This is a genomic window from Pseudoalteromonas sp. T1lg48, assembly GCF_002964785.1.
Classification (GTDB): Bacteria; Pseudomonadota; Gammaproteobacteria; order Enterobacterales; family Alteromonadaceae; genus Pseudoalteromonas.
In genome coordinates, this window is record NZ_PQCC01000018.1 from 634,386 (window position 1) to 865,071 (window position 230,686).

199 protein-coding genes, 1 tRNA gene and 6 pseudogenes (1 of these 206 running past the window's edge) are annotated in these 230,686 nt (G+C 49.0%); 68 read left to right on the forward strand and 138 right to left on the reverse strand.

The window, feature by feature from the left end; genetic code table 11:
- Positions 1-1,406 precede the first annotated feature (1,406 nt).
- The 3 genes and pseudogenes from C2M29_RS16890 to C2M29_RS12150 form a co-directional block, all read left to right on the forward strand.
- Positions 1,407-1,679, forward strand: a pseudogene (locus C2M29_RS16890) (transposase); the annotation flags it as partial.
- A complete protein-coding gene (locus C2M29_RS12145; protein ID WP_105190018.1) occupies positions 1,660-2,412 on the forward strand; it encodes an IS3 family transposase in 753 nt (250 codons plus the stop codon). The pseudogene C2M29_RS16890 and the gene C2M29_RS12145, both read left to right, overlap by 20 nt.
- Positions 2,405-3,286: a GIY-YIG nuclease family protein gene (locus C2M29_RS12150; RefSeq protein WP_233998417.1), complete on the forward strand. Its 882-nt coding sequence runs from the start codon at positions 2,405-2,407 to the stop codon at positions 3,284-3,286. Before C2M29_RS12145 ends, C2M29_RS12150 begins: the two co-directional genes overlap by 8 nt.
- A gap of 213 nt (positions 3,287-3,499) precedes the next feature.
- On the opposite strand, the gene C2M29_RS12160 is transcribed toward C2M29_RS12150, so the two are convergent.
- Both C2M29_RS12160 and C2M29_RS12165 read right to left on the reverse strand, forming a co-directional pair.
- Entirely contained in the window at positions 3,500-4,756 is a 1,257-nt protein-coding gene (locus tag C2M29_RS12160; RefSeq protein ID WP_105190019.1) for a Y-family DNA polymerase, read from the reverse strand.
- Positions 4,744-5,157: a LexA family protein gene (locus C2M29_RS12165; protein ID WP_105190261.1), complete on the reverse strand. Its 414-nt coding sequence runs from the start codon at positions 5,155-5,157 to the stop codon at positions 4,744-4,746. Before C2M29_RS12165 ends, C2M29_RS12160 begins: the two co-directional genes overlap by 13 nt.
- A 318-nt stretch (positions 5,158-5,475) precedes the next feature.
- Here C2M29_RS12165 and C2M29_RS12170 point away from each other — a divergent pair, with 318 nt between their 5' ends.
- A complete protein-coding gene (locus tag C2M29_RS12170) occupies positions 5,476-6,009 on the forward strand; it encodes an SOS response-associated peptidase family protein (protein ID WP_233998418.1) in 534 nt (177 codons plus the stop codon).
- Between the two features lie 250 nt (positions 6,010-6,259).
- Here the strand turns inward: C2M29_RS12170 and brxL are convergent, their stop codons facing one another.
- From brxL to C2M29_RS12245, 16 genes are all read right to left on the reverse strand, one after another.
- On the reverse strand, positions 6,260-8,335 hold the full coding sequence (brxL, locus tag C2M29_RS12175; RefSeq protein WP_105190020.1) for a protease Lon-related BREX system protein BrxL: 2,076 nt from the start codon (positions 8,333-8,335) through the stop codon (positions 6,260-6,262).
- Positions 8,336-8,347: 12 nt separating this feature from the next.
- A complete protein-coding gene (pglZ, locus tag C2M29_RS12180; protein WP_105190021.1) occupies positions 8,348-11,098 on the reverse strand; it encodes a BREX-1 system phosphatase PglZ type A in 2,751 nt (916 codons plus the stop codon).
- Positions 11,095-12,666: a hypothetical protein gene (locus tag C2M29_RS12185; RefSeq protein WP_233998419.1), complete on the reverse strand. Its 1,572-nt coding sequence runs from the start codon at positions 12,664-12,666 to the stop codon at positions 11,095-11,097. The genes pglZ and C2M29_RS12185 overlap by 4 nt, the downstream gene beginning before the upstream one ends.
- An 8-nt stretch (positions 12,667-12,674) precedes the next feature.
- Positions 12,675-14,327, reverse strand: a complete 1,653-nt coding sequence (locus C2M29_RS12190; RefSeq protein ID WP_105190023.1) for a hypothetical protein — start codon at positions 14,325-14,327, stop codon at positions 12,675-12,677.
- A gap of 79 nt (positions 14,328-14,406) precedes the next feature.
- Positions 14,407-15,729, reverse strand: coding sequence for a DEAD/DEAH box helicase (locus C2M29_RS12195; protein WP_105190024.1), 1,323 nt, complete (start codon positions 15,727-15,729; stop codon positions 14,407-14,409).
- Positions 15,729-16,190, reverse strand: coding sequence for a hypothetical protein (locus C2M29_RS12200; RefSeq protein WP_105190025.1), 462 nt, complete (start codon positions 16,188-16,190; stop codon positions 15,729-15,731). Before C2M29_RS12200 ends, C2M29_RS12195 begins: the two co-directional genes overlap by 1 nt.
- A gap of 1 nt (position 16,191) precedes the next feature.
- On the reverse strand, positions 16,192-19,059 hold the full coding sequence (pglX, locus tag C2M29_RS12205; protein WP_233998420.1) for a BREX-1 system adenine-specific DNA-methyltransferase PglX: 2,868 nt from the start codon (positions 19,057-19,059) through the stop codon (positions 16,192-16,194).
- Positions 19,016-19,834 carry a BREX-1 system adenine-specific DNA-methyltransferase PglX gene (locus C2M29_RS16745; protein ID WP_233998421.1) on the reverse strand — a complete coding sequence of 273 codons (819 nt, stop codon included), beginning with the start codon at positions 19,832-19,834 and terminating at the stop codon, positions 19,016-19,018. The genes pglX and C2M29_RS16745 overlap by 44 nt, the downstream gene beginning before the upstream one ends.
- A gap of 5 nt (positions 19,835-19,839) precedes the next feature.
- Positions 19,840-20,772, reverse strand: a complete 933-nt coding sequence (locus tag C2M29_RS12210; protein WP_105190026.1) for a Fic family protein — start codon at positions 20,770-20,772, stop codon at positions 19,840-19,842.
- Positions 20,703-21,371 (reverse strand): AlbA family DNA-binding domain-containing protein, encoded by a 669-nt coding sequence (locus tag C2M29_RS12215; protein WP_105190027.1) that lies wholly within the window; start codon positions 21,369-21,371, stop codon positions 20,703-20,705. The genes C2M29_RS12210 and C2M29_RS12215 overlap by 70 nt, the downstream gene beginning before the upstream one ends.
- Positions 21,372-21,385: 14 nt before the next feature.
- Entirely contained in the window at positions 21,386-25,144 is a 3,759-nt protein-coding gene (gene brxC / locus C2M29_RS12220; protein ID WP_233998422.1) for a BREX system P-loop protein BrxC, read from the reverse strand.
- Positions 25,145-25,164: 20 nt separating this feature from the next.
- Entirely contained in the window at positions 25,165-25,770 is a 606-nt protein-coding gene (locus tag C2M29_RS12225) for a DUF1788 domain-containing protein (RefSeq protein ID WP_105190029.1), read from the reverse strand.
- Complete coding sequence (locus tag C2M29_RS12230) at positions 25,770-26,393, reverse strand: DUF1819 family protein (protein WP_105190030.1); 624 nt, start codon at positions 26,391-26,393, stop codon at positions 25,770-25,772. Before C2M29_RS12230 ends, C2M29_RS12225 begins: the two co-directional genes overlap by 1 nt.
- On the reverse strand, positions 26,394-27,281 hold the full coding sequence (locus tag C2M29_RS12235; protein WP_105190031.1) for a WYL domain-containing protein: 888 nt from the start codon (positions 27,279-27,281) through the stop codon (positions 26,394-26,396). It lies immediately after the preceding gene.
- 115 nt (positions 27,282-27,396) lie between these two features.
- A complete protein-coding gene (locus C2M29_RS12240) occupies positions 27,397-27,798 on the reverse strand; it encodes a hypothetical protein (protein WP_105190032.1) in 402 nt (133 codons plus the stop codon).
- 375 nt (positions 27,799-28,173) lie between these two features.
- Positions 28,174-28,470, reverse strand: a complete 297-nt coding sequence (locus tag C2M29_RS12245; RefSeq protein WP_105190033.1) for a hypothetical protein — start codon at positions 28,468-28,470, stop codon at positions 28,174-28,176.
- A gap of 109 nt (positions 28,471-28,579) precedes the next feature.
- Between C2M29_RS12245 and C2M29_RS12250 the strand changes: the two genes are divergently transcribed.
- Positions 28,580-28,909 (forward strand): hypothetical protein, encoded by a 330-nt coding sequence (locus C2M29_RS12250; RefSeq protein WP_105190034.1) that lies wholly within the window; start codon positions 28,580-28,582, stop codon positions 28,907-28,909.
- 576 nt (positions 28,910-29,485) lie between these two features.
- On the opposite strand, the gene C2M29_RS12255 is transcribed toward C2M29_RS12250, so the two are convergent.
- The gene (locus tag C2M29_RS12255; protein WP_105190035.1) at positions 29,486-30,295 is read right to left on the reverse strand and encodes an ion transporter; all 810 of its coding nucleotides are present in this window, start codon (positions 30,293-30,295) and stop codon (positions 29,486-29,488) included.
- Positions 30,296-30,530: 235 nt separating this feature from the next.
- On the opposite strand from C2M29_RS12255, the gene C2M29_RS12260 reads away from it, so the two are divergent.
- A complete protein-coding gene (locus C2M29_RS12260; RefSeq protein ID WP_105190036.1) occupies positions 30,531-30,956 on the forward strand; it encodes a hypothetical protein in 426 nt (141 codons plus the stop codon).
- Between the two features lie 77 nt (positions 30,957-31,033).
- On the opposite strand, the gene C2M29_RS12265 is transcribed toward C2M29_RS12260, so the two are convergent.
- From C2M29_RS12265 to rlmE, 29 genes and pseudogenes are all read right to left on the reverse strand, one after another.
- Positions 31,034-31,756: an SIR2 family NAD-dependent protein deacylase gene (locus tag C2M29_RS12265; RefSeq protein WP_105190037.1), complete on the reverse strand. Its 723-nt coding sequence runs from the start codon at positions 31,754-31,756 to the stop codon at positions 31,034-31,036.
- Positions 31,757-31,861: 105 nt separating this feature from the next.
- Complete coding sequence (locus C2M29_RS12270; RefSeq protein WP_233998423.1) at positions 31,862-33,178, reverse strand: sensor histidine kinase; 1,317 nt, start codon at positions 33,176-33,178, stop codon at positions 31,862-31,864.
- Entirely contained in the window at positions 33,178-34,503 is a 1,326-nt protein-coding gene (locus C2M29_RS12275) for a sigma-54-dependent transcriptional regulator (RefSeq protein WP_105190038.1), read from the reverse strand. Before C2M29_RS12275 ends, C2M29_RS12270 begins: the two co-directional genes overlap by 1 nt.
- 311 nt (positions 34,504-34,814) lie before the next feature.
- Positions 34,815-36,020: an ABC transporter permease gene (locus C2M29_RS12285; protein ID WP_105190039.1), complete on the reverse strand. Its 1,206-nt coding sequence runs from the start codon at positions 36,018-36,020 to the stop codon at positions 34,815-34,817.
- Between the two features lie 9 nt (positions 36,021-36,029).
- Entirely contained in the window at positions 36,030-37,343 is a 1,314-nt protein-coding gene (locus C2M29_RS12290; protein WP_105190040.1) for an ABC transporter permease, read from the reverse strand.
- 1 nt (position 37,344) lies between these two features.
- On the reverse strand, positions 37,345-38,079 hold the full coding sequence (locus C2M29_RS12295; protein WP_105190041.1) for an ABC transporter ATP-binding protein: 735 nt from the start codon (positions 38,077-38,079) through the stop codon (positions 37,345-37,347).
- Positions 38,080-38,108: 29 nt separating this feature from the next.
- Positions 38,109-39,368: an efflux RND transporter periplasmic adaptor subunit gene (locus tag C2M29_RS12300; protein WP_105190042.1), complete on the reverse strand. Its 1,260-nt coding sequence runs from the start codon at positions 39,366-39,368 to the stop codon at positions 38,109-38,111.
- A 422-nt stretch (positions 39,369-39,790) separates the two neighbouring features.
- Positions 39,791-40,120: a Na+/H+ antiporter subunit G gene (locus C2M29_RS12305; protein ID WP_105190043.1), complete on the reverse strand. Its 330-nt coding sequence runs from the start codon at positions 40,118-40,120 to the stop codon at positions 39,791-39,793.
- A gap of 8 nt (positions 40,121-40,128) precedes the next feature.
- On the reverse strand, positions 40,129-40,398 hold the full coding sequence (locus C2M29_RS12310) for a K+/H+ antiporter subunit F (protein ID WP_105190044.1): 270 nt from the start codon (positions 40,396-40,398) through the stop codon (positions 40,129-40,131).
- Complete coding sequence (locus C2M29_RS12315) at positions 40,392-40,928, reverse strand: Na+/H+ antiporter subunit E (protein ID WP_105190045.1); 537 nt, start codon at positions 40,926-40,928, stop codon at positions 40,392-40,394. Before C2M29_RS12315 ends, C2M29_RS12310 begins: the two co-directional genes overlap by 7 nt.
- 1 nt (position 40,929) lies before the next feature.
- A pseudogene (locus tag C2M29_RS12320) lies at positions 40,930-42,454 on the reverse strand (monovalent cation/H+ antiporter subunit D).
- Positions 42,455-42,805 (reverse strand): Na+/H+ antiporter subunit C, encoded by a 351-nt coding sequence (locus tag C2M29_RS12325; protein ID WP_105190046.1) that lies wholly within the window; start codon positions 42,803-42,805, stop codon positions 42,455-42,457.
- Complete coding sequence (locus C2M29_RS12330) at positions 42,805-45,597, reverse strand: monovalent cation/H+ antiporter subunit A (protein WP_105190047.1); 2,793 nt, start codon at positions 45,595-45,597, stop codon at positions 42,805-42,807. The genes C2M29_RS12325 and C2M29_RS12330 overlap by 1 nt, the downstream gene beginning before the upstream one ends.
- Before the next feature lie 242 nt (positions 45,598-45,839).
- Positions 45,840-47,036: a hypothetical protein gene (locus C2M29_RS12335; RefSeq protein WP_105190048.1), complete on the reverse strand. Its 1,197-nt coding sequence runs from the start codon at positions 47,034-47,036 to the stop codon at positions 45,840-45,842.
- Positions 47,026-47,904: a lipoprotein NlpI gene (gene nlpI, locus C2M29_RS12340; protein WP_105190049.1), complete on the reverse strand. Its 879-nt coding sequence runs from the start codon at positions 47,902-47,904 to the stop codon at positions 47,026-47,028. The genes C2M29_RS12335 and nlpI overlap by 11 nt, the downstream gene beginning before the upstream one ends.
- Positions 47,905-47,990: 86 nt before the next feature.
- Positions 47,991-50,120, reverse strand: a complete 2,130-nt coding sequence (gene pnp, locus C2M29_RS12345; RefSeq protein ID WP_105190050.1) for a polyribonucleotide nucleotidyltransferase — start codon at positions 50,118-50,120, stop codon at positions 47,991-47,993.
- Positions 50,121-50,385: 265 nt separating this feature from the next.
- Positions 50,386-50,655: a 30S ribosomal protein S15 gene (rpsO, locus tag C2M29_RS12350; RefSeq protein WP_105190051.1), complete on the reverse strand. Its 270-nt coding sequence runs from the start codon at positions 50,653-50,655 to the stop codon at positions 50,386-50,388.
- A 96-nt stretch (positions 50,656-50,751) separates the two neighbouring features.
- On the reverse strand, positions 50,752-51,693 hold the full coding sequence (truB, locus tag C2M29_RS12355) for a tRNA pseudouridine(55) synthase TruB (RefSeq protein ID WP_105190052.1): 942 nt from the start codon (positions 51,691-51,693) through the stop codon (positions 50,752-50,754).
- A 5-nt stretch (positions 51,694-51,698) separates the two neighbouring features.
- Positions 51,699-52,088 carry a 30S ribosome-binding factor RbfA gene (gene rbfA / locus C2M29_RS12360; RefSeq protein WP_105190053.1) on the reverse strand — a complete coding sequence of 130 codons (390 nt, stop codon included), beginning with the start codon at positions 52,086-52,088 and terminating at the stop codon, positions 51,699-51,701.
- Between the two features lie 109 nt (positions 52,089-52,197).
- Positions 52,198-54,875 (reverse strand): annotated as a pseudogene (gene infB / locus C2M29_RS12365) (translation initiation factor IF-2).
- Between the two features lie 25 nt (positions 54,876-54,900).
- On the reverse strand, positions 54,901-56,400 hold the full coding sequence (gene nusA, locus C2M29_RS12370; protein WP_105190054.1) for a transcription termination factor NusA: 1,500 nt from the start codon (positions 56,398-56,400) through the stop codon (positions 54,901-54,903).
- A gap of 38 nt (positions 56,401-56,438) precedes the next feature.
- The gene (gene rimP / locus C2M29_RS12375; RefSeq protein ID WP_105190055.1) at positions 56,439-56,894 is read right to left on the reverse strand and encodes a ribosome maturation factor RimP; all 456 of its coding nucleotides are present in this window, start codon (positions 56,892-56,894) and stop codon (positions 56,439-56,441) included.
- A gap of 435 nt (positions 56,895-57,329) precedes the next feature.
- Positions 57,330-57,415: transfer RNA gene (locus C2M29_RS12380), tRNA-Leu, on the reverse strand.
- Between the two features lie 9 nt (positions 57,416-57,424).
- Positions 57,425-57,781 (reverse strand): preprotein translocase subunit SecG, encoded by a 357-nt coding sequence (secG, locus tag C2M29_RS12385; protein WP_105190056.1) that lies wholly within the window; start codon positions 57,779-57,781, stop codon positions 57,425-57,427.
- Positions 57,782-57,787: 6 nt separating this feature from the next.
- On the reverse strand, positions 57,788-58,531 hold the full coding sequence (tpiA, locus tag C2M29_RS12390) for a triose-phosphate isomerase (RefSeq protein ID WP_105190057.1): 744 nt from the start codon (positions 58,529-58,531) through the stop codon (positions 57,788-57,790).
- Positions 58,532-58,611: 80 nt separating this feature from the next.
- Complete coding sequence (gene glmM, locus C2M29_RS12395) at positions 58,612-59,952, reverse strand: phosphoglucosamine mutase (RefSeq protein WP_105190058.1); 1,341 nt, start codon at positions 59,950-59,952, stop codon at positions 58,612-58,614.
- Positions 59,953-59,971: 19 nt separating this feature from the next.
- Positions 59,972-60,820, reverse strand: coding sequence for a dihydropteroate synthase (folP, locus tag C2M29_RS12400; RefSeq protein ID WP_105190059.1), 849 nt, complete (start codon positions 60,818-60,820; stop codon positions 59,972-59,974).
- 115 nt (positions 60,821-60,935) lie between these two features.
- Complete coding sequence (gene ftsH / locus C2M29_RS12405) at positions 60,936-62,870, reverse strand: ATP-dependent zinc metalloprotease FtsH (protein ID WP_105190060.1); 1,935 nt, start codon at positions 62,868-62,870, stop codon at positions 60,936-60,938.
- A gap of 64 nt (positions 62,871-62,934) precedes the next feature.
- Positions 62,935-63,564 (reverse strand): 23S rRNA (uridine(2552)-2'-O)-methyltransferase RlmE, encoded by a 630-nt coding sequence (rlmE, locus tag C2M29_RS12410; protein WP_105190061.1) that lies wholly within the window; start codon positions 63,562-63,564, stop codon positions 62,935-62,937.
- 90 nt (positions 63,565-63,654) lie between these two features.
- Here rlmE and yhbY point away from each other — a divergent pair, with 90 nt between their 5' ends.
- Entirely contained in the window at positions 63,655-63,951 is a 297-nt protein-coding gene (gene yhbY, locus C2M29_RS12415) for a ribosome assembly RNA-binding protein YhbY (RefSeq protein ID WP_105190062.1), read from the forward strand.
- An 84-nt stretch (positions 63,952-64,035) separates the two neighbouring features.
- Here the strand turns inward: yhbY and C2M29_RS12420 are convergent, their stop codons facing one another.
- Positions 64,036-65,187 carry a serine hydrolase domain-containing protein gene (locus C2M29_RS12420; protein ID WP_105190063.1) on the reverse strand — a complete coding sequence of 384 codons (1,152 nt, stop codon included), beginning with the start codon at positions 65,185-65,187 and terminating at the stop codon, positions 64,036-64,038.
- Positions 65,188-65,330: 143 nt separating this feature from the next.
- Between C2M29_RS12420 and C2M29_RS12425 the strand changes: the two genes are divergently transcribed.
- The 9 genes from C2M29_RS12425 to C2M29_RS12465 all read left to right on the forward strand — a co-directional run bounded on the left by C2M29_RS12425 (position 65,331) and on the right by C2M29_RS12465 (position 75,712).
- A complete protein-coding gene (locus C2M29_RS12425) occupies positions 65,331-66,158 on the forward strand; it encodes a hypothetical protein (protein WP_158684725.1) in 828 nt (275 codons plus the stop codon).
- A gap of 96 nt (positions 66,159-66,254) precedes the next feature.
- On the forward strand, positions 66,255-67,091 hold the full coding sequence (locus C2M29_RS12430; RefSeq protein ID WP_105190065.1) for a MipA/OmpV family protein: 837 nt from the start codon (positions 66,255-66,257) through the stop codon (positions 67,089-67,091).
- The gene (locus C2M29_RS12435) at positions 67,081-67,479 is read left to right on the forward strand and encodes a DUF3019 domain-containing protein (RefSeq protein ID WP_233998424.1); all 399 of its coding nucleotides are present in this window, start codon (positions 67,081-67,083) and stop codon (positions 67,477-67,479) included. The genes C2M29_RS12430 and C2M29_RS12435 overlap by 11 nt, the downstream gene beginning before the upstream one ends.
- A complete protein-coding gene (locus C2M29_RS12440; RefSeq protein WP_105190066.1) occupies positions 67,479-68,201 on the forward strand; it encodes a response regulator transcription factor in 723 nt (240 codons plus the stop codon). Before C2M29_RS12435 ends, C2M29_RS12440 begins: the two co-directional genes overlap by 1 nt.
- A gap of 22 nt (positions 68,202-68,223) precedes the next feature.
- Positions 68,224-69,486 carry an ATP-binding protein gene (locus C2M29_RS12445; RefSeq protein ID WP_105190067.1) on the forward strand — a complete coding sequence of 421 codons (1,263 nt, stop codon included), beginning with the start codon at positions 68,224-68,226 and terminating at the stop codon, positions 69,484-69,486.
- A gap of 197 nt (positions 69,487-69,683) precedes the next feature.
- On the forward strand, positions 69,684-71,033 hold the full coding sequence (locus C2M29_RS12450) for a sodium-dependent transporter (RefSeq protein ID WP_105190068.1): 1,350 nt from the start codon (positions 69,684-69,686) through the stop codon (positions 71,031-71,033).
- A 174-nt stretch (positions 71,034-71,207) separates the two neighbouring features.
- Complete coding sequence (locus tag C2M29_RS12455) at positions 71,208-72,041, forward strand: hypothetical protein (protein ID WP_105190069.1); 834 nt, start codon at positions 71,208-71,210, stop codon at positions 72,039-72,041.
- 424 nt (positions 72,042-72,465) lie between these two features.
- Positions 72,466-74,061, forward strand: a complete 1,596-nt coding sequence (locus C2M29_RS12460; RefSeq protein ID WP_105190070.1) for a ShlB/FhaC/HecB family hemolysin secretion/activation protein — start codon at positions 72,466-72,468, stop codon at positions 74,059-74,061.
- 10 nt (positions 74,062-74,071) lie between these two features.
- On the forward strand, positions 74,072-75,712 hold the full coding sequence (locus C2M29_RS12465) for an OmpA family protein (RefSeq protein ID WP_158684726.1): 1,641 nt from the start codon (positions 74,072-74,074) through the stop codon (positions 75,710-75,712).
- Between the two features lie 35 nt (positions 75,713-75,747).
- On the opposite strand, the gene C2M29_RS12470 is transcribed toward C2M29_RS12465, so the two are convergent.
- The gene (locus C2M29_RS12470) at positions 75,748-76,191 is read right to left on the reverse strand and encodes a GNAT family N-acetyltransferase (protein ID WP_442792561.1); all 444 of its coding nucleotides are present in this window, start codon (positions 76,189-76,191) and stop codon (positions 75,748-75,750) included.
- A gap of 65 nt (positions 76,192-76,256) precedes the next feature.
- On the reverse strand, positions 76,257-77,000 hold the full coding sequence (locus C2M29_RS12475; RefSeq protein WP_105190073.1) for a sporulation protein: 744 nt from the start codon (positions 76,998-77,000) through the stop codon (positions 76,257-76,259).
- A gap of 196 nt (positions 77,001-77,196) precedes the next feature.
- On the opposite strand from C2M29_RS12475, the gene C2M29_RS12480 reads away from it, so the two are divergent.
- Both C2M29_RS12480 and C2M29_RS12485 read left to right on the forward strand, forming a co-directional pair.
- Positions 77,197-78,771: a cation:proton antiporter family protein gene (locus tag C2M29_RS12480; protein WP_105190074.1), complete on the forward strand. Its 1,575-nt coding sequence runs from the start codon at positions 77,197-77,199 to the stop codon at positions 78,769-78,771.
- Between the two features lie 251 nt (positions 78,772-79,022).
- Positions 79,023-79,289, forward strand: coding sequence for a hypothetical protein (locus C2M29_RS12485; protein ID WP_105190075.1), 267 nt, complete (start codon positions 79,023-79,025; stop codon positions 79,287-79,289).
- 98 nt (positions 79,290-79,387) lie between these two features.
- Here C2M29_RS12485 and C2M29_RS12490 read toward each other — a convergent pair whose 3' ends face one another.
- The 10 genes from C2M29_RS12490 to ilvY form a co-directional block, all read right to left on the reverse strand.
- The gene (locus C2M29_RS12490; protein WP_105190076.1) at positions 79,388-80,371 is read right to left on the reverse strand and encodes a sterol desaturase family protein; all 984 of its coding nucleotides are present in this window, start codon (positions 80,369-80,371) and stop codon (positions 79,388-79,390) included.
- 174 nt (positions 80,372-80,545) lie between these two features.
- Positions 80,546-82,753 carry a TonB-dependent receptor family protein gene (locus C2M29_RS12495; RefSeq protein ID WP_105190077.1) on the reverse strand — a complete coding sequence of 736 codons (2,208 nt, stop codon included), beginning with the start codon at positions 82,751-82,753 and terminating at the stop codon, positions 80,546-80,548.
- Between the two features lie 8 nt (positions 82,754-82,761).
- On the reverse strand, positions 82,762-84,036 hold the full coding sequence (locus C2M29_RS12500) for an imelysin family protein (protein WP_105190078.1): 1,275 nt from the start codon (positions 84,034-84,036) through the stop codon (positions 82,762-82,764).
- A gap of 126 nt (positions 84,037-84,162) precedes the next feature.
- Complete coding sequence (locus tag C2M29_RS12505) at positions 84,163-85,944, reverse strand: DUF4856 domain-containing protein (RefSeq protein WP_105190079.1); 1,782 nt, start codon at positions 85,942-85,944, stop codon at positions 84,163-84,165.
- A gap of 144 nt (positions 85,945-86,088) precedes the next feature.
- Complete coding sequence (locus C2M29_RS16840) at positions 86,089-86,298, reverse strand: ATP-binding protein (RefSeq protein ID WP_325050605.1); 210 nt, start codon at positions 86,296-86,298, stop codon at positions 86,089-86,091.
- Positions 86,211-87,335, reverse strand: a complete 1,125-nt coding sequence (locus C2M29_RS12510) for a sensor histidine kinase (RefSeq protein ID WP_325050597.1) — start codon at positions 87,333-87,335, stop codon at positions 86,211-86,213. The genes C2M29_RS16840 and C2M29_RS12510 overlap by 88 nt, the downstream gene beginning before the upstream one ends.
- 5 nt (positions 87,336-87,340) lie before the next feature.
- Positions 87,341-88,033, reverse strand: a complete 693-nt coding sequence (locus tag C2M29_RS12515) for a response regulator (protein WP_105190080.1) — start codon at positions 88,031-88,033, stop codon at positions 87,341-87,343.
- 15 nt (positions 88,034-88,048) lie between these two features.
- Complete coding sequence (locus C2M29_RS12520) at positions 88,049-88,420, reverse strand: DUF3019 domain-containing protein (protein WP_158684727.1); 372 nt, start codon at positions 88,418-88,420, stop codon at positions 88,049-88,051.
- Between the two features lie 10 nt (positions 88,421-88,430).
- Complete coding sequence (locus tag C2M29_RS12525; RefSeq protein ID WP_105190082.1) at positions 88,431-89,255, reverse strand: MipA/OmpV family protein; 825 nt, start codon at positions 89,253-89,255, stop codon at positions 88,431-88,433.
- Between the two features lie 110 nt (positions 89,256-89,365).
- Positions 89,366-90,247: an HTH-type transcriptional activator IlvY gene (gene ilvY / locus C2M29_RS12530; RefSeq protein WP_105190083.1), complete on the reverse strand. Its 882-nt coding sequence runs from the start codon at positions 90,245-90,247 to the stop codon at positions 89,366-89,368.
- Positions 90,248-90,368: 121 nt separating this feature from the next.
- Here ilvY and ilvC point away from each other — a divergent pair, with 121 nt between their 5' ends.
- The 3 genes from ilvC to C2M29_RS12545 all read left to right on the forward strand — a co-directional run bounded on the left by ilvC (position 90,369) and on the right by C2M29_RS12545 (position 94,106).
- On the forward strand, positions 90,369-91,841 hold the full coding sequence (gene ilvC / locus C2M29_RS12535; protein ID WP_105190084.1) for a ketol-acid reductoisomerase: 1,473 nt from the start codon (positions 90,369-90,371) through the stop codon (positions 91,839-91,841).
- A gap of 199 nt (positions 91,842-92,040) precedes the next feature.
- Positions 92,041-93,210 carry a tetratricopeptide repeat protein gene (locus C2M29_RS12540; RefSeq protein WP_105190085.1) on the forward strand — a complete coding sequence of 390 codons (1,170 nt, stop codon included), beginning with the start codon at positions 92,041-92,043 and terminating at the stop codon, positions 93,208-93,210.
- The gene (locus tag C2M29_RS12545) at positions 93,207-94,106 is read left to right on the forward strand and encodes a M20/M25/M40 family metallo-hydrolase (protein WP_105190086.1); all 900 of its coding nucleotides are present in this window, start codon (positions 93,207-93,209) and stop codon (positions 94,104-94,106) included. Before C2M29_RS12540 ends, C2M29_RS12545 begins: the two co-directional genes overlap by 4 nt.
- Here C2M29_RS12545 and C2M29_RS12550 read toward each other — a convergent pair.
- A complete protein-coding gene (locus C2M29_RS12550; RefSeq protein ID WP_105190087.1) occupies positions 94,060-94,356 on the reverse strand; it encodes a GIY-YIG nuclease family protein in 297 nt (98 codons plus the stop codon). The genes C2M29_RS12545 and C2M29_RS12550 overlap by 47 nt on opposite strands.
- 105 nt (positions 94,357-94,461) lie before the next feature.
- Here C2M29_RS12550 and C2M29_RS12555 point away from each other — a divergent pair, with 105 nt between their 5' ends.
- Positions 94,462-94,824: an outer membrane protein assembly factor BamE gene (locus C2M29_RS12555; protein WP_105190088.1), complete on the forward strand. Its 363-nt coding sequence runs from the start codon at positions 94,462-94,464 to the stop codon at positions 94,822-94,824.
- 65 nt (positions 94,825-94,889) lie between these two features.
- On the opposite strand, the gene C2M29_RS12560 is transcribed toward C2M29_RS12555, so the two are convergent.
- Complete coding sequence (locus C2M29_RS12560) at positions 94,890-95,222, reverse strand: RnfH family protein (protein WP_105190089.1); 333 nt, start codon at positions 95,220-95,222, stop codon at positions 94,890-94,892.
- Positions 95,222-95,662: a type II toxin-antitoxin system RatA family toxin gene (locus C2M29_RS12565; RefSeq protein WP_105190090.1), complete on the reverse strand. Its 441-nt coding sequence runs from the start codon at positions 95,660-95,662 to the stop codon at positions 95,222-95,224. The genes C2M29_RS12560 and C2M29_RS12565 overlap by 1 nt, the downstream gene beginning before the upstream one ends.
- 163 nt (positions 95,663-95,825) lie before the next feature.
- Between C2M29_RS12565 and smpB the strand changes: the two genes are divergently transcribed.
- Together smpB and C2M29_RS12575 are read left to right on the forward strand one after the other, a co-directional pair.
- Positions 95,826-96,308, forward strand: a complete 483-nt coding sequence (smpB, locus tag C2M29_RS12570) for an SsrA-binding protein SmpB (protein ID WP_105190264.1) — start codon at positions 95,826-95,828, stop codon at positions 96,306-96,308.
- Between the two features lie 296 nt (positions 96,309-96,604).
- Positions 96,605-99,205, forward strand: coding sequence for a TonB-dependent receptor plug domain-containing protein (locus C2M29_RS12575; protein WP_105190091.1), 2,601 nt, complete (start codon positions 96,605-96,607; stop codon positions 99,203-99,205).
- Between the two features lie 69 nt (positions 99,206-99,274).
- On the opposite strand, the gene C2M29_RS12580 is transcribed toward C2M29_RS12575, so the two are convergent.
- From C2M29_RS12580 to prmB, 6 genes are all read right to left on the reverse strand, one after another.
- Positions 99,275-100,831, reverse strand: coding sequence for an AbgT family transporter (locus tag C2M29_RS12580; RefSeq protein ID WP_105190092.1), 1,557 nt, complete (start codon positions 100,829-100,831; stop codon positions 99,275-99,277).
- A gap of 146 nt (positions 100,832-100,977) precedes the next feature.
- Positions 100,978-101,256, reverse strand: a complete 279-nt coding sequence (locus C2M29_RS12585) for a YfcL family protein (RefSeq protein ID WP_105190093.1) — start codon at positions 101,254-101,256, stop codon at positions 100,978-100,980.
- Positions 101,256-102,386, reverse strand: coding sequence for an ATP-NAD kinase family protein (locus C2M29_RS12590; RefSeq protein ID WP_105190094.1), 1,131 nt, complete (start codon positions 102,384-102,386; stop codon positions 101,256-101,258). The genes C2M29_RS12585 and C2M29_RS12590 overlap by 1 nt, the downstream gene beginning before the upstream one ends.
- The gene (locus tag C2M29_RS12595; protein ID WP_105190095.1) at positions 102,376-102,930 is read right to left on the reverse strand and encodes an elongation factor P hydroxylase; all 555 of its coding nucleotides are present in this window, start codon (positions 102,928-102,930) and stop codon (positions 102,376-102,378) included. The genes C2M29_RS12590 and C2M29_RS12595 overlap by 11 nt, the downstream gene beginning before the upstream one ends.
- 83 nt (positions 102,931-103,013) lie before the next feature.
- Positions 103,014-104,117 carry a chorismate synthase gene (aroC, locus tag C2M29_RS12600; protein WP_105190096.1) on the reverse strand — a complete coding sequence of 368 codons (1,104 nt, stop codon included), beginning with the start codon at positions 104,115-104,117 and terminating at the stop codon, positions 103,014-103,016.
- A 41-nt stretch (positions 104,118-104,158) separates the two neighbouring features.
- Entirely contained in the window at positions 104,159-105,094 is a 936-nt protein-coding gene (gene prmB / locus C2M29_RS12605; RefSeq protein ID WP_105190097.1) for a 50S ribosomal protein L3 N(5)-glutamine methyltransferase, read from the reverse strand.
- Positions 105,095-105,362: 268 nt separating this feature from the next.
- Between prmB and smrB the strand changes: the two genes are divergently transcribed.
- The gene (gene smrB, locus C2M29_RS12610) at positions 105,363-105,926 is read left to right on the forward strand and encodes an endonuclease SmrB (protein WP_105190098.1); all 564 of its coding nucleotides are present in this window, start codon (positions 105,363-105,365) and stop codon (positions 105,924-105,926) included.
- A 49-nt stretch (positions 105,927-105,975) separates the two neighbouring features.
- Here smrB and C2M29_RS12615 read toward each other — a convergent pair whose 3' ends face one another.
- Complete coding sequence (locus C2M29_RS12615) at positions 105,976-108,981, reverse strand: bifunctional diguanylate cyclase/phosphodiesterase (RefSeq protein ID WP_105190099.1); 3,006 nt, start codon at positions 108,979-108,981, stop codon at positions 105,976-105,978.
- Positions 108,982-109,425: 444 nt separating this feature from the next.
- On the opposite strand from C2M29_RS12615, the gene C2M29_RS12620 reads away from it, so the two are divergent.
- Positions 109,426-110,580 (forward strand): chorismate mutase, encoded by a 1,155-nt coding sequence (locus tag C2M29_RS12620; protein WP_105190100.1) that lies wholly within the window; start codon positions 109,426-109,428, stop codon positions 110,578-110,580.
- Positions 110,581-110,647: 67 nt separating this feature from the next.
- Here C2M29_RS12620 and C2M29_RS12625 read toward each other — a convergent pair whose 3' ends face one another.
- Entirely contained in the window at positions 110,648-113,494 is a 2,847-nt protein-coding gene (locus C2M29_RS12625) for a discoidin domain-containing protein (protein WP_105190265.1), read from the reverse strand.
- 108 nt (positions 113,495-113,602) lie between these two features.
- Positions 113,603-116,593 carry a TonB-dependent receptor gene (locus tag C2M29_RS12630; RefSeq protein ID WP_105190101.1) on the reverse strand — a complete coding sequence of 997 codons (2,991 nt, stop codon included), beginning with the start codon at positions 116,591-116,593 and terminating at the stop codon, positions 113,603-113,605.
- A gap of 364 nt (positions 116,594-116,957) precedes the next feature.
- Here C2M29_RS12630 and C2M29_RS12635 point away from each other — a divergent pair, with 364 nt between their 5' ends.
- Complete coding sequence (locus tag C2M29_RS12635; RefSeq protein WP_158684728.1) at positions 116,958-117,698, forward strand: copper homeostasis protein CutC; 741 nt, start codon at positions 116,958-116,960, stop codon at positions 117,696-117,698.
- The gene (locus C2M29_RS12640) at positions 117,685-118,587 is read left to right on the forward strand and encodes a BadF/BadG/BcrA/BcrD ATPase family protein (protein WP_105190103.1); all 903 of its coding nucleotides are present in this window, start codon (positions 117,685-117,687) and stop codon (positions 118,585-118,587) included. The genes C2M29_RS12635 and C2M29_RS12640 overlap by 14 nt, the downstream gene beginning before the upstream one ends.
- Here C2M29_RS12640 and C2M29_RS12645 read toward each other — a convergent pair.
- Positions 118,584-119,308, reverse strand: a pseudogene (locus tag C2M29_RS12645) (helix-turn-helix domain-containing protein). The gene C2M29_RS12640 and the pseudogene C2M29_RS12645 overlap by 4 nt on opposite strands.
- 204 nt (positions 119,309-119,512) lie before the next feature.
- Between C2M29_RS12645 and C2M29_RS12650 the strand changes: the two are divergent.
- Genes C2M29_RS12650 through C2M29_RS12680 form a run of 7 tightly spaced genes read left to right on the forward strand, consistent with a single transcriptional unit; the run spans position 119,513 to position 127,064 of the window.
- Positions 119,513-120,676, forward strand: a complete 1,164-nt coding sequence (locus C2M29_RS12650) for a Gfo/Idh/MocA family protein (RefSeq protein WP_105190104.1) — start codon at positions 119,513-119,515, stop codon at positions 120,674-120,676.
- 5 nt (positions 120,677-120,681) lie between these two features.
- Positions 120,682-121,740, forward strand: a complete 1,059-nt coding sequence (locus C2M29_RS12655; protein WP_105190105.1) for a sugar phosphate isomerase/epimerase family protein — start codon at positions 120,682-120,684, stop codon at positions 121,738-121,740.
- Positions 121,741-121,751: 11 nt separating this feature from the next.
- Positions 121,752-122,993 (forward strand): MFS transporter, encoded by a 1,242-nt coding sequence (locus C2M29_RS12660; RefSeq protein WP_105190106.1) that lies wholly within the window; start codon positions 121,752-121,754, stop codon positions 122,991-122,993.
- 15 nt (positions 122,994-123,008) lie between these two features.
- The gene (locus C2M29_RS12665; protein ID WP_105190107.1) at positions 123,009-123,713 is read left to right on the forward strand and encodes a 3-keto-disaccharide hydrolase; all 705 of its coding nucleotides are present in this window, start codon (positions 123,009-123,011) and stop codon (positions 123,711-123,713) included.
- Positions 123,714-123,715: 2 nt separating this feature from the next.
- A complete protein-coding gene (locus tag C2M29_RS12670) occupies positions 123,716-125,395 on the forward strand; it encodes a GMC family oxidoreductase (protein ID WP_105190108.1) in 1,680 nt (559 codons plus the stop codon).
- Entirely contained in the window at positions 125,396-126,154 is a 759-nt protein-coding gene (locus C2M29_RS12675) for a gluconate 2-dehydrogenase subunit 3 family protein (protein WP_105190109.1), read from the forward strand. It abuts the gene before it with no gap.
- A gap of 52 nt (positions 126,155-126,206) precedes the next feature.
- Positions 126,207-127,064, forward strand: coding sequence for a sugar phosphate isomerase/epimerase family protein (locus tag C2M29_RS12680; protein ID WP_105190110.1), 858 nt, complete (start codon positions 126,207-126,209; stop codon positions 127,062-127,064).
- Positions 127,065-127,140: 76 nt separating this feature from the next.
- Here C2M29_RS12680 and C2M29_RS12685 read toward each other — a convergent pair whose 3' ends face one another.
- Entirely contained in the window at positions 127,141-127,617 is a 477-nt protein-coding gene (locus C2M29_RS12685; protein WP_105190111.1) for a hypothetical protein, read from the reverse strand.
- A 212-nt stretch (positions 127,618-127,829) separates the two neighbouring features.
- Between C2M29_RS12685 and C2M29_RS16610 the strand changes: the two genes are divergently transcribed.
- Positions 127,830-127,982, forward strand: a complete 153-nt coding sequence (locus C2M29_RS16610) for a hypothetical protein (protein WP_158684729.1) — start codon at positions 127,830-127,832, stop codon at positions 127,980-127,982.
- A gap of 23 nt (positions 127,983-128,005) precedes the next feature.
- Here C2M29_RS16610 and C2M29_RS12690 read toward each other — a convergent pair whose 3' ends face one another.
- Both C2M29_RS12690 and C2M29_RS12695 read right to left on the reverse strand, forming a co-directional pair.
- The gene (locus C2M29_RS12690; RefSeq protein ID WP_105190112.1) at positions 128,006-128,314 is read right to left on the reverse strand and encodes a hypothetical protein; all 309 of its coding nucleotides are present in this window, start codon (positions 128,312-128,314) and stop codon (positions 128,006-128,008) included.
- A 131-nt stretch (positions 128,315-128,445) separates the two neighbouring features.
- Positions 128,446-129,192, reverse strand: a complete 747-nt coding sequence (locus C2M29_RS12695) for a methyltransferase family protein (protein ID WP_105190113.1) — start codon at positions 129,190-129,192, stop codon at positions 128,446-128,448.
- 388 nt (positions 129,193-129,580) lie between these two features.
- On the opposite strand from C2M29_RS12695, the gene C2M29_RS12700 reads away from it, so the two are divergent.
- Together C2M29_RS12700 and C2M29_RS12705 are read left to right on the forward strand one after the other, a co-directional pair.
- Positions 129,581-129,925, forward strand: a complete 345-nt coding sequence (locus C2M29_RS12700) for a 5-carboxymethyl-2-hydroxymuconate Delta-isomerase (RefSeq protein WP_105190114.1) — start codon at positions 129,581-129,583, stop codon at positions 129,923-129,925.
- Positions 129,926-130,012: 87 nt separating this feature from the next.
- Positions 130,013-130,324, forward strand: coding sequence for a cupin (locus C2M29_RS12705; protein ID WP_105190115.1), 312 nt, complete (start codon positions 130,013-130,015; stop codon positions 130,322-130,324).
- Positions 130,325-130,385: 61 nt separating this feature from the next.
- On the opposite strand, the gene tyrA is transcribed toward C2M29_RS12705, so the two are convergent.
- From tyrA to ffh, 8 genes and pseudogenes are all read right to left on the reverse strand, one after another.
- A complete protein-coding gene (gene tyrA, locus C2M29_RS12710; RefSeq protein ID WP_105190116.1) occupies positions 130,386-131,525 on the reverse strand; it encodes a bifunctional chorismate mutase/prephenate dehydrogenase in 1,140 nt (379 codons plus the stop codon).
- A 170-nt stretch (positions 131,526-131,695) separates the two neighbouring features.
- On the reverse strand, positions 131,696-132,055 hold the full coding sequence (rplS, locus tag C2M29_RS12715; RefSeq protein ID WP_105190117.1) for a 50S ribosomal protein L19: 360 nt from the start codon (positions 132,053-132,055) through the stop codon (positions 131,696-131,698).
- Between the two features lie 33 nt (positions 132,056-132,088).
- A pseudogene (gene trmD / locus C2M29_RS12720) lies at positions 132,089-132,852 on the reverse strand (tRNA (guanosine(37)-N1)-methyltransferase TrmD).
- Positions 132,852-133,388 (reverse strand): ribosome maturation factor RimM, encoded by a 537-nt coding sequence (gene rimM / locus C2M29_RS12725; protein ID WP_105190119.1) that lies wholly within the window; start codon positions 133,386-133,388, stop codon positions 132,852-132,854. Before rimM ends, trmD begins: the two are co-directional and overlap by 1 nt.
- 17 nt (positions 133,389-133,405) lie before the next feature.
- Positions 133,406-133,654: a 30S ribosomal protein S16 gene (gene rpsP / locus C2M29_RS12730; RefSeq protein ID WP_105190120.1), complete on the reverse strand. Its 249-nt coding sequence runs from the start codon at positions 133,652-133,654 to the stop codon at positions 133,406-133,408.
- Positions 133,655-133,826: 172 nt separating this feature from the next.
- Positions 133,827-134,351 carry a GNAT family N-acetyltransferase gene (locus C2M29_RS12735; protein ID WP_105190121.1) on the reverse strand — a complete coding sequence of 175 codons (525 nt, stop codon included), beginning with the start codon at positions 134,349-134,351 and terminating at the stop codon, positions 133,827-133,829.
- Entirely contained in the window at positions 134,341-134,868 is a 528-nt protein-coding gene (locus C2M29_RS12740; RefSeq protein WP_105190122.1) for a DUF3750 domain-containing protein, read from the reverse strand. The genes C2M29_RS12735 and C2M29_RS12740 overlap by 11 nt, the downstream gene beginning before the upstream one ends.
- A gap of 131 nt (positions 134,869-134,999) precedes the next feature.
- The gene (gene ffh, locus C2M29_RS12745) at positions 135,000-136,382 is read right to left on the reverse strand and encodes a signal recognition particle protein (RefSeq protein ID WP_105190123.1); all 1,383 of its coding nucleotides are present in this window, start codon (positions 136,380-136,382) and stop codon (positions 135,000-135,002) included.
- A 168-nt stretch (positions 136,383-136,550) separates the two neighbouring features.
- On the opposite strand from ffh, the gene C2M29_RS12750 reads away from it, so the two are divergent.
- From C2M29_RS12750 to C2M29_RS12760, 3 genes are all read left to right on the forward strand, one after another.
- Complete coding sequence (locus C2M29_RS12750) at positions 136,551-137,357, forward strand: cytochrome C assembly family protein (protein ID WP_105190124.1); 807 nt, start codon at positions 136,551-136,553, stop codon at positions 137,355-137,357.
- Between the two features lie 90 nt (positions 137,358-137,447).
- Positions 137,448-138,722: an HlyC/CorC family transporter gene (locus C2M29_RS12755; protein ID WP_105190125.1), complete on the forward strand. Its 1,275-nt coding sequence runs from the start codon at positions 137,448-137,450 to the stop codon at positions 138,720-138,722.
- A 67-nt stretch (positions 138,723-138,789) separates the two neighbouring features.
- Positions 138,790-139,626, forward strand: a complete 837-nt coding sequence (locus tag C2M29_RS12760; protein WP_105190126.1) for a mechanosensitive ion channel family protein — start codon at positions 138,790-138,792, stop codon at positions 139,624-139,626.
- A gap of 47 nt (positions 139,627-139,673) precedes the next feature.
- Here the strand turns inward: C2M29_RS12760 and C2M29_RS12765 are convergent.
- From C2M29_RS12765 to rluD, 6 genes and pseudogenes are all read right to left on the reverse strand, one after another.
- A pseudogene (locus C2M29_RS12765) lies at positions 139,674-140,283 on the reverse strand (transglycosylase SLT domain-containing protein).
- Between the two features lie 122 nt (positions 140,284-140,405).
- A complete protein-coding gene (gene gshA, locus C2M29_RS12770; RefSeq protein ID WP_105190127.1) occupies positions 140,406-141,980 on the reverse strand; it encodes a glutamate--cysteine ligase in 1,575 nt (524 codons plus the stop codon).
- 60 nt (positions 141,981-142,040) lie between these two features.
- The gene (locus C2M29_RS12775) at positions 142,041-142,982 is read right to left on the reverse strand and encodes an NADP-dependent oxidoreductase (RefSeq protein WP_105190128.1); all 942 of its coding nucleotides are present in this window, start codon (positions 142,980-142,982) and stop codon (positions 142,041-142,043) included.
- Between the two features lie 114 nt (positions 142,983-143,096).
- A complete protein-coding gene (gene clpB / locus C2M29_RS12780) occupies positions 143,097-145,673 on the reverse strand; it encodes an ATP-dependent chaperone ClpB (RefSeq protein ID WP_105190129.1) in 2,577 nt (858 codons plus the stop codon).
- A gap of 87 nt (positions 145,674-145,760) precedes the next feature.
- Positions 145,761-146,519: a peptidoglycan editing factor PgeF gene (gene pgeF / locus C2M29_RS12785; RefSeq protein ID WP_325050600.1), complete on the reverse strand. Its 759-nt coding sequence runs from the start codon at positions 146,517-146,519 to the stop codon at positions 145,761-145,763.
- Complete coding sequence (rluD, locus tag C2M29_RS12790) at positions 146,500-147,477, reverse strand: 23S rRNA pseudouridine(1911/1915/1917) synthase RluD (protein WP_105190131.1); 978 nt, start codon at positions 147,475-147,477, stop codon at positions 146,500-146,502. Before rluD ends, pgeF begins: the two co-directional genes overlap by 20 nt.
- Before the next feature lie 123 nt (positions 147,478-147,600).
- Between rluD and C2M29_RS12795 the strand changes: the two genes are divergently transcribed.
- Positions 147,601-148,359 (forward strand): outer membrane protein assembly factor BamD, encoded by a 759-nt coding sequence (locus C2M29_RS12795; protein WP_105190132.1) that lies wholly within the window; start codon positions 147,601-147,603, stop codon positions 148,357-148,359.
- 97 nt (positions 148,360-148,456) lie between these two features.
- On the opposite strand, the gene glnB is transcribed toward C2M29_RS12795, so the two are convergent.
- A complete protein-coding gene (glnB, locus tag C2M29_RS12800) occupies positions 148,457-148,795 on the reverse strand; it encodes a nitrogen regulatory protein P-II (protein ID WP_105190133.1) in 339 nt (112 codons plus the stop codon).
- Positions 148,796-148,923: 128 nt separating this feature from the next.
- Between glnB and C2M29_RS12805 the strand changes: the two genes are divergently transcribed.
- The gene (locus C2M29_RS12805) at positions 148,924-149,472 is read left to right on the forward strand and encodes a GspH/FimT family pseudopilin (RefSeq protein WP_105190266.1); all 549 of its coding nucleotides are present in this window, start codon (positions 148,924-148,926) and stop codon (positions 149,470-149,472) included.
- Between the two features lie 47 nt (positions 149,473-149,519).
- Positions 149,520-150,059, forward strand: coding sequence for a GspH/FimT family pseudopilin (locus tag C2M29_RS12810; protein WP_105190134.1), 540 nt, complete (start codon positions 149,520-149,522; stop codon positions 150,057-150,059).
- Between the two features lie 315 nt (positions 150,060-150,374).
- On the opposite strand, the gene C2M29_RS12815 is transcribed toward C2M29_RS12810, so the two are convergent.
- The 15 genes from C2M29_RS12815 to murJ all read right to left on the reverse strand — a co-directional run bounded on the left by C2M29_RS12815 (position 150,375) and on the right by murJ (position 166,293).
- Positions 150,375-150,680 (reverse strand): hypothetical protein, encoded by a 306-nt coding sequence (locus C2M29_RS12815; protein ID WP_105190135.1) that lies wholly within the window; start codon positions 150,678-150,680, stop codon positions 150,375-150,377.
- Positions 150,681-150,683: 3 nt separating this feature from the next.
- Positions 150,684-151,088 carry a type IV pilin protein gene (locus C2M29_RS12820; protein ID WP_105190136.1) on the reverse strand — a complete coding sequence of 135 codons (405 nt, stop codon included), beginning with the start codon at positions 151,086-151,088 and terminating at the stop codon, positions 150,684-150,686.
- Positions 151,088-151,735 carry a hypothetical protein gene (locus C2M29_RS12825; protein ID WP_158684730.1) on the reverse strand — a complete coding sequence of 216 codons (648 nt, stop codon included), beginning with the start codon at positions 151,733-151,735 and terminating at the stop codon, positions 151,088-151,090. Before C2M29_RS12825 ends, C2M29_RS12820 begins: the two co-directional genes overlap by 1 nt.
- A 95-nt stretch (positions 151,736-151,830) precedes the next feature.
- A complete protein-coding gene (locus C2M29_RS12830; protein WP_105190138.1) occupies positions 151,831-154,836 on the reverse strand; it encodes a pilus assembly protein in 3,006 nt (1,001 codons plus the stop codon).
- Positions 154,837-154,867: 31 nt separating this feature from the next.
- Complete coding sequence (locus C2M29_RS12835) at positions 154,868-155,374, reverse strand: pilus assembly PilX family protein (RefSeq protein ID WP_325050602.1); 507 nt, start codon at positions 155,372-155,374, stop codon at positions 154,868-154,870.
- Positions 155,356-156,402, reverse strand: a complete 1,047-nt coding sequence (locus tag C2M29_RS12840) for a PilW family protein (protein ID WP_105190140.1) — start codon at positions 156,400-156,402, stop codon at positions 155,356-155,358. Before C2M29_RS12840 ends, C2M29_RS12835 begins: the two co-directional genes overlap by 19 nt.
- A gap of 9 nt (positions 156,403-156,411) precedes the next feature.
- Complete coding sequence (pilV, locus tag C2M29_RS12845; RefSeq protein ID WP_105190141.1) at positions 156,412-156,948, reverse strand: type IV pilus modification protein PilV; 537 nt, start codon at positions 156,946-156,948, stop codon at positions 156,412-156,414.
- Between the two features lie 269 nt (positions 156,949-157,217).
- On the reverse strand, positions 157,218-157,922 hold the full coding sequence (locus tag C2M29_RS12850; RefSeq protein WP_105190142.1) for a LytR/AlgR family response regulator transcription factor: 705 nt from the start codon (positions 157,920-157,922) through the stop codon (positions 157,218-157,220).
- Positions 157,910-158,956, reverse strand: a complete 1,047-nt coding sequence (locus C2M29_RS16750; RefSeq protein ID WP_233998425.1) for a sensor histidine kinase — start codon at positions 158,954-158,956, stop codon at positions 157,910-157,912. Before C2M29_RS16750 ends, C2M29_RS12850 begins: the two co-directional genes overlap by 13 nt.
- Before the next feature lie 16 nt (positions 158,957-158,972).
- Positions 158,973-159,902, reverse strand: a complete 930-nt coding sequence (ispH, locus tag C2M29_RS12860) for a 4-hydroxy-3-methylbut-2-enyl diphosphate reductase (RefSeq protein ID WP_105190143.1) — start codon at positions 159,900-159,902, stop codon at positions 158,973-158,975.
- A complete protein-coding gene (fkpB, locus tag C2M29_RS12865; RefSeq protein WP_105190144.1) occupies positions 159,902-160,342 on the reverse strand; it encodes an FKBP-type peptidyl-prolyl cis-trans isomerase in 441 nt (146 codons plus the stop codon). Before fkpB ends, ispH begins: the two co-directional genes overlap by 1 nt.
- Positions 160,335-160,832: a signal peptidase II gene (gene lspA / locus C2M29_RS12870; RefSeq protein WP_442792557.1), complete on the reverse strand. Its 498-nt coding sequence runs from the start codon at positions 160,830-160,832 to the stop codon at positions 160,335-160,337. Before lspA ends, fkpB begins: the two co-directional genes overlap by 8 nt.
- Positions 160,833-160,852: 20 nt before the next feature.
- Entirely contained in the window at positions 160,853-163,675 is a 2,823-nt protein-coding gene (gene ileS / locus C2M29_RS12875; protein ID WP_105190146.1) for an isoleucine--tRNA ligase, read from the reverse strand.
- Between the two features lie 21 nt (positions 163,676-163,696).
- Entirely contained in the window at positions 163,697-164,650 is a 954-nt protein-coding gene (gene ribF, locus C2M29_RS12880; RefSeq protein ID WP_105190147.1) for a bifunctional riboflavin kinase/FAD synthetase, read from the reverse strand.
- Between the two features lie 62 nt (positions 164,651-164,712).
- Entirely contained in the window at positions 164,713-166,293 is a 1,581-nt protein-coding gene (gene murJ / locus C2M29_RS12885; RefSeq protein WP_105190148.1) for a murein biosynthesis integral membrane protein MurJ, read from the reverse strand.
- A gap of 326 nt (positions 166,294-166,619) precedes the next feature.
- On the opposite strand from murJ, the gene rpsT reads away from it, so the two are divergent.
- Complete coding sequence (gene rpsT / locus C2M29_RS12890; RefSeq protein ID WP_105190149.1) at positions 166,620-166,880, forward strand: 30S ribosomal protein S20; 261 nt, start codon at positions 166,620-166,622, stop codon at positions 166,878-166,880.
- A gap of 74 nt (positions 166,881-166,954) precedes the next feature.
- Here rpsT and C2M29_RS12895 read toward each other — a convergent pair whose 3' ends face one another.
- Complete coding sequence (locus C2M29_RS12895) at positions 166,955-167,335, reverse strand: response regulator (protein ID WP_105190150.1); 381 nt, start codon at positions 167,333-167,335, stop codon at positions 166,955-166,957.
- 613 nt (positions 167,336-167,948) lie between these two features.
- Here C2M29_RS12895 and C2M29_RS12900 point away from each other — a divergent pair.
- Both C2M29_RS12900 and smrA read left to right on the forward strand, forming a co-directional pair.
- Positions 167,949-168,182: a hypothetical protein gene (locus tag C2M29_RS12900; protein WP_105190151.1), complete on the forward strand. Its 234-nt coding sequence runs from the start codon at positions 167,949-167,951 to the stop codon at positions 168,180-168,182.
- Between the two features lie 124 nt (positions 168,183-168,306).
- Complete coding sequence (gene smrA, locus C2M29_RS12905; RefSeq protein ID WP_105190152.1) at positions 168,307-168,900, forward strand: DNA endonuclease SmrA; 594 nt, start codon at positions 168,307-168,309, stop codon at positions 168,898-168,900.
- A gap of 309 nt (positions 168,901-169,209) precedes the next feature.
- Here the strand turns inward: smrA and C2M29_RS12910 are convergent, their stop codons facing one another.
- Positions 169,210-170,133: a 2-hydroxyacid dehydrogenase gene (locus tag C2M29_RS12910; protein WP_105190153.1), complete on the reverse strand. Its 924-nt coding sequence runs from the start codon at positions 170,131-170,133 to the stop codon at positions 169,210-169,212.
- Between the two features lie 199 nt (positions 170,134-170,332).
- On the opposite strand from C2M29_RS12910, the gene C2M29_RS12915 reads away from it, so the two are divergent.
- Positions 170,333-172,072, forward strand: coding sequence for a GNAT family N-acyltransferase (locus tag C2M29_RS12915; RefSeq protein ID WP_105190154.1), 1,740 nt, complete (start codon positions 170,333-170,335; stop codon positions 172,070-172,072).
- A gap of 74 nt (positions 172,073-172,146) precedes the next feature.
- On the opposite strand, the gene dapE is transcribed toward C2M29_RS12915, so the two are convergent.
- Positions 172,147-173,322, reverse strand: a complete 1,176-nt coding sequence (gene dapE, locus C2M29_RS12920; RefSeq protein ID WP_105190268.1) for a succinyl-diaminopimelate desuccinylase — start codon at positions 173,320-173,322, stop codon at positions 172,147-172,149.
- 220 nt (positions 173,323-173,542) lie between these two features.
- Between dapE and C2M29_RS12925 the strand changes: the two genes are divergently transcribed.
- On the forward strand, positions 173,543-174,205 hold the full coding sequence (locus C2M29_RS12925) for an OmpW/AlkL family protein (RefSeq protein WP_105190155.1): 663 nt from the start codon (positions 173,543-173,545) through the stop codon (positions 174,203-174,205).
- A 204-nt stretch (positions 174,206-174,409) separates the two neighbouring features.
- On the opposite strand, the gene C2M29_RS12930 is transcribed toward C2M29_RS12925, so the two are convergent.
- Both C2M29_RS12930 and tyrR read right to left on the reverse strand, forming a co-directional pair.
- Positions 174,410-174,943 (reverse strand): thioesterase family protein, encoded by a 534-nt coding sequence (locus C2M29_RS12930; protein ID WP_105190156.1) that lies wholly within the window; start codon positions 174,941-174,943, stop codon positions 174,410-174,412.
- 199 nt (positions 174,944-175,142) lie between these two features.
- A complete protein-coding gene (gene tyrR, locus C2M29_RS12935; RefSeq protein WP_105190157.1) occupies positions 175,143-176,699 on the reverse strand; it encodes a transcriptional regulator TyrR in 1,557 nt (518 codons plus the stop codon).
- A 459-nt stretch (positions 176,700-177,158) separates the two neighbouring features.
- Between tyrR and C2M29_RS12940 the strand changes: the two genes are divergently transcribed.
- The 5 genes from C2M29_RS12940 (at position 177,159) to C2M29_RS12960 (ending at position 183,073) form a co-directional block, all read left to right on the forward strand.
- Positions 177,159-178,628 carry a peptide MFS transporter gene (locus tag C2M29_RS12940; RefSeq protein WP_105190158.1) on the forward strand — a complete coding sequence of 490 codons (1,470 nt, stop codon included), beginning with the start codon at positions 177,159-177,161 and terminating at the stop codon, positions 178,626-178,628.
- A 264-nt stretch (positions 178,629-178,892) separates the two neighbouring features.
- Positions 178,893-179,939, forward strand: coding sequence for a 4-hydroxyphenylpyruvate dioxygenase (gene hppD, locus C2M29_RS12945; RefSeq protein WP_105190269.1), 1,047 nt, complete (start codon positions 178,893-178,895; stop codon positions 179,937-179,939).
- Between the two features lie 130 nt (positions 179,940-180,069).
- Positions 180,070-181,380: a fumarylacetoacetase gene (gene fahA / locus C2M29_RS12950; RefSeq protein ID WP_105190159.1), complete on the forward strand. Its 1,311-nt coding sequence runs from the start codon at positions 180,070-180,072 to the stop codon at positions 181,378-181,380.
- 189 nt (positions 181,381-181,569) lie between these two features.
- Positions 181,570-182,682, forward strand: a complete 1,113-nt coding sequence (locus C2M29_RS12955) for a M23 family metallopeptidase (RefSeq protein WP_105190160.1) — start codon at positions 181,570-181,572, stop codon at positions 182,680-182,682.
- Positions 182,683-182,689: 7 nt separating this feature from the next.
- A complete protein-coding gene (locus tag C2M29_RS12960; protein WP_158684732.1) occupies positions 182,690-183,073 on the forward strand; it encodes a bactofilin family protein in 384 nt (127 codons plus the stop codon).
- Positions 183,074-183,076: 3 nt separating this feature from the next.
- Here C2M29_RS12960 and C2M29_RS12965 read toward each other — a convergent pair whose 3' ends face one another.
- Entirely contained in the window at positions 183,077-183,550 is a 474-nt protein-coding gene (locus C2M29_RS12965) for a hotdog fold domain-containing protein (protein ID WP_105190162.1), read from the reverse strand.
- An 859-nt stretch (positions 183,551-184,409) separates the two neighbouring features.
- Here C2M29_RS12965 and C2M29_RS12970 point away from each other — a divergent pair.
- The 5 genes from C2M29_RS12970 to C2M29_RS12990 all read left to right on the forward strand — a co-directional run bounded on the left by C2M29_RS12970 (position 184,410) and on the right by C2M29_RS12990 (position 189,809).
- Positions 184,410-184,637 (forward strand): hypothetical protein, encoded by a 228-nt coding sequence (locus C2M29_RS12970; RefSeq protein ID WP_105190163.1) that lies wholly within the window; start codon positions 184,410-184,412, stop codon positions 184,635-184,637.
- Positions 184,638-184,841: 204 nt separating this feature from the next.
- Positions 184,842-185,192 carry a hypothetical protein gene (locus tag C2M29_RS12975; RefSeq protein ID WP_105190164.1) on the forward strand — a complete coding sequence of 117 codons (351 nt, stop codon included), beginning with the start codon at positions 184,842-184,844 and terminating at the stop codon, positions 185,190-185,192.
- 589 nt (positions 185,193-185,781) lie between these two features.
- A complete protein-coding gene (locus C2M29_RS12980) occupies positions 185,782-186,978 on the forward strand; it encodes a multidrug effflux MFS transporter (RefSeq protein WP_267894154.1) in 1,197 nt (398 codons plus the stop codon).
- Positions 186,979-187,255: 277 nt separating this feature from the next.
- On the forward strand, positions 187,256-189,070 hold the full coding sequence (locus C2M29_RS12985; RefSeq protein WP_442792562.1) for a S8 family serine peptidase: 1,815 nt from the start codon (positions 187,256-187,258) through the stop codon (positions 189,068-189,070).
- Positions 189,071-189,170: 100 nt separating this feature from the next.
- Positions 189,171-189,809, forward strand: a complete 639-nt coding sequence (locus tag C2M29_RS12990; RefSeq protein WP_105190167.1) for a LysE family translocator — start codon at positions 189,171-189,173, stop codon at positions 189,807-189,809.
- 22 nt (positions 189,810-189,831) lie between these two features.
- Here the strand turns inward: C2M29_RS12990 and C2M29_RS12995 are convergent, their stop codons facing one another.
- From C2M29_RS12995 to C2M29_RS13010, 4 genes are all read right to left on the reverse strand, one after another.
- Entirely contained in the window at positions 189,832-190,485 is a 654-nt protein-coding gene (locus tag C2M29_RS12995) for an HAD family hydrolase (RefSeq protein ID WP_105190168.1), read from the reverse strand.
- 59 nt (positions 190,486-190,544) lie between these two features.
- Positions 190,545-190,835 carry a hypothetical protein gene (locus C2M29_RS13000; RefSeq protein ID WP_105190169.1) on the reverse strand — a complete coding sequence of 97 codons (291 nt, stop codon included), beginning with the start codon at positions 190,833-190,835 and terminating at the stop codon, positions 190,545-190,547.
- Between the two features lie 112 nt (positions 190,836-190,947).
- A complete protein-coding gene (locus C2M29_RS13005) occupies positions 190,948-193,239 on the reverse strand; it encodes a TonB-dependent receptor (RefSeq protein ID WP_105190170.1) in 2,292 nt (763 codons plus the stop codon).
- A gap of 383 nt (positions 193,240-193,622) precedes the next feature.
- Positions 193,623-195,227: a mechanosensitive ion channel family protein gene (locus C2M29_RS13010; protein ID WP_158684733.1), complete on the reverse strand. Its 1,605-nt coding sequence runs from the start codon at positions 195,225-195,227 to the stop codon at positions 193,623-193,625.
- A 196-nt stretch (positions 195,228-195,423) separates the two neighbouring features.
- On the opposite strand from C2M29_RS13010, the gene C2M29_RS13015 reads away from it, so the two are divergent.
- Together C2M29_RS13015 and C2M29_RS13020 are read left to right on the forward strand one after the other, a co-directional pair.
- Positions 195,424-196,662, forward strand: a complete 1,239-nt coding sequence (locus C2M29_RS13015) for a Xaa-Pro dipeptidase (protein ID WP_442792563.1) — start codon at positions 195,424-195,426, stop codon at positions 196,660-196,662.
- Positions 196,663-196,671: 9 nt separating this feature from the next.
- Entirely contained in the window at positions 196,672-197,223 is a 552-nt protein-coding gene (locus C2M29_RS13020; protein ID WP_105190172.1) for an HdeD family acid-resistance protein, read from the forward strand.
- Positions 197,224-197,267: 44 nt separating this feature from the next.
- Here the strand turns inward: C2M29_RS13020 and C2M29_RS13025 are convergent, their stop codons facing one another.
- The 6 genes from C2M29_RS13025 to C2M29_RS13050 form a co-directional block, all read right to left on the reverse strand.
- Positions 197,268-197,840, reverse strand: a complete 573-nt coding sequence (locus tag C2M29_RS13025) for a tRNA-(ms[2]io[6]A)-hydroxylase (protein WP_105190173.1) — start codon at positions 197,838-197,840, stop codon at positions 197,268-197,270.
- 55 nt (positions 197,841-197,895) lie between these two features.
- Positions 197,896-198,564, reverse strand: coding sequence for a sulfotransferase family protein (locus tag C2M29_RS13030; protein WP_105190174.1), 669 nt, complete (start codon positions 198,562-198,564; stop codon positions 197,896-197,898).
- 177 nt (positions 198,565-198,741) lie between these two features.
- Positions 198,742-199,434 (reverse strand): LiaF domain-containing protein, encoded by a 693-nt coding sequence (locus tag C2M29_RS13035; RefSeq protein WP_105190175.1) that lies wholly within the window; start codon positions 199,432-199,434, stop codon positions 198,742-198,744.
- A 179-nt stretch (positions 199,435-199,613) separates the two neighbouring features.
- Positions 199,614-200,216 (reverse strand): YqaA family protein, encoded by a 603-nt coding sequence (locus tag C2M29_RS13040; RefSeq protein ID WP_105190176.1) that lies wholly within the window; start codon positions 200,214-200,216, stop codon positions 199,614-199,616.
- A gap of 104 nt (positions 200,217-200,320) precedes the next feature.
- Positions 200,321-200,935, reverse strand: a complete 615-nt coding sequence (locus tag C2M29_RS13045) for a dienelactone hydrolase family protein (protein WP_105190177.1) — start codon at positions 200,933-200,935, stop codon at positions 200,321-200,323.
- The gene (locus tag C2M29_RS13050) at positions 200,935-201,312 is read right to left on the reverse strand and encodes an MmcQ/YjbR family DNA-binding protein (protein ID WP_105190178.1); all 378 of its coding nucleotides are present in this window, start codon (positions 201,310-201,312) and stop codon (positions 200,935-200,937) included. The genes C2M29_RS13045 and C2M29_RS13050 overlap by 1 nt, the downstream gene beginning before the upstream one ends.
- A gap of 208 nt (positions 201,313-201,520) precedes the next feature.
- On the opposite strand from C2M29_RS13050, the gene C2M29_RS13055 reads away from it, so the two are divergent.
- A complete protein-coding gene (locus C2M29_RS13055) occupies positions 201,521-203,593 on the forward strand; it encodes a S9 family peptidase (RefSeq protein WP_105190179.1) in 2,073 nt (690 codons plus the stop codon).
- 253 nt (positions 203,594-203,846) lie between these two features.
- Positions 203,847-204,863, forward strand: a complete 1,017-nt coding sequence (adhP, locus tag C2M29_RS13060) for an alcohol dehydrogenase AdhP (protein ID WP_105190180.1) — start codon at positions 203,847-203,849, stop codon at positions 204,861-204,863.
- Between the two features lie 43 nt (positions 204,864-204,906).
- Here the strand turns inward: adhP and C2M29_RS13065 are convergent, their stop codons facing one another.
- Complete coding sequence (locus tag C2M29_RS13065) at positions 204,907-205,986, reverse strand: hypothetical protein (protein WP_105190181.1); 1,080 nt, start codon at positions 205,984-205,986, stop codon at positions 204,907-204,909.
- Between the two features lie 479 nt (positions 205,987-206,465).
- Here C2M29_RS13065 and C2M29_RS13070 point away from each other — a divergent pair, with 479 nt between their 5' ends.
- Positions 206,466-208,349 (forward strand): propionyl-CoA synthetase, encoded by a 1,884-nt coding sequence (locus C2M29_RS13070; RefSeq protein WP_105190182.1) that lies wholly within the window; start codon positions 206,466-206,468, stop codon positions 208,347-208,349.
- Positions 208,350-208,393: 44 nt separating this feature from the next.
- Here C2M29_RS13070 and C2M29_RS13075 read toward each other — a convergent pair whose 3' ends face one another.
- Positions 208,394-211,705: an EAL domain-containing protein gene (locus tag C2M29_RS13075; RefSeq protein WP_105190183.1), complete on the reverse strand. Its 3,312-nt coding sequence runs from the start codon at positions 211,703-211,705 to the stop codon at positions 208,394-208,396.
- A 259-nt stretch (positions 211,706-211,964) separates the two neighbouring features.
- Positions 211,965-212,438 carry a VOC family protein gene (locus tag C2M29_RS13080; protein ID WP_105190184.1) on the reverse strand — a complete coding sequence of 158 codons (474 nt, stop codon included), beginning with the start codon at positions 212,436-212,438 and terminating at the stop codon, positions 211,965-211,967.
- Positions 212,439-213,054: 616 nt separating this feature from the next.
- Here C2M29_RS13080 and C2M29_RS13085 point away from each other — a divergent pair.
- On the forward strand, positions 213,055-215,238 hold the full coding sequence (locus tag C2M29_RS13085; protein WP_158684734.1) for a S8 family serine peptidase: 2,184 nt from the start codon (positions 213,055-213,057) through the stop codon (positions 215,236-215,238).
- A gap of 120 nt (positions 215,239-215,358) precedes the next feature.
- Here the strand turns inward: C2M29_RS13085 and C2M29_RS13090 are convergent, their stop codons facing one another.
- The 6 genes from C2M29_RS13090 to C2M29_RS13115 form a co-directional block, all read right to left on the reverse strand.
- On the reverse strand, positions 215,359-216,114 hold the full coding sequence (locus C2M29_RS13090) for a GNAT family N-acetyltransferase (RefSeq protein ID WP_105190185.1): 756 nt from the start codon (positions 216,112-216,114) through the stop codon (positions 215,359-215,361).
- Positions 216,104-216,565, reverse strand: a complete 462-nt coding sequence (locus C2M29_RS13095; RefSeq protein ID WP_105190186.1) for a DMT family transporter — start codon at positions 216,563-216,565, stop codon at positions 216,104-216,106. Before C2M29_RS13095 ends, C2M29_RS13090 begins: the two co-directional genes overlap by 11 nt.
- Positions 216,562-217,188: an NAD(P)H-dependent oxidoreductase gene (locus tag C2M29_RS13100; RefSeq protein WP_105190187.1), complete on the reverse strand. Its 627-nt coding sequence runs from the start codon at positions 217,186-217,188 to the stop codon at positions 216,562-216,564. Before C2M29_RS13100 ends, C2M29_RS13095 begins: the two co-directional genes overlap by 4 nt.
- 129 nt (positions 217,189-217,317) lie before the next feature.
- Complete coding sequence (locus C2M29_RS13105; protein ID WP_233998426.1) at positions 217,318-217,884, reverse strand: Crp/Fnr family transcriptional regulator; 567 nt, start codon at positions 217,882-217,884, stop codon at positions 217,318-217,320.
- A 179-nt stretch (positions 217,885-218,063) separates the two neighbouring features.
- Positions 218,064-219,656, reverse strand: coding sequence for a M56 family metallopeptidase (locus C2M29_RS13110; RefSeq protein ID WP_105190188.1), 1,593 nt, complete (start codon positions 219,654-219,656; stop codon positions 218,064-218,066).
- Positions 219,657-219,670: 14 nt separating this feature from the next.
- Positions 219,671-220,054: a BlaI/MecI/CopY family transcriptional regulator gene (locus tag C2M29_RS13115; RefSeq protein ID WP_105190189.1), complete on the reverse strand. Its 384-nt coding sequence runs from the start codon at positions 220,052-220,054 to the stop codon at positions 219,671-219,673.
- Between the two features lie 189 nt (positions 220,055-220,243).
- On the opposite strand from C2M29_RS13115, the gene dbpA reads away from it, so the two are divergent.
- Positions 220,244-221,632: an ATP-dependent RNA helicase DbpA gene (dbpA, locus tag C2M29_RS13120; RefSeq protein ID WP_105190271.1), complete on the forward strand. Its 1,389-nt coding sequence runs from the start codon at positions 220,244-220,246 to the stop codon at positions 221,630-221,632.
- A gap of 58 nt (positions 221,633-221,690) precedes the next feature.
- Here the strand turns inward: dbpA and C2M29_RS13125 are convergent, their stop codons facing one another.
- Positions 221,691-223,379 carry an alkaline phosphatase gene (locus C2M29_RS13125; RefSeq protein ID WP_233998427.1) on the reverse strand — a complete coding sequence of 563 codons (1,689 nt, stop codon included), beginning with the start codon at positions 223,377-223,379 and terminating at the stop codon, positions 221,691-221,693.
- Between the two features lie 299 nt (positions 223,380-223,678).
- Here C2M29_RS13125 and C2M29_RS13130 point away from each other — a divergent pair, with 299 nt between their 5' ends.
- Entirely contained in the window at positions 223,679-224,590 is a 912-nt protein-coding gene (locus tag C2M29_RS13130; protein ID WP_105190190.1) for a pirin family protein, read from the forward strand.
- Positions 224,591-224,823: 233 nt separating this feature from the next.
- On the opposite strand, the gene C2M29_RS13135 is transcribed toward C2M29_RS13130, so the two are convergent.
- The 3 genes from C2M29_RS13135 to C2M29_RS13145 form a co-directional block, all read right to left on the reverse strand.
- A complete protein-coding gene (locus tag C2M29_RS13135) occupies positions 224,824-226,005 on the reverse strand; it encodes a S8 family peptidase (protein WP_105190191.1) in 1,182 nt (393 codons plus the stop codon).
- 14 nt (positions 226,006-226,019) lie between these two features.
- Positions 226,020-226,571 carry a hypothetical protein gene (locus C2M29_RS13140; RefSeq protein WP_105190192.1) on the reverse strand — a complete coding sequence of 184 codons (552 nt, stop codon included), beginning with the start codon at positions 226,569-226,571 and terminating at the stop codon, positions 226,020-226,022.
- Positions 226,572-226,947: 376 nt separating this feature from the next.
- Entirely contained in the window at positions 226,948-227,577 is a 630-nt protein-coding gene (locus C2M29_RS13145; protein WP_105190193.1) for a response regulator transcription factor, read from the reverse strand.
- A 381-nt stretch (positions 227,578-227,958) separates the two neighbouring features.
- Here C2M29_RS13145 and C2M29_RS13150 point away from each other — a divergent pair, with 381 nt between their 5' ends.
- A complete protein-coding gene (locus tag C2M29_RS13150; protein ID WP_105190194.1) occupies positions 227,959-228,654 on the forward strand; it encodes a hypothetical protein in 696 nt (231 codons plus the stop codon).
- Positions 228,655-228,665: 11 nt separating this feature from the next.
- Here the strand turns inward: C2M29_RS13150 and C2M29_RS13155 are convergent, their stop codons facing one another.
- Together C2M29_RS13155 and C2M29_RS13160 are read right to left on the reverse strand one after the other, a co-directional pair.
- Complete coding sequence (locus C2M29_RS13155) at positions 228,666-229,019, reverse strand: cupredoxin domain-containing protein (protein WP_105190195.1); 354 nt, start codon at positions 229,017-229,019, stop codon at positions 228,666-228,668.
- A gap of 25 nt (positions 229,020-229,044) precedes the next feature.
- On the reverse strand, positions 229,045-230,686 hold the 3' portion of the coding sequence (locus tag C2M29_RS13160; protein ID WP_105190196.1) for a heavy metal translocating P-type ATPase. The gene runs 602 nt beyond the window's last position; the window shows 1,642 of its 2,244 coding nt (coding positions 603-2,244); its start codon lies off the right edge, out of view — the gene reads right to left on this strand; its stop codon occupies positions 229,045-229,047.

Sequence of the window (230,686 nt, forward strand, 5' to 3'; positions counted from 1 at the left end):
TGCAACGCATTCGTGCAACTAACCCAGCCAGCCTTCCCAGTGCTAGCTCTTACCGTGGGCACACCAATTTCCCTCGGTTGGATAACCCTAAAGGTTTCCAGTCGAGATCCGTTGCCTGGGAGCAACGGGAGACGGCATTTTCTAAGTAGTGATTGAGCGTCCTCTTGTTTTCGATATGCGGCCTTAATTCTAAGTATCTTCGTTATAGGGGGATTTAGACTGAAGTAAGATTAAGTCGAGAAAATAAAGTCATCTTTGAGTGATGAGCGGACAGTCTCTAGCTAATCTTGGTAGTGCTTTTCTTTTGCCAGCAAGAATGTTGCTCCACCCAATACGTTCCTTCCAAAGCTTGCCATCAACTATGACTCTATAGCGGTCAATACGATTGGTTTTGTATAGCTCTAACCTGTGTAGTGGGTACACCCTTGTCGCAATCGGTAATTTCAATCACTCTACGTAGCTCGGGAATACGCTAAACAGCAGTATCACTTTGTTCGCATTGTGCCGAGGCAACATTTACTTTATTGTATGATTTACGGCAATTTTTTTGAGTCTTATTAGTGCGTCTATACATGCTTGGCCTCCTACCTTACAAGGTCTCGCTAATGAGTTGTTATGCCTTAAGGACGATGAATGAGTAATATTCCAAAACCATGTGAAAAATCGATTTCCGAGTATCTTGAGCAGTGGGATACATTGGAAAAATATACGCTTCAGGAAAGCTCACTTGGCAAACTCTTTCTCGTTCACTGCCCGGATAATTGTGATATCGAGAGTGTTCTGTTAAAAGTTAGTGCACTAAACGATTTCTATAGTACTAATATTTACGATACATACACCGTTGCAAAGCACATACTGAAGCTCAATATAGATTCGAGGTTGACATCTGGTGATCGATCGTTGGTCAATGAAATCGCATCGGTTAACACCGGAGAAAAGATACGAAATTTTTACTCTTTTGCATCAAAGTATTGTAGCCATCACAATCCAGACGACTTCCCAATCTACGATTCGTATGTAGATAAAATGCTGCGACATTATAGAAAGGTAGATAAATTCAGCAATTTCAGAAATGATGACCTTAAGTCGTACCCTACATTCATCACCATAATCGAATCTCTGAGAAAGTTTTACCGAGTTAATTCATTTTCTTTAAGACAATTAGACATATTTCTATGGTTAGCTGGCAAAGAGCATTTACCGAACAACTATAAGTAGTCATAACAAGTTGGTGATGTTCGCTACGGGCTTTCAGCCCTTCGCCGGACAGCCACCGCGCTGCGGCGTCTGCCGCATACCAAGGCGTTAGGTTTAGGACTTACCCAAAAAAAGTAGACACCTTCTATAGTTAGAAAAAGAGGTGTCTCATGACTAAAAAGAAAAGAACCTAGGCCTATACCGAAGAATTCCGTCGCGAAGCAGTACGTCGTGCGGAATTACCGGGTAATACCAATAAATCCGTCGCCGAAGATCTGGGGATCAGCGCCCAGCAAATCTATAACTGGCGCAGGCAATTCAACCGCCTTTCCGACAAGCAATTTAATACCGTTCAAGGCGTCGATTACTCGAAACATGAAAGCGAGGAGTTACGCCGTCTTAAACGTGAGCTGCACGACCTGAAAGAGGAAAATGAATTCTTAAAAAAGGCAGCCGCGTGCTTTGCGAAAAGCCAGGAGTAAAGTACGCGCTGAGTTGGCCCATCATGTGAAAGAGACGTATGAGGTTTTTAAGGCTCGCTACGGCGCGCCCAGGATAACGTATGAACTAAATGCCAGCGGTGTTCGATGCAGCCTCAATACTGTTGCTAAAATGATGCAAGAGCTAGCTCTCAAGGCAAGAAACGGCAAGGCGTTCCGATACAGTCACAGCAGCTATTCAAACTCGAATGTAGAAGAGAATGTGCTTGCCCAGCGGTTCACCACAGAGCGTGCCAACAGGAAATGGGTATCAGATATCACCTATATCCGTGTTCGCGGCCAGTGGCTTTACCTAGCCGCGGTGATGGACCTGTTCTCCAGGGCGATTGTCGGTTGGGCATTAGACACGTCGATGACGGTTAAGCTGATTTCCGATGTTTTCAACATGGCACTGGCCCGCAGGCAGGTTAAACCGGGTTTGATGCTTCACTCAGATAGAGGCGTGCAGTACCGTGCGGTGGCCTATCAGGATTTAGTGCGTTCATCGGGCGCGATAATAAGCATGAGCCGAAAGAGCAATTGCTGGGATTATGCGGTGATGGAATCCTTCTTCAGTCGCCTCAAAGTTGAGCTGGTTTATGCCGAGAAATTCCACTCGATACAACACGTTAAATCCTGTATGTTTGAATACATTGAAATATTTTATAACCGCAAACGACGTCACTCTGCGTTAGGCTATCTCAGCCCGCTGGAGTATGAGCAACGGTTTGCGTAATAGCCTGTCTACTTTTGATGGGGAAGACCAGTTTATAAGAGTGAAATTATCAGCTAAGGGAGGTGCTATGTCAGGTAGTTACTACGTTTATGTTTACGTAGATCCAAGGAATTATGAAGAATTCTACTTTGGTAAAGGAAAAGGTTCTCGAAAAGATGAGCACCTTTTCGATAAAAGTGACTCACTAAAAGTTAAGAGAATTAATGAGATAAAAGCTACAGGCTTAAAGCCAATAATCCGAGTGATTGCGAAAAACCTAACAGAGTCCGAAGCTTTTCTGATCGAAAAAACACTTCTATGGAAACTTGGTAATCTGACAACTAATGTTGCTTCTGGGCATTTCAGTGATAAGTTCCGCCCTCATAACACCATGCATATGGAGCTTTCGGGGTTTGATTTCCAAAATGGAATTTACTACTACAACATTGGTGAAGGAGAGCACAGATCTTGGGATGACTTTAGAAAATATGGCTTTATTTCAGCAGGACAAGGTGCGCGTTGGAAAGACTCACTGAAAGGTTTTCAAAAAGGAGACATTTTTTCAGCTTATCTTAAATCTCACGGATTCGTCGGCGTTGGACGTATTTTACAAGTAGCTAAACCAATTAGAGAAGTCTCTATTAAAGGCAAACCTCTCTTATCCCATGATTTAATCTGTCAAAACATGAACGACAATATAAACTCAGATGATCTTTGTGAATATGTTTGCTTAGTAGAGTGGTTGTCTTCCGTAGAGCGTGATGAGGCTAAGTGGGTAAAAAAATCCGGCTTGTATACAACAACACATGTTCGAGCTTCACTGGATGCTCAGCTTGATACTATTGAGTTCATAGAGAAAGAGTTTGGTCTAGATATTCGAGCGCTGATGAAATAAACCTAACAAAATGATTAAGAGTGATTCGCAACGCGTGGCATTTTTACTATCCGTTGCGATTAGCGTTTAAGGTGGTATACGGCGGCTTTGGTATTGCGTTGCTCAAACCTTAACAGGGCGTTACCATTGTCCGTTATTGTCACACTCCAGCCCTCTAACTGACAAGCCTCAAGTAGCAATGCACTGATGGTAAAGCTTCCTCCCGCCAAACCATCAGCACAATATTCGAGGGATATCACACCACCTAGTTGTATATCTGGGGCTTAAAAAATCGCGTCGCATTGACCAGCGCTGATTTTGCTGTGCGCTAGCTAGCCTTATGGTGCCGTTGCCAAAGAGCTGATTGATTGTATCCATGCTGTTCATAAGCTTTTTGTTGTCCAGGCAAGGGGTGAATAAATCGGCTTGCATAAACTGCTCAGAAACCAAGTCAATTGCACCTATACCTGCTTTATAGAATCGCACACCTGGTGCGTACAAATAAGGCAATACCTCGGTAACCGCGTTAGCGATAATACGGCTGTCATTAGTTGGCACGGGAAAGTCATACAGGTAACTGCGCTTATAGAAATTATCTTCGTGAGGGGAGCTGTGAGCGAATATCATGATGCGACGAGTAAGAGAGGCTTGCTGCCGAAGCTTTTTCCCTACTATTCCACAATGCGTGATTAATGAGGCTTTTAAGTCGCTAATATTCGTTACCCGCTCACCAAAGCTCCGCGTGGAGAAGATTTCCTGCTTCGGGCTTTTGACATCATCCCATGATAAACAAAGCTTGCCGTTTAACTCTTCAACCGTACGCTCTACTACAACAGAAAATTGCCGACGCATATTCTTTGGACTCTGGCACGCAAGCTGCCAGGCATTCTGGATCCCCATGATGTTGAGCTTTTTCCCTAAACGACCACCAACGCCCCATACATCCGTGACTTTCATCCTGGATAGGATAGCCTTGGCAGAATGGTTGTCGTCAATGACCGCAACCCCCTTAAAACCTTCCAACTTTTTAGCTGCATGACTGGCTGCTTTGGCAAGTGTTGGGGTTAAACCAAAGCCTACGCCAACGGGTAACTTAGTCTCCCGCCAAACAGCTCTGCGAATGTCCTGGCCATACTGGTGCCAATCATTTACCAGTGCGTTATAGCCAGCGAATCTCAGGAAGGACTCGTCAATTGAGTAGATGTACTGATTGTCACTAAAACGCCCTATAACATCCATCATACGTGAGCTCAGGTCTGCATAAAGCTCATAGTTGGACGAGCGCACCACGACATTATGTTTGTTGAGCAGGTGCCTTAGTTTGAAGTAAGGCTCAAACTTTGGAATTTGGAGCTTCCTGGCCTCCGGACTCACCGCACACACACATCCATCGTTGTTAGTTAAAACAACTACGGGGCGCTTTCTTATACTAGGGTCAAACACCTTTTCGGCACTGGCATAAAAGGCGACGGCATCAACTAATGCGTACATATTAGAAGCTCTTTGGCTTTACGATGTAAACGTATTGAGCGAGTGACGACCCCTTCAACTTGAAATTCATCGCCTTCTTTAATTTGTACGGCAGCATAGCCACGAGAGGCCGATAACAGTCGTCTTTGATGTTTATCTAGCTGTTTGCAAACAAATGCACCATTGTAATTGGCAACGATGATATCACCATGCTGGATTGCTTCGGCTCTATCGACAATCAATAGATCGCCGTCAAAGATACCCGCCTCCTGCATTGAGTCACCGTTCGCGAGCCCGATAAAAGTTGCATGTGGGTGCTTAATAAGCAGCTCGTCCAATGACAGGCCAAGCTCTGTATATTCAGCGGCTGGTGACTCAAAGCCCGTGATCCCAGCTTCTATGTAAATAGGAATAACCTTCATAACAACAACCAATACTGTGTATACATACAGTATATTTAACTCTATCATGTTAGAACAGAGAGCAATGAAAATATTTCTGCAGAACTAATAGTCTGTAGTCTAAATTGGATACATGGACCGTTGATGAGAAAAGTATGTGTGGCAGGTTAAGTGTCGCTGCTAGCTCAAGTGTAAAACGCCTACTCTAGCAGCTTAATGTTCAGTTTTGGTCTGAGCCACTCCAGGAGGGGCGTTTTCTACGCGCAGCCAGCCCCATTACCATAATAAGGGAACAGCAGGGTCAACGACGGGCAGAGAAAGCCACCTGGTGGTTGTTACTTGAGAGAACAGAGAGTTCATTTAAGCCCTCAAAATACACATCATTTAATACCCGTTACGATTAACAAGCTAAATGTCCTTCGAAGTGCTGGTTTTGAGGCATTTAGAAAGACTCGCTGCATAATTCCGGCGTCAGGTTTTGGTGAGACTGAATATGTGAATAAGAAGCCCATTCATTATTATGATTTTGAAGCGTTAGAAAGGGAAGCTATTGCCTTTGGTGGGCTATATCGCGAGTGGCTTCACCCGCTCACAGGTGAGCGTGCATTAAGTTGCTCTATCATAACGCTACCACCACACAACAAGCTAAAGCACATCCACTCAAAAGCCATGCCGCTCATGCTCCCTCAAGAGGATGAAGTTCTAAATATGTGGCTCGACAGCTCATTGACTGATACCGAGGTGTTTAACGATTTACTCAAGCCAAATCTCCCTCAAGACCTGATTACGTATCAAATTGATAAGCCAAGCACACATCAACAGATAAGTGAAGGAGTATTAATCCCCAAGGATGCCCCACCCATTGGAAATTAAAGGATCAGTTTTTGACTAAGTTATGGATGCTTTAGGCAGATGTGAGGGAATACAGGACGGTGGTGACGTCTCAATCCACCTACGAGCCAGCGGTCGGTTGGATTAAATTGATAGCCTTTCGCGTGACCAAAAAAGGAGAAGTTCCAATATTAATAGCGATCACTTGTTTAAAGTGATCGCTCACATGGAAACTATAGGATGAAACTTACTCGCACTATTCCACCTTAATAAACTGGAGGTAATTCATTTACTACTGAACCCCTAAGGCCTTATAAACGGCATCAATTGGGTCGCTGTAGAAGCTCACTTGGAATTTCGTGAAAGTCTCTGCAGGTACAGATGGGATATCACTGGCAGACGCCATTGGTAGTAACACTTTTGTTGCTCCCGCTTCCAGGGCTATTTGCATACTAGATGCTAAATCCTGAACAGGATTAACAACGCCTCCCAGCGTTATACCGCCAAGCACGACCATTTGCTCCTGTATCGGCCTATTCAACAAAATAGAACAACAGGCTACCAGTGACGCTAAGCTAGCTCCATGACTGTTTCCTGACGTCTGTAAGTCCACAAAATGAAGGTGGAATTCATGCTCTGAGAAACGAGAATTTGCTGCAATGCGGTTTAGATTGCCCTTGAAGTATTCAAAACCAACTCGCACTTGCTCTTTTGCGGATGTGTCAGAACCAAAACCAGAAGTTGAGTGTTTACCCGTTCCTGGTGTCATTTGCGTTTCGACGCGATACACGCCAAGTTTTCCAACAGCGCCTTCGTCGACAAAGTGAATAACACCTGCATTTGGAATTCCAGCAGGTATCAAATTCGAGCCACCTTGCTCTGGTACATTAACAAAGAATTCTTCTAGTGTTTCGTTGTCGATGTAACTAAAGTTCACATCAAAGAATTCCATCCCACCAATCTTCTTTAACTGCTCTTTAACGCGACGACGAACTTCTAACGCATACGTTAAACAAGTGCGTACATCATCTTTATTGTACTCACCGTTTGGGAAGAGAAGCTTTAGCAGGCCCGAAGTTGTTCTACGAACTCCTATAACATCACGCTGATTTAGGTTGTTGCCTAGTTTAAAGAACTTATCTATTGCGTCTGAGAACGTCGTTTTACGCATTTCACGCATGTATTCAGCTAAGTAGTCGGTTATTAAGCCAAAACGGTCTGTGAAGAACTCAGGGCGCATCTTTGGAATTTCCCAACCAGGGATATATGCATGGAAGCGGTCAAAGTAAGCAGAATCAATCATCTCGGCAGGAAACGGCGCTAATAAGTGGCTAGTTTTAACTAGGGTTTCAACACTATGATCTATGTTACCTACAAAGACCATAGAAGCCTTAGCCTCTATTGAATCACGGCCACGCGAAAATGAACCTGACGCCATGTAATCTTTCATGATCTGTATACCGTCTTTATCCTTAAAGCGAATACCAGCAACTTCGTCAAATGCCACAACATCCCACATTCCAACTAAGCCAATTTGACGAGAAGACATGTTGTAGAACAGGTTGGCAACCGTTGTTTGGCCACCAGAGACTAACAACGAGTTAGGCGAACATTCTTTATAAACGTGTGATTTACCTGTACCACGAGGGCCTAGTTCACAAACGTTATAGTTATTCTCAACAAATGGGATCATGCGAGCTATTAAGTGCCACTTGCAGCGTTGATCAAGGTTAGCTGGCTCCATACCAATTGAGCGCAATAGAACATCTATCCATTGATCCATAGTGAACTTACGGCGAGCCTGGTATACCTCATCCATATTCATAGACGGCATTTGGATCGGCTTTAAGCTAAACACGGAGAAAGGAGAAGTTTTCTGGCCTTCTTCGTAAAAGTAGCTAATGGTAATAATGCACCAGATACCGCCAGTCAAAAGCTTTTCATTTTCTTTCACTATCTTATTAGGAACAACGGCATCTTTAATCCCTAAATTTGAAAGGCTGGCTTCATACACATCCTTTTTCTGATTTAGCTTTACCGTTACTTTATCAATAACCTTGTGAGTACCTTTTTCACGAATGAGTGACTTGGCTTTCTCTGCTTCATCGGGACGAACATAGTTCTCGGTCAAAATTTTCTTAACGTTCTTTAGGCCTTCTTCGATAAGCTCATCTTCCGCTGACGAACAATACATACCTAACAAATACTCAAGAACGTAGACTGGAACGTTCGCCCCTTCTTTCAACTGTTTAGTTAAATCTTTACGAACAACTCGCCCTTTAAATTCCGACGTCATCAATTCGTCGAGATCAGCACCACGAATATCTGCTCTTTCTTCGCTTAATTCAATTTTATGCTCAATACTCATCAGTGCCTACCTCTAGAAAAAATCATCTTCAAAAGCTATATCTATAATTACTGAATGTGTTGCTCTCACTTTGCTATCAGTATCTTCCATAATTAGCTTGTAACTCACGGTCCTATCAAAACCGCTGCCTTCCAATTTAATTTGAACATTCCTTTTGCGCTCTTCCATATTTTGAGAAGGTGACTCAAATAAAACCCTCTCACTTGAGCTTACTTTTTTGCCACCTGGGTCTTCAATCCAAATTAATAACTCTCGAGCTTTAAACTTTTCGCCCACGGGGTCTGTTTGTAGAAATTGAATGCGATCAATATTAGAAACAATTTTGACTGGATTATTGAGAGGCACAGCACTGACTTTTTGTTTGGCATGCTTAGTTTGCCCTTTGGAATCTAGCTCTCTAACATGCAGAACCGGAACACAAATTTCTTGAGGCATGATACCCCCATGAATGAACTTGGCGCCGCCAACAAAGTTAAAGCGGTTGCTACCCCTTGGGATTATAAACTCGGCATCATCACCCTTTTCAATATCAATACCAGCCGTATTCGTTAATTTCCCCTTCCAGTAATAACTATCACTCGGAAGGTTTGACCCAATAACATAGCGCTTCTTAGCTTCAGTCGTTCCTGCTGGTTTTGATTTAAGTGCTGTTTTGTCTGAATCCGTTACATCCGTCATCTTGAACAAAAAGCCATGATCAGCCGTTATCAATACTCGGCTACCGTTAAGGCGATTAATAATACGACCTATCAGCAGTTTTATTTCATCAACTGCATCACGGGCCGCTTCAAATGTTTGGTTTTCAGTACCTTGTTTATCACCTATAGCGTCAATCTCGTCATGGTAGATATAAACAACCTGGGCTTCTTTAACTTTTTCTCTGCCTTCTTGGTTAGTCCAGTTCAATACCTCGTCGGCCTTAAATGCGACGCCACCATGCTGCTCCAAGATCTTATGACGGTTATCATGCCCATGAACTGACAGACCATCTGCTTTATACTCAGGCTTACTCCCAAGGTGAGCAGTTAATTTTTTATGGGGAAGAAGGCAACCCATGCCAAGCTGGGTATATGATGGAACGACACCTAACTGGGACTTGATCTCGGATTTAAAGCGTTTTTCATCATTTATTTGCTGATGGATATCATGCGCAACTTCATAACGAAGGGCATCAGAAATAATTACAAATACACGTTTTACTTGCGTATTGTTTAAAACACTTCTTACTTCTTCACGGAAAAAGTCTTGTTGATTATGAACTCCTGGCAGCTTCCAGCTTTCTAGTAAGTTTTCTTCGTCAATCAACTTGCCCCAAGCAATTGCCAAGTCATGCAGGTACCAATCAACGTAGAGGTTCTCAATATCTTCTACGAGTCCAGTAGCTTTTAGAATATCAGAACCGTTCTTGCTAATTTCGATCGAGTTTTCACTAAAAATACGATACGCATGGTCAAACTTATAAAGTTCTTCTTCATACGCTCGATAAAGGTTTTTTGCGCTATCAAAGAGAAATCCTTCGATATGCTTTTCTTTTAGGTCATAGAACTCTTTGGCCGCTCTTAACGCTTTAAGAATACATGCATAGTTTTTGCTCTCTTTAACAGAACTAGCTGAGCACCAGTGACCACGCAATTTTTTCGAAACCCACTCATTAATTTCAATGGCGCTAAAAGCTGGCAAATCTGTCGCTAGTAACTTAATTAGTTGCTGATCCGCTTCAACGAAAGTTTCAATACCAATCAAGTCCTTCGGGTGTTTAAATCCTGATAATTTATTCTTAATTTCAAGTTCATCGGCAATCGCAACAGCAACTGTATTATACGATTCAGAAAGCGTTCTACTTTCTCGCCACGACGAGACAAAGTTAACCACTGATGCACGCTTTGACGCCGTATTTAAAAGTAATTCTCTAATATCTTTGGGGTATGAAGCTAGACTTTCGTCGTTACCATTCACTGGTAGTAAATGAGACGACAAACTAGAAGAAAAGTCATAGTTTTGAACAGCAACACCAGACGACTGTATGCCGTGGAAGCAATCAGTAATCAAAAGCTTAGCTAACAGGTCTTTGATAGATGGAGCAACACCACTGCTCTGTTCAGCTCTGCTTGCGTTTACGGTCCAAATATCAAGAGTAAGATAACCAAACTCTTCCACAGCCATTTTCCAAAAGACGCCAGCGAGATCGAACTTTTCAAATTCATTGATCAGCTCTTCAGCTTTTACGGGCTGTTCAGCATAAAGCCTAATTAGCTGATGAAGCAAAGCAGAAAAGGCAAGCGTTTCCACTTTGGCCAGTACCGCTATCATTGCTAGTTCTAAGGTTTGTTTCTCTGCTTTTTCCGGTAATAGCTTCTTGAGCTTGTTATATCTTTGTTGATTAGTAAAAAATTTCTTATATCGGTTTATATCTTGGCGAAACTCCATGCGCATACCCAGCTCATTTAAAATCATTGAGCTGGAGTCGGCATAAAACTGCTGTGCATACAAACGAATATCGTATAGCCAGTCACGAGTAGGCTCGCTTTGTGGCTTATTACTGTAGAGCAAAAAGTTGGACTTTGGCTCCTTCAGTTCAATACGTTGCTTAACTTCAAAATGAGATGTGTCATCAAGCTCAATCAACTCAATATTGCTCGTATCAAGCTCGCTTTTCAGTGTGGATAACTGCTCTAGGAATTCAACGTCTTCATCTTGCCAAAATACCAGTCTGCACTTTTCAAATTTGGCTAATATGCCTTGCTTTATTTGCTCTAAATTCATTTTCGTTTCAACATTCTTGAGTATTCGGCATCCAAGTAGTTATCTACTAGCTCTGGATCTATATGTCCTTCGTGATGCCAAGCAACCATTTCCTTAAGCGCTAAGTTACCGAATCTAACCCAACCAATAAGGTTAGTTCTTAATAAAAACTGAACCATATCGCCACCTGACTTCAATGCTGCGTCACTAGTGTCGACCAAGCACAAAGTACCATGCGCGACTAAAAGCATTCTTCTTAATTCAGGGTTATTTGCACTAGGGATACACTCTTTCCAAGGCCTTTTATGGTAAAAACGAGCTTTGCATGTCCACATTATCCTTGTCAGAAGCTCGGAAATCATAACAGGGATAGCCATCGCTAAACCATGCCTGAAGTCGTAGCCCTGCTCAAACACTTTTGTGGCAATCGTAGCGAATGTCTGTTTATGCTTTCCAAACTCCCCAACATCAAGAAGTAGCAATAAGTTATAAAATGGAATGGGAATACCTGAACCACGGTTCCCCTTCGCGATTGAAGAGTTAGAGCCCGCCATATCTGAAAAAAGGTGTCCTAACCAATTTACAAAACCACAGAATATTTTTGCTATTGCAGTATTGCCTTTAAGTTCAAAAGTTTCGGTATCAATTGTTATTAACTTTCCATTTGATACGAAACTCGAAGTACTAGTAAACTGATTATAAACAGAAAAAAATAGGCCAATAAGATCAGGTGAGTGTCCAATACTTTTTAAATGATGATTTTTGGGCTTTAAATCACCCACTAGCCCACCAGTCCCTGTTTTACCTTTTGGTTTTGTCAATGTTTGGTCATAGTTTATTGCGAATTTTCCTTCCAAGAATTGAACAGCCTGAGTATCCATCCACGTTTCTTTATCTAGAGGCGATTTATTTTTAGCAATGCACTTATCAAAATACTTTTTATAACCATCACCTTCCTTCTCCTTACGATCAAATCCAACCGCCTCAGCAAACTTACTTACCGTACCTGTAATTCCATAATCAACAGCTTTCCCTAGAGGCCCCTCACCAGGAGCACCAACAAAAAAGACATCAACTAGGCCACCAATTAAGCCGCAAGTTCCTGCAATTAAATAATCATACTTATCGCATTTGGCGTTTTTATAGGAAAAGTCATCCTTTATGCGCTTTTCAAGATTAATTTTTTGAATTGGTGAAAGCAGTCTATCAAAGGGGTCTGATACCAAGTCAACATGGTGTTTATTGGCATAGTGATTTACGGATTGGATATAGTCATCCCAAGATGATTGATCACTAATATCTACAGATGAAAGCATATCTATAGGGGTATATTTATAACCAGATTTTCCTTCTCTATCTGATACGTATTCCTGTATATCAGGATCTATTATTTGCGTATCATCATTAAAATCAACTCCAGATTCAAGCAACAAGCTACCCATGCTTTCAAGCATACTATCAAGTTGTTCATCGGTTCCACTTTGACTACCAATTAAAGAATCTAGTGCAGCGTCAAGTTCAGCCAACTTCCCTTCCGCATTATCAAGCTGGTGCTTTTGCACCAGCATCGCGGATGTTTTATCACCCATTGTGGTCATTAAGAAAATAAGCCCGCTACTTTACCTTTTATTACTTCAGCGGCTTTGAAATAGCCGATATTGTCAAAAATCTTAGCCAGCTTATCCAATTGAGATGTCGGAATACCATCTTTCAACTTGATTGATTTGGTAATAACTTCTTTACCATCAACTAGTTTGCTAGATTCCACCTCTTCATAAAAAGACATTACTAACTTATAGATTTGCTGTTTCGTGGGATCTTTAGTTAGTGACTTTAACTTATCGTGATCAAGCACAATTGGGCACCGTAATTTAATACAGCTATTTTGCGTAGTATTGGATTTTTTATTGAGGACACTCGCTGCGCCTGTTAACGCGCTAACCATCTTCATCAATTTTTGCACTTTTTCATCTTGAACAGCATGGTTTTGCATAGCTTCATTTAACTTAGATGTAATAAAGTTGAGGTCTTCAATTAGCAGTGAAATTGTTGATTGAGTTTGCTTTATCACTTCATTGAGCATTAGCTCCCTTCTTTTGACCTTATCTAACTCATTCGCTCCAGTTAAGTGCTTAATTCCTTTATATGCTCCTACACCAAGCAACACGGCTACACCTATACCTGTAGCCATACTAGAGAAACCTAACGCCCCACCTAGGCCTAGCGTCGCAAGTCCTGAAGTCAACCCTGCGGCGGACATGCCAATTACAGAACCAGATAAGTAAACCGCAGCTAATGGAACACCAACGGCTCCTGCTTTTGCAGATAACTCTTTCATGCCTTTGGTTAATGCGTCATCAGTGAAGTCCGATTTAAGCATTTTGAAATCTAGCTTAATAGCTTCTATGGCCAATTCGATTTCATCATCACTTACACCGAACAGCGGTTTATGCTCTTCCAAAAATTCAAAATTTTGATAGTCACCATCATTAACACTCATAAACGTGCTTATAAGATCTTTTACAAGTGAGATTCTAATCGACTTAATATGGCTTGGCGACGCCTCTTTATCGATCTCATTGAGTAGCGATTCAACACTTAAGTGGTTATCATTATTAGCTATGTAACTTCTCAATTCGAAACGTGATTCTGTAGCTAGCTCTAGTCGAGTCATTAATAATAATATCTCAGCAAACTCTTTTTCATCGACCATCCCGTCATCTGAAAAAGCCATGTTGATGATGATTTTTAAATAAGCGACTTTGAGCCTCTCGGACATCTCACTCAAAGTTATTAGCTGGTTTTCTTCTTCGAAAGAAGAAGTGTTTTTAACTGCGTCATTTAAAACTGTGGATAACAACTCGTAATTACAGCTTAGTAAGCTGCCTAGTTTGATGCTCGTACCATCTTTTTTTAAGAACCTGATACTTTCAGTTATCTTCTCTTTCCCATTATCTTTTTTTTCAACATGTCTAACATGCTCAACAGACTCTAAGTCACAAAAATTAATGTGAAAGGGATCTTCGAACATTTCTTTAATTGCAATTTTTTCACCCGTAATTGCAAACCCATCCTTTGCACTACCAAATGCAGTATTATCAAAAATAGCTACTACAGAATTAATATTATCAACCAATCCCATAGACTTAACTGCATTATTGAGTTTTTTCTCAGGGATACTTGGGGCGATATAAACATTTGAGCTAACCGCAGCAAGGTTTTCTTTGATGTGCGTATTTATATTTTGCATATTCAATCCTTATTTATGCTTTTCTTTTAATTTATTTTACTAGTTATTCCTTTCGCAGATTATAACTGCACAAAGAGGGTTAAATGATATTTTCTTCCAGCACTTCCCCGCACACCTCACAAAACTGGCTGTATCTATCATTGCCAGCATTGCATTCATAGCAGATGCTAATGTCGTCATCTCTAAGTGTCTCTGTGCAAAATGGGCATTCTAATTCATATACCGAAACCACGGTATCGCATACTTCGCAAGCGGTAACCAAATTTTGCTCGTCGTGGTGCTGTCTATCTTCAAGCTCGGGTTTCACACGCTCAAGTACACCAAACCTTTCGAGGTTTTGTCCATAATCGAGTAGTAACGTTTCATTCTTTGATGGGTGCAGGCGCAAACCCCTGCCCACAATTTGTAAAAACAGCGCAGGGCTTCTTGTGGGCCTGGCGTTGACAATACAAGCAAGCCTTGGCGCGTCCCAGCCTGTTGTTAATGTAGCGACATTAACAAGACCTTGGATATTGCCGCTCTCAAACTCGGATAGGTATTCAGCGCGTTGCGCTTTTGCTGTTGTTGCGGTAATTAACGGGAAGTCAAAACCAAAAGTCGCCAAACAATGCTCAAACATGTGCGCTTGGGCAACTGAACTGGCGAAAAAAACGGTGGGTAGATTACCCGACGTTTTATTTAGCCAATCGGCAACAATTGCCTCTACTATGGGCTCAACAGCTGTGACTTGTTCCAGGTCGGTCTGTACAAAGTCATTCTTACTGACTCTCACCTTAGATGTATCGGCAACAGCGCGGTTGTCTGTTACCACTGCCCTTAAATTACATAGATAGCCTGAATTCACCAACTCATCTATACGCTTCCTATATATCAGCTTTTTGAACAGCTTGTTTTTTTCTTCACCAAATATTTCGCCAGACTGCATACGAAATGGCGTGGCTGTAAAGCCGATAATTTTAGGCTCTGGGCCATGCAAAGAAATAGTATCTAAAATATACTGATAACGCGCCGTTTGCTCTGGCGGGATAAGGTGCGCTTCATCGACTATCACCAAGTCCCATTCCGGGTATTCACCTATTTCTTTAATTATCGAATCTCGACTGGCCGATGTTATCTGCTTTATTTCTTTACGGCCAAGCCCAGCGCAGTAAATACCAATATCAGCATCGGGCCAGATAGCTTTTAACTTATCTTCATTTTGCTGAACGATTTCCTGGGTATGAGCTAGCATCAGTACACGAAGGCTCGGATGCTGCTCAATTAGTTGCTTAATCAACTGAGCAAAGATCACGGTTTTGCCACTCGCAGTCGGCAAAACGCACAAACCTTTAGTTACTTTTGATGTGAGATAAAAGTCAGTTAGCGCTGAAATAGCCTCATGTTGATAAGGTCGCAGTTCCATTAGGTCTCTACCCTTAATCTCACTAGGGCTTCATGCACTTTCCAAAAGTCAGCCGCTTTAAATACACCAAAAAGCTTAATCTGGTTAGAAAATTGGTGCTCAAACACATACCAGTTCACATTTCTAAACTTTACTTTCTTTATATCGGCATGACCCGCAACATTTCGGATATGATAAAAATAGCTTTTTAAAATATTGCTTTTAGCATTGTGAAAATGGATTACATTTTTACTTTCTGAAGACAAAGTAAAATCAAAAGATTCAAACTCAGCTTTGGTCGTTTCAAGATTTGCATGAGTTATCAGGTCAAAATCATATTGAGCCTTCAAACGTCGATATGCTTTGTTTGAACGAATATTAAAGCGCTGATTGAGCAAATCACCGTTTTCCCACAGGAGAATTAGCCGCTCATAGAAGTCGGCTAATTCCTGACGAGTAAATTGCTGAGGGTTGCAATTCACTCTATTTCACTGCCTTACCATGTATAGCTTTTACGTCGGCTAGTAGGTTGCCAAATTTGCCATAGTTGGCTTTTACGCCGTCGTCCAAGTCGAGTGTGATGCGTTTTTCGGCGTAGTGCTTTAATTGCTCATCGAAGGTGCGAAGCTCAGCTTGTTTCTTCTCAAGTGACTTTAGATCTTTTTCGATACGGCGTGCTTCGGTGCCTGTGGCTTGCAGTTGTTGCTCCGATAGCAAGGTGTGTTGGGCATCGTATTTACCCATTAGCGGTGTAACGTACTCGGTACGCATACGAGACAAAGTACCTTCATTATAACGGTGCAAATACACTAAACACTCAAAGGCTTTTTCTTTACCTGAGCTAAATAACCAATAAATAGGGCGTTTTTTGTATGTCTTACAGTGATCTTTAAAGAATTGCGTCGAGAAGTAACGACGAATTGTATCCATCGCACTTTCGCCACTTCCCTTTTTGGTAGAGAGCGGTTTAAGAGCATGTAAACACAAACTCTCAGCAACAAACTCTAAGTTTTCAGATAAGTGCTCATTCCCCCAAACCGTTTTAACAAACTCTTTAAAACGAGTAGTTGCATCATCATCAAATAACCAATCTTCAGAGGCGAGTGGAATAATACCGTCGTCGTCGGCAGTGAATGACTTATAAGCCCCACCAGTTAGAAGATCTTTAAAGCCTTTATTACCAGAGCCTGCATAAGCTAACCCATGCATATCGAGAGAGTAACGTCCCATCATGCAACCGAGACAGTATGACAAAAGTTCGCATAAAGTATCTGATCTAAAAATACTGGCGACACTCTCTTTTTCTTTTACATTAGAGTATCTATATTGAGCATTTGCCAACAATGTAATATCGGAAATTTCTTTTTGAGTAGATACAGCATCTAACCCCAATAACTGCTCTGAGTGTGCATCTATATCAGTCTCTAATTCTAGTAATGATTCTGCTCGACTATGCGACGAAATAAAATAGTTCGACACAGACTCAGACAACAATTTACCCTCACTCTTTTCAACCAATGGGGAAACTTTGAAATCAGGTGATGTTTCAAACAAATTAAAATCTTCACGAGATATATCAATGGCTTGGTCAGCCAATGTTTTAAGCTTTTTGTCACCATAAACAGCGTCAGGTACTGGTATTTTTGAAATGTGCCCACTCTGAAAGTCAAGAGTTGCAGACAAGACCTTTAGAAAACTTGTCACAATTCCTGAGTTTAAATAGCCTAGTAAGCTTGATATATCACCGTCTTTAAAAATACAGGGGCCTGTAGAGTCAAAAATAAAGCCTTCTTCAAAATAACGAAAAGAAGGTTTAATTCCAATACGCGTCCAGTTTATTCCTTCTTTGAAAAAGTTTTTTGAATTCCTTAGGTTTGATTTAGGAAAAGATTTTAACTCTTTGCCGTCTTCATCCCAGTTAATTACAAACTCTCTATTCCCATACCAACGTTTAACACCACCACCTTTTAGGTACGGAACCCACTTTTCTGAGCTTTCTATTTCAAACCACGCTCTGAGAAATTTTTCGTTATCCCCAGTATCTATCCCTTTTCCAGCACTTGCACTTAGAGATAACGGTTTGAATCGTTCGAAACTGTCCCTGAAGCTATCACTAAGCCAATAAGCAATTGGACTTCCGCTAATTTTTTCAAACTCGTTGTTATGAACAAGGTGAGTTCTTTCCTTTTTACTAGTTGTAAATAAAACTCCTTTATCCGCAGACTGTGAGCCACTATTTAGATCAATATAACTCCCTAAATAATTAGAAATGTGATAATTAGAGAACGTTAAACAACTTCCCAGAGCAATTTTTGAATTCAAAGAAGGGAAGCTATTAAACCCTATATGATTGATGTTCAGTAACGTAGATTTTGTCAACAACTTCTTTCTAAACTCATCAAACGACGACAAAAACATCCATCCTTGAATTGTGATAAAGGAGGCGACTCCAGCTTTTGCTAATTGCTTATTGGCAGCTATGACAAAACAACTATATAAGTCTGATTTTGCTTCAGAATAGTTTTTGGATACGTATGCTTTCAACTCTTTATTCATGCCATTACTGCCCATATATGGAGGGTTAGCAATAATGCAATCATACTTTTGAGCTAGCACTATAGATTGACATATTAAAGGGAATAGTATCATTGACGCTTGCTTGCCAGCAGGATCAGCCCCTTGGATTTTATTTTTCAGCTCAGCTTTAAATGCCAAAAGGTTCTTTATCAATTGATGATCGATATCTATAAGAGAACCAAGTGTTTTTGCTTGTAAAAATGACGACTTTAGGGCTTGCAGTAGCTCAAAATAGTCTTTGTAAATACCAGTTGATTGAACAAACTCATCCGAGTTATCAAAAAGCTCACTAGTATAGCCTGTTTGTTGATGACCTTCTAAATCCAAAGCCTTCCATAATTTTGGAATATCGAGGTGTTCTGTTGATTGAAGTGAGAACACATTTAATGAAACTTCACCATCTTCAACTCGTTGGAAGATTCGTCTATCGTCTTCACGAGCTTTCATCATTAGGGCAAAACCTGCAAGCTGCGCCGCACGATCATCTATATCTAAACCATAAATGTTCTTAGTAAGAATTAATTCAGGTATTTCACGCAGACGATAACCACGCTCTAAATAGATTTCCCGTAATACTTCATACACTTCAACCAAGATATGGCCTGAACCACAGGCAGGGTCGAGCACTTTGATTTCTTCTGGGTCGAGGCTTGTAGGTGTAATTGCTTTTAGTTGCTCTATGACTTCTTCAGGTTGTTCAGCAGGCTCAATGTAATATTCCATTTTGCCTTTAAGTTCTGAATTTGGATAAAGTAGCCAACCATTGTCTGCCAACAGAGTTTTGTACTAAGTATTTAACAATCCAATTTGGGGTAAATAACTGGGTAGCCGCAGGGATATCTTCTGACTTAACCACTTTGCCGATAACAGCATCTTTGTGCTCTGAAATGTAAAACTGATAGAGCCAACCTATGACTTCAATCTCGTTCCAGTCTTCTTCTGGAATGTCGTTGATTAACCCTTTAAGAATAGAGTCTGTTTTAGTTAGGTTATTTGGCAGTAGCAATTCAGTCGCATCATCCAATGCTTCGAACATAAATGGCATAATTTTATGAAGGTGATGACATTGGCCCAAGAGTAATTCACGATATAGCTCTTCTTCTTTATCACCCGCAAGTTGTAGCTCTATGATATGGCTTTTATCTAAATCTAAGCTATCTGCCACATCGGACGCATGACTTAAAATCTCTGGCAAATTATCAGAGCTAGTTGGATGGCTCTTTGCAGGGGAAAGCACGCGAAAGCCATGGTCAAAATAGTCATGCAGTTCCATATAGCGGATAGCGGCCAGACGGTTAAACCAGGTGTAGGCCATTTCGCGTACAAACATATCATAGCCGCGCTCTGTAACCTTGCTTTCCAAACGCTTGCGCTGTTCGCCTTCTTTACGAGTAAAGGCGCGACCTTCGATAATGGCTGCGCCTCCTTCAATACGAACTTCTTCAATTCGGTCTTCATAAATACCAAACTGAGCTGCACGTTTTTTAACTGCTTCAATAAACTGACGACGCGCTTTAGGAGCGTATGCTTTTAAGTTTTTAGTATTCATTTTATTTAGTCCTCAGCTACATTAAGCGCAGCTCGCCCTTTTGGGGTAATTTTATATTTTTGTTTGCTACTAGTTGGTTTGTCTGGGATTGTCATTACTATTAAAGAGTCATGCAACGCAGGTTGCAGGTAGTTTTCTTTAAATGTAGGTCGGTGACTTAACCCCAAAATATCCATACATTCTTTATTTGATTTTTCTGACTCTGCAAGGCACTTCAATAATGCTTTAACTTGATCGCTAACTTGATCGCTAACTTGATCGGTAACTTGATCGGTAACTTGATCGAACGCAGGATGCAATAGTAACTCTGTAATAAAGAAAACATTGTTATCATCAGTGATGAAATTAGGGGCTGGGGAGCCATTTCGCTGCATTTGGTTTCTTATTTTGCGAATACCAGTGCCCCTGCCTTCTGTCAGGTCCAGGTCTTTTAAAAAGTCTCCCAGACGCGAGTTTCTAGTATCCCTAGAGACTATTCGTTCTTGCTTTAGCATTTCTTGATTCACAGGTGGTAATGGCCCTGGAAAGCTAGAAATTTCTATTCGGTCTGGTCGAATAGACACCTCAACAGGATTGTGTTTGTCATATCCTTTGTGGAATACCGCATTTGCCAATGCCTCTTCTATCGCAGCAAACGGGTAATTAAAGCACCGCAGCGCTTCTGCTTTGTCATCTCGCTTTACTACTTGTTCTTTAATAATTTGGCTTTTTATAAATGCCAGAGCTTCTCTTAGCTGTATCCAGATAGGGCCTTCAAAATACGTTTCTTGAAATTTATCACCTATGTCATCGAAATATTGCACTAACTCGATTCGTGCACCTCTGAAAAACTCATGTGGTTTATCGGCAAACATGAGCAAGCCGATGTTTAACGGGTGTAGATTTTCTTCTGCACCAGAGACAATACGCATTTGCCGGAATAAATCGGCCTTGGGCATATTAGGCAATTCATGCTGCAACTGCTGTTAATAGCGCTAAGAAAGCTTGTAACATGTATCAGGCTAATATCATTTAAGCTCGCGTGATAATTAACCTGATTATCAAAAGGTGTGCGTTGATGGGCGGCATACTCAAGCAATTGTTGTTCATCTATGCCTTTTGCAACAACAGTGGAAGACATTCTGCGAACATAATAAGGCTTATTGATAGCTGCATCTTTACCCAAGGTTTTTGGTGCCTTATAAGGCCTGTGCTGTCCTGGTGGGCACCAAATAACAAGAATATACTTACCTGCCACTTCTTCCGGTGAAGCAACGGGAAAGTAGTCAGGTTGAATAAACTGGCAAACTTTTAATAAGTCCTTTTGAATAGCGTCGAGCTGACCTACAGCTAAACCAACAGGTGGAAACTGTGCAACACCATCGACTTCTTCAACACCGATGATCACATAGCCCCCACCAACGTTGTGTAGATCGTTAGCAAAAGCACAGATAGTGCGAAGGATAACCTCAGGGTTCCATCCCTTTTTATATTCTATTCGGTCAGACTCAATAATCTTACCTAACAGGAGTTGCTCAATGTTGATTGGCAAAGCCATTAAACTACCCTCAATTACTTTATACGCACTTTATTATTGCTATTAACCAGCGTTGTTAATTTTGCTTTTAACGCTGATAAGTAATTATCAATGTCCTGTGCCGTCTCAATAACCCCTGTCCTATTTACTTCACTCATTAGGCTTGATGTATCAATCGTGACTATTTTCTTAGGAACTAGTTTAGGTTCTGTTTCGAGCTCTGTTGCATGTTGAGGCTGAGTATTTGTCGGTTCGTAATCGACATCACTGTTAGCTGTATTAGCACCTGAAGCCGTGCCTGAGTTAGCACTCGCATTTGCGGCTTTCGCTGCTTCTTCTTTCGCCTTTTTGTCTGCTAGCGCTTGTTGCTCTTCAATAAACTTGTTGATTAGGTCGTAAGCATCTTCTTCTAAGTTAATTGACTCTGCTTGTTCTTGAAGAATTTCAGCAATGCCTGATAGGTCATCTAACCTTTGCAACGCAAGCTGCAGAGGCCTTAATGCCTGGTTGCTAAGTTCGCTAGGAACTTGCGCAGCTTTAACTTGCTGTTGAACCTGTTCAATACGGTGCTCAATTCGCGATTTAGCATGTGCTCGCTTCTCCACTAAAAGACTTTCATTTACCTTGGCGATTTTTTCAATTAGCGGCTCAACATCACGAATATCACGGTAAGGTTGTGGTTTGTTGTAGATAGCCTCAAGCTTTTGCAAAGCAGATAACGCATCCGTGTTTTTTTCTAATGCTGTGCGATTACGATCAAAGTCTATCGTCAGTGCTTTATTGAGCTTCTGCCATGTGCTGAATTGAGACTCATAGAAGTTTTCAAGATCTTGATAGTCTTCTTCAAAGTCTAATAAGCTGTTGCCACTTGCTAAAAACGAATCGATGAACTGATAACTGGACTGGGCTTCAATTAAACCCGCTAACAATACTCTACCGTTTTCAATTTCACTGAAACCTGGGCAGTTACCTGCAAACGTTTTGTGTGCAACTGAGAAGTCATCGAGCTTAGATTTCATGTCGCTTAAGTATTTTTGAGCATCACTGAAAAGCTCTTTTTCGCTGCCTGGTGCGTTTTTGCCTAATACGTCTTTGAACAATTTAGCGGCACGTTTTAAGTTGGCCTCAGACTGTTGTTTGATACGGCGTACACGAAGCTCAGCCCGCTTTCTCACCTGAATAAGGTTGTCGTAAGCATTTTTAAGAGATACGTCTTGCTGACGCATTTGGAAGCAGATTTTATTTGTTAAAGCTAAGCGAGAGAGAATCAAAATAATTTCGTCATCATTCCAGCCAAAGGGACGTTTAGAAAAGCGTTTAACTATATCTTCAGCGGTAATGGGCCGAGCATTTTCATCATTTAAGACAATAAATTTTTCGACTTCAATAGAAGCCAGTGGATTGACTTCATCAGCGTTTAAATCAAGCCCGATTTGACTGAGGTCATCAGCGACTAAGGTATTTTGAATCTCACGGCGAATGTCGCCTGGGAATGGCTTAATCAATTTAAGTTTACTAAAGGTGTTTTCGATAACGTAGCGATATAAATCCTGAAGTATGGTGCTAATTGCACCGCCTTTTGGATTTTGTTTTGAGCCAAGAGCATAGAATTCTGCATCTTTTAATAGCTCTTCTAGTTCCGCTTTTATACGTCGGTTACGCCCTTGGTTTTCAGTTCCTTTTTGGAGCAACAATTGTTGCTGCTCAGGACGGTTCCCCGTATTACGACGCAAAAACTTGTCAGTTTTGATAAAGGTGCGGATTTCATCAAAAACTTTAGTGCTATCTGCAAGCTTAATGATGATGGCCCCTTGACCACTAACCGAGCTGCCATCTTGTGATTGGTTGGCACATACGGTTGAGTCGTATTCGGCATAGTTAGGGTCTATTGGGGAAATCACTTTAATTACTAAGTCATTTTCTTGTGAGCCGTCTCGTGGCATACCGTTACAAAAACGACTGATAGGGAAGTCTTGTTTGTTTTCTGGGTAACGATAGATGTTACCGCGTCGCAGCACGTCATCAAAGATTAGATCGCTGAGCTTTTTGGTTTCATCTGAAAGCTCAATTTCGGTTTCCCGGATCTCATTTTCTATCTCTTTTTCTTCATTGGTTAAGAAAATATATTCGTCGCCTTGGCGAGCAATAAGCAAGTTTTGCTCGAGTGCATTCAATGCTTGTTCAATGTCACGACGAAGCGCCAAGCGATCTTCATCAATTTTATTTACACAAAGGGTAACAAGGTTATCTAATGTCGATTTGATAACATCAACATAGCGGATTAAGAACAAGCTTTTTAGAATATTTAATGCAAATGGCGAGATTGATTCTTTTGCTGATGCTTGGTCGATATCTTTTTTAACTGAGGTATCTAAGAAGCTCTCGATTGCGGGATAAAAGTAATAAAGCGGAATAAGTACACCCACTTCTTGCTCACGCACTTGCTTCGCTGCACTTTGGAAAGCATCAAGTAATGAACGCTCACCACGGCTCAAATGCAAACCCGTTGCTCCGGCTTTACGAATAGCCTCAAAAATCTTTTGAACTAGGGTGTAGTGATATGGCACAAAAGGGTAGCTGTGGATAAAGCTGGTTGCGTCTTTATAGTTAGCAAGTTCAGCCGTTGTCGTATTATCAAAAGCAAGTTGGTTGCGTAGGATATCGCCTTTTTGGTCGTACAAATCTTGCAGCTCGTCACGGGCTGCATCACCTTTTGAAAGTAAACGCTTTTCGATTACTTCACTGGTATTTGAACTTGATAGTGACAAACGCTCAAATCGACCTTGGATTTTAGAGAAATCATGGCCTTTAGAGCCAGCCATCTGGCCGATAACTGAGTCGATATCTTCTTGAGATGTTACAACCACCCATGCACGGCCTTCACAGATAGTGCCTAAGTTCTCAGTGATGGTTTGCAGTTTCAGCATCATCTGGGTGTTATTACCAATGAACTGCCCTACTTCATCGACGAAGAACAAGACACGGCGGTCTGAGTTGCCATCTAAGTATTCTTTAACCCACTTACAGAAGTTGGAAACATCTAACGTAAAGTTATTTTCTAACTGCTCAACCCATTGACGAGCTGACTCTGTCGACTGCTTTGTTACCTTACCTAACGCATCAGCCATATCGTCGCGGTAGAAGTCGTATGAATCACGGTTCTCCACCCAGTCCATATCGGTTAGGCTGTAGAATTCTTTATGGAATTCTTTAAGCAACCCTTTGCTTGCTAACTCTCGCTCTAAATGCGCGATATGAGGGTGATCACCACTAAAACCCATTTGCTCATTGAATACTTTTAGGAAAACCTTTAATACGGCATCGTCGCCATCGTCGGTGTTTGCTTTAGCATCAATATTAAACAAGATAACTGTGTTTTCTTTCGTTACTGCGGTATCAATTTCACCAAGTAAGAAGCCATCTAGGTTTTTATCTTTAAAGAATTCAATTGCAGACTTATCTGCTTGACCGTCTGTAGTCTGAATATTTTGCAGTAAGTAAGAGAGTATTTTAATGAAGTGCGACTTACCTGAGCCAAAGAAACCGCTTACCCAGATGCCTAATTTACCTGATGCAGCTTTAGCCTTTGGGTCACGTACGGATGGCATATACGCATCAAAGAACTCTTCGAAATGCTTCGCAAGTTCTGTAGTAATTACGTATTCATCCAGCTCAGTAAATACCGTGCTTTCTTCTAATTGATCAGCTTTTACTACACCGTTAATTGGACGGTTAATGTCTTTAATAAATAAGTCTTTAATTTGCATAACTTTTAATTCTCTTGGTTTATCCATTCTTATTGTTGTAAGTCCATTTACGGAACTAATTTAAACGCACGGTAATAGTTATTTGATTCAATACGGCCAAAAGGCTTAAGTGCTGTGCCATCGTATTCACCAGGGTAGAAAAGTACAGTGGGTACATTTCCTACCTTGGCGTGTAATGCATTTAACAAGCCATGACCTCTGATAATTGGCCACGCATTCCCCAAGCCATGAAGTAAAATAAATTCTGTCTGCTCTTTATTATCAGAGCCCTGGTCGATTTTTGAAGCAATAAAATCGGCTACTCGGTTCTGCTCTAACGGGCCCTTCAAAGCATTAAACAAAGCATCATCGCCTCGCTCCTTTTGAACTTTGAATGCTCTTTCGGTGAGTTTACGGGAGTCGAGCAGTTCAATAATCGTCTCAAACAAGTTAATACTTACAAAATTGCGGCCACGCTTAGTAAGCTTATCGGTCATAAAGGCCAAATGCTCTCTCACTGGTAACTCACACTCGGCCGGATAATCGAAAACATAAAAACCAATTTCATTACCTAACCCTTGGTTTTTTAGAAAGTCTTCACTTTCGATTCTAGGCAATATCTGATCGAGTCTATCGTTTAAACCTTTCGGAGCTTTTGTATTTAACTCAGCCATTAATTCAACTCCATTGCTGAAATAATATCTTCACGTTCCATTTGTAAAAGAAGGCTTCTAACTTCTGGTAGCAGGTAAACGTTTTGTAGTTTTTTACTTCGAGTTGATTCGATATATCCTGCATCTGCAATAACCTTGAAAGCGACTTGAGAAATTTTATAAGTCGATGACTCTGACATTTTACTCAGCTCGGGAAACAGTCTACTTCTTTCATCCCAAAAAGACTCCCAATCACCCAGATCCAAGCTTTCACGGAACATGCGTTTAGCATCTAACATTACGTTTCGCATAAACTCAGCCAGTAGAGTGCTATTTATTAATGTTGCGGCGAACATAAGTTGAGTTGATAGCTCAGTGCTACCAGATGCAATTTGTTCAAGGTATTCATCTGACATACCTTCTAGGCGCTTTTTAACCGTTGCTGCATTTCGTTTCGCGGAAGCATCTGAACGCTTTTGTAATACATTTTGATTTACGATGGCTTCCAACCACTCCTCTTGAGTGGGCTTTTTAAGCAGAAGCTCAGCCACAATTTGGCTTTCTTTGATCATTAAGCTGCCACCAATAAGGTCGCCAAGATAATCTTTGTAAGATTTGATTTGGGTTGTCTTTGGATTTGTCATTTATAATTCTTCCAGCTCAGGTACATAGCCAGGTGCAATAGCTAGGTTCTCTGCACCAAATAGGGTTTGACGATTCTTGAGCCATAATTGGTATTCTGCGCCAACAAGCTCTGCATCAGCGGTACAATCCACATTCCAACGCCTTAGTAAATAGCCTGCCAAAGCTGCACGAACATTTAGAGATAGCACACCATTTTGCATCCCATAATCTAGCTCGATTGCAGTTGGATGTTTTACGTTATGGGGGTGCGGAACAAGCTGAAGAGGCATCATTCTCATCCATTGATGATCTTCAAGCTTATCCTCATTGCTGTGTGGTGCAAGTTCTTTAAGAGTAACTTTGCTAATGCGAGTTAAAACAAAGTCTTTAAATGCTTTTGTCTTGCGATCATAGGCGCGAACGTGCCACCTTAGACCATTATCAACTATGCTGTGGGGCACTATCTCTCGAGCCCCCGAACCGCTACTTAACGAGGTGTAAATAATGCTGACAGCTTTGTGATTGATCACTGCTTGTACAAGCTTAGCGACAATTAAAATATCAGGAATATTTAGCTGACTTGGAGCCTCAACAGGAAAAGTGATATCACCAATCGCATCAAACCCATCTGTGATTTGATTAGATAGTTTCACTAAGGTCTTACGGGGATCGTGCTTGAATAAGGGCTTAAAGGTTGATAGTTGTAAGTACTTTTTTTCCTTAGAATCATATTCCATGTTCTCAGGACATAACTCTTTATACAGATTGATATCACGAGTGGCTGAAGTCAGGCCCTTTTCGAAATAAGTCACTATTTCTGATCGTGTCACGTAACCAACGAATAGGAGCTTGAAATCTATATATGCAAGCCTTTGCTTCTGAGAAAAGTTGAAAGCGTCTAAATTCATATCTATCAATACTGTGCGATTTATTGAATCAAGTATGTTCACAAAGTGAATGCATAGCAAGTGATTTTTGAAAGGAACGATAAAAAGAAAAAGCGACTCTTTCGAGTCGCTTCAATTAACTATGATCGTTTACAACGATTGCATTCCATCGCCACTGAGCTATTTCAAAAAACAGATCAGGTGGCAGCAGGAAGAATGATTCGAATTCGTCTGCCCAGTGTTCGCAAAACGCCTCTATTTCATCAATATAGAAAAGTAACACAGCGAGCATAGGCACACCCGACAGGTACTGGCTGTCAATATCTGGATGTTCAGCAACCATAGACTTACTGATGCTAATCCCAACTATTCGGCCACATGCATCTCGGTGAGCATAAATATAACGAGAATAGTCTAATGTTAATGCTTCATCGGGCTCACTAACTACGTTAGCTAACCACAATGCTGTTGACGCATCGTCAAACGGGCTCTTACTCTCTCGGCTATATTTTTTAACGAATTGAATTTCATGGCTCATTTTTATCTCCAAGTTATATACTCAAAGATAATTAGGCTCGCCTGTGGGGAGTTTTTAGTTTTTATTCATGACCGTTTGGAAATACAGGGCGCGGAACGAAGAATCCGAAGCAAGGCTAAGGGAGCGGTGAATTTAACTTAGTAGGCTTCCATCAAAGCATAGAGCAAGAGGCCCCCGCCGCTTATTAGAAAACAAATAACCAAGGTGTTGTAAGCGACTAAGAGCGCCTTTTGAAGATTTGATTTGTGTGGCATTGTGCAAGTCCTTTTACATCTGCCTGTCCGTAATGGTGCTCCTTTAACTTTAGTTGGAAACGAAAAGCCTTCAACTGTTTTATAGCAACAACTGAAAGCTCATTCTAAGGAGCATTGTTAATTAAAACGGCAACTCCATTTGCACCTCTCCCCCATCAAAATAAGGGCCTTCATCTGGCCGACTGGAGTATGTCTGACGGTAATTTGCGAACAGGGCTGTCAGGATTATTCTGAGCAAAGGTAACTGTTCATAATCAAGCACAACCTTATCGAAATGCTCATAAATGACCTTGTCTACATCAAAGTTGTCTTCTGTCATACGCATATCATAAAAACTGTCGTATGCGGTTGCGAAGCAAAGACTGATGTTATCAAGGTAAGACTGAATGACAGCCGCATTAATCCAATTGGTTTCCATAGAGTTCCTTGTCTAGTTAATAGTAATAATACATAGAAACACCCAATGCGAAATTTCTCCTTTTTAGTCATTAGTTATCCCTGAGTACATAAATAATTTGGAGAGCTAAATGACTTATAGCAACGTAATTGAACTGTTCCAGGAGCGTCGGAAAATCGCTAACGATGAAGATTTCATCGCGCTATTAGAGGATGGTGAACATTGTATCTACTATGTCAGGAACTATATTGCACAGGCAGAGTTTATTGTGGTTTCAGAGCAGGTATTGCAGAGCTTACCCAGCGAACTCAGACCTATTACCAATGTATTTTTGCCTGTCCATTTCTTTGCTCTAAAGCAGTACACATCGCAAATACAAAAACACGTTTTAGAAAGCGGTCAAATGGCGCATTACTACTATCTTTTTAATGCCCCTGTACACACCCTTTTTGAATCATAAAGCTATTGAGCCAGCGTTTCGCTGGCTTTTTTAATCCGTTGCTCTAAATAATATTGCCCATTACAGTTAACATATTGACTGGTGATCCGTGAATCTCTGCACAATGACGTTAGAATAGATGTTAACCCTCTAATTACAGACTACTATCAAGGCTCGATTTCTTTATTCTTTTTCGAAGTAGAAAGACACTAACACTTAGGTTCTATTTAAATAGTTCGGAAAAGTTCTATGCACCGATTACAAAAATAAAAGTACACCCCTACTACACGCACTTCGCTTAAAGCCAGCAAATTAGAACCATGCACGGGGGTTCAAATCCCCCCAGCTCCACCAATAAAGAAACCCTGTGCTGACAAGCACGGGGTTTTTTATTGCCTGGAATTCGGATAGTGACAAATATACCAAGAGCAGATTAGGCTGCTCAGGCAGGTGCATGAATGAAATGGCGTACAATTACACAGGTAAGATAAGGCGATAAAATCAGCCATCAGGTCAAACTATTGATGAGTTTTAAACCCGATGGCTCTGTCTTATATATGATTGGTGGATATAAAAGACCCACCGAGATAGAGGCGCTTAGCCTTGCCCCTTGCCCTGCTCTTTAATTAGCTGTTTCAGCTCTTGTATTTCCTTGTGCAGATCGTCGATGGTTGGCGTATTGTCCGCCGCTTCCTTTTCCTGGCGCACCTTAGCGTGTTCGTCTTCCATTACGTTAACGACGATGCCTATCACCATGTTCAAAAATGCAAACGCGGTGAAGAAGATAAACGTCAGGTAGAAAATCCAAGACATGGGATAGACTTCCATGGTTTCGTATTGAATATCCGTCCAGTCTTCGAAGGTCATGATCCTAAATAGGGTCAGCATGGAAATGGCAATGTCGCCCCAGAGTTCGGGGTTAATGTCTTTAAAGAGAAAGCTGCCAAACGCCGCGTAGATATAGAAGATAATAAACATCAGCAGGATCACATAACCCAACTGGGGCAGAGCTTTGATAAGGGAGTTGATGAGTACCCGCAGCTCCGGCACCACCGACACCATACGCAGTACCCGGAATACCCTTACCAGGCGCGCTAACAGGGCCATTTCACTGTCATTGATGGGGATCAGGCTGACCGCGACAACCAGGGTATCAAAGATATTCCAGCCTTTTTTGAAGAAGTTCTTTTTATCTTCATCTGTGATGAAGCGGATCGATATTTCGAACAAAAAGAAGACGGTGATGAATACATCCAGTATGTTGGTGAAAGACATCGCACCATCGGGTAAAGAAAAGGTTTTTGCTCCTATCTCTAAGGCGGAAATAATTATCACCGACACCACGGCCAGCTCGAACAGCTTGTTGTTCTTTAGGTTGTTTAACGAGTATCTAATGTTTTCGTACATGATGAGCTAAATTTAATAAACCAAAAATAGACGCAGTGAGCGCGATTCTATCATTGGAAAATAAAAACCGTCTTGTTTATTTCTTCGTATGAAGGTGACCTCTATTTAGATTGAATGCGCGCCTTCCTCCTATGCCCTTCGGCCCGCTTCGGTGCAACCTGTAAAAACATTCATTCTCTATTTAAGTTCTTGTTCTATAATGAACCCATTAGTAATACAAAAAAGGGAAAATGTTATGAAACAGCTAGTTGCCGTAATCACCTTATTCGCCAGCGCATTCGTACTAAGCGCCTGTGAAGATGCCAAAACCAGCAGCGAAAAAGCCAAAGAAAGCGCCGCAGAGGCCAAAGAAGAAGTGGTGGCTGCCTGGGACAGCGCCGTTGATGAAGTAAAAGAAGCGGCCAACAACTTGCAAGAAGAATCCTTCTCTGAAAAAGTTGATGAATTGATGGCTGAAACCAAGGCGCTTGCCTCAGCGGCCAGTGAAGAAGGCAAAACTCAGTTCAGCCAGCTGATGGCCGACTCAAAAGAGTTAGCGCAAAAGGCCTGGGATGAGTCAAAAGAAGGTGCCGGCGAGCTATCGGATGAAACCAAAAGCCAGATTGACGCGCTGATTGAGAAAATCCGCGAAACCCGTGAAGAGTTAGAAGCGAATCAATAAGCGTTTAACCACCCATATGTGATGTTACCAAACCCGGCGAAAGCCGGGTTTTTATTTGCCCAAAACCTGAGCTCGCCCTAGCCCTGCTTTTGAATATATTCCAAAGCCGTCATTTTATGATAAGTGACGTTAGGGTGCAGAATATGCGTGGGCTGCGGGTCGACCACCTCAATGGGAATGGCTAAGCTGCGCGCCACCTCGAGTGCCATCTGGGTAATATTGACACTAAAAGAGGTGCCCATAAACACCATGCGATCCGCCGCCAGCATGCGCCGCTGCGCCTCATCTATGCCATACAGGTCGGTATAGTACTCATCAAACAGCAACACAAAGGGCTTAAACGAGCGATGCAGCACCGGCCCCTGCTCTGGGATGGCAAACACCTCTAATAGGGATTGGCTTAGCCGCGACTCATCCACCTGCTCCCAGGGAGCAGTTAGTTTATCAACCGGCTCGCCCTGATTGTGAAATTCGGTCATCAAATCCAGGCGACCATGAATGGCGATGTAGTCCTGGTTACCGGCCTTGCCATCGAGGCCATCGATGTTTTGAGTGATCAGATTTTTATCCGCCAACCAGTAATGCACCTCGTTCGGACCATGGTCACGATAACTGGCAAATCGATGGTAATACCAGGCGAGAAACTCATCCGGGCGCATTTGGTACATGCGCCGCGTCGCCATTTCCATCGGCGTATAATTTTTACTGCCGATGCGCCAAAAGCCGTCTTCACCGCGAAAGGTGGGAATACCGCTGGCGGCACTGACGCCGGCACCGGTGATATACAAGGTATTGCTCATAATTGTGGGCGATTAAGGATCATGTGGTTAGCTTGCCCCAAGCGATGTGAGCGAGCAAGTGTAATTGCCCGCCGTTTTTATCAGAGCCAAAGGCTGCGGCCAAGGCTAAACCTTGACCATGGGCAGATTTACCCGCACCACCAGCCCACCCTGTTGCTGATTATGCAAGCTGATATCACCATGATGGGCCTCGCAGATTTCCCGGCACAGGGCTAAGCCAAGACCACTGCCACTGCTTTTGGTGGAATAAAATGGTACCAAGGCGCTGGCCATCACGGTCTCGGTCATGCCCTTGCCCTTATCGCCAACGCAAATCACCTGCTGTCCATGGCTTTCCACGCTCAGCCAGACATCCTCGGCGGCACCGCCCGCCTCATGAGCATTCTTCAACAGATTGATAAGCAGTTGCTGAATTTGTGTTTCGTCGCCATAACCAAACTCCGCCAACTCCCCCTTGATCTTGAACTGCCATTGCTGCGCCAACCCTTGTATTAATTCGGCCCATCTAAATTCGCTGAGTTGTGGCTGCGGCAGTTTGGCGAACTTGCCATAACCTTGTACAAACTCACTCAGGCGGGCGATGCGCTCGTCTATGGTATTAAACACCCGCTCTAGGCGTTCATCGTCTACCCGCTGGGCAATTAAACGCCCGGAGTGCAACATGGAAGAAATCGGTGCCAGTGAATTATTCAGCTCGTGGCTGATAATGCGTATCACCTTCTTCCATACCTGCACCTCTTGGCGCGATATTTCCCGGGTCATGGGTTTTAGAATATAGAGATTATGGGGTTGGTTATTTAATAAAAACTCGCCGGTGGCCAGGTGCCAGGTTTGCCTTTGTTGCTGCTCCTGATCAACGCTAAACAGACCCTCTCCGCCGCGTTGCAAGGCTTCGGCAATGGCCTCGGGCATGCCACTAAAAAGATTCGAGAGCGTTTCCCCTTCCACCTTAATACCGGCAAATAGCAAACCGCGAGCACTGTGATTGGTATACACAATTTGCCCTTTCGAATTCACCAACAGCAAAGCCTGCGGCGAGTTATGCAGCACCTTGTCGAGCATCAGCTCTCGTTGATAGATCCACTGGCGCTCTTGATGCAGCTTGTTGGCGGTTTCATTGTACAGGCTGCATAAATCCCCCAGCTCATTGTTGCCCTGATAGGCCAAGGTGGTTGAAAAATCCCCGTCTTTAAAGTTTAACAGCCCCGACTCGACCGCCTGTAAGCCTTTTGCTATGGGCGATACCACCAGGGTCACAAAGAGCGCCTGAACTACTCCCAAAGCCAGGGCCAGAACCAGCCCCTGCATAAGGTTAAATACGTCAAATAAGACGCCGATGGTGACAAGCAGGCAGATAAACAGGCTCATCCACAGACTGAGCTGCCAGATAAGTCGACCCGCCCCTTTGGGAAATATAATCATCAGTAATCGATACCAAACTTTTGCATGCGTCTATACAAGGCCTGACGCGATAAACCAAACTCCCGAGCGACCTTAGCGACTACTCCCTGATGGGCACGCATGGCCGCTTCAATTTCGTGTTTTTCCGGTTCATGCTTAACCTGGTGATTCTCACCGACATGATGCAGCGCGAAGTCTTCAGCCTGCAACTCTCCTTCGGGTTTGAGCACACCAATGCGCTTACAGGCATTTTCCAGCTCACGCACATTGCCAGGCCAGGAATGCTGGCGCAGCATGGCTTCGGCATGAGGGCTTAATTCCCGTCCCGGTAGAAAGTGTGCGATTAAGGCGGCAATATCGTCCTTGCGCTGCGCTAAAGGGGGAATGCTAAGCTCGATAACATTAAGACGATAGTACAGGTCCTCGCGAAAGCGCCCCTGCTGGATATCACCGAGCAAATCGGCGTTAGTGGCGGAGATCACCCGCACATTCACCTTGCGGGTTTGGGTTGAACCCACACGTTCAAATTCGCCGGTTTGCAGCACCCGCAACAGCTTCACCTGACCATCGAGCGGCAGGTTGCCAATTTCATCCAAAAACAAGGTGCCACCATCGGCGGCTTCGAAACGACCGATTCGGGTTTGCTTGGCACCGGTGAAGGCCCCCGCTTCGGCGCCAAAGAGCTCGGCCTCAATCAAATCCGCCGGCAAGGCTCCTGCATTAACCTTAATAAAAGGCTTGGCTTTAAGGGGAGAATTACGGTGGACAATCTCGGCGATGCCTTCTTTACCACTGCCGTTGGCACCGGTGATAAGCACGGGCACATCCGAGCGCGCCACCTGCAAGGCCATGTCCACCACCCGATGCATGGCGGCACTGGCAAAGACCTGACCGGCCAAATCGGCACCTTCCTGGACCTGGGTGCGCTCTTGAGCCTGGCGTTTAAAGGTGGCATTTTCACTGGCCGCCTCGCCCAGGGCCACCAGGTTATCTATGGTGGTGAGCAGCTTTTGGTCATCCCAGGGCTTGCTCAGATAGTCGGCGGCTCCGGCCTTAACCAGCTCCACCGCGGTACTGAGCTCGGTCCAGGCGGTGATAAGGACAATGGGCAGATGAGGGTTAATGTCGCGCAAGTCGTAAAACAACTTTTTGCCTTCCTCACCCGAGGTGGTATCAGCACTGAAGTTCATATCCTGAAGCACCAGCGCGATACGCTGATAGCGCACAATATGTAACGCCTCGGCGGGCGTTTCACAGGTCACGGCGTGGTAGTCATGCAGCTCTAGGAGCAGCGACAAGGCGTCTAACACCGCCGGGTTATCGTCAACTATCAGTATTTTTTTCATATTATCCTGAGGGTCTGTTTATCTTTGCGGTTTACTTTATGTTCAATCTAAACGCATTCTGATCACGACGCTCGTTATGATGCATAGTCATTCTATGTTCATAGCGAGTAACACAGAGCAGGATGCGTTTAGATGAACCCGTAGGGCAGCGCTTGTAGCGCATTTCTACTGTGTTGTTACATGTTTATGTAGAATAACTACACCACACATGTGCCGCCTTGTATAAATTCACTACAAACTGCTGCAGAAACAAACAACAAAGGTCAACAGACCCTTATCTAGAGCGCGCCCAAGGGCGCGCTGAATTGTTATTATATTGAGCGCGTGGCTATACTTGGCGCCACTTTGGCAGCGCGCAGTGCGGGTCCCCATGCTGCCACTAGGCTCATTATGAGCATAAATACCGCACTCGCCAATACGAAAGTAAAGGATAAGCTGGGTAAAGAGAAGACTTTCATCAGTTGCTGGCCTAATAAGACCGCCAAGGCAGCGCCAATCAACAGGCCTAAACCGGCAACCAAAAAGTTCTCAATGAGGAAGTAACGAACAATGGCCGACTTGCGAGCCCCGAGCGCGCGGCGCGTACCAATTTGCTTGGTGCGTTTACTGATATTGAATAAGGTAAGACCGAAAATACCCAGAGCAGTCACCAGCACCAATACCACTATCAAGACCACCAGCATGCGCATCACCAGGGTATCGCGGGCCAGATAAGATGCCTTGCTTTCGTCCAAGCCTTCGATGCCGTAAAAAACACGGCGCGATTCGCTTTTTAATAAGAGCTCTTCCACTTTTGCCATCACTTGTGCGCGCTTGCCCGGCTCGGTACGTACTAAAAATCCGGCGCGAGGTTGAGACAGGTTGAACGGGAAGATCACCACGTTGGCCGGACGACTGTCATTCAGCCAGGGGCCTTTTATGGTGTCGATAATACCGATAATTTCTACCGCATCTTCGCCCTGATACAGTACTTTGCCAAGGGCCGAACCATCTGGATAGAGCTCTTCGGCAAAATCCTTGGTAACTATCGTGGTATTGGGCAACTTATCGTAGTTATCCGCATGCACCACTTCTTCCGGGTAGAAATTACGTCCTTCGATCAGTTTGGCGCCCAAGGTATTGAGCATATGCTCATTGGTAGTAAAGTAGGCCGCCCGCACACCGGTGCCAATTTCGGGATTGGGCACCAAATGCATGCTACTTGAGGAACCACTGCCCGACAACGGCATCCAGTTGGTCATGGCTGCATCAATAACACCGTCAATGGCGCGCAGGTCGCGCTCATCCTGCGCATATTGTTGAACCAGGTTAATACTTGGGTCGAAGGTGCTGACACTCAGGCTGAAAATCGCTTCTTCGTCGTAACCGGTTTCCTGGTTTAAATAGGTCAGACGGTCACTGATCATAAAGGCGGCATTGCTGACGATAGCCAGGGTGATTGCCACCTGTATCAGCAACAGCACAGCCCCTATTTTTGAGCGCAGCAGTGCGTTGATCATGGGTTTTAATTCTAACATGGGTCTCTCCTACTGCGTTTTCAGGTAATAAGCGGGGTTGGTACGGCACACCTGCCAGGCCGGCAGCAAACCCGCCAAGATACAGGCGACAATGGCAATGATAGGTGCGCTGGCGAGCATCAAAAAGTCCATCTTCGCGAGGGCCGAATAATAGCTGTAGCTTTCTCTGACACCCCACAAACATAGCTGCGCCAGTAAAATGCCCAGCAGGCCACCGAAGAGCCCCAATAGCCCCACCTCAACAAGGTGCTGAAAAAATACCTGGGTTTTACTTGCCCCCAAGGCGCGACGCACGCCCACCTCGGGTGCACGGCGCATAAATTTCGCTAACAGCAGGCCAAGAATATTAGCCAAGCACACGGCCAGGAACATAAAGCTTAACAACACTAAAATTTTATTATCTTCGCTGACCACCTCGTTGTATTCCATCCATTGATTTACATCACGCAGGCTGTATTTAGGCTCTTTGCGGGCAAAGCGACCTATCTTCTGTTGCTCCTGAATATAGCCTTTTAAATACTGCTCATAATTGGCTTTCGATTCTGGGCTATCGAGCTGCACCCAGTACTGGATCCAGACGATCTCAGAGTCCAGCCTTTGCTTAAAGGTGGTCACCATTTCGCGTTTCCAGCCATTGCTGTTACCCCAGGTGCCTATTTCCAGTTCTTTAACCAGTGAGAATGGGTAAAACACGCGCTCGGGACGTTTAAATGAACCGTTATTCAAATCGTAGTATTTGGTGTGCTCGGTTACCGGCTCAATCACGCCGACCACTTCAAACAAGAACTTGTCGAGAAACACCGTCTTACCCACTGGGTTAGTCTCACCAAAAAGCTCTTCGCTGAGGCTACGCTCTAACACCACCTTGTTAACGGCATTGTCCTCATCACTTTGGCTCCACGGGCCGCCATGGATAAATTGGGCGTTGAACATGGAAAAGAAGTCCCGCCCCGTAGCCCTGGCGTCCATCAATTTAGGCGCATTGCTCTCGTCACCCAGGTGCACGGCAAAGCCGGTGCGCACCATGGCTGCCTGGGCATCACCTTTGGCGTCCGTCATCAGCCTTTGCGCATCTTTAAAGGTCAACTGGTAAGGAATATCATCCTTGGTAAACCAACCCTCGCCTTCGTCCATGGTTTGCAGTTGCAGCGCAAATAGCTGCTCGCTTTTGCTTGGGATGGGGTCGGCGCTCATCATGTGATACACCGACAAGGTGGTCATGGTGATACCGATACCTATGGCAATGGCTATCACCATTAAGGCGCTGACCAGGGGCGTGCGTTTAAACGAACGCCAGCTTAAATCCACATAGTACCAAAGCATATTAGGCCTCCGCTGCGCGTGCGGCTATGTCACCCGCCGTCTGTTCTTTATTGGGCGCACCCTGATACAGGCTGAAGTCGGCCAGTTGACCGTCAACCACCTGAATATTGCGCGGCGCGCGACGAGCCAGCTCAGGATCGTGGGTCACCATGACTATGGTGGCGCCTTCACGGTTAATTTCTTCGAGGATTTCCATCACTTGGCGGGCCATTAAACTGTCCAGGTTCCCTGTTGGCTCATCGGCGAGTAAAAAGCGCGGCTCACCGGCCAGGGCCCGGGCGATGGCCACCCGCTGCTGCTGACCACCGGAAAGCTGCTGCGGCAGGTGTTTGGCACGCGCGCCCAGGCCTACCAGCTCCAGGCAGCGTTCAATGCGCTTTCTACGCTCCGCCGATTTAATGCCGCGATAGCGCAACGGCACTTCCACGTTCTCATACAGGTTCAAATCGGGAATAAGGTTAAAGCCCTGAAAGATAAAGCCGATTTTTTGGTTACGCAGATCGGCACGCTGATTGTCGTTGAGCTTGCCAACATCGATACCATCAAGCTCATAGGTGCCACTTGAGAAGGGCTCCAGCATGCCGGCAATGTTTAAAAAGGTGGTTTTACCGCTGCCGCTTGGGCCGGTGACGGCGATGAACTCGCCCTGCTCCACCTCGAGATTAAAGTCGCGTAGCGCATGGGTCTGCACCATTTCCGTTTGGTATACCTTGTTGATGTTATTCATTTTAATCATTGTATTCTTCCTCTGATGTTGAGCTGGAGTTAGCGCAGTAAAACGCGCTCGGCCTGCTTAAATGAGTCATAGTTTGATACCACCAGGGTATCGCCTTCGGCGACGCCGGCGGTGAGCTCCACATTGGCTACGCTGGTCGCTCCGGTTTGAATTTGAATGCGCTCGGCGACATCGCCATTGACGCGGTAGGCTATCAAGCCACCCTCGTTCATAAAGGCTCCGCGGCGCACCATCAATACGTTTTCTCTGTTTTCTAATAAGATGCGTGCCGATAAGCGCTGATTCTGACGAATTTTGTCAAACTGCGATTGATCGAAGCGCACCCGGGCACTGACCTGGCGTTCTTTCACTTCCGGCGAGATAGACGACAAGGTGCCGACCACACGGTTGTCGGCAATTTTGAGCTCAACCTCCAGGCCCAGTCCCAGTTCATTGGCATAGCTTTCCGGCACCTGCAGCTCGGCTTCAAAGGCACTCAGATCAACGAGTGTCATCAGTGCCTCACTTGGCGACACTGCTGCCTGTTGCTGCACCAGCCAGTTACCCACCACCCCAGCAACGGGGGCAACTATCTGCAACTCGTTAACGCGGCGGTTTAGTTCATCCACCACCAGTTGTTGGCGCGTCACATCCCCTTGCGCCGATTTAAGCTCGAATGCCAGGGTGTCTTTACCGATTTCGACTTCTTGTTGGGCGTGTTTGTAGGCCAACTTAGCGCGCGCCAGGTCGTCCTGAGCCTGCTCCATGTCGATTTGGCTGATAAGATTATCCTTAATAGATAACAGCGCCCGACGGTGCTCACGCTCGGCGGCATTCAGGGTGACCGTGGCCATATCTAAGGTTTGTGCCAGCGCCAACTTGTCGCGACGGATCTGCAATTCCTTGCGTGACAGCTCATCGCTCAGGCGCTGCAGCTCTGATTCTTGTTGTTTAAGTTCGTTGGTCAGTTCCGGGCTGTGAACCTTAGCTATGGTTTGGTTCTTTGCCACTTCATCGCCTGGGTTGACCAGTAGCTGCACATAGCCCTTTGACGGGCTGTAGATTTGCGGCGCATTGGCGGCCACAATAAACCCTGTGGTGGCGATATCGCGAACCAGATCGCCACGGACCACGGCTGCAGTTTTCACCGAATCCCGGCTTAGTGATAATTGGGTATCACCATTACTGGCACTCAAACTGTAGGCGGCCAAGGCCGCAACCAAGGTCACGCACGCCGCTCCAAGCCAATATTTGCGGTAGCTTTTAGTGGCCGCTAGTTGAATATCTTGTCCCTGAGTATCGCGGATCATAACAACGCCTCACACTGATTAGTGAGGTTGGGTGTTTTTATCAAACCAATAATAAACGCCGCCACTAGCATCAACAGTGGCGAGGTAAAAAAGACTAAGGTAGTGATCAACATGGTGCTATCCGTATGTTTTCTAATTGTTTTATTAGTTACGAGAAGCATGCCAATATAATAAAAACTTTATCTCATTGTTTTTATTAGTTTTTAATTGTGGATGGTGAAGTTTGGCGCTTGTCCGCGGACATAAAAAGTGTCCGCAACGGACACTTTTTTCGCGAAAACCGGACGCTTTTGACTGAACCCGGCAAAGCCCTGAAAATACCAAGTAGCAGTGAGGCACAAAAATATGATGGTGCGCAAGAAGAAACGGGGAAATAAATCAGTGGCCGCGTTTGCCGCGACCACCGGCTGAACTCACGAGATTTAATCGTCCTCGATATTATCCATGCCCTTGGTGCCATCCTTCGCCTTGAGCTCATGATGGATAGCTGATTTGATCAACATATAGCCGGTAATGGGCGCGGTGATCAACAAGAAGATGGAGATCAGGATTTCTTTAATATTAATCACCCCATTTTCTACGCTGAAGAACACGTTGGCGGCTATCAGTAGCAAGGCCATACCCAAGGTAGTGGCCTTAGTCGGCCCGTGCAGGCGCATAAAAAAGTCCGGCATTTTCACCAAGCCAATGGAGCCGATAAGGATAAACAGTCCGCCGACGATTAATAACGCTGAAATAAGCCATTCAGTCATAGCCGCTCCTATTCAATGATGTCGCCACGGAGCAGGTACTTACAGACCGCCACCGTACTGACAAAACCCAACATGGCAATAAGCAACGCCGCTTCAAAATAAATCTGCGTTTGCATGCCGATACCATAGAGAATAATTAGCGCTATGGTGTTGATATACATGGTGTCCAAGGCCAGGATGCGATCCGGTACCGAAGGGCCGACGATCAAGCGCCACAGATTAAGCATCAGGGACACGCCGATCATGGCAAAGACCATCAGTAATACACTTTCTAACATTGGAAAATCTCCTTAAGGGGCGCTTCGTAGCGACGCTTAATGGTCTCGATCAGGGCCTGCTCATCATCAAGGTCCAGCACATGGATAAGTAAGAAGCGCTGCGTCGGCACCTCGCCTTTGGGCAAGGACTCAGGAATGGGATACACCTCGGCACTGACGGTGCCGGGCGTTAATGACACCGTGCTGGCCAGCATGGTAATAGGCAGCTCATGCTCTAAGTCCAGGGGCACCTTGATAAAACCTGGGCGTAAGCGTTTGGTCGGGCCCAAAATTTTAAAGGCCACTTCCACATTGGCGGTAATGATGTCCCAAAGCACAATAAACAACTGCTTGGTCGCCAGGCCCGGGCGCAAAATCAGTGGCTGGGCGGTCCGAAATGGTGCAATCACCAGGGGGATCACAATCGCCAGCACGGCGCCAAGAATGAGGTGTCCAGCGGAAACGCTGTTGTTTAACAGCAACCACACGGCGAATAATAAAATGCTGCGAAATGGCGTTGGCAACCACTTATAACGAGCTTGTAAGCGCATGTTATTGCTCCTTAGCCAAGGCAAATACTGTGTCTATGGCCACCTGAGAATTGTGCAAAGCGGCGGCCGCCTGATTACTCATCTCACTTAGCGGCGCGGCAAACACCGTCATCATCAGGGGCACGGCCAAAATCAACACCAAGGCCCAGGTACGGCGTTTACCGGCGTAGACATTGTCTTCAAACTGCTCATCCTGATTGGGGTGATCGTGCCAAAACAAACTGGTCCCGGCGCGAGACAACGCCACCAGGGTGGCTAGGCTGGCAAGCAGATAAATGGGCCAAAACACCCAGGCCACCTCGGCGCCATAAGAGGCGTCGAGCAACCACAGCTTGGCAACGAAACCGGATAAGGGCGGTAAACCGGCCAGGGCTATGGCGGCAAACACAAAACAGAAACCCAACAATTTAGGCTCGGGCCACGCCACGGCTATTAACCAGGCGATCCTGCACCTTGCCGCGCTGCAAGGCTATCATATCGGCAACCAGGAACATGGCGGCACAGGCAATGGTGGAGTGGACCAGGTAATAGATGGCCACCGCCGTGGCCTGCTCGTTGTTGAGCGCCACCATGGCAATCAGGGTACCGACGGACACAATGACCAGATTGGCGCTTAAACGGCGCAAGTCTTCCGCCGCCAACACGCCCACCGCGCCGACCACCAGGGTAACCAGGGCCAAAGGCCACAACCAGGTGCTGGCGATACCGCTTAGCTCCCCCGCTTGCTCGCCGAAGATCATGGTGAAGACACGCATAATGGCGTAGACCCCAACCTTGGTCATGATCGCAAATTGAGCGGCAATCACCGGCATAGCACGGCCATAAGTGGCCGGCAGCCACAGATGCAAGGGCAGCAAGGCCGCCTTAAGGGCAAAGACGATAAGCAGGAGAAGGCCGCCAATCTTGGCAAGATAAATATCATCGCCTTGCAACAGCGCTACCTTCACTGCCATATCGGCCATATTCAAGGTACCCAGCACGCCGTACAACACGCCCAGGGCTATCAAGAAAATGCTCGAGCCAACCAGGTTTAAAATCACATAATGCAGCGCCGCCTTGGTGGTGTGCTTGTCTTTTTTATGCATCAGCAAGGCGTACGAGGCGATCAATAAGACCTCGAAAAATACAAACAAGTTAAACAGGTCACCAGTTAAAAAGGCACCATTAACGCCCATCAGCAGGAAATGCGCCAAAGGATGAAAGAAACTCCCTGCCTTATCGTCGCCACGACTGGCATACACTATGGTCACCAAAGACAAAAAGCTGGTGAGGATACACAGGGCCACCGCCAGCGGGTCCGCATACAAGACGATACCAAAGGGCGGCTGCCATTCACCTATGGCGTAGACCAGGGGACCACTGCCCAAGATAGTAGTTAATAGCAAGGTCGACGCCACCAGGGTAAATAAGGCCATAAAGCTGGCCACCCAACGTCTTAATACCAGGTTTTTGCCACACGGCGGCAACAACAGAATAATGCCCGCCAACAGCGGCAACAATACGGGTAAGGTGATCAAATGCTGCATCTATTTCGACCCCTTAGTGGCGCGGCTTGCGCGCGGTTGACCGTCCACATGGTCGTTACCCAAATCGGCACGGCCACGAATGGCTAGGATCACCACAAAGGCGGTCATCGCAAAGCCGATTACGATGGCGGTTAACACCAAGGCCTGCGGCAGTGGATCTGCATAACTGGCCGACTGCCCTAGCACCGGCGCCTGGTTTATTTTTAATCGGCCCGACGAAAACAGAAATAGATTGACCGCATAAGAGAGCATGGTCAGCCCCAGCACCACGGGAAAAGTACGGGCGCGCAAAATCAGGTAAATGCCGCAGGCCACTAACAGACCTACACAACTTGCATATAAGAGTTCCATTAGAGATTAACCTTTTCTTTCGGGGTTTCTGCCGTCAATTTACCAAGACTGGCAAGGATCATTAATGTTGCGCCTACCACAGTTAGATACACACCTAAATCAAATATCATGGCGCTGGCCAATTCGGTCTTACCCACCAAGGGGATATCGAAATAATCGAACCAGCTGGTTAAGAAGTTACGGCCAAACAGCCAGCTACCCAGGCCGCTCAGGGTGGCGATGGCCAGACCCGAGGCGATGACCTTGCGGTAGTTAATATCCATACGCGCTCGGATCCAGTTGGAGCCATTGGCCATGTATTGCAAAATAAAGGCAATGGAGGTTACCAGGCCGGCAATAAAGCCACCACCTGGCAGGTTATGACCGCGCAGGAAGATATACACGGACACCATGATAGCCAGCGGTAACAAGCTTTGTGAAATACTCGCCAAAAGCAAAGGATGACGCTCACGCGCCCAAGGACGCCCTTCGCTGTCCGAGGCCGGCATAAATAACGGCAGATTCAATAACAGCTTGTAAATACCCAGGGCGGCGATGCCCAGTACGGTGATTTCACCCAGGGTATCGAAGCCTCGGAAGTCCACCAGGATCACGTTGACCACGTTGGTACCGCCACCGCCGGTTTTGGCGTTGCCGATAAAGAACTGAGAAATACTCTCCTGCGGGCGCGTTAACAGCGCATAACAGATACTGCCAACCACAATACCTATGGCACTACTGACCCCTAAATCGCGCAAAATACGCAGCGAACTCGACTCCTTCGGGGTGCGCTGCGGCAAGAAGAACAGCGCCAGCATCAGCAACATCACGGTCACTACCTCTACGGTAAGCTGAGTCAGGGCCAGATCCGGCGCCGAGAAACGGGTGAAGGCCACGGACGTCATCAGACCCACCACGGACACCAGGATCAAGGCTATCATCCGCGAGCGATGCCATATCAAGGTGGCCAGCGCACCTATCATCAGCAACGCCGCACCGATGGCATTATGAGCATCTATCTCACTAAGTCCGGTTGCCCCAGCCAGGGTGTGCATTTCAAACAAGGGTAAACCCGCCACCACCAAGGTAGAGAGCAAAAGAATAAAGACGTAACGCTGCAATGAGCCGTTCTCAATACGCAGGATTTGCTCGCGCGACCACACCACCACTCGTTGAATACTGGCATCGAACGCTTTTTTGGCACTGACGCTAGGCAAAGAGGCCTGGAATTGGAACAGGTATTTACGCTGCGAGTAAATAAAGAGACCGCCGGCCACCGCCACCGCACTCATTAGTAGCGGCAGGTTGAAACCATGCCAGATAGCCAGGTGATAGTCCGGCGCCTCGGCACCCAGCACGGCGTGAGAGGCCACGGTTAACAGCGGGTCCACCACAAATGCTGGGAACAGACCAACCAAAACACACAGGGTCACCAAAATTTCGATCGGCACACGCATATAGCGCGGCGCTTCATGAGGCTGTTTTGGTAAATCTTTTGGCTCACCATTGAAGAATACGTCATGGATAAAGCGCGCCGAATAAGCCACCGACAAGGCACCGGCTACGGTCGCTAATACAGGGATCAGCCAGGACATGGAGCCTAGCATCTGCTGGTGCAGGGTTTCGGCAAAAAACATTTCTTTCGATAAGAAGCCATTCAGTAGCGGTACCCCGGCCATGGACGCCGCGGCCACCATGGCTAACGTCGCCGTATAGGGCATATAGCGCCACATGCCATTGAGTTTGCGCATGTCTCGGGTGCCGGTTTCATGATCGATAATACCTGTGGCCATAAACAAGGAGGCCTTAAAGGTGGCATGGTTGATGATGTGGAAAATCGCCGCCACCGTTGCCAGTTGAGTGTCCAGACCCAATAGCAAGGTGATCAGACCTAAGTGACTGATGGTCGAATAGGCCAACAAGCCTTTGAGGTCGTGCTTAAACAAAGCAATGTAAGCACCCACCAACAAGGTGGTTAAGCCGGTAACGCCAACGATAATAAACCACAGCTCGGTACCCGCTAGAGCAGGATAGAAACGCGCCAGCAGGAAGATACCCGCCTTAACCATGGTCGCCGAGTGCAAGTAGGCACTGACTGGCGTCGGCGCAGCCATGGCATGAGGCAACCAGAAATGGAACGGAAACTGAGCCGATTTGGTAAAGGCACCAAGGAGCACCAGAACAAGAATAAGCGGATACCACTGAGAGCTTTTTACCAGTTCACCACTTTGCAAAATCACATCCAGCTCATAGCTACCGACCAGTTGTCCCAGTAGCACCAAACCTGCAAGCAGGGCCAGACCACCGGCCCCGGTAATAGCCAAAGCCATACGCGCGCCCTTACGCGCCTCTGGGTTATACCACCAATAGCTGATCAGTAAGAAAGAACTAACACTGGTCAGCTCCCAGAAAAACCACATTTGAATAATGTTGTTCGCCGTGACTATGCCGAGCATGGCGGTCATAAAAAGCATTAAATAGGCGTAAAGCTTGGGCATGGAGTCGTTGGCGCTCAGGTAATAGCGCGCATAGAGGATGATCAGTAGACCTATACCCAAGATCAGAATACAAAACAGCAGGCTTAAACCGTCTAAGCGAAAGGATAAATTCACCCCTAATTCAGGTATCCAAGGTAGGCTGGCGTAGAGTGTCTCGCCGGCCAATACCTGCGGCGCCATGCTGATCACCAGCGCCAGGCAGATTATAGGCATGATTGCAGTCACGGCGGCGCTTTGATTGCGCGATAATTTGCCTGTAAAACTCGCAAGTAAACTGCCTAACAAGGATAGCAAGGGTATCCACAGCAATGTCATAGTTTAAAAACCTTCACTTTTGTTACCAAATTCCTTGGTAAAACTGTTATTTTGACCCCGCAAGGTGCGGGCTCTTGGGGCACCGAGAGCGTTAATATTAAGATTAGTTCAGTGCCAATTAAATTTTAATAATTAATCAGTTATACTGGGCTGCCCAGGCTTTGTCTAGACTCGCCAAGGCTATTCGGCTAAATCTTAGACGCCGGTTAACACCCTACTAACCTACCTAACAAAAATCTAGACTACAGACTCTCAGAGTCACTTTTATTATCCAGCGCGTCACGATATTCACGCCACTGAGTTTCGCCACTGAGGCGATAGAAGAAGTCGGCAAAACGGATATGCTTCCCAGGCCTTGCCAGCTCGGCTAACCATAGCCTTCTGTATAAAGGTGTCACCCCCACTTCCGACTGCTCCATCAGGCTTTGCCCGGCACTGGGTTTATAACCACGACCATTGCCGCAATAGGCGCTGGGCGCCCAACCTGGCGGTGCCTGCTCACCGACAAAGAGGTTGGCATACACTCTGCCCGACTGTTCACAAGCGCTCTGCTGCGCTGGCGGCGCCGGATACTCATCGGTGAAGCCGCTGAAATGCAGGAGCTCGTGCATAAACACATGGTAAGGGGCACTTACGCCTAGGTGCATAATGCCGCCTTGGACATTGGCCAGACCCCCACCCGTCACCATGACGATAAAATCAAACCCCGGCGGCAGCTTAGTCGGTTTATGCGCTAACGGACGCCAGTCACAGCGACCAAAGCTGTCGGCCGAGTATTGGCAATCCAGAGCATCCCCCAGATACTGTGGCTCAGACAAGCAAAATAAACCGGCCTTGGGCTCGGGGTTAGTTAGATACCGCCCTCGCAATTGTTGCAACTTATGCATGGCCGCCAGACTGTCGCCGAGCAAAAGCAGGTTATAGCGACAGGCTTGTGGCCGCAATCTATGTAAGTCGGTGCCAAAGCCCAACTGCCGAGCATAGTCGTGGCCATCGGCCCCGACCTCTAAACCAAGGTGAAAGCGGCGACGATATTCCAGCTCATCGGGTAAGGTATAAGCTCGATTGATCTCACCCAACGCCTGCCACTGACCTTGCTGCACCATCGCCTGGGCCAGTTGCTGCCAGAGTTGCAGCATAACGCGCCGCTCCCCTTTACCATCAAGCGCCTGCTGCCAATGTAAGCGCGCACCACCTAAATCGCCCTGATGAAGCAATAACTGGGAAAGCAATACCTGCGCTGGGGCCGCACCTACTCTGGCAAGGCGGCGCAACACGGGTTCGCTGTAATTCTGATACGTAAGTTCTGTGGGGTTTTGATAAAACCAAAAGGTCGCGGCGGCGGCATTGTTGTGCACCTGAAACTGCACCAATGCGGGTGTATGACTGATACTTCCGCACAGGCCAAGCAGTAAGATACCTAACAGGCTAGTACGCACCCTCGCCTGCCATTATGTCTAGCTCAAGGCGCGCATACTTGTATTCGACAAACTCATACACATTGGTCGAAAGAGCCAGTTTAAAATAATCGCTGGCCAGGGTATTTTCTCCCTTGGCCTGATGGCTTTTAGCGATATAGAAATAGGCCTCACACAAGCGCTCGGCGTATTCTTGATGCGACTCGACTCCCTCGGCCAAGGTGGCCAGGAGTTCCCTTTCGGTGATTTTACCCTGATAGAAGGCCACCAGTTGATAGGCCCAATTTTGTGGATCTAAGGCCTGGGCCATATCCATCAGGCTGGCCTTGGCTTTCACTGGGTCTTCGGCACGCTCGGCCAAATACACCCAAAGCACCCGATACGGGTCATCCGGGGCAAATTGCAAAAATGTCTGTAAATCGTCGCTGGCTAAGCCCGGGCGTTCGCCATAATACAAGGCGATGCCGCGGTTTAAGTAGGCATATTCATGCTCGCTGTTAAGCTCTAGCACGGAATCAAACATTTCATAGGCCTTGCCGTATTGCTGCATCAGGGTGTGATGAATACCGAGGAAATTATACACCTCGGCCAGATCCGGCTTAAGGTTGACCGCACGGCTAAAATCGATGCGCGCTAAGGTGCTTAAACCCAGGCTATCGAAAAGTTTACCGCGATCATAATAAAGTAAGGCTTGTTGATCACTGGGCAGTTCAGCCTGCTCAATAAGCTCGCTGTAGCGGGCAACCGCCACTTCGCTGCGATAGTCGCTCGGCAGAGGTGCAGCAAAAGGCACGGTAACAACGTATTGGGGACTATCTGGTACGGATTGGCAACCGGTTAAGAGTAGCGTGATAACGCTGGCTACCGTAAGCGATAATGTTTTTCTCAAAGTCCTATACCTATAATCCGTCTGTGGATTTTCATTAAACCATAAAAAAGGGGCCTAAACAGCCCCTTTTACTATGCTTTTATCGCTTATTCGGCGTCTTTTACCGCTTCGGCTGCTGGCGCGTTTTGCTCTTGCGCCTCTTTGATGCTTAGGCGTACACGGCCCTGGCGATCAACTTCTAGAACCTTAACCTTCACTTCCTGGCCAACACTTAAGTGGTCGGCAACATTGTTTACACGCTCGTCACTGATCTGTGAGATGTGTACCAAGCCGTCTTTACCAGGTAGAACGTTAACAAAGGCACCAAAGTCAACGATGCGTACTACTTTACCTTCGTAGATAGTACCTACTTCCAGCTCAGCCGTTAGTTGCTCAACACGAGCGATGGCAGCGCGCGCGCTCTCACCGTCAGTGGCGGCAATCTTAACTGTACCGTCGTCTTCGATTTCGATGGTAGTACCGGTTTCTTCGGTAAGCGCACGAATCGTAGCACCACCTTTACCGATAACATCGGCAATCTTCTTAGGTGGAATGTTCACCACATAGATACGCGGTGCGTAATCAGAAAGCTCAGCGGCTGGTGCAGAGATGGCTTCGTCCATTACATCTAGGATGTGTAGACGTGCAGCCTGTGCCTGGTTAAGGGCGATCTGCATGATTTCTTTAGTGATACCTTCGATCTTGATATCCATTTGTAGTGCGGTAACACCTTCAGAGGTACCGGCTACTTTAAAGTCCATGTCACCAAGGTGATCTTCGTCACCCAAGATGTCAGAAAGAACAACGAAGTTGTCGCCTTCCTTAACAAGACCCATGGCGATACCGGCAACAGATGCCTTAGTTGGTACACCGGCGTTCATTAGCGCAAGTGAAGTACCACATACAGAGGCCATTGATGAAGAACCGTTAGACTCGGTGATTTCAGATACCACACGAATCGTGTACGGGAACTCTTCAAGCGTTGGTAGTACCGCAGCGATACCACGCTTAGCCAGGTTACCGTGACCTACTTCACGACGCTTAGGTGAGCCGATAAAGCCAGTTTCACCCACACAGAACGGAGGGAAGTTGTAGTGCAACATGAAACGGTTGTTTGATGTACCGGTTAGGTCGTCGATCATCTGAGAATCACGCTCTGTACCTAGTGTTGCGGTTACTAGTGCCTGAGTTTCACCACGGGTGAAGATAGCGCTACCGTGAGTACGGGCTAGTACACCGGTTTTCACGTCCAGGGCACGCACCATTTCTGGTGAACGACCGTCAATACGCTTCTCGCCGGCAATGATACGACCACGAACGATTTTCTTCTCAAGTGCGCCAAACTCGCCTGATACTTCTTGCTCGTCCAGGCTTTCATCTTCGCCAAGCTCTGCGCTTAGTTTTTCGATTACTTCTGCTTTAACTGCGCTTAGAGCCTCTTTACGCGCTACCTTGTCGGTAATGCGATACGCTTCACCGATTTTCTCTTCGGCGATAGCAGCAACTTTACCCGCTAGGGTTTCGTCTTTGGCTGGGGCAGTCCAATCCCAAGCAGCTTTACCCGCTTCGGCTTTGAACTCGTTGATTGCATTAATAATGGCTTGAGATTGCTCATGACCGTATACAACGGCGCCAAGCATTACGTCTTCAGGAAGCGTTTCAGCTTCTGACTCAACCATAAGTACCGCATTGTCGGTACCAGCTACCACTAGGTCTAGTTTGCTTGTTTTAAGCTCGGTTAGTGACGGGTTCAATACGTATTGACCGTCGATGTAACCAACGCGTGATGCACCGATAGGACCGTTAAATGGAATACCAGAAAGCGCTAGCGCCGCTGAAGTACCAATTAGGGCAACAATGTCAGGCTGGATTTCAGGGTTTACTGAAACCACGGTAGCGATAACTTGAACTTCGTTTACGAAGCCTTTCGGGAACAGTGGACGAATTGGGCGGTCGATTAGACGCGCGATAAGCGTTTCGCCATCTGAAGGGCGACCTTCACGCTTTAAGAAACCACCAGGGATACGACCTGCTGCATACATTTTTTCTTGGTAGTTAACAGTCAGAGGGAAGAAATCCTGACCAGGGTTTGCTTCACGACGACCTACTACGGTTACAAGTACCGACGTATCGCCGATGCTTGCTAATACCGCACCATCTGCCTGACGGGCAATGGCACCGGTTTCTAGGGTTACTGTGTGTTGTCCGTACTGAAATTCTTTAATAATTGCTTGCACTTAATTCTTTCCTTAAGTTGCATTTAACCCGCTCAAAAGTTGATTTGCCAACCGTTAAGCCAGGTTAAGAGGGTTTTCTTAAGCACCTTACCAATTACAGTAAATAACCACACTCGAGCGAATGCCTTTATTTACTACAATTGGCAATATGGTGCCATCTAGTGTGTAGGCCAGGCCTACTTACTTAGACAGAGCTAAGTATACTCGTCAAAGGCGCACAAAAAAAGGGGCGATTAGGCCCCTTTTTCAAACTGGTATCAAAGAATTAGCGACGTAGGCCAAGTTCTTTAATTAGCGCAGTGTAACGCTCGATGCTCTTACCTTTAAGGTAGTTAAGCAGGTTACGGCGCTGGCTTACTTTGCGAAGAAGACCACGACGTGAGTGGTTGTCTTGCTTGTGGTTAGCAAAGTGGCCTTGAAGCTTGTTGATATCTGCAGTTAGAAGTGCAACTTGTACTTCAGGTGAACCAGTGTCGCCTTCAGCGCGTGCAAATTTAGCAATGATATCTGCTTTTTCTTGGTTGCTTAGTGACATAAATTACTCCAAAAATGAGTGTTTATATACGGTAAGAGCCGATCACTAATCCAGCCCCACCAATTGAGCGCGTTATTTTAGCAAGCTGACCAATAACTACAAGTTATTTGTGATAGCCACGGCGCGTTTTGCTTTGAGATGACCGTGCTGATTTCGCTCACCCACGCCAAGGAAGCGCTCGCCACAACGCACGGCGCACACTTTTTCTGGCACCTCGCCGATTACCACGGTTTGCCCATGCGTAAAAGCTATTGCCTGTTGCTCGTCAATTTCCACGCTGGGCAGGTCTTGCACCGCGGTGTCCATGGGCAGCAACAGGGGATCCAACACCTCGCTGGGTGCCTTGTCCTGGCTTTTCGCTTCATCAAGCAAGGCTTGAAGCTCGTCAAGAGTCACCATTTTCTCTGCCGGGTAATGGCCCACCTTGGAGCGATGAAGCATGATCACATGCGCGCCACAGCCGAGTAACTCACCTAAATCATCCACTATGGTGCGAATATAGGTGCCTTTAGACACATGAGCGGTCATCTGAATTTCATTGGTCTGCTCGTCAAACTCGTCTAGCGTCAAGCTGTAAACATTAATACGACGACACTTACGCGGTACCTCGATGCCTTCGCGCGCGTATTTATATAAAGGTTGCCCCTGATACTTTAGCGCCGAATACATGGACGGATACTGATCCGACTCGCCAATAAAATCGGCCACATGTTGTTCAATCTGCTCTTTCGTCACATTGACATCACGGATTTCGACCACTTCACCATCGGCATCCGAGGTGGTGGTACGTTCACCCAGCTTGGCGCGCACCACGTAGGTCTTGTCGGTATCGAGTAAGAACTGACTAAACTTGGTCGCCTCACCAAAGCAAATCGGCAGCATGCCGGTGGCTAACGGGTCAAGTGCCCCGGTGTGCCCCGCCTTCTGCGCATAGTAAATGCCTTTGGCTTGTTGTAAGGCGCGGTTACTGGAGATCCCTTGCGGCTTGTGCAATAACAGCACGCCATCGACCGGACGGCCTTTTGTACGTCTGGCCATACTGATTATTCTTCCTCGTCGCTGCCGCCGCGCTTTTGCTTGTCTTCGCGCATCACCGACTCAACCAGGTTAGAGATACGCATCCCCTCAAGTAGTGAGGTATCAATGACGAAGCGCAGCTCTGGAATAATACGGGCGCGAATACGCTTGCCCAGTAAAGAACGAATATAACCGCTGGCATCGTTTAGCACACGCAGGCTCTGCTTGCTCTTGCTCTCGTCTTCTTGATTGAACACGGTAACAAAGATTTTTGCATAAGACAGGTCACGCGACACTTCTACCGCCGATACCGTTACCATGCCTAAACGCGGGTCTTTAATCTCACGCTGAATAATCACCGCGATTTCTTTTTGGATCTGTTGCGCTACGCGCTCTGTGCGAGAAAATTCTCTCATTTTCACCACTTATATTTAGGATACCAGCACGCACACAGAGCACGGCGGGTATTACACAATCACAAATGGGGGCACAAAGGCCCCCATCAAATTTACTTAATGATCAAGGTTATAGAGAACGTTGTACTTCAACGATTTCAAATACCTCGATTTGGTCACCGACCTTAACGTCATTATAGTTCTTAACGCCGATACCACATTCCATGCCGCTACGAACTTCTTGTACGTCGTCTTTAAAGCGACGCAGTGATTCAAGCTCACCTTCGTAGATAACCACGTTTTCACGTAGTACACGGATTGGGTTAGAACGCTTAACCACACCTTCGGTAACCATACAACCGGCTACGGCACCGATCTTAGGTGACTTAAACACATCACGTACTTCGGCAAGACCAATGATCTCTTGCTTGAACTCAGGTGCAAGCATACCGGTCATGGCTTGTTTCACTTCTTCGATCAGATCGTAGATTACGCTGTAATAACGAAGATCCAGGTTTTCCGCTTCGATTACCTTACGCGCTGAGGCGTCGGCACGAACGTTGAAACCAACCATGATGGCGTTAGATGCAGCCGCAAGTGATGCGTCGGTTTCGGTAATACCACCTACACCGCTACCTACGATCTTCACTTTCACTTCGTCGGTAGAAAGCTTAACCAATGAATCGGAGATGGCTTCTACTGAACCCTGTACGTCGGCTTTCAGTACGATATTCACTTCCGAGACATCGCCTTCGGTCATATTAGTGAACATGTTCTCTAGCTTGGCTTTTTGCTGACGCGCTAGCTTCACTTCACGGAACTTACCTTGACGGTATAGTGCTACTTCACGCGCTTTACGTTCGTCGCGTACAACCGTTGCTTCATCACCGGCAGCAGGAACACCCGATAGACCCAGGATTTCCACAGGAATCGATGGACCTGCTTCTTTAATCTCTTTACCGTTTTCGTCGCGCATTGCACGTACACGGCCATACTCAAGACCACACAGCACGATATCGCCCTGCTTCAGAGTACCTTCTTGTACCAGCACGGTTGCTACCGGGCCACGGCCTTTATCAAGGCGAGATTCGATAACCACACCCGATGCCATGCCTTCAGAAACAGCTGTTAGCTCAAGGATTTCTGATTGCATAAGTACGGCTTCTAACAGTTCGTCAACGCCCTGGCCTGTTTTCGCCGAGATGTGTACGAATTGCGTCTCACCGCCCCAATCCTCAGGAATAACGTCTAGCTGGGCCAGCTCGTTCTTCACTCGGTCAGGATCGGCACCTTCTTTATCCATCTTGTTCACAGCAACAATCAGTGGTACTTCAGCCGCTTTGGCGTGCTGGACCGCTTCTTTAGTCTGTGGCATTACACCGTCGTCTGCGGCAACAACCAGGATTACGATATCCGTTGCTTTCGCACCACGGGCACGCATTGAGGTAAATGCCGCGTGTCCAGGAGTATCCAGGAAGGTGATCATGCATTATCGGTATCAACATGGTATGCACCTATGTGCTGGGTAATACCACCGGCCTCGCCAGAGGCAACCTTCGCCTTACGGATATAATCCAGGGTTGATGTTTTACCGTGGTCAACGTGACCCATAACGGTAACAACCGGTGCACGAGATTCCGCTTTACCGCCTTCGCTGCGGTCGCTCAGTACTTTCTCTTCCAGCTCATTTTCACGAACTACCACTACCTTGTGACCCATTTCTTCGGCAACTAGCTGCGCGGTTTCTTGGTCGATAACCTGGTTAATGGTAACCATGTCGCCCATTTTCATCATGGTCTTAACGACTTCGGCACCTTTAACCGCCATACGTGATGCAAGCTCTGCAACCGTGATGGTCTCACCGATACGCACTTCCTGCTTCTTATCGGCAACAGGCTTTTGGAAACCGTGCTGTAAAGACGTAGGCGCTTTCAGCTTGCCTTTTTTGCCTTTGCCAAATTTAGCATTGGCATCAACACTCTCTTTACCCTTAGGCTTTTTCTTTTTACGACGCGCGCTTTTCTCTTCGCGTGCATCGGACTCGTCTTCCGCTTCACGTGCGTAAGTAGAAGTAGTTAGGTGGTGATCCGCCGTTTCTTCACGACGTTTACGCTCTTCTTCTTCTTTCTTCCAACGTGCTTCGTTTTCTTCGGCTAGGCGACGAGCTTCTTCCGCTTGACGTTGTGCTTCTTCTTCGGCTTTCTTCAATGCTGCCTCTTCTGCTTCTTTTTGTAAGCGTTCAGCTTCGTCACGTTCTTTCTGAGTTTGCGCCTCATCCTTTGCAGAATCTTTACTTTCTTTGCGCTGTGCTTCGGCTTTACGCTTCGCTTCTTCTTTGGCTTTACGTTCGGCTTCTTCTTTCGCCTTACGCTCTGCCTCTTCTTTAGCTTTACGCTCGGCTTCCTCTTTCGCCTTACGTTCTGCTTCTTGCTTGGCCTGTGCTTCGGCTTCAAGACGCGCTTGCTCTTCGGCTTCTAAGCGCGCTTGTTCTTGCTGCTCATCTAGAGCGCTTTTCTTGACGTAGGTGCGCTTTTTACGCACTTCTACCTGCACTGCCTTGGCCTTACCGGTAGAGCCAGTCACGCTCAGAGTACTTTTCTTCTTGCGTTGCAACGTCATACGCTCTGGGCCCGAGGCGCCAGAACCACCATGTTGCTTTGACAAGTGATCGAGCAATTGCGCTTTTTCCGACTCGTTTACCTGGTCGTCCGCTTGCTTTTTGATGCCCGCACTGTCCAATTGCTGTAGCAATTTATCAACAGTTGTACCAATGTCCTCGGCCAGTTTTGTTACACTTACTTCTGCCATATTCTTTGTTACCTCCGTTAATAAATTACTCGTCACCGAACCAGCAAATATTACGTGCGGCCATGATTAGGTCGCCCGCTTCCTGTTCAGAAAGCTCGGTAATTTCTACTAGTTCGTCGATGCCTTGCTCGGCTAGATCTTCAAGCGTAACTACGCCCTTGCTTGCCATGACAAAGGCAAGGTGACGATCTAGGCCATCAAGGTTTAATAGGTCTTCAGCCGGCTCTGCGCCTTCTAGGCTTTCTTCGTCTTTCAACGCTTTCGTTGTTAACGCATCTTTGGCGCGATTGCGCAGCTCTTCAACTGTCTCTTCGTCAAGACCGTCAATTTCTAAGAATTCGCTGGTCGGTACGTACGCCACTTCTTCTAGGGTTGAGAAGCCTTCACCGATAAGTAGCTCGGCGAAATCATCATCGATGTCTAACCCTTCTGTGAACAGGGTGATCAGCTTGTCCGACTCTGCCTGGTTTTTCGCCTGCATGTCTTCAACCGTCATTACGTTTAGCTCCCAGCCGGTAAGCTGACTTGCTAGACGTACGTTTTGGCCGTTACGACCGATGGCTTGTGCCAGGTTGTCCGCCTCTACGGCGATATCCATTGAGCGTGAGTCTTCGTCCATCACGATAGAAGCAACTTCCGCCGGCGCCATGGCGTTGATAACGAACTGAGCCGGGTTGTCATCGTACAACACGATATCAACACGCTCACCGCCAAGCTCGCCCGAGACCGCTTGCACACGTGCACCGCGCATACCTACACAGGCACCCACAGGGTCAATACGCTTGTCGTTTGATTTAACGGCAATTTTAGCTCGTGAACCTGGGTCACGCGCTGCCGAGCGCAGCTCGATCATCTCTTCGCCAATTTCCGGCACCTCAATGCGGAATAGCTCCATCAGCATTTCCGGCTTAGAGCGGGTTACAAATAACTGCGCACCACGAGCTTCCGGGCGGACCGCATAAAGTAAACCACGTACACGGTCACCCGGACGGAAGTTTTCGCGTGGAAGCATGTCGTCACGGTAGATAACCGCTTCGGCGTTATTACCTAAATCAAGAATGATGGCGTCGCGGCTGGCTTTTTTAACCACACCGGTTACTAGCTCGCCTTCTTGGTCTTTATAGGCTTCAACTACAAGGGCACGCTCTGCTTCACGTACTTTTTGTACGATAACCTGCTTGGCCATTTGCGTGGTGATACGGTCAAACTTGATTGACTCGATCTGCTCTTCAACATAGTCACCCAGTTGAATTTCCGGCTCATCTACCTGTGCCGCTTCAAGGGTGATTTCACGATAAGGGTTTTCTAAGCTGCCATCTTCTAGCGCTTCAACTACTTGCCAGCGACGGAAAGTGTCGTACTCGCCGGTTTTGCGATCGATAGATACGCGCACGTCGATATCGCCGTCATGTTTTTTCTTAGTTGCGGTCGCTAGTGCGAACTCTAATGCTTCAAAAATTTTCTCTTTGGGGACCGCTTTTTCATTGGAAACGGCTTCCGCCACCAACAGTATTTCTTTTGCCATAGGTATTGCCTCGCTTGCCCTATTCCTTCGCACTGAAATTAAAATTTGGCGATGATGTTCGCACGTTCAATGTTGCTGATCATGAGCATGTGCTCCTGATTATCAACATTAATTGTGATCATATCACCGTTAACTGCTACTAAGTCGCCCTTAAAATTACGACGACCATCTTGTGGAAGCTTAGTTCTTAATCTGACTTCCTCACCCACTGCATTTTGATAATGTTCTGGTTTGAACAGTGGACGATCGACACCAGGTGAAGATACTTCCAAATCATATTCATTGGTAATGGGATCTTCTACGTCGAGGATCGCGCTAACTTGACGACTGACATCCGCACAGTTATCTACCGTAATACCGTCTGGGTGGTCGATATACACACGCAAGGTGGAATGACGACCGGCTTGAATAAACTCAAGTCCCAGGAGCTCGAAGTCTAATGCTTCGACCGCCGGAGTTAACATCTCGGTTAATGTTTGTTCGAGCTTTGTCACGAAACTTCTCCATAGAAACAAAAAAAGGGCTAAAGCCCCATTTTCAATACAGATACAACAACGCCCCGAGCCAAGCGGGGCGTCACACTGGCTGCACATATCGAGTATATGCAACCTGATTTTCTGTGCGGCCTAGGGCCTAGCTTGGCTGCGGGCTATATCCGTACGATAAAACCGCTGCGACGACTTAGCAAAATCACTTCTGCTAAACGCAAAACGCGCATTTCAAAGAATGCGCGAACTTCAAAAAACAATTAAATATGACTATCTAACTGTTTAAAATCTGCTGCATGAAGTGTACCTGAGTACGACCTTCATTCGTGGCACCTATTATAGTGCCGTGGTTATTAATAAGCAACCTTCGATAACCGTTAAAGCCAGAATTAACAAGGCCTATACATGAAAAAACCAAGCATTTAGCTTGGTTTTTCAATTTGGTGCCGTGAGCGGGACTTGAACCCGCACGAGCTATGCTCACCACCCCCTCAAGATGGCGTGTCTACCAATTCCACCACCACGGCTTAATTTTTTTAGTTTGGAACGTCCGGGTTGTTTGAACCCTTTTCTTCCTCAACTGGAACGTCTGATGCAGGTTGCTCAACGGTTTCTACCGCTGGCGCTGCTTCAAGGTTTTCCCATTGATCGGTTTGCTTGATTTGACCAGCGGTTAGGTTACCTAACACTATGCTCAAAACGAAGAAAATCGTTGCTAGTACCGTGGTCGTTTTAGTCATAAAGTTACCTGCACCCGATGAACCGAAAACGGTTGCCGAGGCACCAGCACCAAATGACGAACCCATGTCAGCACCTTTACCTTGTTGAATTAGCACGAAACCAATTAAGGCTAATGCAACAATCAAATAAACTACTAAAAGAATTTCGTACATTTAATTCTATCCTTTTGCACTTTCGCAGATGCTGATGAAGGCATCTTTTTTAAGACTGGCACCACCAATTAGGCCACCGTCTATATCTGCTTGTGCAAATAATTCACTACTGTTTTGTTCATTAACGCTGCCACCGTAAAGGATAAGCAGTCGCTGTGCAATCTCGCTGTCTAACGAAGCAACTTTCGCACGAATAAATTGGTGTACTTGTTGGGCTTGTTCCGGCGTTGCGGTTTTACCCGTGCCTATGGCCCAAACCGGCTCGTATGCTATCACAGATTGAGATAACGCAGCCACACCTAATTTTTCAATCACCGCGTCGATTTGCGCGCTGATCACTGATTCTGTTTCGTTTTGCTCGCGTTGCTGTTCGGTCTCGCCAACACAAAGAACAGGCGTTAAACCTTGTTGTTGTGCCATGGCGAACTTAGCGGCAACATCGTCATTGCTTTCACCAAAAATATGGCGGCGCTCAGAGTGACCCACTAAAGCAAAGCTTGCGCCTAGCTCTTTAGCCAGCGAGGCTTGAATCTCTCCGGTATAGGCACCGGATTCGTATTCAGAGACGGTTTGAACACCTGTCACTACGCCCTGTTGAGCGGCACTTGCTACCAGCAATGCAGGAACAAAAAGAGCCACATCAACATCTTGGTCGGCTACGGCTTTCAGCGCGGGGGCCATCTCATTAAGCAGCTCTAAAGAGCCATTTAACTTCCAATTTCCAGCCACTAGGGGCTTACGTGATGTCATGATTTACTCCATGTTCGAAAGCGGGCGAGATACTAACTCGACTCGCCCTAAGTTACAAGCAGTTATTTCTGCAGCGCTGCTTAACTGCTCACACTTTCAACAACTTGCGCGATTTTACTGCTGTACTCAAGCACTTGACTTTGGTCTTCGGCTTCTACCATCACTCGCACAACGGGCTCGGTACCGGATTTACGCAGTAACACTCGACCTTTGCCCGCGAGCAATGCCTCTGCTTCGCTAACCGCGGCCAAGACCTCGGCATTTTGCGTTGGGTCCGTGCCTGGCTGATAACGTACATTGATCATATTCATCGGGTACTTAACGAAGCCATTGCCAAGATCACGTAGGGTTTTTCTGCTGGTCACCATGGCGGCCAGCACCTGGAGGCTTGAAATAATGCCATCACCGGTGCTGATAAGGTCCAGGTTTAATACGTGACCTGAGCTTTCGCCGCCGATTTTCCAGCCTTTTTCTTTTAATAGAGCCATCACATAACGGTCGCCCACCTTGGAGCGCTCAAAGCCAATGCCTTTCTCTTTCAGGGCATTTTCTAAGCCCATATTCGACATTACGGTACCGACCACTCCGCCGCCAAGCTCACCTTGCTCATGCAGGGCACAGGCGATGATGTAGACAATGTCGTCGCCGTCAAAGACCTGTCCTTGCTGGTCGACCATCATCACTCGATCGCCGTCACCATCGTAGGCAATCCCCACATCGGCTCCTTCTTCTACCACTTTGCGCTGCAAGGCGGCAACATCGGTGGCGCCGCACTTGGCGTTGATGTTTAAGCCATTGGGTTCACAGGCAAACGGGATCACCTCGGCACCGAGCTCCTGCATGACCGCCGGGGCAATGTGATAGGTAGCACCGTTAGCACAGTCAAGCACGATTTTTAGACCTTCAAGGGAATGTCCTTGCGGGAATTGACTCTTACAGAACTCAATGTAACGGCCGTCGGCGCTGACCAGACGGCGCGCTTTACCCAGCTTTTCGGAAGGCACACATTCCATGTCCTGATCCATCATGGCTTCGATTTCCAGCTCAACCGCGTCCGGCAGCTTCAAGCCTTCGCTGGAGAAGAATTTAATGCCGTTATCATGGTAAGGGTTATGAGAGGCACTAATCACAATTCCGGCTTCGGCACGGAAGGTTTGTGTTAAATACGCCACCGCCGGTGTTGGCATAGGACCAAGTAAGACCACATCGATGCCCGCGGCTATAAGTCCGGCTTCCAACGAGGTTTCGAGCATATAACCGGAAATGCGCGTGTCTTTACCAATAATGACCTTTTTAGTGCCAATTTTTGATAGCACCTTACCCGCGGCCCAGCCTAATTTTAGGGCAAACTCAGGAGTGATCGGGTATTGCCCAACCAGGCCACGAACGCCGTCGGTGCCAAAATATTTTCTCTTACTCATTCTTGTTACTCCTGTACTTTTATTCTTTCGGCTGCACATCTGTGGGCCGCAACATCGCCTCATGCACTCGCAGCAGGTCGACGGTTTCTTGAACATCATGAACGCGCACTATGGCCGCGCCCTTTTGCATACAAATCAATGCCCCCGCCAGGCTGGCGCTGAGACGTTGGTCTGCCGGTCGCCCTAACAATTGCCCAAACATGGATTTGCGAGAAAGCCCGGCTAATACCGGATAACCAAGCTGTTGCAACTGTTCCAGCTCGGCCAGTAATTGATAATTATGCTGCAGCGATTTACCAAAGCCGAAACCCGGATCGACAATAATATGCTCGGCTTTCATGCCCGCATCAATACAAGTTTGTGCGCGCGCAGCCAAATAAGCGCATACCTCGGCGGTCACATCTTTATAATCCGGTGCCTGCTGCATGGATCTCGGCTGTCCCTGCATATGCATCAGACATACAGGCACATCCAAAGCCACCGCAGCCTGCAGCGCTCCCGGTTCTTGTAGCGCGCGGACATCATTAATAATATCGGCTCCGGCCTGAACCGCAGCTGTCATCACAGCCGCTTTGCTGGTGTCGATGGAGATCACACAATCAGATTGCGCTCGTATCGCCTCAATGACCGGAATAACCCGTTCTAGTTCTTCTTGTTCGAGCACATCCGCCGCCCCTGGACGGGTCGACTCACCGCCAATATCAATAATGGTGGCGCCCTGCTCCAACATGGCCAGTGCCTTTTTAATAGCGTTGTCTAGGTCATTATGCTGGCCACCGTCAGAAAAGGAGTCTGGCGTGACGTTGAGGATCCCCATCACCTGAGGGGTGTTAAGGTCTAGGATACGACCTCGGGGTAAAGATAACATGGTTACTCTTCCCTAAAATAAAAGGAACAGCCCCCTTGGAGCAAGAGCTAAATGGGTGCTGATTACAAGATGATCCAAAGAAGGAAAAGCCCCAATGGTTTGGGGCTTGAGTTTATTACTTATCGTCTTCAGAGCTTGGGTTGTCATCCTGCGTGGACGAGGAGTCTTGCTCTGGCGCCGATTTTGCGGACTCATCCGCTACCGGCTTAGCCTTGGCAGCCTTTTGGTCATGGGCATCGCTCGGTGGACGAACTTCACGGCGAGCCATTAGGTCATCGATTTGTTTCGCATCTATGGTCTCGTACTTCATCAGTGCGTCTTTCATTGAATGCAGAATATCGATGTTGTCGCGCAGGATCTGCTCGGCACGTTGATAGTTACGATCTGAGAGCTGGCGCACCTCGCTGTCGATGGCCTTGGCGGTCTCATCCGACATATGCATGCTGCGCGAACCGCCACGACCCATAAAGACCTCGCCTTCTTCTTCAGCATAAAGAAGTGGACCCATCTTGGCACTTAAGCCCCACTGAGTCACCATCTTACGGGCGATTTCCGTGGCGCGTTCGATATCATTGCTGGCACCGGTTGTTACCTTGTCATCACCGTAAATAATGGCTTCGGCAATACGACCACCATACAGGCTTGAGATCATCGACTCCAGATGCTCCTTAGAGTGGCTCACGCGGTCTTGCTCCGGCAAGTACATGGTGACACCCAGGGCGCGGCCACGCGGGATAATAGACACCTTATAAACAGGGTCGTGCTCCGGCACAATGCGACCAACGATGGCGTGACCCGCTTCGTGGTAGGCGGTCATCTCTTTTTCTTCTTCCGACATCACCATGGACTTGCGCTCTGCACCCATCATGATCTTGTCTTTCGCGGCGTCGAATTCGGCCATGCTCACCACGCGCTTGTTACCACGGGCGGCAAATAAGGCGGCCTCGTTTACCAGGTTGGCCAAATCGGCGCCTGAGAAGCCTGGGGTACCACGGGCAATCACGGATGCTTCAACATCGTCTGCCAAAGGTACCTTACGCATATGCACTTTAAGAATTTGCTCACGACCGCGAATATCCGGTAGACCAACAACTACTTGACGATCGAAACGACCCGGACGCAGTAGCGCAGGATCCAATACGTCAGGGCGGTTTGTGGCAGCGATAACGATAATGCCTTCATTGCCTTCAAAGCCGTCCATCTCAACCAGCATCTGGTTAAGCGTTTGCTCACGCTCGTCGTGACCACCACCCATGCCGGCGCCACGCTGACGACCTACGGCATCGATTTCATCGATAAAGATGATACAAGGTGCGGCTTTTTTCGCTTGCTCGAACATGTCACGTACACGCGATGCACCCACACCAACAAACATTTCTACGAAATCAGAACCAGAGATGGTGAAAAACGGTACTTTCGCTTCACCGGCCACGGCCTTGGCCAATAGCGTCTTACCTGTACCCGGAGGGCCCACCATCAGCACGCCCTTAGGAATGCTACCGCCTAGCTTTTGGAATTTGGATGGGTCACGTAAGAAGTCAACCAGCTCGGTAACATCTTCCTTGGCTTCATCACAACCCGCCACATCGGCAAAGGTGGTTTTAACCTGATCTTCGCTCATTAAGCGGGCTTTACTCTTACCAAAGGACATAGCGCCTTTGCCACCGCCGCCTTGCATCTGGCGCATGAAGAAGATCCATACACCAATCAACAACAGCATTGGGAACCAAGAAATGAAAATGCTGGCTAACAGGGACTGCTCTTCAGGTTGAACACCCTTAGTGTTGACGTCGTTTTTCAACAAGTCATTCATCAGGTCTTCGTCATACATTGGCATGGTGGTTTGAAACCGCTCGCCGCTGGTTTTGGTGCCGGTAATAGCGCCGGTGCCGCGATCGATAACGACTTCACGTACAGCACCATTGCGTACATCCTTTACAAATTGGGTGTAACTCGTCTGCCTGTCTATGTTTTCCGAGCCGTTAAAGCTCTGAAAAACAGACATTAAAACCACGGCAATAACCAGCCAGAGTATTAAATTCTTTGCCATATCACTCAAGGTGTTAACCTCTTGTATCTAAATTAATTAAGTTCAACTTTTCCCGACAACTGTACTACAGTTTGTAGCCCGTCGCTACTATATATACCTCGCGAGAGCGCGGTCTCGACGCATCGGGCTTGCGGATTTTTACGGTTCGGAAACTCTCGCGTACGTCCTTAACGAACTGATCAAAACCTTCCCCCTGGAATACTTTGACCGCAAAAGCGCCGTTTTTCTTCAACACCTGGTGACACATATCTAGGGCCAGTTCAACTAAATACATGCTTCCGGCCTGATCGGTACTCATATTGCCGCTCATGTTCGGTGCCATATCGGAAAATACCACATCGACATTTTTACCATCGATACGATCTAACAAGGCATTGAGTACCGCTTCTTCGCGGAAATCGCCCTGAAGGAAGTCAACACCGGCCAGCGAGTCCATGGGCAGAATATCACAGGCAATTACCTGGCCATTGTCGCCAACCTGCTGTGCCAGGTACTGGGACCAGCTGCCGGGTGCAGCCCCCAGGTCAACCACCGCCATGCCGGGTTTGAGTAGTTTATCTTTTTGCTGAATCTCTTCGAGTTTGAACACCGCTCGCGAGCGCCACCCCTGTTTCTGCGCCTCATGAACATAATGATCATCAAAATGTTCCTTTAGCCAGCGCTTCGAGCTCGCCGAGTGCTTTTTATTCGCCATAAATTAACACGTAACTTAAATAGTAATATCTGCTAGATGGCGTTAGAATACCCGTAATTCAAGCTCGAATCAGCAAAATTTATAAAATCTATGAAACTATCCAATAAACAAAAGCAGTATCTTAAATCCCTTGCGCACCCACTGAAACCTGTGGTTTTACTGGGAGCCAATGGTCTAACCGAGGGCGTTATCGCCGAAATAGACAGTGCTTTGGATATTCACGAGTTGATCAAAGTGAAGGTGCCCACCACAGATCGTGAAACAAAGGCCCTGATTTTTGACGCCATCGTACGCGAAACCGGCGCCCACAAGGTACAAAGCATCGGTCATATCATTGCCCTGTATCGCCAAAGCGAAGATCGTAAGATCCAATTGCCACGCAATTAATCACCTCGCGTGCTATTTCCTCGCATGCAAAAAAAGGTCAGCAACTGCTGACCTTTTTTGTTTTTAACCCCATCCACAGCCTCGCTAAGCAACACGAGGCAAAGACAAAAGCTGGTCAATAAACTGCGTGGTGAGTTCATTAATCAACCCCGTCTCGGCATTGATCAACAGGCTAAAGCCGACATTGAGTCGTGGGATCACCACGATATCGGTTCTGTAACCCTGTACCCAGCCGCTGTGATAATAAATTGTTTCATTGTCATATTGGTAAATACGCCAACCCAAGCCGTAATAGGCTTCATTAACATGCTCTCCCCACACTCGACGACGACGCTCCTTCGAGGTCAAGGTGTAAGGCTGCACCTGAGTTTGCAGCGCCGCAGGCGGTAACACACTGGGGTACATGCCCAACTGGGCCTTTAGCCATTGCACCATATCTGCGGCACTGGCATTTACGCCCGCCGCCGGCAGTACCTTGTAATAGTTTTTCTTTAAACGCGCAGTATGCCAACGTTTGCGCCCACGCACATGGGGATAAGCATAGTTTTCATCGGCTATCATGCCTTCATAACCTAAGCTGGCGTGACGCATGCGCAGCGGCTGGAAAATATCTTCCCGAACCCAGGTTTCGTAATCTTTGCCACTGGCGCGTTCAATCACATCGCCAACCAAAGAAAACATCACATTTTGATAGCCATAGCACTCCCCTGGTTCACACACGGGTTCAACTTTAAGCAGCTTTTCAACAATATCCGGATAGGACATGCGCGATTCTACAAGGTTGTCGTAGGCATTGGGTACCAGACCACTGGAGTGGCTCAGTAAGTGGGACACCTTAAGAGTATTTTTATAATCCGTGCCGCGCAGTTCGGGAATGTATTGATAGACCGGGGCATCAAGCTCTATGACCCCTTGCTCGGCCAACTTGGCGGCCAGTGATCCGGCAAAGGTCTTCGACACCGAGGCGAGACGAAAGCGCGTATTTACATCGACTTGACGCCCTCTTCTTATTTTTGTTTTACCAAAGCCCAAGGCAATGGAGGGATAATCCGGGTGCACTATTGACAAGGCTGCTCCAGGCACGCGCTTTTGCTTAAGCTGGCGCTCTAAATCGGCGACATAAGAGTCGACGAAACCATGCCATTGGCGCGCATCGCTGCCTATGGATGCACCATAAGCCGGTACTAAGCTACTGAGGAAAAAACAGAAAAATGCGACTAAACTCTTGGTTTTCATTATTGTTGTTTTAGTAATAACAATTCAGATTGGGGAAATATTATCATGAACTTTGGGTTAAACTCACGTACAATGCTGTGCGGGTAACCCCGGATATGGGCGCCCAGGCGCAGCGATAAAGGAAACTAAGAGTTATAAACAGTATGATGAAGAATTCTTTAGCACTGGGAATGCTTGGCTCAGCAATCCTGATCAGCGGGTGTAGCAGCTTCCAAACCACTTCTGTCCAACAGGCGCAAAGGGTTGCTATGCCGGTAAAGCCGAGTCTCAGTGAGCGTACCTATGTCCTCGAATACCAGGTTGACCACCAACAGCCACGGGTAAAGTCGGTGCAGCTTCCTGCTCACCCGGTTAAGCGTGGGCAAAGCGTGGTAATCGAAAGCGAGCAAGTGGCATTGACAGACCGACTGCGAAATCGTCTGGTGGCCATTTTCAACGATAAGTCGCTTACGGTGATCAGTGACGCCAAACAAGCTGACTATATTCTTAGCATCAATCAACTGGATATCAGTGAGGCCGACGAGGTCGACTATCGCCTGAGTAACAGCCATATTTTGGGCGATGAGCGCCTTATCGAAGAGTTTGCACTGCGCCAGTGCAGTAACATCTCCGGCTCGGTGAGCATGAAGCTATTTCATCGTGACTCCAAGGACGTGGTGTGGTTTGCAAAATCCTCCCTGGATACCGCCAGTTTTCAACGCAACCCCTTACGCTATCAGCTGACCATCACGGATTACATAGATAATCTGCAACAGGTTCAAGAGTTTGTACAAACACATAACTCTCCGGATGCCCTCGCCAAGCGTGGCGAAAAGCCGGCCCCTAAAGCGCCTCAGTATCAGGTTTTAAGCAAAACCTCGGCGCTGGAAAAAGTCTCCGGTGCCTGCAATGACACCGAGGTCAGTGCCTTGGTGCCGGATCTGCACTATTACCTGAGCGGTATTTTGCTGGAGAAGATCAACATCAACTGATCGCTAGGGCTTGTCGATACGTCGACAAGCCCACCTACAATTTCTTACAGTTTTCAGCGCACGCCCAGCATATTATAAAATAAAAAGCCTGAAGCCATGCCAATCCGTACCCTAGTTGTTTTGCTATTCTTGCTCGTTAGTCAGCAAAGTCTGGCCACCAATCGTTATTATTCCGACAACCGCTTGGAACCCCAACCAGGCTTTAATTGGGATTGGAGCATAGGCGCTGGCTACTATATTGAAGACTCCTATCTGGTTGGTCTCGACTCTTATGACGACGGCCTTGAGCCGGATCTAAACCTGGTTATCAGCTACAACAACTTCTATCTGGATATCGACCACAGTCAATTGAGTGGCGGCCTGGTCATAGGTTACTCACTGATCGATAAATTTGATTGGGGTTTGGATCTTGTCGGCACCAATGTGCAATCGGGATTCGATGAAACCGGCTTGAAAATCTATGACCGCGATGTGGTGGACGAGCTCGCCGGTATCGACCGCCGCCACTACGATTTCGATGTTGGGCTGCGGCTATCGCGGCGTAATCACGACACTCAGTTGTCGTTTGAGTTGATGCATGATGTCACCGGCACCCATAATTCATGGATTTTTACCAGTTTCCTAACGCGTATCAGCCAATACCGGAACTGGGAGCTGCGCACCGGACTCGGTCTTAACTATTATGGCGGCGATTTTACCGATTATTACTTTGGCATAGACGCTCATGAAGCCACCCCTGAGCGACCGATTTACCGTGCTCATGCATCTCAGTCGGTGGTGCTGGAGTTGCACGCCGAGCACCCGATCTCGCAAAACTGGGTGTTTTTAGCGGGCTGGTTATCGACTTGGTTTTCCTCAGAGATCAGCGACAGCCCGATAATTTCTCAAGAATATCAGCACAAGGCCAAGGTAGGCATACGCTATGTTTTTTAGACTCTGTGCCAGCCTTAGTTTAATGCTTGCCGCGCCGAGCTGGGCGGCTGAGAACCAGGACGATACAACCCAGGGCCCGGCGCTTTTAAGTACCCCAAACACCTGTGTGGCACTGCGCCAAGGGCGCACCTGTTATTCGGATATCACCTTGAACTGGCAGGTGAGCGACGAGGAGCGCTACTGTATCCGTCAAAGCCAGGCCACTCAGGTACTTCACTGCTGGCAACAGCAGCAACAAGGTGAACTGGTATTGGAATTTGCCAGCGCCACGGCACAAGGTTTTGAATTATTTCATGTCACCACGGGAAAAGTACTTGCCAGCACCGAAGTACGGGTGCAGTGGGTGTATACCAGTGGCCAGAAAAAACGGCGATGGAGGTTATTTTAATGAGCCAACAACCCCTTATTTTAGTGGTCGAGGACGACCCCTCGCTGAGCGAGTGGATGCGAGAGTTTCTTTCTCAAAACGGCTACCGCGTTGGTGTATGCGACAACGGGGCCGATGTCGAAGCCTATGTGCGTGAGCACAACCCAGATTTAATATTGCTCGATATCATGCTGCCCGGTCTTGACGGTATTAGCGTGTGTACACGATTACGCCAGTTTTATCAGCAACCCATTATTATGCTCACCGCTCGCGACGATGAGCTTGACGAGGTAATCGGGTTGGAAGTCGGCGCCAGCGATTATATCGCCAAGCCGGCACGACCTAGGGTGTTATTGGCACGAATCAAGGCTAACTTACGCGATATGACCGACGACTCGCAGCCTGCCGCTGAGCCGCTCCATATTAAGGTCGGACAATTGCATATAGATACTCAGGCACACCGCGTGACCTTGGCCGAGCAACCCGTAGAGCTTTCTCATGCCGAGTTTTCATTGCTGGCTTATCTTGCCCGCCACGCTGGCGAGGTGGTTGACCGAGACTCGGTGTTCAAAGCCATAAAGGGTCGCGAATATGATGGCTTGGATAGAAGCATAGACGTGGTGATCTCGGCACTACGCAAGCGGTTTGACGGCAATGGCGAGCAACCGCAACGGATCAAAACCATTTGGGGTAAAGGTTATTTATTGGTTAAAGATGCCTGGCATATGGAAGTTTCCGACTAGACGACAAAGGTAAGCATCTGCCATGAAAAAGCTCTACTTATCCCTATTGGGCACGGCGTTGTTATCTGTGGTGCTCCTAAGCTGGCTGATAGACGGTATTGCCAGCGATAATGATGAACACAATGACTTTAATCAGCAACAGGCACTGCTGAACGGCATGCTCTCCTATTTAGGCAGCTATCCCGCAGAGCAACAACGCCAAAAACTTGCGGAGCTTAACAGCCACTTTAATCTCGACCTAGGTTATGCAGCCAATAGCGCCCTGGCCTTGCCCTCGCCCCTACGCCAACAGCTTGAGCAATACCAGGGCATTACCCTGGCCGATGAAGATGGCCTCTACCTGGTACGCTCAGCAGAGCAACTGAACGACCACCACCTCACCATGCGCTTACCCAAGCCAGCCAGTAGCCAGCATGATCTGTTGCTCACCGTACTGTTTTACAGCGGCTTTAGCCTGTGCATGTGGTTACCCCTTATTCCCCTGACCCGCCGAATTACCACCTTAGCCAATGCCGCTACACGCTTTGCTAAAGGCCAGCTCGATACCCGCATTGCTAAAAGCCGTTTTAGCTATACACAGCAGCTCGAGCGTAGCTTTAACTCTATGGCCGAGCAGATAAATGCGCTTCTGGCCGAAAACAAACTGATGGCGTCGAGTCTCTCCCATGACATTCGCACCCCCATCGCCTGCCTGCGCTTTGGCCTTGATGCTGCCATGGACAGTGAGGACGAACACAGCAAACAGGCCTACCTTAAGCGCATGGAAAAGGATCTTGACACCATGGAGTCCATGCTCAAAAGCTACCTCAGTTTTGCCGCGCTGCAACAACAAAATATTGCCCTTAATTATACCCGCACCGAGCTTCTCCCCTATCTACAGGAGGTAGGTGAGCAGTTACTACCACAACTGGGCGATAAACAGCTGCACATAGGCTGTCCCAGCGAATTGGTAGTGCATGGCGATCTGCATTGGTTAGCCCGCTGCATCCACAATATAATTACCAATGCGCTACGCTATGCCAATGGCCAGGTCGTTATCAGCGCCTACACCCATGCCCAACAACTATGCATTGCCATCGCCGATGATGGCCCCGGTATCCCGCCACAAGAACGCGCCGCAGTGCTTAAGCCCTTTTATCAAAGTGCCAAGCACCGAAACCAGGATGGCTATGGCTTGGGCTTGGCCATTTGCCATAAAGTGATGCTGTGGCATCAGGGTAACTTGCAGGTAGGCTCCTCGACAAAATTAGGCGGGGCACAATTCACCTTAAGGCTACCGTTGTAACACAGTGTTTACAACGCTCAGGCAATTCGGTAACGTGGCGACGCTCTGCAACTAGGCACTGTGCGGATAGATTGGAATTTGTCCGTATAGCGCGCTTTACCCTGGCTGCACAGCACTAATTACCGCTTTGTGCTTTTTATTTCATGTAAATTACAGTAGATTTAGGGCGCAGTTCACCTACAGAGAAGTATAATAATATGAGTGCGTCGCGTGGGGAGTTTAGCTCCCGTTTTGGTTTTATAATGGCCGCTGCCGGTTCGGCGGTGGGGCTAGGTAATATTTGGGGCTTTCCTACTCAAACCGCCTCTAATGGTGGAGCTGCCTTTGTGCTTGCTTATCTGGTTCTGGCCTTCTGTTTAGCCTATCCAGCATTAATGGCCGAACTGGTTGTTGGCCGCTATGGTCAAGCCAATGCCGTTAGCTCGCTGAAAAAAGTCTCCAAGCATAAATGGCAACATCCACTGGCATTTTTAGTTGGTTTTGGCGGCATTATTTGTGCCGGTATGATTTTAAGTTTTTATGCCATCGTGGCCGGTTGGATGATCAGCTATACGGCTGAACCCGTTGCCAAACTTGTAGGCGCTCCCGAGGCAGCAAACTGGCTAACCAGCCAGTCTCTATCCCGTAACCTGCTTTTCGCCGGCGGCTTTATCGTGCTGACCGTGATGATTATCAGTAAGGGCGTGGAGAACGGCATCGAAAAGTGGTCTAAGCGTCTAATGCCGGCCTTACTGGGTATTTTATTTGCGTTGATCGCTTATGTAATGAGCCAAGACGGCGCCAGCGAAGGTCTGCGCAATTACTTACTTCCAGATTTTAGCGCCATCTTCGAGCCGACCCTGTTGGTAAGCGCGCTCGGCCAGGCGTTTTTCTCCCTGTCGCTCGGTACCAGCGTGATGATCATCTATGGTTCTTATATCTCTAAGCAAGAGAACCTGGTTACCCTGGGTGCTTCGGTGACGCTTATCGATGTGTTTATCGCCTTCGTTGCCGGTCTGTTAATTATCCCAGCCATGTATGTGGCACAAGAGCAAGGCGTACAAATCTTTGACGAAGCAGGTAAATTACTCTCAGAAGACACATTAGTATTCCAGGTACTACCAGCCCTATTCGATACCATGGGCAGCGCCGGTTTGTTTGTAGGTTTTGCTTTCTTCGCGCTTATGAGTATTGCCGCTCTGACTTCCTCTATTTCCATGCTCGAGGCTCCGGTGTCGTACACGGTAGAGAAGTTTGGCCTTGACCGTAAACCGGCCACCTGGACCATAGGTGCATTGATAGGCTCTGTCAGCACCATCATCCTGCTTAACTTCGAACAGCTTTTCGGCCTGGTGATCGCCATCACCACACGTATAGGTCAACCACTGCTGGGCTTGATGTGTTGTATTTTTGTGGGTTGGATTTGGCATCGTGCGTCTTTACTTAAAGAAATCCAATCCGGCCACCCGGAAGCCGCTGACGGTTGGTTCTGGAAGATTTGGCCCTGGTACATCAAATTTGTATGCCCAGTGTGTATTGCCCTGGTGTTTATTAACTCATTACGTTAATTCTACGTAATACTAAAAAAGGCCGCACTCGCGGCCTTTTTTATCACCCCTTTTCCTTAAATATGCCTTATAAAACAAGCTAATTGCTCGTTAGACGGGATGTACCGATTTTTCTATGCTAGCATTTGTTGGCTTTCACATTTGGAATAACAAACACATAACAAGGAAATACAAATGAAAGCCATTCTGGTTTTTTTATCTACCCTAGTTCTGACACTGGGCCTAAGCTCCGAAGCTAAGGCCGCAGAGTATGAAATCAACTACCCTAGCGCCAGTTCATCAGTGCCTTACCCGGGCCTGGACCTGAACATGGTAAAAAAGGTAAAGGTCAAAACATCGAGCTCAATTCATACGCCCGAACAATCTTTGGATGAAGTCGAAATTGTTTTCGAAAATGCCACTAACCTGATCGTTAAAGGCTTTCAAAAAGAAGGTGGTTCATACAGTTATAACGGCTCTGAAGTATATAGAGCCGTAGCTAACGATGCCTGGGTGTACAGCAAAGTATTGGTCACCGTAACCGCTCCTGGTAAGATTAGCGGCGGTAAGGACCTTACTATCGACTTACAGGTTATGGAAATGACCAATGCGCTGAACGAGCTAAATTACTCGCACGGCCTGATGATATTCAACGCCAACGGTATTTTAAAAGATGTCACTCCGGTGACGGTCGCCGATGTTGAAACCATCAGCTACCAAGATAAAGACATGACCCTCACCTTGTATCAAAAGCCCAAGTTTGACGAGTTCAATGGCGAAGGTTTTAAGATCAAGGTGAACTGGATGGGCAACGGAGAAAAAATCATTAACGTCCCTGCGCCCATTCCCGCCGAAGAATACTCATTCTTTAAAGCGGCCGATTTGGAAATTCAAACGCAGACCTTCCCTGATGGCTTCACTGACCACCAGTTTAGGATCAAGTATCAAGACCCGTTTGGCTATACCCAAGAGACGCCGCTTGAGCCGCTAGCCCCATACATAGATCAGGCTTTCCAAACCTACCCCTAATCTATGAGATATCCCCAACCGTGAGAGCCAGAAGCGGAGCCTAGTGCTCCGCTTTGTTTTGCCTCAAAGCATAAGACTCGCCTCAGTAGTAGGAATTAAATAACAGGTTTAACGGCCAACTTATCTAAGTTACTGAAGAAAAAATGTGCTGGGCGTGTCACCTTAAGCGGCCATCCTTATATAAAAATTCATTTCTAATTTATTGAAAAATAGAAGGAAATGGACTAAAAGTAGAAAAACAACTGTTTCTCTTTTAGAAAAAGCCAACAATAACATGAACAAACTTTGCTTCGCTGGCAGAGCAATCTGGATACCTGCAGCCCTATTTATGTGTGGGTATGGATACGCATCTGCTGCGCCTCCCGTAAGGAACGCGGACCCAAGTACATTGGTACGACAATAAAATAAGCAACCTCTAAAACCAGTGGAGCGCGCCGAACTCGAGCAAAACCAGTTGCTGCCCACAACCGAGCGGACGCAGTCGACTGCAGCCGTGTGGGTGCAGGCTTATGCAGTTCATGGTAATACCCTACTCAGCAAACAGCTGGTTGAACAGGTACTGGCTCCCTACAAGGATAAAAACCTGAGCACCACAGAGATCCACCAAGCCGCCAATGCGCTGCAGCAGGCCTATAGAGCCCAGGGCCTATTTGCGGCCCGTGTCATTATTCCAGCACAGGCCGTGAGTAAAGGGACGATTGTTTTGCATGTCTATGAAGGGTTACTGGCCAATAATGGCGTTCACCTGGTTAATTCTCAGGAGCGGGTAGACAATGAACGCCTCATCTCCTATTTGCAAAACAACATTACTCAGGGGGAACATGTCCTTGCGGATGACTTCGAGCGGGTCATCACCTTAATCGAACGCATTCCCGGGATCAGCTCTAAGGCAACGCTCTACCCGGGCGCCGAAGTGGGTACAGCCAATTTTTTAGTTGAGACCTTCGATGAGCCAAGGCTCGATGGCAGTGTTTATGTCAATAATTTTGGAAATTATTACACCGGCGAAGAGCGCCTGGGTGCAAATATTAACGTTAACAGCCCCACCAAGTCGGGTGATCTGCTCAGCCTTGATGTGGTAAGTTCTGGCTCAAAGTCGAATTACCTCCTGGTTCGTTACAGCAGGCCCTTGGGCGGTAATGGCGCCCGCTTTGGCCTCAGTGCGGATGCGGTGGACTACAAATTAGGTAAACGCTTCGCCGTACTTGATGCCAAGGGACACAGCTCCGAATTCAGGGTGTTTGCCTCCTACCCATTTATCGCTAGCCGCCATGAAAACCTTAATTTCCTCGGTGATTTGGTCCACCTCTATTCAAAAGACAGCGATAACTCTGGGCTTCTTTCGAAAAGGCGGCTCAATGCGCTGCAACTTGGGATCAGTGGCGATCACGATGATGAATTCTTTGCCGCTGGAGTCTCCTACTACTCCTTATCGGTGACTTACGGCGACCTGGACATAGCCGCAAATGAGGATTACATCGACTTTGATAACGCCAATGCACAAACGTCCGGTCACTTTAGCAAAATAAATTTTGAACTTGCGCGTGCTCAGCACCTAGGGGGCGCATTTTCTGCCTATCTTTCATTAAAGGGTCAGCGAGCCAGCGAAAACCTGGACGCGTCGCAAAAGTTTTATATCGGCGGACCATATAGCTCGCCCGGCTATCCGGTCGGTGAACTGAGCGGTGATGACGCGACCCTTGTTTATGCCGATATTCGTTATGATTTTAACGTCCTTTATGGCGCACAGATCTCAGCCTTCTATTCATACGGCGAGGCAAAGCTGTACCACAACACCTGGCCAAATTGGCAACTAAATAACCCGACCCTACGCAATAAAATTAAGCTCAAATCCTTAGGCCTTGGTGCCCATATCAACCTGCGTGATGACTTCAGCGTAAATTTAATTGCAGGAAAACAGGTCGGTAGTAATCTGGGGGCCGATGCCCTCACGGGTTTCGACACCGATGAATCGGACAGTGATTATCGCTTTTGGGCGCAAGCCATTTACAGTTTTTAAGGCCGCAGTCATGAAAAGTAACCTAGTTTTTTTCACCCTGGCCGTCACATCAATCGCTGTGGCCAAGGTAGCCGAGGCGTCGCCTCATTGCCAAACGTCCCACTCCTGGCAGTGCCAGCAAAATCATGGGCAAACAAATCAGAATCCGCCTAATAGCGGCAATAATGCGGGCACAACACCGAACCCAGATCCGGTAAACCCGACACTGGGCTCAACTACCAGCGAACACAATGTCGATGTGACCCCGGTTATCACTCACCCTTTGGCGGTTAAGAAAAAATACCATAAGGGGCCGAATGCCTCCGGCCCAGGACAAAAAGCGACGTTAAAGCCTCGGCCCTCTACTACGGCCACTTACAATTCAAAGACCAAGCCAACCCCTTCCCAACTTGCAGAGCCTGAACTTACTCAGGTGGCCGTGCCTACGCCCATGGAGCAGAAAACACCGACCCCTGCTAGTACGGGTTCCAGCACCGGCTATCCGGAGCCGAATAAAGTCGATGTACCCGTGCCTACGCCCATCGAGCAGAAAACACCGACGCCAACTAGCACCGGCTACCCGGAGCCCAATAAAGCCGATGTACCCGTGCCTACGCCCATCGAGCAGAAAACACCGACGCCAACTAGCACCGGCTACCCGGAGCCCAATAAAGCCGATGTACCCGTGCCTACGCCCATCGAGCAGAAAACACCGACGCCGACTAGCACCGGCTACCCGGAGCCCAATAAAGCCGATGTGGCCGTGCCGACACCCATCGAACAGAAAACACCGACCCCCACTAGTACGGGTGTCAGCACCGGCTACCCGGTGCCCAATAAGGTTGATGTGGCCGTGCCCTCGCCCTTAAAACAAAAAGTGCCAAGGCCTGTCCTGACTCCTGAGCTTATTGCCACGCCCGGCAAAACGCCCATCGCGGTGCCGATGAAAAGGCCCATTGCGGTGCCGCCTAAAACACCGCAAATAGTTACGGCTCCAGCGATGGTACCAATTAAAGTACCAACGGCTGTGCCACTGGCTGTACCACAGGCTGTGCCAACGGCAACCCCATACCAAGGCCCCGTTGCCGTAACAGCGTTAACTCAGCCAATATTACAGATTGGAGCGCCTGATAAGCTAAATGTCGGTACCACGACACATTTACTTACCGCCCAGCCGCAAACCGGTCTCACTCGGGTTGATATTTACTCAACGGATGGCATCGAGTTTGCCACCCATGAAGAGCTCAATTCACTGGAATATGACGGATTCCACTTTGCCGTGGTTGGTCTAAACGTGCCCAATGTGGAATATAATTTTATAGAGAGGCCAAAGGCTGAGCCTGGTACCTTTGTTTTTTATTTCGACTTCGCAAGTTCGCTCATCCATAAAGAGCAACAAGGTATGTTTGATGAGATTGTAGCTAAATATCAACATCGTGCAGCTCCCATCACTGTGATAGGAGAAACCGACGGTTTTGGCAGCGAGCAATACAATACCGCACTGGCGCATCACCGCTCTGCCATCATAGTACAGGAGCTAATTGCCAGAGGGGTGGATGAGAGCCATATTGAACTTAACTTAGCGATTCGCTGTTGCAAAGCAGAAGCGCCCACTGTCGAGGCTATTGAAGCCACCCGAGAGCAAAGGATAACCTGGGTGCATTTTGAATAGTTAGAGTAAGGGTTGCAGTGCCTTTATAGGCGCTGCTATTGACCGATTAGCTCCATATCCTGATGCTCTATGCCATCTTCCAAATAGCGCTCACCCTTAGTTTGAAAGCCAAAGCTGCGATAAAAGTCGAGTAAATAGGTTTGTGCGCTTAGCACCACTGTGCGACCGGGAAAATGACTGTGGCACAGGGACAGGGCCTCATTCATCAGCTCCTTAGCGACCCCCTGCCCACGCCATCTATCGACACAAAGCACCCGTCCTATGGCTAGGTTTTCTCCTTTACTTATACAACGGGCATAGGCGCACAACTGGCCTTCTTGATATCCCAATAGGTGCAGCGTATCCGTTGCGATATCGGCATCATCCAGTTCTGGGTAAGGGCAGTTTTGCTCCACTACGAACACATCGACGCGAGCCCGCATCAGGGTGAAAAGTTCATCTAGGCTTAGCTCATTAAAATGTTTATGCCGCCATAAAATACTCATGGATTTCTCCGACAAAAAAGCCCAGCTAAGCCGGGCTTTTAATTAATTACCAAACGTTATCAGTGAATTAAGCGCTCAAGCTGGTCGCAAATCTGCGATAGGTTTACATGATCATGTTCTATGGTTAGGTCGATGTAACCGTCGGCACGAAACGCGCGATCCAGTTCGATAAGCACATGGGTTTTATGGGCCTCAGGTACGAAAGAGAGCTCCACTTCCTGAATACCGAACATGCCACGATTCCCCGGGCGATACTCCAGTTCCTGATAACAACCAGAGGTTGACTGGAAGCTGGGTGCACGCAAATAACCCTTTTCCACATCCGCTTTCACCAAGGAGAAGCCTAGCTTATCCATGGCCTGCATACAGGCTTTAACCGCCTCATTAGGGTAGATGTGCAACACATCACGGTCACTGGCATCAAGCGCCAAATCGATATTCAAACCGGTTTGAATCCAAACCTGAGTCTGGTTATAACCGGCACTAAACTCGGTGATCGGCGTTTCCGAATGCAGTCTCGCTTCAAACGGAATACGATGCTCCTCACCCGGTTGTAATGTCAGCTTTTCACTCACCCGCCACTTGTCGATAATATGATTGGCAAAATAAGCGCCGTCATCCGCCTCTACCTTAACTCGGGTCATTAATGCCAATTCCAGACCGGAAATATCTTGCTCGACATCGCCGCCTTTAATAATGATTTCGGCGTGAAATTTTTGTCCAGGGTGCAAATGCTCGGTTTGCAGCACTGTATCTACTTTCGCCGCACCAATGCCAACTGAAGCCAGGATTTTTTTAAACATAACTACTCCTGTTTGAAGATCCTTTTTCGCATCTTAACCACATTTTTACAGCCTTGTCAGTGAAAACTTTAGGTTAACGACAAATAATGGAAATTTTTACCCGCTATGAGCTTAGTCATTGAACTCTAAGGTAACGTATTTTCATCAAGCCAGGCTTTCGCTACACTGTGAGCATATCGACTATAAAAAGAAATCTATGGAACTCATCTTTTTTGCCATTGCATTTGTCTGCGGTTTCGCCGCCTACCAAGTAAAACTTCCGCCTATGGTGGGCTTTTTAATTGCTGGTTTTGTCTTGCATTTCGCCGGCTATAAAACCACGGAGCTGTTAAATAGCATTGCTGAATTGGGGATCACCCTGCTGCTCTTTAGTATCGGCCTGAAACTGAAGGTATCCAGTTTAATGAAGGTGCAGGTCTGGGTCCCGGCAACGGCGCATATCGTTTTAAGTACGGCGCTATTTGGCGGTTTGTTATTGCTGCTTGGTGTCTTTGCTCTGCCCTTGTTCGTGGAGTTAAATTGGCAAACCGCCTTATTACTGGGTTTTGCCTTTAGTTTTTCAAGCACGGTTTTTGCCGTTAAGGTATTAGAAGACCGCGGTGAAATGGCCAGCCTACACGGCAAAATTTCCATCGGTATTCTGGTTATGCAGGATATCTTTGCGGTGCTGTTTTTAGTCGCCAGTACTGGCAAAATGCCCAACTACTGGGCTTTGGCCTTGCTGGTCTTATTGCCACTGTTTCGCCCGGCCATGTTCTGGATCCTCAACCGCTCTAAGCACGGCGAATTGCTGCCCCTGTTCGGGTTTTTCTTCGCCCTGGTAGCCGGTTACCAGGCCTTTGAGTTTGCGGGGATTAAAGGGGATCTCGGCGCCCTTATTCTGGGCATGATGTTTGCCAGCCATAAAAAGGCCGGTGAACTGGCCAAGTCCTTATTAAGCTTTAAAGATATCCTCTTGGTTGGCTTTTTCTTGACCATAGGCTTAAATGCCGAACTAACCTTTAGTGCGGTAGTCGCGGCCCTGCTGATTGTGTCGGTACTGGGCGTAAAGGTGATGCTCTATTACGCATTGACCAACTCGGTGCGTCTTCGCGCTCGTACCTCATTACTCAGCGCCTTTACCCTTGCTAACTACAGCGAATTTGGCCTTATTGTCTGTGCGGTTGCCGCCAGCAGCGGCTGGGTGTCTTCACAATGGTTGGCGGTCGTAGCCACGGCGGTGGCCGTCACCTTCATTATCGCCTCACCGCTTAATGCGCGCGCCAACGAACTTTATGTGCGTATGGAAGACTGGCTGCTGCGTTTTGAAAGCGATACTCGCTTAGAGGAAGAATTGCCGGTCAATCTACACAACACCCGTATCGTTATCTTCGGCATGGGCCGCATAGGCACCGGTGCCTATGAAACCATAGCCGCAAGCTTTCCTGATGCGGTGGCCGGTATCGATATCAAACCGGAAGTGGTTGCTCGCCATGTTAAGCGCGGACGCCGCGCTTTAACCGCCGATGCCACGGATCCGGATTTTTGGCAACGGCTGAACCACTCGCAGGTAGAAATGGTTATGTTGGCCATGCCCAAACACAACCAAAATATTCTGGCGCTACAGCAGCTCAAGGCCTCCGGTTATAAAGGTCAGGTGACCGCCATCGCCAATTACCCAGACCAACAAAAAGAATTGCGAGAGCTGGGTGTGGACTCTACCTACAACTTCTATTTGGAAGCCGGTAGCGGTTTCGCCGAACACGTGAAGGCCAAAATCGCCCTCAGCTAGGCTCATTCCACACTCTTTGGGTGATAACGCAAGTCTTTGTGTTATCACCTGATTTCCCCTCCCCCACGACATAAAGCCAGGCCTTCTTCCTGGCTATTTACAAAGCTTTACACGGCAACTGGTCATAGCAGCGAAAAAAGGAGTACACTTAATTCTTACGCTGATGTAAGTCTCTATTTTTAACACAAATTTGTGTTCGCTTACGCCAGCATTGAGGACGATTTTTGCGCAGCACGTAGGTAGGAGGTAGTATGTCCATCAACAAAAAGATGACGACATTGCAAGACCGAGATGCACAACAATTACAAGAAGTGCAATTGCAGCTTGATTCCATTCAAGATGCGGGAGTAACACCTCAGTACTTACGTTATGTGTTATTCCAAAAGATGCTGGATGTTTATCAGGTGCCAAAAGATCATGCGATGCGCGCCAACAGCACACCGGAGCGTTTGGACGATCCCGGGTTGATAAGTCAGCTCAAAGAATTGGGCTTTGCCAAAGCCAAAACATACCACTAGTTTAGTGAGGGCCTACTCCCTCATTTAATAGGCTGGCAATGCCCGTCGCCAGCCTATTTTTCCCCACTCTCTATTATTACACCCTGAGGTTAAGCCGGTTAAGATTCAGGCTGTTTTTGTGCCCGACTTTTAAAGCGTCGCGGCACTAAAGTGGCAAATGAGTCGACAACAGGTTTGCTGTAAATAGCCCAAATAGAATTGTGTCCGGCATCGTACTGACCGACGCCAATAGTGATTTTACCCACCTCATCGGCGCGGATCAGGGTGCCAAACAGCCTGTCCCAAATTGCCAAAGCAGACCCCAGGTTAGTGTCAAAATGTGCCGGATTGTCACTGTGATGGATCTGGTGTTGGGCCGGGCTGATAAACCACTTTTCAACGCCCTTGCCCCAACTCAACCACACATGGGAGTGACGTAAATTAGAGCCCATGGCATTAAAGGCAAAAACGAAGATATTGGCGCCCAAGATATCGAACATCGACAGGGTGTTACCGAAGAGGTAATAACACAGCCCTACCACTAGGCCCTGTGATAAGGCCATACGACAGGCATAGAGGTAGCTTTCCAGCGGATGGGAGCGATAAATGGTAAAAGGCGTCAGCACCTTGGCGGAATGATGGACCTTGTGGTAGTGCCATAAAAACGGAATTTTATGCAACGCATAATGAAGAATAAAACGAGAGAAATCATCGGCTAAAAACAACAAGATGGTAAAGATGACCACCACACTTGTCTCGCTTAGCGCCAAGGGCTTATGTTGGCCAAATACGGCCTCGAGCACCTCGGTTGTTCCAAGTGCTATCGGCACCATGGTCAGAACCACAGGGGCAAAAAGCAGCGCCTTGAGGATACGGTTGTAAATCCAGAGTTGGTAGTCTTGGCGGGCACTGGGGGCCCACCAGATTTTTTTTGCAAACACGTAGCGCAAAAAACCTCGTGGCGAGGCTTTGCCTTTGCGCCCGGCATAAACAAACAGGGCTAATAGCAGGGCCATGATGATATAACCAATAAAAATGCGTTTATTGGCATCAAAAAGATAATCGGGCGTTTGTAAAACACTTTGCCAAATTGTCTCGAGCATGACCCTTCCTAAGTATACCAATTCACTTAAATAGCTAATCATTCTAGCGGGCTAAATATCATGCCCACTGTGTTGGAATTTTTCTATGTAGAATACTACATAAGAAAAATTCCGCCCTGTGATCATATCATTTATCCTACGCTATATCCGATCACATACTTAACAGAATTGGTATTAAAACTGATACTTGTAGCCTATCGATAGGGTACGAGGCTTGCCTGGGCGAGCACCGTACGGGCGGCGGCTGATAATCTTATCCTGATCGAACAAATTATCAACCTTGGCATACAAGCGGCCATATTGACCCAGCTCGTAATGGGCGGCCACATCCACCACGGTCGTGGCGGGAACTTCTTCCCCTGCCAGAGCCAGGTCGAAGCCCTCATAACCGACACCGGCGGTCTCCGGCATATCGCTGACATACTTAACCAGCATATCCAGCGCCCAGTCCTGATGTGCCAAACCAATGCTTAAAGTAGCCTGGTGCGTCGGCAAATAAGGCAAACGATCGCCCTTGCGAATATGACCCCACTGCACAAACTCGGAGAACAGCTCTTCCTTGAATTCGCTTTGCGTGTAGGTGTAGGTCAGACTCATGGGGATATCCAGATGCAGATTCAGCGGATAGGTTTGCGCCAATTGCGACTCAACACCCCATACATCCACTTCACCGCCGCTAAACTCACGATCAAGCTGGCCTTGAGACCCACAGTTTGACTGGCCACAGCTTTCGATTAAATTAGAATAATCATTAAAGAAGCCAATCACTTCAAAGCTGGTCACGCCATCGTTAAAGCGGCCACCGAACTCGTAGTTAACGCTTTTCTCAAAGTCATCTTCACCAGCACGTACGGGCGCCGCAGGGCTCGACGGCACAAAGCCTTGATGCACACCGAATAATAAGCCACTGTTGTCGTTCAACTGATAAAAACCGCTGACGCCCGGTAGCCAGATGCGAGTGGTTTTTTGCTGGTAGTCATCGGCAAAATCCGGCTTATCGTTCTGGTACTCCATGTCCATTAACTCACCGCGTACACCCAAGCCCAAGGTAAGCTGACCTAGGGTCACCTGATCTTCCAGGTACACCGACCAGGCATCGGTCGACTCGGTATTCTCTGTGGTGAAATATCGGGTATCGGCGACTCTCGTGTTAAAACCATCCACCATGGCATAGATGTCTTCAAAATGGTTACGCTCGATTTCGTCCTGATGGAAACGCACCCCAAATGAAACCTTGTGATCCATACCAAACAAAGCCGTACGCCAGTTACCATCGACCTGAATACCCTGCGAATAGTATTCGCGGTCATTGGTGCCCATGGTTAGGTAATAGGTGGTTTCACCGGCCACCACTGAGTTGCGCTCACCAGTGATCACTTGATACTGCTCTGCAAACTCCTCCGGGCTGGCAAGAATATCGGACAGACTGGCACTGGTATTGCCAACGCCGTTAAGTTTAAGCCAGGCGCGCTCATAGTCGTTGCGATATACACGGGTGGTCAGGTCAAAGTCCTGTGCACTCAGCTGGTAAGTAAACATCACCTGGGTGTGCTTTGTATCCATTTGCGCCGGTTGCGACGCCGCATAACGACGGTATGGATTTTTTGCATAATCGCTGTCGGTTAGACCTAAATAGGTTTCATCTGACAATTCATCGGCATATGAAAGCTTGAGCTCAAAACGTTGGTCGAATCGCTGGCCATCAAGCTGATAGTCAAGCTTCACCAAAAAGTCGTCTTTTTCAAAGCCGGTGTCGCCGCCGCCATCGAGCTCCTTAAAGCCATCACTTTCCAGGTGCAACCCTTCAACCAAAAAGCCAAAGTTACCCTGACGGTCGCCGTAGTAACCATGGGCCTTGTTATAGCCATCGCCGCCCACGGCCAAATCAATGCCACCGGTGGCATAATCCGGCACCTGACGACTAACCAGGTTAAGGGTACCGGCCACGGTTTGCGGGCCATATTTAATAGCCGCCGGGCCTTTGAATACTTCCACCGCGGTCATGCGCGTGGTGACCGGAAAGTAGTAGGCCGCCGGCGCCGAGTATGGTGCAGGGCCTATTAACACACCGTCTTCTAAAATGGTGATCTTCTTACTGCGCTCCGGTGTCACGCCTCGAAAACCGATATTCGGACGTAAACCAAAACCGTCTTCTTCACGAATGTTGACGCCAGGCACCTGAGAAAGCACGCGGTGAATATCATCGAACTCAAACTCTTCCAGTTGTTCTTCGCCGATCAGAGTCGCGGATCCGGCTTCGGTACGCAACTTGTCGTGGTGACTGATTATCTGAATATGCTCAAGCGATTTTTTTTCTTCGGCAACTGCGTTAAAACCCAGCGCCGCAATGCCTACGGCTAAGGCTAATTTACTGTAATTCATGGTCTTCCTTAGTCGTTATCGCCGGCCGACGTAGCCGGAAGCTCAAGGGCAAGTTCGTTGATAAAGTCGTTTTTCAGCTCATCGGTGATGGCTTTCACCTTGGTATGCACGTCACGCACCTGCTGCTCATTGTCGATAAGCGCGCTGGCCAGGCTCGAGTCGATGGCGGCAATGGCGGCCTTGGTCTCGCTAATGGCTTGCAACATGCGCTCCTTGGTGGCCGTCGCCTGCTCTTCATCCAGGTAATCGTCAAAACCAACCAGGGCCTCCTGGCCTTGCTGTTGACCCACTAACAAGGCTTCGAAAGCCAGCAGGTTGGCCTGAATATTGGCAAGTGAGCTTTTCGCATCGAAGCTTTCCACGTCCTCGGCACAGGCCGAAGTACCACAGGAGTTAGGTAAAATACCGATGGGCTCGGCCAACTTCTTATCCTTCACCATTTCGGTCAGGTAGAACATGGCATCCGATATACGGTTCAGGGCAACATGGGCATTTTCAAACTGAGAGCCTGGCTCGCCAGCACTTTTCAACTGCGCCGCAAAGCCATTATCACCCTGCCATTTATTAAGTAATTCCTCGGCCGAAACGATCAGATCGTCTGCGGCGGTAACGGCGTATTCGCAGCGGGCCACCTTACGTTCAAGCTCGGTTAGGCTGTTCCAATCTGCCAAAGCCTCGTTGGCGATGCTGCAGTGATGATCGTACTGGGTGTTAAATAGCACATGTTGCAACGCAAACAAGCCACGGCGAGTGGCGGTACGGGTACTGATATCGTAAGGACGATTAGGGTCCAGGTTGATCACCCCATCCTGATGATAGGCCACATCCTGGTCGATACCGCAACGGCTAATAGCCGGCCACGAATAGATGCGGTTACGCAGCTCACCACTGTTGCTAAGGAGTGGCCCCATTTGCATCACTTCAACCTGCTGCCAAGCCCCCATGGTATCAAGCCAGGCATTCTGCGCCGTGTTCATCGCCGCTAACGCCTGCTCCGAGCTGCTTTCTATGCTCGCCTGCTCAAGGGCACAGTAATCGGCAATGGCGATGCGCTGCGCTTGCGCTTGGGTATAAAACAAGGTGTAAGCCGGTGTGATAACGTTATCGACCAGGCTGGCAACCAGCTCGGCTTCATCGAATGAAGTCGGGTTGGTGATTACCCCTTGATCGCCACCGTTATTAAAGCCTTCGCCCTGTGAGCTTGAGGTGCTCTCGCCACACCCTACCAAGGCCAGGGTCAAGGCAAATGCCAGAGTTTTAACGCGAAAATTCGCAGTAGTCATGGTTCATCCTATTTGGCCAAACTCCCATTTTTTGGGAGATACTGAAAACGACAAAAGGCTAGGCGCGATTTAACTCGCGACTAACCTTTGGAAATACTATTTTGGCGTGTCGCCGTGTTTCATTGCTTACCAGTTAGCAACGTTATCGGCATTAAAGCCGTAGATGCTTTGCAGTAAGTCGCGAGCCGCCATTAGGTCAGACTGATAATCCGCTACGGCAGCAGCATCGGTCATTACTGGCATATCACCCAGTAAGTTGTGCAGCTCAGCAAATTTACCGACATTGGCCTCGGCATTGAACGGAGAGAATGGGCTGAACTGGAAGTTCATGGCAAAACCCTTCATTTCCGAGAAATGCTTGGCTAGGTTAGCGAAGTCATCTGCCGTATAGTCACCCGCAGCAACAACGGCTAAGTCGGCATGAACTTCGTTGATGTAGTGCACAACGGTGGCGGCAATGGCGTTTTCCCAGTTGGCTACGGCGATATCACGCTGTACTTTTAGGGCATCCATTTGCTCGGCACTAAGCGCAGAGCCTACGTTATCGTTGATAATCTTACGACCGGCGATAAAGGCATTCATGGCCGCCGCCGAGTAGTCCGTCGTTACCGTGGCGCCACGGTCACGTTTGGCGGCATTGGTCGAGTTACCCCAGTTATATTCTGACTTAAGGTCGATTAGAGTGTCGCCCGAATAATCGTTGTAGCCTGAAGCAAACGCCTCACGACCGCCTTTACCTGCAATTTCATCGTCGCTGTATTCCAGGAAGTTACGCGCCGCACCGAAGTAACCAAAACCTTCATCGAAGTGGTGTTCTAATGTGGTGTAGGCGGCACCGTCATCGGCATTGACGTTATCAACAACATTTTCGGTATTAAAGCCGATGCTTTCTTCTAGGTAATCATCAGTACCTTGAGAGAACATCAGGGCGCCCAGGGTGTGCTTTTGAATTAACTGGTTTAAGTCTAAACCAGACTCTGTGATATACAGCTTAGTGATGGTGTTGCCTGCAGGGTCTAACAGGATTTCACCGGCATTGTATTTATCGATGTTGGCGGCCAACAAATCAAAGTAATGGAAAATCAAACCTTCAGGCGTTTTTGCCTGTGTACCGAAGTCACTCCAACCCTGGAAGTTACCTTCTTCCTGCCAGGCTTTGTGCATTTTAGACGGATCGTTACCAGCGACTTTAGCGCTCAGCTCTTTGCCGGAAGATGAAATGTCCGCAAATGAGTGTTGTACCGTGTCGATATCGCCAAGGAAGCTTAGGCTGTCATCCTTTACTACCTCGTATGAACCGTCAACATCACCCCAAAGCGCATGCAAGCGTGCCTTCACCATGTCTCCAGTAAGGCTATTAGTGGTCACATAGTCACCGGTTAACTGACCGATATAGTGCTTAATTTCAGCCGACAGTGCGTGGCGAGCAATTTGGCCGCCGTAAGAAACCGATGAACCGGCACCTAATTTAGAGTCGAACTCATAGATGTTTACGCCGTTTTCGGCATCGATATCGGCCACGCTGATGGTGATTTCTTTACGAAAGATTAATCCACCGGCGTCGGTTACCGTGACCGTCACTGTGGCATCGCTTTGCTGTTCAAAGTTAAGGGCGATGCCTTCTTTTAACTTTAATGTGGTGCCATCAACGATTTCAAACAAGGCTTCGTCGGCCTCTAAAGAGAAGGTTAAACCCGAGGTGCTGTCATCGGTTGCTCTCAGCGTACCCACTACGCCACCTACTAGGTCATCATTAACCGAGCTTGGTGAAACAGCAATGTCGGTAGGCGCCTTATTTACAGGAGGAGTTCCGCCGTCGTTATCCGAGCCTGAGCCACCGCCACATGCGGTTAGGCCTAAGGTTGCTGCAAGTACAGCGGTAGTAATAAGAGATTTGCGCAAGTTCATGTTGTCATCCCAAGTTAGATAATAATCATTCTTGTTTGTAATTGGAGCTCATTATAACGATACGCAAATAACAATCAATATCATTTATTAGATTATTTAAATTAAGTTATTAGTTATGATGAAGATAAGTTAAAGATATAGGAACTAACTGAACTTTGACTTGGACTGCGGTAAAGACATAACAAACTTGGCACCGCCTAAGGCGCTGCTGTCAACGCGAATTTGACCGTGATGCCATTGCACAATTTTCGCAGTGATGGCCAGGCCTAAGCCATAACCACCTGTGCTTTTAGCACGGCTTTGGTCGAGACGGATGAAGGGCTTGAAGATGTCGGCCCGTTTTGATGGGGCGATACCGGCGCCATCATCTCGATATAGACGTCACATTGTTCCTCATTGGAGCAAATACGCACCTGAATATGATGGCGGGCGTGCTTTAGAGCATTACCGAGCAGATTCTGCAGGGCGCGGGCTAAAAAGTGCGGATCACACCGATAGAGGTTGGGCTGCTCGTGCAGCACCTCAATACGCACCTTGCTATCGAAGTTCAGTTTTTCCACCATGTTATCGACCAATTCATTGAGGTCGACAAGTTCCAGTGCCAGGGTTGGCCCTTGCGCATCCAAACGCGCATAGTGCAGCATTTCGCTGACCAGATTTTCCAACTCGGTAATATCCGAGGTCATCGACTGCATATACTTTTGCTGCTTTTCGTTGCTGCCCTGCTCTAGCATGGCCAGGGCAAACTTGAGCCTTGCCAAGGGCGTACGAAATTCATGAGAGACGGAAGAGGTGAGCTCACGTTGAGCATTGAGCAGGCTGTGGATGCGCCGCTGCATCACTTGCAAGGCATCGGTGATAGGCAATAAGAAGGAGCGCCCCATATTGCTGACATTAATGTCGGTGCGCCCGTCCACCTGGGCACAGGTTTCACTGAGTTTATTAAAATCGCGCCACAGCATCAGGCTCCAAAGCCCCACCGGAGCGCCCACCAGCAGCAACACCAGCAAATAGGGGCCGACAAAGTTCTCACCGGGAGCATTAGGCAATTCCACCGGGCCTATTTGCAGTAGTTGCTCATCATCTAGGGGGACATACCAAAGCAGGTGCTCTTCGGCATCGAAAACATGCACCGCCTGGGCCTGTTCCAGGCGCACTTGCACCTGCTCCGGCAAAGCAATGTCGCTACGCTGCAGCTGACGCATAGGGTATTGACTGTTGATATACTGACGACCGAGCTCGCTTTGTGCCAGAGCTTTAAAGTTATTGCCCAGCTCCATCGCCAAAGGGGTAGATTGCTCGTCGGCGGGCCAAAGCCTCTCTATGGCCCCGGTCGCTATGACCAGGGAGACAATAATGTATAAATAAAGGCTGACAAAGAGTTTGCCCAAACTAGTTATTCACTCCACGCATCGCTAACGAAGAGATAACCCTGACCCCAAACCGTCTTGATTTTATAGGGCTTATCACTGTTGTCACCGAGCTTTTTGCGCAACCGCGAAATACGCACGTCCACGGTGCGATCCAGGCCATCATATTGACGACCGATCATTTGCTCATGCACGTATTCACGGCTTAACACCTCTCCGGCATTGCTGGCAAGCAACCAAAGCAGCTCGAACTCATGAGAAGTAAGCGTAATTTCACTGTCTTTTAAGGTAACGATGCGGCTGTTTTTATCGATTTTCAGCTCGCCAAAGGTGACGCTTTGCACCGCTTTATCCTGCTCCTGGGTACGACGCAACAAGGCGGTAATCCGCGCCAACAGCACTCTAGGCTCTGCCGGTTTAATCACATAGTCATCGGCACCCAGTTCCAAGCCAATCACCTGGTCAAAGTCTTCGCCCTTAGCGGTTAACATCAGAATAGGAAAAGAATATTTATCTCGCACTTCGCGACAGACCGCAAAGCCGTCTTTACCCGGTAGCATCACGTCTAAAATCATCAGATCCACTTGATGCTTTTGCACATAATCCATTACCTCGTCACCACGAGATAACACCTCAACGTTGAGGTTATTCTGTTGTAAGTAGTCCCGGGTTAGCTCTTGCAGAGCCAGGTCATCTTCGACTAAGAGTATGTTCGCCATGGGCCAACTCCTGAATTAAAAAAAGCTCCATACGGAACGCAAGCGTCGACGCGAGCTGCGTAACGTTTGCAATTCCAGCTGGGTATCTACGACTAATTCGCCTGTGTGCGCGTGAGTGAGGGAGTATATGGCTGGTAACTGAACCTTGGCTTTATACTGCCACCCCCCCTGTTGCTGCGCGGGCCAGCAGCCCAAGGTGCGATTATTTTCAAGCAAGCACACCGGTATGGCCTCGGGCAAAGTCCAGCGAATATTAACCTGCGTTGTACAGGCTTGTTCTTTGTTTTCAACCACACAAAATTGCGGCGAAATTTCCAACAGCTCGTCCCCGTATGCAGGCATGGCGGTCATAACCACCGCGCTGCCGATCACTGCTGTCGCCGCCAAACTCATCATACTAAAAAAGGTGCTTCACACCGATAAACAAGGTCAACGAGGAAGAGTCCTTAAACAATGGGCTGGCCTCGGCTTGGGTATGATAATCGATATATCCAAAGTGCATGCGCAGCGCATTATGCTCGTCGACTAGGTAGCTGACATCAATTTTAGCATAGGGTTGTATACTGCTACCAACGACAATGGCACCATAACCGCCTGTTTCTTCGCGACTTAAGCCATAGAAGTAGTCGTTCTGCTCGGAACTGCTGTAATTGATGCCAATATTGGGCTCCAATACCCATTGCCCGATACGATATCCCCAACGCCAACTTGCTTGAGCACGCCAGCCGCGATACACATCGCTGACATCCGCCAAGGCCTTGGCCTGAAATTGCCCTATTCCGGTAAAATAATGATATTCAAAACCGGCATCGAAAGCCCAGCGGCGCGTATCAAGCTCATCGACCCTCACTCTAGCCGGGCTGTCGGCGAGCAGAGAAGAGCTTCCTGCTTGCAGCGCGAAGACATTGCTGGGATGCCAGTCGACAAAAAACCGCGTTTCCGGGTTAATCTCGGTAATGGCGCTGAGCACATGCTCGTCTTGGTTGACAAAGGTGTAGCCCACCTGATTATTATCGAGATACCAGGTATCGGTGTAATAAGCGACATCGGGAACCAGGTACAAGTGCACATTGTCGCCTCCGTGCAGCGGGTTGCTCATCACTCCGTAACCGATGTTAATGCCAAGATGCCATTGCTCTAACGGCACCTCATTGGCATGCACAGCGCTACCCAACGCAGCCAAAACGGTGCTCAACACGGAAGTATGAAGCCCTAAACGCATATGGTTCCCCAAGAATAAACGAGCCGCTATCCTAGCAACAGTCAAGGTTTTGTTCAGTATGCAATAACAATTGTTAACAAATCGCGCCCTTTTGGTCACCTAAACGCCATTTATAATTGCTTCGCCAACTGCCAACAGGCGCCAAGCGCCGGCTCGGACAGCCGTCGCTGCAAGGCCACCAGGCCAAGTTCAAAAGGTGCCGGTGCATCACCCACCTTGACTATCTGTACCTTATCACTAAATGGGCTGTTTTCTAACACCACCTGCGGGATCAAGGCCACTCCCAGGCCTAAACTGACCATGGAAACCAGAGCCTCATGGCCGCTGACCTGAGCATAAATGGGCGGCTGTATTCGCCTTGTTCGCCACCAATTAATCAGCCGGCTTCGATTCTCGCCCTGCTCGGGAATAATAAAGGGCAATTGTTCCCAGGCAATCGTCCCTCCTTGATTAATTTGCTGGCTCACCTCGCAGGGCATTTTTGGTGCGATAAACACCAGCTCCGACCAACCTAAACGGCAAAATGCCAACTGCTGTGCTAGACGTGCGGGTTTCGCGGCGATGGCCACATCTTCATGATGATCCAGGACTCGTTCAAGAGCCTGAGCCGGATCGCCAGTATGTAATTTCATCTCAATTTTACCATGGCGCTGACGCAGTGCCGATAACAAGGGATTCAAGAAACTGTAGGCGGCACTGACCGAGCAAAAAATACTGAGCTCTCCGGCGACTTCCTGCTCTTGGTTCAAGCTTGCTTTAAACTGCTGCCAATGCACCAGGGTGTTTTTGGCATAGTGAGAGAAGTGCTCCCCCGCCGCAGTCAACTGTACATGACGGTTATCACGCACAAACAGCTCACACCCCACTTCCTGCTCTAACTGTTTGATGTTACGACTCAGGGTCGAGGCGCTGATATAACACCGCTCGCTGGCACGACCAAAGTGCAGGGTCTCGGCAAGCGCCAAAAAGTAATGCAGTTGTTTATGTTGCATGGCCACCTCATTTCAATATACGCAACACAATAATGCAAATATATCATTTTACGCAATACTCTATTTTGCCTAGAGTCAATAACAGACCTATTAGCAGAACTATTATTTTCGAGGATCGACAATGGCAAATTACTTCAACTCCCTACCGCTGCGCGAGCAACTGGCACAATTAGGGCAATGTGAATTTATGGATCGCAGCGAGTTTAGCGACGGCGTCCAGGTACTCCTTGGCAAAAAGCTAGTCATTGTCGGTTGCGGTGCCCAGGGCCTAAATCAGGGGTTAAACCTTCGTGATTCGGGCTTAGACGTTAGCTATGCCCTGCGAGAGTCGGCCATTAGTGAGCAGCGTCAATCTTTCCTAAACGCAAGCGAAAATGGTTTTGTGGTCGGCACCTATGAAGAGCTTATCCCCGATGCGGATCTGGTGTTAAACCTGACACCCGATAAACAACATAGCGCCGTGGTTGATGCGGTTATGCCACTGATGAAGCAAGGTGCTACCCTTGCCTACTCCCATGGCTTTAACATAGTTGAAGAAGGCAAGCAGATCCGCGACGATATTACTGTGATCATGGTCGCTCCCAAATGTCCGGGGTCGGAAGTGCGCGAAGAGTACAAACGCGGTTTTGGGGTGCCCACATTAATCGCCGTGCATCCGGAAAACGATCCTGAAGGTAAGGGCCTGGCTCAAGCCAAGGCTTATGCCGCGGGTACTGGTGGCGATCGCGCCGGCGTACTGCTTTCGTCCTTTGTTGCCGAGGTAAAATCGGATCTGATGGGCGAACAAACCATACTGTGCGGCATGCTGCAAACCGGCTCCCTGCTGTGTTTCGATAAAATGGTGGAAAAAGGCATCGATCCCGGGTACGCGGCAAAACTCATTCAATATGGCTGGGAGGTGATCACCGAAGCACTTAAACACGGCGGTGTCACTAATATGCTTGACCGCCTCAGTAACCCGGCGAAATTAAGAGCCTTTACCCTTAGCGAAGACCTGAAAACCATTATGCGCCCGCTTTATAACAAGCATATGGATGACATTATCAGCGGCGACTTTTCCAAGGGCATGATGGCGGACTGGGCCGAAAACGACACCAAGCTACTGGGCTGGCGTGCGCAAACGGCAGAAACGGCGTTTGAGCAACAGCAAAATAGCGATGTGCACATCAGTGAACAGGAATTTTTCGACAATGGCATTTTGATGGTAGCCATGGTCAAGGCGGGCGTAGAATTAGCCTATGAAACCATGACGGCGGCGGGCATCAAAGCCGAATCGGCTTATTATGAGTCGCTGCATGAAACACCGCTTATCGCCAATACCATAGCCCGTAAAAAGCTTTATGAGATGAATCGTACCATTTCAGACACCGCGGAGTATGGCTGCTATTTATATAACCACGCCTGTTTGCCGCTGCTGCAACCCTTTATGCGCAACATAGACACGGATGTTATCGGCCGTGGCCTCGAGCAGACGGACAATGGTGTTGATAACCAGGCCCTGATCCAGGTGAATGCAGCTTTGCGTAATCACCCGGTAGAGATCGTCGGCACTAAGCTGCGAAGCTACATGTCGGCAATGAAAAAGATTGTTTAAACAACGTAGGTAGCCACCGTCACTCCCTTGCGCCCAAAGTCGATGCTTTGGGCTTTTTTTCTTTACGAATCAATCACCCATTCATGCTTTGTAACAATTAGCCAACGGCCTAAGCGACAACCTAAACTATACTTAGACTAGTATGTGCTCCAAGGATTGGGCCCGAAGTATTGTCTATGCCTGAGCCGTGGAGGTTAGTATGCGCACCTTAATCACCCTTATGGTACCGCTCCTTTTGTTATGGGGGTGCATTAGCACACAAGTCAAAGAGCTTCCCCCACCGCCAAACAACTTGGCACAGCACCCGCAGTTCCATGCACAAACTGTGGAAAGTCTGGAAGAGATATTCGCGCTCGATAGCTCAATGAAAGCCCAGTTAAACAACGCCTTTGCCACCCGCTCTGCAAATCTCAGTGCCACCAAGCGCTTGATGATGCACATTTTAGAAAATGGCGATAAAAGCGTGCGCTACCAATCCGGTGCCACCCTGACCGCGGCGCAAACCTATAAACAACTGAATGCCAACTGTTTATCCCTGTCCATTTTAGCCTTTAGCATGGCCGAGCACTTGGGTTTAAAGGGGCAATTTCAACGCGTGCATATTCCGGAATATTGGGCACTTAATCGCGGTTATAACCTGCTCACCGGCCATATTAACCTGCGCTTATACCAGCCGCGTCATCGTAACGAGGTCTATGAATTGTACAATGCAGAGCGTGAGGTATTGGTTGATTTTGCCCCGGACATCTCCAACGGCAATTTTAAAACCACGGAAATCACCAAAGAGCGTGTCGCCGCCATGTTTTATAACAACAAGGGCGCCGCCGCACTAGTCGAGCAGGACTATGAACGCGCTTACAGCTACTTTTTCGCCGCCACACAAATGGACCCCTACTACTCGGGCGGCTGGGGAAATCTAGGTGTTCTCTATCGACTAATCAATGACTTTGAGCGCGCCGAAAGCGCCTATCAATACGCCATCAATATAGACAAGGATAACAACACTGCGCTCGGGAATCTGGCGATTCTTTATCGCCTCACCGAGCGCGAAAACCAGGCCGTGGATATAGAACGCAAACTGGCACAAATGCGCAGAAGCAACCCCTACTACCATATCGCTCTGGGTAACGACAGTCTGGTGCAAAAACAATATGCCCAGGCTCTGAGTCATTTTCGCAAGGCGCGCGAGCTGGATGAACGTATCCATGAAAGCTATTTTGGCATGGCCCACACCTATTACTTGATGGGTGATATTAAGGCCACACGCAAATACTTGCTAATGGCGCACAAAAAAGCGCAATTTGACTATGATAAGCTGCGTTATCGCGGCAAACTGGCTAGCTTGGAACTGATCGCAACAAATCGATGAAAGTAAATTTATACTTGTTGGTCGTGCTGGGGCTTTTTGCTTCGCACCTGGCCGTGGCGGCCGTGGCGACCACTGCGCCTCAATGGCACCAGGATGTAACCTACCTCAGCAGTGAAGCCCTGGCTGGGCGCAAGGCGGGCAGCGACAGCGGTGCTCAAGCCGGGGACTATGTGCAAACCCGGTTACAACAACTGGGTTATAAAACTCAGGTACAGCCATTTGCCTTTAAGCAGGGCTTTTTTCAACAGGGTCAGGGGCGCAATATTATCAGCAATGACTGCCAACGAAATTGTGTGGTGATCAGTGCCCATTACGATCATTTAGGCAAACCCGGGCGTCACTATTACCCTGGAGCCAATGATAACGCCTCTGGCGTTGCCGCTATGCTTTACATAGCAGAGCAACTGCAGCCACTGCGCGAGCAAATCACCTTTGCCGCCTTCGACGCTGAGGAAAACGGCTTGCATGGGGCCAAGCACTTCATCAAAGGCAAAAACGATGATGCCGTACGCCTAAATATAAATCTCGATATGCTTAATATGCCTCGCGCCAACAGCCGTTTGTTTTTCTATACCCGGGAAGTTTTATGCCCCATGGCTAAGGCGCATATTGATAACAGCCCCTTAAAAACACAAATGGCCAGAACCAATCGCAGCATCAATCGTCGTCTTAGTGCCGAGCGTATCGACTGGCTAAGGGCCAGCGACCATTGGGCTTTTGCCCAGCAAAAATTACCCTTTATCTTTGTCACTTCTGCGGACGACCCGCATTACCACAAGCCAAGTGACACAGCGGCACAGATCCATGGCGAACGTTATGCGCAAACGCTGCAGCTATTAACGCACTTTATTAGAGAATTGCTAGGACCTCGGTGCGGTGATTTTCATGCGCATTGATAAATTTTTCCTTACCGGCGCGGCTGCGCTTTTTAATCTCGGCTTCGAGTTTACAGGCATCGCTCCGTGTCCCCACCGGCATAGTGAATACCAAGGTGAGCGGCCCCTTACCCTTTAGATTCTTAGCCCCTTTTCCCTGCTCATGCGCCTGCAGGCGTTTAGCAACATTATTGCTGACCCCGGTATACCAGTGACCGTATCTTGTTTGCACAATATACAACCACCATGACTCGGATTTATCTAAACTCATTAAACTAATTACCTCGGTTAGGGTCTGATTTATGATTTCGCGCTTTACCTTCGGTGTCGAATGGGTATCATGCTAACAACAACTAATAAGGACTGATAATCGAACATGCAGTGGTTTAAACAGTTTTCGCTGGTAGCAGCCATCGTTATTGTATGCAGTAGTTTAAGTGCATGCTCTAGTTGGGTCTACCGCATCAATATTCCGCAGGGAAACTTTCTAGAACAATCCGACGTTGATAAATTACGAGTCGACATGACTCGCGAGCAGGTACTCTACGTGCTAGGTAAGCCGGTTGCAGAGGATGCCTTCGACAAGGATACCTGGTATTACCTTTATGTTTTCAATCTTGGTCGTGAATTTGAACAGCGCAAACAGCTTAAGCTAAAGTTTGCCAACGATCGCCTGGCCAGCATCAGCTCGGAAGATTACGAGCAACCGGAAGACTTTAATACCCCGCTAGAACAATAACGAATTAAACGGGATGATGTAAAAACGCGGCCATGGCCGCGTTTTTTATGTCACTGGTCTACAAGTTAGCCAGGGTCTCCGTTTTTCACCTTGGCACCGGTGATTTTATTGGCACGCCCTTCTTCTTTGGCTTTTTCGGCCCGTTTACGGCGAGCTTCTTTTGGATCGGCAATTAGCGGTCGGTAAATCTCAACCCGATCCCCAGCCTTAAGCTCGGTATCCAACTTGCAGGTACGATTCCAAATGCCCAGGGTTAGGTTTTTCATATCAATTTCCGGGCATTTTTCCACTATGCCCGATTTCAATACTGCTTCTTCGGCCGTGCTGCCTTTCGGCACTTCAACACTAAGCACGGTTGCTTTATCGGGTAAGGCAAACACCACTTCAACTTCTATCATTAACGCTCTCCGTAAACCACTTTGGCGCGCTGGGTAAAGGCCTGCACCATGTTTTTCGCGACCTCGTTAAAGACGCGGCCAAACGCCATTTCCACCAGCTTGCTGGCAAACTCAAATTCCAATTTTAGGCTCACCTTGCAGGCATGCTCATCTAGGGGCTTAAACTGCCAATGACCATGCAGGTGTTTAAAGGGGCCATCCACCAAAGCCAGGGCGATGGTGTGGTGCTCGGCGTCGAGTGTATTCTCTGTGGTAAACCACTTTTTTAGCCCGGCCTTGGATATTTCCAATCCAGCACGCATATGATTTTGCTGCTGAGCAAACACCTTGGCGTCACTGCAATGGGGTAAAAACTCAGGATACGCATCGACATCATTAACTAGGTCGAACATTTCCTTGCTGCTATACATCACCAGCGCTGATTTTTCTATTTGTGGCATAACCTCTCCTCACAACAGCGCAATTCTAGCAAGCTTTAGGGCCAGCCCCAAGGGGCATTCGCAGGACAGGCGTTTAAGGTAAAAACCGGGCGCCGCAACCGACGCTATGCAGGTAATAAAAAACTGGTGTAAATGCGCATACAATCAGTATAATGGCGCCACTATGGCAAAGAAAAAAACAGCAAAATCGACCTCAAATACCATCGCGCTCAATAAAAAAGCGCGCCATGAGTATTTTTTACACGATAAATTCGAGGCCGGCCTTGAGCTTCAAGGCTGGGAAGTGAAAAGTATTCGCGCCGGTAAGGTTAATATCTCCGATACCTATATCCATATTAAGAACGGGGAAGCCTATCTATTGGGGAGCCAAATCCAACCCCTAAACAGCGCCTCAACCCACACCATTTGCGATCCAATGCGCTATCGCAAGTTGCTTTTAAACAAGCGCGAAATCGACCGTTTGATCGGTGCCACCGAACGCGAGGGTTATTCCTTGGTAGCCACCGCCATGTATTGGAAAAAGTGCTGGGTAAAATTGGAGTTTTACCTCGCCAAGGGTAAGAAAATGCATGACAAGCGTGCCGATACTAAAGAAAAAGATTGGGCTCGTGAAAAAGAACGGGTCATGAAACACAAAACAAAATGAAAAAAAGCGAACCTATGTTCGCTTTTTTTGTATCCATTTTAAGTAACAAAATATTACCGTCACCTGCCTTCCTTCCACATCTCAAAGCCACTAGTACTGCCCCGTTCGCCACAAACATGTAAATTAATCTAAACGCTTTTTTACAGATTCAGCCAAAAGACGCATTGCCACAGGCTTGTTAATAATGTTAATTCTATGTTTCTACTGATTTTCTACTACACTCCTACGTGGATATTTAGCAGTAGATAATTATGACAACAAAAAATCCCCACAGGGATAATAATAAGGATTTCAGGATGAGAAAGTTCACACCCAGTGCCTTGCGCACGGCACTCACCTTGGCTTTAGGCACCGGCGCGCTGTCCATGTCGATTCAAGCGCAAGCCGAAGAGACAACGGCGGAAAACGTCGAACGAATTGAAATAACCGGTTCGCGTATTAAACGCACCGATATGGAAGGTCCTTCACCGGTACAGAGCATCGGCAAGGAAGATATCGCCAATATGGGTTATGACAACCTTCAGCAATTGCTAGAGCGTATGCCAGTTGCCGGCAATGGTACCTTCTCGACCCGCGGCAATAACCAGGATTCAACCGCCAACGGTGGTGCCGCGGTAAGCTTACGTGGCCTAGGCCCCGATGCGACCCTGGTACTAATCAATGGCCGCCGCGTTGCCATCAGTGCCTTTGCCGAGAGCATTACCAACTCTTTCGTTGATATCAACTCGATTCCGGTATCGGCCATCGAGCGTATCGATATTCTAAAAGACGGCGCCTCGGCCATTTATGGTTCCGATGCGGTCGCCGGTGTGGTCAACGTGATCTTGAAAAAGGACATCGAAGGCATCGAAGTGAACCTCGGTTATGGTGGTACCACGGGACCAAACCACGAAGAAACCACTGCCAGCCTAGTATGGGGTACCACCAGCGACAAAGGCAGCGCCTCGGTTATTCTTGATTACTTTAAAAATACCGGACTTGAAGCCGATGAAATGGGCCGTTTAGGCACCGCTAACCAATCGCCTTATGGCGGTATGGATTTTCGTTCATCGCGTGGCTTCCCTGGCTATTTCTATGTCGATGGCGTGAAAACCATTGACCCGGATTGTCCTGCCGACAGCGCCACCGCGAGCGGTAGCTGTTTATTTGATTACGGCCCTTATGGCTTTATTACACCGCCTGCCGAGCGTGTTGGTGCCATCGCCCAATTCGATTATAAATTTAATAACGATATCACCGCCTTTATGGAAATCGCCGCGCAGCATAATACTTCGGAAGCCGGTGGTGCACCAACACCATTGGATGAAGATGCTGGCTTAACTGTCCCTGGCAGTCATCCAAACAACCCTTTCAACCAAGATATTGAAATTGGTCGTTACCGTACAGTAGATGCGGGCCCTCGCCGTTGGGACATCGAGTCCGATACCCTGCGCATCGTGGCGGGATTACGCGGTGAAATCAATGACTGGGGCTGGGAAGTAGCAGCGCAAAAAGGCCGCAGTAAGTCAGAGCAAACCGGCGACCGCTCTATGGGTTGGGTCCGTGTTGACTTCCTGCAGCAGGAAATCGACGCCGGTAACTACAATCCCTTCGGTGGCGTTCAGAACTCACCTGAGGTCATCGACCGCATCACCACCAGCCTAGTGCGTCGCGGTGAGTCGCATATGACCTCATTCGATGCCAGCATCAGCGGCGAAGCCTTTGAGTTTAATGAGCATATGGTCATGATGGCCGCCGGTCTTGAGTACCGCGATGAAGACGTCAGCGATGTGCCTGATGACCAATTCCAGCGCGGTCTGATCTTCGGCACAGAGTCGGTATCGGCGGCGGCAGAGCGCGACCAGTGGGCTGCTTATGTGGAATTCTCCATTCCTCTAAGCGATGATTTTGAACTACAACTGGCCGGTCGTCACGATGACTACAGCGACTTTGGTTCAACCACCAATCCGAAGGTAGCTTTTAAATGGGCACCCAGTGGCGAGTTTTCACTACGTGGTTCATGGGCTCAGGGCTTCCGTGCTCCATCGCTGGCACAAATTGGCTTAGGCCCATCGGAAGAGAGTCAATTCTTCATTGATACTTATCGTTGTCAGGCCACGGGCCAAGACTGTGATCTACTCGATTACAATATTGAGTTTGCCGGTAACCCGGATCTTGATGCCGAAGAGTCTGAGTCTTGGAACCTAGGTGCCATTTGGGCGCCGGTTAACGAGTTCGGCATATCTGTAGATATCTGGAGCATCGAGCAAGACAACAAGATCGACGAACAAGACTTCGGTAGCGTATACAACACCCATTGTAATGACCAAAACAGCACCGTGTGTGTGCGTCTTCCTCCTGTTGCAGGCCAGAGCCTGGGTGTGATCCAGCAGGTGCACAGTACGTTCGAGAACGTTTCTTCGCAAGAGGCCTCGGGTATCGACCTATCCACCAACTATAAGATGGATATGGACGATATGGGTCTGCTCAAGTTCAACCTTGAGTGGTCATATATGCACGAGTTCAACAAGGACGGTCGTGAGTATATCGGCGAATACGAATACCCGCGTCACCGTGGTTTATTCGCCACCAACTGGGAGTTCCAGGACTTCAATGTCAACATGAACATCAGTTATGTGGGCTCGTTTGAAGACACCCCGGATATCAACTTTGACGGTGATCTTGATTTCGACACCGCCAAATCCCGCGATGTTGACTCCCATACCCTGGTAGATATTCAAGGCGCTTATAACGTCAACGACGATATTCGTATCTCAGTGGGTATGAACAACGTCTTCGATGAAGATCCACCGTTTGCTATCGGTGATGGTGATTCCGACCTATACGGTTATGTATCTTCGGTACACAACCCACGTGGTCGTTATATCTACACCAACCTAACATGGCGCTTTAACTAAAACGCCAAAATGAAAAAGGCCGCTAAATAGCGGCCTTTTTATTTGCTGTGTTATACCAAGGACAATCGTTTAGCCGTAGGTATAAGAGGCTTGAATGCCCAGCGGAATACCCAGACCCCAATAGGCCAGTAAGAACAGGCTCCAGCCCACCAAGAAGGCAATGGAGTAAGGCAACATCATGGCAATCAGGGTGCCGATACCTGTGTTCTTCACATACTTCTGACAGTAGACCACCACCAGCGGGAAGTACGGCATCAGCGGCGTAATGATGTTGGAGCTGGAGTCCCCCACACGATACGCGGCCTGCGTTAAGTCCGGCGAGATATTCAGTTGCATCAGCATGGGCACAAAAATAGGTCCCAATAACGCCCATTTCGCCGAGCTCGAACCAACAAACAGGTTCACAAAGGCGGTTAAGAAGATGATGCCGATAATGGTCACCCCGCTTGGCAGCGACATGGCCTTAAGCACGGCAGCGCCCTCAATGGCCAATAGAGCCCCTAGGTTTGACTGCGCAAAGGCGGCAATAAACAAGGCACAGAAAAACGCCATGACTATATAATACGCCATACCTTCCATGGCCTTGGTCATGGCCATGATCATGTCTTTCGAGGTCTTAAAGGTACCGGCAACAAAGCCGTACACTGCACCAGGTATCCAGAACAGCAAGAAAATCAGCGGCACTATGGATTGCATAATCGGCGCACTAAAGTCCGCCAGGTTGCCATTTTTGGCACGCAGCGGTGACGTGTCTAAGCTCGCAACATAGGCCAGCAAGGCCAAGCCGGCCAGCATAACGCCGGTGGCAATTAAAAAGGCTTTCTTCTCTTTGCCCGTGGCCTGGTCAAAGGCAGGCAGTTCATCGGTATTGCCGTCCACTTCTGAGCTCTTCAGTCGCGGCTCAATAATTTTGTCGGTGATATACCAGCCCACCAGCACAATAAAGATGCTCGACAGCGAGGTAAAGTAATAGTTGTTAAGTGGGTTCACTTCCATGGTCGGGTTGATGATCTGCGCCGCACTTTGGGTAAAGCTTTGCAGTAAGGGGTCAATGCCCGATGGAATAAAGTTGGCGCTAAAGCCGCCACTCACCCCGGCGAACGCCGCGGCGATACCCGCCAAGGGATGACGTCCCATGGCATAAAAGATCACCCCGGCAAGCGGAATTACCAGCACGTACCCGGCATCGGTGGCTGTGTGTGAAACAATGCCCACCAAGATCACCATGGGCGTCAGCAACGCCTTAGGTGTGCGTTTAAGCATAAGTTTAATGCCGGTATTGATATAGCCCGAATGCTCGGCCACACCCACACCCAGCATGGCCACCAGCACCACGCCCAAGGGTGCAAAACTGGTAAAGGTTTTCACCATGGAAGCCAAAAAGCCCGCCAAGGCATTGCCGGTAAGCAGGTTGTTCACCACTATGGGGGCTTGAGTGCGCGGGTCGATAACATCGAAGGTCACGCCCGAGAAGGCCCAGGATAGAACCCAGATAAGTAACATGGCAAAGAGGAAAATCATTGCCGGGTCTGGCAGTTTATTCCCCACTCGCTCTATGGTATTGAGAAAGCGCGCGATTGCGCCACTTGGTGCAGCTCCTTGCTGGTCACCATTATTATTATTCATTTTGTGACTCCTAACCTAAAAACAGCCACTCGGGCACAGGTCCCGAGTGATTAACACCATGCAGCCTACTTGAAAATTAACATAAAGGCTACATGCTAAAGCATTAGACTCGCCTAATGCCTGTAACTAGGTAGAGCTTGAAGCCGTTAACTGGCCAGGGCTTTCACCTGCTCCCAAATAACCACTACATGGTCGCGGTCGGCATCGGTTAGTTCCCCACTATGGTATGCCTTAACCAGGCTCTGCTCAATCTGCTCGTTTAGCTCTGCCGGACTTAGGGCCAGGTTTTCCACTTGCGCATAACCCACGGCCAAATCGAAATGACCGCGTAAATAGCCGCCGGCAAATAGCTGGTCGTCATCGGCGTGATCAACCAAATCGTCAAAAAAACGCTGCGCCGCGTCTACATAATTTGAATAAGGCATTACTGCTCCTCATTGTGGCCCACGGCATAGAGCACGTGGTCATTAAAACCTGTGGTTACTTGAATATAACCGGATAATTCGTCGTCCAGGGCGCTGTCGCCGGTATCACAAATAAGTGGTCGCCCCTCTAGCGCCTGCAGCTTGCTCTTGGTCGCCACCACGATAATGTTTTCTTTGCCTATGGCACGGATCAGGGCCGGACTCAACTGTTGGTTACCACGACCAAACAGGTGGCCCTGGCCGCCAATCAAGGTGATCACCAGTTTAGTCGGCTTGTCTTTGCAGGCCTCAAGCAACTGTTGTGCGGTCATATCGCGGCCGATCAATTCCTGATCCTGGACCAGATCAACGCCAAGCAGGGTATTGTCCAGACCCATTTCTTCCATCACCGCGGCCACGGTTGAACCCGAACCGATGATATATTGCCAATCTTCGTCCATCTCGCTGACCACATAGGCGGCGATGTCGGCAAGCACCAGCTCGTCCACTTCCTTACCGGCCCCATTTTTCACCGCCTGCACATAGCGCAATTCGCTCGGCACACGCAGTTCACCATAGCGTTTGGCACGCACCGCACCGGCGCGAAAGGCGTCTTCATCGATATCCATCACATCGCTTTCGGCAAGCGTGACCAGCTCGCCCTTAACCAGCATCTCCACCACCCGGCCCGCCGCTTTGGGGGTAATGGCATAGACGCCGGAGTGGATTTTGCAACCGGCGGGAATGCCCAAGGCCGGTACTCGCTCGCCAATGGCATGGCAAAGGTTTCGTGCGGTGCCATCGCCACCGGCAAATAAAATCAGGTCAACGCCTTGCTCGCACAACATTTGCGCCGCACGCTCTGTGTCCTGTGCCGTGGTAGGGTGGGCACTGTGATACACCACCTCGACATTAAAGCCGAGCTCCCTGGCCACCAACTCTCCCATACCGCCATTAACGGTATAGATGGTCACATGCTCTTGATGCGGCAGCAACTGCTCAAGTGCCGCGCGAGCACGCAGGTGCGCCTTGGGCTCTGCACCCAGAGCCATGGCTTTAGCGGCGGTATCGGCACCATCACTGCCCTTCAGAGCCACCGCGCCTCCCAGGCCGGCCACGGGATTGATAATAAAACCCAGCTTAAACTGCATAATCTAGTTCCTTTGGAGGTTGCCATTGTATCTGTGTGCGACACAGCGGATAAGGTTGATCATAATGCTGTGCCAGGGCCTTAAGCAATTGCTCGGTGCGCGCATTAAAACCCTGCTCTATCAAGGTCAGGAGTTTATCATAGACACGCTTTTGAAAGGAGAAGCGACAGGTTTGCTCACCACCTAGGTTATCCGCCGAGACGTTAAAGGTAAAACCGGCGGCCAAACACAGCGCCCATTCAATGGCCTGCGGATGCACCTCAACATTTTCAAACTCATGCTGCTGTGCCTTGCTGCGACCATCGGGGCAATACCAGTAGCCGTAGTCTTCCAATTGACGACGACGCTCTCCGGCCACCAGCCAATGGGCTATTTCATGCAAGGCGCTGGCATAAAAGCCATGGGCGAAGACAATGCGATGATAGTCGCACCGGTCGTCGGCGGGCAAATAAATAGGCTCATCGTCGCCACGCACCAATCGGGTGTTATGGGTGGCAAAAAATGTGCGTTCAAAGAGTGTGATTAATTCGTCAACCTGGTGCATAACTAAGGGTAAATTCAAAACACCGCGCGATTGTACGGGCTTTGGCCGCTAAAGTAAAAAACGCAGCCCTAGGGCTGCGTTTTTTATTCGGGTCTTTGGCCGGGTATTGGCCCATGCTCGAGGCGTACATCGGGGTTTTGCCCCCGTTGACGCAACAGGTGATCCATCAGGGTGATGGCCATCATGGCCTCGGCGATGGGTATGGCGCGAATGCCCACACAGGGATCGTGACGGCCCTTAGTGATCATCTCCACCGCCTCATTACTGGTATTAATGCTCTGGCCCACCACGGTAATGCTGGAGGTCGGCTTAAGGGCAATGCTGGCGACAATGTCCTGACCGGTGGAAATACCCGCAAGCACGCCGCCGGCATGGTTCGAGGTAAAGCCTTCCGGCGTCAGTTCATCGCGATGCTCTGAACCCTTTTGTTCGACCACCGCAAAGCCGTCGCCAATTTCCACGCCCTTCACCGCATTGATGCTCATCAGCGAATGCGCCAGCTCCGCATCGAGGCGGTCAAAAACAGGCTCACCCAAGCCCACGGGGACGCCACTGGCAACCACCTTGACCTTGGCGCCGATGGAATCGCCTTGTTTTTTCAAATCGCGCATATATTCATCCAGGGCATCAAGCTTGCTGCTATCTGGAAAGAAAAACGCATTTTGCTCAACCTGCTGCCAGTCGTACTGCTCGGCCTTAATGGGACCGAGCTGTGACAAACAGGCTTTTACTTCTATGCCATGAAACTGCTTAAGGTATTTTTTGGCAATAGCTCCGGCGGCCACACGAATCGCGGTTTCCCGCGCCGAGGAGCGTCCACCGCCACGATAGTCGCGAATGCCGTATTTGTGCCAATAGGTGTAATCCCCATGACCCGGTCGAAACACGTCTTTGATCTTGCCGTAATCTTTGGAGCGCTGATCGGTGTTTTCAATCAATAAACCAATACTGGTTCCCGTGGTTTTACCCTCGAACACGCCGGAGAGGATCTTCACTCTATCCTCTTCACGACGCGCTGTGGTGTAGCGACTCTGTCCCGGCTTACGGCGGTCTAAGTCGCCCTGTAGGTCGGCTTCATCGAGCTGCAAACCGGCGGGACAGCCATCGACTACCCCACCGAGGGCGGGGCCGTGGCTTTCACCAAATGTGGACACCCGAAACAGCTGCCCTATGCTATTACCTGCCATACTTCATCCTCATTCCAAATGGCGCGAAAAATCAGCGGTGCTTATTGCCCGAAGTAGGCATCAAGCTGTGCTTTAGAAATCATAAATACCCCAAGGCCACCGTGTTCAAACTCTAACCAGGTAAAGGGGGCGTCGGGGTAAAGCATCTCCATATGTACCATAGAGTTGCCCACTTCAACAAATAACAAACCTTGTTCGGTGAGATGAGCGGAGGCCTTGGCTAATAGCTCACGGGTAACATCCAACCCGTCCTCGCCCGATGCCAGACCCAGCTCCGGCTCATGGTGGAACTCTTCTGGTAAGTCGGCCATGTCTTCGGCATCCACATAAGGGGGGTTGGCGACGATCAGGTCGTATTTTTCATCCCCCACGCCGCTAAAGACATCGGATAGAATCGGCATCACTCGATCTTGCAGTTGGTAATCCTGAATATTGAAGTCGGCCACCGCTAAAGCGTCGGGAGAAATATCCACCGCATCCACCAGGGCATTGTCAAACGCTTGCGCCAGGGCTATGGCGATACAGCCCGAGCCGGTACACATATCAAGCACGCGCGTGATTTGCTCAGGGTGCTGAACCCAAGGAGAAAACTGCTCGTTAATAAGCTCAGCAAAGGGCGAACGCGGCACCAGCACACGCTCGTCAACGTAAAACGGCATGCCAGCAAAATAAGCCTGATTGGTTAAATAGGCCACCGGCGTACGCTCGTTAATGCGTCTTGCGATCAAGGCACATAAATGCTGTTTTTCGCGACTAGTCAGGCGACTGCCCAGCAGGTTTTGCGGGGCATCCATGGGTAAATGCAATGAAGGTAGAATAAGTGCTACCGCTTCATCCCAGGCATTGTCGGTGCCATGACCAAAATAAATGCCATGGGCGCTAAATTGACTGGTGGTCCAACGTAGCCAATCGCTAATGCTATGCAGTTCCTGCTGAGCTTCCTGCAGTTCAGCATCGCTAATAAGGTTGTCGTTCATATTCTGTTGCTAGTTCAGCTAATAATGTCGCCATTGTAGCGTGTTTAGCGCTAGGTTTTTATGCTTTTTTTACCTGGTATCTGTTTATCCAGTTGGCTTACTTTAAGCTCAACGTAAGTTGTAGCGGATACGCATGCCGCGTATTTCTACTGCGTTTTCTCATATTCATGTAGAATATCCAGCTAGCACATGCACAGCCTTGTATTAATACCCTGCAAGCTGCGCCAGAAACAAACAGCAAGAGTCAATAACCCCCAAAGTCTCGGCCATGAAAAAACAGCAACCTCCGAGTTCGGCCAACACCGAACTGTCGCAAGACGACATCGATCTATTTCGCCAAAGCATTGGCTCGACCAAGCGGGTGAAAAACGACACCGTGCGCCTTACCAGCGGGCAAAAGAAGCACATCGGCGAGCGCCAACAGGTGCAGCGTCAAAGTAAAACGGAATTCTACTTTTCCGACGAGTACATACCCGATATCGATACCCAGGGTACGGTTAGCTATGTCAAAGAAGGTGAAGACAGATATCTCGCCAAGCAGCTAAGGCGCGGTGACTATGCCCCGGAGCTTATCCTCGACTGCCATGGCATGAGCAAAGAAACGGTGAAACTGGAACTGGCGGCCTTGATCAGCGCGTGTAAAAAGCAACATGTACACTGCGCCTGTGTGGTGCACGGTATTGGCGAGCGCATTTTAAAACACAAGGTGCCTCAGTATCTGGTGCAGCATCCGGATATTATCGCCATGCATCAGGCGCCATTGGAGTATGGTGGCCGGGGTGCCTTATTGATTCTGATTGACCTACCGGTGGATGTCAGTCCACTTCTTTAGTAACGCACGCACACATACATTATCAGGGCCCGCCATGGGCCCTAACCCATTACTCAGATGCCGCTTCGTAACCGAAAATAACATTCGGCAACTCGGCAACGCCTTGCTCGGTCAGAGGTGGACTAAAGTAATAACCCTGCACCACAAAGCAGTTGTTAGCTTTTAAGAACTCCATCTGCTCCCGGGTTTCCACCCCTTCGGCCACCACATTAAGGTTCAGCTTTTGCGCCATGGCAATGATCGCCGCGGTGATCGCCATATCGTTCGGATCGTGTGGAATATCCTGCACAAAGGAACGGTCGACCTTAAGCACATCGACGGGGAAACGCTTAAGGTAGTTGAGCGACGAATAACCGGTGCCAAAGTCGTCGATGGAAATCGACACTCCAAGGCGTTTGATATCGTGCAGTTGAGAAATAGCGGTATCCACATCTCCCATCAGCATACTTTCGGTCAACTCCAAATGCAGATTCTTTGGCGCCACCTTGGTTTGCTCAAGAATATTGGCCAAACAGGGGATCAGGTTGGCATCTTGGAACTGGCGCACCGACAAGTTCACAGAAATATTTGCTTCCAGCCCGGCTTGGGCACGACGCGCCGAGAAACGGCAGGCTTCACGTAAGACCCATTCACCGAGTTCAACAATGAGGCCGGTCGCCTCGGCAATAGGAATAAATTTCACCGGCGAAATCGCCCCCTGAGTAGGGTGTGTCCAACGTATCAGGGCCTCAAAACCCAGTACCTTACCGGTACGGCTATCAACCTGAGGCTGATAATTGAGGTGGAACTGACTGTCGCGAATCCCCTGACGCAGCTCGTTTTCAATATACAGGCGTTCATTGGCGGCGGCGTTAAGCTCACTGGAATAGAAATGATAGGTGTTCTTGCCCTTGGCCTTGGCCTCGTACATGGCCAAGTCGGCATGTTTAAGGAGTTGGTCTTCCTCGCTGCTGTCGTCCGGCGCCATGGTGATACCGATACTGGCGCTGACAATCACCTCATTATTTCCGAGGGTGATAGGCTGGTTCAAGGTGCGTTGTATGGTGTGGGCCACGTCTTTAGCACGCTCTTGACTTTCAATGCCACTGAGCAGCACGGCAAATTCATCGCCGCCAAGACGCGCAATGGTATCCTCGGTACGCAAACGGTTCTTCAAGCGATTGGCCACCTCAACCAGCAGTTGGTCACCACTATCATGGCCCAAGGTATCGTTAATACGCTTAAACTCATCGAGGTCGAAATAAAACAGGGCGAAGGCATAATGACCACGCTCGGCCAGTGCCATGGACTTGCGCAACTGCATGCGGAAGAAGGTACGGTTAGCCAAACCGGTCAGGGTATCGAAATAAGCCAGTTGCTCCATTTTGCGTTGGCTTTCTTTAACGAAGGAAATATCCTGCGCCGACACCACATAGCTGTTGACGCCCCCTTCCTCATCACGGATAGGTGAAACACTTAAGGATACCCACAACGCATGGCCGTCGATTTGCTCCAACATGGTATCACCACGCCAGTAGTTGCGGGTGCGTAAATCGTATTCGATATCATCGTTAAATATCGCCATTTCTTTGGCAATGACGCTCAACAACTTAGCATTAGTAAAATGTTCTTCATCAAACCCGGTCATTTCCAGCATTTTCGGGTTTACGTATTCGATTTGCAGCTGATAGTTGGTGATCAACACGCCCGTTCCCGAGTGCGCCACCGCCTTGGACAAACGATTGGCGGCCTGCTCGGCAATATCTTTTTCTTTAATACGTTGATTCAGGCCCGTGATGGTATTGATCAGCTCCACACTCATGTCTTTAAAGGAGCCGTTAAGCACACCTATCTCGTCCTTACCCTCGGGTGGAAATTCGGTGTCCATCTTGCCCTTACCGAAGCTGGAGACCGCATCCACAAGCAGATAAATACGGCGCAATACCAGTTGATACAAGGCCTGATGCAGTAACAAGGCGACCAGGATAGCATAGAGAATAAACAGCCCTAAAAACTTAAGCTGCAACGCCTCCAGCGCTTCGAGCGCACTGGATTGCTTACGATAAATACCCACATACCAATCCAGGCCATCAACCTTGCTGATGGTGGTCAGGTATTGTTCGCCGTCATACTCAAATTCTTCGGTCATGGTCGGCAGTTCGAGACGTAAGGCATCACCAACTAATTTAACCAGTTGGGGATTAATAAAGTCCGACATACGCAGTGTTCGGCCTTCACGGCCATAACGCTGATAGGTGGCATCATCCAGGTTTGGATGCGCCAACAATTGACCCTTGCCATCCACCACAAACATCTGCTGATGCTTATCGTCAATGGGCAAAAAGCTTAGTAAGTTGCTTAGTTCGATATCGGCGCCGGTCAGCGCGGTGTGCTTATCGTTCTGATAAATAGGAGTCACTATGCTAACCACCCATTTACGGCCGACCCTATCGTAGTAAACCGGGGTCCACACCGCGAGTCTGTCAGGGTTTTGCTCTGGGCCGACACGGTTGAAGTTAACCGCATTATTCGCGCGATAATTTTCCGGTGCATCCATGGCCCAGGTTGAAGGGGCTATGCGGACAAAGTCGTCGGCGGTTAACAGGTAAAAATTAAAAAACTCTTGTGTCAGCGTGGGCGATATAATGCGCCAAAGCTCCTCGGAGCGGGTGAACAACTGTTGATAATAGGAAGAATAATTGGCTTTTGGCATTACCGCCGCGCTAATACCATCAGGAGTGATGCTGCGCAGAGTTGACTCATCGGTGGTAATAAACTGCGGCATTGGCGCGCTGTAGCCGAGCTCGCCGGAAAACAGTTCGCGAGCCACGACCGCATTGGCTTGTTCGGCAATATTGGTTTTACTATCAATTAATTGCCCAAACTGACCGATAAACCGCGCACTGTACTGGTTTAATTGCTCATTTTCCTGAAACATTAACTGCTTTTGCTCAGACTTCAGCATAAACACCGCAGCAAAAATGCCGGCGATCAGGCATATAGCCGAAATCAATACCGAGAGCTTTATGCTTAACGAATGTATGCCAAATCGAGATGGCGGACGCCTATAAACCACAGCCGATCCTTTTTAAGTATCTGGTTTTTTATTATTTTAGCCAGCTAGCAAATATAACAGCCACAGCGTTTATGTATAGCCCTTTTTACGCGAATCTTCTGCTAACCCTCCAACAACTAAGACAAAAGAATTAACAACAAGATCAATATAGTCGTTATGGGAACAAACGCCCAAAAAATTAATGCCTTAGTCTTGAGTCTGGGGGGATTTTGGGTAAGCAACGAGCGCCGATAAATATTTACCCTATTACCGCCATTGGCCTATTGACTTTTAGCCGTCCGAGCCAGTAGATTGAAGCTATGAACATTATCTCTTTCGTATTTTTTCGCTTTTTTATCTACCACCCTTGTTAGGGAGGCGCGAGCGAGTACGTGAGATTCACACACATGCTAAGGCCTCCCACACGGGAGGCCTTTTTCGTTTTGGGAATGAGGAAACCTAATAATGACCAATGATACGCTCCTGGCACTGCGCCGAGACATCAATGAAATCGACTCTGAGCTGTTGATTTTATTGGCAAAGCGCCGCCGCATCAGCCATTCGGTAGTGGAATATAAAATCGCCAATAACAAGCCCATTCGCGATGAAGCGCGCGAGCAGGAACTACTGGAAAAGCTGATCAGCTACGGTAAATCCCTCGGCCTGGATGCCTACTACATTAACAGCGTCTTTCAGCGGGTACTTGAAGACTCGGTACTCCATCAGCAAGCCATGCTGCAGCAAAACCTTAATCCCGAGGCCTTGGGTGAAACCAACCGAGTAGCCTATCTTGGCGGCCAGGGTTCTTATTCCCAGTTGGCTGTGCACAAATACTTCAGTCGCCGCCCCGGTAAGCTGGTTGAGATGGGCTGCGCCCAGTTTGATGAGATCACCGGCGCGGTGGAAAAAGGTCAGGCCGACTTCGGCGTGCTACCAATCGAGAACACCAGCTCGGGCAGCATCAACGAGGTATTCGATTTGTTACAGCATGCCCAAGTCTCCATCGTAGGCGAGGTCACTCACTCTGTAGAACATTGCCTCTTGGTTAAACCCGGCACCGAGCTGGCGGACATCACCAAGCTTTACGGCCATCCCCAACCTTTTGCCCAGTGTAGTCGCTTTATTCAAGGCCTAAATGACGTCCAACTGGAACACTGCGATTCCACCACCAGCGCCATGAAGGCGACGCTTAATTGTGATAACAGTGCTGCTATTGGCTCTGCGGAGGCCGGTAAACATTTAGGCCTAGAGGTGTTGAAAACAGGCATCGCCAATCAAAGTGAAAACCACAGCCGCTTTATCGTTGTAGCTCGTAAGGCGATGCAGGTATCGACGCAAATACCGACCAAGACCACCCTGATTATGGCGACCGAGCAACATGTGGGCTCGCTCGCCGATGCGCTTATGGTCTTTAAGGAGCATGGTATTAACATGGTGAAACTGGAATCACGCCCGGTCCCGGGCAACCCCTGGGAAGAAGTGTTTTATGTTGATTTAATTGCCAATCTTGCAGAGCCCAAGGTGCAGCGCGCCCTTGAGGACCTTAAAGATCATACTCAGTTTGTACGTATCCTGGGTTGCTATCAAAGCGACTCGTTACAAGCGGTGGAAGTAAACTAACTTAAAAAACTAACCTAAAAAAAGAGCCAGAAGCAATTACTTCTGGCTCTTTTGCGTTGTGGGCAGGTTAATTGTCAAGGCCAATTAACTCGATTTCCGCCAGTTGTACCAAGCCATCATTATTGGCATTTTTACTGATACTCAGGCGATAACTGCTGTAGGCGAAGCCGTTGCTAAAACTCAAGGTGCGACGCTCCAACCTTTCATCCCAGCTCTCACCGACCCAGGACGCCACTTCAACCCAGGTTTCGCCACCATCATTCGAGCCAAGCAGGCTAAAGTTTTCAGGGTCGCGCTCCGGGGCATCATTGGCACTGGTAATGGCGATTTCACTGATCACCTGAGGGGCACTAAAGTCGGCCTGTATCCAGGAAGGGTTTTCAGCCGTTGGTGCGCCCTGCCAGTCGTTATGGTCCAGCCACTTGGTGTTTACGTCATTATCAAAGGCCTTATCCTGATTTTCGCCATCGCCAATACTAGAGCGCGCACTAAAGAGGGTGCCAGGCAGCTCGGTTAAATCCTGTAACTGATATTGAGGACCGATAAAACCCACCTCGGCAATTTGCACCAGGCCATCATTGTTGGCATTCGCGCTTACCGACAGGCGGTAATGTGAATAGGCAAGGCCATTGCTCAGGGCGAAATGACGTTGCTCTAAGCGCTCGGAGAATTCCTCCCCCGCCCAGCTCGCTAATGACAGCCAGGTTTCGCCATCGTTCGAAGCCAACAGCGAGAAGCTGGCCGGATCGCGCTCGGGCGCATCGTTGGCGCTGGTGATCATCAGCTCATTGACGGCTTGCGCCTCGGCCATATGTACCTGGATCCACGCCGGGTTTTCCTCGGTGGGTGCGCCCTGCCAGTCATTGTGATCTAACCACTTGGTGCTTACATCTCGGTCAAAGGCCTGCGCCGCGCTTTCTGAGTCACTGATACTAAAGCGGGCACTGTAGCTGGCGCCATTGCTAAGGGAGTGATCCAGGCCTTCAAGCTCGGGACCAATCAACTCCACTTCCGCAAGTTGCAACAGGCCATCGTTATTTTTGTTTTTGCTTACTTCCAGGCGATAGCTGCTATAGGCCAGTTGATTGGCCACGGCGAAGGTACGTCGCTCTGCGCGCTCATCGAAGGCTTCACCTACCCAGCTAGCCAGCGTTATCCAGCTTTCGCCGCCATCATTTGACGCCAGCAGAGAGAAGTTCTCCGGGTCACGCTCCGGGGCATCATTGGCGCTGGTAATAGCCAGCACATTGACCGCCTTAGGGGCACTGAGGTCGAGCTGAATCCAGGACGGATCCGCCTCGCTAGGTGCACCTTGCCAGTCATTGTGATCCAGCCATTTGGTGGTTGGGTCATTATCAAAAGCCTTATCCTGATTTTCCGCATCGCCAATGCTGTTGCGTGCCGAGGCCATCGCCTGCGGGTCATCACTGTGATCCACGCTCACATGTACAGGGCCAACAAACTCAATTTCCGCCAGCTGCAACAAGCCATCATTGCCCTGATTCTTGGTGATATTGATACGGTAGCTGGCGTATGCCTGGGCGTTAGCAAAGGCAAATTCCTGGCGCTCAAAACGCTCATCAAACGAGGCGCCCACAATGCTGGCGAGGGTGATCCAGCTCTGGCCACCATCGTTGGACGCCAGAATATCGAAATTTTCCGGGTCGCGCGCTGGCGCGTCGTTGGCACTGGTGATAAACACGCTGCTGATCGCCTGCGGCGAGGCAAAGTCCACCTGCAGCCAGGACGGATCCGCGACACTGGGTGCCCCTTGCCAATCGTTATGGTCGAGCCATTTGGTTTGTAAGTCCTTATCGAAGGCCTTGTCTGCACTCTCCGCATCACTGATGGCATTACGGGCGGTAATGGTGGCATCCATCATGGTCTGCACCGTGCTGACTTCGCGAAGCGGCCCGCTGCTGTTGGCCTCATCAGATAAGGGCAAGGTTAAATCAACAATGGCTGCACCGCTAAGCCCTAACTCTGCGCTCAAAGGATGCTGCTCAATGGCATCGAACAGACGTTGGCGAAAGCGCTCTAAAGCCTCTGAGTCATCGGCCAAGGCCGCTGTGATATCCGCCTGCGCCGCCGCCATGTTGGCGGCCAAGGTCTCGCCACTGTTCAACTGCGCAAACGCGGCATTAAGCAATGACAACTTGATACGGGTTTCATCGATTAAGGGGGTTTGGCACTGCTGCTCCCCTGCCTCGTTGGTTTCACATTGCTCGACCCCCTGAAAGTTACCCAGGCTATGGGCACTGATCACGGGGAGCTCGAAGACATTGGTATTGTTGGTTTGCCAGCCCATGGTACGCAGCAGCAAAGCCGACATATCTGCTTTTGCAAGAGCCATCAGTTCGGCACTGGAGACATTACGGCCATTGGCTATTTCCTGCTCCACTAAAAACGTGGCCAGTGTGGTCAGGGCATTAATCTGCATAGTGGCATCTGCTTCCCCGTCGGTCTGATTGCCATAGGGCACACTTACATGAGTCAAGGTGCTTAATTGTGCCCCGGCAAGGGCCTCACCGCTTAACTCCTGAGCGATTTGCGCATCACCACAGTTCAGCGCGTCACACACCATGCTCGATTGCCCCGTGGTGCTGGCCATCACCTTCACCGTGGTATTAATACCAAAGCCCGGCGCGCCATTGAGGGTAAAAAACACCTCGCCGTCGGCATCACTGATAGCCTCGGCATTGATCCCCAACTCGGTGCCATTCAGGCTGGCCACACTGACCTGGGCGCCACTTAAGGTCCCTTTGACCACCGAGCCCGCCATTTCTGCGGCCGTGCTCGCCGGGGTAACTGGCACGTCCTGGGGATCCGGATCATCGCTGCCGCCGCAGCCGCTAAGCAGACTACACAGCACCAAAGGTACCGATGTCACCTTGATAAAATTAGACTTTTTCATATTGCTACCTTGTTCTTTACTGATGCGCACCGCCCTGGCTTGGGCGTTTCTGCTCGTCATTCTGGCCATCAATTTGGGCACCGGTGCGCATGTCACATAATGAGTTAATTAAAAACGATACGTTAAACCGGCATAGTAACGACGGCCGCTGTAGCTACTGCTGCGCAATCTGGCCTTGCTGTCCTCACCATAAAAGGTTCTGGGCTCTTCCTCGGTCAAGTTGATCACCGAGGCGCTAAAGGACAGGTTGTCCATCAAGCTGTAGGACGCATTGACGTCAACCTGTTGGTATGGCTCTTGGTACACGGTCAAACCATCGGCAAGACCCAAGGCGGTTTTACCGCGGCGGTTGTACGAGGCGCGGACACTGAAGGTATCGTTCTCAAAGTAAGCAGAGAAGTTGAACTGGTTATCGGCACTGCCAACCAAGGCCGACTCACCAACCTTTTCACCGTCGACACTGACATCTGCCTGATTCGTGTCATTGAGGGTGTAGTTGGTATTGATGCCGAAGCCATTATCAAAGGCATGCTGGGCGAATATCTCTATACCACGCGAGGTGGCGTTGGTGCCGTTTGCCGTGGTGGTAAAAGGTGTCACCGTAATTTCACCTTCGGGCACGATCACCTCACCGGTATTGGGGTTGGTAAAACCCTCAAAAGAACGCGTTGAGGTGATGATCAAGGGCACAATAAAGTTATCCACGTCCTTGTTAAACAGGGCTATCCCCACCGCAGAGCCGTCACCATAGTAGTATTCGGCGGAGATATCGGTTTGCACCGACTCGTAGGGTTTTAAGTCCTTGTTACCACCGGAACCCTGCCAGCCCGGCTCAACCGGGTTACCACGGAATTCCAAACGGTCGTCGGCCCACTCCTGGGAGATAAAGGTCAATTGCTCCGGAGCACCCATATCGTTGTAAGGGGCACGGGACATGGTTTTCGCCGCGGCAGCGCGTAGCACCAGATTGTCTGTGGCATCCCACACCAGGTTTAAACTAGGTAAGAACTGATGATCCGTGGAGGTACGGCCAATGGTTTCTTCCACGTCGAGTAAACGGCGATCACCAAGGATGTCCTCCTGAGTGACATCATCAATGTCATCCAAGAAGAAATTGATCTTGTCCGACGACATTATGTTGGTCTCGGTTTTTACATAACGCACACCGACATTACCGCGCAGACTTTCATAGGAAAAATCCGCCTGCACATAGGCCGCGGTAATTTTCTCTTCAATATCAAAAACAAAGTCCGGCTCTTTACGGGTATATTTGGCGTACTCGCTGGTTACAAGATCGCGGTATTTATCCCAATTTATGGTGGGCATGACGTTGACATCAAAGCCGCCGGGAATGTTCTGCTCGGAACGAGTATTAAGCACATCCTCCAGGTTTGGCATACCACCGATCCACTGGTAGGAAACCTCGTCAATGGCGCCCTGGCTAAATGGGTCCAGAGTACCGTTGGCAATGCCCGCCGCCCCCTCCTGGGTAATAAAAAAGGTATTATTGGTCTCACGGTGCAAGGTGGTTTTACGATGTTTCACCCCCACGCGCAGGGTATCGACCCAACCCGCGCTCAAATGGTAGCTAAAGTCCAGTTGCCCATAGTCTTCTTCGAGGTCACTGACGATATAACTTGAGCCGGTCGAGCCCGGATCCGGGTCACCGGCAACACCCGCCAACAGGTTATCCAGTAAGGCTGGATCGGTATACAAGGAGACGCGATCGCCCAAACGCCAACCCGCAAACGACGCCGCATTTTCCACTAAACCGGAATCACTGCGCCCGGCCGGTTGGCCGCTTTTATAGGCCGCTCGCCATGACTCGGACGGGCCACCACTGGCTTCGGTGCGGCCAAATTTACCTTTCAAATCATACACGTCTCCGCTGTATTCAAAGCCGAAGTCATAGGTGTCTGAGGTGTCTTCTTCCAGTGTGTAACTGCCTATAATCCAGGGGAATTCCATATTTCCCTCGGTGCCGCCGGCGCCCGTGGTGAAGTCCATTCCCGTGACTATGGTACCGCTATCGTCGAGCTCAACCCCAACTAAATGATTGGGGTTGTATTTCCATTCGGGGATCCACATTTGCGAGGTGGTTCTGTCCTGGCCGAGCTCAAAGTGGAAATAGTTAAAGGTCAGCTCCAGGGTGTCCATGGGCAGCCATTGCAAGGTGGTCTGGATCCCTTCACGCTCACGCTTTTCTTTGGTTACGCCAACACCGGCAACCTGAGGCGCCCACACGCCGTCATAAACATTGCCATAGGCATCTTCTAAGGCGCCAAAACGCCGAGTGCTGTCGGTAATTTCATTGCCATTGGTATCCACTGCGGGTAGATCTGAGCTGGTTGCCCAGCGCCAGCCACCACCGCCGCTCATATCACCGCCTAATGAGCGGTTGGTGCGGTCCTGGCGCGAATAGCCGACTAACACACCGATATTCTCGTCGTCGTTTTTCCACGAGTACACACCGCTAAAGTTCGGCTCGTATTTTTCCGTAACATCGGCATAGGTGTATTCAAGGTTTAAGGCGCCGGAATTGGCCTCCATATTCAGGGGCTTTCGGCTGTGAATGATCACCGTACCGCCGACACCGCCTTCATCCAAACGGGCTTCGGATGACTTAAATACTTCCACGGATTGCACCATGGTCGAGGGCAGTAAGGAGTAACTAAATGAACGTGAAGGTGAACCAGGAGATGAAGCAATAAAGTTGCCATTGAGCTGGGTAAAGGTCAGATCCGATGACAAACCACGAATACTGACGTTCTCCCCTTCACCGCCGCTGCGGGAGATCACAATACCGGGTACCCGCTGCAATGAGTCCGCGACATTTTTATCGGGAAACTTACCTATGTCTTCGGCGGTAATGGCATCGACAATGGCGTTGGACAGGCGCTTAATCGCCATATTTTCCGCCATTGAAGCGCGTATTCCGCGCACTTCGATTGTTTCTATTTCTTTTTTATCTTCGTCTTCTTCGGCGCTGGGATCGGCATAGGCTACATTTCCCGCCGCCATCATTGCTAAAAACAGTGCAGACTTTGTGAACCGCTGCGCATGACCCGCGCCTCGTCGGTTGTTCTTATTGTTGGCCATTACAGTCTCCAAGTATCTCTCTTATTGTTGCTCGCCAAACAAAAGGATGACGAGGGGTGTCGCCTACGTTCCTATTACTGCCTTACTTTTCACAAGTTAATAGTTTGTAAAACTTGCCCACAGGATAGAGTCATGACCATTAGGAGCGATAATATAAATTCGGTGAGCACTAAGACAAAATCGGCGTACAGCCTAAAAAAAGATCCAATTATTCACGGCCTGATTTATAGTGCAAAGTGCATAACAATAACTGACCAAAGCTTATTAAAATTACACAACCACATGATTTTAAATGAATTAAATAATTGAAAATCAATTAACAATGAACAAGTGTGAAACGCAGGCAATGCCGGTGAGCAAATTAATGAAAAACAACAATAGTAAAATTCTGGAAGTTTGCCTGAGTTCGGATAACCTTCGGGTGCTGCAACACAACCTTCCGGTTATATGCCTCAATGGTGTCCAGCGCATCGAGTTGTGCGCCAATATGGCCGAGGGCGGAACTACGCCGAGCACAAGGGCCATAGCGCTTGCCGCCGAACTGATGTCTTCAAATACCGAGCTCTTGGTAATGATCCGCCCAACCGCTCGCTCATTTGTTGTGGATAGCTCAACCCTGAAGCTAATGCTTAACGACATTGACACTGCTGCCGCTCATGGCGCCACCGGCGTGGTCTTTGGCGCCCTTACAAAAAGCGGTGAAGTCGACCTGCGGGTGCTAGAAGCTCTGGTGCAGCGCGCCAAGCAATTTAACCTAAAGTGTACTTTTCACCGTGCCTTCGATGCCATCGATAATCAATTCAGTGCCCTGGATACTCTGCTCTCTTTGCAGGTCGACCGAGTGCTGAGCAGTGGTACTCCTTGGCAAAGTGGACTGACGGCAACAGCCGGAATAAAGCGCCTGCAGGCATTATTGGCCCATGCCAATGGCCGACTTGAGATGGTCGTAGGCGGTGGCGTAACGCCGCAAAATGCCATACCTATTTGGCAGACTCTAACACAGATAAACAGCCGTTTTTCATTGCACAGTTACGGCGGTGTGCACACGGCTCAAGGCCAAGTATCAATCTCGGCAATCAAGGCAATGCTAGATGCAACACACTAAACAAGACAATCCACAACCCGCTGCCCAAAAACTCTATCTCGGTATTGATGGCGGTGGCAGCAAATGCAAGGTGCGCCTTGAAGATGGCAGCGGTTTATTTCTTGGCGAAGCCACATCGGGTCCAGCCAATATCGCTACCTCCATCGCTCAGGCTCAGGAGTCGATCACCGATGCCGCGGTGCGCGCCTTGATGTACGCGGACCTGCCGCTGGAGAAATTAAGTACCATATATGCCTGTGCCGGCCTTGCAGGTGCAGGCGTCCCATCGGCCTTTAAGAAGATGCGGCAATGGCAACATCCATTTGCGCGCCTGGAGATCACTACGGACATGCATATCGCCTGTGCCGGCGCCCATCCAACCGGCAAGGGTGCAGTGATCATTATCGGCACCGGGTTTTGTGCAGGAATCATAGACAAAGACCAGGTATATGAGCTCGGCGGCCATGGACTGCTGCTAAGCGATGGCGCCAGTGGTGCCTGGTTGGGACTTTCGCTTGTACGTCATACGCTTGAGGTACTCGATGGTTTAAGCGCTTCATGCCCCTTAAGTGATGCCCTATTACACTACACCCATTGCAGCTCGGCTGCCGAGCTTACGGCACAAAGCATTAATGCCACACCTGGCTATTTTGCTCAGTTTGCTCCCCTAGTGTTTAGTCATGCCCAGGACCCCTTGGGTAAAAAGTTACTCACCCAGGGCGCTCGCTATGTGTCTCGTTACATCGACCATTTGCAACACCGGGGCGTTGACCACATCTGTTTGATGGGGGGCGTGGCTCATGCACTGAAGCCCTGGCTAAATAAAGAGCACCGCGCCATACTCTCGCCAATGCATGCGCCTCCCGAAAGCGGTGCATTGCAGCTGTTACGTCGTCGGCTAGAAGCTTAGCCGTCGATCGTTTCCCGCAGATTTGACGGGACATCACCAAATAAACGTTTGAACTGTTTGCTAAAATAACTCGGCTCGGCAAAGCCGCATTGATACGCCACCTGCGACACCGGCAATTGCGTCTCTACCAGTAGTTTGCGCGCATTCTCAAGGCGTACTTCGTTAATGTATTGATTGGGTGTTTTCGCCAGGTGTTTTTTAAAGCGACGCTCCAGTGCACTCACCGACAGGTGCGCCAATTCGGCAAGCTCTTCGATGCCAATATGGCGATGGAAATGGTTGCGAATATACTCCACCGGCGCCTCGATGGCTTTGACATGCGATAGGGCCTTGGACGTTTTTTGTAAATGGCGCGTCACGCCATAGGTGCCGATGATCGCCCCTTGCTCATCTTTTAGCACATGTTTAGAGGTGGAAAACCAGCCTAGCTCGCCCCTGTCCGTGTAATTCAATTCCAAGCGGTCGGTGACCACAAACCCCTGCATACCCTTTTATCATCGTTCACATACTGAAACGCCAAATGCTTTGGGGAAAAGTCGAAATCCGTTTTGAACAGGATCTGCTCGAGGGATTTAAATCCCTGGTGCTCGATAAAATGTTGATTACCATGAAGGATTCTACTATTGGTATCCTTCACCCAAAAAAGGATATCGGGTATCAGATCAAAAGCGGCAATCAATTGATTTACACCTACTTTATGCAAAAATTCGGTACGTTCCATGGGCCAATGCCTAGTTTAAATTGCAAGGTTATCCTTTTATTGTAAACGCCGATTTTGTTGCATTGTCAACCGAAATTTTATTAGCCCCCAGACACCGCTCTTCCCTATTATCGATAACATGACGTTAACTAAACTCATAAACAAGGTGTTTTACAACCCTGTTTAACAAACGTGATGTAGAACCCTGTGTATAGGAAGTGTTAGATGAGTAACAAACGAATTCGAATGGCCATGGTAGGCGGCGGCGAAGGTGCCTTTATCGGCGCGGTACACCGCATCGCGGCGCGCCTGGATGGGCAAATAGACCTGGTTGCCGGTGCTTTTAGTTCAGACCCCGAGCGCTGCTTAAACACGGGACAAACCCTCGGTTTAGACCCGGCTCGTTGCTATGGCGATTATCAAAGCCTAGTACAAGGCGAAGCACAGCTCGCGGAGGATGTACGCGCCGACTTTATCGCCATCGTCACCCCTAATCATTTGCACTTTCCGGTGGCAAAAATGGCCATTGAGCACGGCTTTCACGTGCTCTCGGATAAACCGGCGACCCTCACCTTTAGTGAAGTACAACAGCTTGCCTCCTTGGTTGAAAACCATAACAGCCTGTACGGGTTGACTCATACCTACACGGGTTACCCCATGATCAAAGAAGCTAAACAGCGCATTGTTTCTGGTGAACTCGGTGCCATTCGCAAGGTTGTTGTGGAGTACTCGCAGGGCTGGCTGTCGCAAGCGGCAGATGAGCAAGGCAAACAGGCAAAATGGCGTTTAGATGCAGACAAATCAGGCATTAGCTGTTGTATGGGTGATATAGGCGTACATGCCGCTAACTTGGTGGAATATGTCAGTGGCCTGGCCATTACCGAGCTTTGTGCCGATCTCAATCAGGTACTACCGGGCCGAGCTTTAGACGATGATGGCACGGTTCTGCTGCGCTTTAACAATGGCGCAAAAGGCGTGCTGATGGCCAGTCAAATCGCCGTCGGCGAGGAAAATAACCTGCGTTTGCGCATTTATGGCGAGCACGCCAGCCTGGAATGGGCGCAGATGGAGCCCAACAGCCTCTGGCTTCGTCCCCATAACGCCCCAGCTCTGTTGCTGCGTGCCGGTGTTGGTCCTCTAAGCGAGGCTGCCCTGGCGGCATTACGCACTCCAGCGGGCCACCCGGAGGGTTACCTCGAAGCTTTTGCCAATATTTACCGTAACTTTGCCGCGCAGATCAGCGCTTACAAGGCGGGCCAGGAGTCCAGCAACGAGACGTTTGATGTACCGGGCATTGACCAGGCCGTGCGTGGCATGGCGTTTATTTACAATGCCGTTGCGGCGTCTAAGCAAGACAGCAAGTGGCACCCCTTCACCATGGATCACTAAAGAATATGAAACAAATAAAAGGACCGGCCATTTTTCTTGCCCAATTTGTTGGCGATGAAGCACCATTTAACAGTTTACCTAGCATTTGTCGCTGGGCCGCCGAGCTGGGCTACAAAGGGGTGCAGATTCCCACCAACGACAAACGCTTATTTGACCTTGAACGGGCGGCTAACTCGCAGGAATATTGCGACTCGATACTAGCCATAGTACGCGAAGCCGGGCTGTGTATCACCGAGCTTTCCACTCACCTGCAGGGCCAGTTGGTGGCCGTGCACCCGGCTTATGATGAAATGTTCGATAACTTTGCTCCTGATGAGGTCAAAGGCCAACCACGGGCGCGACAAAAATGGGCCACGGAACAACTGATAATGGCCGCCAAGGCGAGCCAGCGTTTAGGGCTGAAAAGTCACGCCACCTTTTCCGGTGCGCTACTGTGGCACACTATGTATCCCTGGCCGCAGCGTCCTCAAGGCCTCGTTGAGCAGGGTTTTGAAGAATTGGCTAAGCGTTGGCTGCCAATCCTCAATGCCTTTGATGAGGCAGGAGTTGATGTATGTTACGAACTGCATCCAGGTGAAGATTTACACGATGGGATCACCTTTGAACGCTTCTTAACGGCGACCAATAATCATCCACGGGCGCATATCCTCTACGATCCCAGTCACTTCGTCTTACAACAGTTGGACTATCTGCAATTTATTGATATCTATCACCAGCGTATTAAAGCCTTTCACGTCAAAGACGCCGAGTTTAATGCCAGCGGCCGTGCCGGCGTGTATGGCGGCTATCAAGACTGGCTAAACCGCCCGGGACGTTTTCGCTCCCTGGGCGATGGCCAGATCGATTTTGCAGCCATCTTTAGCAAGTTGACTCAGTACGGATTCGATGGCTGGGCCGTGCTGGAATGGGAATGCTGCATTAAACACCCTGAGTCGGGTGCTCGCGAGGGCGCCGAGTTTATCGCCAAGCACCTGATCCGGCCCACCGACAAGGCGTTTGATGATTTTGCCGGCGCCAGCACCGACAGCGAACGCAATAAACGCATTTTGGGCATTAACCAATGAGGACAACCACAATGGATAATAATAATCACAATAACCGCCTTGTGTTTTGCCTGTGCTGTATCGCACTGGTCGTAACCTCAATGACCTTCGCCATTCGTGCCGGTATTCTCGGGCAGCTGGGTGAACAATTTTCGTTGAGTGATACCGAGCTTGGCTGGGTCAATGCCATGGCCTTTTTAGGCTTCCCCATCGCCACCATGGTAGGCGGCGCCATCTATAACGCCATTGGCGCGAAGAAATTAGTGGCCTTGGCCTTTGTCTGCCACTTTGCCGGCTTAATCATGACCATTTATGCCGATGGATTCTGGGCCTTATTGCTCTCCACCTTCCTGATCGGCTTCGCCAACGGCTCGGTAGAAGCAGGCTGTAATCCACTAATAGCGGAAATGTACCCTAAAAATACCACCACCATGTTAAATCGTTTCCATGTGTGGTTCCCCGGCGGCATCGTTATTGGCGCCTTGGCCTCAAGTGCAATGACGGCCAGTGGCTTTAACTGGCAATGGCAAGTGGCGCTGATTTTACTACCCACGGTCATTTATGGCGCCATGATGATACGGGCTAAATTTCCTATTTTTGATACGCGAACCCACTCGACGCTTAGTAACCTGCAAAACCTGATCTCGCCCTTGTATTTGTTTTTGGTGGTGTGCATGACGCTGACCGCCACCACTGAGCTGGGTACGCAACAGTGGATTGAGCGCATTTTGGGCGCTTCGGGTGCCTCACCCATGATGATCCTGGCGCTAATCACCGGTCTGATGGCGGTGGGTCGCTTTTTTGCCGGGCCAATCGTGCACACCTTTAACCCCACGGGCGTACTGTTAGGTTCGGCGATTTGTGCCACGGCCGGTATTTTTGTGATGAGTCAGGCTGAGGGCAACATGGTCTACCTGGCAGCGGTGTTATTTGCCATAGGCGTCACTTATTTCTGGCCCACCATGTTGGGATGTGTGGCCGAATACACCCCGAAAACGGGCGCTTTGGGTATGTCATTGATGGGTGGTGCCGGCATGTTTGCGGTCAGCCTGTGGAACCCGGTGATCGGCAGCTGGATAGACAGCGCCAGAGCCCAGGCCACGGCGGCCAATCTCGATGCCCAACAGGCCGATGTACTGGCCGGTCAGGCGGTGCTTGGCAATATTTTACTATTCCCCACCATTCTTATCATCGCCTTCTTAGGCCTGTATTTTTATATCAAAAACAATAAGGGTGTGGACGCACACGCCCATGTAGCAACAAGTAAAGAGTAACAAGGGTTTCCTACTATGAATCAAGCAATTAAAGCCCTGCCACTGGTGCTTGCCCTGGCCTCCTCGGCCTGCGCCTCTGGCGTATGGGCAAAGGACAACCAGCTAACAGCGCAAGAGCAAGAAGCCGGTTGGCAGCTGCTATTTGACGGCAACGACATGTCGCAGTGGCGTAACTTTAAAAGTGACGGCCTGAATAAACAATGGCAGGTTGAAGATGGCGCCATGACCTTAACCGCAAGCGGCGGAGGCGATATCCTCACCAAGAAAAGTTACGACGACTTTGAGCTGCAATTGCAGTGGAAAATCGCCAAAAAAGGCAACAGTGGTATTTTTGTGTTAGTGGATGAAAAAGGCAGTGCCATTTATTCCCATGCCCCGGAAATACAAATTCTCGATAACCAGGAGCACCCGGATAACAAGATTGACTCCCATTTAGCGGGCTCTATCTACGACCTATTCGCCGCGCCCAGCAGCGCCCATAAGGTGGCGGGTCAGTGGAATGACGTGCGCATTCGTCTTCGCGATAACCACCTCGAGGTATGGCAAAACGGTGTCAGCACCACCAGCATAGTCATCGGCAGCACCACCTGGAATGCCCTGGTGGAAAACAGCAAGTTTGCTACCTGGCAGGGCTTTGCCCAGGGTCAGGGTGGCCACATAGGTCTGCAAGACCACGGCGACCGCGTGTGGTTTAAAAATATCAAGATTAAGGAGCTGTAGTGATGGCGAAGTTTGATCATAAAGTGCTCGTCGTGGGCTCGGGGGCCGGCGGCGCTATGGCGGCTTACACCCTGGCCAAATTGGGACATAAGGTGTTAATGCTCGAAGCGGGACGCGACTATAACCCGAAAACCGAAAGCCCCATGTTTAAACGCAATAGTGAAGCGCCGTTGATGGGTGCGGGCAACAAAGACAAAAACTTTGGTTTTTACGACGCCACCGTAGACGGTGGTTGGCAGGTACCCAATGAGCCCTACACCGAAGCCGAAGGCACCGACTTTTACTGGTGGCGTGCGCGCATGCTGGGTGGACGCACCAATCACTGGGGTCGCTACTCGCTGCGTTTTTCCGAACACGACTTTAAAGCGAAAAGCCGCGATGGTCACGGTGCCGACTGGCCGTTTGAATACCAAGATTTAGCCCCCTGGTATGATAAAACCGAAGCCATAGTCGGGGTGTGCGGCACCAACACCGGCTTAGACGATATGCCGCCTTCATCCGAGGGTATCTTACAGCCACCGCCTAAACCCCGCGTACCCGAGTTACTGGTAGCGGCCGCGGCGAAAAAGCTTGGCATTCCAGCTGTGCCCATGCACCGCGCCGTGTTAACCCGCTCGATCGACGACCGCATGGCCTGTTTCTACGCCACCCCTTGTGGTCACGGCTGCTCCATCGGCGCGGCATTCCAAACCACCACTTCGCTTATTCCCATGGCGAAAAAGACCGGCAACTTGGAAGTGATCACCGATGCCATGGTCAAATCCGTATCTGTCGACGATAACGGTAGGGTCACAGGCGTCACCTATGTAGATAAGAAGACTGCAACCGAGCATGCCATTGGAGCCGATGTGGTGATCCTGGCCGCCAGCGCCTGTGAGTCTGCACGCATCATGCTTAATTCCAAGTCCGCGGCGCACCCCAATGGTGTGGCCAATTCCAGCGGCCAGGTAGGTCGTAATTTGATGGACAGCACGGGTGCCTGGCTGGGGGCGCAGATCCCTGCATTGAAAGGGCGTCCGCGTTACAACGAAGATGGCCATACCGCGAACCATTTATTTATTCCATGGTGGGGGCATAAGGCACAAGCCAAAGGTGAACTGGCGTTCCCACGCGGCTATCACTTTGAGATCAGTAGCGGCTTTGGTCAACCTGGCTCTGGGGTCTCCGGTGATAAGCAGGGCTATGGCCCGGCTCTGAAGCAACAGGTCCGTGACGCCTATGGCTCATACGTGGGCTTTGCCCTGCGTGGCGAGATGCTACCGAATAAAGATACCTATATGGAAATCGACCCAGAGGTGAAAGATAAATGGGGCATTCCAGTGGCTAAATTCCACTTCAAATGGTCCGACAGAGAGTTAAAACAAATCGAACATGGTTTGCAAACCGCTAAAGCCATATTGGAAACCATGGGCGCCAAGGTAGGGACACTCCCCTCGCCGGAAAAAGCCATTTCCAAGGGCGGTGAAATCATCCACGAGGTGGGCACCACCCGCATGGGTAGCTCACCGAAGGAGTCGGTCACCAACCAATGGGGACAAACCTGGGACTGCGACAACCTGTTTGTTATGGACGCCGGTGTTTTCGCCTCTAACCCACACAAAAACTGCACGCTTACCATTATGACTCTAGCGATGCGCAACTCAACCTGGCTCAGCGAGCAAATTGCCAAAGGAGCGTTATAAATGCACCACCATGATCGTAACAACCCTTATCAATATAAGTCGGGAATGACCCGCCGAGAGTCGCTTAAATGGCTTGGGCTATTAGCGGCGGGCTCCGCCGTCACCCTCAGCGGTGGTTGCTCAAAGGCCCTTGAGGCAGGTGTTGCAGACAAAAGTAACGTGGGACACTGGCCGGCCTTAAATATTAAACCTGTGACCGCGACCGGCTATGGCACGGATCCCAATATGATTATGCCCCCTCAGTCTCCTTGGCCGCTGACGCTCAGTGCCGCCCAGCTAACCCTGGTGGCAATTCTGGCGGATTGGATAGTGCCTCGTGAGGGCGATATTCCGTCGGCCTCCGAGCTTGAAGTCCCCGCGGTAATAGATGAATGGGTCAGCGCTCCCTATGAGGGACAACAGCGCGACCGCATCACTATTTTGCATGCCCTGGCCTGGATAGACGACGAGGCTCAACTGCGCTTCAAGGCCAAGTTTGCCGCGCTGAGTCGCGCTCAGCAGCAGGCAATTATCGACGATATCGCCTATTACTCGGATGATACCCCGGAGCAGTTTAAGCGCATTGGCAAAGCCTTCTGGCGCTTTAAGGAGCTGGTACTGGGTGCGTTTTTCTGTTCGCCCGAGGGCTGTAAAGACATAGGCTATCTGGGCAATGTCCCCATTGCCGGCGACTACCCGGGACCCAACGCCGAAGCCAAAGCCCACCTGGATAAGGTGCTTGATGAGCTTGGACTCAGTAGCTACGCCTACCAGGATTAATAGTTAACGAACTTCAGAGCCCATTTATGGGCTCTGCTTCTATGGACTCACTATGAAATATCTTTCTTTTAACGCACTTGTATTGTTTTGTGTTTTAGCTCTGTCTTTGCCGACGGCAGCACAACAGCCGCAGATAAAGACACCGCCTATTAGCGTACAGCTGTGGTCGGTAAAAGAGGCCCTTAAAGCCGACTTTCACGGCACCCTTAAGGCGATCGCGGACATGGGCTTTGCTGGCGTTGAATTCGCCGGGGATTTTGGCCCTTATAACAATGACCCCAGCGCTTTAAAGCAAAAGCTTGCAAGCCTTGGTCTTCAAGCCAGTAGCGCTCATGTCGGTTTTGACGCTCTCACCGAAAACACACTTGCCCACACCCTGTTATTTTATAAAACCCTTGGGGTCAACACCCTTTATATTCCCTGGGATGAGCGCGCCTGGGACGCCAAACGAGTAGCCTTGTTTACACAGCAGTTAAACGCCGCGCATGCACAGGCCCAGCGCTTCGATATGGAGATCGGTTTTCATAACCATGAGCGCGAATTTGAACCCTATCAAGGAGCGACGTTTTGGGATTACATCGCCACCCACTCCCCAAACTCCTTACCACTGCAACTCGATATCGGCTGGGTGCAGTATGCCCAGCAAGACGCACAGGCGTTAATAAAAGCTTATCCACAGCGCACCCGCTCGGCGCACATTAAGGTGGTGGTCAAAGGTAATAGCCTCAGCCCCATCCTGGGCAACAACGGTATTCGCTGGGATGAGATCCTTACGACCTTGATGAATGAAGGTAAAACACAGTGGCTGATATTAGAACAGGAACAATATCCCCAGCAGATGACACCGCTGCAAAGTGTGGCGGCATCAAAGCTCGGACTGGATAAGGTGCTAGCACGCCTTCAAAACTAGGCTGGTTTGGCTTTTTGTTGCGCATAAAAAAACGCCAACCCTAAGGTTGGCGTTTCGTTATCCGTTTAGCGACCAGCTAAATACATTGGGCGGTCATATCCCAGTCATTCTTGCGATTGATATCCGCGGTGATGCTGGTGCATACCTTTTTCGCTTCCTGATCGGTTAGACCCCAAAAGATCAAGGCTCCTTTACGGGCGTCGCGATTACCGTTTAAATGAATATAATGGGTACGTGCCGGCTGTTGCTGCAACATGGAGGCATAGCGCTTATCCAGACTTTCTTTGCACTCAAAGGTGACATGGGAGCAAAAGTTCTCCTCTACGCACTGATCTACAAAGTCCTGGACCAGGTTGGCATCACAGGCACCTTCCTTATATCTGTGGCCCACTCCGATCATCTCAATCTCACGCCCGGGTAAGTTGTAGGTGATACGCGCCTGGGCATACACCATTTCCCGCTCAGGAGTAATAATAGAAGTAATAGTATCGGTATTGTTGTAGAAATAATAAATTGCCGCGCCAAGTGCTGCCAATATTAATAAATTTTTCATTTAGTTACCTCTTCGTCCATTGAAGTTTAAGGTAGCGAGTGTAGAACAATTTCGTGCCTAAACCAAACACACCTTGGTTATTTAGCAAGCCGCCTATCCAGCGTTTTCGTCTCTGATCGCCTTGAGTAAGTGATAAAAAACCGCTGTTTACCGCTCAAAAAGCAATCATCCACATAAGGGCTATACTCTATAGACACATTGGAGCATTGATTATGAGCCAAAAACGAGCCTTCTACCGCGTGCACAATAAGGTGATCTATATGTCATTTAAACGCTCCGACACGAGCGATAATGACCCTGCCGATTTACAATCACAATCCCCTAAAAAGCTCGCCCAGGTAATTAGGCTACAGCGTAAGCGCTAGCTATCTAGCCGTATTATGCCGAATCAAGCCACGGAGCCCCGCAAGGTATCCAACCACTGCTGCGGGTTGGCCAAAATAAATTCATAGGCTTGCCCATTGGTAAGAGTAATTTTTATCGCCTCACTCGATAAGGGCACAATGCCACCGGCCTTTGCGGTGGTAGTTTGTACTTCGACGATAGCGCTGCGAGAAAAAGCATAGGGCCCTAGGCCAAATTTTTCATTGAAGGGGCTAAAACGAAGTTCGTTGTCGGTAAGAACTAATTCTCCATCGGCGCGCGCCACACCAAGCTGAGCCGTGGCGTTTGCAGATTTTAAAACAGGTGCTGACATATCACATTCCTTTGCGGTTACTTTATTATTCCCCTGTAGCATTGAGGGCTCTATTTTTGATATCAAAAACCAGTCGCCAGCTTATAGCCTAGTGCCGATTTAATAAACAAAAAATTCAATACCTGAGAAGGTTACTTTTCAGTCTGCTTACTGCCCATGGGCCAAAACGGGATCACCGCAGGCACCCGCTTTTTATAATCCACATAGACGTTACCGAAGCGCAACACCAAAGATTTTTCCTCGAAGTACAACCCAATAAAGATATAGACCGTCATGCACGTCGATAACATAAACTGGGTCATGCTCATATAAGGTGTAAACCAAACGCCCATTAACACCCCGGTTTGAATTGGGTGGCGCACCATTTTATAAAGAAAAATTTCTTTAAATTCATGCCCCTCGTCTGGGTTCATGGACAAGCTTTGCTTTAACCCCATAAGGTGAAAATGATCTATCTCGAAGGTCGCCAAGACCAATATAAGCCAGCCAAAGACATGCAAGGCACGCAGTATAATCACGGCCACCTGGTTATCTGTATGCCATATCGTTCCCGCGAGAGGTTGCCAGTACAAACAAAAAGCGAACATAAAAAGGCCGGAAATGAGTACATAGATGCTCCGCTCAACCGCAGCAGGTACAATTTGGGTCAGCCTTTCCTTAAACCGACTACGCGCCGCCAAGCTATGATGAAAGCCAAATAACAGCATAATGGATAGGTTAATAAGCACCGCCTGTGTACTAGCATCGCCGACCGGCTCGGAATTGATATGCAGCGGCAAGAAACTCCATCCCCCCAAATACAGCATAAATGCACCAAGCCCTGCCAGTCCGACAAGATAGGCAAAAACCCCAAAGAGTGAAACTAAGAGCTTTTTCATACTATAACTCCCCGACGTCTGTCGGCTCTGTATTGCGGACCTAGTGTTTAACCGCTTGAAGTACTAGTGGGCGATTGTGCTCCACCTCCTTGTCTGCAAACCCATAATTAACTATAGCCTTTATCTGCGCTTATGATTGCCAAAAGATACACCCATTACTTATGCCTAATGTCAGTAGCGCGCCACAAAAATGTATAAGTAACAACTTGAGTTTAATGTTATTTTGAAATGAGCAAGCGGTGCCTCATTAATCAGGCCAGCCTTGGCTTGTCTCGCCAGTAACAGCGAACTGCAGCCGGGTGAAGCGACTGCTTGTTAGGGCAACTGCCCGCAATCGCGGTATAAATACAGACTGTGCGATTAACAATACACACTTTAGGGAAAAAAGATGCCACATTTTGTAATGGACTGCTCCGCCAGTATTTTAACTTCCCATGACGAAGAATTTATTATCGAACAAATTCATCACGTGGCAGCTGCCAGCGGCTTGTTTGATGAAAACGATATTAAGGTGCGGCTAAATCCATTTAAAAAGTATTCCGTGGGCAACAAGCGTGAGGATTTTATCCATGTTTTTGCCCATATCATGCAAGGACGATCCAAGGAGCAAAAAGCCCACTTGTCTCAGCAAGTTGTCGCAAAATTAGTTGCTCTGTTTCCCGAGGTGCCAAATATAGCCATGAATATTAGTGATTTTGAAAAGGCTACTTACTGCAACCGAGCCATGTTATAAGGCGCGCAAAGTTAACAGCAACTAACGGTTAGCTCCATATTGGAGCCTATTCTCAAATCAAACTCATCCACCACAGGGGAAAAACGAGTGAAGATCATCAGAAGCAAAGAATTCGTAGCCAATCAAGCCTGGGGCGCCTTGGATATCGCCAATATGAATGGCATAACCACAAGATTGCATTGGACCGATAGCCCTTATAAATGGCACACAAATGACGGTGAAGAAGTCTTTGTGGTATTGGATGGTGTAGTTGAGATGTTTTATCGCGAGCATGGCCAGGAGGCCTCAACTATTTTAACGGCGGGCGATATATTCTTTGCCTCGGTAGGGACTGAGCATGTCGCACACCCCAAGGTGGCCTCAAGAATCTTAGTAGTAGAAACCGAGGGCAGCGTCTAAAGCACCAGGTTAAAACAGAGGTCGGTAGCAAACACCAACCTCTGTTGGGGCGTGTAAATAATTAATCCAGCACCTTGGCATCATTGGCCTTGTTAAGCAGTGCCCGACTTTGGCGCAAAAACTGATCGCTGGCATCGCTAAAAAAGCGCTTGGCATCACTGAAGGCTGAGATTAAGGCGTCCTTATCTCTGTCGCGAAGCATACTCAGGGTCTGCTCATAGGTGTTTTGATACTCTTCAAGTAGCGGCTCGACGCGGTCAAACTGCGCCAGCATAATATCGCTATAGAGCTCGGGGCTTTGCGCAAATAAGCGTCCGACCATCATCAGCTCTAACTGGTAGATGGGCGAGGAGCAATCGCGAATTTCCTGCAAGCTGTGCTCTTGACGGGCAAGGAACTGGCCATATACAAAGGTGGTTAAGTGGCGCATCACCTGAATTATCTGCATGGCCTCGTCATGTTTGCGGGCGCTCATTTCTACGAGCTGACAGCCCCAGACTTTAAGCTGAGCTTGCAGGGCGTCTCCTGCCTTACTCTCACGACCTGGACACACCACCACGGTTTGTTTCACCCAGTGACTGATATCCGGACCGAACATCGGGTGTAAGCCCAGTACAGGGCCGCTGTGCTTCTGTGTAAGCGCCGCTAAGGGTTTTTCCTTAACCGAGGTTATGTCCACCAATAACGCATCATCATCGAGCGCAGGGAGCGCTTTAACGACTTTTTCTACCGCATTGATGGGCACACTGATAATCACACACTTTGCGCCTCGAATAACCTCTTCGGCTTTATCTTGTTGTTGCTCCTCCTTATCGAGGATGCGCACCTCAATGCCACTGCGCGTAAGCTGCTTGGCAAACAGCTGACCCATGGCACCACGACCACCGACGATAACCACGGGGCTGAGCTCGGGGCACACGCAGGCTAACTCGCTTTGTTGATTCTGATAGGCCTCACGCATCATACGACGGAGAATATCTTCGACCAGATCGGGATTGACCCCCTGTTGCTGTGCCTGTGCACGGCGCTCAGCGATCAGCTTGGCCTCGCGATCGGGGGCATGAAGGGGAGCACCGTAACGCTGCTTGACCTTACCGACCTGCTCGGTGATCTGATTGCGTTTTGCTAAAAGGCGGACTAATTCACTGTCGCAGGCGTCTATTTCGCTGCGTAGTTGGGCTAACTGCTGCTCGGCTGACATGGTGTAAACTTAAAATTACATAGGGTAAATCAATAGTTACACCGATACTAACACAATCAAAATGGAAAAGAAGAGGCAAGGGTTAGCTTACATCAATTGCCGGTAAAAACCAAAACGGGCCAGCTATTGCTAGCTGGCCCGTTTTATGACGTCTTAGTATGACGCGCGTATTAATTAAGCTTTTCTTTAATACGTGCAGACTTACCAGAACGCTCACGCAAGTAGTAAAGCTTAGCGCGACGTACTGCACCACGGCGCTTAACTGCGATGCTGCTAACAAGAGGGCTGTGCGTTTGGAATACACGCTCAACGCCTTCACCGCTCGAGATCTTACGAACTGTGAATGCTGAGTGTAGGCCACGGTTACGCTTAGCGATTACAACACCTTCAAAGGCCTGTAGACGCTCTTTTTCACCTTCTTTTACACGTACCTGTACAACTACTGTGTCACCAGCGCCGAACGCAGGTACGTCTTGCTTAAGCTGTTCAGCTTCAAGCTCTTTAATAATATTTTGGTTTACTTTTGCCATTTTATTTCTCACTTTCCTAGGTGTAACTGTCTTCTAGCCACAAGCTATTTGGTTTCCTGCTGATATTCAGCAAGTAAACTTGCTTGCTCCTCAGTCAGAGCTAGGTTTTGCAACAAGTCTGGACGTCTTTTCCAAGTCCTTCCGAGTGACTGCTTAAGCCGCCATTTCGCAATTTCCTGGTGGTTACCACTCAGTAAAACTGGTGGAACCGATTTACCATCCAATATTTCTGGCCGAGTATAGTGTGGACAATCAAGCAAGCCATCCGAAAATGAGTCTTGCTCAGCCGATTGGTTATGACCTAACACCCCTGGCACTAATCGCGCGACTGCGTCGATTAATGTCATGGCCGGTAGCTCACCACCGCTGAGGATAAAATCCCCAATCGACCATTCTTCATCGATATAGGACTCGATGATCCGTTCATCTATACCTTCGTAACGACCAGCTACTAAAATCAGTTTATCGCTCTGAGCAAGCTCTTGTGCGCCTTGCTGATCTAGCTTTCGCCCTTGAGGCGACATATAAATTACCTTAGCACCCTCGCCCGCAGCCGCTTTGGCATCGAGTATGGCTTGCTTTAATGGTTCAACCATCATCAACATGCCAGGACCACCGCCATAAGGGCGATCATCCACTGTACGATGCTTATCCGTCGCGTAATCGCGTGGGTTCCAACAGTGAAAGTCGATTAAACCGCGCTTCACCGCTCGGCCTGTAACGCCTTGTTCAGTAATAGCTGAAAACATCTCGGGGAAGAGGCTAATTACCCCCACCCATAAAGGTGCTTGCGCCATTAAAAACCTGGGTCCCAGTCCACAGTAATTTGGCGAGCTTCATGATCCACGTTCTGAATAACCGAATCGGTTAAAAACGGGATTAAACGCTCACCCTTACCAAACGCATCTTTGCTATTTGCTTTCACAACTAGCACGTCGTTTGAGCCTGTCTCCATCAAGTCATCAACTTGGCCTAGGTCATAACCTTTATCGGTTACAACAGCCATGCCAATGAGATCTCGCCAATAGAACTCGCCTTCCGGCAGTTCTGGAAGTTGCGCTGCATACACAGAAATTTCCGCATTGGTAAAAGCCATTGCTTGGTCTCTGTCGTTTACTTGCGCGAACTTGGCGATAAAGCCTTTGTTGTGGCGACGCCAGTCACTCACTTCAAAGGTTTGCCATTTACCTTGTTGCCCTATCAACCATGGGCTGAAATCGAAGATCCCTTCGGGATCATCAGTAAATGAATGCACCTTAAGCCAACCCTTAATCCCATACGGGGCTCCGAGTTTGCCAACGACGATTGTAGAGGCTTGCTCTTGTTGACTCATGGTTACACTTACGCCTATTAAGCCGCTTTACGAGCGTCTTTAACTAACTTAGCTACGCGATCTGTAAGAGATGCACCTTGACCTACCCAGTGATCAACACGAGATAAATCTAAACGTACTTTTTCTTCCTGACCTGTAGCGATAGGGTTAAAGAAACCTACTTTCTCGATGAAGCGACCGTCACGCGAGAAACGGCTATCCGCAACCACAATTTGATAGAAAGGACGCTTCTTAGCGCCACCACGTTGCAAACGAATAGTTACCATACCGTCCTCTAAATAGATTGACTGTTTTCATTAATAAGTTTACCTCCCTATACAGGGAAGCTGGGGAATTGTACGAATTTTTTGCCACAATGCAAGTAAGAACTGCATTTAATACTTGGTTTATGTCGGTTAAATGCTGATCCTAAGCCACTGTGAGCAGAGCAATTGCTGGTTATTCAAACAGCTGGTTATCAATCAGCTTGGCATATAAAAACGCATCAAAAAACTGAGCATTTTTATAAATCGCCTTTTGCAGGCGTCCTTCCTGAATAAAACCCGTTTTTAGAAGCACCTCTGCAGAGGCCTGGTTGCCGGCAAACACGCTGGCGTATATGCGCACCCAATTGCTCTGTTCTTGCACTTCATGGAGAAACAACTTAAGTGCCCGCTGAGCATAGCCCTTGCCCCAATGGGCTTTACCAAGCCAATACCCCACTTCGGCACTGCGTTGGTACTCGTGCTCGCCTGGAAGTGCACCGATGCAGCCGACAAGCTCTCCATCCACCTCCACAGCCCTGGTAATGCCTGCTTTGCAGCCCTTACTCAGCCACCAGTTGGCATCCGCCCTGGTATAGGGAAAAGGAATTTTAGAAGATAAAAAGCGCTGTACATCCGCATCATTGAGCAATGCAATCAGCGCGCTCTCATCACTCAATGCAAATGGCCGTAAACGTAACAAGAGGGGCTTATTTAGCATAGCCACTCCCGATTGCTGAAAAGGGCATGACCAATTCCAGTTCAGGCACCTGCAAACCAATCCAGGCTACAAAGGTATTGCTATTCGGGCCGGGGAACAAGGTATACTCATCGGCCCAAGGATAGCGTCCAGCGGCTTCTTTTATCTGCGGAATAAGTTGCTGAGCCTTTTCACCGCTGATAGATAAAAACTTCTCGGGCTTGGCGCCATACCAGTATCTATCCGGGGTTGGGGTGTTATAGGTGCGCAGCGCCGAACGGCCTCTGTCTACACCCCATCCCACCACTTCATATACCGTGTACTCTTGTGCGCCTTGCTCCTTGAGGGCGAACCAGGTATGCACCGCAAACCAGCCACGCCAACTAAAGGCATCGGCGGCATAAAATTCGATCACCGCCTGCGGCTGTGAAACAGGAGGCGCAATCCCCGCGGGCTCGCGACTGGCAGTACGCCAATCTGAATTGGCACAGCCGGAGACGAACAGTGTAAACAGGCAAACAATGAAGACTCGGAGCATGGCATTAACCCATCAAAGCACGGCTATTTTCCTTACCAGTATTCCATGAGCCATGTTGCTTTACAAACCCATAAAAAAAGCGTGACTGCTATCACGCTTTTTCTATTTTGCTTTTATACCAATTAAAAGGCTCAGAATTTCGGGCCGCCTGGGCCACCCATCATGCCCGGTGGCAACATGCCTTTCATACCGCGCATCATTTTCATCATGCCACCCTTGCCCTTCATCTTCTTCATCATCTTCTGCATCTGCGTGAATTGCTTGAGCAGTTTATTGATTTCTTGCACCTGGGTGCCCGAACCTGCGGCAATACGCTTTTTGCGCGAGCCCTTGATGATTTCAGGGCGTGCTCGCTCTTTTGGGGTCATGGAATTGATGATGGCTTCCATCTGCACAAAGGTTTTGTCACTCATTTGCCCTTTTACCGCATCGGGAAGATTGCTCATACCCGGCAGTTTATCGAGCATAGACATCATGCCGCCCATATTCTTCATTTGGCGCAGCTGATCGGCAAAGTCTTCCAAAGTAAAGCCGTCGCCTTTAAATACCTTGTCGGCAACCTTGGCGGCTTTTTCCTTATCGACCTTCATTTCCACTTCTTCGATAAGCGACAATACGTCACCCATGCCAAGAATACGTGAAGCGACACGGTCCGGGTGGAAAGGCTCTAAGGCATCGGTGCGCTCACCCACACCGATAAATTTAATCGGCTTACCTGTGATATGACGAATCGACAGGGCCGCACCACCACGGGCATCACCGTCGGTTTTAGTCAGGATCACACCAGAAAGCGGCAGGGCTTCGTCAAATGCTTTGGCCGTATTGGCCGCATCCTGACCCGTCATTGAGTCGACAACAAATAAGGTTTCAATCGGATTAATGGCGGCGTGTAGCTCTTTGATTTCGTCCATCATGTCGCTATCAACATGCAGACGACCGGCGGTATCCACGAGCACCACATCTATAAACTTTTTCTTCGCATGGCTAATGGCACCGGTAGCAATATCAACCGGCTTCTGGCTGATGTCGCTGGGGAAGAATTCCACGTCAACTTCGTTGGCCAGGGTTTCTAGCTGTTTAATCGCCGCCGGACGGTAAACGTCGGCACTGACCACTAGCACAGATTTTTTCTTGCGCTCTTTTAAGAATTTAGCCAGTTTACCAACACTGGTTGTTTTACCGGCACCCTGAAGACCGGCCATCATGACCACAGCCGGTGGCTGGGCATTCAGGTTGAGCTCTTCGTTGGCCTCCCCCATGGCTTTTTCCAGCTCTTCACGGACGATTTTAATGAAAACCTGACCCGGGCTTAGGCTTTTTGTAACTTCTGTGCCAACCGCACGCTCTTTCACCTGCTTAACAAATTCACGTACAACAGGCAGAGCAACGTCGGCCTCAAGTAGCGCCATACGTACTTCGCGCAGCGTTTCTTTAATATTGTCTTCGGTAAGACGGCCGCGGCCACTAATATTTTTTAGGGTCTTTCCTAATCGTTCCTGAAGGTTTTCAAACATCGCTAACGAGTCCGTTGCTACTTACATTGACGCCGATTATAACTGAAAGCGAGGGGCAAATCCCAGTGGCAAGTGCAATGGATTCACATAATTAGATCTAGGCAAGCGTGTGTGCTTTACATACAATGTCCTTTTAAAGCATTCATTTAATTCCTTATAAAGGTCATTATGCTGATCACAGTTTTGACATTATTGAGTTGTGTTTTTTACGCTGCGGCGACGGCGCACGTTTTATCACGCTTATTTCATGCCCAAGGACCATCACAAAAAACCACGGTCATTTTGAGTACCCTGGCGATATTGACGCACATGGTGCTGTTGGTGAATTCGGTCTTTACCAATCAGGGCCAGGATGTCAGCTTTATTAATGTCTCTTTGTTAACCTGCTGGGTTATCGTATTGTCGGTCACCGCGGTGTCACTCAAGTTCCCGGCCACCCTGCTGCTGCCCGTGGTGTATGGCTTTGCCGCCATTTTGCTGTTCGCCAGCCTGTTTATGCCGCACCATATGATAGTGCAAAATATTCACCTTGAGGCGGGTTTAGTGGCCCATATCACCCTCTCCCTGCTGGCTTACTGCATTCTGATTATCGCTACCTTGTACGCGGTACAGTTTTACTTTATCGATAAGCGCCTTAAGCGCAAAGACCTGGCCATTGTCTACAGCCACTTGCCACCACTGATGGTGGTTGAGCGCCAGTTGTACCAGTTGGTTACCGTGGGCACAGCGCTTTTGACCGTCGCCTTGCTGTCGGGCTTTATTTTTGTCGATACCATGATCAGTAAAGAATATGCCCATAAAACCATTTTATCCCTGCTGGCATGGGCAATATTTGCTGCCGTAGTGTTTGGCCGTCACCTGAAAGGCTGGCGCGGAAAATCCTCGGTGCTGACCATTATGGTCGGTGCCGCCTTATTAACGCTTGCCTACTTCGGTAGTCGCTTTGTACAAGAAGTGATTTTGCATCGTTTTTAACCAACCCCGGACAGACCACCATAAGTGGGCTTGACTCTGAGCTTTGAGTCCCGCTTAATATACCCTGATTAACAACAAAAGGATCCTTCTTTGGACGACATATCGACGAGTACCCTGTTTATAGTTTTGGGCATACTCATATTGATTTCAGGCTACTTTTCCGGTTCTGAAACCGGCATCATGTCTATAAACCGGATACGTCTTAGGCACCTAGAAAAAGAAAATCATCCTGCCGCCAAGCGTGTCAGTAAACTGCTGACTCGCCCCGATAGACTGATCGGTTTAATTCTTATCGGTAACAACCTCGTAAATATCGCCGCAGCTCAGGTAGCTACCATTATAGGTTTGCGCTTGTATGGGGATATGGGTATCGCCATTGCCACCTTTGCTCTGACCCTGATCGTGCTTATATTTGCCGAGGTAACGCCAAAGACGCTGGCAGCGCTCTACCCAGAGAAGGTCGCATTCCCCAGCTCTGTAATACTCAAAATCTTATTAAAAGTGCTATATCCACTGGTGGTCGTGGTCAATGCTATGACCAATGGCATGCTGCGTCTGTTCGGTGTGTCGACCAAGGAAATTGAAGAGCACAGCCTGAGTAAAGAAGAATTAAAAACCGTAGTGAGCGAGTCCGGCGCATTTTTACCGGCTAAGCATAAAAGCATGCTCACCTCGATTCTAGACCTTGAGCAGGTCACCGTTGAAGACATCATGATCCCGCGTAACGAAATAAACGCCATTGATATCAACGATGACTGGAAGGCGATCAGTAAACAGCTCACCAATGCACAGCATACTCGCGTGCTCCTTTATCGTGACCAAATCGATGATGCGGTGGGCTTTATCCACGCTCGTGATGCCTTGCGCCTGCTCACCAAGGAGCAGTTTAATAAGGCATCTTTGCTACGCGCAGTACGTGAGATTTACTTTATTCCAGAAGGGACTTCGCTCAACACCCAGTTGCACAAGTTCCAGCAGGTCAAAGAGCGTATCGGTCTTGTGGTCGACGAATACGGCGATATTCAGGGCCTGGTAACCCTTGAGGACATTCTTGAGGAAGTGGTAGGTGATTTTACTACGACTCAGACTCGTGCTCCCAGCGAAGAGGTTGATGTCCAGGCCGATGGCTCGGTCCTGGTTGAGGGGAGTGCCAATATTCGCGATCTCAATAAGGAAATGGGTTGGAAGCTGCCCATCGACGGTCCTAAAACCCTGAGCGGCTTAATTGTCGAATATCTCGAAGATATTCCCGATGCCAATCTGGGCTTAAAAATCGCCGGTTACCCTATCGAGGTCCTAGAAGTCAAAGAAAACATGATTAAGCTAGTGCGCGTGATCCCGCCAAAGAAGCGCAAGAAAAGCTAGAAAAATCAATATCACTACCGTCATCTGTGCTTTAATAAAACTTTGTCGTTAACGAAGGAAAGCACAGATGACAGACATCTCCTTAGAAAATATCTACAACACCGCCATAGAAATGCTGATGCAGTATGGCCCTAAATTCGTCCTTGCCATTGTCGTTCTGTTCGTTGGTTGGTGGCTTATCGGCCGTGTTGCCACCATGTGCGAGCGATCTATGCATAAAGTGAAGGTTGAAGCCGGGCTGACGCACTTTTTGGTCTCCTTCATCGGCGTCGTTCTTAAGGTGCTGCTGCTTATTTCCGTCGCTTCCATGATTGGGGTTGAGACCACCTCCTTTATCGCCATGCTCGGTGCAGCTGGTCTGGCCGTGGGAATGGCACTTCAAGGCAGCCTGGCAAACTTCGCCGGTGGTGTACTGATCCTCTTCTTTAAACCCTTTAAGGTAGGTGATGTAATTGAGGCCCAGGGCCATATGGGTAAGGTGGTAGAAATACAAATTTTTGTGACCGTCTTGCTCACCTATGATAACCAAAAAATCATAATTCCTAACGGGGTCCTCTCTAACGGCACGGTGAAAAACCTGTTCGCCGAAGAAAACCGACGTGTCGATATCGAATTTGGGATCAGCTATGGCGATGACGTGCATAAAGCCCGTGAGGTGCTGATGTCGGTGCTTAAAGACTATGACATGGTGTTAGCAGACCCCGAACCGCTGGTGCACGTGAGCCAGCACGGTGACAGCCATATCGGCATGCTGGTGTGGGCCTGGGTAAAGTCAGAAAATTATTGGCCGGTGTACTTTGGCCTCTACGAGCGAGTGAAAATTGCCTTTGATGCCGCCGATATCACCATTCCATTCCCGCAGCGCGATGTCTATATCCACACCTTTCCAAAGCAAGCGCAATGAGTTACCCGCAGAACAAAAAACGGCGCCTTGGCGCCGATTTTTTTGTGTTAAGAGAATAATCGTTCCAGCCAACTCTTGTCTAAATCGGCTTCACAACGCTTCAACCTGCACGCCATAACGCCCGGCCCGCTGTTTGACCTTATTTGCCACCGCTAGCAGCCACTTCTTGTTATTGTGAGTGCCGCGCTTAAAGCCACCCCAGCCTTCATGATAATTAAGGTATTGCGCATAGGCATCCCACTTAGACACGCCGTTGACCTGATGGGTTTTCCACACAAACCAGGCCATAAAGTCGATAGCGTCATCAAAGTCGTCTCTATCGGCCCCGCCGTTATCGGTTTCACGGGTATAGTCTTCCCAGGTCATAGTTTTCGCCTGAGAATAACCATAGGCGTCACTGGCACGACCTATGGGAATAAAGCCAAGAAAGTATTCCATCGGTGGCGCGGCATCGTGTTTAAAGGAGCTTTCTTGATACATCATGGCCATCAGCACATGTTTAGGCGATCCCCACTTTTCCTGGGCATCTTTAGCATCAAAATACCAATCTTCCTTTTCTTCAAAAATCTTACAAATATCATCGGGTTGCTTTGGTGGCGCGGTGGCACAACCAGACAAATACAGAGTCAGCAGCAATAAAGTCGAAATTTTTTTCATTTTTTTTGAACTAACTCCTTTAGGCCCAGTCTCACTATATGAATGCAGCAGTTTAGCATTGTTTCATCCCTGTAGAATAATTTGCGCGGCTACCTTAGCCGCGCTTTTTTTTATTCCTAAAACTACTCCCGAAAATAGTCATCCAAAAAAGCTTCAAAACTCTGTGAGTCTGCCGCTTCGATGTCTTTTTGCGCTTGTACCGACTGCTCAGCCTGTTGCTGTAAATAAGCCTGATCAAAGCTATGATAGTGCCATTGCCTATGTTGCTCTTGGTACTCCTTGGCCAACGCCAGCGCAAACACACCATTGTCCGCGTTAGTGGCCAGTAATTTTTCCATATAGCGTCCCGACGTGGTTTTTTCAGGCGCTTCAACCCAGCTAGCAAGCTCATTGACCGTCTCACGGTAATAGCTTACTCCATAGGCCTTATCCATATAATCAGCGACCTGCGCTAGCTCAGCGAAAATATCCGCGGCCCAGTGCGTTAATAACACCTCTTGTTCGCCACGCTTCAGGGCGAGCTCTGGATTACGACCCTGATTAACCACCAGGTCGAGGTTGTCCTGAGTACGCGTTTGCTCTTCCCAGCTCATCTGCGGCGATGCTTTTAACAGGCAATAGGTTAAAAACACATCGAGGAAATGGATTTGTTGCAGGTCGATACCAGTATCGGCAAATGGATTGACATCCAAAGCGCGGATCTCGATGTACTCAATGCCACCTCGCAACAACGCCTGCGTCGGCTTTTCACCAGAACGGGCATTGCGTTTAGGACGAATAGGCGAGTAAAACTCGTTCTCTATTTGCAGAATATTCTTGTTGAGCTGCTGCGGCTGGGCAACATGGTAATCATCCAGATCTTGATATAAATCTGAAGGCAGACTAATCGCCTTTTTCAAACCGTCTACATACTCCTCGAGGGAGTTATACATGACCCTTAAACTGGATTGAGCACTATTGGTATAACCAAGATCACCCAAGCGCAGCGCCGTGCCATGCTCAAGATACAATGAGCCCTTACCGAGCGATTTAAAGGGCAAGTCTGTTGTACGTCCTTCCAAGAAGGAACTGCACAGGGCCGGCGACGCACCGAATAAATAACTGATCAGCCATAACTCGCGCTTAAAGTTACGGATCAGCCCCAGATAACCATCGGAAATAAAGGACTGCAGGTCGCCTTTGTCACCACTTTGTTTTTGCAGGCTTTGCCAGAAACTCTGTGGAAATGAGATATTGAAGTGCACGCCGGCAATGGCCTGCATCATGCTGCCATAGCGGTTTTTTAGACCCTCGCGATACAGGGTTTTCATCCGCCCTACGTTGGAGCTGCCAAACTGCGCCAGCGGGATTTCATCCTGGTCCTGAATATAGCAGGGCATGCTTACGGGCCACAGCAGCTCACCGTCTAGTTGCTCCAGGGTAAACTTTTGCAGATCCCTCAGTTGCGCCAGGGTTTCTTTTGGGTCATCACTCACCGGAGTAATAAATTCTAATAAGGCTTCGGAGAAGTCGGTGGTGATCATTGGATTGGTGAGTGCGCAGCCAATGGCAATGGGATGCGGACGCGTCGATAAACCGCCCTGCGTATTCGTACGCAGCGCCTCACGCTCAATACCACGTTGTATCCCTACTATGGCCGCCAATTCCGATGGCGCCGATAAAGCGCTAAGTCGCTGCTGTAATTGTGTACAAGTCAAAAAATCCTACCTCTAGAGCGTCGGCTCAATTGTGTTGTTATGGGGGGCATCGCTCATTACTCAAGACCAAGGCAGTAAAATTACTTTCTCTTTGCTGCTATTTTGTTCTATTTGCTGATGCGCCATCCCGGCAGCACTTAACGGCATACACCTGTGTGCAAGTGTTAACCGACCCTGACAGTACCAAGAGTAAAGGCGTTGCAGTTGTGAGGCGTTTTTTACCACCAGCACACCTCTTCCCTCTACCCCCTGAACGTTTGCCGCGGCAATAATCTGTGCCTGCGATAAAGTTGGTACGGTAACAATGACACTTTGTGCACTAAGGCCTTGCAAGCATCGCATTCCCACTTCCATGCCCACTACATCAAGGAGATATCGCCTAGCCGGCGCAGTCACAAAGTCATCATAGCTCATTTGCTCAAAACGCCCCGCTAACCCCTCGGGCAAATCATTGCGCGTGATTGCCACGACCCGATAGCCCATGTTGGCGGCTATTTGCAAGGCCAGTGACCCCACGGTGCCGTTGGCGCCATTTATGTATAGAGGCTGGCTTTTCGGGCACTCGAGCTTGGAAATAGCTTGAAATGCAGTCAGACCCGCAAGACATAGACCTGCTAACACTGGAGACGCATTCGCTTGATCGACTTTGATCAACTCGCTGCGATGCGCTTTGGCATATTGTGCATAGGTACCGGGATGCGTTGCAAACCCGACCATGCCCATTACTAAATCTCCAGGACTCAAACCTGTGCTCTTATCACCACATTCAACTACCTCGCCGTACAGGTCATAACCCAATACCAGTGGCAGGCTATGTTTGTTTTGCTCTGCGGCAAAACCGATGCCGGCACGGGTTTTTACATCAATGGGGTTAATGGCCGCACTGAGCACCTTTATCAACACTTCATCATCGGCAACTGTGGGGTATGCCATCGAAATGGGTTTAAGTACACCGGGCTCACCAAAGGCTTGAATAGCCATGGCTTGATAGTCGCATGTCATAAGCAACTCTGTTTGTTCGATTTCTTATTACATATATTGACATTACCGGAGCGGCGAGACAATAAAAAAGGCGGCCAAAAAGAGGCCGCCTTGTTATGTCTTAGAAGATTAAATTTATTTACTGGTAAAGGTAAAGCCATTCTCATCGGCGTCAATAGAGATGACATTGCCTGTCATCAACTCGCCGGCGAGCAATTTCTGCGCCAGCGGGTTTTCAATGGCCTGCTGAATAGCACGCTTCAATGGGCGAGCTCCATACACAGGGTCAAAACCACTTTCAGCCAGTTTTGCCAGAGCTTCATCGGTTACCTCAAGAATGTATCCCTTCTCGGTTAGACGCTCGTACAGTTTTGCCAACTGAATATCGGCAATCTGCTTGATATGCTCACTTGCCAGTGGATGGAAGACCACGGTTTCATCAATACGGTTAATGAACTCGGGACGGAACTGCTGAGTCAGCACCATCATCACCTTCTCCTTCAGGGTCGCGTAGTCGTTTTTACTCGCTTCCTCCTGGATCACATCCGACCCCAGGTTTGAGGTCATAATGATCACCGTGTTCTTAAAGTCCACGGTACGCCCCTGGCCGTCGGTTAAGCGACCGTCATCAAGCACCTGAAGCAATATATTAAACACATCCGGATGTGCTTTTTCCACTTCATCGAGCAAAATCACCGAGTACGGACGACGACGTACGGCTTCCGTCAGGTAGCCCCCTTCCTCATAACCCACATAACCAGGAGGTGCTCCCACTAGACGAGAAACGGAATGTTTCTCCATAAACTCGGACATGTCGATACGCACCATGGCATCTTCGGTATCGAACATTAGCTGAGCTAAAGCCTTGGTCAATTCCGTTTTACCCACCCCAGTAGGCCCTAAGAATAAGAAGGAACCAATGGGACGATTTGGGTCTGCCAATCCGGCACGAGAGCGGCGAATGGCATTGGCCACCGCGGTTACTGCCTCATCCTGACCTATCACCCGCTGGTGCAACTCGTTTTCCATTTGCAGCAACTTCTCGCGCTCGCCTTGGAGCATCTTCGCCACTGGGATCCCGGTCCAGCGCGACAAGATTTCAGCAATTTCATCCTCGCCAACCTTGTTACGCAACAAGGTCATATCCTGCATCTCAACTTGTGATGCTAGGTCCAATTTACGTTCAAGCTCCGGGATACGGCCATATTGCAGCTCCGACATACGCTGAAGATCACCTGCTCGGCGAGCCACTTCCAGGTCCAAACGAGCCTGCTCGAGCTCCGCCTTAATTACTTGCGTGCCCTGCAGCGAGGCTTTTTCTGCATTCCAGACCTCATCAAGCTCGGCATATTCGCCTTCCAACTCTTTAATAAGCACCTGCATTTCTTCGCGGCGCTTTTGTGACGCCTCGTCTTTTTCCTTGGCAAGCGCGTTATCCTCCAGCTTCAGCTGGATAATACGGCGCTCAAGGCGATCGAGCTGCTCCGGCTTAGAATCAATTTGCAAACGAATTGATGAGCCTGCTTCATCAATCAGGTCGATGGCCTTGTCCGGTAGCTGGCGGTCGCTAATGTAGCGGTGGGATAGATTTGCCGCCGCGACAATAGCCGGATCGGTGATTTCCACCGAGTGGTGCAACTCATAACGCTCTTTTAGGCCGCGTAAAATGGCAATGGTGTCTTCGACGCTGGGCTCATCCACCAACACTTTTTGAAAGCGACGCTCAAGGGCCGCATCCTTTTCAATGTATTGACGGTACTCATCCAAGGTCGTGGCCCCGACACAGTGCAATTCACCGCGGGCCAACGCCGGCTTCAACATGTTCCCCGCATCCATGGCACCATCGGTTTTACCGGCGCCGACCATGGTGTGGATCTCATCGATAAAGAGGATCACCTGCCCCTCTTCCTTAGCCAGCTCATTAAGCACCGACTTTAAACGCTCTTCAAATTCACCCCGGTATTTGGCACCGGCCACCAGGGCGCCCATGTCTAGCGATAATACCCGCTTATTTTTAAGCCCCTCGGGCACCTCGCCATTGACGATGCGCTGGGCCAAGCCCTCAACGATTGCGGTTTTACCCACCCCGGGCTCACCAATAAGCACCGGGTTATTTTTGGTACGACGCTGTAACACCTGCACGGTGCGGCGAATTTCTTCATCACGGCCAATCACAGGATCGAGTTTGCCCTGCTCGGCGCGCTCAGTGAGATCTATGGTAAATTTTTCCAAGGCCTGACGCGTTTCCTCAGCATTGGGGTCATCTACTTTTTGTCCACCGCGCAGCGCTTCAATGGCGGTTTCCACCTTACTGCTGGTAATGTTCAACGCCTTGAAAATATCACCCAACGGGCCCTTGTCGTCACAGGCGGCCAGGACAAAAATTTCGCTGGAGATGTATTTATCTTTCCGCTTTTGCGCATATTTATCGCATAGGTTCAGCAAGGTCACCATGTTGTTCGACAACTGCACGTCACCGCCAACCCCTTCAACTTTAAATATTTTTTCTATCGCCTGTGAGAGCTTGGTATTGAGTTCATCGGCACTGACGCCGGCCTGAGCGAACAAGGCCCGTACGCTCGAGCCACTTTGCTGCAGCAGCGCATACATTAGATGGACGGGTTCAATAAATTGGTGGTCGCGCCCTAATGCCAAAGATTGGGCATCGGAAAGCGCTTGTTGGAATTTACTCGTAAATTTGTCTAAACGCATGTATCTGTTTCCACTAAATAGTTTGATTACCTATTTAATGGGTGCAGGATGGGAAATGTTCAAGTTGAGAAGATAAAAATTTGGTTGTTATTTGCGCCAGATCACGCTTGCCATGCGCCCGGTTTGCCCGTCACGGCGGTAAGAGAAGAAGCGCTCAGGCAAGGAGTGTGTACATTGGTTTGCATTGGTAATGGCGGTTAGGCCCAAGCGTTGTAGCTTTTGTGTGGCCAGCAAGGGTAAGTCGGCCAGGAATTTATCACCATGGGCCTTAAAGGCAAGCTCATGGGCACTATCAAGGGCAAGGAATTGCGCCTTGACCTCGGCGCCGACCTCAAATGCATTTGGACCAATTGCCGGTCCTAGCCACGCAGATATCTTAGCGGCTGGTGCATTAAATAAGGGTATGGCCTTTTCAATAATCCCTCCTTGCAGTGAGCGCCAACCACAGTGCAGTGCTGCAATTTCTCGACCGTCATCACTGGCAAGCAATACCGGCAAGCAATCTGCGGTCATAATGGCCAGCGGTGTTTGGGTACACCGGGTAAACAAACCGTCCGCCTCAATATGAGCGGTATCGCTTCTATCGACCAGGGTATGAATATGAGTGCCGTGGACCTGTTGCACAAAATGCGCCGGCGCGGGTAAGTGGGCATTGAGCAAGTCTCGATTCTGAGCTACGTGCGACGGATCATCGCCGACGTGATAACCCAAGTTGAAGCCTTGATACTGACCAAGGCTAACGCCTCCCTGACGAATGGTTTGCAATGCACCCACTTGCGCGGGTGCATGTGCGGTTGCATGCCAGGTTGGTTCGAACATGCTGAGATTAATAGTCTTCGTGACCATTTAGCTGAGTATCCAGACGCAGGGCTTCGGTTAGAGCAACCATATCCTCTGGTACCGGCGCCTGCCAACGCATTTGTTCACCGGTGATCGGGTGCGCAAGTTGCAGCTTAATGGCATGCAGGGCCTGACGCTTAAAACCGCGTAGCACGCTAATGAACTCTTCGCTGGCATTTTTAGGTGGGCGCGGACGGCCACCATAGAAGGGGTCACCTACCAATGGATGGCTGATATGCGCCATATGCACCCGAATTTGGTGTGTACGCCCCGATTCCAGACGCAGACGCAGTCGCGTATGAGCACGGAATTTCTCGGCGACGCGGTAATGGGTCACGGCCGGCTTACCAAACTCGGTAACCGCCATATGGGTGCGCTTGGTGGCATGACGACCAATAGGTGCATCCACCATGCCGCCGGCGGTCATGGTGCCATAACAAATGGCTTCATACTCACGGGTAAAGTTATCGCGCTTTTGCAGCGCCGCCACTAGGTGTGTTTGCGCGGGTACGGTTTTAGCAACCACCATTAGACCCGTAGTATCTTTATCCAGTCGATGAACAATACCCGCACGCGGCACGTTTTCGATTTCTGGGCAATGGTGAAGCAAGGCATTAAGCACGGTGCCATCAGGGTTACCGGCACCCGGATGAACAACCAAGCCCGCAGGCTTATTGATCACTAGAATATCATCATCTTCATAGACGATATTCAAATCGATGTCTTGTGCTTCATATTCACGTGGTGCTTCTAGCTGAGCTTCGATGCTAACCTGTTCTCCCCCCAGCAATTTTTCTCGCGGGGTGTTTACCACAAGGCCATTAACATGCACCATGTCATCAAGAATCCAGGTTTTAATGCGCGAGCGAGAATAATCCGGGAACAATTGCGCTAAAATCTGGTCTAGACGTTTACCGCCGAGCTCAACGGGAACCTCTGCACTGAGGGAAATTTGTTCTGCCATAAGCAAGTTTTACCTAATTTACCAGTGCAAGCTCAGCTTGACTGGGTTAGAATCGCATAATTCGCATAGTTTACTCGGTTTTACCTACTTGGCCTAGCCAAAGACAACAAAGGTACCTAATTAATGATAAATAAAATAAGTAAACGGGCACTAGCTGTCGTATTCACGGCCTCATTACTTAGCGCATGTTCATCGGCACCAGAGCAAGAAGAAATAGAACGAGTGCCTAACAAGTCGGCGCAAGCTCTCTATGAAGATGCACGCCAAACGCTTGACTCGGGACTATATGCCCGTGCAATTGAGCTGTTATCGGCCATTGATGCACGTTACCCATTCGGACCTTTTTCAAAACAAGTACAAATGGATCTGGTTTATGCTCATTACCAAACAGGTAATACCGAGCAGGCTCTGGCAACCATAGATCGTTTCATTCGCTTAAACCCAAACCATAAAGATCTGGACTACATGTATTACATGCGTGGTTTGGTTAACATCAAAGCAGATGAAAACGCGTTTCAGGAATATTTTGGTGTTGATCGCGCCGACCGTGATGCACAGCGCACTCGTGTGGCCTTTAGTGATTTTTCAACCCTGGTCAATAACTATCCGGAGAGTAAATACGCTGCCGAAGCCAAACGTCGCTTGGTCTGGTTACTCAATAAGATGGCTCGTAATGAGCTCAAGGTAGCCAACTATTACTATGAGCGTGAGGCTTATTTGGCTGCTGCCAACCGCGGTAAGTATGTGGTAGAGCATTTCTCGCAAAGCAGCTATTTGATCCCGGCTCTGGAAATGATGGTGAAGAGCTATGAAAAGCTAGGCCTTGATGACATGGCAGCGCACACCAGACAGACACTGGAAGTAAACAAGAATAAACGTTAAGTAGTAAAAACAGCTTAGCGAAGATAATAAAAAATCCGATGCTCAATACATCGGATTTTTTATAACTTAAATAGCAATTTTATTAATGTAATTGATACTAGATGGCTTGTTCATCTTCTTCTTGTGTTCGAATACGAACCACGCGCTCAACATCGGTCACGAAAATCTTACCGTCACCAATTTTGCCCGTTTGTGCTGTGCTGACTATGACTTCAATGGCGCGATCAACATCTTCATCGGCAAGGACAATATCCAGCTTCACCTTGGGCAAAAAGTCGACCATATACTCGGCGCCGCGATAAAGCTCGGTGTGGCCCTTTTGACGCCCAAAGCCTTTTACTTCGCATACCGTCATACCCGTGATGCCCACTTCCGACAGGGCTTCTCGTACGTCGTCCAATTTAAATGGCTTGATGATAGCTTCTACTTTTTTCATATTTTCGTTCTTGCGCTGGCAGATGAGCCGATTTTAGTCAATTGTTGACGGCGACGCAAACATCATAGGGGGTGACTAATGCGTTAATAGTGTTAAAATTAATATAATTACACAAACAGGACGATGTAATGAAAAATCATCACGTTACAAAGCAACGCGGTTTTACCCTAATTGAACTGATGGTCACAATCGCCATTGGCGCCATCTTATTAGGCATCGCTTTATTCAGCACCACGCAGATGACGAATAAAGAAAAAGCCAATAATTTTGCCATGGAATTTAAACGCCAGGTCAAGTTTGCCCGCGCTAAAGCAATGACGACCGGCGACCCAGTTGTCATGTGCGCCATGACCAATCCTGGCTCTGATGGCTCTTGTGCGACGGACTGGACAACGGGCACCATCATCATGTTTTCCGATATCAACAACAATGGTACGTTTGAGAACAGTGACGACATTTTGCTGCGCTCGGTTTCGTCTCTTGTTTCTAATAGCAAATTAAAAAGCTCGGGTGGTAGTAAGCTAACCTTTGACCAACGTGGCCAGATAGGTACTGCTGCAACCGTTTCTTTTATCTACTGTCCAACAGATGACAATAAATACAATATTCAACTTGAGGTGATGCCCACAGGCACTATTCGCAACCGAGGTAAAACCACTAGTACTTGCGATTCCTAGCAAGGCAACTAATCTTACAGTTAAAGGACTAGATATGGGCTTCAAGGATGAAAGCACATTCTCTTATTTATACGCACCATGCCACTTTAGGCATGACGCTGGTAGAATTGATGGTGACGCTTGCCATCGCAGCTACTCTTGTAGGCATCGCCCTATTCAGCTTTACCGAGCTACAACTCACTAATCGTCGCACCAGCTATATACAAACCTTGCATCGTCAAGTGATGTCAGCCCGTGCCTACGCCATTTATCATAATCAGTTTGTCAGGATCTGCCCCAGCATAGCGCAGCAATGCACGGATTCCTGGCAAAATGACATAATGATTTTTGTGGATGAAAATAACGACCGCCAGCGTAATACTAACGAACAGGTGCTCAGTATTATCTCTTCCCCTAGCGCAGGCGATAGCATTAGCTATCCACGAACTGGTTTAAGCTTTAAACCCACAGGAATGCTACTGGGCTTTAATAACGGCAGCTTTGTCTATTGCTCGACAGACCCTAAACTAAATCAACCGGCATTGCGTATTACTGTGAGTCAAATCGGTCGAATCCGCTTACGTGAAGACAGCGATAAATGTAATTAGGGTTGCAGCAAGGGTAAGACTCTTGGTGAGCTCGGGACTTAGGTGACAGACGCTCGTGGAGTAGCTCTGTATGACCACCATAATGTGATTCCGTTTCAAGCCTTAGTGACTCCCCTTATCTCACAAGACTCATGCGATGAAGGCCGTCTTTCACGTAATCTCCTACCATGCCTTGTAAGCTGCAAACCTATATAAACTGATATAACTAAGCTCATGTAATCATCTGCTACCTTGAGATGTTTGGCTATATGCGAACGAAAAAAATGCCAGCAAAGCTGGCATTTTTTAGATGAGTGAAATCAGATTATCTGGCTACTAACGTAGCTTCATCTTATCCAGTTTGCGTGCATTGGCATCGGAAAACTCCTCGCTGCGCCTAACACATTGCTGAATTTCGGCTACGCGTTGCAGTTCCTTACCTGGATACTTATGGCCCTCAGCAATCGCGGCGTGAGCGGCTTGGGCCTTACTTTTTTGCTTTATCTCTACATCGATAACAGCAAAGGTGTTGTTTTCAAGTAATGCATAACACTTATAGCCATTAAGCGCTGTGATCGCATATAAGTGTGATGACATAAGCACCGAGGTGCCTACTAACATCAATTTTAAAAATGTTTTCATAGCTTACCTCTTCCAGCAAATATCGGCGTTGGCGCTCGGGGTTGAGCCTTTAACACCAACCTCGTTAATGGTGAATGTCGTACACTTGGTGTCTTTTACCGCCACTCCCCCCGCTGGAGTGGCGGTTATTACGAAGCTTTGGCCATTAACTGTGGCAGAAAGCGTATACAAACCCGACTCGGTAGAGGTACTTACACCTAAGTTACCTATATTTGTCGTGTATTGACGGTTATCAGCAAAGTACTGCTCCTGCTTACTGGCCGCGTCAAGCAAGGCACTCATTGCTTCAGAGCGCGCACTGCTAATAACGAAGCTCTGATAATTCGGATAGGCAATAGCCGCTAAAATACCGACTACGGCCACCGTGATCATCAATTCAATTAAGGTAAATCCGTTACGTTTTCTCATTAGTTATTATCCTCCTGACGGAAAATATAGTTCTGTATTGTTCTAAACCCAGGCGTTGTGGTCTTAGTTGGATCATTTTCATCTACGGCGATCAGCTCAATTAGCTTCCCGTGATCCTCTGAGTCAGGGTCAGTTGGATCCTGAGTACCGCAGTTCAAGCAATAAAACTCATCTTCAACTATCCAAGTGGGTGAAGGCGGAACTTTATTACCTAGCTCTAGTGTAATGCCAACATCGTATACACTGGTACCGTAATGTAGGTTAAACGCATAGAGCAAACCATCACCGCCCTTAAGCTGACATTCGTCGACATTGTTCTCTGGACTAGGCTTAAATGACGTGAAATAAGCAACGCCGAATAAAATAGCGGGCTTAGCAAGGGACTTTTCGGTCGCTGCTAGTTTATACATCCAGCCATCATAGGCACTGAAGTCAACTTCTTCGTTCACAAATGCCTGCGAGCCGGACTCAAGGCCTTCAAAAGGCAGATCAGAAATATCTTTCAGATCTGTAGGCGTTAATACCGCAGGCGCAGCAACGTCGCCACCGAATGTCTGAGTTCGCGTATTTTTATCCCGCAGCATATAAAGATAGTTACTTTCAACCTTTTCAAGCGGGTGAGAACGGTTTCCGCTGCCTACTAACACGGCCTCTACGGGGCGTTCCTGTCTGGTTATAAAGGTTTGCTGACCAACCACGGTACTAGTGACTTCAGTAAAGTAAGTGCGTGCTACAGATGGGCCTAAAAGAATCGACGCTGTTCCGATGCGATTTCTGAGTTACTCAACTCGGCAAACTTAAACACCGACCAGCTATTGCTATCCGTACTTGGCATATCAAAACGCCAAACATTGCCGCCTGTATCACTGGCGTACATACGATCGGTATAACCATCATAGTCAGAGTCCAACATAGCCACTTCACCGACAATACCATGTTGACCAGGGAAATAGTTGCCACCGGCAATAGCCTCATTGGTAAATTTACCGACCAAACTGCCATCACTGGCTTTAACCATATAGATACCACGACCAATGGAGTCTGTAGTAAAGCTATTGTCTTTATTGATGTCATAGCCGGCACCAAACACGAGGATAGGCTCATCGTTACCATTCGCATCGCGATACCCTTTTAGGTAGGTGACAACAGGTCGAGACCAAGTTTGCCCCAACTGCCCCATTCCTGGAGTAGTAGGATCCAGCGTCCACATAAGCGTTGGCGCATTACTTCTAGACATATCTATAGCATAATATGAATAGCCACCACGACGCATGCCGATAATGATCCACACCTTGTCATTGCCATCTTCATCGACGATGCCATTATTGTTCGCATCTTTAAAGTACACAGTGGCGGTGCCATCCATACCATAGACTTTCTCACCCTCTGTGTTGTTACGTAACGTTGTTAAATTACTCAGCAACTCGTGTGGAATAAAGCTCCATTGTTCGGTTAACGTGTTGTTTCTATCCGAGAATAAGTGCACAAACCCGGCATTAGTGCCCATAATGATTTTAGTTTCACCATTCGCGTACGTGAGTGCCACCGGACGAGAGTGCAAGGGGTCGCCCATGATATCTTGGCGCACATCTGTTGTATCGCCATCATTATCATCGTCATCAACGTCCGTACCGCGAGCCCAATGTATTAATTCTGTGGCTGAGGTTAAAAGCGTGTCATCTACGCTTAGGCTCAAGCCTTGCGCCAGCTTATCCGCAGTACCATAAAAACTAGCCACATTTAAAGGAGTTAGCTCGTCAAGCGCTCCTCCCTCACCAATATTGGAATACACTTTACGGTTGCTAATGGTTTGTTGCGATAATACATAGTTAGCGCCACCGGCACGCACATCATCACCATCGGGGGCTGCACTCCAGAAGGTGGTCACAATATCACTACCCGATTTAATATTGCCCTCACCATCAAGGGCCTGTACGCCATTTACATCGACGACTTTGCCTTCGGAAACTTTTAGCTTTTTCAAGTTCCCGGCCCAACGCGCGCCCGTTGTGGGTAAAAACATGGCGTAGTAAACAGAATCGGAGGTTTGCGTCCGGTCAAAGTTGTTACTAGCAACCGATGGCGCCGTAAATGAGCTGGACTCCTCGAGAATTTTGCCAACGGTTTCTTGAATGGCAAATTGAAGGGCCTCGCCGGTGTCGGCAGAAAAGTATTCGCCTCCCCCTTCTTGAGCGGCTTTTAGGAGTATACTTTCAGGAGCGTCGCCACCAAAGCCTACGGTGTAGAGTGTGGCTGTTTGGTTACCAGCGATATTAGTATTTATATCCTGTTTATTCATGTAATGCGCCAGAGCGGGTAGATGGCTTTCAGCTAACTTCACTAATTCGCCGTTTTCATCCTTGACATACTCACCGTTCACATCCCTCTGATATTCGTATCCAATCAGATCGGCAATACTTGGGACGGTGTCAGGTGTTTTACCTGGTATTTGCTTCACTACATAGTTTTGAAACAGGGCCTCCACCGAGCCATTAGCGGCTGTATCTAAGGTAGGCGCACCGTCGGTGATATAAATAATGCTGATGTCTTCATCACACCCACTTAGGTTTTTAAAAGGAGTTTTGTAGATATCACCTTCGCCATTTATCGTTGTCGACAAATCAAAGGCAGGGTCATTCCCCGGGTAATTCAAGTTGCCACAATCACCGTCATTACAGTTCGAGTCATCATCTGCAAACATTACGGCATTGCCAGAGAAATAGTTGTAAGCCTCAAACAGAGTTTCACATAAAGGTGTATTCGTTTGACCTTCAATGGACGTCACTATATCGACAATACTTTCATCATCACCAAATCCAGAAACAACACGACCACCATCACGACGATACTCTTGGGGGTGATTTAGGTTGTACAGCATAAGAGCAAAATCTACATCTGGCGTAGAGCCCAGCGTATTTCTAATCGTCTCTTTTGCAACAACTATTTTATCTTGAGAAGTTTGGTTATTTTCTTTATCTATGTACCAGCGAATATAATTAGGTGAATAGAGTGTAACCACATTGGCTTTTTCGAAAATCGCCTCCATTTCATCGCGTGAATACGAATCATCAGGGCTCAAGCCTGAATAACCTAAAAATTTGGTATGGCCCGGTTTTTTACTATTACTAGGAAAGCCCTTTAGCTCATCATGGGTTTCTGAACTGTAAACCTCCCCCCCGTTTACTGCTACTTTCAGATAAGGGTCAATAGTCACATTCGTGGAAACTGGCGAAGTAAAATGGTTATCACCATCAGCACTTCGGAAATCAGCCAAACAGTCGACGGCACTTTGCATATTACCGCCGTTGTCATTTTTCAGGTTAATCCACTCACCGGAGTTATTTTTTCCTGAAAACTCAAGCATTTTCCCGGTAAAGTAACCATATTTAGCCAGCGCTTCTTTTGCCGCATCACAGCCATTAAGCAGCATGTTAAATCGCTTCGCATCGGAACGGTTTTCTAATTCACTCAGGGCTATTTGGTCAATGGGTACACCGATAGAGTAAAATACGTAATCATCCTTAAAGCCACTATCAGCACCTTCGCTAAGGTAAGTTTCATCTTTGTTGTATGCGTCAGGAGCAATAACGCTTTCATTCATACTGCCCGAGTTATCCAGTATGATAAGTACTTTAGCTTTGGTTTTAGAAGCGGCCCCATTACCTACGTATACTTCTATATCCTCAGCATGTATTGCTGCTGGCACGGATAGTGCGCACAGCAAAGCTAATTTATTAAACACTTTCATGTCGTTCACCTATTAATTTATGCTGCACGCCCTACAGAGACTCTTGCTCTATACCGGCAATAACACTAACCAAATGACGATTATTTTTGCCATAATTCACCGCACTGACGACCCGTAAGTCTCGACTGCACTTGACCTCTGAATCAGTACTATGAGCCGACCGCTTGCGCGAGCAGTTGGTTGCGCTAGGCAGACCAGGTGCTTTCAATAAAGACAAAGATGCCTTAGCTCCCGTGGCCGTTAGCGTCACCACCTCATCATCGGGCTTACTGCCATCGGTTGGAAATGGCGCTAAATTGGGTTTAGTAAAGTTAGTAGCACCATTAACCTTAATCTCCTCATAAATAGCTCGGCTACTATCGGCGTATGCCTGAGTTAAGGCCTCGTCATAGTCCTGAGCGGCGTTGATCACCTTCATATCCACACTACTACTGCTCATAAGGGTTACGGCTACTCCACTCACGACTAGCACCATAACAAGAGCCGCGATTAGCACTACGCCCTGCTGGTGAGTACGTCCTAAATTGCTATTAACCATTGGTTACTCCCGGCATTGTTAAGTTTAAAGGTTGAAACGAACACCATACGACGATAGTTATCGGTATAGGTTAACCGTCGTTGCGTAGCAGCATTATCACCACCCAACACATAGGTTTGATTCGTTAATTGGATATTATTGTCTTCTTCGGTGGCGCGCACTAATACAGACACCTGTACAGTTTTAATACTCCTTGGGCCCGATTGTTGCCAGTCTGTGGGAGTCATTTGGCTCGCGTCACGGTAGAAATCTACGTTACCGTTACCATTTTGGTCTATGCCATATAGGAAGCGAATATTTTCTACTCCTTCCAAAACCGACTCTGAACGCATACCGCCATTTCCAGCACCATCCGCATCTGTCGTTAAGCGCTTACGCATAAGCACAGGCACAGTAATATTTTTACCACCAGAGGTATAACTCTGTTCACTGATGTAATACACGACATGCTCGTAAGGCCACACCCCTTTACCAAGCTCAAATGGAATAACATTACCATCGCCTTCGATAAAACGGGCATCGGCCAAGGTAGTTTGAACATAGTACTGATTAGCATCCAATGCCTGCCCCGACACTTCTGTACCCAAAGCCCGCTTAATTTGAATAACATCACTGCCAGCCTTCGCATCATTAATACAGCCTAACGCGTTTGCCGATTGCGCTTCCTCCCCGTATAGCACCCGAAAGTTTGTTACCGCTGCGGCCGAAGGAAAGCTCCCGTTATTAGCCCCGCCAGCGCAATCCGTTCCCAGAGCATCTAAGTCTGAGGTATCTGCGGTAGTCAGAGAGTCTAGATTTAAACGACCAAAGAAGCCGGCCATAGCCAAGTCCTTGCCTAAAATATCCAAGGCAATACGCCCCGTTTCTTGCAGCTCACCCATTTCTACCGTATCTGAGGTCGTTACCTTCATACTCAGGTAGGTAAACATCACACCACCAAGCAGAAATAAGCCAACGACCATGGCGATCATTAGCTCTAATAGGGTGTAACCGGCTATTCGATTAAACCTGTTGTGCGTTATATCCATTGTCGCTCCCTACACAAATAGAAATGAATTAAGTGCTAAAACACGGCGGCGGTCATCATTGGTACCGCAATCCGCTTTAACCGCCCCTGCACCTGCATTACTGGTCAACTCTTGACGTGAATCCCAAGAAATGACCACATTAATGGCCAGGTTATCGGCGCCACCATTGGTGGTAATGCAAATCATGGCGTCGGACAGTGAACCCGTGTTATCGGTTGCACGAATCGACTTACGCCAATGCTCAATATCGAAACTGGCGATTTGCGCGGCGCTACAGCCACTGTTTATACAGCTGACATATCCGCCGTCCTGCGTATCACTACTGGCAATATTGCCGTTGTAGCTACCCGCCAATGCCCCTTCGGTATTGGCTTTCATACGCTCAATCACATCATTGGCAACGCCCAGCGCTGCCGCGCGCTGCATAGCGTCATAGGTGGCCTGCTTCGCCTTTGCCTGTAAGGCGATGGCACCTAGGAGGCCGAACACTAAAACAATAAACGCAATAAGCGTTTCGAGGAGGGTAAAACCTTGTTGATTACGCATAATGATCCATGGAGTTGCAGTAATTCTTAACAGTTTAGTAACTCAAGCACCAGGCTCAACGTAAGAAGGAATAAACGGTATATTTAGAGGAATAAGCGGTCGAGCTCAGTAAATGGTTTAGGAAGCGCTACAAAAAACTAAGATTTTTTTCCTTAAAAATCAGCTTCAAGCTGTGCTCATATAAGTTACGAGCTAAAGAAGTTACATCACTTTATGCAAGCTTGAGTAGCAGATAACAATGCAAGGGGAGAAACGTGGTTAACGATAGGTTAGTCGGCTAACGCTTCTTTCACCCGTGAAACTTCGCGACGACTGACACTCAATAGCTCTGGGCTCGACTTTAAACGTACCTGATATTGCTTGTCCTGCTGCACCACGGACTGAAGCTGCGCCTTGTTTACCAAGGTATTGCGGTGAATACGCAAAAACACTCGCGGGTACTGCTGTTCCAGCTCTTTCAGGCTGGTATCGAGTAACACCTGCTTATCACTGCAGATGGCTTGTGTGTACTTTCCATCGCTACAGCAATAAAGAATGTCAGACAGGTTTAGCTTTTTAGTCTGGTTCCCTACCTTATAGCTAATGCTCTGCTGTTGCTGCCCCCTTACCTGCGCCTTATTTAGCTGACTCAATTTATTCACCACTGTGTCAAGCTCTTGACGCTCCAGGGGTTTTAAAAGATACGCTGCAGGCATCACCTTAAAGGCATCAAGGGCATGTTGTGGGTGCGCGGTGACAAAAACGATGGCCGGAGGAATAGCCTGCGCGTTAATTTCTTGCGCTGCACTTAAGCCATTTTGCCCCGGCATTTCAACATCAATAAAGATCACATCGGGCTGCAATTGCGCCGCTAACTCAACAGCCTCATGGCCATTGTCGGCATAACCGATCACATCGATATGTTGGTGATCGGCCAAAAGACGATTAAGACGCTTTTGCGCCATAGGCTCATCATCGACGATCAAAACTTGCACTGTATTGACTCCACTGTAGGCACCACCAATTTAACGCGATAGCTGTCAGCCAGTCGACGAGCTCGCATGCTGGCCTGACCGGCATAAATGATACTAAGGCGCTTTTGAATATTATCCAGGGCTATGCCGTTGTGCGCGCGCGTTGTCGGCGTTGACTGCGCACTCAGGCTATTGCTAACAATAACAGTAGCACTTTGTTTAGTAATATGTACCTCAACATCGATCACCCCGCCTTTATCGCTGCTCTCAATACCGTGAACCACGGCGTTTTCCAACAGCGGCTGCAGCGTTAGGCAAGGTAAAACCACCTCGGGCATGCTACCAGGCAGATGCCAATTCACCTTGAGCCGCTCACCAAAGCGCCACTGCTCAAGTGCTATATAACGCTTAGCCAGCGCAATCTCTTGCGCCAAAGTACTTTGCTGACCGACCTGCATCGCCGCCCGAGATAAAGACGCCAACGCCAGTGCCGACTCCTCCGCGGCATCACTGTCTTCGTGGGCCAACTCGGCAAGGGTATTCAGGCTATTGAATAAAAAGTGCGGACGAATACGGGCTTGTAACGCATCAAGCTGGGCTCGCGCATAGGCCGAATGGGCCTTGGCATGCTCATTGTAAATAGCCATAAACTGCACAAACAAAGCCGCTACCAGCAGGCTAATGGCACTGCTTTTAAATACAAACCAATGGGAAAGCTGGGCGCCGAGCAGTTCGAGATAGCTGATATACAAGGTGATAGCCAGGGTGCTCAGCACCAGCGCAGCAACCACCGCAAGCGCTTGCACCGAATTGTTTAGGTCGGGTTTAACTCGACTCAAAATATAAAGCGCGGCAATGCTAATGGAGGTAATAAATTGAATGAGCAAACTGCTTTGGCCAAGCACCAACCAGAAGTTATCCGGTTGGTACTCGCTCAAGCTGATGATCAGCGCCAGCACCTGTGCCACGATCAGAGCACTAAGAATGCCGCGCGTTTGACACAAGGTGGTCAGTAAAGAATAGGAGTTAGACTGGGCTGATAACGACTGGCTCATTAATCACCCCACCTGATTATCTAAGCTCTGCGGGAACGGCAAATACAATATCTTCTTCACGTCCCGGGTTTTCCACCACCTGCTCTCCGCCTAGCGCCTTAAGGTGGTTTATAACCTCCTGCACCAACACTTCGGGAGCCGACGCGCCTGCGGTCACACCGACGCTATCAACACCTTGTAACCAGTTAGCATCAATGGAGCTGGCATCGTCGATCAAATAGGCTGCCGTGCCCATCTTACTGGCAAGTTCACGCAAGCGGTTGGAGTTGGAGCTGTTCTTAGCCCCTACGACCAAGAGTACATCAACCTTATCGGCCAAATCGCGTACCGCATCCTGACGGTTTTGTGTGGCGTAGCAGATATCGTCCTTACGCGGGCCATCGATATCCGGGAAGCGCTCACGCAATGCGTCTATCACATCGGCGGTATCGTCCACCGACAAGGTGGTTTGGCTGCAGTAAAACAGCTTGCTGGGGTCTTTAACCTGAAGCTTGGCCACGTCCTCTGGGGTTTCCACCAGGTAGATGCCACCCTCTGGGTTGTCGTATTGACCCATGGTGCCTTCCACCTCGGGGTGACCCTGGTGACCGATCAAAATACATTCGGTGCCACGGCGTGAAGCACGGGTTACTTCCATATGTACCTTAGTAACCAAGGGACAGGTGGCATCGAACACCTTCAAATCACGACGTTTGGCTTCCTGGCGCACCGCTTGCGACACCCCGTGAGCACTGAAAATCACGATACTGTCATCGGGTACCTGATCCAGCTCTTCAACAAACACGGCGCCACGGTCTTTAAGTCCATTAACCACGTATTTATTGTGAACCACTTCATGACGAACATAGATGGGCGCCTCGAAAATATCCAAGGCACGCTCGACTATGCTGATCGCCCGGTCAACCCCGGCACAAAATCCGCGTGGGTTGGCTAACATGATTTTCATCAGTTGCTGACCTCCAAGATTTCCACCTCAAACGTAAGCTTTTGACCCGCTAAAGGATGGTTGAAATCAATTGTCACCGATTCGCCCTGCACTTCACGCACCACACCAGGCAGTTCTGTGCCATCAGGCTGGGTAAAGGCGATAATCGCCCCCACTTGGGCCGGCGCTTCGGCACTGAACTTACTGCGTTCAACGTGATAAATATTGTCCGGGTTAGGATGGCCAAAGGCATCTTCTGGCTCTAGCTCAAAGCTTTTTTCCTCGCCGGCGCGCAGGCCAAGTAAACACTTCTCAAAGTTTTCCGTCAGGCTGCCATCACCCATTACCAGTTTAGCAGGCTTGTTGTGGACCTTGGTAGAATCGGCGGCCGAGCCGTCCGATAACTTAATCGAAAAGTGAAAAAGTACTTCAGAGTTAGCACCGATAATCGCTTCACTCATTGACCGACTCCTTTTTACTGCTTGATTTAAAGGCATCAATTAACAATAGCGCGGCACCAATACAGATGGCGCAATCGGCGATATTAAACTTGGGATAATGCCAGTTCTGATAGTACACATGAATAAAGTCAATCACATAGCCATAGACCATACGATCATAAAGATTACCCAAGGCACCGGCCAATACTAAGGCATAGGCACAGCCTAGCAATTTATTCGAGGCGGGTAGGCGTTTAAGCCACCAAATAAGCAACACCGAAATCGCCACTGCAATAGCGCTTAAAAACCAACGTTGCCAGCCACCGGCATCGCTTAAAAAGCTAAATGCGGCTCCTGGATTATGCACATAAGTAATATTGAAAACAGGCAGAATATCAATACTCTGCCCTACAGTCATGGTATTAATCACTAGGGTTTTGGTGGCCCAATCGGCCACCAAAAGCACCACCGTGAGTACCAACCAAATTAATCCATTTCGCTTAGCTGACACATTCACTCCTACAACTTAGATTAAGCAAATTGACGCGTTTCGCCATCGCCATCAACGTTGGTAACACAGCGGCCACACAGCTCAGGGTGCGCTTCAACGCTACCCACATCATCACAATAGTGCCAACAACGCTCACATTTTTGTGCATTCGTGGCAGCCACGAATACGGCCAAGCCTGTCAGTTCAGACTCTGCAACGTCGGCCGGCTTATCGCCGTGGGCAAGCACGGATACTTTTGAGGTCAGCAGCACAAAACGCAGCTCATCAGACAAGGCATCCAGTGTCGTTTTAAGCTCATCATTGGCATACAAAGTTACCTCTGCTTGCAGGGTAGCACCGATAATGTCTTCCTTACGCGCATTTTCCAGGACGCGGTTAACCGCATCACGGACGTTCAACACGGTTTGCCATTGTTCATCTGAGAACTTGCCGGCAATCGATGTTAAACCTTCGTACCAGGTTCCTGTGAATACAAACTCGCTGCGCTCACCCGGCAGTACCTGCCAGATTTCTTGAGCGGTGAAGCTCAAAATTGGCGCCATCCAACGAGTCATGGCTTCGGCAATATGGTACAGGGCGCTTTGACATGAACGACGGGCGTGCGAGTCAGTCTTGGCTGTGTACTGACGGTCTTTAATTACGTCCAGGTAGAAAGAACCCAGCTCGCCGGTACAGAAGTTCATTAGCTTTTGCGTAACCACAAGCAATTGATACTCGTCATAGGCCTTAACAATTTCTTCTTGAAGCTGCGCCGCGCGAGAAACGATCCAACGATCCAGCTCAACCATGTCTGCTACTTCAACCAGGTCGGTGCTTGGGTTAAAGCCATTTAGGTTAGCCAACAGGTAACGGCTGGTATTACGGATACGACGGTAACGATCCGCAGCACGTTTGAAGATCTCATCCGATACCGTCATCTCTGCGGTAAAGTCGGTCGACGCCACCCATAAACGCAGAATATCGGCGCCCATTTTATTCATCACGTCTTGTGGTGAAATAACGTTACCCAAAGACTTAGACATCTTACGGCCGTTTTCATCCACGGTGAAGCCATGGGTCATCACCTGGCGGTATGGCGCGCGGCCATGAATGGCAACACTGGTCATCAACGATGACATAAACCAACCACGGTGCTGATCCGAACCCTCAAGGTATAAATCGGCCGGTGAGCTCAGCTCGTCGCGGGCATCGAGTACACAGGCATGCGTAACACCCGAGTCGAACCATACGTCCAGAGTATCCTGGACTTTTACGTAACGCTCGGCATCCGCCCCCAGCAGAGTTTCCGGCTCAAGGTCATACCATGCCTGAATGCCGCCTTTCTCTACCAATTGCGCCGCTTTTTCGATTAGTTCGCTGGTATTCGGGTGTAAATCACCCGTGTCTTTATCAACAAATAAGGCAATCGGCACACCCCAGGTACGCTGACGCGAGATACACCAGTCCGGGCGACCTTCAACCATGTTTTCGATACGGCTTTCACCCCAGCTTGGCAACCACTCTGTCTTCTTGATTTCAGCCAGTGAATCCTGGCGCAAGCCCGCTTTATCCATGGCAATAAACCACTGCGGCGTAGCACGGAAGATAATAGGCGTTTTATGGCGCCAACAATGTGGGTAGCTGTGCTGCAGCGCATGGTGATGCAACAAGGCACCTTTTTCTTGCAGCAGTTCAATTACATTCGGATTCGCTTTAAATACGTGCTGACCGGCGAAAATAGGTGTATCCGGAAGGTACACACCGTTAGCACCAACCGGGTTAGCCACTTCAAGGCCATAGGCAAGACCTGCCGCATAGTCTTCTTGACCATGGCCCGGCGCGGTATGAACGATACCTGTACCCGAGTCCGTAGTAACGTGGTCGCCAAGAATAACCGGTACATTGAATTCTAAGAATGGGTGCGCTGCTTGCAGGTTTTCAAGGGCAGAACCTTTGGCATAACCAAGCGTGTGGAAATGCTTAAAGCCAAAACGGTCCATACAATCTTTAACCAGTTCAGAGCCAAGCACTAAACGCTGCTGCTGACCTTCGTCTTCAACTTGAACTAACGCATATTCTAAGTTGGCATGCACGGCCACGGCACGGTTGGCAGGCAAGGTCCAAGGCGTTGTGGTCCAAATCGCTGTGGCGATGCTGCCCGTCCCCTTGTGCTCTGCGCTCAAAGCAAATGCCGCTTCAACGGCCTGTTCGTCGGCGAACACAAATTTCACATCGATGGCTGGCGACTGCTTGTCCTGGTATTCAACCTCGGCTTCGGCCAGTGCCGAACCACAATCCGTACACCAGTGAACCGGCTTAGCACCCTTATGCAGGTGGCCCTTGTCGATAATACGACCTAAGGTACGGATGGCATTGGCTTCAAAATCGAAGTTCATGGTCAGATAAGGATTGTCCCACTCACCGAATACGCCCAGGCGTTTAAAGTCGGCTTTTTGGCCTTCCACTTGCTTGGCTGCGTAGTCGCGACATTTTTGTCTAAATTCTGCGGCCGTTACCTTGTGACCCGGCTTGCCTACCTTTTTCTCTACCATCAACTCGATTGGCAGACCGTGGCAGTCCCAGCCCGGAACATAAGGGGCATCGAAATCCGACAGGGTTTTCGATTTGATAATCACGTCTTTTAGGATTTTGTTTACTGAGTGACCTAGGTGAATGTTGCCATTGGCATAAGGAGGTCCATCATGCAAGATGAAAGACTTCTTACCTTTTTTTGCGGCGCGAATTTGTCCGTACAAGTCTTGCTCGTACCATTGCTTTAACATTTGCGGTTCGCGTTGGGCCAGGTTGCCACGCATTGGAAACTCGGTTTCCGGTAAGTTTAAGGTGTGTTTATAGTCGCTCATTAATCCTACTTTCCGTATCGGCTACAGACTGCCGCTGCGCTCAGCGGTGGTCGCTAAAGTAAAAAACTGCTTTGCCGCGATGGCGTCGTGCTTAATTTGCTGCACCAGCTCATCGAAGCCATTAAATTTTTGTTCGTCGCGAAGCTTATGTTTGAGCTTCACTTCTATAAATTGTCCATATATCGACTGGTCAAAGTCGAACAAGTGTACTTCCAACAGCGCCCGGGTACCATTAAATGTAGGTTTATTGCCCACATTCGCTACCCCGTTGTAAGTGCGTCCGGCGATTACCGCTTGCACCGCAAATACGCCACTAAGAGGGCATACCTGGCGTTTAAGTGCCACATTTGCGGTTGGGAAACCCAACTCACGGCCCTTCTTCCAGCCATGGATCACTCGGCCACTGATGGCATAGTCATGACCCAGCATGGTTTTAGCCAGTTGCAAATCCCCCGCTTTTAAAGCGGTACGAATAGCGGTGCTGCTCACTCGGGCATTGGCTTTCTTAAAGCTTTCTGTGCTTTTGACCGCCATGCCGGCGCCCTTACCTAACTCTTGTAGCAAAGAAAAATCACCTTCTCTGCCACGACCAAAACGAAAATCATCGCCAACGGTCAAGGCCTTAACGCCCAGCTTATCGATCAGCACCTGCTGCACAAAGTCGGCGGCGGCTAGATTAGCAAACTTGCGGTTAAAGCTGACACAGATAACCCGCTCGACGCCAAGCCTGGCGAGTAAGGCTAGCTTATCGCGTAAACGAGTTAACCGCGCCGGCGCCTGCTCTTTACAAAAGAACTCCTGTGGCTGCGGCTCAAAGATCATCACGGTACTAGGTAGGTTAAACGCCTTGGCGTCACCTAATAGCCCCTTGATCACCTCAACATGACCCAGGTGCACCCCATCGAAGTTACCTATGGTGAGTACACAGCCATGATGTTGGTCGCGTATATTGTGGATTCCGCGTATAAGCTCCATCGCTCAAATGCCTTGTCTTTGCGCACTACTGCTGACGAAAGTGCTCGATTATAATCTTTTTTTTAATGCGATTCAGTAGTTGCCACATTTTTTATCGTACTTGGGCGTACTCCGAAAATAAAAAGCATGCCAAAGTAAGTGATTGCGGCCGCTCCGATCAAGCCAGCCAACAACATAACTTGCTCAAACAACGGCCAGTGCTGCCAAGCAAACTGGGCCTGCACGAGGTAAACCAAAATACCCATTCCCGCACTGGCCGTTACGCACTTGGCGCTAAATGCCACACTGAAGCGGGAAAAGTGATACACCCCATCCTTGGCCAACTGACGATAAAGCAACAAGGCATTGCAGGTAGCCGACAGCGCCGTGGCCAAGGCCAACCCCAAATAACCGATAAAGGGTGCCAGCATAAGGTTAAAAACCATATTCAGAGCCATGGCAATTATACCTATGCGCACCGGAGTACGGGTATCCTGACGAGCATAAAAGCCAGGCGCCAGCACCTTAATTAACATAAAGCTGACCAAACCTACCGCATAGGCGGCAACACCCAAAGCCACCGCTTTTACATGGTCTTCACCGGCGCTGGCAAAGGCACCGTGATCGAATAACACGGTAATGATCAACGGGCTGATCAGCATCAGTCCGACCATGGCCGGTAACCCGAGGAAAATTACAAAGCGCACGCCCCAATCTAGGGTGACCTGAAAGTCTGAGCCCTTATCACCGGCGTGCAATTTCGACAGGGTCGGCAAAATTACGGTAGCAATACCGATACCGAACAGCCCAAGAGGAAATTCAATTAAGCGATCGGCATAGTAAAGCCAAGCAATGGAGCCGGTCACCAGGAAAGATGCGATCACTGTATCTAGAAACAGGTTTATTTGCGATACCGACACCCCAAACAGCGCCGGGATCATTAGGGTGCGAACCTTCTTTACCCCTTCATCCTGCCAGCCCCAGCGAGGCCTGACCAACATTTTGGCGCGATACAAGAAGGGAATTTGAAACGCCAACTGCACCACGCCGCCGACAAACACGCCAATGGCCAGCGCATAGGCACCAACTTCAAAATGCTGGTGCAGGAAAATAGCGCAGCCGATAATGGCCACATTGAGCAGCACCGGGGTAAAGGCCGCCACCGCAAAGCGATTATAAACATTAAGAATGGCGCCACTGAGAGCCACCAAGGAAACGAAGAATAAATAGGGGAAGGTCCACTTTAGCAAACTTGCGGCCAGAAGGAACTTTTCCCCATCGGCACCACCTTGGTACCAATCAACAAACCAGCCCGCGCCAAACAGCGCCGCAATAATGGGTGAGCCTATAACCCCAAGTAAGGTGACGATAATTAAAATAGTGCCCAAGGTACCGGCGGCGCGGGCAACAAAAAGCCGTACCGCGTCATCACCCTGTTGCTCTTTAATCTCGCTTAATACCGGCACAAAGGCCTGAGCAAAGGCGCCTTCGGCAAATAATCGACGTAAAAAATTGGGAATACGATTGGCGAATAAAAACACGTCGGCACTGGCATTGGCCCCCAGCAGGTTGGCAACCACCGCATCGCGTACTAATCCTAACACCCGCGAAATCATTGTCATGGCGCTGACAATCATACCTGAACGAAATAAGCTGTTAGCCACACATCCTCTCTTGGGCCGACATTAATTGCGGCATTATGCCAATAAAAGCCGAGCGAATACAGCGCTGGTCGCCGCTCATTTGCTTTGCTATAATCCGCCGCGGTCACAGGCCATTAACTGCAACAACCGACCAAATTTTATTGGGTATAAGGTGTGCTAACCCGCTAAAGCACCTTATATATGTGTCTCCCGGTAGGCATTGGCGATTCGTTACTCCTGCAGTTGGCTGTGCCACGTGAGTAAATTTGATTGACAAATTTAAAAAAAACGGGCATAGTCCACGGCCTTTAAATATAAGCTTTATTTAAGATTGTTAGGAGCAAACCTTGGCTAACATCAAGTCTGCAAAGAAACGCGCTGTAACCAGCGAAAAACGCCGTCAGCACAACGCAAGCCGTCGTTCAATGATGCGTACATACACTAAAAAAGTAATTGCTGCCATCCAAGCCGGTGACAAAGAAGCTGCACAAGCGGCTTTCGCAGTAGCTACACCAATTTTAGATCGTTACGCAACTAAGGGTCTAATCCACAAAAACAAGGCAGCTCGCCATAAGAGCCGTCTTGCTGCTAAGATCAAAGCGCTATAATTTAGTTCTTAATCTAGCAAAAAACCGGCCTAGGCCGGTTTTTTTTATGTCTGAATTTTGTTGTTGCTGTACGTTTATGCGAATTCGATAGAGGGATAAAACTTTTTCAGCATTGCCGCAATCTTCTTTGGTGAAAAGGGTTTCACCACAAAGCCTTTAGCTCCCTTGTCTATGGCATCCTTTACATTATCTATGGTTGAATGGGCGCTGACCATCACCACTTTAGCGTCGGGCAACACGGCGTTGATCTCGGCGATCATCGCCTTACCGTCGCCATCAGGCAATTCAATATCCAAAAACACAATCTGGTAATTTTTTTGCGCACAGGCCGACATACACTGCGCCGCATTCGCCGCTTCGTCGACATCGTCTATCCCTAAGTGCATCAAGGTCTGGTTTAAAAAACTCCGTACCGTGCCAACATCATCCACGATTAAAATTGCTATATCATCCATTGAAACTTCCTAACTTATCCTACTGAATGGGGCATTCTAAGAACTAACTTACATGACCACGCTACACTAAAAACCGCCATCATTATAGTGGCATGCGGCGGTTAGGCCAAGCATCCGCGAAGGCTCACCGAGCGACTTGTTATCATACTCAGTAAATGGCTTGACCGAGACTCTAGCCAGGGGCTGCTGACGGAGCGCTTAATAACCTTAATAAACATTAAGCAAACTTATGTTTATTTCATCTACTCTGCTTTAGGATCGCCCCTTTGATGGTCATAAAATAAGATGGAACAGTACCCGATTTAACGTTCATCCTGCATCGTTATCAATTTCCCTGGTACTGTAAATTACGCTGAATGCCTCCTTAACAACTGATTTAAGGCCTTTTACTCATAGAAAGTCGCCATTTCACAGGTTTTAACTAGTTTCAAGGTAGGGATTGCCCCCCTTACTATCACATTTAAACCTGGGTTTATTTTCACTGCGAGTGAATTATTTTTCAGATTAATAAAACTTATCCGAAAATGATATTTTTTTTAGTTTGTTTACGCTTATATTGACTCGCATAATAGCGCTCCTTTTTTAGCCTTATTACACTTTGGAGTCGAGCACGTTGGACGTCAACCTTGGAATTCAAATCATACTTGGAGCACTGGCCATTGGCGCGTTCTTTATCAGTCATGGCACCCTGTTGCGTATCGCCGCCAGCATTGCCATTGGTTTGTTGTTTTTTGTTCATGCTCAACAACTGGTTACGCCAAACGGCCTAACCAACATAACCCTAGTGTTAATTAATACCTTTTATTTATTTAAGGTGTACACCAGCCGCGTTGGCCGTATGTACTAAAGCAGCGGCAATCAGCCTGCATAAAAATGACGCACTCGGTACCACAGCTTAAAAATGCTGTGGTACAGCCGTAAAAAAATAAGCTAACATAAAGCCTAGCAGTACTACATCTGGCGAGGCGATTATGAGTTCTTCATCTCAAGCACACGACAGCGACTTGTTTGCTGAATTTATGGGTGACGTCACACCGATGGCAAAACCCGACACCGTCAGTCACTTCAAACGCTCATCACAGCCTACGCTTGCTCAGCAAGAAAAACGCCGAGCTGCGGAGCAAGCAATCCAACTCGATGACAACCTATTAGCAAGTGAACACGTCGAATTACTCGACCCCCATGATTTTTTAGCCTTTAAAAAATCCGGTGTGCAAGAAGGCGTCTTTAAAAACCTACGACTCGGTAAATATGACGTGGATGCGACCCTGGACTTACATGGGCAAACCCTGGTTCAGGCACGCAAGACCATGTACGAAACCATCACAGATTGCCACGAGCGTAACATCCGCGTGTTACTGATCCGTCATGGTATCGGCGAAAAAAGCCAGCCCCATAAAGGCCTTTTGAAAAGTTATGTTAACCATTGGTTACAACAACTCGATTGCGTTCTGGCTTTCCATAGTGCCTTAAAGTGTCACGGCGGACTTGGCTCGACTTATGCGTTATTAAAGAAAAGTGCGCAGAAAAAACTGGAAAACAGAGAGCTGCACGCCAAGCGCTAAGCCTCTAATTAAGACAAAAAAAAGCCGAGCTCGGCTCGGCGTTTTTATGCATTGGAATGGTAGTACTGCTGCCTTACAGAGGCATGGCGTTAGCTTGATTAAACCAGGCCGCTAATCCCAGAAAAGCAACCCAGATCAGCACATAGCTAAACTTAGCTCCACCTTGATTGTGTTTCATGACGCTTCCCACTTGACTCAGCCTGTAGGCGGCTAAGGTTATTATTCTTTTTTTTACACCAAGTATGTAACGGCAGACACTATAAGCAAGCGGCCAAAAATTAACAAGCTGTTTACTTAGCCAGTAGTAATTTAGTATTGCCTCTGCCTGTCTATGCAATGGAGCAAAGGCTCGCCCTGTTGCAGTCGCTGATAATTGGCGACAACCTGATTAACCACAGTATCTATCCTGCTTAGAGCACTACAATGTGGGGTGATGATCAGGTTAGGCGCCTGCCACAATGGGTGTGTGGGGGGCAGCGGCTCTTGATTAAATACATCAAGAGATGCACCCGCTATGCGCTGCTCTTGTAACGCCGCGAGTAAATCCTCTTCCACCATATGAGCACCCCGCCCTACATTAATCACCACCGCATGTTCGGGCAATTTGGCCAACAACTCGGCATTGATGATCCCCTGTGTGTGCTGGGTTAAGGGTAGAATACACACCAAATAGTCGCTTTGTGCCAACAGGGTATCCAGTCCCTGATCACCATGAAAATGCTGTACGTCACCGGCGTTGGCTTTTGCGCTGTTGGAATAGGCCATCACCGTAAAGCCGTTATCGCTCAGGCGCCGGGCGATGGCTTGCCCTAATTGACCAAACCCAAGTAAACCCACCTTGTTATGGCTATGAACCCGCTTGGGTCGCCACTCTTGCTGCGCTTGTTGGCGCATATAGCGGGGCATATTGGTTTTATGCAATAACACCTGGGTTAACACATACTCGGCCATATCGGTTGCCAGTTCCGGGTCGACAATTCGACTGACCGGCAATTGGCCGGGGATCGCCGCCAAATTCAGGCCATCGACTCCGGCGCCAAAGGACATCACCGCACGCACATTCGGTAACTGCGACCATAGTTGCTCCGGAACCTGCCAACCTAATACCATGTCTATGCTGTCAGCATCTCGGATATCGGGCCACACCTGCACCTTGTCGGCACCCAGTTGCGCCACCAACTGCGCCTCTAAACGCTCTGTATTACGATTAGGTATGGCTATCAATAAGCCCATAACGTGCTCCCGAACAATAAAAAGAGCAGTATCACATAGCTTGCTTCTTGGATCACTAGGCTCTGAAACCCTTTGTAATTTATTCCTTCTACCATTTTTGACTATCACATGAGTAGTCTTAAAACTGTCACCAATTTTACACCTTAGTGTCATGGTCGATTTTTAATCTAGCTATTATTTCGCTGCCAAAGGGCACAATATGATCAGCATTGATAAGGTCGTAGAAGATAACCTACCGAGTTTAGCAAACTCTCCCAAGGTCAAAGGGCTGGTTAAAAAAGGCCTGGGTTATCTGTTACATGAGCAAGAGTTTGTTGCTTTTGGTGATAATTACCCACACTTACAAGGCCTGGAGTTTATCGAGCAAGTTTTAGAAGAGCTTGATTTCAGTGCCCGCTTTAACTCGGCGCAGCTGGACAATATTCCCAGTGAAGGACGACTGGTGATCGTCGCAAACCACCCTATCGGCTCGCTTGATGCCCTGGCATTGATCAGCGTGTTGGCGCGAGTCCGCCCGGATATCAAGGTGGTTGCCAACCGTTTGCTTATGAGCGTCACGCCCATGCACTCTTTATTATTGCCGGTGGACAATATGTCCGGCAACAGCCGCAAAAAAGAGTTAGGCGCCATTCATCAACACCTTAAAGATGAAGGGGCACTGCTGATTTTCCCCGCCGGGGAGGTGTCGCGCCTGCGTCCAACCGGCGTTAAAGACTGCACCTGGAACCACGGCTTTTTGCGCATCGCCAAAAAAGCCAGCGCTCCCATACTGCCGATTTTGGTTAAGGCCAAAAACAGTCCGCTGTTTTACGGCACCTCGATGATCTACAAGCCGCTCGCCAGCCTCTTGTTGGTTAAAGAGATGTTTAAGCAAAGACAAAAGTCGCTGGAATTTGAAATTGGCGCCGCCATCGTGCCCAAGTCCTACCTGCTTGATAACCTCAATGATAAAGAGATCAGCCGCCTTATTCGCAAGCAGCTTTATCGCCTCGGCACGAAGAAGCCGGAGCTGCTGAAAACCCAAACCCCCATCGCCCATGCCGAGTGCCGCAAAGCCTTGGTATCGGCCCTTAACGAGTGCGAGCGTTTAGGTGAAACCCAGGACGGCATGCATATTTACCTGTATCAGTATCAAGGCAGCTCGGCGCTGTTTCGCGAGCTTGGCCGCCTGCGGGAAATCGCCTTTCGTGCCGTGGGCGAAGGCAGTGGTAAACGCCGCGATATAGACAAATATGATATGGACTATCATCACCTCTTGCTCTGGGATCCAAAGCAGCTGGAGTTAGTAGGCGCTTACAGACTGGCCTGCGCGGACGAAATCATCGCCAAGCAAGGACGCCAGGGCCTGTACACGGACAGCCTGTTTTATTATGAGCCGGGCATGGAGGAGTATTTCCAGCAAGGCATCGAATTAGGACGCAGCTTTGTACAGCCCAAATACTGGGGTCGAAAGAGCCTGGACTATTTATGGTTTGGCATCGGCGCTTTCGTGAGCCGCTACCCCAAGTATCGCTACTTATTCGGTGCTGTCAGTCTCTCTAATGCCCTACCGGAAAATGCCAAGGAGTTGCTGGTGTATCATTATCAGCACTACTATGGACAAAAGCAGCAACTGGCCACGCCAAAGCATGAGTTTAAACACCATGACGATAGCCTGGCTCAGGCGCACAGCGTGTTCTGTGGCGACGATGTCAAAGCAGACTTTACCGAATTAAAGCATATCCTCGCCAATATGGGCGCCCAAGTACCCACCCTATTCAAGCAATACACTGAACTTTGCCAAGAGGATGGGGTCTCCTTTTTAAGCTTTAGTGTCGATCCCGACTTTAATAACTGTATCGATGGCCTGGTCTTGGTCGATATGGCCAAACTAAAAGAGAAAAAGGCACAGCGTTATCTAACCAATGACACCCTGATCGCCCGTACTAAGGCGCAGTAATACATAGCATTCCCCCAACCACAAAAAAGCCGGTGTCTGCACCGGCTTTTTCATTTATCAAATTCAGCAACTATCTAAGCGCGAACAAAAATCTGCTTCAGCGTCTGGGCATAAATATCGGTAATAGTATTCAGATCCGCCACTGCAACCCGTTCATTATCCTGGTGAATGGTGTGGTTGCGCACGCCACACTCCACCACCTGGGTATGCTCATTAGCAAAAAAGCGGCCGTCCGAGGTGCCGCCGCTGGTACTGAGCTTAGGGTAGCTATGGGTACAGACATATATGGCGCTCTCCAGTACCGCGATAAGGTCAATGTCCCCACCGCCGGCGGTGTAATAGGGCTCACAAGGACGCTCCCAGCTGATCTCTATCTCGTTAAGCCAAGGCGCTAAGACCTGATCAACCATCGCCTGCACATCATTGCTGCGATAACCATGGCTGTAGCGTACATTGAAAGTCAACTGGCACTGGGCCGGAACCAGGTTATCCAGGCTGTTAGGCACATGCAGGCCGGTCACCTGGAGAGTGGTTTTCGAGCCTTCGATGTCCTTCTGCCAGTCAATTTTTTGCAGCGCGACCGCCAACTGGGCGCCGATATGGGCGGCGTTTACCGTGTGTTCCGGGTAGGCAACATGTCCAGCGCGGCCCTTCACGCTAATACGCGCCGACAAGGCGCCACGACGGCCATTTTTGATGGTATCACCGGCATATAGATCGGCGGTGGGCTCACCGACTAAGCAGGCATCTAAACGCACACCCTGAGCTGCCAAATGTTTGGCTATTTCGGCACTGCCGTATTCGGCCTCTCCCTCTTCATCCGAGGTGATCAGCCAATAAAACAGCCCCTGGGTCGGCTTAGTTGCCAACAGGCGGTCGGTGGCCGCCAGCATGGCCGCAACTCCACCTTTCATATCGGCTGCTCCACGACCATAGATTTCGCCATCAATAATCTCGCCGGCAAAAGGGTCGCAACGCCAACGTTCGGCGGCAGCGGGCACCACATCGATATGGCCGCAAAACGCGAAAGCCGCACCTGGGCCGAATTCGTATTTGGCTATCAAGTTGGTCACCCCCTGACAGGCTAAGGTTTCACAACTAAAACCCCGCTGCATTAATTGCTCACTCAGCCAGGCGATGGCGCCGGCCTCATTGGGAGTCACCGAGGGAAAGCGAATAAGCTGTTGCAGGTACACAACCTCGTCTGCAAGTTTAGGTGCGTTTGCCGCTAGGCGGACAGCGTTCGACATAAAATGCTCCATTACATGGCGTTAAAACCATTACAGCGCCTTTTTATGACAGCCTTATGTCGCTCGCAATCGACGTAAAGTTTAATCTAAATCAAAGATCCACCCAGGTGGCGGATAAACCCGGACGAAATCTTGATCTAGAACAGTTTTTATTTTCTCCCAGCCCCGATAATGGCGCCATCAGCACAACAAATTCGAAATTTCTACTAGGAAGATGAAGATGAAAAAAACACTTAGCGCAGCCTTAGTTGGTCTTTTACTTGGTACCTCTTCTCTTGCTCACGCAAACTTGAGCAACCTGAGCATTAATGTGGGTGCCATTAATGTAAATCCGGACAGCGAAGTGTCTAAACTCGACCAAGACCCAACGCTAGGCCTAAACGTTGATGACGATACGCAGTTAGGTATTACCATCGACTACGCATTAAACGACAACTGGGTGTTAGAGTTAATCGCGGCGACACCATTTAGCCACGATGTGGACGGCCGTGCCGGACTTAAAGGTGCATCAATCGGTGAAGTTAAACACCTACCACCGACACTGCTTGGTCAGTATCACTTTGGTCAGGCTGGCGATAAGTTCCGCCCATTCGTAGGCGCCGGTATTAACTACACCATCTTCTTCGACGAAGAAGCCGGCCAAGATCTTAAAACCGTATTGGGTACCAACGACGTAGATGTAGAGCTAGATGACTCGCTGGGTCTAGCCGCTCAGGTAGGTTTTAACTACGCGCTGGACAAAAACTGGGGTCTACACGGCATGGTCAGCTATATGGATATCGATAGCGACGCCAGCGTGTACGCCAATGGCGTTAAAGCCCTCACCGTCGACATTAAAATCGACCCTGTCGTTGCCATGTTCGGTGTACGTTACAGCTTCTAAATACCAATTCTGTTAAGTATGTGAACAGATATAGCGCTGGATAAATGATGTGATAACAAGACGGAGTTTTTCTTATGTAGTTATTCTACATAGAAAAATTCCAACGCAGTGAGCACGATATTTAGCCTGCTAGAATGATTAGCTATTTAAGTGAATTGGTATAACCAAGCCCACACTTGCTAATGTAAGCGAAAGCAAAAGCGACTAACCTTGATTAGTCGCTTTTTTTTGTTCCAACATGGCTTTCCAATGCACTATCTCCGGCGGCAAAATTGGCATTTCGCCACTGTAACCACTCAGTGCCACAATCTCTTCAACATCCACCACCCCTTTGCGGCTGCGAAACACGCCGCGCACATAGGCAATAGCGTGCAGGCCTTTCTCTGATGTAAATTTTTGTTCGATATAGAAGTACTTATGATCCCACCCAACTAAACGCGTGGACACGGTGAAGGTTTGCCAGGGCTTGATATCACGAATATAGGTGATGGCGGTGGCGTTCACTATGGGGAACCAGCGGCGTTTCATTACCGCACCAAGTAGGCCCAAACGCTCGGTCATCCAGGTCCGAGCAATATCCATCAGCGCCAAATAACGGGAATTGGTCAAATGCAGATTAATATCGCAATCAAGGGGCCAGGCACGAAAGTCAATATCCACGCTTTCTAATAAGGACTGGCGCGCCTTGTTGCGCTTAATCTTAAAAAACAGCCACAACAGCCGAAAATATAAGTTCAATGTGTACTCCTAGGGATCACTTAATACAGGTAAGACCAGCATGGTATCATCGCTTTAACTAAAGCTCACCTCTTGCTTAACCCTTTAGTAAGTAGCGCTAATACGTTGAATTTTTTACCTTCATTTTTTAGCGCATAAAAATGGGCACCTTTTGGTGCCCATATAAAGTTGATATTGCCAGTAACGCCTAGATTATTGCCTATACCTTCACGGTTTTACGGTTTATGCCGTATTCGCGCAACTTATTGGCTACCGCGGTGTGACTGAGCCCCAGGCGTTTGGCTAACTGCCTTGAACTGGGATACGCTGGATAAAGCTTACGCAACAAGGTGGCTTCGAAGCGTTTGACCGCCTGATCTAAGCTGCCTTCAAAGTCCGACTCCAGATAGCCCAGGTCATTGGTAAAAGTCGGCAGTTGCAAATGCTCTATGGTCAGCTCACTGTCGTCGAGCAAAGACACGGCGCGATAAATGGCATTTTCCAACTGGCGCACGTTGCCCGGCCACGGATATTGCTGCAAATACTCTATGGTTTCTTCGCTTAAGCTGGGAACCGGGGCACCGTTTTGCTGCGCATATTTTTGCACAAAATGCTCGGCCAGCGGGCCGATATCGGCCTTGCGATCGCGCAGTGGGGCTATTTCTAGGGTCAATACATTGATGCGGTAATAAAGGTCTTCGCGGAAGGTTCCCTCTTGCACCATGGCCGGCAAATCTTTTTGCGTTGCGGCAATAATGCGCACGTTTACCTTAACCTCGTTTTCATCACCCACCTTGCGGAACGTGCCGTCCTGCAAAAAACGCAGCAGCTTGGTTTGCAGTTGAGATGACATCTCCCCTACTTCATCGAGGAAAACGGTGCCGCCATCGGCTTGCTCTAACACTCCGCGTTTTGGCGCGGCGTTGTCTTCATAACCGGCGTAACCAAAGAGTTCGGACTCGGCAACATCGTCGGGAAGTGAAGCACATGACAGCGCGATAAAGGGTTTAATGGAACGGTTTGACGCATAATGGCAAGCTCGGGCCAATAGCTCTTTGCCGGTACCTGTTTCGCCGGTGATAAGTATAGGGGCTTCCAGCTGCGCCATCTTACGAGCTTCGCGCACGGTGCGACGCATCGCCGTGGAATAGTTATGTATGGTGGCAAAACTTTCCTGGCCGTAGCGACGAAATGCACTGACCTGCTGTCCCAATCGGCTCTGCGATTTAATGTTGATCACGGCACCGGCTAGTGCATCCTGATCATCCCCTTGGGGCACAGAAATAGGCAGAATGTCGGCAATAAAGTCTTCTCCGCCAACTTCCACTCGGGTGGTTTGTCCCAATACCTCTTTACCCTCAAGCCAGCGAGTAAAGTTAAAGCCTTTGAGCAGGTTGTTGATGTTGGCGCCAACCGCTTCTTGCTCTGTCATTTGCAAATCGCGACAGGCGGCGGCATTGCATAAGCGCACCCAGCCCTTGTTATCGATGGAGATCACGCCATCGGGCAGTGCACTTAGGAGGGTATTCAGTTCATTATGCTCACGCTCCGAAGGCAAAAACGCCGTGGTGCGTACATCCTCGACGCCGTCAATTAGGCGGATGGAAGGCATGATTTTTTGAAACTGTTCAAACTCTATGGGCGGGAAACTAACATACATGCGGCAATTCTTGGCATCTACTTCAATGCCTTTTAAATCAACCTGATAGTTAACCAATATATTTAGTACCTCTTGGGCGATACCAATTCGGTCCTGACAGTAAATTTCAAGACGCATGTGTTCCTCAGTAGCGGGTTATCAGTATGGCTGGCGCAATCATACGCTAAATTAACAATAATTGGGTAGCAAATTGTAAAGAATATTGCACAAATTTGCTAATACTTTATTGCTAGGCCGTAATATCACCGCACAGCATCTGGTTCATTTACCGTTAAGTCGTAGGACTTCCCCTGATGCCAGTGGATATGTATACTGTGGCGCGTTTGTCGCTAGGGTAAAGTGGCGCCCGCTCTACCAAACTCGGTAGTTAGCCGCTCTTTTATCCTGCCGATACAGGCCGACTACTGAGGTCTCACCCGGAGGTGTCAACCGAGGTTTCACCCTAGGTTACACCGACTAAAGCCGTGTTTTAGTGCGGCGGCTAAAGTAGCAAAAGCAACAACAATAAGGCCTCACAATTAGCAGCGATGCTCGACATTGCAAAATAATAAATTTGTTAGTTAGGAAGTATTTTTAATGAGTTCAGCACCAAAAACAGGTGATTTTCTAGGTCACCCTAAGGGGCTCTTCCTGCTGTTCTTCACAGAAATGTGGGAACGCATGAGCTACTACGGTATGCGCGGTATTTTCGTGCTTTACCTTTCTACTATTGCTACCGCTGCCGCCATGGGCTGGGATATGGCCTACTTCGGCATTGACCCTATGTCAGCAGGCGCCGACGAAGAATATCAAAAAGCATTGAATTCAAATGCCCTAAGCATCTTGGGTTTCTATGCCTTCTTAGTATATGTAACGCCAGTACTTGGCGGTTGGTTTGCAGATAACGTCTCGGGCCAACGTAAAGCCATTATCACAGGTGGTGTGATCATGGCCCTGGGTCAATTTGCCCTGGGTACGCCTCATGCCATGGTGCCAGGCTTAGAGCTTGAATTTATGTACCTGGGTCTTGGCCTACTGATTATCGGTAACGGCTTCTTCAAGCCAAACATCTCCACCATGGTAGGCGACCTTTATTCTGAAGGTGACAAACGTCGCGACGGCGCATTTACCATTTTCTACATGGGTATCAACCTGGGCTCTATTCTAGGCTACTTCGTAGTAGGCTCTATCGGTGAAAAATTCGATTACCAGTATGGCTTCTTAACTGCCGGTGTGGGTATGCTTCTTGGTGTTATCCTGCAGTTGGCTCTAGCTAACAAGTACCTGGGTAATATCGGTACCGTGCCTGCAGCGAAGCAAGGCGGTGACGACAACCAAGCTGCTGCTAAAAAGCCTCTTACTAATGAAGAGCGTGACCGTATCAAAGTTATTTTGATCATGAGCTTCTTCACCATCATTTTCTGGGCCGGCTTCGAACAAGCTGCGGGCTCAATGAACTTATTCGCTAAATACAAAACCGACCTGGTATTCTTTGGTTGGGAAATGCCGGCGAGCTGGCTGCAAGCGGTTAACCCTATTTTCATCATCTTACTAGCGCCTATTTTTGCCAGCTTCTGGATACGTATGGGAGACAGAGAGCCGGATTCACCGCGCAAATTTGCCCTAGGTATGTTCTTCCTTGGCCTAGGCTTTATCTCTATGGTAGGTGCGGCATTGCAAATTGGTGATGATGCCAATACTAAAGCCCATGTGATCTGGTTGGTCATGGCCTATGTATTCCACACCATGGGTGAGCTTTGTTTATCGCCTATCGGTCTGTCTATGGTATCTAAGCTAGCACCACTGAAGTACACCTCACTCCTTATGGGTATGTGGTTCTTCTTCTCGGGTATCGGTAACTATGCGGCCGCTGAAATCGGTAAGCTAGTTGGTGATGCAGGCCCATTAAGCACCTTCGGTGGCGTGGCCATCATGGCGTTCCTCGCTGGTATCTGCTTATGGTTGATGGCTGACAAGCTAGTAGACTGGATGCATGGCGCAGAAGGCACTCATGACGAAGAGCAGCTGCTAGAAGAAGAATTAGAACTCACTGGTGAGAAGCAATAATTCTTTCATAGATGTCAAGGAAGGCGCCCTAGGGCGCCTTTTTTATTGCCCAATTTAACGAAAACCTTACACCAGTATGATTTCGTCCACTAATGTTTACACTTTACCCACTAGTTAATTAGCCTCTCACTCTTTCGCTTTCGAACAAATTCTCCGATTATGCCCTCAAACTATTATGGCTCGATGGCGATGGCGGCGCTTTATACGCAGCAACGACCTTTACCGCCAACGCTAAGCCAAACACACAGCAAGTGGAGCAAAATCATGAGTGAAGTAAATAACCCATTAGGCCTCAAGGGCATTGAGTTTACCGAGTACGCAACACCTGATGCGGACTACATGGACAAGATCTTTACCGACTTTGGCTTTTCAAAGTTAAAGAAATTCAAAGATAAAGACATCGTTTACTACAACCAAAACGATATCCATTTCCTACTGAACAATGAGCGTGGTGGCTTCTCTGCAGAATTCGCTAAGAGCCACGGCCCGGCCATTTGTTCTATGGGCTGGCGTGTAGAAGATGCGCAAAAAGCATTCGACACTGCCGTTGAGCGTGGTGCCAAACCAGCAACCGATTCAACGCACAAAGACATGCCTTACCCTGCTATCTACGGTATCGGCGACAGCCTGATTTATTTCATCGACCAGTTTGGTGACAAAGGCAGCATCTACGACACCGACTTCGTAGACCTAGAAGAGCAAAACGTTGTAGAGAGCAAAGGCTTCCTTCGCATCGACCACCTGACCAACAATGTGTACAAGGGTACGATGGAAACCTGGGCTAACTTCTACAAAGACGTATTCGGCTTTACCGAAGTGCGTTACTTCGACATTAAAGGTCAGAAGACGGCCCTATTGTCTTACGCCCTTAAATCACCATGTGGCACCTTCTCGATTCCAATCAATGAAGGTAAAGACAACAACAACAACCAGATCGATGAGTACCTAAACGAGTACAATGGCCCAGGTGTACAGCACTTAGCCTTCTTGACCGACGACCTTGTTGCCTCACTTGATAAGCTTGATCAAAGCAACATCGCGACCTTGGACATCGTAGATCACTACTACGACACCATCTTCGACCGTGTTCCTTGGGTTAAAGAAGATAAAGAGAAGATCAAACAGCACCAAATCCTGGTAGATAGCCAAAGCGAAGATTGTTACCTACTACAAATCTTCACCAAGAACCTATTTGGTCCTATCTTCATTGAGATGATCCAACGTGTTGATGATGGCGGCTTCGGTGAAGGTAACTTCCAGGCCCTGTTCGAGTCTATCGAGCGTGACCAAGAGCGCCGTGGCGTTATCTAAGCGCTCCTCAATCTAGCGCCAAAAAGCAGCGCCCACCTTTGTGTGGGCACTGCTTTTTTAAGTTCCGAGCCCTTGTTTTTTTTATTGTTGGCTCAATAACAGATAAAAGCTTTAGCAAAAGGAATAACTCATGCAACTCAATGAAACGCACGATATTAACCTGACCAGCTGGGTCAGCTCTGCGAACGATGGCAAAACCGATTTCCCAATCCAAAACTTGCCTTTTGCCACTTTCCGCCGCGCCGGTAGCAGCGAAGCATTCCGTGGTGGCGTCGCCATTGGTGATCAGGTAGTAGACCTAGCCGCCGTGGCCAAACTAGGCATTTTCAGCGGTCTTGCTCAAGAAGCCGTTGAAGCCGCGTCACAAACCAGCCTAAACGCCTTTATGGCCATGGGTCAGGCACACTGGTCGGCACTGCGTCTTGCGCTTTCACAAGCACTGCGCACAGGCAGCGAGCACGAGCAAGCACTAAGCGACGCTTTGATTGCCCAATCGGAAGTTGAATATGACTTGCCTTGTCATATCGGCGATTACACCGACTTTTACACTTCAATCTATCACGCTACCGCGGTAGGCAGCCTGTTCCGTCCGGACAACCCTTTGCTACCAAACTACAAGTGGGTTCCAATCGGCTACCATGGCCGTGCTTCAAGCATCGGCGTAAGCGGTCAAACCTTCCCGCGTCCTAAGGGCCAAACTAAGGCACCTGATGCGGATACGCCGTCTTTCGGCCCGTGTAAGCGTTTGGACTACGAGCTTGAGCTGGGTATTTACCTGGGTAAAGGTAACGAGCTGGGTGAGTCGATTGCTCTTGATGACGCAGACGAGCACGTATTTGGCTTCTGTCTATTTAACGACTGGTCGGCACGTGATCTACAAGCCTGGGAATACCAGCCGCTGGGTCCATTCCTGGCGAAAAACTTCGCTTCGACTGTGTCTCCATGGGTTGTTACCAATGAAGCCCTGGTTCCTTATCGCCTGGCCTGGACTCGTGACGAGAAGGATCCACAGCCACTTGAGTACCTAGAGTCGGCTAAAAACCGCGAGCAAGGTGCCCTTGATATTCAAATGGATGTGTCGGTAGAAACCGAAAAGATGCGTGCCGAAGGCACACCGGCAGCCAAGCTGTCACAATCAAGCTTTAAGCACTCTTACTGGACCGTAGCGCAAATGGTTGCCCACCACACGGTGAACGGCTGTAACTTTAACGCCGGTGATATGCTGGGCTCGGGCACTCAGTCTGGTCCTGAGCATGAAGAAGCGGGTTCGCTACTTGAGCTATCGCGCGGCGGTAAAGAGTCACTAGACCTGGGTAACGGTGAAAGCCGTAAGTTCCTGGAAGACGGTGATACCGTGATCATGCGTGGCTGGTGTGAAAAGCAAGGTTTTGCACGCATCGGTTTTGGCGAATGTCGCGCCACCGTTTTACCTGCCAACTAATACATTGTAAGGCAGCGTCTCCTTCTAACATAAGCGCTTTTATAGCGAGGAAGGATAACTAATAAAAATGCAGCTTTCGTGCTTTTATCCACGATAAGCTGCTTTTTTTTGCGGCCAATTACAATTTTTTGCTGGCTTTTTAAGCTCACCTTGTTATCTTAGCAACGTTTTTGTCAGTAATTTGTCTCTATGAAGTTAAAAATATCATACTTTATTGCTAAGTACTTCCCTGCACGGCAGCTCTTAATTCGCCAAGAGGGCGAAGTAACAGTGGTTGAATTAACAACCAAGAAGCAGTGTGCCATGGCGCTTAGTGCTTTTGTATGTGTTGCTTCTTTGGCCTCCTTTGGTGCCTATAACTTTTGGCAGCAGAACCAGTTGCAGTTGAGCAGCGGTGATATCATTGCCGAAAACGAGCACTTACGTCAGCAAGTCGCTCAGGCACAGCAGCAACAAGAACAATTTATTGCCAAATTGAGCAAGCTGGAACAACGCCAGCAACTGACTCAAAATGTATTGGCCTCCTTGCCTGCATCACTGATGCCGGAGCAAGGCATTCCCTTCGAGGCCAGCGACACCCCAGCTGTGGACAGCAGCGTCGATGAACGTTTAGCGACGCTACAGCAACGTCAATACGACACCTTTTCATTGCTCGACCAGGCCATCGCCAAACGCGAACAGTTGCTTGGCGCCGCGATTGCGCGCGCCGGCCTACCCAGCACTGTGATGGATGAGCTGATCGCAAAAAGCGAGGAGCAGGTTGCCCAAGGTGGTCCGTTGGAGCTACTTGATGCCGACGAGCAGGACACCAGCTCGCTCAGCGTGGTCGATAAGCTGTTGACCCTAAATCAGCTTGAATCCATGTTGGCGCAGGTACCACACATGTTACCGGCAGCCGATTATTATATTTCCAGCAGCTTTGGCCTGCGTAAAGATCCCATGAATGGTCGCCGCGCTATGCACAAAGGCGTAGATTTGGCGGCCTGGCGTAACACCGAAATTTTTGCTCCTGCGGATGGGACCGTAGTGCGTGCCGGGCGTAACGGTGGTTATGGGCGTTTCATCGAGATAGAGCACGCCAATGGCTTTACCACACGCTTTGGACACTTAAATAAAATCCACGTTAAGCGCGGCGACATCGTCACTAAAGGCGAAGTCATCGCATTAATGGGAAGCACCGGTCGCAGTACCGCAACTCACCTCCACTATGAGGTGTTGCACAATAATAAACATATCAATCCGGTCAAAATCACCAAGGCATTAACCGATGTTTTCAAAGAACAAAGATACACAGAAGAGTAGTCCCGTTTTGAATACTAATAAAAATAATAATACCCCCTCGTTAATTTCCGCAGATGTGCGCCTCAGTGGCTCACTGGTTAGTCAAGGCGAAGTGCAGCTTGATGGTCGCATCGAAGGCGACATTAAAGCCGAGATTTTACTGATTGGCAGTCAGGGCCATGTCGAAGGCAGTGTGGAAGCGGGTGAAGTGACCATACGTGGCCGTGTGAGCGGCTCTATTCGCGCCAACAAGGTCGCCATTGAAAACTCTGCCCAAGTTCAAGGTGATGTTTTTCACAACACCCTAAGCATCGCCGCCGGTGCGCAGATGGAAGGGCAAATCAAACAACTGAACCAGCAGGAAACGCTGTCGGTTGTCAGCAACGATGACGCCCTGGTAGCCGAATCTTAAAGGCTACTTTTTTCGCGCGGTGATGTACATGGTGACAGCCGCGCGAAACACCAACTCTCCACGCATATTCACTATCTCCACCGGTACCACTAGGTCTTCTTTATCTAACCATTGATGGGGCATGGGTATTTTCGCCGTCGCCTGCATATCGGTATCAACCTTGTTTAGGTACTCCACCTTCATCCCTTTGGGGATCCAGCGATGGGTTTTATGGGGCACGGTCGCATCCGTCATCACACCGGCCACCAATTCAGCCAAATTACACTGGGCAATCGCATGTATGGTACCGATATGGTTATGCACGGCACGACGGTTTTTCACCTTAGCCACACACTTACCCGGCATCAGCTCAGTGATTTGCGGTTTGATGGAGGAAAAATACGGCGCTTTCGCGCACACGGCCTTTGAAAACAGCCAGTGCCCACAGGGCCACTTAGTGAACTTTTGATAGGTACGTAATAATGGGGGTGCAGTCATTGTTCTTCTCCTTAAGCACTCATCGTACCAGTAAACATGCGTTTGGATTTAAATGCAACTACATCCTTAGTCGTATTTATTGGTATTGAAGGTTCAAGCTCTACTAGTAACGGAGACACCGTGACTTCATCACGAATAGGAACTTCTGTTCAGGAATGAATCTTTTGCACAGATGCTAATGCAATTAATAAGTTAGATCTTGTCGCGGTGGGCGATGAGCGACCGAAGCACGGCTTCGCAGCGCGAGGAGGTGGAGGCAAGGAGGCCGACAGGAGCCCCGCTTCAAGGATGAATGGCTTGCACATACTTTTAACCCCCCGTAACCCAACATTGCATTATTTCCTCAACGCGCTTCGAGAAGTGAACGTAACCAGCGCGCACAGGGCGTCCATGCCCTGAGCACGCTTTCCCCCACTGCCCCCTCCTCGCTGAGTTCGTCACCTTCAAGCGGCGAGAGTGAAATTGTTCACTCTCTTATTTCCGCTTTCAGCCCTGCGGGCGATTACTCTTCTCGCATCGCGTTTCGGATGCAATGTAAGGGGATTTAGCTGATAAATCTGCGTTTCAATTTAGGTTACCGCAAACTGTAAATCTGATTAGAGCGAGGATCGGACGTTCATCCTTCCACCGAAATCACAGTGTATACATCCATAACCCTGAGTTTCTCCCATAGTCAGGAAAACGACCCATTGGGTCGTTTTTGTCGTGTCCACGTTTAGAGCAATGTAGCGTAACTTCAATGCTGGTAAGTACTTCCTAAATTTGCTATCAATGGTCATAGGACAAAAACGAGACAGGTTGCGGCAGAAAAACGACCCAATCGCTCGATATTAAATTGTTATACGTTTAAGAGGGATTCATGCGTTACATTTTGGTTTTAGTTTTTCTTTTCGTAACGAGTGGCAAAGCACTTGCCGATCAGTCGGTCACAATTTTTGTAAAAGAAACCACCTATTCAATAAACACCTCGGATGAAGAGCTGAACTCAGCAGAATTGGAAAGCAAACTGAAACAACTTAAGTTTTCATTGGTAACGTTAGCGTTGATTATTGTGCGGGCCCAGTTATGGTTGCTGAGGTTTATGTAGCAATTGCAAATGCAAACCCTTCAATTAAAGACGTGCACCTAAAAGCAAGTGGCAGCCATGAACAAAGCAAATGTAAAAACGTATAACAAGTTGCTTAAGTTCGTTCGTGAACTCACTGGGACAATTAACAGTTGGCTTGCAACTTCGCGTCAGTATAGCCAACTGTCAATTGCCCCTTAGCAAAGCGTTATAACAAGGACGTTCATGAGAAATTTCAAACTCTTAATAATTGTATTTTCTTTTTCTACATTCTCTTATGCTGAAGAGTGTATTCCGAAGTCTCAGTTTCAAGAAATGTTTAGCTCGGGAGTTTTTGATTCTTATTTTAAGCACAGAGTTGTTCTGGAAGAGCAACTTAATAATTTGGAAATAATCAATCTTGTGAGAGCTACGTTAGATTCAACTGTTGAAGATCAGTTAACAGCAATAGAACTTATCGACGCAAAGACTAACATGCAACTAGAAGAAATCGCTTTAGCTGCGACCTTCAAAGAAAACAAAGAGTTATTTTTAAATCAAAAAAAAGCGCATTCTGAATGTAATTGGAAAAGTTAGAAATGTAAGAGCAAACCCTAATTCGCAAGTTTTTACCGATGACACTCCATTAAATAAACTTGAAGGTCTATTTTTGCAATAAGGTAATCTAACAAACCAATTAAGTTCGGGACTGCCAACGCTTGGTTCAGTTCCGATTCGCTACAAAAATTTAGCCAAGCATTTATCAGCCTCTTATTGAGACGTTCACCGCCCGCTTCTGACACTTACCAGCCCATCAGCAAACTCTGAAGTATCAGGTGTCGCCTCTCCCGTTTGGATTCGCGCTGGAGAAATCGGCTTTTGTTGTGAAGCGTGTTGTTGATAGCGAGACACGATGTCGAGCTAGATTTATCAGGACATGGAGAGGCTGTTAAATCGCATCAACACCTAAGCGGAACGTTTAACAAAAACCTGAGTTCGTAAGCATTGGCGAATCACGGGTTCGCGGAGTTTCCAAAGAGGGAGTCGAATCACTCCCTCTTTGGTTGTCGTCGCCAACGCGACAAAATAAACGCGACAGACACACAAAACATTTCCACATTAATGCTGGCATCTATTTGGAGACATTTTTACAATACGTCTTTGTAAGCTAGGCCGTATTATTATCGTGAGTTCTTCTTCAGTTACCCCGAGCATTCAACCGAGTAAATCCCTGATCGCCGTATTAATGATGCTAGTGGTGTTTTGCCCGCTGGCCATCGATATTTACCTGCCCGCCTTTGTGGTGATGGCCAATGATTTCCAGGTATCACAACAGCAACTACAGCAAACGGTGGCTATTTTTATGCTCACCGTGGGCTTAGGTCAGCTTATTGCCGGCCCCCTGGCCGATAAAATAGGCCGCCGCCCCATCGCCCTTGCCGGCATAGTCATTTATGCCCTGGCCGCCGCGGCCGGTGCCATGGCCCGTGATTTGAATTGGCTGCTGGTAGCCCGTGCCCTGCAAGGGTTCGGTGCCTGTGCTACCTTTGTTGCAGCGTTTGCCATCGTACGCGATGTCTTTGGCCCGGCTCGCAGCGGCCAGATGCTGACCTATTTAAATGGCGTGGTGTGCCTTATCCCTGCCCTGGCGCCCATTTTAGGGGCCTGGCTGACGCTACGTTTTAACTGGCAAAGCAATTTTATCTTTATGCTGATATGGGCTGTGTTCGGTGCCCTGGCGACCTGGTTTATCTACCGTGAAACCCGACCGCAGGATAGCCACTATCAGGGCCATATCTTCGATTTACGCCGCTTCACGCCAATTTTGCGCCACCCCGTCTTCCTGTTTAACGGCTGCATCACCATGCTGACCATGGGCTCGATTCTAATGTTCGTCACCAGTGCACCGGGGTGGATCATCGAACATCTGGGCGAGGATATCCCAACCTTCACGCTGTGGTTTTCCATTAATGGTGCCATTAGCATGGTGGCCTGCTTTATCGCCCCGCAACTGATCAAACGCAGCTCACGCCGCGCCTTACGGCTGGGTTTAACCCTGATGCTAGTGTGTGCCATTGCCTTGGTGGCGGGTCAACACAGCCCACATGCGGCGGCGCTGATGATACCCATGTTCGTAGGCGCCCTGGGTTATGCGCTTATTCTTGGCAGTGCCGCAGGCGCCGCCCTCGCCCCCTTTGCCAAACAGGCAGGCACAGCCTCGGCTCTGGTTGGCGTGATGCAGATGAGCGGAGCAGGAGTCTTGGTGCTGTTAACCCAATCACTGCCGCTGACGGCTCCGGCGTTAATCGCCCTGCATATCGCCATGCTGCTGCCATTTTGGCTTATTCTACTCGGCAGCAAGGGAAGAATGTTACATAAATAAGACAAACTGTTGCAATTTTAGCCAGTGTTTTATGAATGAACTTTCAATGCTGGCTTCTGTCCCCATAGTAGTCCACATTTTAAATCCTCTTTTAATTTAGCTAGATAGACGCCTCTTTATAACTTTATTCCCCAAACCATCTACAGAATATTCTAAAAAAGTACAAAAAAAGGAACAAAATACTATTGCACTTTGTGACAACCCACGTAAGATTGTTAACGAATGTTAAACAACGGTTAACACCCTTCAATGCTTTGAGGTTTCTATGAAAAAAACAATGATTCGCAGCGCGGTTGCGTTAGCACTTCTAAGTGGCGCAACACAGTCTATGGCTGCTGATGACCGTTACATCATCCAAGTTGACAACGATAAGAAAGGCGTCGTGAAAGCGCTCGCTAAAAAACTGGGTGGTGAAGTTAACATGGATAGTGATGGCTTCTTCGCAGCGACTTTCGCTGGTAAAGACTTGGCCACGGTTAAAGGATTACTTAACAACCCACACGTTAAATTGGTAGAAGCGGACCAGCGCCGTTACCCAATGGGCGTTTATAACGATGACCTTGGCGATCCAATGTCACAACAGCTGACTCCTTATGCTGTTTACCAATCGCAAGCTAACCAAGTTACTTTCAACGCCAATGCCGGCATGAAAGTATGTGTTATCGACTCTGGTCTTGATGCATCTAACCCTGACTTCAACTGGGGTGCAATTACCGGTGACAATGATTCAGGTACTGGTAACTGGTTCGACAACGGTGGTCCACACGGTACACACGTAGCCGGTACTATCGGTGCAGCAGACAACAACATTGGTGTAGTCGGTATGGCTCCTGGTGTTGATATGCACATCATCAAGGTATTCAACGCTTCAGGTTGGGGTTATTCATCTGACCTGGCTCACGCTACAAACCTGTGTTCACAAGCTGGCGCTAACATCATCAGCATGAGCCTAGGTGGCGGCGGTTCAAACAGCATTGAATCGAATGCATTTGCAAACTTTACTGCGGCAGGCGGTCTTGTTGTTGCTGCAGCAGGTAACGATGGCAACAGCGTACGTTCATACCCTGCGGGTTACCCATCGGTAATGATGATCGGTGCTAACGATGCCGATAATAACATTGCTACCTTCTCACAATTCCCAAGCTGTACTTCTGGCCGCGGTAAAAACGTGACCGAAGATGAAACCATCTGTGTAGAAGTAACGGCAGGCGGTGTTGATACGCTTTCTACTTACCCTGCGGGTATGGCGGCGTTTGCTTCAGCTTCAGCCGATGGTGTAGGCGTAGAAGTATCGGCAATGGAAAATACAGGTTCTGCGGCCGGTGATCTTTACTTCATGGGCACGGCAGAAGCGACCGATAGCGGCGCAGCTGGCAAAGTATGTCTAATTGACCGTGGTGTTATCTCTTTCCACGACAAGGTAGCTAACTGTGAAGCTTCTGGTGGTCTAGGTGCGATTATCGTTAACAACGAATCAGGCATGCTTTACGGTACGCTGGGCGACACCAACAGCACTTCTATCCCTGCGGTAGGCACAGCCCTTGAAGACCGTGCAGCACTAATGGCGGCCACTTCAGCGACTGTTACAATCTCAGCGAGCGATTATGGCTACATGAGCGGTACTTCAATGGCAACACCTGCTGTTTCTGGTATTGCAGCGCTAGTTTGGTCTAACCACCCTGAGTGTACTGGTACAGACATCCGTAACGCGCTTAAAGCGACTGCCGATGACCAAGGTGCAGCGGGTAAAGACGTATACTTCGGTTACGGTATCGTAAAAGCGGCTGACGCTGATGCTTACCTAACGGCTAACGGCTGTGGCGGTGACGGCGGCAACGGTGGCAACCCAGGTGCTGACGTTACACTTGACGCTAGCGGCTACAAAACACGTGGCGACGCATACGTTGACCTTTCGTGGGCCGGTGCAGCAACCTCTATGGTAGATATCTACCGTAACGGTCAGCTAATCACAACTACGGCTAACGATAACGCTCACACTGACAGCCTAGGTAAGGTTGCGGGTAGCTTCGGTTACCAGGTGTGCGAGCAAGGCAGTTCAGTATGTTCAACAACTGTTACTGTTAACTTCTAAGCCAAATTAGAAGTAAGTAAATAAAGCGGGCTTTATGCCCGCTTTATTGTTTTTTGTCTAGCTGCTACCCTGTGCGCTTTACAGGCCACCTTTCGTTATCATGCTTAACCCCGAACTCCTCTTGTCCTTTCTCGGCGCCAGTTTTCTAATCGCCGTGGGTCCAGGCCCTTCCAATGCCTTTTTAATGGCGCAAACCTTTGCCAATGGTCGCCGCGCCGGGCTGCATTGTGCTCTCGGTTTTGCTTTAGGCGGCGTGGCCCATACCCTGTTTGCCGTGGTCGGCTTATCGGCCTTACTCAAGGCTTCCACCACCGCCTATACCACAGTGCAATATTTAGGGGCCTGTTATTTGGCTTACCTCGGAATTATGACCCTCTGGCAAAGCTGGCAGCAAAATACGGCGAGTGAGGCGTGTGAGGACAAGCCCCATGTGCAAATTAAAAAACAAAGCCCACTGTTTCAGGCAATGATGACCGAGGTACTGAACCCCAAGGTGGCGCTCTTTTTTATCGCCTTTATTCCCCAGTTTGTAGACCCGACATTAAGCACCTCCACCACGGTTCAACTGGCCATATTTGGCCTGCTCTACCCTATCTTGGCGTTTCCTGTGGATTGCACCTACATCTATTTCGGTGACAAGATTGCGCGTTACTTTAAACGCAATCCCAGTGCCCAACTCTGGATAGACAGGCTCACCGGGCTGATATTTATAGCGCTGGCCATTAACCTGCTGCTCTAGCGCAACACGAGCTGACCTGTCTTTATTTTTGCTGCAACAACCAAAGATAGAACTGCTGCAAATCATCAAAGCGCCTGTCCACATGACTAAAGTCCTGAACCAGGGTATGACAATTGGGGATGGCGGCCACCGTTAGCCCGGCATCTTTAGCCGAGCGCGAGCCGGTACTGGTGTCTTCAATCGCTATTCCCTGAGCTGCGGGCACCGACAGGTGCGCCAGGGCCTGCAAATAAGGCTCGGGGTGAGGTTTGGGGTTACGCACATCGTCCTTACAGACGATGCAGCTAAACAGGGATGCCAGCTGATAGCCCTGCAAAATGGGCTCTACCTCGTCACGGGTACTGCCGGTCACCAAGGCCAGAGTGAAGCCCGCTTGATGGGCCTGATGCAAAGTGATCTCGGCATGAGCCATCAGCGGTGGCAAACTGCTTTGCGCCAGCTCGGCAAAGAGGGTGTTTTTTCTTGCAGCCAAAGCCAATGGGTTCACCTGCAAACCATGTTCGCATACCATGTCCTCGGCAGACGCCAGCGTTGGTCGTCCGGCGTAGCGCTGACAAAACGTAAGCTCATCATAACGGATTCCATAATCGGCCAGCACTCGATCCCAGCATTGAAAGTGCACCGCCTCGGAGTCCACCAAGGTGCCGTCAAAATCAAATAACAAGGTGTTGATCATGCTCCCTCCAAAGTTCAACAGACCCTAATAACACAAAAGCGCCCTGAGGCGCTTTTATTTTAACTTGCTGTGGGTGGCTCGGCGCTGGCCGGCTCACCGCTTTCCAGCTCAACCAGCTCATAGCCGCGAGCCTGGCGTACTACCTTGAGTACCGGCTTTTCAAAAGCGCTTTTTAGTCGCTCGGCATCGGCTTTAAGTTCGTCAAGGTCATGGCCAAACGGGGCGGCACCGGTTTCCGACCAGTTGCTCACCTTGCCATTAGCTGTGTATTCCACTTCGTGGATTTGATAAAGCGGCTCTTTGCCCTGCTCTTCCGCCAAGATGACGCGATAGTTCCAAAATCCAGACATGCAAATGCTCTCATGTATCTATAAAAACTGTACTGTACCAGTAAGGTGCGAGGATATAAACGAAAAAACCCGCCAAGGAGGCGGGTTTTGAATTTCGTGCTTAATCGTTAGCTTAGAAGAAGCTGATCTTGAACTCGGCGCCAATGTAGCGCTCTTCGTTCACCATGGCAGTGTTGTTGTTGAAATCAACGGCGCCAATGGCTTGCTGCTCGTCAAATAGGTTACGAACGAAGGCCGACACTTCATATTCGTTGTCGCCCTCAGCCCAGGCATAACCCGAACGCAGACCCACTTCGGTCAAGGCCTTGCCTTCAAACTCCACCGACTCGTATAAGAAGAAGTCGATCTCGCTGCGGTATGAAACGTCCGCATAGGTGAAGAACTCACCATCGGCCATTTCACGGCTGTAACGAAGCGTTAGGTTAGAAATCCACTCAGGAGCGTGCGGCAGGCTGTTACCGTCCAAAATAGCACGGTCTTCAGGACCAAATGCACCTGGAACCTGATAGGTTGGATCCGTAACCGTACACTGAGCACACACAGCAACTGCCAAGTCGTTGTCTTTCAGTTCGGTGTTGTTGTAGCTCAGGTTGAACGTCGCGTTTAGGTTGTCTGTCAGTACCCATTGAGTATCCAGCTCAAAACCATAACCAGTTGTTTTGTCAGCGTTAACTAGACGGTTAAAGTTCGCACCACCACCTACAGCGGTCAACTGCTGATCGTCCATGTTGTAATAGAAGATAGCGGCATTGATACGGCCTCGGCCATCCCATACGTCAGATTTGATACCGGTTTCGTACGAAGTCACGGTTTCCGACTCGGCCACGGTTACTTCGTCACCGAACAGGATACGACCCTGAATACTTGGGGCGCGGAAGCTGTTAGCGATACGAGCATACCAGTTGATATCGTCGGTCACTTTATAGTTGGTTGAGATATCCCAGCTCACATGGTCGTCGCTTGGGTTTTCTGTCAGGAACAAGGTACCGCCGCCCACAGGGCTAAGGGTACGGTTGGCCGAGAATTCTTTATCGTCGTCAGAGTAACGCAGACCCACAGTCACTTTGAAATCATCGGTCACTGTGTAGTCAACCGAGCCGAATACCGCCCAGGCTTCGGTGTCTTGTTGCTGATGTACATAACCGTTTAGGGCACCGTTAGCGGCCGTATCATAGCTGAAGTTTTCAATGGTCAGGGCTTCATCAAAGTAGAACAAGCCTACCTGATAGTTGAAGTCGCCAGAGAAGTTACTTGAAAGGCGTAATTCTTGCGTATATTGGTCGTGATCCGGAATACCATCGGCACTTTCTGAGGTAAACGGGATAAAGCCAGGGCCGCTTGGCACTGCTTGGCCGTCGATTTCATAACCACCGTAACCACCGTCGATATCGGCGCGTGAGTAGATCTCAGCACTTTCCCACCCAGTGATCGAGGTTATCGTGTGCTCATCCAGATCCCACTCCAGGCGCAGGCTGGCACCTTGTGATTCTACTTGTTGAGTTGCACGTGACGCGGCATCGTGCTGAACCTTATCGTGGTCAAAACCAGATACTAGGTCGTTGCTGCCAGGCTTGATGGCATTGGCACGAAACGCAATAGGCGTGCCGTCCATGTCACGAACATGGTAGTTAAATAGACCGGTAAACTCGTCGCCTTCATAAAGGAATTGAATACGAGCGGCCTGGTCGGTATAACCGCCTAGCACGTCTTTTTGTTCAAAACCCGGAGCAACATTATCGATGTAATCGTCTTTATCTTGCCAAAGCACAGAAACACGCGTTGACAGGCGATCCGTTAAAGCGCCGCCTACAGCACCTTCAAAGTCGATAGCACCGCGGCTGCCGTATGATACAGAACCATAGCCTTCAAATTCCTGACTTGGTTTAACGGTGTCGAACTTCACTAGACCCGCCGGGGTATTACGGCCAAACAGCGTACCCTGTGGACCACGCAATACTTCAACGCGAGCCACGTCAAATACTGGGAAACCTTTTAGAATGGCGTTTTCTTGCACCACTTCGTCAACAACCAAAGAAACAGGTTGTGAAGCGTTCAAATCGAAGTCGGTATTGCCGAGACCACGGACGTAAAAACGTGGGAATGAACGGCCGAATGAAGATTCAATCGACAAGCTTGGGATCTTGGCATTCATAAAACGAATGTCCATACCCGCTGCGCTATACGCATCCAGGCTGTCACCCTGAAGTGCAGAAACGGCTACAGGAACTTCCTGTGCATTTTCAACACGTTTACGAGCTGTAATTTGAATAACTTCAAGTGATTTGTCTTTCGCGGCCGGGCCTTGTTGCTCAGCAGCGGTAGAAGTGAATGCAGTACCTGCAGCAGCAGAGAACAGCGTTGCTTTTATTAGATTGGCAAGCGCAGTACGTTTCATCGCTTTCATGTCGGATTTAACCCTTATTTGTACTCTTTTGTTCATTGGTAGATATGTAGCGCCCTATCACCTGGCACAATGCTCAATTTTTCGCGTGCTCCACGCGGACCTTAAATTTGAGAGTACAAGCACAAATAAAAGGCTGAACATTACGGTGGCGAAGTATAGCATCTAAATTAAGCTTTACTTCAGCTTTATTTCATTTTTTTGCAACATTTCTATTCATTTACCGACACAATCAAGAATTTTTAAAGATTTTATCGACAACTAAGGACAATTGTCCTTTATGTGCAAAAAATAAGCATAGCCGAATTATAATATTTCGCGATACCGTCCAAACTTATAAATATAAAAACATAACTTTGAACCTAAGCGGTTAATAAATAGACCATTCAAAGATGCTCCGGAGGTGCTAAATCAATCTTTAGTTTGTGTAACAAAGATAAAGCAGCCAGGTTGAGCGCTTCGCAACGGGCCAAATACTCATTAAAGTCGGTGGTCTCGATGTAGCAAAGTACTTCGATACACAACCCCCGCGGCACAAAACCGGTAAAGCGCACTCGACAGGGGTTCTCGGCGACATCTTGCTGCTGCTCCAGCATCTGGATTAGCTCCGTTTGCAACGCCGAGACTTGCGCGCTAGAGGTACTCCTATCAAGGATCAACTCGGGGCGATAGGCTATGCGTTCGCGTTCGGAAATGTTTTCCAGTTCCATATCGACAAAGCGGGCATTGGGCACATGGATCACGGTGCGGTTTAAGGTGCGCACCCGAGTGGCCCGCAAACCTATTTCTTCCACCGTGCCTACCTGCTGGCCAAAACGACATACCTGCCCCACCCGCACCGGGGCCGATGAATATAGGGTGATGGCACCTATGATATTCTCCACCGATTTTTGCGCCGCCAGGGCGACCGCCAAGCCACCGATACCCAGCCCGGCCACTAAGGTGGTGGCGCTAAAACCAAGGTTTTCCAGCCATAAAAATAACGCCATGATGACCACGGCGATTTGCACGACGTTGCCAAGCGGTCGCAGTAAGTATACGGCTTGCTCATTACCTCTTTGGATCAGCCGCTGGCTAAAGCGATAACGAACCACGTCAATGGCACGCAGGGCAAACCAGGTCCAGGCTATGATCAATAAGGTCGCCCCTTCAAATACCGCCTTGCTGGCCAGCGTCGAATTGGCGTCGGAAGCTAGGTTCCGGGCGAGTATAACACCCAGCAATAAACACAAGGGGCCATTGATCAAACCACTGGCCTCGGCACTTAAGTCCGGCTTAATACGCTTGGCGGTAAAGGCAAGCACCCGGGTAATGGCAAAGGCCAGTAAGAGATACACCAGCAAATTGGCGCTGTAATAGACCCATTGCCAGAGTTTGACCCCGAGAAAACTATAATCTGGGAGATTCTTATAGAGCCACTCACCACTGGGGGAATAACTGTATTGCTCCTTTAATAAGGGGATTTGTGCCACCGTGGCATTGGATATCTTCCAGATGTAGTCGCCGCCGCTATCGGCTGGCACCCGTTGTAATAAGATCTGCACCAGCCCCTGAGAGGTTTTTAGCTCGCCCACCAGGTCGCGATAGCTTGGGAGTAGGTCCTGGCTTTTTCCTTGCGGCTGACTGCTTAGGCTTTGCAAATCGACCCACAAGGTGCGGTCCAATACCAGATATAGGATCTCCGCCAATTGCGGTTTGCCCAGCGCCAATACCTCAGGGCTCAGGTTACGAAAATCTAAATAGGCACTGGCCAGTTCAAAATCTCGGACACGGGCAGCATTAAGATAACCCTGCATGGCACCGCGTGGGGTTTCACGGTGGAGCTTATCCAGCAAGACGTCTTCAATCTCTTGAGTTTGTTCGGCCTGCTCCTGCTCACTTTGCTCCGGTTGTTGCTGTTGTAATATCTCTTTTACCGTTACCTTGCCTTGTGTGGCACCACACAGGCCACTGGCCAAAACAAGGGCCAGCAAGCACACCCGTATCAACATGTCTATCATCCTTACGTCCGTCTTAACTTAGCATAGTCAGCAAGCGTAAAAAGCTCACGCTTTATCGTTAAAAATTGCCAGAAAAGCAGACACTTGCTAGATTTAAACGGCTATTTTTTATTTCAGGATTATCATGTTTAAGCCTCTTCACAATTTAGTAAGCATCGCCGTAAGCAGTGCCATAGGCCTTGTTCTTATGGCCGCGTTCAGTCCAGCCCATGCCGCCACCTATGTCAAAGCCGACAAAATGCTGGATGTCACCGATGGCAAGATTATTAACGATGTGGTTATCAGCATAGATGAGGGCGTGATCACAGCTATCGGCCATGCCCTGCCGAGCGAACTCAAGGCCGAGGATCAATTAATCGACCTGGGCGATAAAATGCTGCTTCCGGGACTGATGGACATGCATGTGCATCTGACCTCAGATCCCACCGTGTCACGGGTGCAACGCTTTAGCGACTCGGCGCCACGCAAGGCCATAAAAGCAGCCTACTTTGCCCATCAAACCCTGCTCGCCGGCTTTACCACATTGCGTAACGTCGGAGCCACCGGCTACAGCGTGATTGCCCTGCGCGATGGGATCGACGCTGGCGATGTGCCTGGTCCTCGCATTTGGGCGGCAGGCCCATCATTGGGGGTTACGGGTGGACACTGCGACAACAACCGGGTTCCGCCGGAGCTGAACTACCGTGCCGAAGGCGTGGCCGATGGTCCTTGGGCGGTGCGCGCCAAGGTGCGTGAAAACATTAAATACGGGGCCAATGTGATCAAGTTTTGCGCCACCGGCGGCGTTTTCTCCAAAGGCACCAAGGTGGGCGTGCAGCAATACAGCCAGGAAGAAATGAACGCCTTAGTGGAAGAAGCCCATTTACGCGGTTTGACCGTGGCTGCCCACGCCCATGGTACCAGCGGCATTAAAGCGGCAATTATCGCCGGTGCCGATAGCGTTGAGCATGTCAGCTTTATCGATGACGAGGGCATTCAACTCGCGAAAAAGCATGGCACCTGGTTGTCGATGGATATCTACAATACCGAATATACTCTGACCTTTGGTGAGCAAAATGGCGTCGCCGAGGAAAACCTCAATAAAGAGCGCCAGGTATCCAAGCGTCAGCGTGAAAGCTTTAGTCGTGCGGTGGATGCCGGATTGAATATGGTGTTTGGTACCGATGCGGCTATCTACCCGCACGGTGACAATGCCAAGCAGTTCTCACGTATGGTGGAGTTTGGCATGACGCCCTTAGAGGCCATTCAAAGCGCCACCATCAACGCCGCTAAGCTATTGCGTGCCGAGAAGCAATTAGGCCAGCTAAACACTGATTTTGCCGCCGATATTATTGCCGTTGAGGGCAACCCTCTGGAAGATATCAGCGTCTTGGAGCGTGTTGACTTTGTTATGAAAGCGGGCCAAGTTTATAAACAGCCACAATAGGAGCGAATAATGAGTATTAATACTTCAATAACCGGTCAGTGGCCAATTTTTGTTATCCAAGGATTTATCGCCATTATCTTTGCTGCCGTGGCCTGGTTTTCACCGCAAGCCACAATAGGCGCCTTGATTTTTGTCTTTGCCGCCTTTTTTATGTTCGACGGCTGCTCGCGAGTCTGGCTGGCGTTTAAACAAAAGCAATATTCTTCCTACTGGCATCTGACGCTGATCGCCGGCATTCTGGGTATTTTGGCGGCCATTGTCACGGTCAGCATGCCGCAACTGACCGCCTTGATCATGCTCTATTTGATTGCTTTTTGGGCCATCGCTATCGGCATGATGGAAATGGCCGCGGCCATCAAACTCTTTAAGCATCTGCAGGGAGTGACCTTGCTGTTGTTAAGCGGCGTGGTGTCGATCATCTTTGGCATCTACCTGATCGTTAACCCGGGTCAAGGCATCATTGCCATGCTTTGGCTGGTCGCCATTTATGCCTTTGTCTTCGGCATCATCTTATGTTGGCTGGGGTTCAAGCTACGCACCTTGGACAAGGCGCAGGCTTAATAGATTTTTTCCCGGTGGTCCTAACGGACCCCGGGCATTAGTGCTTAGTGTAATGCGGCGCGATATGGCAAAGAGGCGCAAATTTGCGCTTCGCGAGTGATCACCTCGGCTAGGCGGGCATCTACCTCTTCTTTATCGAAATATTCATAGGCCAGTTCCACAAACAGATTTTTGTGTTTTTCTTCGGACTTGGCGATGGCGGTGTAAAACTCTTTGTCCTTACCCGGCGGCAGCGCGTCGGCAATCAGCGCAAAACGCTCATGGCCTCGAGCCTCGATCACCGCGGCCACCAAGAGTCGGTCAAGCATAAACACTTCTTTGCCATGGCGGAACATGCCGCGCAGCTGGTTTACATACGGGTCTTTTTTATCGTCACCGAGATTGACGTCACGCTCGGTCAGCAGCTTCACCACCTGCTTAAAATGGATCATTTCTTCCAGTGCCAAGTCTGTCATGGCCTTGACCAATTTACGCTTATCCGGGTAATGAGACAGCATGGACAGTGCCATACCCGAGGCTTTTTTCTCGGCGGCGGCGTGGTCTTGTAAAAAGGCATCGAAGTCGGCAAGCACCGCATCGGTCCATTGCTGTGGAGTATTAAATTCGAGTTCAAACATAAGGATTACTAACAACTTAACTTGGCGCTATTGTACTCAGCCATCGTCCTTCACGCTAGTCCATCTCAACGGTCGATGGCCGTTCACCCAACCACCAGCTATCAAGATTATCTACCTTACCATTGCGGGTCGAGGCGATTTTCAACGGGCTTTTTATATCGCGCCACGCCATCACCTTATTGCCCTTATTGAGGTGGGCAAACGCGCCTGCCTGTGGAGGCACTTGTAAAAAGCGGCAGAAGGTTTGATAGGCTCCGGGCTCGCTCAAATTTAGGCACAGTAAGCGCTCGCTCTGATCGGCAAAATATTCGCGTACCTGATGCTGGTGACGACGATAGCAGTGCAACAGGTGCTCATCATCCCCGAGTGTTTGCTCATTGAGGGGCGCAAACACTCGCCCATAGCTTTGTTTTAGTAAAGGACTAAAGCCGCCATGGGTGCATAACAGGTTATCACTCATGCGCGCTAATAATTGTTTAATGGATGCCAGCCAAGACTGCTCGTCGCGGCATAGGAGAATAAAGCGGCTATGCGGATAGCGTTTGGCAAGTTCGGGGAAATGGCTAAAACAGGGGGTGTCGGCCACTACCTGCGCCTGTTCAAAGCACGCCTGGGTATAAGCGGTGTGCGCCGTGGGCAAACCCAATTGCAAGGCCGCCACACACACACTGGTGGTGCCGGTACGCGGCAAGCCCAGCACAAATATTTTCTCTACTGCATTCATTAGGGGTGGCCTTGATCCGCGCCCAAAAAATAAGGGCGCCATTATACCCATGCCCCTTCATCTATGCGACCCTGGGCTTGTGCTTTTATGCAGACAAAAAAAACGGCGGTTAAATACACCGCCGCAACCTGGGAGCTGCTTGAAACAGCATTGCTAATTATAGCCGTCTTTCACAAATTAGTAATATTTATCACTTTTATCATTGCCATAGCCGTCATCGAACAGGGTGCGCAGGCTGTCGGCAAAGGATTTCAGCTTTTCTTTCATGGTTCTTTTTACGCTAATTTCTACGCTGCCTAAAACATTTCGGCCTGTGAGTAAAATGCGCGGGCGTTGGCGATCTTGTGAGCGCGGGCCTAAGGCCACCCGTTTATTGACCGTGGAGGCGATAATGTTAGTGGTCTGAGTCACCACATCAACGCCCTCCGGCACATAAATCTCACAACTGCCGACATAGCAGTTAAGGTGAATATGCACGTCCGGGTGACTGAAAATGGCATTGCTGAAGTCCAGCTCTAAGGTACCGAGCACGTTCTTTATCTGCATTTCCTTAGGGACCACCCAATCGCCGCCACGGTGATCCGTGCTTAAAATGGTGGTCATAGTGGACGCCGCTGGTTGCTCATCGCCACGACTGTATTGCGGGCGTAGACGTGCCGCCTTTTCACTTTGATAGCGCGGGTCCGCTTGTAAGGGTAGATCGGCAACCAGGGAGGCGAGATATTCTTGCTCCGTGCTGTCATAGGCTGCATCCAAACGGCGCTCAAACGCCTCGGCGGAAAGCTCGCCATGACTATAATTGAGGATAAGCTGATCTATGACTTCCTCTTTGACCTGCTCTAGGGGTCTATCCGCAATGGGTACCGACATAATTCAATTCCTTTAAAAAGTTATCCTATATAGGTTGCTAAGCTTATAGCAAGCTTTAGACCAAGATGAAAAGTACATATAAATCAGATAGATAAATAAAAGTTCGGTAGCTCAAACAGGTAGCAGTGACTAAATTTACGTATTTATCACCACTTTTTAGCAAAATTTACATATGCGTTTTAATTAACGCCAGAAGTCGACAAGCTGCTAACCAGCCACCAGGTGCCCAACACCAGCGCACTCAGGGCGGCGATGCCTTTCATTTTATGTTTGCGGATCACCTTTTCCGCCTGATTGCCGGCGAAATGCACAATCAGGGCGAGACCAAAATAACGTATCGAGCGGGCAATGGCGGTGGCGAGGAAAAAAAGCCACAGGGAGTAATGGGTCGCCCCCGCCGCCAGCATGGCAATTTGAAAAGGGATAGGCACTATGCCCAGGGTCAGCACAAACCAAAAGCCCTGGCTGTGCATTTGCGCTTTAACATTGGCGAATTGCTCCGGGGTGGAAAACAGACCAATGAGCCAATCGCCCAGTACATCGAAAAGGTAATAACCCAGGGCATAACCAAACAAGGCACCAAGCATACAGCCCAGGGTTGCTACCAGGGCAATAGCCCAAATTTTATCGCGCCGCGCCTGCATAAGCGGCACCAATAGGGCTTCCAAGGGGACGGGGACTATGGTCGACTCTAAAAATGAGGCCAGGGTCACACCCCAAAGCATATGCCGCGAGTGGATCCACTGTCGTGTTTTTTGCACAAGTCGCCCATATAAGCCCATCACTTCTCCAAAAATCGTCTGGCGCCACCTAGTCAGCGCTATGTCTCTACTATCCCAAACAGGGTACGCAATTCAATATAAATAACCGCTTAAACCTGGGTATTTTATCCGCTGTTCCTGCTGCCCAAGTGCAATTGTGACCAGCAGTACTGCGCGCCCATGTCACCCAAGGCTTGTACATAACTCTGGTATGCCTCTTTCGCGTAATGCCGCGAACAGGCGTTCATAAAGCCATGATTAAACTCGGTGGAAATGATTTCAACATTTTCCTTGGCAGACAAGGCCTGAGCCAGGTCGTTGATATCGAAATGAGGCTCACTTTTTGGCAATACCAGGGTGACCGGAATTGTCGGTGTTAACTCCAGGTGATGACGAATTTGCCCACCATAAAACAACAACATACCTGTGATATTGTCTAAGCCCTTGTGCGCAGCAAGTTGCCATAGAGCAGCGGCACCCACACTAAAGCCGATAAGGCTTGTTGGCATTGCTAAGCCACCCAAGTGAGCGCTTAAAAGCTGACGATAAGACGCCAACCCCACATGGGCCATAAAATGGTCGTACGCTTGCTCTTCACTGGTAAAATCCATTGGCTCACCGCCATACGGACCGACAATACGCACCTTATTACCTAGCTCAGCAGCCAGACGCTCCAGCGCCCTGGTCCGCCCGAAGATATCGCTGACGATAATACGCTGCATGGACAGACCCTCAGTCATTACCCTAACCGCGCCAAGAGCTCTTGTTGGGTGGCTTTTGGCAACTTCGCCACTACTAACAGGTAAGAATTATCCATCATGCGCTCAACTTCCCCCATTGGAATGCTGCCGTCTAAAATCACCGTATTCCAAAGACGCTTATCCATATGATATCCCGGCAGCACAGCGCTAAAAATATCGCGCAGCGCCTGCGCCTCATCCGGGTCGCACTTGAGATTCATTTGCCATTGCGGTGCGCCATCGTTAATACCACGCAGTGTTAAGGTGGCAAACATCTTACCCGCCACCTTATAGACATCCACTCCCGGGCCAAAGGGCTGCTCTACCTTGGCGTGTGGCTTTTTGAGCAAATAATTATGGGCCTGACTGTGGTCCATGGCGCCACCTTATCGTTGGAGTATTGAGCGCTATCTTAGGCAAACTTGGGCGCTTTTACTAATTTCTTATCCGCGGGGCCCATTTTAGCGAGTGGGGGTCACTGAAACCTGAACTTAATCGAACAAATTTTGCACTTTGTCGCGTCCGGCTTGAAAGCCTCTAGTTGCGCACCTAGGATAATTTTTTATCCTAAATAAAGCATCTGTAATGAAAAAATTCGGTTTTCCCCTATTTAGCAAAGTGCTTGGCAGCGCCTTTGGCACAGCCCTTGGTACAGCCCTACTCGTCGCCAGTTCAGCTTACGCCGATACTCACCAAGGTTTTACCTCCGAAGATATTTTTGCCCTTGAATATGTGAGCGACCCGCAAATCAGTCCCGATGGCAGCCATATTGTCTATGTGCGCAACGGCTACGATATTATGACCGACAGCGCCACCAAATCATTGTGGCTCTATCGTCTTAAAGACGACACCCATGTTCCCCTGTTCGCCGATCAATACAATTACAGTCAGCCGCGTTGGTCACCGGATGGCAAGCGCCTTGTTTTTAGCAGCAATCGCAGCGGCTCAAACCAACTGCATATGTATTATTTGGCCGAGGACAAAGAGGCACTGCTGACCCAGCTGCCTAAATCCGCAGGCGATCTTAGCTGGTCTCCCGATGGCACCAAGCTGGCCTTTACCATGAATGTAAAAGAGGGAAAAACCGACTATGTAAAGTCGGTCAAGCTACCGACGAAACCCGAGGGTGCCAAGTGGTCCGAGCCGGTCACGGTAATTGAAAAAGCCCGTTATCAGGCCGATGGCAGCGGCTTTTTAGAACCCAGTTATCGCCACGTTTTCGTGCTCCCCGTCGAAGGCGGTACGCCGCGCCAGCTTACCCAAGGCGATTTCCAGCATTATGGCCCCATTACCTGGCAACCAGACAACAGCGCGGTAATATTCTCCAGCGATCAGCACCCACAGTGGGAATACCGCACCACAGAGTCGGACCTCTATGCCGTTAACCTGACATCGGGCAAGCTCACGCAGCTAACCGACCTACCGGGACGTGAAAGCCAGGCTACCTTTTCGGCCAGGGGCGATACACTTGCCTTTCTTACCCGCGACAATGAGCCGGTACCCTACGTCAACACCAACCTGGCCATGCTGGACGTAGACAGTGGCCAAATCACCACCCTGAGCGCCGATTTGGACCGCTCCATTGCCGACTACCGTTGGTCAGGTAAGGGCGACTTTGTGGTGCAATATGACGACTTTGGTAAGCGCAAACTGGCCTCCATGAACACCAAGGGTAAGGTAAACGAGCTGGTCGATAATGTCTCCGGCACCTCGCTGGGTCGCCCCTATGTCAGCGGCGAGTTCTCCATGGCCAATAATGGCACCCTGGCCTATACCTCGGGCAGTAGCCAACGCCCCGCCGATCTCGGCTACAGCCGTAAAGGCAAATCGCGCACCCTCACTAACCTCAACGAAGATCTGCTTGGACATAAAACTCTGGGCCAGGTGCATGAGTTGAATGTCGCTTCACAGTTCGATGGCGAAAACATTCAGGGCTGGTATATCACCCCGCCAAACTTTGATGCCAACAAAAAGTACCCGCTGTTGGTGGAAATTCACGGCGGTCCGCACCTGGCCTATGGCCCACACTTTAGTGCCGAGTTACAACGCTACGCCAGCGAGGGGTATGTGGTGGTGTATGTGAACTACCGTGGCTCCACCAGCTATGGCAAAGACTTTGCGCTGCTGCTCGATGGTAAATATTCCTCGAAGGAAGACTTTGCCGACCACAACTCGGCGGTGGATGCGCTGATAGCAAAAGGCTTTATCGACAGCAACAACCTCTATATTGCCGGCGGCTCTGCCGGAGGGATAGCGACCGCCTATGCCATTGGCCTCACCGATCGTTTTAATGCCGCGGCCATCACCAAGCCGGTGATCAACTGGGTGAGTAAGGTATTAACCGCCGACAGTTATCTTGGGCAGATCCGCAACCAGTTCCCGGGCCTCCCTTGGGATAACCTGGAGCACTACTGGCAGCGCTCGCCGCTGTCCTTGGTAGGCAATGTCACCACCCCGGCCATGATCATGACCGGTGAGCAAGACCGCCGCACGCCTATTTCTGAGTCGGAGCAATTCTATCAGGCCCTGCAACTGCAGCGGGTAGACAGCGTGTTGATCCGTGTACCCGGCGCACCACACGGCATCGCCGCGCGGCCGTCAAGAATGATCTCGAAAATCGAGCACACCCTGGCCTGGTTTGCCCGCTATAAAAAGTAACCCCCAATGCGGTGACCGCGATAGTTAGGTCACCGCCTTACCCCTCTTCCCCCTTTCGCAGCCTTCAACGCAGGTAAAAATATGGATACTTTCAGTTCCATATACAGATAATTTCAGCGTGTTCTTTGCCCCGGATCATCACGGCGATTACTGGACTGGGGTACAACTAGCATGGACGGCTAAGCAAATCATCGGGCTTATTTAGCGCTAAGCTGGATAAGTCCTCATGATGACAAAAATAAGGAGATTCATTATGAAAGCAGCAGTTGCCCATAGTTTTGGCACCCCTCTAAGCATTGAAGAGGTAGCCAAGCCCAGTATCGACGCCTATCAGGTGCTGGTTAAAATTCATGCCTGTGGCGTGTGCCACACGGATTTACATGCCTGCCATGGCGATTGGCCGGTCAAACCAAAAATGCCGCTCACTCCCGGCCATGAAGGTGTGGGGGAAATTGTTGAGCTCGGCAGCGCCGTCAGCCATTTAAAGCTTGGAGATCGCGTCGGTATCCCTTGGCTTTACAGCGCATGTGGACATTGTGAATATTGCCTCGATGGCAAGGAGACCCTGTGTCTGGAGCAGCAAAATGCGGGCTACTCCGTCGATGGCGGTTTTGCCGAATACTGCGCCGCCCATGGCGATTATGTGGTGAAAATACCCGAAGGACTAAGCTACCCGGATGCCGCACCGCTGTTTTGTGCTGGCGTGACCACCTATAAGGCACTCAAGGTATCCGAGACCAAGCCCGGACAATGGCTGGCCGTTTTCGGCGTCGGCGGCCTTGGACACCTGGCGGTGCAATATGCCGTGGCCATGGGCATGCGGGTTGTGGCCGTGGACACGGGTGAAGCCAAGCGTGAGCTGGCGTATTCTCTGGGTGCCGAGCATTTCTTCGACTTTAAAACGGACGATGTGGTCGACGCCATTAAAGAAGTCAGCGGCGGCGTACACGGCAGTGTCTGTACTGCGGTGAGCAAAGCAGGTTTTCGCCAAAGTTATGATGTGGTGCGCCGAGGCGGAAAGTGCGTGCTGGTCGGCCTGCCGCCGGAGGACATGCCCCTGCCTATTTTTGATACCGTGCTCAACGGCGTCAGCGTGGTCGGCTCCATCGTCGGCACCCGCAAGGACTTGGAAGAATGTTTAGAGTTTGCCGCCCGCGGCAAGGTGAAAGCCATTATTACCGAGAAACACCTTGATGATATAAACGATATCTTCGCGGACATGGAAAAAGGCGAGATCACCGGGCGTATCGTGATGAATATGCCCGCGTAAATAAAAAAGGCCACCGCAAGGTGGCCTTTTCATGAATGTCTAATTAGTTTGCAATAAAGGGCGCCGAGCAATCCTCGGTGCCAATATTACATACCATAAACTCCTGAGACTGCTTCTTAAAGTACCAATAGGTAGCGCTGTTGCTATCGGTCACCGACTCCAGCCATTGGCCATTAAAATACACATCGACGCCTTCGGCCTCTGTGCTCCAGGTCAGGGTAGTTTGAATATCGCGTCCGGCATTTTGCACTGTACCTTGCAACATGGGTGCTGCTGGCGGCAACACCGACGGCACCATGGCCACAAAGGTGTTACTGGTACTGACAAACATCTCGGTAAAGTCACTCAAATTGGTATCGGTTACATATACCTGACCGAAGCGACTGCCCGTTACCACACGACCCGAGTGGTCTATGTCTATATCGTGTAGATTGCCACCAATTTCCAAGGTGTTAACCAAGGTGCCATCGGCGCTGTAACGAGCAACATAACCATTCCAACTCACCATATATATATTCCCCTCGGCGTCAGCGGCTACACCGCGCGAAGAAGAGGTGTGACCCAAGGCAACACTGCGCAGCACTGTTCCACTGGCCGGATCTATCACATCAAGAGCGCCATAGGTATTTTGCAAAGCATACAACTTACCATCTAGCCCTAGGGTGATATCGATATAGTCGCTGTCATCGATAATGCGCTGCGCATTGCCGCTGGCTAAATCAAACTTAACCACGCCCTTGGCTACTCCATCGTAGGCTGTGTAGGTATCGGTCACATAGACTGCATCGCCAATGGCAGTTATGCCACCGTAAGACAGGTTATTTACCGTGCTCCACCCTGGCATGGTAAAGCTCTGCCAGTTTTCACCGTCATACACCGACAACTCAGGGGCAAAGGTGCCGTTGAAGACGGCCACTCGACCATCGTCCAGTATGGTGAGATCACGTGCCATTTCATTGGCACTGTTGGTCGGAATGTTTCGCTGCGATATCAATGCACCGTTATTATATTCGTACAAGATGTTATCGCTGGCGACGACCAAGCTGTTATCCTGAAATACTTGATTGCTCATTGCCGACGCCGCAACTGTTAACAACGCCAATGCCGATATGATTGTTTTCATTATTTTTTCCTGTTTTTCTAGCACTTAAGGGTCACCCCATAAATCCTTGTCTAAAATTGACTACTAGGGAAGCACATACAACTCCCTAAGCAAACGCCTCTAGCATAACAGTAAATTAACAATACCGATAATAGGGACGCGCTTGTTATCCTTTAAATTTTAATGACATAACTTTTTTTGGCGGTGGTACACGCAGTCGCCACAAGATTTATTAGTCTGAATTTCTCCTCGCCACTGCCGACTATGGTCGCATTTTGCTCAGCGCCATAAGCGCCTACATTTTATTAATACCAATTCTGTTAAGTATGTGGGCAGAGATAGCGCTGGATAAATGATGTGATAACAAGGCGGAATTTTTCTTATGTAGTTATTCTACATAGAAAAGTTCCAACGCCGTAAACACGATGTTTAGCCCGCTAGAATGATTAGCTACTTAAGTGAGTTGGTATCACTCTCACAATTTTATTTTGGAGCCTTGTATGTCAGGCGAATATCAACGCACCTATCGCGCCTTTAGCGATAACCCCGAGCAGTTTTGGCTGCAACAAAGCGAGCGCATTGCTTGGTTTAATGCCCCACAGCAAGCCTATCATCAGGATGAGCACGGCTTTTATCATTGGTTTGCCGATGCCGAACTCAATACTAGCTACCTGGCACTGGATCAGCATGTCATGAACGGCCATGGCGATGAAACGGCGCTGATCTACGACTCACCGGTGACCGACAGCAAACGCCAGTATAGCTATCGCGAATTGCTCGATGAGGTCAGCAGGTTTGCCGGGGTTATGCAGGGCCTTGGCGTCGGCAAGGGCGATCGCGTGGTGATCTATATGCCGATGATCCCCGAAGCTGTGGTTGGTATGCTAGCCTGCGCCCGTCTCGGCGCCATTCACTCGGTGGTCTTTGGCGGTTTTGCCGCCCACGAGCTGGCGGTGCGTATCGATGATGCCACGCCAAAACTGATCCTCAGTGCCTCCTGCGGGGTGGAAGTTGACAAGGTGATCGAATATAAACCTCTACTTGACGAGGCGATTAGTCAGGCCCGGCATCAGGTCGAACATTGTGTTATTTATCAACGTCCGCAATGCTATGCGCCGCTATGTGAACGCCGTGATATCGACTGGGCCACAGCCATGAGCCACGCCCAGGGCGTGGAGGCGGTGCCGGTTGCCGGCGCCGACCCCTTGTATATTCTTTACACCTCGGGCACCACGGGCACACCCAAAGGGGTGGTGCGTGAAAATGGCGGCCATGCGGTGGCCATGCATTACAGCATGGAAACCGTGTACGGCATGCGCCCCGGCGAGGTCTTTTGGGCTGCCTCGGATATAGGTTGGGTGGTGGGTCACTCCTACATTGTCTATGCGCCGCTGATTTACCGCTGTGCCACCGTGCTATACGAGGGCAAACCGGTGCGCACGCCCAATGCCAGCGCTTTCTGGCGCGTGGTCGAAGACTATAAGGTGACGGCCCTGTTCAGCGCTCCTACCGCCTTTCGTGCCATTAAGAAAGAAGATCCCAATGCTCAGGGATTTAAACAATACGATACCTCGAGCCTAAAACGGCTGTTCTTGGCCGGTGAGCGCTTGGATCCGCCCACCTATGAGTGGCTTAAGGAACATACTCAACTGCCGGTGCTGGATCACTGGTGGCAAACGGAAACCGGCTGGGCCATCGCCTGTAATCCTATCGGCATCGAGACCCTGCCCACCAAGGCCGGCAGTGCCACGGTGCCAACCCCGGGCTTTGATGTGCAGATACTCGATGTTCATGGTGAACAATGTGAAGCCAATGAGCATGGCGCCGTGGCCATTAAACTCCCCTTGCCTCCCGGCTGCCTGCCGAGTATCTGGCAAAATAACGAGCGCTTTAAAAGCGGTTATTTAAGCCAGTATCCGGGCTATTACCTGTCCGGCGATGGTGGTTACTTCGATGAGGAAGGCTACCTGTTTATTATGGGGCGCACCGATGATGTGATAAACGTTGCCGGCCACCGCCTGTCTACCGGTGAAATGGAAGAGATAGTTGCGGCTCACCCGGCGGTCGCCGAGTGCGCAGTATTTGCCATCCATGACAGCCTTAAGGGGCAAATCCCCATGGCCATGGTGGTGCTTAAAGACGACTTCACCGGCAGTCATGAAGAGGTGGAGCAGCAGCTTCGTGCCTCGGTACGCTCCACCATAGGTGCCATTGCCTGCCTGCGGGATATTATCTGCGTGCCGCGCTTACCAAAAACCCGCTCGGGTAAAATATTGCGCAAGAACCTGCGTCAGTTGGTTGATGGTGAAGAGCTGCAGATCCCCTCCACCATAGACGATGCCAGCATTTTCACCGAGATAAGCGAGCAACTGCAGGGGCGTTAAATCGCTTTGCAACTCTACTAGCGGGGGTTTAATCGCCCCGCTGTTTATTTCCAGGTATTAATAAAGGCAATAAAGTCCTCAGCCGCCAACGGCTTGGCACACCAGTATCCCTGCACCTGTTCACAACCCAAGCGCGCCAAGCTCTGCCACTGCTGCTCTGTTTCTACGCCCTCGGCAATCGAAGCAATATTCAACGCCTTAGCCAGTTGTACCATGGCTTTGACTATGGCCACATCCTCCGGCTCACCGCTGGCCAAGTCATCGATGAAGGATTTATCTATTTTCAGTTTATCGACATCAAACCGCTTTAAGTAGCTCATCGACGAATAGCCGGTACCGAAATCATCGATGGACACCCTAAAGCCCGCGGCGCGCAGCGATTTAATACGCTTAAGCACAGAGTCCGGATCCATCAGGGCAATGGCCTCGGTAAGCTCCAATTCAATGCAGCTAGCAGGCACTCCATGTTGCTCGACTTCGCTCATTAGCTTGGTTAGCAGCTCATGGTCTTCAAAGCTCGCCGCCGATAAGTTAACGGCAAAAACCAGTTTCTCCTGCCCCATTGCCAGCCATTGCTTGATTTGCGTCAGCGCGTGGCTGAACACCCAGGCATCGAGGGCCTTAATTAACCCTGCACGTTCGGCCACTGGAATAAACTCACCCGGTGACACAGTACCCAGCTCCTGTGAGTACCAGCGTACCAGCACTTCGGCACCCACCACCTGGCGATTATCGATACGCACCTGGGGCTGAAACACCAGGGAAAATTCATCTTCCAACAGCGCCAGGTTTAAGGCGTTAATCACTTGCAGTTGCCGCGAGGCATGTCGGTTCATCTCCAGCGCATAGAACAGGAAATTGTTGCGACCGCGTTTTTTCACCTCAAACAGCGCCGCCTCGGCCAATTGCAATAACCGCTGACTGTTATCACCATCGAGCGGGTAAAGCGCCACACCGATAGAAGCGGTGAGCACTATGTTTTTACCGTCAATATTAATAGGCGTGCGCAAGGTTTCGAGGATGCGCTGTGCCTTACATGAGGCACTGTTGGCGTTGGCATAGGGCATGAAAAAAGCAAAGCGATCGCCGGGCAAACGGCAAATTAACTCGTCTTCATCGCCCAAATTGAGCAGCCGCTGAGCCAGGCTTTTAAGGATCACGTTACCCTTATCATAGCCCAGGGCTTCGTTAAGCACCTTAAAGTTGTCCAGACCTATGGACAGCAGTGCGCCTTCGGTTAGCTTGTTTTTCGCACGTAATGATGCAAATACATGCAGCAGCATCTTCACATTGGCCAGCCCGGTGAGCTGATCATAGTAAGACAGATGATGGATCTTGGTTTCGTTTTCTATCTGTGCGGTAATATCGTGCTGAAAAGAGATATATTTGCTGACCGCACCGTCTTTATCCGTGATCGGATAAATGGTAGTGCGCTCGATCAGCTCTTCTCCGTGCCTATTTCGGTTGATCAGCTCTCCGACCCAGGGCTGTTGAGATTTGAGGTTGTGCCACATGGAATGATACACCTGAGAAGCCGTTTTGCCCGAGCTTAAAATAGCCGGGTTCTTACCAAGCAATTCTTCACGCTTATAGCCACTGAGCTCAACATAGGCCCGATTCACATATTCGATTTTAACCTCGGTATCTGTGATCAAAATCGGATGCGGGTTTTGCTCTACCGCCAACGACAAAGTACTCATCTGTTCGTCCTGACGCAGGCGATTAAGCAGGTGCCAGATGGCTTGCAACAAAATGGTGATGGCTTCAAGCTCACGGGGACTAAAGCTACCATGATCATTATGTAGCACAAGCGCCATACGCACCGTTTCCTGCTCCCGAACCGGCACAGCCAAAATGGCACCGAGTGCCGATGAGGTGCAATCAGCCTTTGCGCTTACTTGATCAAGTGTGCGAATAACATGCTGTTGAGTTTGCAGTTGTGGCAATAACTGAGACATTAGCTCTGCACTGAATATTGGTTCCACTTCCCCTTCGCTGGCCTGCACCTGCAACCGGCCGGCACCATCTATGCCATACAATACTAGACTTTGGCATGACGCCAAGGAACGCGCATAGCGCACCCCCTCAGCCAATAGCGCCGCTTCATTACCCTGACGCGCCACATTTGAAAGCCCGAGTAACCCCTCTTTGAGCTTGGCTTCATGGGCCAAGGCGTCAATTTGTGCCACGCGCTCGCTCACATCTCGCACCACCACGAGATAATTAACACAGGCCTTGTCGACGAGTTTCACCACCACGCATTGGTAATGACGAAGCTGCTGTTGGCGGCTAATCACCATGTCGGCCACCTCGGCCATGCCCTGGCGCTTTGCCTCGGCCACCGCGTCATACAGACGCGCCTGATCGGCCCCAGCAAAAAGCGTATAAATACTGCGGCCAATACTGTCTCCACGCAGTAAAAAAGGCTCACTCTCTTTGCTGTGGCTGCGCACTATATTGCCATGCTCATCTATCTCAAATACCAGCTCAGGCAAGGCACTTAACGTAGCCCCCAAGCGCTGCTGCGACTGCTCAAGTTCGAGAAACGGCCGGGTAATGGTTTCTACAAACAGCACCTGGTAAAGCAATAAATAGGCGGCAATCTTATATAAATGACCAACCAGGTTTAACGAGTCGCTTATATTGTTGTAAAGGGTAAAGTAATACTCGCTTAAGACCATCAGCACGGCGACCACAAACAAGTGGCTTACATTATAGCCTTGCCGTACCTTTACCAGACGCAATAAAAACAGCACCGCAGCAAAGGCATACAGCGCCATCAAAAAGTATTCAAAATTGCGTTTAAAGTCAGTCAGCCCTTGCCCCGGGATATAATGGTGTGGCAACCAATGAGGAAAAAATAACAAGACACAACTGATACCGATAGCACAGATCCCAGCGACTATCAGCGATGGGTATATACTGCTTGAGCGCACTTGCCACCAGGGCTCTGCCGCCAAGGCAATAATGGCGACGGCGGTAAATAGACGTCCGGCAAACCAAAAGTTAAGGGACTTATCGGTGCTGGCTGGGGTAATAAAATCTGGCATGCCGGCAAATGAAAACACATGTTGAAAGTCGAGCACGCCGACCCAGAGCATAACACCGGAAACAAATACAAAGGTCGGGTTTTTAAGGTAGCTGCGTGCACTCCAACCCACAGCACAAATCAGCACCGAGACTATGATGGAAACGAGCTCCAAGAATGAGTGCACCAGAATGTAGTTCTCGATAATGCTTACCAGCCCGAGCTGCTCACCGAGCAAGGTTAGCACCATAAACACGAGGGCGATAACAAGATACCAAGAGCTTTGTGACCACTCTTTTGCATGACTGAGGTGAATAAGGTTATGCACTAAAATTTGACCATAAAGAGAATGAGCCGAGTTATATTGCCGATAAAGAGTTAAAAATAAAGCCTAACACTCTGAATATTAAGCATGTTTTAACAAATATACCATAGCTCATCAAGCAAGTAACTTATTACCCAGTACGCAATAGAGCGCTTAACCAAACCCTCATTTTTAGGTACCTTTTGGTCAACATTTACAACCAATTGTTAAACTTTTTCCCTGGAATATCTTCAGGGCTGGCTCTCAGCAACTCAATAAGCCCCTAGGCATCCTCTTGCTGGCTCATAAAATCAGCCATGCGTTGCATCAAATCCTCTTCGCTTAAGTCTTCCATATGGGTGCCTATTGTCCACACATGACCAAAAGGGTCTTCCAAGGTACCGGCGCGATCGCCGTAAAATTGGTCGTGCACGGGACGCACCTCCTTGGCTCCAGCAGCAATGGCCCGTGCGAATACCGCATCCACATCCTCCACATACAGCATCAGGCTTACCGGCGTACCACCTAAAGCCTGAGGGCTTTGAAAATGCGCCTGCGGGCACATATCCGCCAACATAATATGTGAGTCACCGATTTTTAACTCGGCATGAGCCAAGCCACCGTCGGGCATAGGCATCTGCATCACCAATTCGGCGCCAAACGCCTGTTGATAATAGCTAATGGCACGCACCGCTCCATCAATAATCAGGTAGGGGGTGATCGAATGATAACCGGCAGGAATGGCAGGAACACTCATAAATTAAACTCGCTCTGATGATTAAACTTCGTTTAAGCTTAGTCGATTAGACCACCACGGGGTACGCGTATGAACCCGGCAGCAAAGCTGTATTTACCCGCTTTTGCAAGCTAGTATCATAGAACATTGGCCAAGGAGATGGACACCAAGTAGTGAGCTCCCCCTAACGCTAACCATCTTTTTTTAATGACCAACTTGGCTCATTACCTGCCGATACCTTGCCACCGCCACAGGTGATCGATGATTAAATTCGTGAGCCATAGCGAACTGCTTCGCAGTTAAGAGCAACTCCTGGGTTCTCGGATTTCTTATCATCCCATTAAATGCAAAAGTGGCCCAAAAACACACAGCCAATGCACATTTGTTAAAATTTAAGCAAATCTAAATCGAAAAAAAGATAAAAACAACACTCTGAATCTAAATAACTTTTTAGTTTCAAACTCACATTTACCCAAAACAATTACAAAAAAATGTACCATTTTTTTAACAACTATGTTTTCATAATCGGGCCTAACGCGGTAGCCGATTCACAACTGGCGGCAACCGCATCAACGTCAAATACCCATGTGTCACCAAGGCACAATGACAACACAATAATTAAATAAAGGTACTCACTATGAAGTCTAAATTCTCTCTCGTTGCTACGGCCACCCTATTGGCTCTAGGCCTTGGCTCAGAAGCAGCACTAGCAAACTCTTTACAACCGAATTTAGGCAGCAAGGATAAAGCTGAACAAGTAAAAACGAACGGAGCGAGCAAAGAGCGCGTAATCGTAAAATTCACTCGCGGTAAGTCTGCCGAAGTAAAATCGCTGGCGAAAAAGCTAGGCGGTGAAATTAAAGTTGACCTGGCCAAGCACGATGCCTTCGCCGTGGAAGTACCAGCGGCGGCTCTTAAGGGCCTGCGTAACAACCCCAATGTTGAATTTGTAGAAGCCGACGTTAAACGTCACCTACTTGCCACCAACCTAAACACCACAGAGGTTGAGCCATGGGGTATCAGCCGCGTTGAAGCGGATATCGTTTCCGATGAGCTAGCCGGCAACCGCACCGTATGTATTATCGACTCAGGCTATGACATCCGTCACTCGGACCTAGACGCGAACCTGGTATCAGGCACCAACGACTCTGGCACCGGCCAGTGGTCAACGCCAGGCGGTTCACACGGTACTCACGTTGCCGGTACCGTAGCCGGTATCACTAATGGTTCGGGTGTTGTGGGTGTAATGCCAAACGGCAATGTAAACCTGCATATCATTAAAGTATTTAACGAGTCAGGCTGGGGCTACTCTTCAAGCCTAGTCGCAGCGGTTGATGACTGTGTGGCAGCGGGCGCCAACGTTATCAGCATGAGTCTAGGTGGTGGTGGCAGCAGCCGCACCGAAGGCAATGCCTTTGCCAACTACTACAGCCAAGGTGTACTAAGCATCGCCGCGGCAGGTAACGACGGTAATACCGCTCACTCTTACCCGGCTTCATATGATGATGTGGTATCGGTAGCGGCCGTTGATTCTGGCAATATGCACGCTAACTTCTCACAGCGCACCAACCAGGTTGAACTTGCCGGTCCAGGTGAAGCCGTACTGTCAAGCGTGGGTCTAGGCGACGGTCAGCTAGCACAACTAAGCGTTGGCGGTACCGACTACTTCGCTAATGGCGTGGTACCACACCTGTTCTACAACAGCAGCCTGTCATTTGACCCTGCGGGCAACAATGGCTCAGCCAGTGGTGCGCTAGGCGTGTGTACTACAACGGGTACTTCATACTCGTGTGGCGACATGACGGGTAAAATCTGTCTTGTTGAACGTGGTGAAAACCAAGGTGACAGCTCGACCTCAACGGAAAATTCATACCCTGAATACCGTGGCGCCAATGCCTGTGCCGACGCCGGTGCCGAAGGTATTATCGTTTACAGTAATGCTGCTCGCCCGGGCCTACAAGCGCCATTTATGGTTGACTTCAATGGCAAAATTCAAGGCATTCCGACGGCCTCTGTTGACCGCGCAACCGGCCTTGAGCTGGCTGCAAAAGCGGGTCAAACGGCGAGCCTATCTAAAGTAGATGGCCAGGACTGGGATTACTACAATGGTACCTCTATGGCGACCCCTCACGTGAGTGCGGTTGCCGCCCTGGTGTGGTCATATCATACCGCCTGTTCGGCAGCGGAAGTGCGTAACGCCCTGGCGGTTACTGCTGAAGATTTAGATGCTGCCGGTCGTGACGTGAAAACCGGTTACGGTCTGGTTAAAGCACAAGCGGCCATCGATTACCTAGCGGGTACCAGCTGTGGCGGCGGTTCATCTGACAATGCTCCGGTTGCAGACTTCGGCTTCTCATGTGATGCCCTGGCTTGTAGCTTCACCGACGCGAGCTCGGATGACAACGGCGTAACCGGTTACAGCTGGAACTTCGGCGACGGCGCTAGCAGCTCGGCGCAAAACCCTAGCCACAGCTATGCGGCCGACGGTTCATACACAGTGACACTAACGGTAACCGACAGCGCCGGTCAAACCGATACCAGCTCACAAACCCTGAATGTAAGCAGCGGTGCTACGGGCGGCTCTATCGACCTAAATGCGTTTGGTTACAAGGTAAAAGGTCGTCAACGCGTAGACCTAAGCTGGAGCGGTGCAAACAGCAGCAATGTTGATATCTATCGCAACGGCGCGGCTATCACCACCACCAACAATGACGGTGCTTACACTGACGCTATCAACCAAAAAGGCGGCGGTGTATACAACTACTCAATCTGTGAAGCAGGCACGACTAACTGCTCTGCAACTGTAACCGTAGTTTTCTAAGCCTTAGTTAAACTACCGATACATTGCAACACCCATGCCGGTCTATATAGACCGGCATTTTTGTTATAGCACTATTGACCGGTAAGGGCTTTAATGACAAGCAGTAACAGATTTCAATTGTTAAGCGCGGTTGCTATAACTGCGGATCTCAAACTGGGTTATAAAGCCAAGGTTTTCATACAGAGGTCGACCGGCCGCCGATGCCTGCAAGACCATATACTGCGCCCCCGAGGCTACCGCAAGCCTGAGCAAATCCAGCATCATCCTTTTGGCAAGCCCTTGTCCTTGATGCGTTTGTTTTAACGCGACCTGATGAAGGCCGACCACCTCCCCGGTGTAATACAAAAGCGCGCTGGCCACAACCTCTCCCGCCCATACACCAACATATAATTGTGCTTGCTCACATTCGAGTAAAGGCGCAATGGCCCGGGCATCCACACGATAACCAAAAGCCTCATTCACCACCTCTATCCAGGAAGAAACCTCCTCGACCCTAGTAATGTTTCTTACCACCAACTCTGCGCTCGTGATTGTCTTGTCCGAGGTGGGTGGATAATCACTTACGGACAAGGGTAAATACATGGCCGTTTGTGCTAAGACGCAATCCCAACCGGCGTGTTTAAGCGCTAACTCACGCTCCTCGGGGAACTGCAATGGCGACCCATGCAAATCCGGCCAAAGTGGAAACATCACCCCAGCTCGAGCCTCGGCTAGCGGCGCCATGCTGGTCAGCGAACCGGGCTCTGGGTGCCAGCAGCGATTAGGCCACACGTGATTGACCTTAAATGGCCATGTGCTCTCATCAGCCAAGAGCGCCGCACCATAGCGCTCCCAAAGGCTTGTTAAGTTCGCTATATTGGCTTGATTAATATCCACTTCTCGAGTCCCAATTCACTAAGATAACACCACCAATCAATAACGCCGTTCCCAATAACCTGCTGCCATCCAGAGCCTTAACGGGCAAGTTAAACCAACCCAGGTGACTTGCAAGCATGGCCACCACAATTTGCCCCGACAAGGCAAACGACATCATGCTTCCTAGGCCCATTTTTGGGATCAGATAATAAAAACAACTGACGCCAAACGCACTGAACACGCCGGCGAGCCACAAATACCAGGGCACATTGGTGATGACCCCAACACTCGGGTAGCTTTTACTGGTGAATACCAGCACCGCGGTGACAAGAGTCAAACTGGTTAAAAACGCCACCCCCGTGGCGAACATTGCGCTGTTGAGCAACACCCCCAATTGCGCATTCATGGCCGCTTGTATGGCAATGGCGGCGCCGGCAGCAATGGCCAGTATACAAAGCATTAAGGCCATCATACGCTGTCTACCATCTCGGCATAGTCAAAGCGCACCTTCGCAGCCTGACCTTGACTGTCTTCTTGATGTCGATAGCCTATGGGGCAGATCACGGTCGTGGTTAAACCGCGCTTTGTTAACCCAAGAATGCGGTCATACTGCTGCGCGTCAATCCCGCTCATCGGGCAGGTATCTATACGCATCTGTGCCGCACAGGTAAGCAAGTTGCCAAGGGCAATATAGGCTTGCTGATGTGCCCATTCCTGGCGCTGTGCCGGTGTTTTACTGGCCAGCGCCGACTTCATATGATCACCGTAACGCTGTAAATCGGCAATGGGGGTGCCCGTGACTTCGCTGTGGCGGGCTATATAGCGCTCTACCGTCTTATCACCAATGTTTGTCTGCGCCGCAAAAACAAGCAAATGCGAACTATTAGCCACCTTATCCTGGCCGTAGGAATGAGGCACCAGTTGCTCGCGCAAGTATGTTGAACGTACCAGAATTAACCTATAAGGCTGCAATCCATATGCCGACGGGCTTAAGGTGGCGGCCTGTAACAGGGTTTGCAGTTGCGCTTCTGGCACCATTTGCTGGGAAAATTGTTTTACGGCGTAACGCCACTCTAGTGCGGTTAAAAACTCCATACTCACCTCTGTGTCGATCCTCTCGGGGCTGGAGCGGAAATGCTCCAGCGGACTAGATGAAGTGTATCGAGGCGCTATTCGGGGTTCATTTACATAGGTTGATAAGGGATAAGTTTTTTCTCACCCGGCTTAACTGGGTCGGCGTGATCCCCAAGTGCGAACGATATGGTATTGCGGTAAGCGCTCGGCTAAGGCAGGAAATTGCTTGCTAAAGTGCAGATAACGGGTGGTGGCATCGTCCTGCACTATCTCGATTTCACGCTGGTCTTTTGCCAACAACCAGTTCTTCTCAAGATAATGGATTTGGTAGAGCATAAGTTCTGGATTGCTCTGCATTAGCCGGCGATAGCCCTTAAAATCGATGGCAATCAGCGTACTTTGCTCCAGTGCCTCAAAGGCCAAACTTGATGCTTGCTGTGTTAACAGCGCCGTCATAGACCCGGGAAACTTGCCCTCATCAAAGAACATCTTATTGTATTCATTGCCTTTTTCATCGGTAACAAAACAACGTACCAAGCCTCGATAGAGATAAGAGAAGGACTGTGGCACGACCCCATATGGATAAATCAGCTGGTGCTTATCCACATGAATCAAGGTGCACAGGGGCTTAAATTGCTGCCAGGTCAGCTCACCGATGGGAGCATACTCTGTCATTTGCGCACGCAAAGAGCCGAACGCAGCCTGTTGCTCACTCACTATTACCTCCAATGTAACTAAGCGCCTTACTGGACTTATTTTCGTCATTGGTACGAATACCGGCACTGCCAGTCATTATAGTCGGATTAATAAGCAAAACAGTACCACGACGTTTTATCTCGTTAACCAACAAAGCAATGATAAAAACAAAGCCCCAATTATGGGGCTTTAGTATTGCACTATAACTTGGCTAACAATGGCGACATGGGGATACCAAAATCCGGAAGGCTCGGCGGTAAGCTGGCCACTTCTGTAGGTAGCTGCGCTTTAATCCGCTCCATGTTTTCACTATCACCTTGATGGAAGTAAACATAGTACTTCAAAACGGCTGTGTACTTGTTGTCTTCTGGTAACTGCTCAAGGATGGCTAGCGCATTGTCAAAGTCCTCCACCTCTATGTACGAACGGGCCAGGTTCATCAGGGTTCCAGGTTTAGTCTGGCTCTTGAGCTGCGCCTTTAGTTCGTTTAACTCATTAATTGCTAAGTTCGGCTGCTGCAGTTGCAAGTGCGTCAAGGCCGTTACATTTTTCAAAAAATATGGCGCCGAGTCCGCATCGGGATACCAGTCTGCGAAAGCAAACATAACATCTTCATAACGAGCAAGTTTGTGACCAACATGACTCAGCAGGGTAAAGCTCAGTAGCTTAATTTTGCCTTCGTCCGGTTCGTTGAGTACGGCTCTATTGGCGTGCCAATGTAGGATGTTAGCAAACACTTTATTGAGCTTTTCTACATCTTTGCTTTTAGCCTCGGCTGCGCCATCGAGCAACGCAGCCATTTGCTCTTCATAACTAATGGCTGTTTGCTGTGCTTGTACCTGCTGCGGCTTATCTTTATCCACAATTTGCGCCGCCGCAACGGCACTAAAGGCGAGTGACATAACTAGTGCAATGACATGCTTTTTGTTCATAGTTTTCTCCTTGTCTAACATTTTAATCCGTTGCACGTTAAAGCTCTGTTGTTGAGCGATACTTAACAACGGGGTCATAAATTGCCTATGTCCATTTTTCGCTTGGTGCTGCGATAAAAGTACACTAGCAAGATCCAGTTGATATTGTTCCCGAAAGCTCGCTGCGCACTTTTCATCGCAGCTGAGTTCCAGCTGTTGCTTTGATTTTTTAGCTAAAAATAAGCACAGGGGATTCCACCAAAATAGGCATTCCAACAAGCAAATAGCCCAGCTCCAATACACATCCCCCTGGCGTAAATGGGTTGCCTCATGTTGAATAATCGAATGAACTTCTTTGGCATCAAGCAGCGCCCGATCCAGCCAGATAGTGGGTCGTGTCACCCCACTGGCGAAAGCCGGAGCCCCCAACTTTGCAACCCGAACAGGGTAACCCCCACTACTGTGCTCATACCGGTTACAGGGTGTGGAGTGGCGATAAAGTCGCTTGATAAACGAGAAGTACTGCCCTATGCGCCAGATAAACAAGGCGACACCAATTATCAACGCCAGAAATACCAGGTGAGAGACATCAAATGTATAGCCATCAACTAACGACACTGGTGCCTGAACTTGAGTAGCTAAAGCATCTTGTTGTTGGCCTTGCGAGGGAGCCGTCTGCCAAAAATGTGCAACGTTAAAAGTCAGCCCTGGGTCTTGCTGATATGTAGAAACTTCGGGCATATGCTGCCAGGGCACAAGCCAGCTGGACAGTGCCACCACCGATACATAGAAGCTCAGTCGTGCCGGAGCACTTTGTAGCCCCTTTAATGCGCCCAGTGCGCACAGTGAAATAAATAAGCTGGTTAGGAAATAGTCCGTCATATCGCCCTCCTTTTTTACATGTCTTTCTTTTTGCTATTTAACAGGTTTTGTAAATAGGCAATATCCTCATCATTAAGACGCTCTTCTTTAATAAAGTGAGCAATGAGATTACGGGAGCTTCCCTTAAAAAAGCGCTGCATAAAGGTGGGGACGGCTTCTTCTGACAGAGCGCTTTGTGTCACAATAGACTGATAAACAATCGCCCTGCCTTGCTGACCACAACGCTCCACCGCGCCTTTCTTTTCAAGCCGATCGACAATTGTTTTCACCGTGTTATAGGCCACTTGCTTGTTATTCTTTTTTGCTTCGCTAAGCAACTGATGGATTTGGCTCGCTGTACATGGCTCGTGTTGCCAAAAAAGCTGCATCACATCCATTTCAAAATCACTGAGTTTCATTTTACCCCCAACTACTACACTTGTAGTTATCAACTACCACAAATGTAGTAATTGGGTTTTTTAAAGTCAAGATTTAATTGAACCCTCAGCATGAAACGTTTAGGTAGGTTGTGAACTGCGTCTTTATTCTGCCTGCACGAGGTTGAGCATGTTATAATCCCCTTTTCCTTTTAAAAGATGATTGCCACCGTGACCTTACCTGCCTTTTCCAGCACCCCGCTTTCTCGCTCTTTGCTCGATAACCTAGAGTCTTTGGGTTATCACCATATGACAGAAATCCAAGCGCAAACCTTGCCGCTCATTTTGGCGGGCAAGGATGTGATTGGTCAGGGTAAAACCGGCTCAGGCAAGACGGCCGCCTTCTCTTTGGGGCTGTTACATAATCTCAATGTAAAACGCTTTCGCGTCCAGGCCCTGGTGGTGTGTCCGACCCGAGAGCTGGCCGATCAGGTGGCGGTGGAAATTCGCAAACTGGCTCGCGCCATTCACAATATCAAGGTGTTGGCCCTGTGTGGCGGTGCCCCCATGGGGCCGCAAATCGGCTCCCTTGAGCACGGCGCCCATATTATTGTCGGCACCCCGGGACGCATTGAAGAGCATCTGCGTAAGGGCCGCTTATCCCTGGATGAGGTAAACACCTTTGTGCTTGATGAAGCGGATCGCATGCTGGAAATGGGCTTTGAAGAGCCGCTGCAATACATCATCGATCACTGCCCGGCAGAGCGACAAAACCTGCTCTTTAGCGCCACCTATCCGCCTAAGATTGAGCAGTTAGCCCAGCACGTGATGCACAACCCACAAAAGGTCACGGTAGAGTCGACCCATGACGACAGCAGCATAGAGCAGTACTTCTATGAGGTGGACAACAACGAGATGCGCCTGGAGGCGGTGCAAAAACTGCTGCTGCATTTCCAGCCCGAGTCGGCGGTGATTTTTTGCAATACCAAGGCCGAGTGTCAGCAGGTGTGCGATCAACTTCAGAATATGGGCTTTGATGCCGCCGCCTTACACGGCGACCTAGAACAAAAAGACCGCGACCGCACCCTGGTGCGCTTTGCCAATCACAGCCTGAGTATTCTTGTGGCCACGGATGTCGCCGCCCGCGGTATCGATGTGGATCATGTGGATATGGTGATCAATTACCATATTGCCCACGACCCAGAGGTCCATGTACACCGCATCGGCCGTACCGGTCGCGCCGGTAAAAAAGGCATCGCCTGCTCCTTAATGAGCTATAAAGAGTCGCACAAGGTCAATGCTTTAGAAGATTATCTGGAGCAAACCTTGGAGCCCACCGATCTGCCCAATGACAACGTCTTTAGCAATGCGATTAAGCGTGCGCCCATGGTCACCATACAAATCGACGGCGGCAAAAAGTCCAAGCTGCGTCCGGGAGATATTCTCGGTGCTCTGACCTCTAATCAGGCCATTACCGGGGATCAAATCGGGAAAATCAAGGTCACTGCGATCAGTTCCTACGTTGCCGTACAGCGTAAAATTGCCAATGCGGCGCTGAAAACCATCAGTGAGGGGAAAATGAAGGGCCGCAATTTCCGCGCTCGTAAGCTAAACCGCTAAGCCCTTTAAGAAATATATAGTTAAGGTGCCAAAGCACAACGCCCTGGCACCCATTCTCTTAGTTGTTGTCCAGTAAGGCCTTGGCCATTAACTGACCGATTTCGGTATGGTGCAGCATGCTTGAGAATGGCTTGGTCACGCCATCCGGGCCAAACGCATACACGGCAACCGGCGTCGCGGTGTGGGTACCGTTACCCCAGGTCACGCTTTGCTCCGAGCTAATCGCACGAGCGATCAAGGCTCCTTGGTCTTCATAGGCATACACATAGAAGTCGCTGAAGTCGTTGATAGCCGGTACCTGCGTGGCACTTAGGTACTTGTGATCCGCATAATAGTTTTCGTTAGGCTTAACCGCAGCGATGGCTTGGGCATCAGCATAATCGATATGGAAATCCGGGTGCAGCGTTGCGTTTACCGCAGTTTGCCATTGCTCAGGCGTTGAAGCGCCAAAATCCCAATCAGCATTCACCTTGTCGTAAATCGCATAGAAAGACGCTTTTTGGGCGTAGATCTTGTCCAGGGTAGACAGCGAACCAAAGTTATAGTTTGGCTTATAGTCTTCCCCTTTCATGCCGTCGCCCGGCAAAGTAGTCGCTACAGGAATATTATGAGCCGAGTAGCTAAAACCAAAACCTCCGGTTTCGTGGTCGGCGGTGATCACCACCAGGGTATCATTGCGCTCGCTTACCCACTCGTACACGGCATCAACCGCTTCATCAAACTTCAATAGCTCGTGTAGTAACCAGCCGGTGTCATTAACGTGCGCCGCCCAGTCGATTTGGCCGCCTTCGATCATCAAGAAAAAGCCGTCTTCGTCTTGAGACAGGATATCCAAGGCTTTTAGCGTCATCTCACGCAGTGAAGGCTCATGGTTACACTGGCTTTCATCGTTTTTACAGGCCGTGTATTCGATGCCATCATTCATCGCCGAGTCGTCGAATAGACCCAGTAGCTTAGCGCCTTCTGCCGCGCTCAGCTGATCCTTATCGAAGGCCAAGGTATAGCCCGCGTCACGTGCTTCTGCGATCAGGTTACGATCATCGCTACGCTTGGACTTTTTAATGACACTGGTGTTGCCGCCTAACTCTGCCGCCAAAGCATCTTTGCGATCGGCGGTATCTTGCGGTAACCAGTGACGGGCACCACCACCTAATAAAACATCGACCTGGTTCATAAGGAGATCTTCGGCGATTTCATTCTCAAACGAGCGATGCGGTTGGTGCGCCGCAAAAGCCGCCGGCGTTGCGTGGGTAATACGAGTATCGGTCACCAGACCCGTGGCCTTACCCGCCGCTTTGGCTTTTTCCAAAATGGTCTCGACCACATTACCCTGATCATCCAAACCAATCACTTCGGAGGCCGCGGACATACCGGTTGCCAACTGAGTCGCCGAGCACGCCGAGTCGGTTACCAGGCTGCCGTTTTTGCCACCCGGAGCATTAAGCGACAAACCTACACGACCGCCGTCGGCAAACTTCTGCATGCCCGTGGTCGTGCTTGCCAATACGCTGTTTGGCGCCCGACGCGCATATTCCTCAAGCAGGCCTATTTGTTGTGGGCCCATGCCGTCGCCGATCATTAAAATGACGTTTTTAACCGAGGTGACTTCTTCTTGTTCAACCGGTACTTCAACGATTTTTTCAACTTCAACGACACGCTCAACTTCAACTGTTTTTGTGTCCGAATCACAGCCCATCAGCAGTGCCGAAGAAATGGCCGCCGCCAGCATGGTTTTATTTATTTTCATTTTTATTCCCTGGTTTAGCTATTTTAGATAGTGGTACAGGGCGGCGATATTGAAGGGGTTTTGTTAAAAACAAATGAAGCTTTTGTAAAAGTTTAAATTATTGGGACAATTCATTTATTAAATAAAAAATCATTCCTATATTAGGGGTAATATAATAACAAGCTCATGTATAAGCCCCTAAGCCCATCGCTAAGTACTCTTTATCCGGACTTTTTTTATCTATTTGCCCGAGGGAGACTAAACTTGAAAAGCAGCTTAGCGATTTAGTTGATTTATTGGGTCAATTTCCAGGAGCAGGCATGAGTCGAGTCAGTAATATAGAGGCGCAGCAGAGTAAACCGATTACCGCACGTTCGCCGATCCGGGCGCTGTTAACACCACGCTTTAAAGACATGGGCGGTTTTTCTGTACTGCGCTCCCTGCCCACGACAGAAGTAACGACCATAGGGCCATGGATTTATTTTGATCATCTCGGGCCCGCGACCTTCGCTCCAGGAGAGGGCGTCAATGTGCGTCCTCACCCTCATATTGGTATCGCCACCGTCACCTATATGTTTGACGGCGAACTGCTACACCGTGACTCCTTGGGCAGTGTACAACCCATCCGCCCCGGCGACGTCAACCTGATGGTCGCCGGTAAGGGCGTGGTTCACTCAGAACGACAAAGTGAGCAGGAGCGCGCCGATACGCACAGTGTAGAAGGCCTTCAACTTTGGCTGGTGCTGCCACAGGAGTGCGAACACATGGACCCGGCCTTTTATCATTATCCCGCCTCATCTTTGCCTATTACCAGGGTTCAAGGGGTGCCAGTGCGGGTGATGATGGGCAACACATATGGCCAAGACTCACCAGTGAAAACCTTTTCCGATACCCTGTATTTTGAAGCTGAATTGGCGCCTGGACAAACGTTGCAGCTACCCAGCTGCGAGGAGCTGGGTCTGTATGTGGTGCGTGGCCATATTCACTGTAGTGGAATTTCGGTGCCCTCTAAAACTATGGCGGTGTTCGACTGCGCGCAAGCGCTCAGTATCAGCGCCCATGAGTACTCCCGCGTCGTCTTAATTGGCGGTGCCCATCTCGGACCAAGGATCATCGATTGGAACTTTGTTTCAAGCAGCCAGGCCGATATCGAGCAAGCGAAAGAAAAATGGCGACAAGGTGGCTTTCCCAATGTGCCCGGCGATGAGGAAGAGTTTATCCCTCTGCCTTAGCAAGCAGGCCTACAGCTTTGAGTTAATCAGTAGCGACACCACGCTCTAACGCACTTTTTCTTTTCAGGGTTGATCATAGGGTTTTCATTTTGATTCTTGTTGGTCATTACAGTCACAAAAGAAGCAAAGCGCGCAATAAAGAGGTGAATAAGGTTTTTTAACGGGTGGCCTGGCACCCATCGAGGATAATAGCCCCTTTGTGGGGCTATGCTTTTAGGAGGGGAACTTGCTTGTTACTTCACACCCTTGCCGTTACAACCACTGGCCATCAGGTGATCATACGCGGCTTTGGCCTGCACCAAACCATGACCGTACTTGTAGTCATAGCCGGCATCGCCAAGGTCCATCGCCGAAGCGCTAAGGGCATTTCTTATCTCGTAATTATTGCAGTGTGGGAAGTGACTCCACACCAGCGCTGCAACACCGGACACATGAGGCGTTGCCATTGAAGTGCCCGACATCGACGCATACATACCACCTGGGTAGGTGGAAATTACATCGACACCGGGAGCCGCCAGCTCAACCTGCGCGGTTCTTTGCGAAAACGCCGCATGCTGCATTGCCTCATCCACCGCAGCCACAGACACCACCGCATCGTAGGACGCCGGATAGCTATGGGTGGCGTTGCCATCATTACCAGCGGCGGCTATGGCCATCACGCCGGCACGCTCCAACCGTGCAAAGGCACGCGCTTCCACCTTGGTTGAAAAGGCGCCGCCCAAGCTCATACTAACCACCTTAGCACTGGCGCTGGCACAATCTGCCACCGCTCCGGCAAGATCCGAGGCATAGACAAAACCACCCTCGTCGTTAAACACCCGCACTATATGTAAGTCGGCAATGCCAGAGCCGAGCACCCCGGTCAGGCCACCATTGCCATCGATTGCTGCAATAGTGCCGGCGACATGGGTGCCATGACCATGGCCATCCTGATACCAGGGGCCGGCCCCTTCATCGTCTCCGGTCACAGTGGTGCTTGGCAGTTCTGGGTGACCCAGGTCATAACCGGTATCGACGATACAGACCTTGATACCACCGGCATAATCGAGCTGATCGGCCTGGACCATAGGTAAGCCATAGGGGGCATAATCTTGAAAGTCACTCGGCGTCGCCGCGCTGGGAATAACCTGACGCAAGGCATCGAGTTCGGCGGATTTAATCGCGCCATGTGTCTGCAATTGCTTAAACATATCGGCATCGATCACCGCCGCTAGCGAGTTATCGGCATCGAGTTGCCGTTTTATTTCACCACCGACCGCTTCAATCGCGGCGATCAGTTCGGCCTTATTGCCATTATGGTATTCGAAAATGACTCGGGCCGTTTTGCCCGCCAACATATCTGTACCCTCAACTAACTCGGCTTGCGCAGAAAAAGCAGTGGCTACTAATACAGTGAGTAGAGTTTTATTAAACATCCGTATTCCCCTTATTATTCTGCTTCGCTAGTTTGTGGGCAGCTGTGTTGCTGAATATTACCGTTGATGGTGCCAACATTGGTGTAGCCATCATAGGGTCCGTCGATAAGGTTGAACGCCGTAATGGCGCCATGGAAATTACCCTTACCTTCACCGGTATCGAAGAAGCAGACAAAGCCGGTGCCCTCACCCGGTGCCTGCGGGTTTTTCGAGGAGTAGGTAAATTGCGCTTCGAACTGATCCATGCAGTTACATTCCTGTACGCCGTTTTCTAATCCCTCATCGGTAAGCGCACAATAACCGAAGTTATCCACTTGCGCCTTTAGGCTCACACCGCCGACATTTTCAAAATCAATGGCACTGTGATCCACATAGTTCACGCCACCCTTAACCTCTTCCCCGTCGCAATTTTCGGCATTAAAAGTAAATACGGCATTCTTATCACCACCCGCCGACGCCATGGTGCCACCGCCTGTAACCTTATGCTCACCTATAAAGGTACAGCCGCTCGTTAAGGTACCGGCCAACAGCGCCATGCTAAGCAATTTGAGTTTGTTTTGGACCATTACGTCCTCCCTCTGTCATTATTATTAACTTCATTGCATGTTTTTTATTGCATGCTTGTTCAAGCCTAGGCTTTTAAGGGGGCTTCCCCTTCAGGACAGACTAAGCCGGAACTTCCATGCACAAACAGTATTGAGAGCCATATAACAACCCCGATGGCACCACATCCTCACCTGTTATGAAGTCCCAGTGTAAGTGGTTAACAACAATTAACATATCAAGCAGATTACCTAATTTGATCGGCTAAAATGAACTAGGTCATTTGACTTAGAACGCCCAAAAAACGCGAAAAAAGTCGTAATTTAAGAGAGTGAACCAGTAATTATTGTAAATAACAGAATAAAAAGGGGTAGGCGGCTGAACTTGCCGCATAGATATTTAAAGCTCGATGGCGTGAGCAAGGCGCTTGTATTTCACCGCCGCCTGAGTGCGGTTTTCCACATCTAACTGTTTAAATATGGCACTGGCATGGACGCGAACGGTTTTCTCCGAAATATTCAACTCTCGGGCGATGGCTTTATTACTTAAACCATCGGCCATTTGCCTTAACACCTTGCGTTGGCTGGGGGTTAATAAGGGTAAAACATAAGGTTCATGGGCTTGGGGCAAGGCCCTGCTCGATTGCGGTAAGTCGTCAAAAAGGTACTTAGAGATCAAATCGATAATCACCGAGTCGAATTCGGTTTTAGAGACAAACTCCACGGCACCGACGTTTAGACAGGCGGTGCAGCTATTGAAGTCGTCATAACCGCTGATCACAATAACGGGCACATTTTCATAGTTTTTACAGATGTATTCCACTCCCTGAATCCCTTCACTACCGGGCATGGACAAATCAACTATAGCTAAATTTATTTGCTGTTCTTTTTGCTCGAGAATACGAAAAAGTTGATGATAACAATGGGCACTTTCAACCTGAATGTCGGGCCATACGCCCTTAATTTTATGCTCAATGGCAAACACAATTAGAGGATGATCATCGGCAACCGCAATACATGCTTTGCTCATTTTAAAGCCCTCCCTAAACGGCCTTCCCTGCTTGTTTGGCTAGACTGACTTTAGCTAGTTAGCGTACCTCATGAGTACTCAGCCTAACTTATTGCATGTAACTAACTTGCAGCAACACAACCTTGGTCTAGCTTTACTTAACCTTGGTTAGCCCCGCCATACATCTTGGTGCTACAAAATCAGTTAATGCGCCTAACCAACATACAATGTACTTTACAAAGGTACAAGAAGCGCGCGACAGATTGCACTCTCTCTACAAGGATCGTCCCGAAGTCGCCCATTTCTACTTTTTGCGTTAACAATGTTACTAATCAGGTTGACCTCGGTGCAGCAAAAAAATCGAACTATACTTTAGCCATTGAACACCCATGATGTATCGCTATGATGACACACCTCGCCTTCGTTATTCGCCTTATGGTTCTTGGAGTTAGCACCCTATTGGTCGCCTGCGGCGGTGGTGACGGCGACAGCGCTCCCCCTGCAAAAATATGTACAGAAACCAGTTTATATTACTGTCCCGCTTCCGCCTTTAATGACCCTTTCGGTATTGCTTTGACCATAGCCTGGTACACGGGCCAATGCACTAGAGAAGTGTTTTGCCAGGAAGACGGCAATGTGCCCGAAGTCGACCCGGAAAATGGCGTCATAGACGATGATTTTATAAGCAAAAACTGGACGACTCAGTCACTGCAGGAAAGTGAGCCCAATAATGAGTTTGAGCAAGCCACACCTTTTATTCTCAAACCCAGTAACGGCGTGCTGATCACCGGAGAGCTTGACGCAGCAAGCGATCAAGCCGATATATTCGCCTTTATTATGGATGGTGAAATCACCGTCAGTATCTATTTGTGTTCAACGCCGAGCACCTGTACCCAGCCATTTTATAATGGCCCCGACCTCTATCTAGAGCTTTATAACGCCAATGAGGTGTTATTGGATAGCACCGAGACCCCCAGTGAGCTGGGCCATGTATTTACTGGCCCGCAATTGTTTGATGGTGAACAATACTTTTTAGCAGTCCGTATCAGAGACGCAGCTATGGCTGCGCAAAAATATAAGTTAGTCATTACCGACTAACTGAATCAAGCTCACACCACAGTTAAGGTGCCGCGATACATCTGCATTTGGCAGTGAAATGGATACTCTCCCGGTGCCAAATCGGTCAGTGTTACCGGCGTTACCTTGTCCAGCTCAAGTTGCTCGCTGACGCCCAAGTCGGGGATCAACAGCATCTCCGAGCAGGGCGACTGATCCTTGCGTAAAAAGTTAAGGGTCACCGTTTGATGCGCCGCCACCTGAATCGCCGCGGGAGTATAGACTCCGTCTTTAACCTCTATGGTCAGCGGCTGAGTTTGCATAACGGTTTGCGCCGGCTTATAAAGCCAAAACCACCAGACTATCAAGACGATAAGTGCCAGCCCTAAGATATTGATGATGATCATATAAGTTTCTCCTTAAAGCGTACAATCACGCATCTTTGGGTTTAAATAAACGCAAACGGTTGGCGTTACTGACGACCGTAAGGGAAGAAAACGCCATGGCCGCACCGGCGATCACCGGGCTCAAAAGCATACCAAAAAATGGATAGAGCACGCCGGCGGCAATAGGAATACCGGCGACATTATAAATAAAGGCACCAAAGAGGTTTTGCTTGATGTTTGTTAGGGTTGCCTTACTCACGGCAATGGCATCGGCCAGACCATGGAGTGAGCCCCGCATTAGCGTGATATCGGCGCTTTCGATGGCAACATCCGTGCCCGTGCCGATAGCAAAGCCGACATCGGCCAAGGCCAAGGCCGGAGCATCGTTAATGCCATCGCCTGTCATCCCGACCACCTCATCGGCTTCTTGCAACTCTTTAACCTTGTTGGCCTTATCTTCGGGCAGTACCTCGGCAAAAAACTCTGTGATCCCGGCTTTATGTGCCACCGCGGCGGCGGTTTCCTGATTATCACCGGTCAGCATAATGACACGAATGCCATTGTCTTGCAGGCGTTCAATGGCGGCAATGGAGTCCTTTTTGATCGGATCGGCCACGGCAATAATGGCGGCCAGTTCACCATCGATAGCAAAAAACATGGGAGTTTTGGCCTGTTTTGCCAAGCCATGAGCGCGTTCGCTAAAATCGCCAAGCGTTATGCCCTGTTGTTGCATCAGCTTGGCATTGCCAAAGAACAAGGTTTTATTATCGCAGCGCCCTTCTACTCCCAAACCGGTCAAAGCCTTGAAGGAGTCCACCGGTAACAACTCAACGTCCTGCTCTTGTGCCTTGCTCACTATGGCTTGTGCGAGCGGGTGTTCCGAGCCGCTTTCCAAACTCGCCGCCAGTTGCAATACTTCCTGCTGCTCATGAGTGTCGGCAACCACCACGTCGGTGACCTGAGGCGCTCCCTCGGTAATGGTGCCGGTTTTATCCAGCACCATGGCGGTGATTTTAGAGGCGGTTTGCAAAGCTTCGCCATTACGTATTAGCACCCCCGCTTCGGCGGCCTTGCCCACGCCCACCATCACCGACATGGGTGTTGCCAAACCTAAAGCGCAAGGACAGGCGATGATCAGCACGGTAGTAGCGCAGACCATGGCCAGTGCCAAAGCGGGCTCGGGGCCAAAGTTCAACCAGGCCAAAGCCGTCAGCACGGCAATAATCATCACCACGGGCACGAAGTAAGTTGAAATAACGTCGGCCAACCGGCCGATGGGCGGCTTGGAGTTTTGCGCCCGTTTGACCATACTAATGATGCGAGCCAGTGCCGTGTCTTTCCCCACCCGGGTGGCCCGAAACTGTATCGTTCCCGAGGTGTTAATGGTGCCAGCCGCTACTTCGTCGTTTTTAGACTTTTCAACCGGCATGGGCTCGCCGGTCAGCATGGACTCATCGATAAAGGTATGCCCTTCACAGACCACGCCATCGACGGGAATTTTCTCACCTGGTCTCACCTTAACCACATCGTCCAGCAAGACCTGGGCAATATTAATTTGCACTTCTTTATTATCGCGGATCACCGTCGCGGTCTTGGCCTGCAAACCAATCAGACGCTTAATGGCCTCGGATGTTTTGCCTCTGGCTTTTAATTCCAACGCGAGGCCGAGGTTGATCAGGCCAATGATC

Excerpts from the sequence above, each read along its gene's own strand:
- C2M29_RS12160 (WP_105190019.1), bottom strand. The coding sequence starts at position 4,756 with ATGTACGCATTAGTTGATGCCGTCGCCTTTTATGCCAGTGCCGAAAAG.
- C2M29_RS12165 (WP_105190261.1), bottom strand. The coding sequence starts at position 5,157 with ATGAAGGTTATTCCTATTTACATAGAAGCTGGGATCACGGGCTTTGAG.
- brxL (WP_105190020.1), bottom strand. The coding sequence starts at position 8,335 with ATGAGTATTGAGCATAAAATTGAATTAAGCGAAGAAAGAGCAGATATT.
- pglZ (WP_105190021.1), bottom strand. The coding sequence starts at position 11,098 with ATGAATTTAGAGCAAATAAAGCAAGGCATATTAGCCAAATTTGAAAAG.
- C2M29_RS12185 (WP_233998419.1), bottom strand. The coding sequence starts at position 12,666 with ATGGGTGATAAAACATCCGCGATGCTGGTGCAAAAGCACCAGCTTGAT.
- C2M29_RS12190 (WP_105190023.1), bottom strand. The coding sequence starts at position 14,327 with ATGCAAAATATAAATACGCACATCAAAGAAAACCTTGCTGCGGTTAGC.
- C2M29_RS12195 (WP_105190024.1), bottom strand. The coding sequence starts at position 15,729 with ATGGAACTGCGACCTTATCAACATGAGGCTATTTCAGCGCTAACTGAC.
- C2M29_RS16745 (WP_233998421.1), bottom strand. The coding sequence starts at position 19,834 with ATGAATACTAAAAACTTAAAAGCATACGCTCCTAAAGCGCGTCGTCAG.
- C2M29_RS12210 (WP_105190026.1), bottom strand. The coding sequence starts at position 20,772 with ATGCCCAAGGCCGATTTATTCCGGCAAATGCGTATTGTCTCTGGTGCA.
- C2M29_RS12215 (WP_105190027.1), bottom strand. The coding sequence starts at position 21,371 with ATGGCTTTGCCAATCAACATTGAGCAACTCCTGTTAGGTAAGATTATT.
- brxC (WP_233998422.1), bottom strand. The coding sequence starts at position 25,144 with ATGGATAAACCAAGAGAATTAAAAGTTATGCAAATTAAAGACTTATTT.
- C2M29_RS12225 (WP_105190029.1), bottom strand. The coding sequence starts at position 25,770 with ATGGCTGAGTTAAATACAAAAGCTCCGAAAGGTTTAAACGATAGACTC.
- C2M29_RS12230 (WP_105190030.1), bottom strand. The coding sequence starts at position 26,393 with ATGACAAATCCAAAGACAACCCAAATCAAATCTTACAAAGATTATCTT.
- C2M29_RS12235 (WP_105190031.1), bottom strand. The coding sequence starts at position 27,281 with ATGAATTTAGACGCTTTCAACTTTTCTCAGAAGCAAAGGCTTGCATAT.
- C2M29_RS12240 (WP_105190032.1), bottom strand. The coding sequence starts at position 27,798 with ATGAGCCATGAAATTCAATTCGTTAAAAAATATAGCCGAGAGAGTAAG.
- C2M29_RS12245 (WP_105190033.1), bottom strand. The coding sequence starts at position 28,470 with ATGGAAACCAATTGGATTAATGCGGCTGTCATTCAGTCTTACCTTGAT.
- C2M29_RS12250 (WP_105190034.1), top strand. The coding sequence starts at position 28,580 with ATGACTTATAGCAACGTAATTGAACTGTTCCAGGAGCGTCGGAAAATC.
- C2M29_RS12255 (WP_105190035.1), bottom strand. The coding sequence starts at position 30,295 with ATGTACGAAAACATTAGATACTCGTTAAACAACCTAAAGAACAACAAG.
- C2M29_RS12260 (WP_105190036.1), top strand. The coding sequence starts at position 30,531 with ATGAAACAGCTAGTTGCCGTAATCACCTTATTCGCCAGCGCATTCGTA.
- C2M29_RS12265 (WP_105190037.1), bottom strand. The coding sequence starts at position 31,756 with ATGAGCAATACCTTGTATATCACCGGTGCCGGCGTCAGTGCCGCCAGC.
- C2M29_RS12270 (WP_233998423.1), bottom strand. The coding sequence starts at position 33,178 with ATGATTATATTTCCCAAAGGGGCGGGTCGACTTATCTGGCAGCTCAGT.
- C2M29_RS12275 (WP_105190038.1), bottom strand. The coding sequence starts at position 34,503 with ATGAAAAAAATACTGATAGTTGACGATAACCCGGCGGTGTTAGACGCC.
- C2M29_RS12285 (WP_105190039.1), bottom strand. The coding sequence starts at position 36,020 with ATGTTAGAATTAAAACCCATGATCAACGCACTGCTGCGCTCAAAAATA.
- C2M29_RS12290 (WP_105190040.1), bottom strand. The coding sequence starts at position 37,343 with ATGCTTTGGTACTATGTGGATTTAAGCTGGCGTTCGTTTAAACGCACG.
- C2M29_RS12295 (WP_105190041.1), bottom strand. The coding sequence starts at position 38,079 with ATGATTAAAATGAATAACATCAACAAGGTATACCAAACGGAAATGGTG.
- C2M29_RS12300 (WP_105190042.1), bottom strand. The coding sequence starts at position 39,368 with ATGATCCGCGATACTCAGGGACAAGATATTCAACTAGCGGCCACTAAA.
- C2M29_RS12305 (WP_105190043.1), bottom strand. The coding sequence starts at position 40,120 with ATGACTGAATGGCTTATTTCAGCGTTATTAATCGTCGGCGGACTGTTT.
- C2M29_RS12310 (WP_105190044.1), bottom strand. The coding sequence starts at position 40,398 with ATGTTAGAAAGTGTATTACTGATGGTCTTTGCCATGATCGGCGTGTCC.
- C2M29_RS12315 (WP_105190045.1), bottom strand. The coding sequence starts at position 40,928 with ATGCGCTTACAAGCTCGTTATAAGTGGTTGCCAACGCCATTTCGCAGC.
- C2M29_RS12325 (WP_105190046.1), bottom strand. The coding sequence starts at position 42,805 with ATGGAACTCTTATATGCAAGTTGTGTAGGTCTGTTAGTGGCCTGCGGC.
- C2M29_RS12330 (WP_105190047.1), bottom strand. The coding sequence starts at position 45,597 with ATGACATTGCTGTGGATACCCTTGCTATCCTTGTTAGGCAGTTTACTT.
- rpsO (WP_105190051.1), bottom strand. The coding sequence starts at position 50,655 with ATGTCACTAAGCAACCAAGAAAAAGCAGATATCATTGCTAAATTTGCA.
- truB (WP_105190052.1), bottom strand. The coding sequence starts at position 51,693 with ATGGCCAGACGTACAAAAGGCCGTCCGGTCGATGGCGTGCTGTTATTG.
- rbfA (WP_105190053.1), bottom strand. The coding sequence starts at position 52,088 with ATGAGAGAATTTTCTCGCACAGAGCGCGTAGCGCAACAGATCCAAAAA.
- nusA (WP_105190054.1), bottom strand. The coding sequence starts at position 56,400 with ATGGCAAAAGAAATACTGTTGGTGGCGGAAGCCGTTTCCAATGAAAAA.
- secG (WP_105190056.1), bottom strand. The coding sequence starts at position 57,781 with ATGTACGAAATTCTTTTAGTAGTTTATTTGATTGTTGCATTAGCCTTA.
- tpiA (WP_105190057.1), bottom strand. The coding sequence starts at position 58,531 with ATGACATCACGTAAGCCCCTAGTGGCTGGAAATTGGAAGTTAAATGGC.
- glmM (WP_105190058.1), bottom strand. The coding sequence starts at position 59,952 with ATGAGTAAGAGAAAATATTTTGGCACCGACGGCGTTCGTGGCCTGGTT.
- folP (WP_105190059.1), bottom strand. The coding sequence starts at position 60,820 with ATGTTATCTTTACCCCGAGGTCGTATCCTAGACCTTAACACCCCTCAG.
- ftsH (WP_105190060.1), bottom strand. The coding sequence starts at position 62,870 with ATGGCAAAGAATTTAATACTCTGGCTGGTTATTGCCGTGGTTTTAATG.
- rlmE (WP_105190061.1), bottom strand. The coding sequence starts at position 63,564 with ATGGCGAATAAAAAGCACTCGGCGAGCTCGAAGCGCTGGCTAAAGGAA.
- yhbY (WP_105190062.1), top strand. The coding sequence starts at position 63,655 with ATGAAACTATCCAATAAACAAAAGCAGTATCTTAAATCCCTTGCGCAC.
- C2M29_RS12420 (WP_105190063.1), bottom strand. The coding sequence starts at position 65,187 with ATGAAAACCAAGAGTTTAGTCGCATTTTTCTGTTTTTTCCTCAGTAGC.
- C2M29_RS12425 (WP_158684725.1), top strand. The coding sequence starts at position 65,331 with ATGATGAAGAATTCTTTAGCACTGGGAATGCTTGGCTCAGCAATCCTG.
- C2M29_RS12430 (WP_105190065.1), top strand. The coding sequence starts at position 66,255 with ATGCCAATCCGTACCCTAGTTGTTTTGCTATTCTTGCTCGTTAGTCAG.
- C2M29_RS12435 (WP_233998424.1), top strand. The coding sequence starts at position 67,081 with ATGTTTTTTAGACTCTGTGCCAGCCTTAGTTTAATGCTTGCCGCGCCG.
- C2M29_RS12440 (WP_105190066.1), top strand. The coding sequence starts at position 67,479 with ATGAGCCAACAACCCCTTATTTTAGTGGTCGAGGACGACCCCTCGCTG.
- C2M29_RS12445 (WP_105190067.1), top strand. The coding sequence starts at position 68,224 with ATGAAAAAGCTCTACTTATCCCTATTGGGCACGGCGTTGTTATCTGTG.
- C2M29_RS12450 (WP_105190068.1), top strand. The coding sequence starts at position 69,684 with ATGAGTGCGTCGCGTGGGGAGTTTAGCTCCCGTTTTGGTTTTATAATG.
- C2M29_RS12455 (WP_105190069.1), top strand. The coding sequence starts at position 71,208 with ATGAAAGCCATTCTGGTTTTTTTATCTACCCTAGTTCTGACACTGGGC.
- C2M29_RS12465 (WP_158684726.1), top strand. The coding sequence starts at position 74,072 with ATGAAAAGTAACCTAGTTTTTTTCACCCTGGCCGTCACATCAATCGCT.
- C2M29_RS12475 (WP_105190073.1), bottom strand. The coding sequence starts at position 77,000 with ATGTTTAAAAAAATCCTGGCTTCAGTTGGCATTGGTGCGGCGAAAGTA.
- C2M29_RS12480 (WP_105190074.1), top strand. The coding sequence starts at position 77,197 with ATGGAACTCATCTTTTTTGCCATTGCATTTGTCTGCGGTTTCGCCGCC.
- C2M29_RS12485 (WP_105190075.1), top strand. The coding sequence starts at position 79,023 with ATGTCCATCAACAAAAAGATGACGACATTGCAAGACCGAGATGCACAA.
- C2M29_RS12490 (WP_105190076.1), bottom strand. The coding sequence starts at position 80,371 with ATGCTCGAGACAATTTGGCAAAGTGTTTTACAAACGCCCGATTATCTT.
- C2M29_RS12495 (WP_105190077.1), bottom strand. The coding sequence starts at position 82,753 with ATGAATTACAGTAAATTAGCCTTAGCCGTAGGCATTGCGGCGCTGGGT.
- C2M29_RS12500 (WP_105190078.1), bottom strand. The coding sequence starts at position 84,036 with ATGACTACTGCGAATTTTCGCGTTAAAACTCTGGCATTTGCCTTGACC.
- C2M29_RS12505 (WP_105190079.1), bottom strand. The coding sequence starts at position 85,944 with ATGAACTTGCGCAAATCTCTTATTACTACCGCTGTACTTGCAGCAACC.
- C2M29_RS12515 (WP_105190080.1), bottom strand. The coding sequence starts at position 88,033 with ATGGCGAACATACTCTTAGTCGAAGATGACCTGGCTCTGCAAGAGCTA.
- C2M29_RS12525 (WP_105190082.1), bottom strand. The coding sequence starts at position 89,255 with ATGCGTTTAGGGCTTCATACTTCCGTGTTGAGCACCGTTTTGGCTGCG.
- ilvY (WP_105190083.1), bottom strand. The coding sequence starts at position 90,247 with ATGCAACATAAACAACTGCATTACTTTTTGGCGCTTGCCGAGACCCTG.
- ilvC (WP_105190084.1), top strand. The coding sequence starts at position 90,369 with ATGGCAAATTACTTCAACTCCCTACCGCTGCGCGAGCAACTGGCACAA.
- C2M29_RS12540 (WP_105190085.1), top strand. The coding sequence starts at position 92,041 with ATGCGCACCTTAATCACCCTTATGGTACCGCTCCTTTTGTTATGGGGG.
- C2M29_RS12545 (WP_105190086.1), top strand. The coding sequence starts at position 93,207 with ATGAAAGTAAATTTATACTTGTTGGTCGTGCTGGGGCTTTTTGCTTCG.
- C2M29_RS12550 (WP_105190087.1), bottom strand. The coding sequence starts at position 94,356 with ATGAGTTTAGATAAATCCGAGTCATGGTGGTTGTATATTGTGCAAACA.
- C2M29_RS12555 (WP_105190088.1), top strand. The coding sequence starts at position 94,462 with ATGCAGTGGTTTAAACAGTTTTCGCTGGTAGCAGCCATCGTTATTGTA.
- C2M29_RS12560 (WP_105190089.1), bottom strand. The coding sequence starts at position 95,222 with ATGATAGAAGTTGAAGTGGTGTTTGCCTTACCCGATAAAGCAACCGTG.
- C2M29_RS12565 (WP_105190090.1), bottom strand. The coding sequence starts at position 95,662 with ATGCCACAAATAGAAAAATCAGCGCTGGTGATGTATAGCAGCAAGGAA.
- smpB (WP_105190264.1), top strand. The coding sequence starts at position 95,826 with ATGGCAAAGAAAAAAACAGCAAAATCGACCTCAAATACCATCGCGCTC.
- C2M29_RS12575 (WP_105190091.1), top strand. The coding sequence starts at position 96,605 with ATGAGAAAGTTCACACCCAGTGCCTTGCGCACGGCACTCACCTTGGCT.
- C2M29_RS12580 (WP_105190092.1), bottom strand. The coding sequence starts at position 100,831 with ATGAATAATAATAATGGTGACCAGCAAGGAGCTGCACCAAGTGGCGCA.
- C2M29_RS12585 (WP_105190093.1), bottom strand. The coding sequence starts at position 101,256 with ATGCCTTATTCAAATTATGTAGACGCGGCGCAGCGTTTTTTTGACGAT.
- C2M29_RS12590 (WP_105190094.1), bottom strand. The coding sequence starts at position 102,386 with ATGCAGTTTAAGCTGGGTTTTATTATCAATCCCGTGGCCGGCCTGGGA.
- C2M29_RS12595 (WP_105190095.1), bottom strand. The coding sequence starts at position 102,930 with ATGCACCAGGTTGACGAATTAATCACACTCTTTGAACGCACATTTTTT.
- aroC (WP_105190096.1), bottom strand. The coding sequence starts at position 104,117 with ATGGCAGGTAATAGCATAGGGCAGCTGTTTCGGGTGTCCACATTTGGT.
- prmB (WP_105190097.1), bottom strand. The coding sequence starts at position 105,094 with ATGAACGACAACCTTATTAGCGATGCTGAACTGCAGGAAGCTCAGCAG.
- smrB (WP_105190098.1), top strand. The coding sequence starts at position 105,363 with ATGAAAAAACAGCAACCTCCGAGTTCGGCCAACACCGAACTGTCGCAA.
- C2M29_RS12620 (WP_105190100.1), top strand. The coding sequence starts at position 109,426 with ATGACCAATGATACGCTCCTGGCACTGCGCCGAGACATCAATGAAATC.
- C2M29_RS12625 (WP_105190265.1), bottom strand. The coding sequence starts at position 113,494 with ATGAAAAAGTCTAATTTTATCAAGGTGACATCGGTACCTTTGGTGCTG.
- C2M29_RS12630 (WP_105190101.1), bottom strand. The coding sequence starts at position 116,593 with ATGGCCAACAATAAGAACAACCGACGAGGCGCGGGTCATGCGCAGCGG.
- C2M29_RS12635 (WP_158684728.1), top strand. The coding sequence starts at position 116,958 with ATGAAAAACAACAATAGTAAAATTCTGGAAGTTTGCCTGAGTTCGGAT.
- C2M29_RS12640 (WP_105190103.1), top strand. The coding sequence starts at position 117,685 with ATGCAACACACTAAACAAGACAATCCACAACCCGCTGCCCAAAAACTC.
- C2M29_RS12650 (WP_105190104.1), top strand. The coding sequence starts at position 119,513 with ATGAGTAACAAACGAATTCGAATGGCCATGGTAGGCGGCGGCGAAGGT.
- C2M29_RS12655 (WP_105190105.1), top strand. The coding sequence starts at position 120,682 with ATGAAACAAATAAAAGGACCGGCCATTTTTCTTGCCCAATTTGTTGGC.
- C2M29_RS12660 (WP_105190106.1), top strand. The coding sequence starts at position 121,752 with ATGGATAATAATAATCACAATAACCGCCTTGTGTTTTGCCTGTGCTGT.
- C2M29_RS12665 (WP_105190107.1), top strand. The coding sequence starts at position 123,009 with ATGAATCAAGCAATTAAAGCCCTGCCACTGGTGCTTGCCCTGGCCTCC.
- C2M29_RS12670 (WP_105190108.1), top strand. The coding sequence starts at position 123,716 with ATGGCGAAGTTTGATCATAAAGTGCTCGTCGTGGGCTCGGGGGCCGGC.
- C2M29_RS12675 (WP_105190109.1), top strand. The coding sequence starts at position 125,396 with ATGCACCACCATGATCGTAACAACCCTTATCAATATAAGTCGGGAATG.
- C2M29_RS12680 (WP_105190110.1), top strand. The coding sequence starts at position 126,207 with ATGAAATATCTTTCTTTTAACGCACTTGTATTGTTTTGTGTTTTAGCT.
- C2M29_RS12685 (WP_105190111.1), bottom strand. The coding sequence starts at position 127,617 with ATGAAAAATTTATTAATATTGGCAGCACTTGGCGCGGCAATTTATTAT.
- C2M29_RS16610 (WP_158684729.1), top strand. The coding sequence starts at position 127,830 with ATGAGCCAAAAACGAGCCTTCTACCGCGTGCACAATAAGGTGATCTAT.
- C2M29_RS12690 (WP_105190112.1), bottom strand. The coding sequence starts at position 128,314 with ATGTCAGCACCTGTTTTAAAATCTGCAAACGCCACGGCTCAGCTTGGT.
- C2M29_RS12695 (WP_105190113.1), bottom strand. The coding sequence starts at position 129,192 with ATGAAAAAGCTCTTAGTTTCACTCTTTGGGGTTTTTGCCTATCTTGTC.
- C2M29_RS12700 (WP_105190114.1), top strand. The coding sequence starts at position 129,581 with ATGCCACATTTTGTAATGGACTGCTCCGCCAGTATTTTAACTTCCCAT.
- tyrA (WP_105190116.1), bottom strand. The coding sequence starts at position 131,525 with ATGTCAGCCGAGCAGCAGTTAGCCCAACTACGCAGCGAAATAGACGCC.
- rplS (WP_105190117.1), bottom strand. The coding sequence starts at position 132,055 with ATGGCAAAAGTAAACCAAAATATTATTAAAGAGCTTGAAGCTGAACAG.
- rimM (WP_105190119.1), bottom strand. The coding sequence starts at position 133,388 with ATGAGTCAACAAGAGCAAGCCTCTACAATCGTCGTTGGCAAACTCGGA.
- rpsP (WP_105190120.1), bottom strand. The coding sequence starts at position 133,654 with ATGGTAACTATTCGTTTGCAACGTGGTGGCGCTAAGAAGCGTCCTTTC.
- C2M29_RS12735 (WP_105190121.1), bottom strand. The coding sequence starts at position 134,351 with ATGCTAAATAAGCCCCTCTTGTTACGTTTACGGCCATTTGCATTGAGT.
- C2M29_RS12740 (WP_105190122.1), bottom strand. The coding sequence starts at position 134,868 with ATGCTCCGAGTCTTCATTGTTTGCCTGTTTACACTGTTCGTCTCCGGC.
- ffh (WP_105190123.1), bottom strand. The coding sequence starts at position 136,382 with ATGTTTGAAAACCTTCAGGAACGATTAGGAAAGACCCTAAAAAATATT.
- C2M29_RS12750 (WP_105190124.1), top strand. The coding sequence starts at position 136,551 with ATGCTGATCACAGTTTTGACATTATTGAGTTGTGTTTTTTACGCTGCG.
- C2M29_RS12760 (WP_105190126.1), top strand. The coding sequence starts at position 138,790 with ATGACAGACATCTCCTTAGAAAATATCTACAACACCGCCATAGAAATG.
- C2M29_RS12775 (WP_105190128.1), bottom strand. The coding sequence starts at position 142,982 with ATGACATGCGACTATCAAGCCATGGCTATTCAAGCCTTTGGTGAGCCC.
- clpB (WP_105190129.1), bottom strand. The coding sequence starts at position 145,673 with ATGCGTTTAGACAAATTTACGAGTAAATTCCAACAAGCGCTTTCCGAT.
- pgeF (WP_325050600.1), bottom strand. The coding sequence starts at position 146,519 with ATGGTCACGAAGACTATTAATCTCAGCATGTTCGAACCAACCTGGCAT.
- rluD (WP_105190131.1), bottom strand. The coding sequence starts at position 147,477 with ATGGCAGAACAAATTTCCCTCAGTGCAGAGGTTCCCGTTGAGCTCGGC.
- C2M29_RS12795 (WP_105190132.1), top strand. The coding sequence starts at position 147,601 with ATGATAAATAAAATAAGTAAACGGGCACTAGCTGTCGTATTCACGGCC.
- glnB (WP_105190133.1), bottom strand. The coding sequence starts at position 148,795 with ATGAAAAAAGTAGAAGCTATCATCAAGCCATTTAAATTGGACGACGTA.
- C2M29_RS12805 (WP_105190266.1), top strand. The coding sequence starts at position 148,924 with ATGAAAAATCATCACGTTACAAAGCAACGCGGTTTTACCCTAATTGAA.
- C2M29_RS12810 (WP_105190134.1), top strand. The coding sequence starts at position 149,520 with ATGAAAGCACATTCTCTTATTTATACGCACCATGCCACTTTAGGCATG.
- C2M29_RS12815 (WP_105190135.1), bottom strand. The coding sequence starts at position 150,680 with ATGAAAACATTTTTAAAATTGATGTTAGTAGGCACCTCGGTGCTTATG.
- C2M29_RS12820 (WP_105190136.1), bottom strand. The coding sequence starts at position 151,088 with ATGAGAAAACGTAACGGATTTACCTTAATTGAATTGATGATCACGGTG.
- C2M29_RS12830 (WP_105190138.1), bottom strand. The coding sequence starts at position 154,836 with ATGAAAGTGTTTAATAAATTAGCTTTGCTGTGCGCACTATCCGTGCCA.
- C2M29_RS12835 (WP_325050602.1), bottom strand. The coding sequence starts at position 155,374 with ATGGTTAATAGCAATTTAGGACGTACTCACCAGCAGGGCGTAGTGCTA.
- C2M29_RS12840 (WP_105190140.1), bottom strand. The coding sequence starts at position 156,402 with ATGGATATAACGCACAACAGGTTTAATCGAATAGCCGGTTACACCCTA.
- pilV (WP_105190141.1), bottom strand. The coding sequence starts at position 156,948 with ATGCGTAATCAACAAGGTTTTACCCTCCTCGAAACGCTTATTGCGTTT.
- C2M29_RS16750 (WP_233998425.1), bottom strand. The coding sequence starts at position 158,956 with ATGAGCCAGTCGTTATCAGCCCAGTCTAACTCCTATTCTTTACTGACC.
- ispH (WP_105190143.1), bottom strand. The coding sequence starts at position 159,902 with ATGAAAATCATGTTAGCCAACCCACGCGGATTTTGTGCCGGGGTTGAC.
- fkpB (WP_105190144.1), bottom strand. The coding sequence starts at position 160,342 with ATGAGTGAAGCGATTATCGGTGCTAACTCTGAAGTACTTTTTCACTTT.
- ileS (WP_105190146.1), bottom strand. The coding sequence starts at position 163,675 with ATGAGCGACTATAAACACACCTTAAACTTACCGGAAACCGAGTTTCCA.
- ribF (WP_105190147.1), bottom strand. The coding sequence starts at position 164,650 with ATGGAGCTTATACGCGGAATCCACAATATACGCGACCAACATCATGGC.
- C2M29_RS12895 (WP_105190150.1), bottom strand. The coding sequence starts at position 167,335 with ATGGATGATATAGCAATTTTAATCGTGGATGATGTTGGCACGGTACGG.
- smrA (WP_105190152.1), top strand. The coding sequence starts at position 168,307 with ATGAGTTCTTCATCTCAAGCACACGACAGCGACTTGTTTGCTGAATTT.
- C2M29_RS12910 (WP_105190153.1), bottom strand. The coding sequence starts at position 170,133 with ATGGGCTTATTGATAGCCATACCTAATCGTAATACAGAGCGTTTAGAG.
- C2M29_RS12915 (WP_105190154.1), top strand. The coding sequence starts at position 170,333 with ATGATCAGCATTGATAAGGTCGTAGAAGATAACCTACCGAGTTTAGCA.
- dapE (WP_105190268.1), bottom strand. The coding sequence starts at position 173,322 with ATGTCGAACGCTGTCCGCCTAGCGGCAAACGCACCTAAACTTGCAGAC.
- C2M29_RS12925 (WP_105190155.1), top strand. The coding sequence starts at position 173,543 with ATGAAAAAAACACTTAGCGCAGCCTTAGTTGGTCTTTTACTTGGTACC.
- tyrR (WP_105190157.1), bottom strand. The coding sequence starts at position 176,699 with ATGCGTCTTGAAATTTACTGTCAGGACCGAATTGGTATCGCCCAAGAG.
- C2M29_RS12940 (WP_105190158.1), top strand. The coding sequence starts at position 177,159 with ATGAGTTCAGCACCAAAAACAGGTGATTTTCTAGGTCACCCTAAGGGG.
- hppD (WP_105190269.1), top strand. The coding sequence starts at position 178,893 with ATGAGTGAAGTAAATAACCCATTAGGCCTCAAGGGCATTGAGTTTACC.
- fahA (WP_105190159.1), top strand. The coding sequence starts at position 180,070 with ATGCAACTCAATGAAACGCACGATATTAACCTGACCAGCTGGGTCAGC.
- C2M29_RS12955 (WP_105190160.1), top strand. The coding sequence starts at position 181,570 with ATGAAGTTAAAAATATCATACTTTATTGCTAAGTACTTCCCTGCACGG.
- C2M29_RS12965 (WP_105190162.1), bottom strand. The coding sequence starts at position 183,550 with ATGACTGCACCCCCATTATTACGTACCTATCAAAAGTTCACTAAGTGG.
- C2M29_RS12970 (WP_105190163.1), top strand. The coding sequence starts at position 184,410 with ATGCGTTACATTTTGGTTTTAGTTTTTCTTTTCGTAACGAGTGGCAAA.
- C2M29_RS12975 (WP_105190164.1), top strand. The coding sequence starts at position 184,842 with ATGAGAAATTTCAAACTCTTAATAATTGTATTTTCTTTTTCTACATTC.
- C2M29_RS12985 (WP_442792562.1), top strand. The coding sequence starts at position 187,256 with ATGATTCGCAGCGCGGTTGCGTTAGCACTTCTAAGTGGCGCAACACAG.
- C2M29_RS12990 (WP_105190167.1), top strand. The coding sequence starts at position 189,171 with ATGCTTAACCCCGAACTCCTCTTGTCCTTTCTCGGCGCCAGTTTTCTA.
- C2M29_RS12995 (WP_105190168.1), bottom strand. The coding sequence starts at position 190,485 with ATGATCAACACCTTGTTATTTGATTTTGACGGCACCTTGGTGGACTCC.
- C2M29_RS13000 (WP_105190169.1), bottom strand. The coding sequence starts at position 190,835 with ATGTCTGGATTTTGGAACTATCGCGTCATCTTGGCGGAAGAGCAGGGC.
- C2M29_RS13005 (WP_105190170.1), bottom strand. The coding sequence starts at position 193,239 with ATGAAAGCGATGAAACGTACTGCGCTTGCCAATCTAATAAAAGCAACG.
- C2M29_RS13010 (WP_158684733.1), bottom strand. The coding sequence starts at position 195,227 with ATGTTGATACGGGTGTGCTTGCTGGCCCTTGTTTTGGCCAGTGGCCTG.
- C2M29_RS13015 (WP_442792563.1), top strand. The coding sequence starts at position 195,424 with ATGGCCGCGTTCAGTCCAGCCCATGCCGCCACCTATGTCAAAGCCGAC.
- C2M29_RS13020 (WP_105190172.1), top strand. The coding sequence starts at position 196,672 with ATGAGTATTAATACTTCAATAACCGGTCAGTGGCCAATTTTTGTTATC.
- C2M29_RS13025 (WP_105190173.1), bottom strand. The coding sequence starts at position 197,840 with ATGTTTGAACTCGAATTTAATACTCCACAGCAATGGACCGATGCGGTG.
- C2M29_RS13030 (WP_105190174.1), bottom strand. The coding sequence starts at position 198,564 with ATGAATGCAGTAGAGAAAATATTTGTGCTGGGCTTGCCGCGTACCGGC.
- C2M29_RS13035 (WP_105190175.1), bottom strand. The coding sequence starts at position 199,434 with ATGTCGGTACCCATTGCGGATAGACCCCTAGAGCAGGTCAAAGAGGAA.
- C2M29_RS13040 (WP_105190176.1), bottom strand. The coding sequence starts at position 200,216 with ATGGGCTTATATGGGCGACTTGTGCAAAAAACACGACAGTGGATCCAC.
- C2M29_RS13045 (WP_105190177.1), bottom strand. The coding sequence starts at position 200,935 with ATGACTGAGGGTCTGTCCATGCAGCGTATTATCGTCAGCGATATCTTC.
- C2M29_RS13050 (WP_105190178.1), bottom strand. The coding sequence starts at position 201,312 with ATGGACCACAGTCAGGCCCATAATTATTTGCTCAAAAAGCCACACGCC.
- C2M29_RS13055 (WP_105190179.1), top strand. The coding sequence starts at position 201,521 with ATGAAAAAATTCGGTTTTCCCCTATTTAGCAAAGTGCTTGGCAGCGCC.
- adhP (WP_105190180.1), top strand. The coding sequence starts at position 203,847 with ATGAAAGCAGCAGTTGCCCATAGTTTTGGCACCCCTCTAAGCATTGAA.
- C2M29_RS13065 (WP_105190181.1), bottom strand. The coding sequence starts at position 205,986 with ATGAAAACAATCATATCGGCATTGGCGTTGTTAACAGTTGCGGCGTCG.
- C2M29_RS13070 (WP_105190182.1), top strand. The coding sequence starts at position 206,466 with ATGTCAGGCGAATATCAACGCACCTATCGCGCCTTTAGCGATAACCCC.
- C2M29_RS13080 (WP_105190184.1), bottom strand. The coding sequence starts at position 212,438 with ATGAGTGTTCCTGCCATTCCTGCCGGTTATCATTCGATCACCCCCTAC.
- C2M29_RS13085 (WP_158684734.1), top strand. The coding sequence starts at position 213,055 with ATGAAGTCTAAATTCTCTCTCGTTGCTACGGCCACCCTATTGGCTCTA.
- C2M29_RS13095 (WP_105190186.1), bottom strand. The coding sequence starts at position 216,565 with ATGATGGCCTTAATGCTTTGTATACTGGCCATTGCTGCCGGCGCCGCC.
- C2M29_RS13100 (WP_105190187.1), bottom strand. The coding sequence starts at position 217,188 with ATGGAGTTTTTAACCGCACTAGAGTGGCGTTACGCCGTAAAACAATTT.
- C2M29_RS13110 (WP_105190188.1), bottom strand. The coding sequence starts at position 219,656 with ATGACGGACTATTTCCTAACCAGCTTATTTATTTCACTGTGCGCACTG.
- C2M29_RS13115 (WP_105190189.1), bottom strand. The coding sequence starts at position 220,054 with ATGAAACTCAGTGATTTTGAAATGGATGTGATGCAGCTTTTTTGGCAA.
- C2M29_RS13125 (WP_233998427.1), bottom strand. The coding sequence starts at position 223,379 with ATGAAAATAAATAAAACCATGCTGGCGGCGGCCATTTCTTCGGCACTG.
- C2M29_RS13130 (WP_105190190.1), top strand. The coding sequence starts at position 223,679 with ATGAGTCGAGTCAGTAATATAGAGGCGCAGCAGAGTAAACCGATTACC.
- C2M29_RS13135 (WP_105190191.1), bottom strand. The coding sequence starts at position 226,005 with ATGTTTAATAAAACTCTACTCACTGTATTAGTAGCCACTGCTTTTTCT.
- C2M29_RS13140 (WP_105190192.1), bottom strand. The coding sequence starts at position 226,571 with ATGGTCCAAAACAAACTCAAATTGCTTAGCATGGCGCTGTTGGCCGGT.
- C2M29_RS13145 (WP_105190193.1), bottom strand. The coding sequence starts at position 227,577 with ATGAGCAAAGCATGTATTGCGGTTGCCGATGATCATCCTCTAATTGTG.
- C2M29_RS13150 (WP_105190194.1), top strand. The coding sequence starts at position 227,959 with ATGATGACACACCTCGCCTTCGTTATTCGCCTTATGGTTCTTGGAGTT.
- C2M29_RS13155 (WP_105190195.1), bottom strand. The coding sequence starts at position 229,019 with ATGATCATCATCAATATCTTAGGGCTGGCACTTATCGTCTTGATAGTC.